The 230,686-nt window shown below is 42.7% G+C and carries 215 protein-coding genes and 17 pseudogenes (2 of these 232 only partly in view); 63 read left to right on the forward strand and 169 right to left on the reverse strand.

What is annotated here, in order from left to right; translation table 11 throughout:
* From AU387_RS04275 to AU387_RS04315, 9 genes and pseudogenes are all read right to left on the reverse strand, one after another.
* Positions 1-584, reverse strand: the beginning of a protein-coding gene (locus AU387_RS04275) for a glycoside hydrolase family 13 protein (protein WP_059334972.1). The gene continues 1,102 nt to the left of window position 1, outside the view; the window shows 584 of its 1,686 coding nt (coding positions 1-584); it begins with the start codon at positions 582-584; its stop codon lies off the left edge, out of view.
* Positions 577-2,850: a glycoside hydrolase family 65 protein gene (locus tag AU387_RS04280; protein WP_059334974.1), complete on the reverse strand. Its 2,274-nt coding sequence runs from the start codon at positions 2,848-2,850 to the stop codon at positions 577-579. The genes AU387_RS04275 and AU387_RS04280 overlap by 8 nt, the downstream gene beginning before the upstream one ends.
* A complete protein-coding gene (locus AU387_RS04285) occupies positions 2,828-3,712 on the reverse strand; it encodes a DUF1189 domain-containing protein (RefSeq protein ID WP_059334976.1) in 885 nt (294 codons plus the stop codon). Before AU387_RS04285 ends, AU387_RS04280 begins: the two co-directional genes overlap by 23 nt.
* A gap of 4 nt (positions 3,713-3,716) precedes the next feature.
* Positions 3,717-4,553, reverse strand: a complete 837-nt coding sequence (gene mdxG / locus AU387_RS04290; RefSeq protein ID WP_082687833.1) for a maltodextrin ABC transporter permease MdxG — start codon at positions 4,551-4,553, stop codon at positions 3,717-3,719.
* Positions 4,554-5,861 (reverse strand): maltodextrin ABC transporter permease MdxF, encoded by a 1,308-nt coding sequence (mdxF, locus tag AU387_RS04295; RefSeq protein ID WP_059334978.1) that lies wholly within the window; start codon positions 5,859-5,861, stop codon positions 4,554-4,556. It abuts the gene before it with no gap.
* Positions 5,862-5,900: 39 nt separating this feature from the next.
* Complete coding sequence (locus AU387_RS04300) at positions 5,901-7,154, reverse strand: maltodextrin ABC transporter substrate-binding protein (protein WP_059334980.1); 1,254 nt, start codon at positions 7,152-7,154, stop codon at positions 5,901-5,903.
* 94 nt (positions 7,155-7,248) lie between these two features.
* A complete protein-coding gene (locus AU387_RS04305; protein ID WP_059334982.1) occupies positions 7,249-9,018 on the reverse strand; it encodes a glycoside hydrolase family 13 protein in 1,770 nt (589 codons plus the stop codon).
* 108 nt (positions 9,019-9,126) lie between these two features.
* Positions 9,127-10,076, reverse strand: a pseudogene (locus AU387_RS04310) (LacI family DNA-binding transcriptional regulator).
* Positions 10,077-10,241: 165 nt separating this feature from the next.
* Complete coding sequence (locus tag AU387_RS04315) at positions 10,242-10,817, reverse strand: LOG family protein (protein WP_024122955.1); 576 nt, start codon at positions 10,815-10,817, stop codon at positions 10,242-10,244.
* A gap of 116 nt (positions 10,818-10,933) precedes the next feature.
* On the opposite strand from AU387_RS04315, the gene AU387_RS04320 reads away from it, so the two are divergent.
* Positions 10,934-11,254, forward strand: a complete 321-nt coding sequence (locus AU387_RS04320; RefSeq protein WP_059292481.1) for a MazG nucleotide pyrophosphohydrolase domain-containing protein — start codon at positions 10,934-10,936, stop codon at positions 11,252-11,254.
* Positions 11,255-11,281: 27 nt separating this feature from the next.
* Here the strand turns inward: AU387_RS04320 and AU387_RS04325 are convergent, their stop codons facing one another.
* Together AU387_RS04325 and AU387_RS04330 are read right to left on the reverse strand one after the other, a co-directional pair.
* Positions 11,282-12,892 (reverse strand): SulP family inorganic anion transporter, encoded by a 1,611-nt coding sequence (locus AU387_RS04325; protein WP_059334984.1) that lies wholly within the window; start codon positions 12,890-12,892, stop codon positions 11,282-11,284.
* Positions 12,893-12,910: 18 nt separating this feature from the next.
* Entirely contained in the window at positions 12,911-13,495 is a 585-nt protein-coding gene (locus AU387_RS04330) for a beta-class carbonic anhydrase (protein WP_044159292.1), read from the reverse strand.
* Positions 13,496-13,898: 403 nt separating this feature from the next.
* On the opposite strand from AU387_RS04330, the gene AU387_RS04335 reads away from it, so the two are divergent.
* Entirely contained in the window at positions 13,899-14,876 is a 978-nt protein-coding gene (locus AU387_RS04335) for a 2-hydroxyacid dehydrogenase (protein WP_082687834.1), read from the forward strand.
* 37 nt (positions 14,877-14,913) lie between these two features.
* Here the strand turns inward: AU387_RS04335 and AU387_RS04340 are convergent, their stop codons facing one another.
* The 4 genes from AU387_RS04340 to AU387_RS04355 form a co-directional block, all read right to left on the reverse strand.
* A complete protein-coding gene (locus tag AU387_RS04340) occupies positions 14,914-16,854 on the reverse strand; it encodes an FtsX-like permease family protein (protein ID WP_059334986.1) in 1,941 nt (646 codons plus the stop codon).
* Positions 16,829-17,608, reverse strand: coding sequence for a lantibiotic ABC transporter ATP-binding protein PsdA (gene psdA, locus AU387_RS04345; protein WP_044159302.1), 780 nt, complete (start codon positions 17,606-17,608; stop codon positions 16,829-16,831). The genes AU387_RS04340 and psdA overlap by 26 nt, the downstream gene beginning before the upstream one ends.
* 84 nt (positions 17,609-17,692) lie before the next feature.
* Entirely contained in the window at positions 17,693-18,763 is a 1,071-nt protein-coding gene (locus tag AU387_RS04350) for a HAMP domain-containing histidine kinase (protein ID WP_059334988.1), read from the reverse strand.
* A complete protein-coding gene (locus AU387_RS04355) occupies positions 18,757-19,470 on the reverse strand; it encodes a response regulator transcription factor (protein ID WP_024122963.1) in 714 nt (237 codons plus the stop codon). Before AU387_RS04355 ends, AU387_RS04350 begins: the two co-directional genes overlap by 7 nt.
* A gap of 153 nt (positions 19,471-19,623) precedes the next feature.
* Between AU387_RS04355 and AU387_RS04360 the strand changes: the two genes are divergently transcribed.
* Positions 19,624-19,821, forward strand: a complete 198-nt coding sequence (locus AU387_RS04360; RefSeq protein ID WP_059335363.1) for a hypothetical protein — start codon at positions 19,624-19,626, stop codon at positions 19,819-19,821.
* Positions 19,822-19,872: 51 nt separating this feature from the next.
* Here AU387_RS04360 and AU387_RS04365 read toward each other — a convergent pair whose 3' ends face one another.
* The 23 genes and pseudogenes from AU387_RS04365 to AU387_RS04475 form a co-directional block, all read right to left on the reverse strand.
* Positions 19,873-20,634: an arylamine N-acetyltransferase family protein gene (locus AU387_RS04365; RefSeq protein ID WP_059292475.1), complete on the reverse strand. Its 762-nt coding sequence runs from the start codon at positions 20,632-20,634 to the stop codon at positions 19,873-19,875.
* Between the two features lie 10 nt (positions 20,635-20,644).
* Positions 20,645-20,902 carry an HPr family phosphocarrier protein gene (locus AU387_RS04370; RefSeq protein WP_024122965.1) on the reverse strand — a complete coding sequence of 86 codons (258 nt, stop codon included), beginning with the start codon at positions 20,900-20,902 and terminating at the stop codon, positions 20,645-20,647.
* A 23-nt stretch (positions 20,903-20,925) separates the two neighbouring features.
* A complete protein-coding gene (gene whiA, locus AU387_RS04375) occupies positions 20,926-21,876 on the reverse strand; it encodes a DNA-binding protein WhiA (protein WP_024122966.1) in 951 nt (316 codons plus the stop codon).
* Between the two features lie 22 nt (positions 21,877-21,898).
* Positions 21,899-22,852: a gluconeogenesis morphogenetic factor gene (gene mgfK, locus AU387_RS04380; RefSeq protein ID WP_059335364.1), complete on the reverse strand. Its 954-nt coding sequence runs from the start codon at positions 22,850-22,852 to the stop codon at positions 21,899-21,901.
* Between the two features lies 1 nt (position 22,853).
* Entirely contained in the window at positions 22,854-23,741 is an 888-nt protein-coding gene (gene rapZ, locus AU387_RS04385; protein WP_059334990.1) for an RNase adapter RapZ, read from the reverse strand.
* 24 nt (positions 23,742-23,765) lie between these two features.
* Positions 23,766-24,242, reverse strand: coding sequence for an 8-oxo-dGTP diphosphatase (locus tag AU387_RS04390; RefSeq protein WP_081638370.1), 477 nt, complete (start codon positions 24,240-24,242; stop codon positions 23,766-23,768).
* Between the two features lie 318 nt (positions 24,243-24,560).
* Positions 24,561-25,511 carry a thioredoxin-disulfide reductase gene (gene trxB, locus AU387_RS04395; protein ID WP_044159317.1) on the reverse strand — a complete coding sequence of 317 codons (951 nt, stop codon included), beginning with the start codon at positions 25,509-25,511 and terminating at the stop codon, positions 24,561-24,563.
* A gap of 217 nt (positions 25,512-25,728) precedes the next feature.
* Positions 25,729-27,141 (reverse strand): peptidoglycan DL-endopeptidase CwlO, encoded by a 1,413-nt coding sequence (cwlO, locus tag AU387_RS04400; RefSeq protein ID WP_059334991.1) that lies wholly within the window; start codon positions 27,139-27,141, stop codon positions 25,729-25,731.
* Positions 27,142-27,522: 381 nt separating this feature from the next.
* Positions 27,523-28,977, reverse strand: coding sequence for a tetratricopeptide repeat protein (locus AU387_RS04405; protein ID WP_059334993.1), 1,455 nt, complete (start codon positions 28,975-28,977; stop codon positions 27,523-27,525).
* Between the two features lie 126 nt (positions 28,978-29,103).
* Positions 29,104-30,867: an ABC transporter ATP-binding protein gene (locus AU387_RS04410; protein ID WP_059292470.1), complete on the reverse strand. Its 1,764-nt coding sequence runs from the start codon at positions 30,865-30,867 to the stop codon at positions 29,104-29,106.
* Positions 30,868-31,045: 178 nt separating this feature from the next.
* Positions 31,046-31,405 carry a hypothetical protein gene (locus AU387_RS04415; RefSeq protein ID WP_059334995.1) on the reverse strand — a complete coding sequence of 120 codons (360 nt, stop codon included), beginning with the start codon at positions 31,403-31,405 and terminating at the stop codon, positions 31,046-31,048.
* A 14-nt stretch (positions 31,406-31,419) separates the two neighbouring features.
* Positions 31,420-33,329 (reverse strand): annotated as a pseudogene (locus AU387_RS04420) (DUF6792 domain-containing protein).
* A gap of 1 nt (position 33,330) precedes the next feature.
* Positions 33,331-34,056, reverse strand: a complete 726-nt coding sequence (locus tag AU387_RS04425; RefSeq protein WP_059334997.1) for a hypothetical protein — start codon at positions 34,054-34,056, stop codon at positions 33,331-33,333.
* A gap of 305 nt (positions 34,057-34,361) precedes the next feature.
* Positions 34,362-35,084, reverse strand: a complete 723-nt coding sequence (locus tag AU387_RS04430) for a hypothetical protein (RefSeq protein WP_059334999.1) — start codon at positions 35,082-35,084, stop codon at positions 34,362-34,364.
* A 129-nt stretch (positions 35,085-35,213) separates the two neighbouring features.
* On the reverse strand, positions 35,214-35,927 hold the full coding sequence (locus tag AU387_RS04435) for a hypothetical protein (protein ID WP_063623091.1): 714 nt from the start codon (positions 35,925-35,927) through the stop codon (positions 35,214-35,216).
* Positions 35,928-36,156: 229 nt separating this feature from the next.
* Positions 36,157-36,780: a bifunctional phosphoribosyl-AMP cyclohydrolase/phosphoribosyl-ATP diphosphatase HisIE gene (gene hisIE / locus AU387_RS04440; RefSeq protein ID WP_059335002.1), complete on the reverse strand. Its 624-nt coding sequence runs from the start codon at positions 36,778-36,780 to the stop codon at positions 36,157-36,159.
* Positions 36,777-37,535 (reverse strand): imidazole glycerol phosphate synthase subunit HisF, encoded by a 759-nt coding sequence (gene hisF, locus AU387_RS04445; RefSeq protein WP_044159350.1) that lies wholly within the window; start codon positions 37,533-37,535, stop codon positions 36,777-36,779. Before hisF ends, hisIE begins: the two co-directional genes overlap by 4 nt.
* Positions 37,532-38,269, reverse strand: a complete 738-nt coding sequence (gene hisA, locus AU387_RS04450) for a 1-(5-phosphoribosyl)-5-[(5-phosphoribosylamino)methylideneamino]imidazole-4-carboxamide isomerase (RefSeq protein WP_059335004.1) — start codon at positions 38,267-38,269, stop codon at positions 37,532-37,534. The genes hisF and hisA overlap by 4 nt, the downstream gene beginning before the upstream one ends.
* Entirely contained in the window at positions 38,266-38,904 is a 639-nt protein-coding gene (gene hisH / locus AU387_RS04455; RefSeq protein ID WP_059335005.1) for an imidazole glycerol phosphate synthase subunit HisH, read from the reverse strand. The genes hisA and hisH overlap by 4 nt, the downstream gene beginning before the upstream one ends.
* Positions 38,905-39,489, reverse strand: coding sequence for an imidazoleglycerol-phosphate dehydratase HisB (hisB, locus tag AU387_RS04460; RefSeq protein ID WP_059335007.1), 585 nt, complete (start codon positions 39,487-39,489; stop codon positions 38,905-38,907).
* A complete protein-coding gene (gene hisD / locus AU387_RS04465) occupies positions 39,486-40,769 on the reverse strand; it encodes a histidinol dehydrogenase (RefSeq protein ID WP_059335009.1) in 1,284 nt (427 codons plus the stop codon). Before hisD ends, hisB begins: the two co-directional genes overlap by 4 nt.
* On the reverse strand, positions 40,766-41,407 hold the full coding sequence (gene hisG, locus AU387_RS04470) for an ATP phosphoribosyltransferase (protein ID WP_059335010.1): 642 nt from the start codon (positions 41,405-41,407) through the stop codon (positions 40,766-40,768). The genes hisD and hisG overlap by 4 nt, the downstream gene beginning before the upstream one ends.
* Positions 41,400-42,575: an ATP phosphoribosyltransferase regulatory subunit gene (locus AU387_RS04475; protein ID WP_059335365.1), complete on the reverse strand. Its 1,176-nt coding sequence runs from the start codon at positions 42,573-42,575 to the stop codon at positions 41,400-41,402. Before AU387_RS04475 ends, hisG begins: the two co-directional genes overlap by 8 nt.
* A gap of 247 nt (positions 42,576-42,822) precedes the next feature.
* On the opposite strand from AU387_RS04475, the gene AU387_RS04480 reads away from it, so the two are divergent.
* Both AU387_RS04480 and pelC read left to right on the forward strand, forming a co-directional pair.
* The gene (locus AU387_RS04480; protein WP_059335012.1) at positions 42,823-43,569 is read left to right on the forward strand and encodes a C39 family peptidase; all 747 of its coding nucleotides are present in this window, start codon (positions 42,823-42,825) and stop codon (positions 43,567-43,569) included.
* Positions 43,570-43,812: 243 nt separating this feature from the next.
* A complete protein-coding gene (pelC, locus tag AU387_RS04485; RefSeq protein ID WP_010332018.1) occupies positions 43,813-44,478 on the forward strand; it encodes a pectate/pectin lyase PelC in 666 nt (221 codons plus the stop codon).
* A 26-nt stretch (positions 44,479-44,504) separates the two neighbouring features.
* On the opposite strand, the gene AU387_RS04490 is transcribed toward pelC, so the two are convergent.
* Genes AU387_RS04490 through hprK form a run of 5 tightly spaced genes read right to left on the reverse strand, consistent with a single transcriptional unit; the run spans position 44,505 to position 48,388 of the window.
* Complete coding sequence (locus tag AU387_RS04490) at positions 44,505-45,020, reverse strand: acyltransferase (RefSeq protein WP_044159373.1); 516 nt, start codon at positions 45,018-45,020, stop codon at positions 44,505-44,507.
* Positions 45,021-45,023: 3 nt separating this feature from the next.
* Complete coding sequence (ppaX, locus tag AU387_RS04495; protein ID WP_059335014.1) at positions 45,024-45,674, reverse strand: pyrophosphatase PpaX; 651 nt, start codon at positions 45,672-45,674, stop codon at positions 45,024-45,026.
* Positions 45,671-46,609, reverse strand: coding sequence for a nucleoside recognition domain-containing protein (locus AU387_RS04500; protein WP_059335016.1), 939 nt, complete (start codon positions 46,607-46,609; stop codon positions 45,671-45,673). Before AU387_RS04500 ends, ppaX begins: the two co-directional genes overlap by 4 nt.
* Positions 46,610-46,632: 23 nt before the next feature.
* A complete protein-coding gene (gene lgt / locus AU387_RS04505) occupies positions 46,633-47,442 on the reverse strand; it encodes a prolipoprotein diacylglyceryl transferase (RefSeq protein WP_044159380.1) in 810 nt (269 codons plus the stop codon).
* A 13-nt stretch (positions 47,443-47,455) separates the two neighbouring features.
* Complete coding sequence (hprK, locus tag AU387_RS04510; protein WP_044159384.1) at positions 47,456-48,388, reverse strand: HPr(Ser) kinase/phosphatase; 933 nt, start codon at positions 48,386-48,388, stop codon at positions 47,456-47,458.
* A 182-nt stretch (positions 48,389-48,570) separates the two neighbouring features.
* On the opposite strand from hprK, the gene nagA reads away from it, so the two are divergent.
* The 3 genes from nagA to AU387_RS04525 are packed head-to-tail and all read left to right on the forward strand — an operon-like array spanning position 48,571 to position 51,231.
* Positions 48,571-49,761, forward strand: a complete 1,191-nt coding sequence (gene nagA, locus AU387_RS04515; protein ID WP_059335018.1) for an N-acetylglucosamine-6-phosphate deacetylase — start codon at positions 48,571-48,573, stop codon at positions 49,759-49,761.
* The gene (gene nagB / locus AU387_RS04520) at positions 49,758-50,486 is read left to right on the forward strand and encodes a glucosamine-6-phosphate deaminase (RefSeq protein ID WP_059335020.1); all 729 of its coding nucleotides are present in this window, start codon (positions 49,758-49,760) and stop codon (positions 50,484-50,486) included. Before nagA ends, nagB begins: the two co-directional genes overlap by 4 nt.
* Positions 50,487-50,499: 13 nt before the next feature.
* Positions 50,500-51,231, forward strand: coding sequence for a GntR family transcriptional regulator (locus AU387_RS04525; RefSeq protein ID WP_044159393.1), 732 nt, complete (start codon positions 50,500-50,502; stop codon positions 51,229-51,231).
* A 19-nt stretch (positions 51,232-51,250) separates the two neighbouring features.
* Here AU387_RS04525 and AU387_RS04530 read toward each other — a convergent pair whose 3' ends face one another.
* A complete protein-coding gene (locus tag AU387_RS04530) occupies positions 51,251-55,126 on the reverse strand; it encodes a lamin tail domain-containing metallophosphoesterase family protein (RefSeq protein WP_059335022.1) in 3,876 nt (1,291 codons plus the stop codon).
* A 549-nt stretch (positions 55,127-55,675) separates the two neighbouring features.
* Here AU387_RS04530 and AU387_RS04535 point away from each other — a divergent pair.
* Positions 55,676-56,184: pseudogene (locus AU387_RS04535) on the forward strand (MarR family transcriptional regulator).
* 20 nt (positions 56,185-56,204) lie between these two features.
* Positions 56,205-57,419 (forward strand): MFS transporter, encoded by a 1,215-nt coding sequence (locus AU387_RS04540; protein WP_059335024.1) that lies wholly within the window; start codon positions 56,205-56,207, stop codon positions 57,417-57,419.
* Between the two features lie 26 nt (positions 57,420-57,445).
* Here the strand turns inward: AU387_RS04540 and AU387_RS04545 are convergent, their stop codons facing one another.
* Genes AU387_RS04545 through AU387_RS04560 form a run of 4 tightly spaced genes read right to left on the reverse strand, consistent with a single transcriptional unit; the run spans position 57,446 to position 59,456 of the window.
* Positions 57,446-57,805: a phage holin family protein gene (locus tag AU387_RS04545; protein WP_010332033.1), complete on the reverse strand. Its 360-nt coding sequence runs from the start codon at positions 57,803-57,805 to the stop codon at positions 57,446-57,448.
* A 1-nt stretch (position 57,806) separates the two neighbouring features.
* Positions 57,807-58,004 (reverse strand): PspC domain-containing protein, encoded by a 198-nt coding sequence (locus tag AU387_RS04550; protein ID WP_024122997.1) that lies wholly within the window; start codon positions 58,002-58,004, stop codon positions 57,807-57,809.
* A 4-nt stretch (positions 58,005-58,008) separates the two neighbouring features.
* Complete coding sequence (locus AU387_RS04555) at positions 58,009-59,106, reverse strand: DUF4097 family beta strand repeat-containing protein (protein WP_059292452.1); 1,098 nt, start codon at positions 59,104-59,106, stop codon at positions 58,009-58,011.
* 23 nt (positions 59,107-59,129) lie between these two features.
* Complete coding sequence (locus tag AU387_RS04560) at positions 59,130-59,456, reverse strand: hypothetical protein (RefSeq protein WP_044159406.1); 327 nt, start codon at positions 59,454-59,456, stop codon at positions 59,130-59,132.
* Between the two features lie 218 nt (positions 59,457-59,674).
* Between AU387_RS04560 and AU387_RS04565 the strand changes: the two genes are divergently transcribed.
* Positions 59,675-59,905 carry a hypothetical protein gene (locus AU387_RS04565; RefSeq protein WP_024123000.1) on the forward strand — a complete coding sequence of 77 codons (231 nt, stop codon included), beginning with the start codon at positions 59,675-59,677 and terminating at the stop codon, positions 59,903-59,905.
* A 43-nt stretch (positions 59,906-59,948) separates the two neighbouring features.
* Here the strand turns inward: AU387_RS04565 and uvrA are convergent, their stop codons facing one another.
* The 3 genes from uvrA to AU387_RS04580 form a co-directional block, all read right to left on the reverse strand.
* On the reverse strand, positions 59,949-62,822 hold the full coding sequence (gene uvrA / locus AU387_RS04570) for an excinuclease ABC subunit UvrA (RefSeq protein WP_059335026.1): 2,874 nt from the start codon (positions 62,820-62,822) through the stop codon (positions 59,949-59,951).
* A 7-nt stretch (positions 62,823-62,829) separates the two neighbouring features.
* A complete protein-coding gene (gene uvrB / locus AU387_RS04575; RefSeq protein WP_010332039.1) occupies positions 62,830-64,815 on the reverse strand; it encodes an excinuclease ABC subunit UvrB in 1,986 nt (661 codons plus the stop codon).
* A 183-nt stretch (positions 64,816-64,998) separates the two neighbouring features.
* Positions 64,999-65,229 (reverse strand): CsbA family protein, encoded by a 231-nt coding sequence (locus AU387_RS04580; RefSeq protein ID WP_003228053.1) that lies wholly within the window; start codon positions 65,227-65,229, stop codon positions 64,999-65,001.
* Positions 65,230-65,858: 629 nt separating this feature from the next.
* Here AU387_RS04580 and AU387_RS04585 point away from each other — a divergent pair.
* The 3 genes and pseudogenes from AU387_RS04585 (at position 65,859) to AU387_RS04595 (ending at position 70,365) form a co-directional block, all read left to right on the forward strand.
* Positions 65,859-68,354 (forward strand): PEP/pyruvate-binding domain-containing protein, encoded by a 2,496-nt coding sequence (locus AU387_RS04585; RefSeq protein WP_059335028.1) that lies wholly within the window; start codon positions 65,859-65,861, stop codon positions 68,352-68,354.
* Between the two features lie 76 nt (positions 68,355-68,430).
* Positions 68,431-69,000: a TetR/AcrR family transcriptional regulator gene (locus tag AU387_RS04590; RefSeq protein ID WP_059335030.1), complete on the forward strand. Its 570-nt coding sequence runs from the start codon at positions 68,431-68,433 to the stop codon at positions 68,998-69,000.
* Positions 69,001-69,029: 29 nt separating this feature from the next.
* A pseudogene (locus AU387_RS04595) lies at positions 69,030-70,365 on the forward strand (MFS transporter).
* A gap of 46 nt (positions 70,366-70,411) precedes the next feature.
* On the opposite strand, the gene minJ reads toward AU387_RS04595, so the two are convergent.
* The 30 genes and pseudogenes from minJ to degS form a co-directional block, all read right to left on the reverse strand.
* Entirely contained in the window at positions 70,412-71,608 is a 1,197-nt protein-coding gene (gene minJ / locus AU387_RS04600; RefSeq protein WP_059335031.1) for a cell division topological determinant MinJ, read from the reverse strand.
* 78 nt (positions 71,609-71,686) lie between these two features.
* On the reverse strand, positions 71,687-72,040 hold the full coding sequence (gene swrA, locus AU387_RS04605; RefSeq protein WP_015251121.1) for a swarming motility protein SwrAA: 354 nt from the start codon (positions 72,038-72,040) through the stop codon (positions 71,687-71,689).
* A gap of 384 nt (positions 72,041-72,424) precedes the next feature.
* Positions 72,425-73,867 (reverse strand): carboxy-terminal processing protease CtpB, encoded by a 1,443-nt coding sequence (ctpB, locus tag AU387_RS04610; protein WP_059335033.1) that lies wholly within the window; start codon positions 73,865-73,867, stop codon positions 72,425-72,427.
* A 142-nt stretch (positions 73,868-74,009) separates the two neighbouring features.
* Positions 74,010-74,900 (reverse strand): permease-like cell division protein FtsX, encoded by an 891-nt coding sequence (ftsX, locus tag AU387_RS04615; protein WP_044160364.1) that lies wholly within the window; start codon positions 74,898-74,900, stop codon positions 74,010-74,012.
* The gene (ftsE, locus tag AU387_RS04620; protein WP_010332047.1) at positions 74,893-75,579 is read right to left on the reverse strand and encodes a cell division ATP-binding protein FtsE; all 687 of its coding nucleotides are present in this window, start codon (positions 75,577-75,579) and stop codon (positions 74,893-74,895) included. The genes ftsX and ftsE overlap by 8 nt, the downstream gene beginning before the upstream one ends.
* Positions 75,580-75,811: 232 nt before the next feature.
* On the reverse strand, positions 75,812-76,150 hold the full coding sequence (cccB, locus tag AU387_RS04625) for a cytochrome c551 (RefSeq protein ID WP_024123008.1): 339 nt from the start codon (positions 76,148-76,150) through the stop codon (positions 75,812-75,814).
* Positions 76,151-76,198: 48 nt separating this feature from the next.
* The gene (locus AU387_RS04630; protein ID WP_024123009.1) at positions 76,199-77,044 is read right to left on the reverse strand and encodes a YitT family protein; all 846 of its coding nucleotides are present in this window, start codon (positions 77,042-77,044) and stop codon (positions 76,199-76,201) included.
* A gap of 171 nt (positions 77,045-77,215) precedes the next feature.
* Positions 77,216-78,317 (reverse strand): peptide chain release factor 2 gene (gene prfB / locus AU387_RS04635; RefSeq protein WP_157722681.1). Its coding sequence is split into 2 segments (ribosomal slippage): positions 77,216-78,244 and positions 78,246-78,317, totalling 1,101 coding nucleotides; the frame shifts between segments, so codons are not numbered across the junction.
* Between the two features lie 68 nt (positions 78,318-78,385).
* Positions 78,386-80,911 (reverse strand): preprotein translocase subunit SecA, encoded by a 2,526-nt coding sequence (gene secA / locus AU387_RS04640; RefSeq protein WP_044159435.1) that lies wholly within the window; start codon positions 80,909-80,911, stop codon positions 78,386-78,388.
* Between the two features lie 168 nt (positions 80,912-81,079).
* Positions 81,080-81,649 carry a ribosome hibernation promotion factor gene (gene hpf, locus AU387_RS04645; protein ID WP_044159437.1) on the reverse strand — a complete coding sequence of 190 codons (570 nt, stop codon included), beginning with the start codon at positions 81,647-81,649 and terminating at the stop codon, positions 81,080-81,082.
* A gap of 191 nt (positions 81,650-81,840) precedes the next feature.
* On the reverse strand, positions 81,841-82,218 hold the full coding sequence (locus tag AU387_RS04650; RefSeq protein ID WP_059335036.1) for a DUF8042 domain-containing protein: 378 nt from the start codon (positions 82,216-82,218) through the stop codon (positions 81,841-81,843).
* A 9-nt stretch (positions 82,219-82,227) separates the two neighbouring features.
* Positions 82,228-82,569, reverse strand: a complete 342-nt coding sequence (gene fliT, locus AU387_RS04655) for a flagellar protein FliT (protein WP_044159439.1) — start codon at positions 82,567-82,569, stop codon at positions 82,228-82,230.
* Positions 82,566-82,967: a flagellar export chaperone FliS gene (gene fliS, locus AU387_RS04660; protein ID WP_059335038.1), complete on the reverse strand. Its 402-nt coding sequence runs from the start codon at positions 82,965-82,967 to the stop codon at positions 82,566-82,568. The genes fliT and fliS overlap by 4 nt, the downstream gene beginning before the upstream one ends.
* Positions 82,968-82,988: 21 nt before the next feature.
* Complete coding sequence (locus tag AU387_RS04665) at positions 82,989-84,485, reverse strand: flagellar hook-associated protein 2 (protein ID WP_044159443.1); 1,497 nt, start codon at positions 84,483-84,485, stop codon at positions 82,989-82,991.
* 17 nt (positions 84,486-84,502) lie between these two features.
* Complete coding sequence (gene flaG / locus AU387_RS04670; protein ID WP_044159446.1) at positions 84,503-84,832, reverse strand: flagellar protein FlaG; 330 nt, start codon at positions 84,830-84,832, stop codon at positions 84,503-84,505.
* A gap of 230 nt (positions 84,833-85,062) precedes the next feature.
* Positions 85,063-85,932 (reverse strand): flagellin Hag, encoded by an 870-nt coding sequence (hag, locus tag AU387_RS04675; protein WP_044159449.1) that lies wholly within the window; start codon positions 85,930-85,932, stop codon positions 85,063-85,065.
* Positions 85,933-86,077: 145 nt separating this feature from the next.
* Positions 86,078-86,302, reverse strand: coding sequence for a carbon storage regulator CsrA (csrA, locus tag AU387_RS04680; protein ID WP_010332059.1), 225 nt, complete (start codon positions 86,300-86,302; stop codon positions 86,078-86,080).
* Positions 86,296-86,727, reverse strand: a complete 432-nt coding sequence (fliW, locus tag AU387_RS04685) for a flagellar assembly protein FliW (protein WP_059335040.1) — start codon at positions 86,725-86,727, stop codon at positions 86,296-86,298. Before fliW ends, csrA begins: the two co-directional genes overlap by 7 nt.
* A 20-nt stretch (positions 86,728-86,747) precedes the next feature.
* Positions 86,748-87,323, reverse strand: coding sequence for a DUF6470 family protein (locus AU387_RS04690; protein ID WP_044159452.1), 576 nt, complete (start codon positions 87,321-87,323; stop codon positions 86,748-86,750).
* 46 nt (positions 87,324-87,369) lie between these two features.
* Complete coding sequence (gene flgL / locus AU387_RS04695; protein WP_044159454.1) at positions 87,370-88,266, reverse strand: flagellar hook-associated protein FlgL; 897 nt, start codon at positions 88,264-88,266, stop codon at positions 87,370-87,372.
* Between the two features lie 9 nt (positions 88,267-88,275).
* On the reverse strand, positions 88,276-89,799 hold the full coding sequence (gene flgK, locus AU387_RS04700) for a flagellar hook-associated protein FlgK (RefSeq protein ID WP_059292438.1): 1,524 nt from the start codon (positions 89,797-89,799) through the stop codon (positions 88,276-88,278).
* An 18-nt stretch (positions 89,800-89,817) separates the two neighbouring features.
* Complete coding sequence (flgN, locus tag AU387_RS04705; RefSeq protein WP_010332064.1) at positions 89,818-90,300, reverse strand: flagellar protein FlgN; 483 nt, start codon at positions 90,298-90,300, stop codon at positions 89,818-89,820.
* Between the two features lie 14 nt (positions 90,301-90,314).
* Positions 90,315-90,581: a flagellar biosynthesis anti-sigma factor FlgM gene (flgM, locus tag AU387_RS04710; protein WP_044159458.1), complete on the reverse strand. Its 267-nt coding sequence runs from the start codon at positions 90,579-90,581 to the stop codon at positions 90,315-90,317.
* A gap of 79 nt (positions 90,582-90,660) precedes the next feature.
* The gene (locus tag AU387_RS04715) at positions 90,661-91,080 is read right to left on the reverse strand and encodes a TIGR03826 family flagellar region protein (protein WP_059335042.1); all 420 of its coding nucleotides are present in this window, start codon (positions 91,078-91,080) and stop codon (positions 90,661-90,663) included.
* A 73-nt stretch (positions 91,081-91,153) separates the two neighbouring features.
* A pseudogene (locus AU387_RS21475) lies at positions 91,154-91,877 on the reverse strand (phosphoribosyltransferase family protein).
* A complete protein-coding gene (gene comFB / locus AU387_RS04725) occupies positions 91,841-92,137 on the reverse strand; it encodes a late competence protein ComFB (protein WP_044159464.1) in 297 nt (98 codons plus the stop codon). Before comFB ends, AU387_RS21475 begins: the two are co-directional and overlap by 37 nt.
* 56 nt (positions 92,138-92,193) lie before the next feature.
* Entirely contained in the window at positions 92,194-93,588 is a 1,395-nt protein-coding gene (comFA, locus tag AU387_RS04730) for an ATP-dependent helicase ComFA (RefSeq protein WP_059335043.1), read from the reverse strand.
* 106 nt (positions 93,589-93,694) lie between these two features.
* Complete coding sequence (locus tag AU387_RS04735) at positions 93,695-94,540, reverse strand: DegV family protein (RefSeq protein WP_059335045.1); 846 nt, start codon at positions 94,538-94,540, stop codon at positions 93,695-93,697.
* A gap of 96 nt (positions 94,541-94,636) precedes the next feature.
* The gene (gene degU / locus AU387_RS04740) at positions 94,637-95,326 is read right to left on the reverse strand and encodes a two-component system response regulator DegU (protein ID WP_003219701.1); all 690 of its coding nucleotides are present in this window, start codon (positions 95,324-95,326) and stop codon (positions 94,637-94,639) included.
* Between the two features lie 82 nt (positions 95,327-95,408).
* A pseudogene (gene degS / locus AU387_RS04745) lies at positions 95,409-96,566 on the reverse strand (two-component sensor histidine kinase DegS).
* A 216-nt stretch (positions 96,567-96,782) separates the two neighbouring features.
* Here degS and AU387_RS04750 point away from each other — a divergent pair.
* Both AU387_RS04750 and AU387_RS04755 read left to right on the forward strand, forming a co-directional pair.
* Entirely contained in the window at positions 96,783-97,436 is a 654-nt protein-coding gene (locus AU387_RS04750) for a YigZ family protein (protein WP_044159478.1), read from the forward strand.
* On the forward strand, positions 97,436-98,614 hold the full coding sequence (locus tag AU387_RS04755) for an LCP family protein (RefSeq protein WP_059335047.1): 1,179 nt from the start codon (positions 97,436-97,438) through the stop codon (positions 98,612-98,614). The genes AU387_RS04750 and AU387_RS04755 overlap by 1 nt, the downstream gene beginning before the upstream one ends.
* Before the next feature lie 71 nt (positions 98,615-98,685).
* Here the strand turns inward: AU387_RS04755 and AU387_RS04760 are convergent, their stop codons facing one another.
* From AU387_RS04760 to AU387_RS04815, 12 genes and pseudogenes are all read right to left on the reverse strand, one after another.
* Entirely contained in the window at positions 98,686-99,762 is a 1,077-nt protein-coding gene (locus AU387_RS04760; RefSeq protein ID WP_044159481.1) for a glycosyltransferase family 4 protein, read from the reverse strand.
* A 143-nt stretch (positions 99,763-99,905) separates the two neighbouring features.
* Entirely contained in the window at positions 99,906-101,096 is a 1,191-nt protein-coding gene (gene tuaH, locus AU387_RS04765) for a teichuronic acid biosynthesis protein TuaH (protein WP_082687855.1), read from the reverse strand.
* Between the two features lie 28 nt (positions 101,097-101,124).
* Positions 101,125-101,883 carry a teichuronic acid biosynthesis protein TuaG gene (tuaG, locus tag AU387_RS04770; RefSeq protein ID WP_044159485.1) on the reverse strand — a complete coding sequence of 253 codons (759 nt, stop codon included), beginning with the start codon at positions 101,881-101,883 and terminating at the stop codon, positions 101,125-101,127.
* 23 nt (positions 101,884-101,906) lie between these two features.
* Positions 101,907-102,587 (reverse strand): teichuronic acid biosynthesis protein TuaF, encoded by a 681-nt coding sequence (gene tuaF, locus AU387_RS04775; protein WP_059335048.1) that lies wholly within the window; start codon positions 102,585-102,587, stop codon positions 101,907-101,909.
* 29 nt (positions 102,588-102,616) lie between these two features.
* A complete protein-coding gene (gene tuaE / locus AU387_RS04780) occupies positions 102,617-104,083 on the reverse strand; it encodes a teichuronic acid biosynthesis protein TuaE (RefSeq protein ID WP_059335050.1) in 1,467 nt (488 codons plus the stop codon).
* Between the two features lie 85 nt (positions 104,084-104,168).
* Complete coding sequence (gene tuaD / locus AU387_RS04785; RefSeq protein WP_082687856.1) at positions 104,169-105,554, reverse strand: UDP-glucose 6-dehydrogenase TuaD; 1,386 nt, start codon at positions 105,552-105,554, stop codon at positions 104,169-104,171.
* 61 nt (positions 105,555-105,615) lie between these two features.
* Positions 105,616-106,785: a teichuronic acid biosynthesis protein TuaC gene (gene tuaC, locus AU387_RS04790; protein ID WP_059335054.1), complete on the reverse strand. Its 1,170-nt coding sequence runs from the start codon at positions 106,783-106,785 to the stop codon at positions 105,616-105,618.
* The gene (tuaB, locus tag AU387_RS04795) at positions 106,782-108,233 is read right to left on the reverse strand and encodes a teichuronic acid biosynthesis protein TuaB (RefSeq protein ID WP_059335366.1); all 1,452 of its coding nucleotides are present in this window, start codon (positions 108,231-108,233) and stop codon (positions 106,782-106,784) included. Before tuaB ends, tuaC begins: the two co-directional genes overlap by 4 nt.
* 49 nt (positions 108,234-108,282) lie before the next feature.
* Positions 108,283-108,939 (reverse strand): sugar transferase, encoded by a 657-nt coding sequence (locus tag AU387_RS04800; RefSeq protein WP_024123040.1) that lies wholly within the window; start codon positions 108,937-108,939, stop codon positions 108,283-108,285.
* A 227-nt stretch (positions 108,940-109,166) separates the two neighbouring features.
* Positions 109,167-110,657, reverse strand: a complete 1,491-nt coding sequence (gene lytC / locus AU387_RS04805; protein ID WP_044159499.1) for an N-acetylmuramoyl-L-alanine amidase LytC — start codon at positions 110,655-110,657, stop codon at positions 109,167-109,169.
* Positions 110,658-110,697: 40 nt separating this feature from the next.
* Positions 110,698-112,814: pseudogene (locus AU387_RS04810) on the reverse strand (SpoIID/LytB domain-containing protein).
* Positions 112,815-112,837: 23 nt separating this feature from the next.
* Positions 112,838-113,146, reverse strand: a complete 309-nt coding sequence (locus AU387_RS04815) for a tudor domain-containing protein (protein WP_044159504.1) — start codon at positions 113,144-113,146, stop codon at positions 112,838-112,840.
* A 182-nt stretch (positions 113,147-113,328) separates the two neighbouring features.
* Here AU387_RS04815 and tagU point away from each other — a divergent pair, with 182 nt between their 5' ends.
* Positions 113,329-114,249: a polyisoprenyl-teichoic acid--peptidoglycan teichoic acid transferase TagU gene (tagU, locus tag AU387_RS04820; protein WP_059335056.1), complete on the forward strand. Its 921-nt coding sequence runs from the start codon at positions 113,329-113,331 to the stop codon at positions 114,247-114,249.
* Positions 114,250-114,289: 40 nt separating this feature from the next.
* On the opposite strand, the gene wecB is transcribed toward tagU, so the two are convergent.
* A complete protein-coding gene (gene wecB, locus AU387_RS04825; protein WP_059335058.1) occupies positions 114,290-115,432 on the reverse strand; it encodes a non-hydrolyzing UDP-N-acetylglucosamine 2-epimerase in 1,143 nt (380 codons plus the stop codon).
* 248 nt (positions 115,433-115,680) lie between these two features.
* Between wecB and galU the strand changes: the two genes are divergently transcribed.
* Positions 115,681-116,559: a UTP--glucose-1-phosphate uridylyltransferase GalU gene (gene galU, locus AU387_RS04830; protein WP_044159515.1), complete on the forward strand. Its 879-nt coding sequence runs from the start codon at positions 115,681-115,683 to the stop codon at positions 116,557-116,559.
* An 81-nt stretch (positions 116,560-116,640) separates the two neighbouring features.
* Here galU and AU387_RS04835 read toward each other — a convergent pair whose 3' ends face one another.
* From AU387_RS04835 to AU387_RS21015, 7 genes and pseudogenes are all read right to left on the reverse strand, one after another.
* Positions 116,641-117,570 carry a transposase gene (locus AU387_RS04835; protein ID WP_082687835.1) on the reverse strand — a complete coding sequence of 310 codons (930 nt, stop codon included), beginning with the start codon at positions 117,568-117,570 and terminating at the stop codon, positions 116,641-116,643.
* Between the two features lie 187 nt (positions 117,571-117,757).
* Positions 117,758-120,460, reverse strand: coding sequence for a poly(glucosyl N-acetylgalactosamine 1-phosphate) glucosyltransferase (gene ggaB / locus AU387_RS04840; protein WP_059335060.1), 2,703 nt, complete (start codon positions 120,458-120,460; stop codon positions 117,758-117,760).
* A 122-nt stretch (positions 120,461-120,582) separates the two neighbouring features.
* Positions 120,583-121,919 (reverse strand): annotated as a pseudogene (locus AU387_RS04845) (glycosyltransferase family 2 protein).
* A gap of 145 nt (positions 121,920-122,064) precedes the next feature.
* Complete coding sequence (locus tag AU387_RS21905) at positions 122,065-122,190, reverse strand: hypothetical protein (protein ID WP_232460823.1); 126 nt, start codon at positions 122,188-122,190, stop codon at positions 122,065-122,067.
* Positions 122,191-122,331: 141 nt separating this feature from the next.
* Positions 122,332-122,466, reverse strand: coding sequence for a CDP-glycerol glycerophosphotransferase family protein (locus AU387_RS22280; RefSeq protein ID WP_332455485.1), 135 nt, complete (start codon positions 122,464-122,466; stop codon positions 122,332-122,334).
* Positions 122,466-122,516, reverse strand: a pseudogene (locus tag AU387_RS22285) (hypothetical protein); the annotation flags it as partial. The pseudogene AU387_RS22285 and the gene AU387_RS22280, both read right to left, overlap by 1 nt.
* A 382-nt stretch (positions 122,517-122,898) precedes the next feature.
* Positions 122,899-123,256 (reverse strand): annotated as a pseudogene (locus AU387_RS21015) (adenylyltransferase/cytidyltransferase family protein).
* A 519-nt stretch (positions 123,257-123,775) separates the two neighbouring features.
* On the opposite strand from AU387_RS21015, the pseudogene AU387_RS04855 reads away from it, so the two are divergent.
* Positions 123,776-124,327, forward strand: a pseudogene (locus AU387_RS04855) (sugar phosphate nucleotidyltransferase); the annotation flags it as partial.
* A gap of 40 nt (positions 124,328-124,367) precedes the next feature.
* On the opposite strand, the gene tagH reads toward AU387_RS04855, so the two are convergent.
* From tagH to tagD, 5 genes are all read right to left on the reverse strand, one after another.
* Complete coding sequence (gene tagH, locus AU387_RS04860; protein WP_059335062.1) at positions 124,368-125,951, reverse strand: teichoic acids export ABC transporter ATP-binding subunit TagH; 1,584 nt, start codon at positions 125,949-125,951, stop codon at positions 124,368-124,370.
* A gap of 19 nt (positions 125,952-125,970) precedes the next feature.
* A complete protein-coding gene (gene tagG / locus AU387_RS04865) occupies positions 125,971-126,798 on the reverse strand; it encodes a teichoic acids export ABC transporter permease subunit TagG (RefSeq protein ID WP_044159528.1) in 828 nt (275 codons plus the stop codon).
* Between the two features lie 166 nt (positions 126,799-126,964).
* Positions 126,965-129,124 carry a teichoic acid poly(glycerol phosphate) polymerase gene (tagF, locus tag AU387_RS04870; protein ID WP_059335064.1) on the reverse strand — a complete coding sequence of 720 codons (2,160 nt, stop codon included), beginning with the start codon at positions 129,122-129,124 and terminating at the stop codon, positions 126,965-126,967.
* A gap of 90 nt (positions 129,125-129,214) precedes the next feature.
* Positions 129,215-131,236: an alpha-glucosyltransferase N-terminal domain-containing protein gene (locus AU387_RS04875; protein WP_059335065.1), complete on the reverse strand. Its 2,022-nt coding sequence runs from the start codon at positions 131,234-131,236 to the stop codon at positions 129,215-129,217.
* A gap of 157 nt (positions 131,237-131,393) precedes the next feature.
* Positions 131,394-131,783, reverse strand: coding sequence for a glycerol-3-phosphate cytidylyltransferase (gene tagD / locus AU387_RS04880; RefSeq protein WP_010332101.1), 390 nt, complete (start codon positions 131,781-131,783; stop codon positions 131,394-131,396).
* Between the two features lie 418 nt (positions 131,784-132,201).
* Between tagD and AU387_RS04885 the strand changes: the two genes are divergently transcribed.
* The 3 genes from AU387_RS04885 to AU387_RS04895 all read left to right on the forward strand — a co-directional run bounded on the left by AU387_RS04885 (position 132,202) and on the right by AU387_RS04895 (position 135,599).
* Positions 132,202-132,972 carry a WecB/TagA/CpsF family glycosyltransferase gene (locus AU387_RS04885; RefSeq protein ID WP_059335067.1) on the forward strand — a complete coding sequence of 257 codons (771 nt, stop codon included), beginning with the start codon at positions 132,202-132,204 and terminating at the stop codon, positions 132,970-132,972.
* A 32-nt stretch (positions 132,973-133,004) separates the two neighbouring features.
* On the forward strand, positions 133,005-134,147 hold the full coding sequence (locus AU387_RS04890) for a CDP-glycerol glycerophosphotransferase family protein (protein ID WP_059335069.1): 1,143 nt from the start codon (positions 133,005-133,007) through the stop codon (positions 134,145-134,147).
* Between the two features lie 129 nt (positions 134,148-134,276).
* Positions 134,277-135,599 carry a phage baseplate protein gene (locus AU387_RS04895; protein ID WP_059335071.1) on the forward strand — a complete coding sequence of 441 codons (1,323 nt, stop codon included), beginning with the start codon at positions 134,277-134,279 and terminating at the stop codon, positions 135,597-135,599.
* A 109-nt stretch (positions 135,600-135,708) separates the two neighbouring features.
* Here the strand turns inward: AU387_RS04895 and AU387_RS04900 are convergent.
* Together AU387_RS04900 and manA are read right to left on the reverse strand one after the other, a co-directional pair.
* A pseudogene (locus AU387_RS04900) lies at positions 135,709-138,352 on the reverse strand (glucosaminidase domain-containing protein).
* Positions 138,353-138,482: 130 nt separating this feature from the next.
* Positions 138,483-139,433 (reverse strand): mannose-6-phosphate isomerase, class I, encoded by a 951-nt coding sequence (gene manA, locus AU387_RS04905; protein ID WP_059335073.1) that lies wholly within the window; start codon positions 139,431-139,433, stop codon positions 138,483-138,485.
* Positions 139,434-139,701: 268 nt separating this feature from the next.
* Between manA and gerBA the strand changes: the two genes are divergently transcribed.
* The 3 genes from gerBA to gerBC are packed head-to-tail and all read left to right on the forward strand — an operon-like array spanning position 139,702 to position 143,386.
* On the forward strand, positions 139,702-141,153 hold the full coding sequence (gerBA, locus tag AU387_RS04910; RefSeq protein WP_059292412.1) for a spore germination protein GerBA: 1,452 nt from the start codon (positions 139,702-139,704) through the stop codon (positions 141,151-141,153).
* Positions 141,154-141,158: 5 nt separating this feature from the next.
* A complete protein-coding gene (gene gerBB / locus AU387_RS04915; RefSeq protein WP_059335074.1) occupies positions 141,159-142,265 on the forward strand; it encodes a spore germination protein GerBB in 1,107 nt (368 codons plus the stop codon).
* Positions 142,262-143,386: a spore germination protein GerBC gene (gene gerBC / locus AU387_RS04920; RefSeq protein WP_044159561.1), complete on the forward strand. Its 1,125-nt coding sequence runs from the start codon at positions 142,262-142,264 to the stop codon at positions 143,384-143,386. Before gerBB ends, gerBC begins: the two co-directional genes overlap by 4 nt.
* 46 nt (positions 143,387-143,432) lie before the next feature.
* On the opposite strand, the gene AU387_RS04925 is transcribed toward gerBC, so the two are convergent.
* Complete coding sequence (locus AU387_RS04925; RefSeq protein ID WP_059335076.1) at positions 143,433-144,806, reverse strand: sugar porter family MFS transporter; 1,374 nt, start codon at positions 144,804-144,806, stop codon at positions 143,433-143,435.
* 333 nt (positions 144,807-145,139) lie between these two features.
* Between AU387_RS04925 and AU387_RS04930 the strand changes: the two genes are divergently transcribed.
* Both AU387_RS04930 and AU387_RS04935 read left to right on the forward strand, forming a co-directional pair.
* Entirely contained in the window at positions 145,140-146,126 is a 987-nt protein-coding gene (locus tag AU387_RS04930; RefSeq protein WP_059335078.1) for an LCP family protein, read from the forward strand.
* A gap of 157 nt (positions 146,127-146,283) precedes the next feature.
* The gene (locus tag AU387_RS04935; RefSeq protein ID WP_044159568.1) at positions 146,284-147,144 is read left to right on the forward strand and encodes a Cof-type HAD-IIB family hydrolase; all 861 of its coding nucleotides are present in this window, start codon (positions 146,284-146,286) and stop codon (positions 147,142-147,144) included.
* A gap of 35 nt (positions 147,145-147,179) precedes the next feature.
* Here AU387_RS04935 and AU387_RS04940 read toward each other — a convergent pair whose 3' ends face one another.
* The 5 genes from AU387_RS04940 to pgsB form a co-directional block, all read right to left on the reverse strand.
* Positions 147,180-148,421: a C40 family peptidase gene (locus AU387_RS04940; protein ID WP_082687836.1), complete on the reverse strand. Its 1,242-nt coding sequence runs from the start codon at positions 148,419-148,421 to the stop codon at positions 147,180-147,182.
* Positions 148,422-148,578: 157 nt separating this feature from the next.
* The gene (edmS, locus tag AU387_RS20355) at positions 148,579-148,746 is read right to left on the reverse strand and encodes an extrachromosomal elements maintenance protein EdmS (RefSeq protein WP_044159572.1); all 168 of its coding nucleotides are present in this window, start codon (positions 148,744-148,746) and stop codon (positions 148,579-148,581) included.
* Between the two features lie 14 nt (positions 148,747-148,760).
* The gene (pgsA, locus tag AU387_RS04945) at positions 148,761-149,903 is read right to left on the reverse strand and encodes a capsular polyglutamate synthetase PgsA (protein WP_044159574.1); all 1,143 of its coding nucleotides are present in this window, start codon (positions 149,901-149,903) and stop codon (positions 148,761-148,763) included.
* Positions 149,904-149,921: 18 nt separating this feature from the next.
* Positions 149,922-150,371, reverse strand: coding sequence for a poly-gamma-glutamate biosynthesis protein PgsC (gene pgsC, locus AU387_RS04950; protein WP_010332116.1), 450 nt, complete (start codon positions 150,369-150,371; stop codon positions 149,922-149,924).
* Positions 150,372-150,385: 14 nt separating this feature from the next.
* The gene (pgsB, locus tag AU387_RS04955) at positions 150,386-151,567 is read right to left on the reverse strand and encodes a poly-gamma-glutamate synthase PgsB (RefSeq protein ID WP_019715925.1); all 1,182 of its coding nucleotides are present in this window, start codon (positions 151,565-151,567) and stop codon (positions 150,386-150,388) included.
* Between the two features lie 798 nt (positions 151,568-152,365).
* Between pgsB and AU387_RS04960 the strand changes: the two genes are divergently transcribed.
* The 8 genes and pseudogenes from AU387_RS04960 (at position 152,366) to AU387_RS04995 (ending at position 159,126) form a co-directional block, all read left to right on the forward strand.
* Positions 152,366-153,355 (forward strand): LacI family DNA-binding transcriptional regulator, encoded by a 990-nt coding sequence (locus tag AU387_RS04960; RefSeq protein ID WP_044159578.1) that lies wholly within the window; start codon positions 152,366-152,368, stop codon positions 153,353-153,355.
* The gene (rbsK, locus tag AU387_RS04965; protein WP_059292406.1) at positions 153,348-154,229 is read left to right on the forward strand and encodes a ribokinase; all 882 of its coding nucleotides are present in this window, start codon (positions 153,348-153,350) and stop codon (positions 154,227-154,229) included. Before AU387_RS04960 ends, rbsK begins: the two co-directional genes overlap by 8 nt.
* Positions 154,226-154,621 (forward strand): D-ribose pyranase, encoded by a 396-nt coding sequence (gene rbsD, locus AU387_RS04970; RefSeq protein ID WP_059335082.1) that lies wholly within the window; start codon positions 154,226-154,228, stop codon positions 154,619-154,621. Before rbsK ends, rbsD begins: the two co-directional genes overlap by 4 nt.
* A 14-nt stretch (positions 154,622-154,635) precedes the next feature.
* A complete protein-coding gene (locus AU387_RS04975) occupies positions 154,636-156,117 on the forward strand; it encodes a sugar ABC transporter ATP-binding protein (protein WP_059335084.1) in 1,482 nt (493 codons plus the stop codon).
* 1 nt (position 156,118) lies between these two features.
* Positions 156,119-157,089: pseudogene (gene rbsC, locus AU387_RS04980) on the forward strand (ribose ABC transporter permease RbsC).
* A gap of 11 nt (positions 157,090-157,100) precedes the next feature.
* Positions 157,101-158,019, forward strand: a pseudogene (gene rbsB, locus AU387_RS04985) (ribose ABC transporter substrate-binding protein RbsB).
* A 108-nt stretch (positions 158,020-158,127) separates the two neighbouring features.
* Positions 158,128-158,664: an SH3 domain-containing protein gene (locus tag AU387_RS04990; protein WP_059335087.1), complete on the forward strand. Its 537-nt coding sequence runs from the start codon at positions 158,128-158,130 to the stop codon at positions 158,662-158,664.
* A gap of 165 nt (positions 158,665-158,829) precedes the next feature.
* Positions 158,830-159,126: a DUF3892 domain-containing protein gene (locus AU387_RS04995; RefSeq protein ID WP_024123076.1), complete on the forward strand. Its 297-nt coding sequence runs from the start codon at positions 158,830-158,832 to the stop codon at positions 159,124-159,126.
* Positions 159,127-159,167: 41 nt separating this feature from the next.
* Here the strand turns inward: AU387_RS04995 and AU387_RS05000 are convergent, their stop codons facing one another.
* The 3 genes from AU387_RS05000 to alsS all read right to left on the reverse strand — a co-directional run bounded on the left by AU387_RS05000 (position 159,168) and on the right by alsS (position 162,336).
* Positions 159,168-159,695, reverse strand: coding sequence for an NAD(P)H-dependent oxidoreductase (locus AU387_RS05000; RefSeq protein ID WP_059335088.1), 528 nt, complete (start codon positions 159,693-159,695; stop codon positions 159,168-159,170).
* Between the two features lie 98 nt (positions 159,696-159,793).
* Positions 159,794-160,561: an acetolactate decarboxylase gene (budA, locus tag AU387_RS05005; RefSeq protein WP_059335089.1), complete on the reverse strand. Its 768-nt coding sequence runs from the start codon at positions 160,559-160,561 to the stop codon at positions 159,794-159,796.
* A 62-nt stretch (positions 160,562-160,623) separates the two neighbouring features.
* Positions 160,624-162,336: an acetolactate synthase AlsS gene (gene alsS / locus AU387_RS05010; protein WP_024123079.1), complete on the reverse strand. Its 1,713-nt coding sequence runs from the start codon at positions 162,334-162,336 to the stop codon at positions 160,624-160,626.
* 157 nt (positions 162,337-162,493) lie between these two features.
* Between alsS and alsR the strand changes: the two genes are divergently transcribed.
* Positions 162,494-163,402 carry an acetoin biosynthesis transcriptional regulator AlsR gene (gene alsR, locus AU387_RS05015; RefSeq protein WP_059335090.1) on the forward strand — a complete coding sequence of 303 codons (909 nt, stop codon included), beginning with the start codon at positions 162,494-162,496 and terminating at the stop codon, positions 163,400-163,402.
* A 210-nt stretch (positions 163,403-163,612) separates the two neighbouring features.
* A complete protein-coding gene (locus AU387_RS05020) occupies positions 163,613-164,941 on the forward strand; it encodes an arsenic transporter (protein WP_082687837.1) in 1,329 nt (442 codons plus the stop codon).
* A 69-nt stretch (positions 164,942-165,010) separates the two neighbouring features.
* Here AU387_RS05020 and AU387_RS05025 read toward each other — a convergent pair whose 3' ends face one another.
* From AU387_RS05025 to cotH, 3 genes and pseudogenes are all read right to left on the reverse strand, one after another.
* A complete protein-coding gene (locus AU387_RS05025; RefSeq protein ID WP_082687838.1) occupies positions 165,011-165,688 on the reverse strand; it encodes a DUF2642 domain-containing protein in 678 nt (225 codons plus the stop codon).
* 62 nt (positions 165,689-165,750) lie between these two features.
* Positions 165,751-166,997, reverse strand: a pseudogene (locus AU387_RS05030) (spore coat protein CotH).
* A gap of 127 nt (positions 166,998-167,124) precedes the next feature.
* The gene (gene cotH, locus AU387_RS05035; RefSeq protein WP_059335092.1) at positions 167,125-168,213 is read right to left on the reverse strand and encodes a spore coat protein CotH; all 1,089 of its coding nucleotides are present in this window, start codon (positions 168,211-168,213) and stop codon (positions 167,125-167,127) included.
* 139 nt (positions 168,214-168,352) lie between these two features.
* On the opposite strand from cotH, the gene AU387_RS05040 reads away from it, so the two are divergent.
* From AU387_RS05040 to AU387_RS05070, 7 genes are all read left to right on the forward strand, one after another.
* Entirely contained in the window at positions 168,353-168,979 is a 627-nt protein-coding gene (locus tag AU387_RS05040; RefSeq protein WP_082687839.1) for a CotG/ExsB N-terminal domain-containing protein, read from the forward strand.
* A 163-nt stretch (positions 168,980-169,142) separates the two neighbouring features.
* On the forward strand, positions 169,143-169,763 hold the full coding sequence (locus AU387_RS05045) for a flavin reductase family protein (protein WP_059335094.1): 621 nt from the start codon (positions 169,143-169,145) through the stop codon (positions 169,761-169,763).
* 222 nt (positions 169,764-169,985) lie between these two features.
* Positions 169,986-172,073, forward strand: a complete 2,088-nt coding sequence (locus AU387_RS05050) for a BglG family transcription antiterminator (RefSeq protein WP_059335095.1) — start codon at positions 169,986-169,988, stop codon at positions 172,071-172,073.
* A gap of 11 nt (positions 172,074-172,084) precedes the next feature.
* Positions 172,085-172,354: a PTS sugar transporter subunit IIB gene (locus AU387_RS05055; RefSeq protein WP_044159604.1), complete on the forward strand. Its 270-nt coding sequence runs from the start codon at positions 172,085-172,087 to the stop codon at positions 172,352-172,354.
* 33 nt (positions 172,355-172,387) lie between these two features.
* On the forward strand, positions 172,388-173,650 hold the full coding sequence (gene ulaA, locus AU387_RS05060) for a PTS ascorbate transporter subunit IIC (protein ID WP_059335096.1): 1,263 nt from the start codon (positions 172,388-172,390) through the stop codon (positions 173,648-173,650).
* 15 nt (positions 173,651-173,665) lie between these two features.
* Positions 173,666-174,364 carry a D-allulose 6-phosphate 3-epimerase gene (gene alsE, locus AU387_RS05065; protein ID WP_059292393.1) on the forward strand — a complete coding sequence of 233 codons (699 nt, stop codon included), beginning with the start codon at positions 173,666-173,668 and terminating at the stop codon, positions 174,362-174,364.
* 72 nt (positions 174,365-174,436) lie between these two features.
* A complete protein-coding gene (locus AU387_RS05070; RefSeq protein WP_059335097.1) occupies positions 174,437-174,787 on the forward strand; it encodes a DUF4181 domain-containing protein in 351 nt (116 codons plus the stop codon).
* On the opposite strand, the gene ggt is transcribed toward AU387_RS05070, so the two are convergent.
* Complete coding sequence (gene ggt, locus AU387_RS05075) at positions 174,784-176,361, reverse strand: gamma-glutamyltransferase (protein ID WP_059335098.1); 1,578 nt, start codon at positions 176,359-176,361, stop codon at positions 174,784-174,786. The two genes, AU387_RS05070 and ggt, sit on opposite strands and share 4 nt — an antisense overlap.
* A 213-nt stretch (positions 176,362-176,574) precedes the next feature.
* Between ggt and chrS the strand changes: the two genes are divergently transcribed.
* The 3 genes from chrS to chrA are packed head-to-tail and all read left to right on the forward strand — an operon-like array spanning position 176,575 to position 178,191.
* Positions 176,575-177,051 carry a chromate efflux transcriptional regulator ChrS gene (gene chrS, locus AU387_RS05080; protein WP_059335099.1) on the forward strand — a complete coding sequence of 159 codons (477 nt, stop codon included), beginning with the start codon at positions 176,575-176,577 and terminating at the stop codon, positions 177,049-177,051.
* Between the two features lie 13 nt (positions 177,052-177,064).
* Complete coding sequence (chrB, locus tag AU387_RS05085; protein WP_059335100.1) at positions 177,065-177,658, forward strand: chromate efflux transporter subunit ChrB; 594 nt, start codon at positions 177,065-177,067, stop codon at positions 177,656-177,658.
* A complete protein-coding gene (chrA, locus tag AU387_RS05090) occupies positions 177,655-178,191 on the forward strand; it encodes a chromate efflux transporter ChrA (protein ID WP_059335101.1) in 537 nt (178 codons plus the stop codon). Before chrB ends, chrA begins: the two co-directional genes overlap by 4 nt.
* A 26-nt stretch (positions 178,192-178,217) precedes the next feature.
* Here chrA and AU387_RS05095 read toward each other — a convergent pair whose 3' ends face one another.
* Together AU387_RS05095 and AU387_RS05100 are read right to left on the reverse strand one after the other, a co-directional pair.
* Complete coding sequence (locus tag AU387_RS05095) at positions 178,218-178,442, reverse strand: hypothetical protein (RefSeq protein ID WP_059335102.1); 225 nt, start codon at positions 178,440-178,442, stop codon at positions 178,218-178,220.
* The gene (locus AU387_RS05100) at positions 178,439-178,984 is read right to left on the reverse strand and encodes a flavodoxin family protein (RefSeq protein ID WP_059335103.1); all 546 of its coding nucleotides are present in this window, start codon (positions 178,982-178,984) and stop codon (positions 178,439-178,441) included. Before AU387_RS05100 ends, AU387_RS05095 begins: the two co-directional genes overlap by 4 nt.
* Before the next feature lie 122 nt (positions 178,985-179,106).
* Here AU387_RS05100 and AU387_RS05105 point away from each other — a divergent pair, with 122 nt between their 5' ends.
* Positions 179,107-179,988: a LysR family transcriptional regulator gene (locus AU387_RS05105; RefSeq protein WP_059335104.1), complete on the forward strand. Its 882-nt coding sequence runs from the start codon at positions 179,107-179,109 to the stop codon at positions 179,986-179,988.
* An 89-nt stretch (positions 179,989-180,077) separates the two neighbouring features.
* Here AU387_RS05105 and AU387_RS05110 read toward each other — a convergent pair whose 3' ends face one another.
* The 10 genes and pseudogenes from AU387_RS05110 to AU387_RS05150 all read right to left on the reverse strand — a co-directional run bounded on the left by AU387_RS05110 (position 180,078) and on the right by AU387_RS05150 (position 186,819).
* Positions 180,078-180,794 (reverse strand): endonuclease V, encoded by a 717-nt coding sequence (locus AU387_RS05110; RefSeq protein WP_059335105.1) that lies wholly within the window; start codon positions 180,792-180,794, stop codon positions 180,078-180,080.
* Between the two features lie 78 nt (positions 180,795-180,872).
* Positions 180,873-181,366: pseudogene (locus tag AU387_RS21915) on the reverse strand (hypothetical protein).
* A gap of 104 nt (positions 181,367-181,470) precedes the next feature.
* The gene (locus AU387_RS05115; protein WP_059335106.1) at positions 181,471-182,124 is read right to left on the reverse strand and encodes a hypothetical protein; all 654 of its coding nucleotides are present in this window, start codon (positions 182,122-182,124) and stop codon (positions 181,471-181,473) included.
* Between the two features lie 89 nt (positions 182,125-182,213).
* The gene (locus tag AU387_RS05120; protein WP_059335368.1) at positions 182,214-182,765 is read right to left on the reverse strand and encodes a hypothetical protein; all 552 of its coding nucleotides are present in this window, start codon (positions 182,763-182,765) and stop codon (positions 182,214-182,216) included.
* Positions 182,766-182,805: 40 nt separating this feature from the next.
* Entirely contained in the window at positions 182,806-183,168 is a 363-nt protein-coding gene (locus AU387_RS05125) for a hypothetical protein (protein ID WP_059335107.1), read from the reverse strand.
* Between the two features lie 269 nt (positions 183,169-183,437).
* The gene (locus AU387_RS05130; protein WP_059335108.1) at positions 183,438-183,647 is read right to left on the reverse strand and encodes a hypothetical protein; all 210 of its coding nucleotides are present in this window, start codon (positions 183,645-183,647) and stop codon (positions 183,438-183,440) included.
* 204 nt (positions 183,648-183,851) lie between these two features.
* Positions 183,852-184,355: a hypothetical protein gene (locus tag AU387_RS05135; protein WP_059335109.1), complete on the reverse strand. Its 504-nt coding sequence runs from the start codon at positions 184,353-184,355 to the stop codon at positions 183,852-183,854.
* Between the two features lie 19 nt (positions 184,356-184,374).
* Positions 184,375-186,108, reverse strand: coding sequence for a ribonuclease YeeF family protein (locus AU387_RS05140; protein WP_059335110.1), 1,734 nt, complete (start codon positions 186,106-186,108; stop codon positions 184,375-184,377).
* An 18-nt stretch (positions 186,109-186,126) separates the two neighbouring features.
* Positions 186,127-186,387: a YwqI/YxiC family protein gene (locus AU387_RS05145; protein ID WP_044159631.1), complete on the reverse strand. Its 261-nt coding sequence runs from the start codon at positions 186,385-186,387 to the stop codon at positions 186,127-186,129.
* Positions 186,388-186,396: 9 nt separating this feature from the next.
* Positions 186,397-186,819 carry a YwqH-like family protein gene (locus tag AU387_RS05150; protein ID WP_044159632.1) on the reverse strand — a complete coding sequence of 141 codons (423 nt, stop codon included), beginning with the start codon at positions 186,817-186,819 and terminating at the stop codon, positions 186,397-186,399.
* 329 nt (positions 186,820-187,148) lie between these two features.
* On the opposite strand from AU387_RS05150, the gene AU387_RS05155 reads away from it, so the two are divergent.
* The gene (locus tag AU387_RS05155; protein WP_044159633.1) at positions 187,149-187,406 is read left to right on the forward strand and encodes a hypothetical protein; all 258 of its coding nucleotides are present in this window, start codon (positions 187,149-187,151) and stop codon (positions 187,404-187,406) included.
* Here the strand turns inward: AU387_RS05155 and AU387_RS21025 are convergent.
* From AU387_RS21025 to AU387_RS20360, 6 genes and pseudogenes are all read right to left on the reverse strand, one after another.
* Positions 187,403-187,641 (reverse strand): annotated as a pseudogene (locus AU387_RS21025) (DUF1963 domain-containing protein); the annotation flags it as partial. The gene AU387_RS05155 and the pseudogene AU387_RS21025 sit on opposite strands and share 4 nt — an antisense overlap.
* 99 nt (positions 187,642-187,740) lie before the next feature.
* Positions 187,741-189,063, reverse strand: a complete 1,323-nt coding sequence (locus tag AU387_RS05160) for a UDP-glucose dehydrogenase family protein (protein ID WP_059292386.1) — start codon at positions 189,061-189,063, stop codon at positions 187,741-187,743.
* Between the two features lie 182 nt (positions 189,064-189,245).
* Complete coding sequence (locus AU387_RS05165; RefSeq protein WP_059335111.1) at positions 189,246-190,010, reverse strand: tyrosine-protein phosphatase; 765 nt, start codon at positions 190,008-190,010, stop codon at positions 189,246-189,248.
* 52 nt (positions 190,011-190,062) lie between these two features.
* Positions 190,063-190,776, reverse strand: a complete 714-nt coding sequence (locus tag AU387_RS05170) for a CpsD/CapB family tyrosine-protein kinase (protein ID WP_044159636.1) — start codon at positions 190,774-190,776, stop codon at positions 190,063-190,065.
* Positions 190,766-191,512, reverse strand: a complete 747-nt coding sequence (gene tkmA / locus AU387_RS05175; RefSeq protein ID WP_059335112.1) for a protein-tyrosine kinase activator TkmA — start codon at positions 191,510-191,512, stop codon at positions 190,766-190,768. Before tkmA ends, AU387_RS05170 begins: the two co-directional genes overlap by 11 nt.
* A 223-nt stretch (positions 191,513-191,735) precedes the next feature.
* Positions 191,736-191,879, reverse strand: coding sequence for a YwzD family small protein (locus AU387_RS20360; protein ID WP_010332161.1), 144 nt, complete (start codon positions 191,877-191,879; stop codon positions 191,736-191,738).
* Positions 191,880-192,082: 203 nt separating this feature from the next.
* Between AU387_RS20360 and AU387_RS05185 the strand changes: the two genes are divergently transcribed.
* Both AU387_RS05185 and AU387_RS05190 read left to right on the forward strand, forming a co-directional pair.
* Positions 192,083-193,693: an SWIM zinc finger family protein gene (locus AU387_RS05185; RefSeq protein ID WP_059335113.1), complete on the forward strand. Its 1,611-nt coding sequence runs from the start codon at positions 192,083-192,085 to the stop codon at positions 193,691-193,693.
* Positions 193,680-196,454, forward strand: a complete 2,775-nt coding sequence (locus AU387_RS05190; RefSeq protein WP_059335114.1) for a DEAD/DEAH box helicase — start codon at positions 193,680-193,682, stop codon at positions 196,452-196,454. The genes AU387_RS05185 and AU387_RS05190 overlap by 14 nt, the downstream gene beginning before the upstream one ends.
* Positions 196,455-196,576: 122 nt before the next feature.
* On the opposite strand, the gene AU387_RS05195 is transcribed toward AU387_RS05190, so the two are convergent.
* The 4 genes from AU387_RS05195 to AU387_RS05210 all read right to left on the reverse strand — a co-directional run bounded on the left by AU387_RS05195 (position 196,577) and on the right by AU387_RS05210 (position 199,245).
* Positions 196,577-197,434, reverse strand: coding sequence for a Cof-type HAD-IIB family hydrolase (locus AU387_RS05195; RefSeq protein ID WP_059292380.1), 858 nt, complete (start codon positions 197,432-197,434; stop codon positions 196,577-196,579).
* Positions 197,435-197,439: 5 nt separating this feature from the next.
* A complete protein-coding gene (glcR, locus tag AU387_RS05200) occupies positions 197,440-198,216 on the reverse strand; it encodes a transcriptional regulator GlcR (protein WP_044160375.1) in 777 nt (258 codons plus the stop codon).
* 226 nt (positions 198,217-198,442) lie between these two features.
* Positions 198,443-198,784, reverse strand: coding sequence for a single-stranded DNA-binding protein SsbB (ssbB, locus tag AU387_RS05205; RefSeq protein WP_044159651.1), 342 nt, complete (start codon positions 198,782-198,784; stop codon positions 198,443-198,445).
* Positions 198,785-198,861: 77 nt separating this feature from the next.
* Entirely contained in the window at positions 198,862-199,245 is a 384-nt protein-coding gene (locus tag AU387_RS05210) for a hypothetical protein (protein WP_059335115.1), read from the reverse strand.
* A 175-nt stretch (positions 199,246-199,420) separates the two neighbouring features.
* Here AU387_RS05210 and AU387_RS05215 point away from each other — a divergent pair, with 175 nt between their 5' ends.
* Entirely contained in the window at positions 199,421-199,831 is a 411-nt protein-coding gene (locus AU387_RS05215) for a YwpF-like family protein (RefSeq protein WP_059335116.1), read from the forward strand.
* A 53-nt stretch (positions 199,832-199,884) separates the two neighbouring features.
* Positions 199,885-200,688 carry a class D beta-lactamase gene (gene blaOXA, locus AU387_RS05220; protein ID WP_059335117.1) on the forward strand — a complete coding sequence of 268 codons (804 nt, stop codon included), beginning with the start codon at positions 199,885-199,887 and terminating at the stop codon, positions 200,686-200,688.
* Positions 200,689-200,720: 32 nt separating this feature from the next.
* Here blaOXA and mscL read toward each other — a convergent pair whose 3' ends face one another.
* The gene (gene mscL, locus AU387_RS05225) at positions 200,721-201,113 is read right to left on the reverse strand and encodes a large conductance mechanosensitive channel protein MscL (protein ID WP_044159658.1); all 393 of its coding nucleotides are present in this window, start codon (positions 201,111-201,113) and stop codon (positions 200,721-200,723) included.
* Between the two features lie 72 nt (positions 201,114-201,185).
* Positions 201,186-201,611, reverse strand: a complete 426-nt coding sequence (gene fabZ, locus AU387_RS05230) for a 3-hydroxyacyl-ACP dehydratase FabZ (RefSeq protein WP_024123116.1) — start codon at positions 201,609-201,611, stop codon at positions 201,186-201,188.
* A gap of 193 nt (positions 201,612-201,804) precedes the next feature.
* Here fabZ and rapD point away from each other — a divergent pair, with 193 nt between their 5' ends.
* Complete coding sequence (gene rapD / locus AU387_RS05235; RefSeq protein WP_044159660.1) at positions 201,805-202,869, forward strand: aspartate phosphatase RapD; 1,065 nt, start codon at positions 201,805-201,807, stop codon at positions 202,867-202,869.
* A gap of 21 nt (positions 202,870-202,890) precedes the next feature.
* On the opposite strand, the gene flhP is transcribed toward rapD, so the two are convergent.
* The 5 genes from flhP to AU387_RS21030 form a co-directional block, all read right to left on the reverse strand.
* Entirely contained in the window at positions 202,891-203,700 is an 810-nt protein-coding gene (gene flhP, locus AU387_RS05240; protein ID WP_059335119.1) for a flagellar hook-basal body complex protein FlhP, read from the reverse strand.
* 32 nt (positions 203,701-203,732) lie between these two features.
* Positions 203,733-204,545 carry a flagellar hook-basal body complex protein FlhO gene (flhO, locus tag AU387_RS05245; protein ID WP_024123119.1) on the reverse strand — a complete coding sequence of 271 codons (813 nt, stop codon included), beginning with the start codon at positions 204,543-204,545 and terminating at the stop codon, positions 203,733-203,735.
* 159 nt (positions 204,546-204,704) lie between these two features.
* The gene (gene mbl / locus AU387_RS05250) at positions 204,705-205,706 is read right to left on the reverse strand and encodes a cell shape-determining protein Mbl (protein WP_010332179.1); all 1,002 of its coding nucleotides are present in this window, start codon (positions 205,704-205,706) and stop codon (positions 204,705-204,707) included.
* Positions 205,707-205,884: 178 nt separating this feature from the next.
* Positions 205,885-206,166, reverse strand: coding sequence for a sporulation transcriptional regulator SpoIIID (gene spoIIID / locus AU387_RS05255; RefSeq protein ID WP_010332180.1), 282 nt, complete (start codon positions 206,164-206,166; stop codon positions 205,885-205,887).
* A 14-nt stretch (positions 206,167-206,180) separates the two neighbouring features.
* On the reverse strand, positions 206,181-206,291 hold the full coding sequence (locus AU387_RS21030) for a protein usd (protein ID WP_082687840.1): 111 nt from the start codon (positions 206,289-206,291) through the stop codon (positions 206,181-206,183).
* A gap of 224 nt (positions 206,292-206,515) precedes the next feature.
* Between AU387_RS21030 and AU387_RS05260 the strand changes: the two genes are divergently transcribed.
* Entirely contained in the window at positions 206,516-206,929 is a 414-nt protein-coding gene (locus tag AU387_RS05260) for a MarR family winged helix-turn-helix transcriptional regulator (protein ID WP_044159667.1), read from the forward strand.
* 20 nt (positions 206,930-206,949) lie between these two features.
* Positions 206,950-208,146, forward strand: coding sequence for an MFS transporter (locus tag AU387_RS05265; RefSeq protein WP_059335120.1), 1,197 nt, complete (start codon positions 206,950-206,952; stop codon positions 208,144-208,146).
* Between the two features lie 97 nt (positions 208,147-208,243).
* On the opposite strand, the gene AU387_RS05270 is transcribed toward AU387_RS05265, so the two are convergent.
* The 5 genes from AU387_RS05270 to AU387_RS05290 all read right to left on the reverse strand — a co-directional run bounded on the left by AU387_RS05270 (position 208,244) and on the right by AU387_RS05290 (position 213,978).
* The gene (locus tag AU387_RS05270) at positions 208,244-209,650 is read right to left on the reverse strand and encodes a right-handed parallel beta-helix repeat-containing protein (protein WP_059335121.1); all 1,407 of its coding nucleotides are present in this window, start codon (positions 209,648-209,650) and stop codon (positions 208,244-208,246) included.
* A 100-nt stretch (positions 209,651-209,750) separates the two neighbouring features.
* On the reverse strand, positions 209,751-211,223 hold the full coding sequence (pucI, locus tag AU387_RS05275; protein WP_044160377.1) for an allantoin permease: 1,473 nt from the start codon (positions 211,221-211,223) through the stop codon (positions 209,751-209,753).
* 181 nt (positions 211,224-211,404) lie between these two features.
* A complete protein-coding gene (locus AU387_RS05280; protein WP_059335122.1) occupies positions 211,405-212,766 on the reverse strand; it encodes an MFS transporter in 1,362 nt (453 codons plus the stop codon).
* The gene (locus AU387_RS05285) at positions 212,763-213,329 is read right to left on the reverse strand and encodes an isochorismatase family protein (protein WP_059292371.1); all 567 of its coding nucleotides are present in this window, start codon (positions 213,327-213,329) and stop codon (positions 212,763-212,765) included. The genes AU387_RS05280 and AU387_RS05285 overlap by 4 nt, the downstream gene beginning before the upstream one ends.
* 187 nt (positions 213,330-213,516) lie before the next feature.
* On the reverse strand, positions 213,517-213,978 hold the full coding sequence (locus tag AU387_RS05290) for a hypothetical protein (protein ID WP_059335123.1): 462 nt from the start codon (positions 213,976-213,978) through the stop codon (positions 213,517-213,519).
* A gap of 281 nt (positions 213,979-214,259) precedes the next feature.
* Between AU387_RS05290 and amtB the strand changes: the two genes are divergently transcribed.
* The 3 genes from amtB to bcrC all read left to right on the forward strand — a co-directional run bounded on the left by amtB (position 214,260) and on the right by bcrC (position 216,598).
* A complete protein-coding gene (gene amtB, locus AU387_RS05295) occupies positions 214,260-215,474 on the forward strand; it encodes an ammonium transporter AmtB (RefSeq protein WP_059335124.1) in 1,215 nt (404 codons plus the stop codon).
* Between the two features lie 11 nt (positions 215,475-215,485).
* Positions 215,486-215,836 (forward strand): P-II family nitrogen regulator, encoded by a 351-nt coding sequence (locus AU387_RS05300; RefSeq protein ID WP_010332189.1) that lies wholly within the window; start codon positions 215,486-215,488, stop codon positions 215,834-215,836.
* A gap of 180 nt (positions 215,837-216,016) precedes the next feature.
* Positions 216,017-216,598: an undecaprenyl-diphosphate phosphatase BcrC gene (bcrC, locus tag AU387_RS05305; RefSeq protein WP_044159681.1), complete on the forward strand. Its 582-nt coding sequence runs from the start codon at positions 216,017-216,019 to the stop codon at positions 216,596-216,598.
* Between the two features lie 36 nt (positions 216,599-216,634).
* Here bcrC and AU387_RS05310 read toward each other — a convergent pair whose 3' ends face one another.
* The gene (locus tag AU387_RS05310; protein ID WP_059335369.1) at positions 216,635-217,057 is read right to left on the reverse strand and encodes a VanZ family protein; all 423 of its coding nucleotides are present in this window, start codon (positions 217,055-217,057) and stop codon (positions 216,635-216,637) included.
* A 110-nt stretch (positions 217,058-217,167) separates the two neighbouring features.
* Positions 217,168-218,040: a stage II sporulation protein SpoIIQ gene (gene spoIIQ / locus AU387_RS05315; RefSeq protein WP_044159685.1), complete on the reverse strand. Its 873-nt coding sequence runs from the start codon at positions 218,038-218,040 to the stop codon at positions 217,168-217,170.
* Positions 218,041-218,173: 133 nt separating this feature from the next.
* Between spoIIQ and AU387_RS05320 the strand changes: the two genes are divergently transcribed.
* Entirely contained in the window at positions 218,174-218,671 is a 498-nt protein-coding gene (locus AU387_RS05320) for a GNAT family N-acetyltransferase (RefSeq protein ID WP_059335125.1), read from the forward strand.
* Positions 218,668-219,186: a DUF5362 family protein gene (locus AU387_RS05325; protein ID WP_044159689.1), complete on the forward strand. Its 519-nt coding sequence runs from the start codon at positions 218,668-218,670 to the stop codon at positions 219,184-219,186. The genes AU387_RS05320 and AU387_RS05325 overlap by 4 nt, the downstream gene beginning before the upstream one ends.
* A gap of 27 nt (positions 219,187-219,213) precedes the next feature.
* On the opposite strand, the gene AU387_RS05330 is transcribed toward AU387_RS05325, so the two are convergent.
* Positions 219,214-219,651, reverse strand: a complete 438-nt coding sequence (locus tag AU387_RS05330) for a DUF5392 family protein (RefSeq protein ID WP_024123133.1) — start codon at positions 219,649-219,651, stop codon at positions 219,214-219,216.
* Positions 219,652-219,894: 243 nt separating this feature from the next.
* On the opposite strand from AU387_RS05330, the gene cls reads away from it, so the two are divergent.
* Positions 219,895-221,343: a cardiolipin synthase gene (gene cls / locus AU387_RS05335; protein WP_024123134.1), complete on the forward strand. Its 1,449-nt coding sequence runs from the start codon at positions 219,895-219,897 to the stop codon at positions 221,341-221,343.
* Positions 221,344-221,626: 283 nt separating this feature from the next.
* Positions 221,627-222,016, forward strand: a complete 390-nt coding sequence (locus tag AU387_RS05345) for a DUF5362 family protein (RefSeq protein ID WP_044159693.1) — start codon at positions 221,627-221,629, stop codon at positions 222,014-222,016.
* 37 nt (positions 222,017-222,053) lie between these two features.
* On the opposite strand, the gene AU387_RS05350 is transcribed toward AU387_RS05345, so the two are convergent.
* The 11 genes from AU387_RS05350 to csbD form a co-directional block, all read right to left on the reverse strand.
* Positions 222,054-222,695 (reverse strand): NAD(P)-dependent oxidoreductase, encoded by a 642-nt coding sequence (locus tag AU387_RS05350; protein WP_044159695.1) that lies wholly within the window; start codon positions 222,693-222,695, stop codon positions 222,054-222,056.
* Positions 222,696-222,762: 67 nt separating this feature from the next.
* A complete protein-coding gene (locus tag AU387_RS05355; protein WP_024123137.1) occupies positions 222,763-223,164 on the reverse strand; it encodes an Rrf2 family transcriptional regulator in 402 nt (133 codons plus the stop codon).
* Positions 223,165-223,297: 133 nt separating this feature from the next.
* The gene (gene ureC, locus AU387_RS05360; protein WP_059335127.1) at positions 223,298-225,007 is read right to left on the reverse strand and encodes an urease subunit alpha; all 1,710 of its coding nucleotides are present in this window, start codon (positions 225,005-225,007) and stop codon (positions 223,298-223,300) included.
* Positions 225,004-225,378: an urease subunit beta gene (gene ureB / locus AU387_RS05365; protein ID WP_024123139.1), complete on the reverse strand. Its 375-nt coding sequence runs from the start codon at positions 225,376-225,378 to the stop codon at positions 225,004-225,006. The genes ureC and ureB overlap by 4 nt, the downstream gene beginning before the upstream one ends.
* Positions 225,375-225,692, reverse strand: a complete 318-nt coding sequence (gene ureA, locus AU387_RS05370; RefSeq protein WP_024123140.1) for an urease subunit gamma — start codon at positions 225,690-225,692, stop codon at positions 225,375-225,377. Before ureA ends, ureB begins: the two co-directional genes overlap by 4 nt.
* A gap of 98 nt (positions 225,693-225,790) precedes the next feature.
* Positions 225,791-226,492, reverse strand: coding sequence for an urea ABC transporter ATP-binding subunit UrtE (urtE, locus tag AU387_RS05375; RefSeq protein ID WP_059335128.1), 702 nt, complete (start codon positions 226,490-226,492; stop codon positions 225,791-225,793).
* On the reverse strand, positions 226,489-227,238 hold the full coding sequence (urtD, locus tag AU387_RS05380; RefSeq protein ID WP_044159702.1) for an urea ABC transporter ATP-binding protein UrtD: 750 nt from the start codon (positions 227,236-227,238) through the stop codon (positions 226,489-226,491). Before urtD ends, urtE begins: the two co-directional genes overlap by 4 nt.
* Positions 227,213-228,283 (reverse strand): urea ABC transporter permease subunit UrtC, encoded by a 1,071-nt coding sequence (gene urtC, locus AU387_RS05385; protein WP_059335129.1) that lies wholly within the window; start codon positions 228,281-228,283, stop codon positions 227,213-227,215. The genes urtD and urtC overlap by 26 nt, the downstream gene beginning before the upstream one ends.
* Before the next feature lie 11 nt (positions 228,284-228,294).
* The gene (gene urtB / locus AU387_RS05390; RefSeq protein ID WP_059292358.1) at positions 228,295-229,197 is read right to left on the reverse strand and encodes an urea ABC transporter permease subunit UrtB; all 903 of its coding nucleotides are present in this window, start codon (positions 229,195-229,197) and stop codon (positions 228,295-228,297) included.
* Between the two features lie 32 nt (positions 229,198-229,229).
* Positions 229,230-230,486: an urea ABC transporter substrate-binding protein gene (gene urtA / locus AU387_RS05395; protein ID WP_059335130.1), complete on the reverse strand. Its 1,257-nt coding sequence runs from the start codon at positions 230,484-230,486 to the stop codon at positions 229,230-229,232.
* A gap of 199 nt (positions 230,487-230,685) precedes the next feature.
* Position 230,686, reverse strand: a 1-nt sliver of a protein-coding gene (gene csbD / locus AU387_RS05400) for a stress response protein CsbD (RefSeq protein ID WP_024123146.1). Its footprint extends 188 nt past the window's final position; a 1-nt sliver of its 189-nt coding sequence is all that appears in the window; the start codon falls outside the window, past its right edge; only part of the stop codon is in view: it crosses the right edge, with 1 base visible at position 230,686.

Genomic DNA, 230,686 nt, shown 5'->3' on the forward strand with positions numbered 1-230,686 from the left:
CCGTCAACGCCTTTATCCATCCAGAGCCTCATCAAATCATAAACTTCCCGGCGTACCGCTTCATTTTCCCAGTTTAAATCAGGCTGCTTTTTCGAAAAGTAGTGCAAATAATATTGCCCCGTCCGTTCATCAAGCGTCCACGCCGGGCCTGAGAAGATTGATCCCCAGTTATTGGGCTCAGATCCGTCCGGTTTTGGATCTTTCCAAAAATAATAATCCCGGTAAGGATTGTCCTTCGACTTGCGGCTTTCGTCAAACCACGCATGCTCATCCGACGTGTGGTTCACAACCAAATCCATGATGATTTTCATTCCGCGCTGATGCACTTCATCAATTAACTGAAACATATCTTCATTTGTCCCAAATTTTGCGTACATGTTTCTGTAGTCGCTGATGTCATAGCCGTTGTCATCCTGCGGGGAATCAAACACCGGTGAGAGCCAGATCACATCCGCCCCGAGATTTTTGATGTAATCCAGCTTTTGAATCACGCCTTGCAAATCCCCGAATCCATCTCCATTGGAATCATAAAAACTGCGCGGGTAAATTTGATAAACGACAGCTTCCTTCCACCATTTACTCATCAGGCGTTCTCCTTTCACATCGTTCAGTTAGCACAACCGGTTCCTCATAAACTTTCATGGGCAGCGGCTCGCCTTTTAAAAGCTCAAAGATGACGCTCTTTTCGTCAACCGTCACATTGATTAAGCGATTTCGATAATTGATGTTGAACGAATATCCGTCCCATTCTTTCGGCAACAACGGAGCAAATGACAGCGTCTCATTCGTGATACGCATGCCGGCAAAGCCCTGCACGATCGCGAGCCAGCTTCCCGTCATTGATGTAATGTGCAGGCCTTCTTCCGTGTCATGATTGTAGTTGTCAAGATCAAGCCTTGCTGTACGCTTATATAATTCTAGCGCTTTCTTTTCCATCTTGAGCTCGGCTGCGAGAACCGCATGGACAGAGGGCGACAGGCTCGATTCATGAACGGTCATCGGTTCATAGAATTCAAAGTTTCGCCGTTTTTCTTCCATTGTAAAACGGTCATGAAAAAGATAAATGCCTTGAAGAACATCTGCCTGCTTAATAAAATTGGAGCGCAGAATTTTGTCCCATGACCAATTCTGATAAAGCGGCCGCTCAGTTGGATCTAATTCTGCTGCCGATCGCAGGTCTTTGTCCAAGAATGTGTCATGCTGAATGAAAATTTGCAGTTCTTCACTATACGGATAGTACATCTGCCGGATAATATCTCTCCACACCTTCAGTTCTTCTTCCTGCACATCAAGAAGGCGGCGTTTTTCCGCTGAAATCCTTTCAATATTTTCTAATGTATACTCCAACGTCCAAGCCGCGATTACATTCGTATACCAATTGTTGTTGACATTGTTTTCATATTCATTCGGCCCTGTGACGCCGTGGATCATATATTTGTTTTTTCGTTTCGAGAAGTGAACGCGGTCAGCCCAAAATCTGCTGACTTCCACGAGAACATCTATCCCGTATTCTTCCATGTAGTCACGGTCACCTGTATAATTGACATAATTGCAGATCGCATAGCAAATCGCACCATTGCGGTGAATTTCTTCGAAGGTGATCTCCCATTCGTTGTGGCATTCATCTCCTGTAAACGTCACCATCGGGTAAAGCGCCCCCTTCAGTCCCAATTTTGCGGCATTTCGTTTGGCAGCCTCCAGATGGTGATAACGGTATAAAAGCAGGTGTTTCGTCACTTCCGGATCGGCAGCAGCCAAATACATCGGCACGGCATATGCCTCAGTATCCCAATAGGCGGCACCTCCGTATTTTTCGCCTGTAAATCCTTTCGGCCCGATATTCAAACGGGCATCGCCCCCGTAATATGTCGAGAATAACTGAAAGATATTGTAGCGGATTCCTTGCTGAAGTTCCTCATCCCCTTTAATCTCTATGTCTGCTTTTGCCCATCTTTCCTTCCATTGATCAGTGTGCCTTCGTCTTGCTTCCTCATACCCGTTCTCAAGAACATCCGCCAAAAGCCCCTTGCCTTTTGATAAAAGCTCTGCCTCCAGATAATCACGGGAAGTCGTGACAATAATAAACTTTTTTAAAGAAGCCTTCGTTTGATAGCTGTAGCGATTCTCAGCATACATGCCAGCTGTTTTATAGCTTTCACTGACAAAGCCTTCAGTCACGTTTGCCATTGCGGCCGAAACAGTAAAGCGAGGTGTTCCAAACGGATTTTCGATCGTTTTTGCCACTACATGGCCGCGGTGAGAATCAGCCCCTTTCGCTTCTTCCTGCCAAAATCGTTCCTGGTAGTTAGAATCTTCATTTGCGACATTTCCATCCAGGTAAGGAACAAGCGTAATGACAGCATCTTCCGTCAGGCACTCTGCTTCGTAATGAATCGCACAAAGCTCTTTAACGGCAAGGCTAAGAAATCGCTCCGAGCTGATTCTGACCGTTTTATCCTGAATGCGGACAACAGCGCTTCGCCGCAGAATTCCTTCTTTCATATTGAGTTCTAACTCAAATGATTCAATTTGAGTTTGATAAAGATCGACTTTTTTATCGTCAATATATAAATCTATGCCAATAAAGTTCATCGCATTGATTACTTTTCCGAAATATTCCGGATACCCGTTTTTCCACCAGCCTACCCGCGTTTTGTCAGGGAACCACACGCCTGCGATATATGTGCCTTGATGACTGTCGCCTGAATAGCCTTCTTCAAAATTTCCCCTGACTCCCATATAGCCGTTTGCAAGAGAAGTCAGGCTTTCCTGCAGCCGCATATGTTCCTTTTGAAAATGATTAGTTTTGATTTTCCATTCATCAATCTCAAATAACCGCTGATTTATCATATTTTCCTCCCGAATGTAAGTCTCCTTTATAACGGCGGGTTTTGGCCAAATATCTAAATGTAAAAGAGATCATCAAAGTGACGCCACACGAATGGATCATCAATACAGTGATCAAGTCAAAATGAACCATGCCGACAGCAGCTGCCACAAATGCCGGCAGTGCTGATGCGCAAATCGCTATAGATGCCGCTTCCTGGAATGACGCAATAGAGATCATGTTTGATAATTTTGTGATCCACATGCCTCCCGCAAGAACAGCAATCAAAAAAAACTGGATCATAAAAATCACCGCACATGCCAGCATCATGATCATCGGCTTATACTGTGCCAGCCACCATTCATTGATAAGGCTCTCAACATCATGGGTGTTTGGATTCTTAAGCTTGGCGTCCATTTTCGCATAGCGGACAGAAAAACCCGTTCCATTTTGATCGGTGATGATCAGATGCTCAGACTGAAATATGATTGCGTTATCATATCCAGTTACTTTTAAACGCCCATTTTCACCGCTTGCCTTAAACTCATGCTCCATATCAACCGCCAGCAAATTCTGTCCATCTTCAATCCGATCAGAGCTCTTCCCGCCTGTCAGTTTTCCGTTTCTTATTTGAAAGCCTTGTAATTGATCAGCAAATCGATCATTAACCTTTTGCATAGCTGACGGCATGAAGGATTGAACGTTAAAACGATCCATTTTTATAAACGAAATCGTAAACGGCGCCATCAAACAGGCCGTCAAAAACATAAAGAGAAAGGTGAGCTGCAGCCAGCTGAATGTATTCCCATAACGGCAAACGCCCGATGGAGATGCGGCCGCTTTAAGACAGCGAATGATAAAGCTTTCATTTTGCAGATTCTTCATCGAACTACCCCTTTGTCCCGCCGGCTGTCAGCCCGGACACAAAGTTCTTTTGGAGAAAAAAGAACAAAATGCATATCGGCAGTGCGGCAAGTATCGCTCCTGCCGCAAACAGGGCGACTTTTTGCTGCTGCGGGTTTGAAATGAATGATTGCAGCCCCACAGCAATGGTCAGTCTTTCCGGTGTGCGAAGCAAAAACTTTGCCAGCAAATAGTCGCCAAACGGTGCCATAAATGCCCAAAGCGCTTGTACCGCAAGCATCGGCTTAACAAGCGGCAAAACAATTGAAGCGAAAATCCTCAGATGTCCGGCTCCATCAATTCGCGCTGCTTCATCGATTTCTCTCGGTACAGTATCAAAATAACCCTTCATCAGCCACGTGTTCATCGGAATTCCGCCGCCGATATAAATCGCTGTTAAAAACCAGTATTGATCGAGTGCGCCTATCAGCATGGCCAGGACGTAAAAAGCAGTCAGCGCTGCCATCGTCGGCACCATTTGAATGATTAAAAAGAATACCAGGCTCTTTTTTCTGCCTGCAAACCGATAGCGGCTGTACGTATACCCGGCAAGTGTCACAATCGTAACCTGCAACACCATGACCGATAGCGCGATGATTAGTGTATTGCCGTACCAATGAAGATAAAGCGTCTCGTCAAATAGCCGCTTAAAATGGTCCAAAGTCCAAGAACCCGAAAAATCAAGCTGAAAAGCCGCCACATTCCCTACACGGAAAGCGGATGATGCGGTAATCAGCAGCGGATACAGAATGACGATACTTAAAAGCGTCAAAAATAAATAGGTACAGATCCTATTAAGCATTCTGGCAGTTCTCGCGTTCACCTACATAACCTCCTCATTGCCAAAGGCATTCGATTTTTTAAAAGCAATCAGGGAAATTCCAATGACAATGAAAGAAATTAACAGTGTAACAGCCGCCGCAACAGAATATTGCGGTGATGTGCCTGTTGTCAGTTTATAAATCCAAGAAATTAAAATATCGGTCGACCCGGCGCCCGCTCCCGCGCTGCCCGGTCCTCCCTCATTAAATAAGTAGATGATCGAGAAATTATTGAAATTAAACGTATACTGGGTAATCATCACGGGTGCTGTCGCAAATAAAATCATCGGGAAAGTAATATGTTTAAAACGCTGAAGAAACGTGGCCCCGTCAATCTTTGCCGCTTCATACAGTTCACCTGGAATCGCCTGAAGCACGCCTGTTACCATGACATAAATATAAGGAAAACCGAGCCAGGTCTGAATCATAATGAGGGCCGTCTTCGTCCAGAAAGGATCGGTCTTCCACGCGATCGCCGGCAGCTCTACAAACGGCAGGTGATTCAATAATGGAATCACCTGTGCATTCATCGCCCCTATGCTGTCGTTAAAAATGTTGGAAAAACTCATGATTGTAATAAAAGCCGGAACAGCCCATGGAAATAAGAAGATCATTCGATATATCCGCTTGCCTTTTATAAAATCCTGATTGACGAAAAGGGCCGTCAAGATACCCAAAATGATTTGCAGCGTTGTCGCACAGATTGTCCAGATGATCGTCCAGCCCAGTACATTCACAAATGTTTCACGATAGGAGCCGAGGAAAAAAATATTCAAAAAATTTTTAAAACCGACCCAGTCAATCAGACGATTAGGCGGAATATGATAAAAATCATAGTTTGTTAATGCAACAAACAGAGTCACCAAAACCGGAAAAATAATCACAAACACCATCATGATATATGCCGGCAGTGTAAATAAATATGGAAACCCTTTATCTCCCGCATGACAGATCATGTCCCTGGCCGTTGTATTGACCTTCAAACCCGCCGCTTTCATAGCAGCGGTCTTACGCGAATCAAAAATATTAAAGATATAGAACATGAGGAAAATCAGTGTCACGATCAATTGCAGCGTGCCTTCAATCAGCATAAACAGTGAGTGGTCTTCACCGGGAACACTTCCCAATGTCATCAATCCGGTTAGCGCCTGAATACCGAAAACGCATAATTCAAAAACAAACAAACCTGTGATGGCCAGAAACAAGAGCCCCTTTGAAAACTGCTGATTCGCAATCTGCCCAAGCCCTGGAATGATCGATAAAAACCCAGCCTTTCGTTTTTGCTTTGCAAGTGTGTGGTGTGTATTCATTTTTTCGCCCTCTATTCTTCCGGACGCTGTCCCGCCGTTTTATTTCACATACTTTTCTTTGATATTTTCCTTTATGACATTCACAGCATCATCCGCTGATTGTTGTGCCGCTTTTTTTCCTGAAGCCGCATCAAAAATCAAACTTTCCGCTCCCGTCCATACCTCAGCCATTTCCGGAATATTCGGAGTCGGTGTCGCTGTTTCATATTGTCTAATCACAGCTGACGTCAGCTCATTTTTTTGCTTATCCGCTTTCTTTCTTGCAGCTGTGTTGGCCGGAACTTCGTTTGTATCCTCATAAAAAACGTAAGCATTGGCGTCATTTGTAGCATACTCAAGCCATTTTTCAGCCAGTTCGGGTTCTTTTGTATATTTTGAAGCAACCCAGCCCTTGCCGCCGGCAAAAGGGGCATATTCTTCTCCGTTTGGCAATGTCGGGATAGGAGCCGCTCCGTAGTTCAATTTAGCCTCTTTATAGTTGGCAGCTGACCAAGGTCCGCCGATGATAGCAGCCGCTTTGCCATCTATAAACATCTGCTGAATAAAATCGTCGGCGCTTGAATTGTCTTGCATGCCTTTTGGCCAATAGGTTTTAAACCATTTCTCCGCATACTTCACAGCTTCTACTGCCCCTTTATTGTTCAGGCCGATGTCCCCGGAATCTGTGCCATTTTTTCCAAATACATATCCGCCGTAACCTGCCAATAAACCGTACGACATATAAAAGTCAGTCCATTTCGCTAAAAATCCGGTTGATTTTCCTTTTTCCGAAGCAAACGCAAAGCGGGAATCCTCCGCTAATTTTTCAAGGTCTTTAAATGTTTTTGGCGCTGTTTTTAAAAGATCTTTGTTGTAATATAAAACAAGTGTTTCAATGACCAGCGGCATTCCATACACCTTGCCGTCAATTGTCACCTGCTGCATTTCTTTATCGCCAAAACTTTTTGTGTTAGATGGCTTAACGTCAAGCAAATGTCCTTGCTGGCCCAAACCGCCGATCCGGTCGTACGCTGCTAGCATAACATCAGGTGCGTTCCCCGCCGGGCCATCAAGGGGAAGCGCTTCCAATTGATCGAACATTTGCTTTTCAACGACTTTTATTGTGACATCATTCTCTTTTTCAAACTTTGCTTTGATGCTTTCAATGTATTCTTTATAGGTTTCTTCGACAGACACAGTCAGTACCTTTTTACCGTCCGAGCTTGCCGGATCTTTTGAATTTGAGCAGGCGGCAAGGCCGAATGTCAGGACTGATGCCGCCAATAAGGCGAAGCCCTTTTTAAAAACTGCCATCTCTTTTCCCCCTTTTATTGATGAATCTATAACAATTGTATTGTTCTCTCGAAAGCGGTTACAAGAAGTTTCAGCTTGTTACCGATAACAGAATTTATACAGTGTCAGCAGCACCCAAAATAAAAAATTCCCCCGGCTGAACGGCAATCACATCTTCATAATGAAGCGGCTGCTCTATCCACGCATCGTAGATTTTCTGATAGCGATCAATTTTCAAATCTCGCAAACTGACATGTTGAGCCGCGTTCCCCTGATTGAAGAAGTAAATCAGTTTTTTTTCATCGAGCGTCCTCGAAAAGCGGATAAAATCGTTTTGATCATCCAGCAGATTCCACTCAAGATCTCCATAAGTCAATAAAGTGTTTTCCTGTTTGCGTAAAGCAATTAACCGTTTCATAAATGTAAGCATCTCTTGGTTTTGCTTCTCTTTTTCCCACACCATACATTTCCGGCATAATGGATCATTTTCGCCGTCCAATCCGATTTCCGTTCCGTAATAGATGCATGGTGAACCTGTCTGGGCAAACATAAAGGCCAGCAAAGCACGTGCTTTTTTTCCGTCATTGCAGCACCTTGTCAAAAGACGTTTTGTATCATGGCTATCCAGTAAATTAAACATCACCTCATTGACCTGCTTCATCCCAGTCATCAAATGTGCATTTAACCGGTGGGCCATGCGCGAGGCTGGAATCTCCCGGTCAGCAAAATACTCAGTCATAGGTTCTGTAAAAGGATAGTTCATCACCGCATGAAATTCATCTCCTCTAAGCCAAGGTTCGGAAGAATGCCAGATTTCCCCCAAAATATAAACGTCAGGCTTTTCTGCTGATACGGCTTGCTTAAATGTCTTCCAAAAAGCGTGATCCACTTCATTTGCCACGTCTAAACGCCAGCCGTCAATGTCAAATTCGCGAATCCAGTACAAAGCAATATCAAGCAAATATCTCTGTACCTCGGGATTAGCCGTATTTAACTTTGGCATCTCGGGTGTAAACGCAAACCTATCATATTTGCCTTCTGTGACAGGAAACGAGTGAATATGGAACCAGTCTTTATAGCGGGATTGAGCTCCGTTTTTCACAACATCCTGCCACTGCGGAGAAGAGCTGCCTATATGATTAAAAACAGCATCAAGCATAATTCTCATCCCCCGCTGATGAAGGCGGCTGACCAATGTGCGAAAAAGCTCCGGATCTCCAAAATGCGGATCAATGGTATAGTAATCCAATGTGTCGTATTTATGATTGGAAGGCGCGGAAAAGATCGGAGTTAGATAAATTCCGTTAACCCCTAAATCCTCTAAATAATCAAGCTTATCGATAATCCCTTGCAAATCTCCCCCAAAAAAATCATTTACGTCCGGGTCCCTGCTCCCCCACGGTAACGCACCCTCCGGTGACAGATCTTCTCTTCCATTTGCAAAACGCTCCGGAAAAATTTGATACCAAACCGTTGCTTTTGCCCACTCAGGCGCTTGGAATGTATCGGCATCATGAACAAATGGAAGTTTAAAATAATAATGGATCGTCTCCAGCGTTTTTTCGTTATAAGGGCATACACCTGAGCTTCCGAAAAAGATGTCTTCATGATGGTCTGTTACAACAAACGCATATTGCAAACGCCTAAATGGCGGCACCACTTCAGCACACCAATAGTCATGCATGTCTGTAGCAGCAATTTTCCTCATCGGCTGCTCGTTTGCTGACCACCTGCCGCCGCTGTACTCATAAGGGTCACCCCAAATCAATCGAATGTGATCGGCATCACCTTTTTTCGTCCGAATCTTAATATGCACTGTCCGCCCGTCATAAGAATAAGCATCAGAACTGAACGGCTGATGATGAATCGCTGCATATTCCATCATGTCTCCCCCTTTGATTTCCGTTTTATATCCGGCTCAAGTTTGAAAGTATCATGATGAAATCGCAGGAACAATCCTTTTTGCCTTGTTATCGATAACAGAATAAGGCTGTTACAGAGTCGATTCACGCACAATTAACTCCGGTTCAAAAAAAGATGCCCTTGGGGAGCGCCGTCTTCATTCATTTTTTTCAGCAGCATTCTCGCACAGGCCTCACCCATTTCAACTACTGGCTGTCTGACTGTAGTCAATCGTGGCGAGGAGATGCGATCAAGAAATACGCCATCATTCCCGGTAACCGCAACGTCTTCCGGAATTCGTTTTCCAAGCGATTGCGCCGCACGAATGACGCCGAGCGCGATTCGGTCGGATGCGCAGACAAACGCTGCCTGATTGTTCATGGATTCCAGGACTTCTCTTGCAAGGCATTCACTTTTTTTAGAACTGTTATCGATCCGAAACATATTCGTTTTTTTAAAGCTTTCATTCATCGCACGAATATACCCCTGTTCTCTCGAGCGTTCGAAAGGCTCATCTAAATCAATGCCAAAAAAGACAACCTCCCGCTTCCCCAGTCCCATGACATGGCGGGTTGCCATAAAAGTGCCTTTTTCGTTATTCACATCGATAAAGTCATAGCCCATTTCATTTTGCCCAAATACGACGAGCGGTTTTTCGAAAGCTTTGATCACACCTTCAAAATCGGACTTTCTCAAGCCAGTAGCGATAATACCATCGCATTGGCCAATATTAAGAGAATTTCTTGTCACAAGCTGCAAAGCATAATGATGGCGATCCAGCTCCCGGCTGATTCCGGTTAACAGGTTCATGTAATACGGTTCTGTCGTATCCATTTCCTCGAGAATCAGCAGTTTGACAACCTGTGTTCTGTTTTGCACGAGCGCCCTTGCCGCATAATTAGGGATGTAATTCAGCTCTCTCATCGCGGAATGAACAAGTTTTTTTAATTCGTCTGTCACCGTCTCAGGATGATTGATCACTCTTGATACCGTCATTTTCGAAACATTTGCTTTTTTCGCCACATCTGATAATGTTGCCATTTTCATCCCCTCCTCGCCTATGCTTATTACGCCTGTCCAAACTAGTGAAAAAGTCCTTTATTATAGTAAATTATACTATGTAACCTAAAAGAAACTAAAAAAGAGATTTCCTTCAGGAAACCTCACATTGTCGAGAAAACTTGAATATAAGCTATGAATGGCTCATTAAATTTCTGTCCACTTTTTCTCTAAAATCGGATATGAGTAGTTCTTCATTTGCTCAACTAACTCATCAGGCCGTGAAGAGCTGTGGATCAGTTTAAGATGAGAGTCGTTAGAAAATCCTTCTTGAATGCTGTACTTGACCATCTTCATCATCGGCTCAAAATACCCGTTCACATTGTAAAGTCCGATCGGCTTTTGATGAATGCCGATCTGCGCCCAGCAAAGCACTTCAAATAATTCTTCATATGTACCGAAACCGCCCGGCATGGCGATATAGCCGTCAGCCAGTTCGCTCATTTTTGCCTTCCGTTCGTGCATGCCGTTGACTTCAATCAGCTCTGTCAGATTTTGATGGACAACCTCTCCGCTGAACAGGCCGCTTGGCATCACTCCAATTGCGGTGCCGCCGTTTTCCATTAACGCATCGGCAATCGCGCCCATCAACCCTACACGCGAGCCTCCGTATACCAGGCCGATTCCCTGCTCTGCCATATACACGCCAAGCTCTGTCGCTTTTCTTTTATACGCTTCATTTCCCCCCGGGTTTGAGCCCGCAAATACACAAATTGTTTTCATTTCGTCATCTCCGCATCTATATATCGTGTTAACATTCAAAAAACACACTATATATTGTCCCACCTTCATGTGATAATATCAATATGAAATACATAAAGAATGCAGGAGTGATGATGTTGCAGCTGGCTGATGCTGAAAAATGGATGAGAGAGTTTTACGAAAAAAGGGGCTGGACGGAATACGGACCGTTTATTCGAGTCGGATTTTTAATGGAGGAAGCCGGAGAGCTGGCACGGGCTGTCAGGGCGTATGAAATCGGCAGAGACCGGCCGGATGAGAAAGAATCGACACGAGCTGAGCAAAAACAAGAATTGATTGAAGAAATGGGAGACGTCATCGGAAATATCGCCATCCTTGCTGATATGTACGGCGTTTCTTTAGAAGACGTGATGAAAGCCCACCAAGAAAAACTGACAAAGCGATTTGAGCATGCATAAAAAAACGGCCGCAGTCGGCCGTTTTTTTCATCCTGTGATTTCATCATGATGATCAAAGAAATGCTGCTTTCCTATTTTGTGAAAGAGGCCTGTTTTATGCAGGAGCTCTTTAGGCTGAGACTGCAGCCCTACGATCATCAGCTTTCCGTTGTGGCGCTTAATTCTGTTCATGATGTTCACAAGCACCGCTTCTGCGGACGTATCCATGTAATGCACTTTATTCATGAGTAAAATGAGGGTCTTCGGCTTTTTCTGTACATGCTCTAACAGTGACGATTCAAGCGAATCAATCGATCCGAAAAACAGCGGTCCTTCTATGGAGTACATGCTGACAGAAGGATCTGTCCCCTGCTCCCTCTTAGCCGCTTTCGCAAGAGCTGGATGAGACTCCTGATTGTGAATACGGGTCGCTTCGCTCATTCTCCTGATGAAGAACACAAATGCGAGCAGCAATCCGGTCGCCACACCGACGATTAAATCAAACAGAACCGTCAGGACAAAGGTAGCGGCTAAAATGAAGGAATCGGCGTTTTTCAATCTCAGCATGTTTGCGACTTCCTTCCGCTCACTCATATTCCATGCGACAACCATCAATATCGGCGCCATACTTGCAAGCGGAACGTGGGAAGCATAAGGCGCGAATACAAGCAGTACAAGAAGAACCACGACGCCGTGAACAACACCTGAAACAGGTGAAACCGCTCCGTTTTTAATATTGGTTGCCGTCCGCGCAATCGCTCCGGTAGCCGGGATTCCGCCAAACAGCGGCGCGGCCATATTCGCAATTCCCTGGCCGACAAGCTCTTTGTTGCTGTCGTGCTTTGACCCTTTCATATTATCGGCAACCATCGCGGATAAAATCGATTCGAGACCGCCAAGAAGCGCGATGACAAGCGCTGCCGGAAACAGCATGACCATTTTATCTATTGTCAGCTCTGGAAACTGAAATTCCGGCAAATGGCGAGGAATATCTCCATAGGTTGAGCCAATCATTGCCATGCGGTCAGGGAAAAACACAACCGCAACAAGCGTAGAAATGAGAAGAGCCAATAAAGCTCCGGGTATCTTTGGCATCACTTTGGCGGATACAAGCAAAATGACAAGTCCGATGACTGCTGTCAAAATGGCATATCCGTTAAAGGTGCCGAGCTTCTGTGCAATTTCAAACATGTTGTGATGAAAGTTCTCATGTTTTTCTACGTTTTTCAAACCGAGAAAATTAGCGATTTGTTCAGTGAAGATTAACACGGCGATTCCAGCCGTAAACCCGACGATAACTGGCTTCGGCACGTACTTCATAATTTTGCCGAGCTTAAACAATCCAAACAGCACCAGCATGACGCCTGCCATAAACCCCGCTATCAGCAGATTTTCCAGCCCGTACTGCATCACAATACCGAATAAAATCGGGACAAACGCGCCTGTCGGACCGCCAATTTGATATTTAGATCCCCCGAACAAAGAAATACAGATCCCCGCCACAACAACAGTATACAGCCCGTATTCAGGCTCGACTCCCGAGGCAATGGCAAACGCCATCCCTAAAGGAATTGCCACGACTCCTACTACGATACCTGCAATTAGGTCTTTCTGAAATTTCTGCAAATTGTATCCCTTGAATCTCCCAGAGAATCGCATATTTTGTTAAAACCTCCCTTATGGATTAGTCTTTATGAGCTCAGTTTCATAACCGTTAATCACGACGTCAAGTTTGCCTGTCTCCGGGTGTATCACAAGCCCGTGAACCGGCAGCTTTTTTGGCAGCAGCGGATGATTCTTGATCAGATTGACACTGTGGGAAACGCTTTCTTCCACACTGTGAAAGCCAGTCAGCCAGGTTTTTAAATCTAATCCGGCGCTATCAAGCAAACTCAGGCAGCTTGCTTCTACCCCGCGTTCCTTTGCTTTTTCAAGAATCGAGGCCGCATTCAGGCCTGACATCCCGCATTCATGGTGGCCGATTATGCAAACCTCTTCAGCCTGCAATTCATAAATGGCGACCAATATGCTGCGCATGACACTTCCAAATGGGTGAGAAACGATGGCTCCCGCGTTTTTTACAATCTTAGCATCGCCGTTTTTAAGCCCCATTGCTTGCGGAAGAAGTTCTGTGAGTCTTGTATCCATACAGGTAACAATAACGAGCTTTTTTGAAGGAAATTTTGTCGTTTTGTAGGGTTCGTACTTCTTCTCTCTGACAAATTGCTGATTGTGTTCCAAAATTGATGTTAAAGAAACCATTTTTATTCATCTCCCATCCCTGTGTTATTGCAAGCCTTCTTACCCAGCTTACAGTAAGGAATTATAGCATAGGAACAGGCCGCGAAAAGGCTTTCAACAAAAGACGATCTAAATGGACTGTAAAATAAAAACTCAAAAATTTATATCTTTCAAAGATAATAAAATTTATATTTATTGAATCCTATAATCCAGGTTCTGCTGGTATTTTGGTGATTTGTCTGACAAAAAATATAGGCGAATTCAGATAATTAAAAAACTTATTTAAGCAGAGGCTGCTATTTTTTCAGTCACTGCGATCATTTTAAGTTCAAAAGAACTAGAAATTTTAACAAACGCAGCAATATTTCTAACTTGTATTTCTTTCCGATATAATAAAATAGACAACAGCCATAAAGGGGGAGCCTTGTTGAAACCATTTGTATTTATCACCAAACCGATTCCTGAAGAGATTGAAAACATGATCAGTGAGCATTGCCGCTATGAGATATGGCAGGAGGATACACTTCCGCAAGAGGTGCTATTCGAAAAAATGAAAGATGCTGAAGGGCTTTTAACTACTGGAACATCTGGGCCGTCCATCAACAGTGAGCTGCTTGAACATGCTCCTAAGCTGAAGGTCGTCAGCAATCAATCCGTCGGCTACGATAATTTTGATATAGAAGCGATGAAAGAAAAAAGCGTCGTCGGCACTCATACGCCTTATACACTGGATGACACAGTGGCCGATCTGGCCTTTTCTTTAATTCTATCATCGGCCAGACGTGTTGCTGAACTCGACCGTTTCGTCCGGGCCGGTAAATGGGGTACGGTTGAAGAAGAAGACCTTTTCGGCATTGACGTCCATCATCAAACATTAGGCATTATCGGCATGGGCAGAATCGGCGAGCAAGCGGCCAAACGTGCCAAATTCGGTTTCGATATGGACGTGCTTTATCATAACCGCCATCGCAAACAAGAAACTGAAGAAAGCATCGGCGTCAAATACGCTGAGCTTGACACACTGCTGGAGCAATCAGATTTTGTTCTGCTGATTACTCCGCTGACTGACGAAACGTATCACATGATCGGGGAACGTGAATTTAAACTGATGAAGGATTCGGCAATTTTCGTCAATATTTCCCGGGGAAAGACGGTTGATGAAAAAGCCCTCATCAGCGCTCTTCAAGAAGGCTGGATTCGCGGTGCCGGTTTAGACGTGTACGAAGAAGAACCTGTCGCAAAAGACAACCCGCTCTTGCAGCTCGACAATGTCACCCTGCTGCCGCATATTGGCTCAGCAACGGCGAAAGTGCGCTTCAATATGTGTAAACAGGCCGCTGAAAACATGATCGCAGCTATCAAAGGAGAAACACCGAAAAATCTGACAAGAGAATTTCAGTAAATCAAAAAATCCGGTCTGATGAAGACCGGATTTCATATTACATATGCTGGAGAACAGCACGCTTATAAATATGACGAGTGACGATATAATAAACAGCCTGGAACACAAAATAAATGAAGATGACAATGACGGCCTCAAGAAATAAGTTAGCATTCAGCATGTTGCTTAACGCCACATACGCAAAACCGGCGTGAATCGTGCCCGCGATAAACGGGATGAAGAACAAAAATCCAATTTGTCTTCCAAGGATGGAGTGAATCTCTTTGTCCGTAATCCCCATTCTCTTTAATGCTAACACTTGCACTCTCGTATCTTCTATTTCAGTAAACATCCGCAAATACAGCATGCTTCCTTGAACGATAAAAAACAGCACGCTGACAAACAGACCGATAAACAGCATTAATGCGACTCCCTGTTTTACAACTTGAAAACTCGGAGCACGCGTTTGAAAATCAGATGTATGTTCTTTTGGCACCATGTTTTCAAGCTTCTCAGAGACGTCCACCGTCTCCTGCCAATGCTCAAGCTCGTAGCCTACCACTCTCGTCTGATCCTTCAGCGGCACCTCCTGTGTCAGGCTGTCAAAGCTTTTTTCGCTGACAACCAATAAACGGCTGACTCCTCCGACTGACATCAATATCCCTTTGTTTTGCTGCTTTTTCATGACATAGGAAAGTGATTTTCCTGACTTCATATGAAACGCTTCTTTTTCCCCTTCCCCGAACGTATCTTTCACCATCATTTGAAACGGAACATTGATAAACGCTTCATTTTCTTGTAAATGAATAACGGGAAAACCTTTTTCCTTTGCGACTTGATTATAGATTTTCTCTGAGATCAGCAAGGCCTCTGCTTCCGCTTTCCTGTTTCCATACGGCAAGTCTGATTGAAATGTAACAGGAATACCTGTGGCATTCACCTTATATTTAATCTCAGCATCTGCTCTTTTCAATGTACTCTCAGCCGTCTCAGGCTTCATAACCTGAAAGCGGGAAGCGTCTTTTTCCACCCAGGCAACAGACTGAGGAATGCTTTGCTCCTCCTGTCTTTCTAAATCAGCATAAAACATATAGATCACACCTGTAGCGGTTAAAATGACTGCTGTAATCACAGAGGTTAAAAACAGCATGCGTGCGTGATCTTTCAGCCTGAATATCATGTTGGAACGCACAATGATATTGGTTCCTTTGTAAAAGCTGTGTTTCTTTCTGTACAGCATGCGGAAAAACGCGACACTGCTTTGTGTAAAAAAGAAATACGTGCCGATTAACACTAAAATCAAAATCGGAAAGACACGAAACATCATGTCGATCGCATTGGCTGTGGCAGACAGATAATAACCGCCAGCCAGACAAAGCAAAGACAGCACAGTGAGCCATTTTGAATAGGCCGGTAAATTTTTAGGTTTTTGAGCTGATTTAATCAAATCTATGATTTCGAGCTTACGAATCTGCCCCAGCGATAAAATAAGCAGGACTTGAAACAATATGAGAAAACCGACCGCCGTCAGCACAAATGCTTTCGGTACAATCGCAAACGAGATCGGCACCTTCACACTGAGCATCCATGTCATGACCATAAAAAACAGTTTTGAAAATAACAACCCCGTGCCGATACCGGCCGCAATCGCAGCAAGAGAAATCAGCGACTGCTCATAATAAATCATCTTTCGGAGCTGCTGCTTTGATGTTCCGAACAGCGTAAACAAGCCAAACTCTTTCTTTCTCGCTTGTAAAAATGCTGAATTTGAATAAGAAATAAAGAATATACAAAACACGATGATGACGATAAGAGCCGCGCTCAAACACGTTTTCACAAGGCTTCCGCCATACACATTGTCTTCCGTCACATCGGGGTGAAAAATAAAAGATGTGAAGACGAAAAAGACCGAGACGGCAAACACACAGCTTAAAAAGTAAGCAACATATCTTTGCAGATTCCCAATAATGTTCTTACGGGCGATGGTTCTCAAATTCATGAAAATCGCCTCCCAACACACTCAGGGTATCCAGGATACTTTGATAAAACACCTGCTGATTCGTTCCCCTGCGGATCTCTGAAAAAAATCTTCCGTCTTTAATAAAGACGATCCGTTTACAGAAGCTTGCCGCTGTGGCATCATGCGTAACCAATAGTATTGTTGCTTCCTTTTCAGCATTTAGCTGAGCCAGCGTGTTCATGACCTGTTTTGCAGATTTTGAATCAAGGTTGCCTGTCGGTTCATCCGCCAATATCAGAGCCGGATTATGAATAATGGCTCTTGCACAGGCCGCACGCTGCTGCTGGCCTCCGGACACTTCGTATGTACGGTGGTCCAGAATATGTTTGATTTGCAATGTATCTGCCAGTTCATCTAAGCGGTTTTCCATTTCACTCAGCTTTACCTTGTCCAACGCGAGCGGAAGCAGGATGTTTTCCCGAATCGTCAGCGTATCAAGCAGATTAAAGTCCTGGAAGACAAAGCCCAGCTCTCTTCTGCGAAACAGAGCCATCTCTTGATCCTTTAACGTTTTCGGCTGAATGCCGTTGATCATCATCTCGCCCTGGGTCGGCTTATCAATGGTGGCCAGCAAATTCAGGAGCGTGGTTTTTCCGCTTCCTGACGGCCCCATGATGCCGACAAATTCTCCTTTATTTACACTGAGGTCAAAATCGCTAAGTGCCTGATATGACATCGTTCCTTTATTTGAATAATATGTTTTTGACAGCTTCGTTGTTTGCAGCACGTTCATGCCTCTGATCCTCCTTTTTTCTTTATTATAAAAAGGAAGTCAGCAGCCTCCCATCGAACTTTCTTTCAATCTCGCTTTCGAACCTTACAATGCTGTCACATTCGCCAGAGTGTCACTTGAAAAGACGATTGTCATCACGGTGCCCGCTCCCTCTTTTGATTGCGCGTACAGTTTATGGCCCAGCTGGCTGCACACCTCTTTCGCCAAATATAGGCCCATTCCTGTCGCCTGCGTCATGCTTCGCCCGTTTTCACCAGTAAAAAACGGATCAAAAATCCGGGGAAGATCCTGTGCCGGGATGCCGATACCGTCATCTGCAACTGATAAACGCGTTTCATAGCCTTGCGTTTCAATCCGGATGGTAATATGGTCCCCAACACCTTGCTTTGAATATTTCAGGGCATTGAAAAGGATTTGCTCCACAATAAAGGAGAGCCACTTTTGGTCACTGGAAACCTGAACGGCGTTTGGCGGCACATGTAATTTTGGAAAAAGCCGCCGTTTAATAAACTGCCGTTTTTCCTGATTGATCAATGAGCGGACAAGCTCTGTCAAATCAAAGGTTTCTGGTTTTACATCAAAAGCGAACTCCTCCAGCCGGGCTGTTTGCAGCATCATATCCAGCCCGTGGCGAAACCGTTCATTTTCATCTTCCAGCTCCTCTAAAAATGTCTGAAAGGAAGAAGCGGTCCCGTTTTTTCCTTCTTGAATCATTAAGGAAATGACGGATACGGGTGTTTTCATATGGTGAATCCATTGATTCGTAAATGTATAATGCTGTTTTTGTTTATTGATATATTGTGAGAGCTTTCCGGCATATTGATCGCCAAGCGCGTTAATCATTTTTGTCCAGAGGGCTTGCTCTCTTGTTCTTGGCTTGCGGGCTTCAAGCGACCGCCCTATGTCATTCGAAGCGGGTGCCTGATCGGCCAGTTTTTTCAAAAATGCCAGAAAGGACACTTGCCGGATGTAATCGGCAGTAAAACCGGCCGCCAAAAGGACACCAGGCAGGACCCATATGTACATCATATTTTCTGAAGAAGGCTCGGCACCGCTCTCTATAATGCTTAAATATGCAATAAACATGGCTGCACCTATGCTTAATAAGGAAAAAAGAATAATGGCTAATCTGTCGATTATATAAGTCTTTAACACTCCCGTTCATCCTTCCGATTGACTTCAAATACATAGCCCTGGCCCCTGATGGTTGCAATGGCGTCTTTCAATCCGGCATTCTCCAGCTTTCTCCGCAGCCGGTTTACATTAACCGTTAATGTATTATCATCAACAAAATCAACGTCGTCCCATAATGCCTCCAGCAATTCATCACGCGAGACAATTTTTTTATGCTCTCTTATGAAAATCGAAAGCAGCTGAAATTCTTTTTGTGAAAACGAGATGCGGCTGTTCTTCCACTCCGCTTCATATTGATCTGGATATATCGTTAGACCGCCAAGCTCCACCAGTCTTGATTCCTGAGACAAAGAAGGAGAATACTCACCATAAGTCCGGCGCAGTACGCTTTTGATTTTGGCCATGACGACTTCTAAGTGAAACGGCTTTGTGATATAGTCATCGCCCCCGTTCTCAATCGCCATCACCTGATTCAGTTCATCAGTCCGCGCCGAGATAAAAATAATCGGCGCATTGGAAACCGTCCGGATTTGCCTGCACCAATAAAACCCGTCAAAAAAAGGGAGATTAATATCGAGCAGCACAAGATCCGGTTTCATTTCCGCAAATTCTTCCTTTATGTCATTCAGCTTTTCAGCTATTTTTATATGATATCCGTATTTCTGAAGATGGCCGCCCAGCAATGAAGCAATCCGTTCATCATCTTCCACGAGTAAGATCCGATACACGTTTATCCCCCTTATATGTCTAGCACGGTGATTTTTCTAGAAGATTCCAAAATTATTATAGCATGAAGGAGGAATAGGAAACCCGGCATTCGTTATGATAGAATATGAAAGGAAAATATTTCATGTTTGGAAGGTGTCTCTTTAAAGAAAATGATGATAATGCTGGTTATAACGGCAACTCTTTCAGCTTGCCAGCCCAACTATACAGGCAAATACATCGTCTGGGGAAATACACTGTCAGAAAACAACAAAGAATGCCTGAAAGACAATCAAATTCCTTACAAGAAGGAAAACGGAAATGTATATATTCCAGAGGATGCATTTGATGCAGCCATCAATACGTGTTCATAAAGGTGAAAACTGCTGAAACCAAAGAAAAAAGCTTGCAGACATTCTGCAAGCTTAACCCTTAAAAAAATGAGCTTTTAGTTTCTCTTCGAACTCCGTGCTGGTGATGTCCCTCTTCTGTACTTCTCCGTCATTTTCTTGAATCGTAAGATGACGGTCTGACATGACGATCCGTCCGTTCGGGGTCAGCTTAGAAGCAAGCAGTGATTTATTAAAGGGCGATTTTTCATGAGAGTGGATCATATCCTTCATCATGTCTAAATTACGGACGTCACTTTCATCAAGGGTAAAGGCATAACCGATTTGCCAGCCTTCTCCTTTGTCCATCAACAGAAGATGGGTGCCCATTTCCGTCGCTTTTTCCTTGATTCGGAATGCTCCCACAGGAGATTGTACCGTTTCTCCGGAAAGCGGTATCGGCTCCAGCGCCAGGTTGATGCCAAAACCAATATCAACAATGTAATCTCCCTTTTCTGCCGACAGCCATACAGCAGCATGGGTTCCTTCTAGTGCCCACTCTTCTTGCTTTCCTGCATAAACTGTTCCGCGGATGAGCTTCACATGAAAACCGGCATCGCGTAAGACATAATAAAGAAAACCATTCAGGTCGTAGCATAGTCCCCCATGCTGTTCTTTGATCAGACGGCGCCAAAGCTCCTCTTTGGTTACCTTATAATTCTCTTTTGCAAGAACTGCCCGATTTTCAAAAGGGTATCGGTACGCCATTGCTTTTAGAAAAAGGGGAAGATCATCGAAGCTGACATGATCCTTCTTCCAGCCGATTTTCTTAAAACAGTCTTTCAGAAAATCATTCATTTTGTATCACCTAAACTTCCTCTTGAACATACGCCGAAAGTTTTTCCAGCGCCTCTTGTTCATCTTCTCCCTCGGCAATCAATGTGACTTCTGTGCCTGTGCTTACTGCAAGGCTCATCAGTCCCATGATGCTTTTCGCATTTACTTTTTTCCCATCCTTCTCAAGAAACACATCTGACGTAAACCGGTTTGCTTCTTGTACAAACAAAGCAGCAGGACGCGCCTGCAGTCCTGTCTTTAATCGAACTTCCACTTTCTGCTGAACCATAAGATCTCCCCTTTTCTTTACGGTTATTTTAAAGTGACGGTTTGCCCTGTCCGCAGCTGTTCTGCGATTTCGTCAAGTTTTCTCAGCCTGTGATTGATCCCTGATTTGCTGATTTTTCCGCTCGCTACCATTTCCCCCAGCTCTTTCAGCGTCACTTCCTGGTAATCAATCCGCAGCTGCGCGATTTCCCGAAGTTTTTCAGGAAGCGCCTCCAAGCCGATTCTTTCATCGATGTATTTAATATTTTCTACCTGTCTGAGCGAAGCCCCGATGGTTTTGTTTAAGTTGGCTGTTTCACAATTGACAAGGCGATTAACCGAATTTCTCATGTCTCTGACGATTCTGACATCCTCAAAACGCAGCAGCGAATTATGTGCGCCGATTACGTTCAGAAATTCAGTAATCTTTTCCGCCTCTTTTAAGTAAGTGATATAGCCTTTTTTCCGTTCGAGCGTTTTGCTGTTTAAATGAAACTCATTTAACAGGTCGCATAATGAATCGTTATGCTCTTTATAAAGAGAAAAAATCTCCAGATGGTACGAGGAGGTTTCCGGATTATTGACTGAACCTCCCGCCAAAAATGCCCCTCTCATGTAAGAACGTTTGCAGCATCTCTTTTTGACAAGCTCTTTTGAAATATTTCGCTCAAACACAAAATTCTCGCCGAGTATTTTTAAATCCTCTAAGATGAACTTTGCATTCTCTGAAAAACGCACAATATAGACATTATTCTTTTTCAGCCGCATTTTCTTTCTGACCAGCAGCTCAACCGACACATCATATTGTCTTTTCAGCAATGTATAGATGCGGCGGGCAATCGCTGCATTTTCAGTTTGAACATCAAGTACGAGATGGCGGTTAGCAAATGATAAAGATCCATTCATTCGGATAAGTGCAGACAGCTCTGCCTTAATGCAGCAGTCCTTCACTTCCAGGTTCGTTAATTCTTTTTTTGTTTCCGATGCAAATGACATATAGCCACCTCATTTCAAGGCTTCATTCTTTAAGTAAATCGACAAGAAGAGAAGCCACTTTATGTGTATCGTGACGAATTACGTCATTTTTATGTGTTACAATTTGATCTCTGATAACTTCAAGCCCCATCGCTTTCAGCTCTTCGATATCAAAATCAACAGGACGCGCCGATTCTGCTGCGTACTTACGTTTTATTTCGTCAGGAATGTCTTCACTGTTAACCAGTATGGTATCGATAAAGCCGCAGCCCATATGCTGATTGAGCGCTTTCACATGATCGGCAGCGGTATAATGCAGCGTTTCTCCGGGCTGTGTCATCACGTTGCAGATATACACTTTTTTCGCCGGCGCCTTGATCACTTCTTCTCCAATTTTCGGGACGAGCAAATTAGGGAGAATACTGGTATAAAGGCTTCCCGGTCCGATAATAATCAGATCCGCTTCCCTGATTACTTCTATCGTTTCCGGCAGCGGATCAATGTTTTCAGGCGTCAGAAAAACGCGCTTAATACGCTGGCCGTACTCCGGAATAGTGGACTCGCCTGAGACCACGCGCCCGTCCTCCATTTCGGCATGCAGAACAACACTGGCATTGGCTGCCGGCAACACCTTTCCTCTTACATTCAGCACCTTGCTCATTTCTGTGACAGCGTGAAAAAAATCACCGGTTATATTCGTCATCGCTGCCAAAATTAAATTTCCGAGTGAATGGCCGGTTAAGTCGTTCCCTTTATTAAAGCGGTGCTGAAAGAGATCTTCAACTAGCGGCTCCACATCGGATAAAGCGGCAAGTACATTTCTGATGTCTCCTGGTGGCGGGATTTGCAGTTCGTTCCGCAGCCGCCCCGAGCTACCTCCGTCATCAGCAACTGTGACAATCGCCGTAATATCAACGGGTTTATGCTTTAAGCCCCGAAGCAATACAGAAAGGCCCGTGCCGCCGCCAAAGATTGCGATTTTCGGTTTTTGTCCCATCTTATTTCCGGCTTCTCTTTTCAATGTCCCGGTGAGTAACATGAGTATAGTAATCCTTTTTGAAATAGTCAGCTAAATACTCGGCAAGTGTCACAGAGCGGTGCTGGCCCCCTGTGCAGCCAATCGCAATGACGAGCTGGCTCTTTCCTTCTCTTTTGTAGGACGGCAGCATGAAGCTGAGTAAATCGATTAATTTTTCATTGAACTTTTGTGTTTCATTCCACTTCATGACGTAAGAGGATACCTCTTCATCTTTTCCGGTCAGCGGCCTCATGCTTTCGATATAATATGGATTCGGCAAAAATCTGACATCAAAGACGAGATCGGCATCAATCGGAATACCGTATTTAAAACCAAATGACATGACATTTACCGTAAATGTCTCTCCTTGGTTTGTCGCAAAATGCTTTACAATTTTCTCGCGCAGATCGCGCGGCTTCATGTCTGATGTATCATAAATCATTTGAGAGCGGCCTTTTAATTCCTCAAGCAGCTCGCGTTCCAGCGCGATGCCTTCGAGCGGAAGACCAGTCACTGCCAGCGGATGCGAACGTCTCGTTTCTTTATATCTTGTCACGAGAATCGAATCCTTCGCGTCTAAAAATAAAATTCGCGGTGTAATCCACGGATTTTCCGCCATTTCATCCAGCGCCTCAATCAGCCGGTCAAAAAATTCACGGCCGCGCAAATCCATAACAAGCGCGACCTTGCTCATTTTCGAATTTGATTCCTTCATCAGCTCTAAAAATTTCGGAAGCAATGAAGGCGGCAGATTATCGACGCAGAAATAGCCGAGATCTTCAAAGCTTTGAATCGCAACGGTTTTTCCCGCTCCCGACATACCGGTTATAATGACAAGCTGAATATCATGTGATTCACTAACACTCATCTTTCTCCCCCCTGACTTGTCTTTCTATTTGATGTGCTGCGGATCTAAACGATAACTGAGCAGCTCAAACTCCGGTGTATACGTAAATGTGCCGTGCAGCAGCCCTTGTCCCTTCATCATAAAGTCGAGGATATGGCCGTCTCCCGGGGCCATAGGCAGGTTTTGAATATCCTTCACATTGTGCCACTGCAAAATGCCTTCTTCTGATTCAGACACATTTTCTCCCGTATAGGAATCAGCAACAAACGTAAACATCATCCACTCAGACACAATGTGGTCACCGTCTTTAATAATAAAGGTAAAAACGCCTTTTAGCTGAGGATTTATGATATAGATACCAGTCTCTTCTCTGAATTCTCTGATGACGGAATCCCTGACTGATTCTCCGCTCTCCATCTTGCCTCCCGGCGCGACCCACCAGCCGCGTCTTGGCTTTTGAAGAAGAAGAACTTTGTCATCCGCCTTGAGAACACAATTTGTCACTCTTTGCAAGTACGTCACCTAACCTTCTCGTCCTGTCATCGTCTCTTTATTATACCGTTTCAAGATGCCTCTCACAATGAAGAGACATTGACAATCTTTTCTTCTATTTTACAGCATATTCTTTCCCGCGTTCAGATGATTTTATTGTGAAAGGACATTGTCTTTTATTTTTGGACAAAAAAAGGACACGGATAACTGGAGAATCCGTGCCAAAAGTGTATTCATTATAAAAAGGGGGTCAATTACTTTATTAATCATAACCGATAAGTTTTACACAACTGTTACAGCGGAATTAAAACCCAGTAACGTTATGTGAAACTCGTATGACAGCCCTTTTTATTTTAAGGTTTTCAGCGTTTCCTGGAGCTCTTCGACATAATGCTGTACGCTTTGTGCCGCAATACTTCCGTCACCTGTAGCCGTTACGATTTGGCGCAATGATTTTTCGCGAATGTCTCCGGCTGCGAAAATCCCTTCAACCTTTGTTTCCATTCGGTCGTTGGTTTCGATGTAGCCTTCTTCATTTGTGATGCCAAGGTTTTCAAACGGTTTAGACAGAGGAAGCATACCGATATAAATGAATACGCCGTCTGTTGTGAATTCACTTTCTTCACCAGTTACCGTATCCACAAGCGTCACTTTGCCGACTTTGCCGTTTTCCTCATGAATTTCCTTCACGGTTTTATTCCATAAGAAATCTACTTTTTCATTATCAAACGCTCTCGCTTGGAGAATGCTTTGCGCACGTAGTTTGTCACGTCTGTGTACAATCGTTACTTTTGAAGCGAAACGTGTTAAGTACACGCCTTCTTCAACCGCTGAGTCTCCTCCGCCGACAACAACCAGCTCTTTACCTTTAAAGAAAGCGCCGTCACATACTGCACAATACGAAACACCGCGGCCGCCCAATTCTTTTTCGCCAGGTACGCCGATTTTTTTATACTCTGCACCTGCGGCAATGATAACAGCACGTGCTTTATATTCTTTTGAACCGGCTTTCACAACTTTGTACTCTTTGCCGTCCACAATTTCTTTAATATCGCCATAAGCGTATTCCGCGCCGAATTTCTTCGCGTGTTCAAACATTTTGTTGGAAAGCTCAGGTCCGAGGATGCTTTCGAAACCAGGATAGTTCTCCACATCTTCCGTGTTTGCCATTTGGCCGCCCGGAATTCCTCTTTCAATCATTAATGTCGATAAGTTTGCTCTAGATGTGTATACAGCGGCCGTCATCCCAGCAGGACCCGCGCCGATAATAATCACGTCATATATTTTTTCTTCTGACACACTCATTCACTCCTTAAAACGTCTTTTCGAGTTGGGCTCTTCCTTATATGATAAGAATCCCCATCAAACGTATTCCTTACCCATATCCTATAAAATCTCATAGTGATACGCCATTTTTTTGCTCATTTTTTTCGAAATGCGATTAAATGTATTTCAAAAGGGTATGTATTTAATAAAGAAAGAGCCTTCTGTCCATAGAAGGCCCTTGTCTTATTTATTATTGAACAACACGTCTTACAACGCCTTTAAATGCTTTTTTCCAGTACACGTTGTTCATAGAGTCAACAGATACACCATGAGATGTATTGTCGTTAAGGAACGTACCGTTTCCTAAGTAGATTCCAACGTGACCATTTGTTTTGTATGTGTCAAAGAAAACTAAGTCTCCGCGTTTCATGTCTGACGCGCTTACAGCTTGTCCTCTTCCAACTAAAGTATCAGTCGTTGTTCCGCCGACAGGTCCAAGGTTGACACCTGCAGAAGCGTAAGCCCAGCGAACGAATGATGAGCAGTCAAAAATACGGTTGTTGATATCAGACTGAGAGCGTCCGCCGCCAAACTTGTACGGAGATTGTCCGACAATGCTTGAACCAACGCTGATCGCGCCTTCAATTCCGCCTGAGTTGCTGATGACAGTGCCGCCTGAGTTATTGCTTGAGCTGCTGCTCTTCTTAGAAGATGAGCCGTTAGACGAACTGTTAGATGAACCCTTAGAAGAGTTGTCTGAAGAATCATCATCAGATGAGCTTGCTTTTGCTGTTTCAGTTGTAGCCGTTTGGCTGTCATCTGTTTGTGTTTCATCAGATGCTTTTTGTGCTTCTTCTTGCTTTTTGATCAGGGCAGCCGCAGCTTCTTGTTGTTTTTTGATACGCGCTTGTTCTTCTTCAGTATCTGCTTTTTGGTTTGCAAGGTCAGCTGCTTCTGATTTTAATTCAGAAATCGCTTTAGCCGTTTTCTTCTGGCTTTCTTTTGCTTCGTCGAAAAGCTTGTCTTTTTCATCAAGCTGTTTATCAAGATCTTTTTGCATTGTTTCTAATTTAGCCAGTGCAGCTTGTACTTCTTTCAGCTTATCATTCAGATCCGCTTCAGAGTCTTCAAGCTTCGCTTTATCCTGCTCTTGCTGCTTGATTAAATCTTTGTCTGCATCCACAATAGATGAAACCGCAGTCGCACGTGAGATAAAATCACCAAAGCTCGTTGATCCTAAAAGTACATCTATGTATCCTTGAGATCCGCCGCTTTCCTGTAAAGAACGAACGCGTTTTTTCAGGATTTCGTTGCGTTTTTCGATGCGTGCTTCTGTTTCTTTAATCTCTTTTTTCAGTTTTTTGATTTCTTCTTTTGTTTTATCGTTTTCTTCTTTTTTATCATCGATTTTGTTGCTTGTATCGAGCGCCTTAGCGTTAATGTCTTTCAGTTCTTTTTCAATCTTTGATTGGTTTTCCTGAAGTTCAGTTAATTCTTTTTCCTTCGCTTCAATGCTGGAAGCAACCTCAGATTGCTTGCTTTCGATTTTTTGTTTCTTTTCATCTAATGTTTCCGCCGATGCAGTTTTACTTGTAAATGGGATCAAAAAACTGCTTGTCCCGATGACGGAAGCCAAACCAAGTGTCAATAAACTCTTTCTCACTTTTTATATCCTCCCTTTTACTGTGAACCTGTTCTCATTTGGAATTGTATTTTGAACATCAAGTTTCGTTCCTCATACTCTACGAGGAATGATGATTGTTTATGGTTAATTATTCTGTGCATCTCTTAATCTGGGTGTATAGCGTTTATTTCACATCATATGTAAAAAACACTAATTCCTTATGTACGAGAATCATTATACCATCAAGTTTCGACAAATTAGCGATAAATTTTATTACATTTGTGTTTCAAACAGATGTCAGGTTGCACATCATTTGTCATTTTTCTTAAATTGATAAAAAACCTGTCGACATTACTTTATTAATATACTTCTTAGAACAAAAAGAGAGTTGATTCCGCGAATCAACTCTCCATCAATATACTATTCTAAAATATCATCAATATATTTCATATATTTCGTCAAAGTAGCCGGAGAGATGCCAAATTGGGCTGCCGTATCTTTTTTGGTGTCATGTTTGCCATGGGCTTCTTTCCAAATATAGTAGATAGCCGCAGCCCATCCGCTCACATTTTTCAGCGGCCCCGCTGCGCGGATTTGCTGTATCACATGGAATACCCAGCAGCTCATGACTTCTGTTTTCATCTCATCCTGTTCTGCTTCTTCCAGCAATTTAACCGTTTGATAAGCAAAAAGCGCATCCTCTGACACATCTGCTGCTGCGGAATCTCCGTTTAAGAGCAGCTTAACGAAATGGTTTTCAAAAGGAGCGGTGATGCGCTTCGAGCGTATCACGGCTTCAAGATGCTCCGTTTCACCCTTGGTGCTGCTGATATAATAGGCCGCCAATCGCTGTTCTACTGACGAAGGAAGTACTTCCCGCCGCTCAATCCACGGAGCCGGACGGTCTGCTCCTGGATATTGCGACTCGACTTTTCTCCATACCGTTTCGGCAAATTCTTTATGGTCCGTAAAGTAAGCAGAGCACGAGAGCCAGTAGTAAAATGTGTCGTCTCCTTCAAAACCGCTTTTATATAGTGATCTGAGCCATTTGTACCCGATATCATACCGGCCGACAAGCGACAGAGTGGCACCCAGTTTATAGCGCTGTTCAAATAACATTGGATATACATTTGAAAGCTGATCACTCAGCTCTGCCACCTTTTCATCTTCTCTTTCATAATAGTAGAAAACAAGAAGATTACATAATGCGTGAAGATTTCCTTCATTATGATTCAGCACTTGATAAGCCGTTTGTTTCGCTTTCACAACATTGCCGGAATAAAAGTGGGCAAGGGCGAGATTATTATAAGCGGACCAAAGCTCAGGATATTCGTGTGTGATTTCCTCAAGGGCCGCAACGGCTTCAGCAAGCTGACCGCTTTCAAGCAAGGACTTCGCCCGGTCCTGTTTGATGAGCAATTCATCCTGATCATATAAAGAATCCTCAGGCCCGCCGTCTCCTAAATCAAGCAGTTCAAGCAGACTATCGTTCTCTTCGGAAAACTCACCGTCCGGATCAGCGTCTGAATAAGCGGCAGCTTCTTTATAAGCTTCCTGAAATAGTCCCAGATGGGCAAAGTTATTTGCTTTAAAATAATGGCATTCCGGCATTTCCGTCTCAAGATTCGCCAAAATATAATCAAGCAAATCGTTTGATTCCTGGTATTGCCCCATCTCAGAATAAATGACCGCAAGCTGCGAAAGCATCTCTGAATCCTTCGGCTCCAAATGAACCGCGCGCTGGATCAGTTTGCTTGCCCGCTTCAGATTGCGTTCTTTATACGCTTTCAAACCTTTATGAAAAAAATAATGTCCATCTTGAAGCAGCTGGACAATTTGTGCGTGATTTTTATGTTCAGAAGTGTGTTTTCCCACAACTACCCTCCGTTTTATACAATATTACCGTCAGTAGTATACCATAAATCGCAAACCCCTCAATAGTTCAAAAGGAAGGATTGGGAAAATCCCTCCTCTTTTTTTACTGGCTGAATCGACCAGAATTTACCCGGCTTTGTTTTCTAAATCCGCATTCATTTTAAGCTGCTGTTCAGCAAAATCTCTGTAAAGGTCATGGGAAGCCATTAATTCATGGTGCGTGCCGCGTCCCGTAATTTCCCCTTTTTCAACAAATAATAGCTGATCAGCATCTACAACAGTCGATAAACGGTGAGCGATGACAATTGTTGTCCGGCCTTCCATCAGCACCTCAAGTGCCTGCTGCACTGATTTTTCAGATTGGCTGTCGAGGCTGGATGTGGCTTCATCAAGCATCAGGATGCTCGGATCACGGAGAAGCGCCCTGGCAATCGCAATTCTTTGTCTCTGTCCGCCCGACAGCATAATGCCGCGTTCGCCCACTTCAGTATCAAGCTGATTCGGCAGCTCCAGTATAAAATTAAGAGCGTATGCCATCTCCGCTGCTTTTTCGATTTCGGCATCCGTTACCTCTCTTTCCAGCCCATAACAAATATTGTCTCTGATCGTTCCCGACATTAACGGACTTTCCTGTGACACGTAGCCGATATGCTGACGCCACGATTCGAGCGAATACGTATCCACCGGCTCGTCTCCCAGCCGAATGGTCCCTTCAGTCGGAGAATAGAAACGTTCAAGCAGCTTAAACAGCGTGGTTTTCCCGCCGCCGCTCGGCCCAACAATTGCTGTTACTTTCCCCGCTTCAATCACAGCGCTGATATCCTTCAAGATCATCTGCCCAGGCTTATAGCCAAAGGACACTTGATCAAGCCGGATAGGCAGATGCGCGTTGTCAATTTGGTTACCTGTGGCGGTATCTTCCTCTTCCTCTGCCAAAATCTCAATCATCCGTTCCGTTGCACCGATTGATTTTTGCAGCTGTGTGAAGAACGTTGTAATCTGGCCCATCGGCATTATGATTTGAAACAAATATAAAATAAAAGCCACGAGTGCCCCGGCAGTCAATTCGCCTGATGACACCTGCATACCGCCGTATCCAATAACAGCCACGAGTGCGGCCATTAATACGAGAGAAATAAGCGGCCCGACAAGCGATTGCACCTTCGCTTCACGAACCCCCAGCTGGAATAATGAAGAAATCCCCAGCTTTCCGCGTTTGTATTCGACTTCCTCTGCATTTGAAGCCTTCACAAGCCTGATTTCCGGAAGTATTTGATTGAGCAACCCTGTAAAACGTGCGGTTTCATCTTGAGTTTCCCGAGAAATGGAGAACATCTTCTGGCCGATCGGCACTAAAATCAGCGCAGCTAATGGAACAACAACTAAAACAAGCAGCGTCAGCTTCCAGTTCATAATGAATAAGATGGTGAGTGATCCAATGACCGAAATGATGCCTGTTATAAATCCGCTGATATGGCTGGTGATCAGCTCTTTTACCACCATCGTATCATTCGTGACCCGGCTGACAGTTTCACCGGAAGCGTTAGTATCGAAATAAGATACAGGAAGCTTTATTAATTTCTTCCATAATAAATCCCTTAACCCAGAGATGATTTTTTGCCCGCTATAGTTTAGCGCGTATGTAGCGTAGGCGCTTAAAGCGGCTTGAATAAGAAATACGAGCGCGATCAGCCCGATTTGCGTGCCGGACAGCGCTGACATGGAAAAACCGTCGACAAGCTGTTTCGTTAATAAAGGAATCAGCAGGCTGACCAGTGTTGTCACAATACTGAGAATCAGCGCAAAAGCGAGCTTTCCATAGGATGGGTTTGTCTGTTTCACTAATGCAAAAAAGGCTTTGAATTTTCTTTTAGGTTGCTGTGTTGACATAGTATTTTTCCCCCTGTTTCAATCCCTTTACGCGGTCAGCAAGGTTGAACGGAATATAATAGGATTATTTTTACTCTTTCTAAATCATAACAATGGAGAGAGACTTTTTCAGTATATTTTTCTTGTACACTGAAAATAAAAATCCCCTATGCATGACTCGAATAGGAGACGTTTCATATTATAGATCCTTTTCAGGCTTCTTTTTTCGATACGTTAAGGTAACCTCTTGCTGCCTCAGGTCTTCAATGATCATTTTGAACCGGTCAACCTTTGCAGTATGCTCTTCTTTTATCGTTTGAAGTGCAGTTTTCTGCTTTTCGCTTTTCAATTCAAGCTCTTCTTTTATTTTTTTGACAATCATTCCTTTTTGCCCTTTGATTTCTTCTTTTAATGCAGACTCAAATTTTTTAGTCAGGCTGAGAATATCGTTGATGGGTTTATTGAGACTGCCCGCTTTCCCCTTCATTTCGTCATGGGTTAGAAACATATAGGTGGTTGATACAACTTCTGTTTCACTTTCTGAAAATAAGGAAGTCACTCTGTCTATTCCTCCTAAGGCTGAAAATCGAATAGCTGTGAGATCATTTCTTCTTTTTCAAATAGCTTTTCGATGCTCTCGCGGATATTTTTGATAAAATTCTTTTTTTCCGATGTCTGTTTTTTTAGTTCTGCAACAATTCCGTCATTAGCAGGGAGAGCACCTGTATGGAACGATTCATGAACTGATATTTTCTCTAATTTATCGAATGTGTGACTGAAACCGGCCGCAAGCCGGAATTGAAGATCGAAGGCATAATGCGAAGGATTTTCTTCCATATGTTGAATCGACGTGATGATTGCCTGTTTTTTGTCTATAAACTCTTCATCGATTTCCTGACGGAATACCTTTTGGTACGCGGAAATCGCATCTTCCATATCTTCAACAATCTTCATGCCATTTTGATAGATTCTGACAGCGGATGAGATATTGACTTTAATCGTTTCTCCCGAGCCGCCCTTCCCTGTAAAGTAAATATCGGAGCCTTTATAGCTGAAGCCTTTTTCCTTTGATAATGCGTTCAGCATTTGAACGATGCTGTGGCCGTCAACGATGAGTTTTAATGCGTCTTTTGTTTCTTTGTCGAGTGTTTCTATCGAGGACAAAATTGATTTTACATACTCCACTATTTCACCAACGTCTTTTAAAGCTTGCGTAAATTGACCATGCTTTAAATGATCAATGAAATGTTCGTATCGTGATTCTATACCTCTCATACTCGCATTAAGATTCGTTAATTCTTTTTTGATCACTTTCTTTTGCGTTCCATCAATATACCCATTTTCAGCAAGCTGATCTACGACCGGGCCGCTGTTTCTCAATAAGGTATGGAGAAAACCTAAAAACGCTGGCAAATTCTCTTTAATTCGGCCATACATTTGCTTAACGTCATCAAAGTTTTCATAAATGACACTCGCTTTCGCTAAAGCACCATCTGTGTACTTCACTTTATCTATCAGCTCTATGTCAATCCCGCTTGCAGCCTTTACAAAACCGTTCAAGCCATCTTTTTCATAGTCATCCTTATATTTTTGAAGGAATCCTTGAATCGCTCTCACGTCTTCATCAGGAATCCCATCCATAATATTTCGGATGCCTTTTACACTTGTATTTGTATCCGCCATCTTCACATCGCCGAATGTAATGAAGTCTGCTTTCCGCTCGCACCGTACAGAGGGTCATCCTTTGAGATGCGCTGGGTGATGTTTGCTGTTACGCCTTTGTCTTCATAATATTTTTGGATTTCTTTTTTTAGCTTTTCTGGTGGGATAGAATCAATATCTTCGTATTTATAACTAAATTTCCTAATAACATATCTATATAAACTTTCATCAGTTTCAAGTAATTGATCGATATTGACTTGAGCCCCATTTACACCATAAACCTCATCATATTCTCCATTAATCAATTGCACCATTACTTGGTTATTATTAGCAAGGGAATGTCCTAAGGCGAATGTTTTTAAATCCTCCGAGTCACCTGCTGCTTTCTTTACTTTTTTAGTAAACTCCTTTGTAGCCTCATACTGACTATGATCGATTCCTAAAAAAAGACCAAAAAAGTTATACGACCAATCCTTATTATCAGCACTGCCTTCTGAAATAATATGAAGCTGATCGATATGTTTTTTCTTATCTATTATATGGATTGCCGTCCCATCGTAACCTGATTCTCTGGTCGAACTTTCTATACTTGTATTCTGGTTTACAAGTTCACTGGAGGTGTATATTTCAATTTTTGTATTCTCCGGAAGATCGTGGCGGGTTTCCTCTTTATAAATTCTCCGTACATCTGATTCGAAATCCGCTTTGGCTTCCTTAACTTCACTTGCATTGATTCAGGCAAACTTTTGTTTATAGTCATATTCTAAATCAATTAGCCGTAACTTTACGTTCTCATTCTCAAATACATTTTTATTTTCCATCTTATTTCTCCTTTTTATCTATTAAAAAGGTGATAGAATTAATTAATTTCTCTACTTTATTTTTAGCCTTTTCTTCATCTAAGGAGCATGGTTGATTTTCATTTTTGCATCCGAAAGTAAAGGCGTATTCTACTCCTAAGTTATCTTCTTCTGTAGATTTCACATACCCGAAGTAACTGTATGAATCATTATATTTTCTATCAATATCGTCAAAGATGTCTTTTTTCTTAGCAAAGTAGATATCGGTTTTCTTTTTGCTACTTTTTTTGTATTCACCTTTATAATCATTTTTTCCACTAACAATATCTAGCATTGTCTCAGGTTCATTCACAAAACTTTCTTCTTTGTAATATGTTACATGGCCATCAAACATTACATTGGTGTCTTTATCATAACTATTAAATCCAATACTTTCTTTGTTTTTCCCAGTTAAAGATGACCTTCTTGATAGATATTCCGCATCCTCCGGAAACAACATCCTAAACCCTTTCAGCTTAGACTCCAACAAATAATACCCCGGCTCTTCTTCCTTCGTTGACACCATGTACTCTCTCGTTTTCTCATCCTGAAACGCCGGAACTTGCGGCAGGTCTTTTGGATCCATGTCTTTTGGTCTTACGGCTTCTGTTTTATTGTCATTTGTGGTGTTTTTATCATTGTCGTTCATACTGCATCCTCCTGTCAGGGCAAGTAATAAGCTGAAGCAAATAAAGATAATCTTTTTCATTACGAACCTCCAAGGGTTTTGTGAGATCATTCTATTTTTAAAAAGTAATACTATTGACCCGGTTACGGGGTGATTATATTATCCTTTTCCATGTTACATCATGGCGGAATTTGGATAAATAGGAAATCAGACTTGGTTTTGATCTCTTTTTATTAACAAATCAAGCAAAACACCTCGTACACACCCAAATACCTATTTCTTTTTTCATAAAATATGACTCTTACCTTATTTTTCAGAATGGCTTCTATATAATTGTACTCTAAGTTATTTTAACGCCTTTTCAATATATTCTTATTTTCCACTCTCTATTTCCCCTTTTTAAGTATTAAAAAGGTAATAGAGTCTATTATTTTTTTAACTTTTTTTCTTGCTTCTTCTTTCTTTAATGAACAAGTCTCTTCATCTTTATAGCAGGCAAATCGAAAAGAATACTCTATCCCCAGATAATCCTCTTTTGTTGATTTAACATAACCAAAAAATCTATAAGACAAATTATTCTTTCCCTCTACATCATCAAAAACGCTTTTCTTTTGAGCAGAATATACAATTTTATCAGATAGCTTTCTTTCTTCATATTTTCCTTTATAGCTATTTCTACCGCTTACAATGTCCAGCATTGTATCCTTGTTATTCGCAAAACTTTTTTCTCGATGATAATCCAATTGCCCATCATATTGAATGTTAGTTTTTTTATTGAAACTATCAATTATTATTGTTTCCTTATTTTTGCCAACACTTGAAAATTCAGATACGTACTTCGCTTCTTCCGGAAACAACATCCTAAACCCTTTCAACTTAGACTCCAGCACATAATACCCCGGCTCCTCTTCCTTCGTTGACACCATATACTCTCTCGTTTTCTCGTCCTGAAACGCCGGAACTTGCGGCAAGTCTTTTGGATCCATGTCTTTTGGTTTTACGGCTTTCGTTTTATTGTTATTTGTGATGCTTTTTTCACTGTCGTTCATACCGCATCCGCCTGTCAGGGCAAGTAATAAGCTGAAGCAAATCAAGATGATTCTTTTCATGACGAACCTCCATGGGTTTTCGGCTTATTTACCTAAATCATATTTTGACCTTATTACAAAGTGATTTTTAGCCTTACCTTTATATTCTCAACTTCCAATCTATTTTTGTTTTCCGTTTTATTTCTCCTGTTAATGACTTAAAAAGGTGATGGATTTTACGTGCTTTTTAACCTTATCTCCTAAATTGTCTTTATCTAACGTACAAGGCTTCTCATGATTTGGACATCTAAACATAAACGAAAATACGATACCTACTTGTTCTTTCTCAGTAGACTTAATATAACCAAAATATCTGTATGAAAAATTGTATTTATTTTTGTCATTTTCAAAATTATTTTTCTTGTGAGCAATATAAATATCTTTATCCTCGTTCTCTAGTTTTTCAAAATTGCCATTATAACCATTTTCACTTCTAACTTGGTCTAACATTGTCTCAGGATTGTTAATAAAAGTTACTCCTTGATAATACTCTATTTGTGCATTTAGCATTTTATTTTTGGTTTTATCAAAACTATCAAATGGAATAATTTCTTCATTTTCATCACGGCTAGACAAATAGCTTGAAAATTCCCCATCCTCCGGAAACAACATCCTAAATCCTTTCAGCTTAGACTCAAGCAAATAGTACCCAGGCTCCTCTTCCTTTGTTGACACCATGTACTCTCTCGTTTTCTCATCCTGAAACGCCGGAACTTGCGGCAGGTCTTTTGGATCCATGTCTTTTGGTTTTACGGCTTCTGTTTTATTTTCATTGTTTTTGCTGTTTTTTTCATTGTCGTTCATACTGCATCCTCCTGTCAGGGCTAGTAATAAGCTGATACAAATCAAGATAATCTTTTTCATTACGAACCTCCAAGGGTTTTGTGAGATCATTCTATTTTTCAAAAGTCATACTATTGACCCGGTTTCGGGGTGATTATATTATCCTTTTCCATGTTACATCATGGCGGAATTTGGATAAATAGGAAATCAGACTTGGTGTTGACCTTCTTTTATCCATTCGGAATGTGAAATACCCATTACATTTTTCATTGCAAAAAAAAAAGAGCCGTTATCCATAGGCTCTTTTCATTTACGATTCAGAATGGCGTTTTCTCAGCACTTCCAGCACATCATCCAGCGGCAATGCTTGTTCTCTGAGCAGGACAAGGAGGTGATACAGCAGGTCTGCCGCTTCCCATTTCAGTTCCTCGTGATCGCGGTTTTTGGCGGCGATGATGACTTCTGATGCTTCTTCACCGACTTTTTTCAAAATCTTATCGACGCCTTCGTCGAAAAGGTAAGTGGTGTAAGCTCCTTCAGGCATTTCCGCTTGGCGTTCTGCGATGACGCGCTCCAGCTCGCTTAAGATGTCAAATCGGCCGGAAGTTTGTTCTTCTGTCTGTTCCTTTGTAAAACAGCTGTAGCTGCCTGTGTGGCATGCCGGGCCGGACGGCTCTACAAGCACGACCAGTGCATCTTGGTCGCAGTCATATCGGATGCCCTTGACGGCTTGCGTATTCCCCGATGTTTCTCCCTTGTGCCATAGCTCTTGCCGCGAGCGGCTGTAAAACCACGTTTCTTTCGTTTCCAGTGTTTTTTCGTACGATTCCCTGTTCATATATGCAAGTGTCAGTACTTCTTTGCTTGCCGCGTCCTGGACGATGGCAGGGATTAACCCGTCTTCGTTAAAACGCAGTTCATCTGCCTGTTTCATCTCACATTCACCCCGTGCTCTTTCAAGTATGATTTCACTTCTTTAATTGATGTTTCTTTATAATGAAAAATGGAGGCAGCCAGCGCGGCGTCCGCTTCCCCTTTTGTAAAAGCCTCGAGCATATGCTGCGCGTTTCCTGCTCCCCCTGAGGCGATGACAGGAACCGGAACAGCTTCTGACACGAGCTTTGTCAGCCTGTGGTCAAAGCCTTTTTTCTCCCCATCTGAGTCCATGCTGGTCAGGAGGATTTCTCCGGCTCCGCGTTTGACAGCTTCCTTCGCCCATGCTGTAACTTCCCAATCCGTTTTCTTTCTGCCGCCATGCGTGTAAACCTTATACGTGTCAGACTCTTCGTCGTACTTGGCGTCTATGGCGAGTACGATACATTGAGAGCCGAAAAACTCCGCGCCTTCTGTAATCAGCTCGGGACGGAGAACAGCTGCCGTGTTTACAGAAACTTTGTCCGCGCCGGCACGCAGAATCGTTTTCATATCGCTAAGCTGATTGATGCCGCCTCCGACTGTAAATGGAATCGCAAGCTTTGCAGCAACCTGCTCTACGACGTCAACCATCGTTTTGCGGCCTTCATGCGAGGCTGAAATATCAAGAAACACCAGTTCATCCGCGCCTTCCTGATCGTATACTTCCGCCAGCTCGACAGGATCGCCGGCATCCTTCAGCTCAAGAAATTGAATCCCTTTGACAACGCGCCCTTCTTTCACGTCAAGACATGGGATAATCCGCTTTGTTATCATTTCCCCTTCATCCTTTCAAGCGCCTCGCCAAGTGTAAACTGGTTGGTATACAGTGCTTTTCCGATAATAGCTCCAGAAACCCCATTCGCATGATAACGGGCAAGAGCTTCAAGATCCGCAACGGAGCTGACTCCGCCAGAGGCGATGACAGATTTTCCGGTTTCCTTTGCGAGTTCCACTGTACTTTCGATATTGGGGCCTGACAGCATCCCGTCTGTCGCGATATCAGTAAAAATAAAAACTTCTGCGCCTTCATTGGCGAGCTCTTTGCCGAGTTCAGCCGCCTTAAGATTTGATGTTTCCAGCCACCCTTCTGTTGAAACAAAGCCGTTTCTTGCGTCCAGCCCGATGGCTATCCTTTCGCCATACTCTTTCAGCATTTTTTTTACAAACGGCGGATCAGAAACAGCGGAGCTTCCCAGGATCACGCGATGGACTCCTGCCGATAAGTAATCGTAGACGTCGCTTTCCGAACGAATTCCGCCGCCGATTTCAACTTTCAGATTGAGCTTTTGTACAATTTCGATGACATGACGGTCATTTACTTTTTTTCCTTCCTTCGCGCCGTCGAGATCGACAAGATGAATCCATTCAGCCCCCTCACTCGTAAATAAAGAGGCCATGTCGAACGGTGAATCACCGTATACAGTTTCCTTGCTGTAATCACCTTGAACGAGGCGTACGCACTTGCCGTTTCTCATATCAATGGCCGGGTATAATGTAAAAGCACTCATTTTTTCACCTTCTGTTCTGCTGCCATTTTTGTGAATTGGATTAAGATAGACATTCCAACCGTGCTGCTTTTTTCCGGGTGAAACTGGGCGCCGAAGATGTTCTCTTTTCCGACAACCGCAGGCACCCGCACACCGTACTCGGCGCTTGCCAAAAGCGCGCCGTCATCCATTCCGTCAATATAATAGGAGTGGACAAAATAAGCGTAGCCTTCCTCCACTCCTGCCAGCAGCGGAGATTCGTTATGAAAGGAAAGGCGGTTCCATCCCATATGCGGAACCTTCAGCTTGTTTCCCTCCTGACCTTCCGGCTTCAGCCTGACCGCTTTTCCCTTTAACAAACCGAGGCCTGCAGCGGTTCCATGCTCTTCGCTCTCATCAAACAATAGCTGCATGCCAAGGCAGATCCCAAGAAGCAGTCTCCCCTCTGATACCATATCGTGAATGAATTGATCGAGTTTGGCGTTGCGCAAATTGTCCATCGCATCCCCAAATGACCCGACTCCCGGCAAAATGAAAGCATCGGCTTTTCTCAGCTCCTTTGGCATGCCAGAAACAAAGTACGGTATGCCGACACGCTCCAGCGCCTTTGAGACGCTGTATAAATTGCCCATTCCGTAATCTATCACACCGATCATTTACAGCATCCCTTTCGTTGACGGAATCCCTTTGACACGCGGGTCAATCGTTGTCGCTTCATCAAGCGCGCGTCCTAATGCTTTAAAAACAGCTTCTATCATATGGTGCGTATTTGTGCCGTAATGAACGATCACGTGCAAGTTCATCCGTGCTTCAAGCGCCAGCTTCCATAAAAATTCATGTACAAGCTCAGTATCGAAAGTTCCGACTTTCGCTGCCGGAAAGTCAGCACGCATTTCCAAGTGCGGCCGATTGCTTAAATCAACCACCACCTGCGCAAGCGCCTCATCCATCGGTACAAACGCCGAGCCGTAGCGTTTGATTCCTTTTTTATCGCCTAGTGCTTCAAGCAAAGCCTGCCCTAAGCAAATGCCGATATCTTCAGTTGTATGGTGATCATCTATATCAACATCGCCTTTCGCGTTAATGGAAAGATCAAATTGTCCGTGTTTCGTGAATAAATCCAGCATGTGTGTCATAAATGGCACGTCTGTTTTGATATCCGCTTGTCCCTCGCCGTCTATTGCAAATGCCAGCTCAATATCTGTTTCATTTGTTTTTCTGGCGCGATCTGCTTTTCTCATTTCGAATTCCTCCGTCCTCTCGCTTCGATTGATCTCGCGTGCGCTTCTAATCCTTCCAGTCTGGCAAAAGCCGCGATGCTATCCGCATGTTCTTCAAAGGCTGATTGGCTGTATGAAATAATGCTCGATTTCTTTTGAAAATCCGTGACGTTTAATGGGCTTGAAAATCTGGCTGTTCCATTTGTCGGGAGCACATGGTTCGGTCCGGCAAAATAATCTCCGACCGGTTCAGGGCTGTATCGGCCTAAGAAAATCGCACCTGCGTGCTTGATATTGCCAAGCAAAGCTTCGGGAGACTGTGTGATGATTTCTAAATGCTCCGGGGCGAGCGTATTGACTGTATTGACTGCTTCATCTATCGTTTCAGCCACATAAATAGATCCATAATCTCTCACTGAAGCTTCCGCAATATCTCTGCGCGGCAAGGTTTTAAGCTGCTCGTTCACCTCGGCTGAAACGGCCTCAGCCAGCGGCATGGAATCTGTGACAAGCACACATGAGCTGAGCATGTCGTGTTCCGCCTGTGACAGCAGGTCAGCGGCAATTTCCCGCGGGATAGCTGTTTCATCAGCCAGCACGACGATTTCACTCGGTCCGGCAATCATATCAATATCGACATCACCGAACACCTCTCGTTTGGCAAGCGCGACATAAATATTTCCCGGACCTGTGATTTTATCCACCGGCTCAATGGTTTCTGTTCCGTACGCCAGCGCTGCAATTGCCTGAGCCCCTCCCATTTTGTATATATCTTTAATGCCCAGCTCGGCAGCGGCAGCTAAGACTCCCGGAGACAGCCGTCCGTCTTTTCCCGGAGGTGTGACAAGAACAATTCTTTCCACGCCCGCTGTAAGCGCCGGAATGACATTCATCAAAACAGATGATGGATATGCGGCAGTTCCGCCCGGCACATAAACGCCGGCAGAATCAAGTGCTGTCACTTTCTGTCCCAGCATTGTGCCATCCTTTCTGTGATAAAACCAGGAAGACTGAAGCTGCCTTTCGTGATATTCAGTAATGTTTTTGATCGCTTGCCTGATCACCTGCAGCAGCTGGGGATCCAGCAAGCTGTATGCTTCTTCAATTTCTTCTGTTGTGACCAATGCGCTGTCGAGCTTGATGCCGTCAAACTTGGCCGTGTAGTCACGAACGGCCTGATCACCGTTTGCTTTTACATGTTCAATAATGGATCGGACCGCTTTTCTTTGTTCTTCCGTTCCGGCATCAATTGACCGCTTGAGAGAAAGCCGGTCCGCGCCGCTAATGATTTTGATTTTCATTTTGCCGTTTCTCCTTCCACAACAAGAGATAAACGGGATGCCATTTCGTCGATGACATCGTCCTTCATGCGATAGCTTACGGGGTTGACGATAAAGCGGGAGGTGATATCACAAATATGCTCTGTTTCAACGAGTCCATTTTCTTTGAGCGTCTGTCCCGTAGATACGATGTCGACTATTCTGTCCGCAAGCCCGATAAGAGGTGCCAACTCGATAGAGCCGTTCAGTTTAATAATCTCGACTTGCTCTCCCTGCTCCCTAAAATAACTGGAAGCCACATTCGGATACTTTGTGGCGATTCTCGGCGCGACGCCGCTCCAGTTTGTATCGTGAAGTCCGGCAACCGCCAGATGGCATTTGCTGATTTTCAAATCCAGCATCTCATATACATCGCGTTCCTCTTCCAGCATGACATCCTTCCCCGCAATTCCGACGTCTGCCACACCGTGCTCCACATATGTGGTAACATCCATCGGCTTTGCCAAAATGAAGCGGAGATTTTCCTCCGGCACGTCGATGATCAGCTTTCTGGAATCCTCAAACTCTTCCGGCAGCTTGTATCCCGCCTGCCGCAGCAGCCCTGCTGCTTCTTCAAATATTCGCCCCTTCGGCATTGCCATTGTGAGTAACTTACCCATTTTGCTCTTCCTTTCTGGCACCGATAAAATAGGTGACATTCGCAAATGATTTTGTCATCTGATCAATATTTTCAATCCCCAGTAAATCCTGAAGAACAACTTTTTTACCTTTCAAACGCTCTTCATTCGCAAAAGCAATGGCCTGCACCCGCTGTTCTTTGCTGAAAATGACAGCATCCATTTCACAAGGTTCGTCTTTCATATGGAGCGCTTCAATCATCCGGTCAATCCGAAGCCCAAAACCCGTCGCCGGCGCCGGTGAATTAAAATGTCCCAGAAGCTTGTTATAACGGCCGCCGCTGCCAATCACAAAGCCTACATTATCCGCGTACACTTCAAATAAAATCCCAGTGTAGTAGCTCATATGGCTGACCATATTCAGATCAAGACGGACATTTTCCGTACATCCGTAGTCCTCAAGAATCTCCCACAGCGCCTTCAATTCATCAACCACACTTTTACCTTGCGCTGAATCGACGATTTCTTCAGCACGTCTGCAAACTTCTATGCTCCCTCGCAATTCGAGAAGCTCAAGCAATCTGTTTTTATCAATGGAGGAAAGCGGAAGAGATTTGACGTGCTCTCTGTAGCCGACATAATTCTTTTCATATAAAAACCTCCGCAGCACGTCCGCTCGTTCAACATTCCCGAGCACCTCGACAAACAGGGCATCTGCAATGCCTGCGTGGCCGATTGCAATTTTAAATGAAGTCAAGCCGGCATTTTTTAACGCACCGATTACTAAGGCAATGACCTCTGCGTCCGCACTTGTCGTGCCATCACCGATCAATTCCACTCCAACCTGTTCAAACTCGGCAGGACGTCCGCCCTCGCGTTCCTGAGCTCTGAACACATTTACCGCATAGCCGACTCTGAGGGGATGATCATGTTTCAGCAGCTTTGATGCCGCCACCCTTGCGATCGGCCCTGTCATATCCGGGCGAAGCACCAGTGTCTTTCCATCCTGATCCAGAAGCTTAAACAGCTGCTGCTCTTTAATTGCTGACTGCACACCAACCGTATCGTAAAACTCCAGCGTCGGTGTTTCCATAAATTGATAGCCCCATTTATCTATCATATCGGTTAATGATTGCCTCACCTTTTTTTTCGTTTCATATAAACCGGGCAGTGTATCTCTCATGCCGTGCGGTTTTTCAAACATAAACATCAACCCGAGCACCTCCGTCATTGTTTGAAGGAAAATTCCGAATCCTTTAGTTCGCTAATATGATAATATGTTAGCAGATGAAAGAGTGGAAATCAATGCTTAACTTTCGCACGAATCTTTTTCGTTCAGAAATCCTCCTCCTAAATATGAAAAAGTCATGAATAAATGATGAAAGGTAGGTCATATCTCAAATTCTTGATGTTTGGCATGCTATAATACAAATCAAATAGAGAACAAGGAGTTAAAGATGAAAACACTGCGAACGTTATGTGTACTGATCATACTTTCTGCTGTCATTTTCTTCGGCATCAAAATATATGCAAAAGATATAGATATTTCGTTTTTCAAAATTGATTTAGGTGCAACGAAGAAGGAATCTGAAGCAGCAAACAAAGAGAAGAAACTGAAAGGAAGCGCTGAGCCGATGGACGTCACGCTTTTCAATCAGATGGATGCCCCAAAGCTCTATAATGGCTGTGAGGTGACGAGCCTTGCAATGGTACTGAACTATGCGGGATACAGCGTGACAAAGAATACACTGGCAAACCAGATCGCAACAGTGCCTTTGACATACAGCAGCGGATTAAAAGGTGATCCGAATGACGGATTTGTCGGTGATATGGCGAACGGCCCGGGGCTAGGTGTCTATCACGGCCCGATCTATCAGCTCGCTAAAACCTATGCGGGGGACAGCGTTTCTGATCTGACAGGAAAAAGCATCTCTGCTGTTTATGAGCAGCTTGAGAAAGGCAACCCGGTTTGGGTTATCACGACAGCTAACTTTACGCCGGTTGACAACATGCAGACATGGAAAACGCCAAACGGAACGATCGATATCACGTACAGCGAACACAGTGTCGCCGTCACGGGTTATGATAAAAATTACGTGTATGTGAATGACCCTTATGGCTATAAAAACAGAAAAACAGACCGGACCAGCTTCGAAAAAGCGTGGGTGCAAATGGGCAGCCAAGCCATCGTCGTTCAAAAGTAAAGCTGCCCGCTTTCACAAGCTTTTCTTATGCTCTCTCCTGAGCAAATACGCCAATATTCATTGTTTAAATCAGGTAACAATGACGCATTTTCCATTTCACATCCAAATTTGTCTTTACTTTCAGGCTGGCTATTTTTATGATTAAAACAGATTCAGCCTTGCCCCGATCTATGTGAGAGAAGCCGGTGCAAGATGCTGACGCTTCTCTTACAAAACTAAAGATATCCGGGGAGGATTTTATCATTGAAAAAAATCGTGTCTATCCTATTTATGTTCAGTTTGGTTATGGGCTTCAGCCAGTTTCAGACATCAACTGCTTTTGCAGCTGACAAAGTGGTTCATGAAACAATTATCGTGCCAAAAAATACAACATATGACGGGAAGGGACAGCGGTTTGTAGCAGGAAAAGAATTGGGTGACGGAAGCCAATCCGAAAACCAAAAGCCTGTTTTTCGTGTGGAAGACGGAGCAACTTTGAAAAATGTAGTGCTCGGAGCTCCTGCTGCTGATGGCGTGCACACTTATGGAAACGTTAACATTCAGAATGTGACGTGGGAAGATGTTGGTGAGGACGCATTAACTGTGAAGAAGGAAGGAAAAGTAACCATTGACGGCGGTTCTGCTCAAAAAGCTTCTGATAAAATCTTTCAAATCAATAAAGCCAGCACGTTTACAGTGAAAAACTTCACTGCGGATAACGGCGGAAAGTTTATTAGACAGCTGGGCGGGTCGACCTTCCATACCGATGTCATTATCGACAGATGCACCATCACAAATATGAAGGAAGCGATTTTCCGTACGGACAGTAAAACGAGCACTGTCACCATGACGAACACAAGATACTCCAACGTCGGCAAGAAATGGATCGGCGTCCAGCACGTAACGGAAAAAAACAATACCCAATTTTAATATACAAAAAAAGCCCGCGCTATTTATTACAGCGGGCTTTTTATTCTTTCCTGCATTTCTTCCCTTGTGTATATGATTTTCATCGGATTTCCGCCGACAAATGCTCCGGCTGGCACATCCTTATGGACAAGCGTTCCGGCGGACACGACTGCGCCATTCCCTATTTCTACGCCTGGCAGAATGGTCGTGTTGGCTCCGATCATCACTTCGTCTCCGATCAGGACTTTACCGGTTCGATACTCCTGAATTAAATACTCATGGGCCAAAATGGTCGTATTGTATCCGATGATTGAATTCGTTCCGACTGAGATCTTTTCCGGAAACATAATATCGGGCATCACCATGAGGGCAAAGGATGTCTGCTTTCCGACCTTCATCCGCAAAAATGTACGGTACAGCCAGTTTTTCATCCCTATAAACGGTGTGTATCTCGCGATTTGAATAATCATGAAATTCTTCACTACCTTCAAAAAAGGCACCGTTTGATAGACATGCCACAGTGAGTTAGCACCTGATACCGGATGCCGGTCTGTTTTTCTCACAGATTACTTCACTCCAACGATTTGTAATAGATCACTCATTTTCTCAAGCATATAGTCAGGCTCATGTTTCGCCAGCGCTTCCGTGCCTTTAATCGTCCAAGCGACCCCGGCTGTTTTTGTGCCGGCGTTTTTACCCGCCAGAATATCGTGATAGTTGTCGCCGACCATGATGGCTTCTGCAGGCTCGCTTCCCAGCTGTTTCAGCGCCAGCAGCACAGGCTCGGGATCAGGTTTTGCCATCGTGACGTCATCAAGTGTAACAACGGTTTCGAAAAATTCGCCGATGCCCGTCAGCTTAAGGCCCATATTGACAGTATCTCTTAATTTTGTTGTCACAATTCCTAATGTAAAGCCCGCTTTTTTTAGTTCATCCAGCGTTTCATAAACCGTTTCATATTCGGTGACAAGTGTGTCATGCATCTGGTGATTGTATGTTCTGTACATGCTGATCATATCTTCAGTTTTCTCAGCATCCATTGAAGAAAACGTTTCAAAAAGAGACGGGCCGATAAACGCAAGCACATCTTCACGTTTATAGCGGCTCGGGTAATAATGCTCCAGCGTATGCAAAAATGACGCGATAATTAATTCATTCGTATTAATAAGGGTCCCGTCTAAATCAAACAGAATTGTCGTAACTTGTTTATCAGTCATACTGCTTCCTTTCCAACCGCTGAGGGTTTCCATTTTTTCCACGTATACGATATAGCCATCGTCAGCAGCACAGCCGTAGTGACCCGGATCAGCAGAAGCGGCCAAACTGGAATGCCGAGCGGAATAAAGACAAGTGTATCTTCAACGACGGCATGGCAGGCAACGAGAAAAATAAAGGCCAGTGTCATGTCGCGCCTGCCAACGCCGTCATCTTCGACTGCCTTAATCATGACACCCGCTCCGTAGGCCAGACCGATTGTCAAGCCGGCAACCATTGTCATCGAGGTATTTTTATTCATGCCGAGCATCTGTGTAAACGGAGACAGCCACTTCGAAAACGTGTGCAGCCAGCCTAAGTCTCGCATAAATTGAATGATGATCATCAGCGGGATCACAATTGCCGCCAGCTGCAAAACGCCAAGACCGGCTTTCATTAAAGCCTCGGCCAGTATCGCCAGCCAGCCGTCAGGCGCATCACCCTTTGCAGCGATAAAACCGTACTGGGCCGTTTCCTGCCCGCCATGCCAGATGAGATTGATGACGATTGCAGAAACAGCTGCCAAACCAATGCGCACTGCCAATATGATGCCAATCCTGATCCCGACCTTTGCTGCGACTGTCGATTCGATAATCAAGTTATGACAGAATGAAAGCATCACCGCTAAGATAAAAACTTCCTTCACGGATAAATCCAGTGTCAATATCCCGGCAATCCCCGCGTACAGATTCAGCATATTCCCAAGAACAAGCGGGATCGCCGCTTCACCAGAGAGCCCGAACAGGCCCATCACCGGTGTAATCAGCCGTACCAGCCAATCCATGACAGGCGTATGCTGAAGCAAAGTGACCACCAGCGTTACCGGAAAAATGACTTTGCCGAGTGTCCATGTTGTTTGAAGACCCGCCGCAAGACCGACCAGGAAAATCTTCTTCATCCCTCATCCCCCTTTGTTACCGTCTACTCTGCGTAACGCTTCGCCGAGTACCCCTTGACGCGTCTGAAGATGATGGCTGCTACAGCCAAAACAATCAATACGATTGAGATCACCTGAGCGATGCGAAGCGAACTCGTCAGCATTAAGCTGTCAGTCCGCATTCCTTCAATAAAGAGCCTTCCGATTGAATACCAAATGATATAGGTTAAAAACAGCTCGCCTCTCCGTAAATTCGCTCTGCGCAAAAGAAGCAGTATAATAACGCCGACAAAGCTCCATAGTGATTCATATAAAAAAGTAGGATGATAATATTGGCCGTTGATGTACATTTGATTGATGATAAACTCAGGCAGGTGCAGGTTTTCTAAAAAGGCTCTGCTGACCGCCTCCCCGTGTGCCTCTTGATTGACAAAGTTTCCCCAGCGGCCGATCGCCTGACCGAGCAAAATGCTTGGCGCCGCGATATCCGCAAGCTTCCAGAAAGAAATGTTTTTCACTCTCGAAAAGACATAGCCTGTCAAAATGGCACCGATTAAGCCGCCGTGAATCGCGATGCCGCCCTTCCAGATTTTTATGATTTCCCCCGGATGTTCGGCATAATAATCCCATTCAAATGCAACGTAATAAATCCGTGCGCAAATAATCGCAATTGGGATCGCAAAAAGGACGAGATCGATAAAAATATCTTTCTGCAGTCCTCGTTTCTCACTTTCTCTCATGGCAATCCAAAGCCCCAGCAAAGCACCGAGGCCGATAATGATTCCGTACCAATGGACGGCTAACGGCCCCAGCTGAAACGCTATCGGATTGAGTGGTTCTATCGCTTCATTCATTTATTGCCAACTCCTATTCGTCTTGTTCACCGTCTTCAATGACATCCGCCAGCTTGTTGGTAAATTGCTCAGCAGCGTTTAAGCCCATCCGCTTCAATCTGAAGTTCATAGCAGCCACTTCAATAATGACCGCGAGATTTCGTCCCGGACGGACAGGGATCGTGAGTTTTGTAATTTCTGTATCAATGATTTTCATTGTTTCTTCTTCGAGTCCAAGACGGTCGTATTGCTTGCCCTGCTCCCAGAGTTCAAGATTCATCACAATTGTAATTCGTTTATTGCTTCTGACCGCACCGGCACCAAACAGCGTCATGACGTTAATAATGCCGAGCCCTCTAATTTCAAGCAGATGCTCAATGAGCTCAGGGGCGTTTCCGACAAGGGTATCCTGATCCTCCTGCCGAATTTCAACACAATCATCAGCAACAAGGCGGTGGCCTCTTTTCACAAGCTCCAACGCGGTTTCACTTTTTCCGACGCCGCTTTTCCCTGTGATCAGCACTCCGACGCCATATATATCTACAAGCACACCGTGAATGGCTGTGGTTGGCGCAAGTCTGCTTTCTAGGAAGTTGGTCAATCGGCTTGACAGTCTTGTCGTTTTCAAAGGCGATCTGAGGACAGGCACGCCGTTTTTCTCGGAAGCGTCAATGAGCTCCTGCGGGATAGGCATATCTCTAGACAGAATAATAGCTGGTGTTACATCCGTGCATAGAGATTCCATTCGCTGCTTTTTATCCTCTTCCGGCAGCTGTTCAAAGAAAGAGAGCTCTGTTTTCCCCAGAAGCTGCACGCGCTCCCTGGGGTAATATGTAAAATATCCGGCAATTTCAATGCCTGGTCTTGATAAATCGCTCATCGTAATCGGGCGGTTAATACCTTCTTCACCGCTGATTAATTCCAAATGAAACTGTTCCATTACATCTTTTGTCCGAACCTTTGCCACGATATGTTCCTCCTGTTCCGGGATAACCCGAGCTTGCTCAACAATAATTTCATTTTATCACTTTCGGGCTTGAACCTAAAACAGATTTTATAAAAGACTGGCAAACGTGTCAGCTGGTCTAGATCACTAGTCTGAAAAAGAGTAAAATAAACGTATTCATATTCCAGAAAGGCGGATCATTTATGGCAGATAGTCTTCTTCTCAGCGGAATCAGTATCGTGACAGAAAATGAAGTGATCAAAAACGGCTATGTTGGAGTCAAGGACGGAAAAATCAGCGCTGTCTCAACAGAACGGCCAAAAGAGCAATACTCAAAGGAAATTCAAGGCCCAAAGGATGCCGTATTGCTTCCGGGAATGATTGATATCCATATTCACGGCGGCTATGGCGCAGATACAATGGATGCGAGCTTTTCCGCGCTCGATGCCATGTCCTCAAGACTGCCTGAGGAAGGCACAACGAGTTTTTTAGCGACAACCATCACACAGGAGCACGGCCAAATTTCTCAAGCTCTGGAAAACGCGAGAGATTGGAAGTCTGCGGAGGAACCCTCTTCATTAGGTGCGGAATTGATCGGAATTCATTTGGAGGGTCCCTTTGTTTCACCTAAAAGAGCCGGAGCGCAGCCAAAGGAATGGATCAGGCCCTCAGATCTTGCGCTTTTCAAGAAGTGGCAGCAGGAGGCAGGCGGACTGATCAAAATCGTCACGCTTGCGCCGGAGGAGGACCAGCAATTTGAGCTGATCCGTTATTTAAAAGATGAGTCGATTATCGCTTCAATGGGACACACGGATGCAGACTCCGCATTACTTTTGGAAGCCTTTGAAGCAGGCGCCAGCCATATGACTCACTTATACAATGCGATGAGTCCGTTCCATCATCGTGAACCCGGAGTGATCGGAACAGCCCTTGCCCATGAGGGTTATGTCTCAGAGCTTATTGCTGACGGCATCCACTCCCATCCGTTAGCGGCAAAGCTTGCTTTTTTAGCAAAAGGCAGCAGCAAGCTTATCTTGATCACCGATTCGATGCGGGCGAAAGGTCTGAAAGACGGAGTCTACGAGTTCGGCGGACAGAGTGTGACAGTAAAGGGAAAAACAGCTCTTCTTCCGGACGGGACGCTTGCCGGTTCGATTTTAAAAATGAATGAAGGCGCACGGCATATGCGCGCGTTTACGAATTGCTCTTGGACGGATATAGCAAATATAACTTCAGCAAACGCGGCCAAACAGCTTGGCATCTTTGACCGAAAAGGCAGTATAACAGAGGGAAAAGATGCGGATCTTGTAATTGTCAGCAGTGAATGTGAGGTGCTTCTCACCGTCTGCCGCGGAAACATTGCATTTAAATCCAAGGAGGCTGATCATATATGAAAGTAATCGAATGTCAATCGTATGAGGCATTAAGCCAAAAAGCTGCCGGCATTGTGGCTGAAACAGTCAGGGAAAAGCCTGATGCCGTTCTCGGTTTAGCAACAGGCGGGACACCGGAAGGCACGTACCGCGAGCTGATCCGCCTGCACCAAACAGAGAATCTTTCTTTTCAAAACATCACAACGATTAATTTAGATGAATACGCCGGGCTTTCCGGTGATGACCCAAACAGCTATCACTGCTATATGAATGACCGTTTCTTTCAGCATATCGACAGTCAATCGAGCCGGCATTTTATTCCTGATGGAAACGCAGGTGACCTGGAAGCCGAGTGCAAACGCTACGAACAATTGATTGAATCACTTGGCGGAGCGGACATTCAGCTTCTCGGCATCGGCCGAAACGGACATATCGGCTTTAATGAACCGGGAACATCATTCCACTCCCGCACACATGTCGTGGCATTAAATGAACAAACCCGTCAGGCCAATGCCAGATATTTTCCCTCCATTGACAGTGTGCCAAAAAAAGCCGTTACAATGGGAATTCAAACGATTCTCTCAAGCAAGCAGATTCTTCTGCTTATCTCCGGCACAAGCAAAGCCGAAGCTGCCAAAAGGCTGCTGGACGGACAAGTCAGCGAGGAATTCCCTGCGTCTGCTTTGCACCTGCATCCTAACGTTTCGGTTTTGATTGATCAAGAAGCCGCGGGATTCAGGCATTGAAAGGATTTTCGCTATGAATATCGATAAACAATCTCCTATCCCGATTTATTATCAGATTATGGAGCAAGTAAAAGCCCAAATAAAGAGCGGAGAGCTGAAGCCGGATATGCCGCTTCCTTCCGAGCGGGAATATGCCGAGCAATTCGGGATCAGCCGGATGACAGTGCGCCAAGCGCTTTCTAATTTGGTCAATGAAGGTTTTCTCTATCGCCAGAAAGGCCGGGGCACCTTTGTCAGCAAGCTAAAAATGGAGCAAGCGCTCCAAGGGCTTACAAGCTTTACCGAAGATATGAAAAGCCGCGGCATGAGGCCGAGCAGCAGGCTCATCGATTATCAGCTTATCGATTCGACTGAGGAGCTGGCCGCCATACTAGGGTGCGGGCACCCGTCCCGCATCCACAAAATCACACGGGTTCGGCTGGCGAATGATATTCCTATGGCGATCGAAGCCTCACACATCCCATTTGAGCTTGCAGGTGAATTAAATCAGTCTCATTTCAAGTCGTCGATTTACGAGCATATCGAAAGGTACAACAGCACGCCGATTTCTCGCGCCAAACAAGAGCTTGAACCGAGCGCCGCAACACAGGATGAAGCAAACATACTCGGCATCCAAGAGGGGGCGCCAGTCCTGTTGATTAAACGAACAACGTATTTGCAGAACGGAACTGCTTTTGAGCATGTAAAATCTGTATACAGGGGCGACCGCTATACTTTTGTTCACTACATGGATCGGCTGTCATAAAAAAATCTCCAACCCCTTTTTAAGGATTGGAGACACGGCGAAAATCAAACTGGTCTGACGCTGGACGATAGGTTTCTTTTTTCGTTTTGAACTTCCAGATCGGCGATTTCGTTTTTCCGTTAAAGCTGTCTTCCACAATGGTGTACCAATAATAAACAGAACTCGGCTCTAGATTCTCCCAAAGGAATTCGGCGGTTTCCCCGCTTTTCACTTTCTCGCGTTTTCCGAGCTGTTCGTTTGTATAGACATTGCATTCAAAATAATCGGTTTCTACTCTTTTCATTCTTGGCTTCAGATCAAGCTCCAGCGTAAACTCATCCTTGTTGCCGTAACTATCTGTATCATAAAAGTTTTTATCATCCAAATACGGAGAGTATGTGGATACATGCACCACATTGTTTGCCTGGTCAAACTGCATCAAACGCAAATACCCCTGGCCGCCCTCGGGCCCGCCCTGATAATCAGCAAGCATTTGATGTACGAGACGATCCGGTTTTCCGTCTCCGTCATCATCCAGCTCATCTGTTTTTCTCATCGCGCTGTGATAATGTCCGCTTAACACCATCACGACATTCGGGTTCGGCTTAACAACTTTCTTGAAAACTTTCTCGCCGATCGGGCTTCTGTTTCCGCTTACGAGTAAATATTCATGAAAAGCTAAGACAGCTGTCCTGTCAGGGTGCTCCTTCAGCACTTGATTCATCCATGCGATGTCTTCGTCCGTGATGCCCCAGCCCATGTACAGCATGATATAATCATTGCCGCTGCTTGATATGAGGTCATAATGCCCGCGGTTATTTTTGTACGATTCGCCATAATACAGTCTCTTATCGAAACGGTGGCTGCCAAAGTATTTGCCAAACGCCCTGTAGGAGCCGTCCTTATGACCGACATCGTGGTTTCCGGCCAGCACGCCGTAAGGAATTCCGCTGTTGTCCAGGACACGCATTGATTGATCAGCGTTTCTCCACTGTCTGATATCTGCGGAATCATCTACAATATCCCCTGTATGAAACACGTATTTCGTATTCAGCTTCCTTTGGGTATTTTTGATCCATGCAGTCTGCTTATCAAAAATATGCGGATAGCTTTTTGCATAATACTGCGTGTCTGACATCCAGACAAAGGTATACATATCCTTCGCAGGAGGAATTTCGTCCTGAACAATGATATTCATCTTAGATTTCCGCACATAATCGGAAGCGATGACAGACGCCTTTAGCGTGAACTGTTTGTCATCTTTGGCAACGAAGCTGTCAATCGGCTGCCACTGGCTTGTCCGGTAATTCCAAGCGTACATTGTCACTTTCCTACCCGGCAGAGAGCTTCCTCTCCAAACGGCTTCAGCTAAATCATTCTCATCAATGGACGGGTCAACCGTCACTTCAAAACGGTGATAAGGAAAAAGCTCCTTCTCTTCAGTTGACACTGTTTTTCCGTCAGCTCCTGACACCCGATTCATTTCTTCATTGGTAAACGGCGTCTCGCTTTCCGGGACAAAGCTCTTCGGAGGTTCAGTCAGTGACGCATGCTTAAACATTTTCACATTATTTCTGTTTTGCGCCGTATATTGAAAGCCTCTGTAAAAAGACACATCCATCGCATCATTCGTCGGATCCTTCACCCGCACCGAAAGCTTGGCTTTGTGCGTATCGGCATCGCTATTTACGATTTCCGGCTGGTCCGGATGCTCCCGCTCTGTCTTAAATGTCCGCTCAATAACCGTTTTATTGCCAGCCAAATCTGTTGCTGAGACTTTCAGCGTGTGTTTGCCCGGAGACAGCTCAGAAGTTGACGTATGATACGGGAGCGTAATGCTGTCACCATCTAAAAATGCCTCTGTTTCCTCTATTTTGCTCCATTTATCAAACATATCTGCCTGCAGAACCAGGTTTCCTTTATACGTCTGTCCGTCCGTCACATTCGGTTCGATGTGCGGCCCTGAATTATCAACCCGCACTACAAAACTCAGGTTTTCATTCCCATCGCTTACTGCAATATGATGGGCTCCTTCAGTCAGCTTCTCTGTATCCCACTTCAGCAGCTGTGACGTAAACAGTCCGTCAGGCAAATGAAATTGAAACGGCCAGCTTTTATTTGAGCGCTGATTATCCCCAATAAAAAGCTCCTTCTCGGGAGAAATACGCTCATCCCTGATCACCGTTCCATCCGATAATACCAATCGGGCATTTTTGACTAAAAAGTCATCACGGTTTTCAGCCGTATCAAACGGAGATACCTTTGAACCCGATCGTATCGTGATACGCTGCAGCTGCTTCCCTTTTTGAAGCAGCGTCTCCGGCAAAGGAACAGAGTAGGTACGGTATTTATTTGTCGTATCATCGAAGACTTTTAGCACCTTGCCGTCCATCGTTACAGCATTTTTAAAGTAAAGGTTCGTTTTCCGGGTATCGAACGCAAAATATACTTCTTTTTCCATGGCGGGCTCTGTCAGTTGTTTTTTTCCGTCAATCCACAGCTTAATGCTGTCAGTCCGCCCATCCGTAGTCGCTTTGAGAAACTGTGTCCCCGAAAGTGTATCTCTGTTTTCTATATTCATCCGCAAACCGTGCGACTTGCTTGTTTGCTTAATATCAATCATTTTGACAGGCGTCTTCGCTTCATTGATCCCGTCACCGGCTACGACGTAATACTCAAGCTGATCCTTCCCGATCAGCTCAGGTGAGTAGACAATATAATGGTACAAATGATCGTTGCGGTCTTTTTCAGCGAAAATGCGTTTGAACGGTTTGTTTTCATCTGTCCGATAATAAAAGGCGGCCGTTTTCACTAAACTGCGGTCACGTATGTCAGCCCGCAGTTCAATGCTTTCAGCCGGACGGACAGGCTTGCGGTCTGTTAAATCTTCTATAACCGGCTTTTCTTTATCAAGCTTCATTTTTCGTTTTTGCTCTGGAACCTGCGCCTGTAAAACCGAGCCTGGCGATGGATTTTTTTCTGCTATTGAAATGCTGAGCAGTTCCGCTGTTCCATCGAGCGGATATTTATAAAGCACAGACGACAGGCGGCGCAGCGCATGCTTTCGGTAGTGCGCAACTGAAATATCCTTCCCTGTATTCGTCGATATCGCAACCGCACGCGGCCGGGTATTCGCCATGCCCTCTGTTCCTTCCAGCACCAACAGATTTTCCCCTTCTCTCAAATGTGTCTGATAGTGCCGGTTAAAATCATCCGCTGTCAATTCAGGATGTCCGGCAGGCTTGAGCCAAAATACACAGGTTTCGCCAGAAGGAATGACGACCCGCTGATCAGGTCTCCAAATCAAATCGGAGTCCGGCCCTTCCTTCGGATAGCGATAGCGGATGTGATAATCTTTAAAATCAATTGTTCTGTCGGTTGTATTATATACCTCAATAAATTCATAACCGTCTGTACGCCCGGTATTTTTTGTATCAACCGCAAGCTCGGTGATCAGCAGCTCCGGGATATGGGCGAGATCAGCCTGATACCCATCCAGCTTCAGTGTCTTCGTTTCTGACTCTACCCGCTGCTTTCCATTCGAGAACACAATGTAATACTCGAGCTCGCTATTCCAGATTGACCTCTTCGGAATTTGCGCCAAAAACTGGCGGATAGCTCCGGGGGTTGGGTCCATCGGCACCATTTTATAGCCCAGTTCATTGCTTTGTTTATAAAACAAAAAGGCAGAAAACGATTGATACTCACTGTCACGCACGTGCGCCTGAATGATCAGATTGCCCTTCATTTCAGCCTTCACTTCAATTTGAGGAGGGTTTTCAAGCAAGGGTATGTAATGAGGCGTTTGGAACGGCTCCTGCTTTATGACGGGCAAGGCCCTCGCTTCATGATGGCCGCCAGACTGAACAAACAGAAAAGACAATAATAAAGAAGCTATGACTGTGTATTTTCTCATCACGACACCTCCCTTTTCACGTATTTTGCGTCTGAACAGGGAAGCTTATGAGTTTATTTTTGTGCAAAAAGAACAAAAAGACATCGGCCTCTTGAAGTTAAACCGGTTAACGATAAAATCAGAGAGACAGATTGATGGATAACAGCATTCATAATGAATGATTTCAAGCGATACAAGAGTTCGCATTAAAAAGAGATAAGCACGGTACCGCTTCCATCTCATTCACCTCTTAAAATGAGATGGATTATTGATAGACAGCACTTAAAGCTTCAACGGATCATTTTCAGTAATAACCTTTTTTCATTTCATAGACGATGATCATAATTAACGTTTACCAGTAAACATCGGTCATTCCATCCCTTATTCTGCCATGTGTCAATATCATCAGCCTTGAAAAATTGAAAAAAAGTGTAAATGCCACAGTTTTCATCTTCCTTAAGCACCAGCAATTGACAACAAAAACAAGAACAGATAAAATCAAATCGTTCACTAGTAAACATTTTTTATTGTTTCCTAGTAAACCATTCATTCAAAGAAAGAAGGTAGCTTATGTCCGGTCTGACAAAACAGCTGATATACGACATATACGTTCGGCTCCTGCATCTTAATGAACAAAAAGCGAATACTGCACTTCGGCAGTTCTTTAAGGAGGTCGCAGAAGAAGATGTGAATGATGTTCCCAAAAACATGACTAGCATCCATGTCATTGACTGTATTGGCCAACATGAACCGATTAATAATACGGGAATTGCCAAAAAAATGAATTTATCTAAAGCGAACGTAACGAAAATCAGCACAAAACTGATCAAAGAAGAATTTATCAATCGCTATCAGCTGACTGATAACAAAAAAGAAGTCTATTTCAAATTAACCCGTAAAGGCAGACAGATTTTTGATTTGCATAAAAAACTGCACAAAAAAAGGAGCTGGCATTTTACCAATTCCTTGATTCATTCTCACAAGATGAACAGAATGCTGTATTGAAATTTTTAGAACAGCTTACTTCCAGACTTGAAGCTGAGCAAACAGATGATACTTCAGAGAAACCTGTAAAGTAAAAAAGGCGGTGTTGTTCTTTATGGCTCAAACGAAATCAAAAGCAAAGCTGATCTTGTATATTGTTTGTTTCAGCGCATTTTTTGCTTCTTTAAGCCAAAATATATATTCACCCATCATCCCGATTATTAAAGAATCATTCCATGTCTCTGTAACCCTCGTGAACCTGTCAGTTTCAGTTTTTATGATTGTGACAGCCATTATGCAAATTATTTTGGGCGCCATCATCGATTTTAAAGGCGCGCGTTATGTCTTGCTTGCTGGAATACTGGCAACGGCGGCAGCCAGTTTCGGATGTGCCGTCACCACTGATTTTACTTTGTTTCTTATTTTTAGAATCGTACAGGCAGCCGGTTCTGCAGCACTCCCTCTCATTGCGGCCACCACAATCGGCCAGCTATTTACAGGCAGTGATCGCGGAAATGCCATGGGTACGTATCAAATGCTTCTTTCGGCCGCCCCGGCTATTGCTCCTGTTCTCGGGGGATTTCTCGGCGGGGCTTTCGGACACGAAGGGATCTTTTGGATGCTGACGGCGATCTCTGTTATTTTATTAGCTACAAACAGCATTTTCTTCCCTAAGGATTCTCATAGCGCACCAAAGCAAGATGCAAAATCAGGCAGTTTGCTTACTCATTATAAATCCATTTTCACAAATAGAGCTGGAAATGTCATTTTGACCTTAAGCTTTTTTCTCTTTTTCATTTATTTTGCGGTAATTGTCTATCTTCCGATATTGCTGACGGAACATTATCATATGGATGTACAGATAGCGGGACTGTTATATTTGCCTCTGGCGTTAAGCACAATCGCTGGTACCTTTCTGTTTAAAAACATACAGGCAAAACTTCCTCTAAGTACATTGTTTGTCTACAGCAATGCAATTGCAGCGGTCAGCATCATTTTATTTGCTTTTACACATTCCGTCTCCATCATTCTCATGGCTCTCACATTGGCGCTGTTCGGTGTCTCGATGGGGGTTATTCCTCCCCTGTATTCCACGATGATCACCAATGAGTTTGAACACAACAGGGGGAGCGCGATCGGAATCTTTAACTTTGTCAGATATACAGGTATGGCGGCCGGCCCGATGATATCAGCTTATCTGTTGACACGGATGCCGTCTGTCATGTCATTTGGCCTTTTGGGTATCGCATTTGCCATATTGAGCTTTTGCCTTCTGCTGTATATGCATCAGGCGAAACATGACATCAAACAAGAAAAACATCCTATGTAAAAAAGCTGCCATTTGCATGGCAGCTTTTATTTTTTCCGAAGCGGTTCTAAAATGCCTTTTTGAATCAGCAAATGGAACACCGACAGGACAACAGATGCCAAGATGGCTGATCCGAAGCCGTCAATTTGAAAACTGTCACCCATAATGGACGCTGTCATCATCAAGGTGATGGCATTAATCACAAACAAAAAGAGACCCAGCGTCACAACTGTGACAGGCAGCGTAAAGATAATCAAGAGCGGTTTAATCAGCACGTTTAAGATTGATAAAATAAGGCTGGCAATAATCGCTGCCCCGATGCTGCTGATATGAATGGAATCAATGTAACCGTCAATGACGATTAATAATAAAGCATTTACTAAAATGCTGACTGCCCATTTGACCATGTTACTTCATATCCCTTTCTGACGGAACAATAAAAATCCAAATGATATATATGAGCAGAACAGGAATAACGCTTGTCATAACGGCTAAAATGACGGTTATCACTCTGAGGAGTGACGCATCCCAGTTGAAATACTCCGCCAGGCCGCCGATGACGCCGGCCATTTTCCTGTTTTTTTCTGAACGATATAATCTATTCATTCGATCACCTCTGTGTATACTTTAATTTGATGGCGCCAGTTAATGATTCGGAGAAAACGGCGATGTTTTGATCATGTGCTTGATTAGAAGTGAACATCATTTCTTTTTGAATGGTATCATTTTTTTCTTTCAGCATATCAACATCTATTAATTCGTGGGACAGCGAGCCGAGATTGCTTTTCAGCTCAGCCTTCACCGCAAGATCATCCGGAATCGACAGCTCCACATTTCCAGTCGTCGTTTTTGTGTAAATCGAGCGGCAGTCTGATTCTGTTACAGTAATCGCGATATTTCCGTTAAAGCTTTGAACATCAATGGATTCGCTTTTTCCGCGCAGATCAATCAGCCCGTTAATGGTTTCCGCTTCTATTGTGCCGCAATTGTGATTGGCTAGCTTAATTTGGCCGTTCGCCGTTTCTGCCGAAGCTTTTTCAGCCGTCAAATTCGAGAACGACAGCACGCCATTTGTCGTTTTCGCCGAGAACTCTTTTACATGTAAATGTTCCCCTCTGATCGGTCCGTTAAACAGCTTCACCCGAATCTTATCATACTCCTTCTGAGGAATATACAATGTGACATTGGTTTTCATCGTTTTCTTTTCTGTACGGATAAAAAACTTATTTCCTTTGATTTCACATTCAATATGCTGAAGAAAAGCGTCTCTTGCTGCTTCTTGGCTGTCAGTGCGATATACCTTCGCCTGGCATTCCGCTCTGATATCCTCGTCTTCCCACGGAACAATATTTACGCTGCCGTTTGCGATCTGGAGCTCTACACTGGAAAACTCAGTATCCTTAAATTGAAAAATATGCTGTACGTCAAACGAGTGCCCGAAGTTTAAATCAAGATCAACTTCTTTCACCTTTTTCACAGCAGAATCAATCCAGTCGAACAGCTTCGCCCCTAAAGACGGCTTGTTGCCATCTTTTTTGGCCGCTGTGAATGGCTCATCCTCTTCATGAACGTTAACTGACAGAGCCGTGATTTTTTCTTCTTTTTCCTTATAGTCGCTGTCGAGCTTTTCAATCAGCGTCAGTGCTTCCTGTGCCGTCAGCTTTCCTTCCTCCACAAGCTTGAGGATTCGTTCCTTTTCCTGCTTCATTCGATCTCCTCCCTATGATCTACTTATGCTGCACGCAGCACCTTAATGCCCTGAATGACGTTCCAAATAATAATGCCAATCACAACTAAGAAATATACGATTGCGCCGCCAATCATCACAAATACAGGCATCACACTGTCCCCATCTATGGCAATAGCCCCGCCAAGAAAAGCGATAAATAAGACCAGCCAGCCGGCAAAAGGAACAATGTGAGAAAGCAGAGAACGTATCGCGTGACGTTTTGTCTCTTTCTCATCAACAACAAAATAAGCGACAATCGGCACAATGACCGGCGCGATAAAGACGCTGAAATAACAAAGTGATGCAATTATGGCTTGATTACGGTTCAATTTATTCAACTCCCATCGTGAATCATCCGTGATTATAAGTCAGGACGTTTTACTTAGATAGATATACGTATAAAACCTCCAGAGGTTTCAAAATCATCCTTTAGACATGCTTCCATTTACGGAAATTGGATTTTAAAAAGTTTTAGAAGTAGAATCTTTCAGCCGTACCGATTACAATATGTAAAAAGCTTACGGCAATCAAGGAGGCTGGACAAGCAATGGAGAAAGATCCCAGTGACTATACAGTAACACAAGAATCCGTTTTAAAACTGATTCATGAACAAAAAAGAATGAACCGTGAAATGTTAGCGGAGCTTGAACAGATTCACGGACCTCTTCCCATCTCTCATGACATTCAATATATAAAAGTTCTTCTGGACAGCAGCAGCACTCATATTGTTCAAGATTTAATGAATGTGAGCCGGCAGCTGTATAAGAAGACGTTTTAATAAATACTGCAAAGAAAAGTGAAAACCCTCTGAAAAGAGGGTTTTAAGATGTTGCAGTTTCTTTCGCTTCCAAGAGTGACTTCATGCGTTTTTTGTCGCGCTCCATAACAGGCTTCAAATAACGCCCTGTATACGACTCTTCGACTTCAGTGATTTCCTCCGGTGTTCCCGACGCGACAATGGTGCCGCCTCCGGCTCCGCCTTCGGGCCCCAGATCAACAATATAATCAGCCGTCTTGATGATATCAAGATTATGCTCAATGACAAGCACTGTATCCCCATTATCAACCAACCGCTGAAGCACGACAAGAAGTCTGGCGATATCGTCGACGTGCAGACCTGTTGTCGGTTCATCTAAAATGTACAGCGTGCGCCCGGTTGAGCGTTTATGCAGTTCAGATGCAAGTTTTACCCGCTGCGCTTCACCGCCCGACAAAGTAGTCGCCGGCTGGCCGAGCGTAATATAACCAAGACCAACATCGTACAGGGTTTGGAGCTTGCGCTTAATTTTCGGGATATTTTCAAAGAAAGAAAGAGCATCTTCGACCGTCATATCAAGCACATCAGAAATGCTTTTTCCTTTGTATGTCACTTCAAGTGTTTCCCGATTGTAGCGTTTGCCGTGGCACACTTCACATGGCACGTATACGTCAGGAAGAAAGTGCATTTCAATTTTTATAATCCCGTCACCGCGGCAGGCCTCACATCGGCCGCCCTTCACGTTAAAACTGAAACGGCCTTTTTTATAGCCGCGGACTTTCGCTTCATTTGTCTGTGCGAACACATCGCGAATATCATCAAAAACACCGGTGTATGTCGCAGGATTTGACCGCGGCGTTCTTCCGATCGGCGCCTGATCAATATCAATGACTTTGTCTAAATGTTCGAGGCCTTTGATTTCTTTGTGGCTGCCTGGCTTCGCTTTTGCTTTATGGAGCTTTTGCGCTAATGCCTTGTGAAGTATTTCATTGACGAGGGTGCTTTTCCCCGATCCTGAAACGCCCGTAACCGCTGTAAACGTCCCTAGCGGAAACTTGGCATTTGCCTTTTTCAGATTATTTTCTGAAGCACCTTTAATCTCAATATAGCGGCCGTCCGGTTTTCTTCTTTCGGGAGGCAGTGGGATAAATTTCTTCCCTGATAAGTAGCTGCCTGTTAACGAATCTTGATCTGCCATGACTTCTTCCGGAGTCCCCGCAGAAATAACTTGTCCTCCGTGGATGCCGGCACCCGGGCCGATATCAATTAAATAATCGGCTGCCATCATCGTATCTTCATCATGTTCTACGACGATCAGTGTGTTCCCCAGGTCTCTCATGTTTTTCAGCGCGCTGATTAAACGGTCGTTATCACGCTGGTGCAGACCAATTGATGGCTCATCTAAAATATAAAGCACACCGGATAACCGCGAACCGATTTGAGTGGCCAGCCTGATCCGCTGCGCCTCTCCCCCGGACAATGTTCCCGCTGCCCGGCTCAGTGTCAGATAATCAAGTCCGACTTTATCCAGAAAGCTTAAACGCTCCACAATTTCCCGCAAAATCAGATCGGCAATCTTCATATCCTTTTCAGAAAGCGTAAGGTCTTTGAAGAAATCAAGGGCATTTCCGACAGACAGCTCGGTAATTTTTCCGATGTGACGTCCGTCGACCAATACCGCTAGCGCCTCTTTCTTTAACCGATAACCTTTACAAGTCGGACAAGCCTTTTGGGACATATATTGCTCCATCTGCTCACGGATGAAATCCGAGCCTGTCTCCTTGTAGCGCCTTTCAATGTTGCGCAATACGCCTCCAAATTGGATTTCACCTTCGCGTATTTGCCCGAAATCATTTTCGTAACGGAAATAAATCAGGTCATCTCCGCTTCCATAAAGGACTTTATCCAGCTGATGCTTCGGCAGATCCTTTACCGGCACATCCATATCAATGCCGTAATGGGTGCAGACCGCTTCAAGAAGCTGCGGATAATATTGTGAGCTGATCGGCGTCCAAGGGGCAATTGCATTCTCTTTCAATGACAAATCTTGATTGGGAATGACAAGATCTGCATCAACTTCGAGCTTCATACCTAGACCGTCACACGTTGGACACGCTCCGAATGGGCTGTTGAATGAAAAAAGCCGCGGCTCAAGTTCACCGATTGAAAATCCGCAATGCGGACAGGCATGATGCTCACTGAACATCAGCTCTTCCTCACCGATTACATCAATCATGACACGCCCTTCACCTAATCGAAGCGCTGTCTCCAATGAATCCGACAGACGGGCTGCTACGCCTTCTTTTACCACAATCCGGTCAATGACAACCTCGATTGAATGCTTCTTATTCTTTTCTAATTCGATCTCATCAGAAAGCTCGGCCATCTCGCCGTCAATTCTGACTCTGACATAGCCTTGTTTTCTGATCTGCTCAAGCACCTTTACATGAGCGCCTTTTCTGCCGGACACAATCGGCGCCAGCACCTGAAGCTTCGTCCGCTCCGGATATTCCAAAATCCTGTCCACCATCTGCTCAATGGTCTGTGACGTGATTTCAATTCCGTGCTCCGGGCAATGCGGCTTCCCTACTCTCGCATACAAAAGACGCAGATAATCATAAATTTCCGTTACCGTACCGACAGTAGATCTCGGGTTTCGACTCGTTGTTTTCTGGTCAATGCTGATGGCAGGAGAAAGCCCTTCAATCGCATCCACATCAGGCTTATCCATTTGCCCTAAAAACTGGCGGGCATAGGCGGATAACGACTCAACATATCGTCTCTGCCCTTCTGCATATATGGTATCAAAGGCAAGGGAGGATTTCCCTGAACCAGACAGGCCCGTGACAACGACAAGCTGATCTCTCGGAATGGTCACATCAATATTTTTCAGGTTGTGCGCCCTTGCTCCCTTCACCTCAATCCGATCCATAGCCATTCTTTCATCATCCTTCCGCTTTTAACTCTAAAAGTAAATCGCGAAGCTCCGCGGCTCTTTCAAAATCAAGCGCCTTGGCGGCTTCCTTCATTTCGTGCTCCATTTGTTCGACGACTTTTTGACGCTCTTTCTTCGTCATTTTCGACAGCTTCGGCGCAGCTTTTGTTTTATACTCCGCTTTGTCCTCAGCAGCCACAGTCGCACGAATCACGTCACGAATTTCTTTATTAATCGTTTGCGGCGTAATGCCGTGTTCTTCGTTAAACCGCTCCTGCTGCTCGCGCCGGCGTTTCGTTTCATTAATGGCAATTTCCATAGACTTCGTCATTTTATCGGCGTACATGATGACACGGCCTTCCGCGTTCCTCGCCGCCCGTCCGATCGTCTGAATAAGCGAACGCTCCGAACGCAGGAAGCCTTCCTTATCCGCATCCAAAATCGCAACCAGGGATACTTCCGGAATATCAAGCCCCTCTCTCAGGAGGTTAATGCCAATGAGCACATCATGTTTGCCGAGACGCAAATCACGGATAATTTCGATCCGTTCAAGCGTCTTAATTTCTGAATGCAGATAATTAACTTTGATGCCGATTTCTTTTAAATAATCGGTCAGGTCCTCTGACATCTTCTTCGTCAAAGTCGTCACAAGCACCCGTTCATTCCGTTCAACTCTCGCATGAATTTCACCGATTAAATCATCAATCTGCCCTTCAATCGGCCGCACGTCAATAAGCGGGTCAAGAAGCCCTGTCGGACGGATGATCTGCTCTATCATTTCATCTGTATGCTCAATCTCATATGGCCCTGGTGTTGCTGACACATAGACGATATTGTGCATATGCTTTTCAAATTCTTCAAACCGGAGCGGGCGGTTATCAAGCGCTGACGGAAGACGGAATCCGTGATCCACAAGCACCTGCTTTCTCGCCTGGTCTCCGTTAAACATGCCGCGCACCTGAGGAATCGTCACGTGCGACTCATCCACCACAATCATAAAATCGTCAGGAAAATAATCGAGAAGCGTATACGGCGTTGAACCCGGCGGGCGAAGCGTCAAATGTCTTGAATAGTTCTCAATGCCGGAGCAGAAGCCCATTTCCCGCATCATTTCAAGATCATATCTCGTCCGCTGCTCTAAGCGTTGCGCTTCCAGAAGCTTGCCGTTTTCATGCATGACCTTTAGCTGCTCCTCAAGCTCCTTCTCGATATTTTGAATCGCTTTTTCCATTTTTTCGGCCCGCGTAACGAAGTGGGATGCCGGGAAAATCGCAATATGTTCACGGTCGCCTAAAATTTCTCCGGTCAAGGCATCCACTTCCCTGATCCGTTCGATTTCATCTCCGAAAAACTCGACTCTTACACAGTGTTCATCACGGGATGCCGGGAAAATTTCCACTACATCTCCGCGCACACGAAACGTACCGCGCTGAAAATCAATATCGTTGCGGGCATATTGAATGTCAACAAGCTTTCTAAGCAGCTCGTTGCGCTCAATTTCCATTTCAGGACGCAATGAAACAACCATTTCACGGTATTCTTCAGGCGAACCGAGACCGTAAATACAAGACACACTTGCAATGATAATTACATCTCTCCGTTCAAACAGAGACGATGTAGCGGAGTGTCTGAGTTTATCAATCTCATCATTAATGCTGGCATCTTTCTCTATAAATGTATCCGTTTGAGGCACATACGCCTCCGGCTGATAATAATCATAGTAGCTGACAAAATACTCGACAGCGTTGTTCGGAAAAAATTCCTTAAACTCGCTGTAAAGCTGTCCGGCAAGGGTTTTGTTATGGGCAATGACGAGTGTCGGCTTATTGACTTCTTTAATCAAATTGGACACCGTAAATGTTTTGCCCGTTCCTGTTGCACCCAGCAGAGTCTGGTGCTTCTTGCCCTCCTGAATGCCTTTGACAAGCTTTTCAATGGCTTTCGGCTGATCTCCCTGGGGCTGGTATTTTGAGACTAACTCAAAGCGATCTTTCACAAATAAGCCTCCGTTTCTTTAACGAAATCTTCCTATAGATATAGTAACACAATGGAAAGCAAAATCACCAAAAATACGAACTAAAGTTCGGTGGTTTTTTATTTCCAGCTATTTTCATGTATAAAAAACCTGCTTTTAAAACGTAAAAGCAGGAATTCATCTTTATATTTCATTATGTCCGGTTTATTCTTCTTTTTTCTCAGCAGCTTTTTTGGCCATGTAAAGTCCGCCCGCCACAAGAGAGACAACATCTAATCCCACAATAAAATACGTTTCTGTATAGCCTTTTAAATAAGAAGCAAACAGCAATGCAGCTGTAAGAGCGATCGCCACGTAATGGTTAAAGGTCACTCTCGTAAATAGGACAACAAGCATAAAAGGGAAAAATAATGCAAAAACGGCTTTTGTAATCACAAAAACCCTCCTCAGGGATTCTTCATCTGATTTGATTATAGTAAAAAATGAAGAATCGGACAATCGTGCAATGGTTCCCTCTTTATACACCATACCCTTTTTCAGTTCAATTCAATCATCGTGCCCTGCCGCAAAACTCTCTTCTTATAGATAGACAGATGCCTCGTCCGAGTTTTTGCAAGACCCAAATCAAGCTATTCAACCCGGACAGAATAAATGTTCATCATAAATTAATAGATCACCGGCAGGCAAAATAGACGGCATCAAATATAAAGAAAAATTGATTTTAGTGCGGCTGAATAAGAGCTGAAACTGTACTGATTGTCAAATTAACAGGAAGATAGGTATTAAGTCTCGTTTAACGAAGAAAGCTTGGCCAACAGCGATCTGAAAGCTCAATGAAACCATTTGCGAATACGAAAAAATAAGCAAACAGACCCGCTTCATTTTTATTTTTCATGATCATCTAACTAACTTAAATATTCATTTTATTTAGGGCTTTTTGCGTTTGACAGCATTTTCCTTTAAACCTACAATTGAGTGATAGTGTTCACTATCATTTTTTTGAACATTGGCTCCCTAAAATAAAAGATAGAGAGAAAAATACTAAGGAAAGAGGGGTTTTAAACATGTACTCTGTGTTATTTCGCCAAGCTGAAGAATCCAGTCAGCTGGCTGGAGCAAAAGGCATGAATCTGATTAAACTGACCAAACACGGACTTCCTGTTCCAGATGGGTTTATCATTCAAACGAACGCTCTCGCCCGTTTTATGGAGGATAATCAGCTTCATGATTCAAGCGAAAATATCGAAAATGCCATTATTGCCGGAACATTTTCAGATGAGCTAAAGAACGAGCTAACGAGCTCCTTTTACGAGCTGAGAGAATCATATCGTTCCGTGGCCGTCCGCTCTTCATCAGCCTCAGAAGATTTAGAGGGCGCTTCATTCGCCGGTCAATATGAAACCTATTTAAATATAAAAACAGAAGAAGAATTTCTGGCTAAGGTGAAAGAATGCTGGGCCTCCTTTTTCTCAGGCAGGGTCAGCCGCTATAAGAAGAAAATGAACAATCAAATCGCTGAGCCGTTAATGGGTGTTGTGGTGCAGGGTCTGATCAATTCAGAAATATCGGGTGTGATTTTCAGCCAAAATCCCGTTACCCATGATGATAAAGAGTTATTAATCAGCGCCAGCTACGGCCTGGGAGAAGCGGTCGTATCAGGAAGCGTCACTCCTGACACGTATATCGTTCATAAAGCTTCATTTCAGATTCAGAAAGAAATGGGTTTAAAAGAGATCTACATGGAGTCCGCAGCAGAAGGCATTGCCGAAAAAGAAACGAGCGAAGACATGCGCAGCCGTTTTTGCCTTACAGATGAACAGGTAATTGAGCTGGCTGAAATCACCAAAAAAACCGAAGCCCTATACGGATATCCTGTTGATTTAGAATTCGGCATCGCCAATCATAAACTGTACCTTCTGCAGGCACGGCCAATTACCACCATTGAACAGGATAAAAAAGCGGCTGAGGAAGAACGGAACTTCATGATCACCGACGAGGATATGGATGATTTTTGGCTCAATATGGAGTCCAACATCGAAGGCCCGGTCAGTCCGCTATTTTCATCTTTTATTGTGCCCGCACTTGAATACGGCTTAAGGAAAAGTATGCAGCAGTTCCCGATCGGTGTCATCGTCGATGAAGTAAAAGTGTATCGTGGACATATTTATTCAAAAAATCAAGGCGAACAACAACTGCCTCCTGAGGACAGTGCCGAAGAGCTTTTTCCGATATTGTCCGAGCGCATGTACGATATCATTCATAATACGTACCTTCCGTTTTACCGGACATTGGACCAACTCGCACAAACGGAACACACTCCGGAAAGTGCGCTGGAGGCCTTTAAAAAACTGAAGGCCTTTTATCTCACGGCCTATGAGGAACACTTCAATATCGTTTTCCCGCAAATTCTGTTGACGAACAAACTGCAAGCAATGTATCAAAACATTCAGGGTGAAGCTGAAAACTCACATTTTTATGAAATGCTGACAGGAGTCATGAACAAATCGCTGGAAACAGACCGCCGCCTATGGCAATTCTCCGTTGAAGCACGAGAAAATCCGAATCTGACAGCCATTTTTGAGCATACCGAGCCGCAACAGCTGCAGAAGACATTAGAACAAATCGACGAGGGCAGATGTTTCCTGCAAAAAGTCAATGAATTTTTACAGGAATACGGATGGCGATCTGTAAAAAGCCACGATCTGATTGAACAGACTTGGGCAGAGAATCCATATTACGCATTGACTCATATTCAAAACTACGTCCGCAATGGCTATCATTTTGACAACGAATTTAAGAAGACCATTGAAAAACGGGAGAAGTTGTACAATGAATTCTTGCAAAGCATTGAAGATCCCGTTTTGCAGAAAGAATTTGAACGTTATTATCAATGGACGCTGAATTCTTCCAATATTAAGGATGATCATCATTTTTACATTGATGCTATGCTGGATGCCAAGGCGAGGGTCTTTTTGCTGAAGGTAGGAGAATTGCTGGCCAAAAGCGGTGTGATCCGAGATCGAGAAGACCTTTGGTTCTTATATGATGACGAGGTGGAAAACGCGCTCCTTCATCCCGTATCCCTTCAAGAGAAGGCTGAAAAACGGAGACAAATCTTTCATGAGTATGAGCTGGCACAGGCGCCTGCTTATCTCGGTACACCGACAAAAGCGCAGCTGAAAGCGGCTGAAGAAATTGTCGGTGCTGTCATAGAAGATGAAAAAAACACGGAGAATGATATTTTCGGAATTGCAGCATCAAGCGGTATCGCAACAGGGCCGGTTAAATTGATTCGGGATGCCAGTGAGTTTTCTCGATTCGCGCCTGGAGACATCCTGGTTTGCAAAATGACGACACCGCTATGGACCAGCCTGTTTCAAGATGCCAAAGCCATTATTACAGACACCGGAGGAATCTTGTCTCACGCAGCGATTATTGCACGGGAATACGGCATTCCGGCTGTTCTCGGCACACGTGCAGCGACAGAAAGGCTTCGAGATGGAGACATCGTCACTGTAGACGGAAACAGCGGCAAAATCACAGTTGTCAGCCGGTCCTGATGCGCCCACCCTCTTTATTATACAAGCGGGGCAGGTGTATACTTGTCCTGCCAGTATATTCGTGAGGTGAAATGTATTGAGACCGACAAACCGCAGAATCCTTGACGCTGCCATGCAGCTGCTCGTCAAAAAAGGATATCGTGCAACGACGACAAAAGAAATTGCAGAAAAAGCAAATGTAAGTGAAGCGACGATTTTCAGGAATTTTAAAAACAAACAGGGGCTTGTCGAGGCTCTGCTCTCTCAGCATTCCGCAAATCGAAATCGCATCTTTGAGCAAACAGAGGGAGATTTGTATAAAGACCTGCTGCATATCGGAACCTGTCTGCTGGAAGAGCTTGAACAAAGAAAAGATATAATTAAAATCAGCTTTCGTGAACCGGCCATGTTTCAGGATGTCATCGACCATGTGACTGAATATCCCCAATCTATGAAACAGCTTTTAGTTGATTATCTCACAAGCATAGGTAAGAAAGGGGCTATCCAGACAGGAGATGAATCGGAACATGCCGATGTATTTATTTCGATGATTTTTGGTTACTTTGTACACTGTCTTCATTTAGGAGACAGAGTGATTTCAATGCCCCAGGAAAAAATGCTGGAGCATAGTACAGCTGTATTCGTCAAAGGAATTACTGCCCGTTAGCTCCTTGGCAAAACAAAAGGAGGATCCCAATGAGCTCAAAAAAAGAATGGGCGCTGATCGTCTCACTTTTATTGGGGGCCATCCTGGTTCCCATTAACTCAACGATGATCGCAGTCGCGCTTTCATCTATATCACATACGTATAACGAATCCATCGCAAGCATCACTTGGGTAGTTACCGTTTATTTAATCGTCATGGCCGTCACACAGCCAATAGCCGGAAAACTCGGTGACATGTACGGCAACAAAACCATGTATTTATGGGGCGTCGGCCTGTTTCTGATTGCTTCATTAGGCTGCGCTCTATCGCCGAGCCTGTTTTTGTTAATTGTATTTCGGGCTTTGCAGGCTGTCGGCGGGGCACTGCTCACGCCAAACAGCATTGCCATTATCCGGCACGTTGTATCAGAGAAACGCCTTCCGAAAGTATTTGGCTATTTCGGGCTCGGCGCGGGTCTGGGCGCCGCTCTCGGGCCGTTTATCGGCTCTCTTTTGATTGACAGCTTCAGCTGGCATTCGATTTTTTGGGTCAACATCCCGTTTCTCGCCATTGCTTTATTTACAGCATTGACCATGTTTCCTCAATATAAAGAAAACAAATCAGAGGCGCCGCTGGATATCATCGGCTCTCTCTTGCTGGCAGGCAGCATCGTTTCGATTATCCTGCTGACGAAAAATGAGTCTTCATGGGGCTATGCATTATACAGCATATTGATACTGCTTTTTGTCCCGCTTTTTTTTCAGACGGGAAAAACGCACACAGCATCCAATCATTGATTTTGCGCTATTTAAAAGCTCAACCTTTACAAATGCCAATCTATCCGTCTTGTTAAGCAATCTAATGATGTATGCCGTCTTATTGATCATGCCGTTATTCATGACAAACCAGTTTGGGCTTAATACATCTAACAGCGGTATGGCGCTTTCCGTCTTTTCGATATTTATGTCGGCGAGCAATTGGGCAGGCGCTCAGCTCCATCATAAATGGGGTGCGAAAAAAATCATATTTCTCTCATTTGCGATGATGGCCGGAGCCAATTTGTTATTTTTGCTCTTGAGCAGCTCCCATTCCGTTTTCTTCCTGATGATCTCTCTTATTCTCGGAGGGCTTGCATCCGGAGTCGGACTGACCAGCATGCAGGTGTCATCCCTTGCCACAGTAGAGCCCGCGATGTCCGGAGTGGCTTCCGGCATTTTCTCGACCTTCCGTTATTTCGGAAGCATTATTTCGTCAGCCTTAATTGGCCTGATTTCTGGGTATCACACGTTATTTATTATTCTCTTCGCGGTATCCATCATTGGTGTTTTTGTTTCGTTAGGCATCAAATCTGACGAAACGGCACACATGGAACAAAATTCAGCGTAAAACAAAACAGCCCGGCGCCACACAAAATGTGGTACCGGGCTGTTTTTTATGATCCAGGCAAAGCGGCTGCCTCATCTTCACGGTCATCCTTTACGAACAGAATGCCCAATTCATGATGTTCTCCCTCATAAGACGCACGCTGATCAAAGCGAATCTCCCCGTTCAAACCGATAATTTCAAGCTTCACATACGCACGGTTGCGCTGGAGCGCTTCATAAAAATCAGATACGTGCTTAACGGGCACGCCGTTGACTTTCGTAATAATTTCTCCGATTTTTAATTCCAAGTCTTCAGCCGGTGTATTTGGTATAATGCCAAGCACCATTAAGCCTTGATCACGCTTGGAGAAATAAAACGGTGCTGCATTGTCGTTTCCCCTTTGCTTCACGGACAGAAAAATACGTCCTAATACAGCCGCACAGGCAGCTGCACCCGCAAGCGGCGTCCACAGCAAACTCGCTGCACCGAGAGCGGAGACAATAAGCCCGAGAATACAGACTCGCTTCGCTGTGATTCTTATACTGGTTTCAGGAAGGGAACCCTGCACCCTTTGGCCGAATCCGACAAAGTAAGGGATCCACAGAAAATGGAATGACCCTCCGGGAACAGAAAACACAGGCCACCAGCTGAGGTGTGATTCTAATCCATTGCCAGGTACAAGAATAAACAGCGGCAAAAGCCATATACGGTTTGCAAGCTGCTGACCGATCGGCAAACCGCGGCTGCTGACGACCAATCCCGGTGATGTTTTCACATGGGCAGAACGATATGCAACCGCTCCTTCAGCGATAACCAATAACCCCAAAAACACCGCCAGAGCCGGCCACACGACCGCATAGCCTTGCGGAAACCGATCCAGAAAAGGTTCAGCCTGATTCACTTGCAGTCCAAAACCTATCAGCATACTCACACTGACGATATATGCAGCAGACATCCAGTTTGCGCGAAGAGTGAACGCTGCCGCTGCAGTCATAACGGCAATAATCGCAAGCATACCGAGAGGAATAGAAATTCCGAGTACCCCCAAAACAATAGACAAAAGGATACCGGGAATTAACCCTTTTGTATATGTAAATTTCAGTTCATCATAAATGTCTGCTATTCTTGTATGAAAGGTTTTTCGCTCACGTTTGATCCTTACATATCCGAAAGCCAGACTTACAATGACAAAAAACCAGAATAGCGGGTGCAAAAAGAACAGGCCCGCACTTTTTAACAGTTCAAATCCCCATTGAACAGACACTATCTTTCACCGCCTCAAGCCAAACATGTTACATATATTCTATCAAATATTAAATGGCTTGGATATCCTCAGGAGGGTTTATCTCTCTTGCGTCATCCAGAGCGTGACATTCGATAGTGAAAAATCCTTTAAATAATGGTTTACATCAACGTCCAATAACCCGCTGATCAGGTGCATCGACCTCTTTATATCTGTCAGATTGATTCCTAATCGTTTATGGTTTTTCATTAAGTAATTAAAATAATGCTTGGCACATTCTTCATTAATGTCATTGACCGATTCAACATTTGTGTAATTCACTAGGTACCTGCTAAACAGCATAAGAAGACTTAGTGCTTTTGTAGCTGAAAATGTTACGTCTTGTGTTCTGTCTTTTAATTGTTCCACTAATTCATAATATTTTTTTTCACGCACAATACTTGCCCTCTTCAATTGTGAACCCCCATTTTCTTTGTACAGATAAGCACGGGCCAGTATAAGCAGCAGTACTGGAGTGCTAACAAGCATTCTCGCTAACGTTTCTCTTTTAAATACCTGTAGTTCAGCTGCCATAAACCTGATTACTGTTCTTTTTAGAACCTTCTTATATTGTATGAAGTAAACAACGACTAGGCAACTTGCAAAAGTTTCATTTTAAATGCATATTTTCTCGTTAGAAAGTCTCTCTCTTATATTGATATCGGGTAATCTCGGTCCTTTATAAATGTTTATTTGTGAAAAATTTTTTAATATCTTGTCAAAAACTCAATTTTTATGTGACTTATGGTTTATTTATTCATTAAGCACAAAGAAACAGGAGATGGAACACCATCTCCTTTAATTGACAAATAATGATTTAAGCGCCGTTTGAAGCTGCAAATCATTTTTTTCATCTGATTTTTTCATTTCAATTAAATGATTTATTTTCTCCGCGGTGCGATTGTCAATCACACCCGTTTTTGCGAGCTTGTTTTGATCCTGAAAGGCCAAAATCGCTTTTTTCATTTCTTTGCTGAAATAGCCGTCTTCCCGACCCGGATCAAAACTGAGTCCTTTCAGCAAAACCTGTGCATGTTTCACATCTTCATTGTTCATATCAGCTTTAAGAGGCTCTTTTAGCTGCAATGGACCTGCGGAGAAATAATCAGGCTGCTTTATCGCAATGGTCGGCTTAACACCCTTCTTATGAATCCAGTTCCCGTTTGGCGTCAGCCACTTGTAAAGCGTCAGTTTAATATTGCTGCCGTCTCCCATCGGTACAGCTTGTTGAACAGTTCCCTTTCCGAACGACGTGTCGCCTACAACATCATAATGCCCCGCTTCTTTTAATGCGCCTGCAAGAATTTCGGAGGCAGAGGCGCTCCCCTTATCTGTGATGACATTGACAGGGTATGTTTTTTTATGGGTCAATGTTGAAAAATAACGTTTTCTATCTCCATTGCGTTCAGCAATCTGAATGTACGGCTGATCCTTTGTAATGAAATGCTTAAGAATCTCTTCAACACTTTGAAGATATCCTCCCGGGTTTCCTCGAACATCCAGCACGAGGCCTTCAATTCCTTTTTTCTCGAGCTTGCCCAATGCTTTTGCAAAATCCTCCGCAGTATGCTCAGAAAAAGTAGAAATGGCGATATACCCGACAGAATGCCCCTGCACTTTTTTCTCTGAAGCAAACACCGTTTCAAGCGGAATCTCAGCTCTCTTAATGCGGAATGACAATTGCTTCTTCGTCCCGGGCCGCTGAATCTTTATTGACACGCTGGAACCTTTCTTTCCTCTTATTTTTAAGACAGCGGCATTTAAATCCTTGCCCGCCATCGATTCTCCATCAATACTGATGATTTCATCATTCGGCTTCAGCCCGGCTTTTTCCGCAGGAGATTGTTTAAATGGCGACACAATAATGATTTTGCCTTCTTCCACTCCAACCTCAGCCCCGATGCCTTCGAAAGAGGAATCAAGAGAATCAGAAAATTGCTTTGCCGTCTGCTTGTCCATATAGACGGAATAAGGATCGTTTAATGTAGACAGCATCCCTTGAATGGCTCCTTCAAGCAGCTTTTCTCTATCAACCTTTTCTACATATTCATTTGAAATCAATTCATATGCTTTTTCAATTTTATCCATAGCTGCAGCCCGATCAGAGTCAGCTTGAGCCGTTGCGGCAACAGCTGCGGCTTCGGGCTTTTCGGCTTCCAGCAGGTTCATTCCCGCATATACGCCGGCGCCTCCGAACAGCATGCTCCCCGCCGCTATTACAGCGATTATTTTTTGATTCATCCTTTACTCCTCCTGTATGCCAGACTGTCTTTGCAAAACCTAGAGATAGTATATGTAAAGGATGGAGATTTCATGTAATCATAGAAGAAAAAGAAGGCAAAAGAAAAAAGCCGCCCCGCAATCGGGATGACTTTTCTTATGTTTATACCCGCAAAAACTTGCGGATGGAAGTCAGGCTTCCCCATACTCCAATCACTGCGCCGATCGCAATTAATACAAGCGAGACTTGGAATACAAACGGATTATATGGAAGAAGAGAGACAAATGATCCTTGAACCTTCGGAACGACCCATCCGATAACATATTGATAAGTGCTCAATACAAGCGCGATCGGAATGACTGAACCGAATACACCGAGCAGCAATCCTTCAAGGAAAAACGGCCAGCGGATAAACCAGTTCGTCGCACCAACAAGCTTCATGATTTCAATTTCTTTTCTTCTTGCAAAAATCGTAATTTTGATGGTGTTGGAAATTAAGAACATCGCCGTAAACAATAAGCCGATAATTAACGCGATTCCGATGTTGCGGGAAACGCCGACCACTTTAAACAAACGGCTGACCTCTTCTTTTCCGTAAGTAACTTTGTAAACATGATCCATTTTTTCTATCTTTTTCGCGACACTTGGCGTATCATGCGGATCGGTCGTTTTCACGACAAATGCATCATTCAGCGGGTTTTCCTGATCCTGCATCGTCAGGGATTTTCCGCTGTCTCCAAAACTGTCAACTAACTGGTCAAGCTCTTTTTCTTTAGATGAAAAAGTGACACTTTGAATGCCTTTCAGGTCTTTTATCTCGTTCTGCAGCTTGTCCTGTGCCTTCTTATCTGCAGTCAGATCAACCAATACCTTGATTTCGACTTCTTTTTCAGCATTCGTAGCCATGTTATTCAAATTCAGCATAATCACTAAAAACACGCCGACTAAAATCAGCGTAACGGTTACTGCACTAATGGATGCAAACGTCATCCATGTGTTTCTCCCGAGAGATTTAAAACTCTCACGCAAATGGCGCCCGAGAATTTTAATCATAAGAACCATACTCCCCTCTTGACTCATCACGCACAATGATACCATCTTCGATTGCAATGACACGTTTCTTAATGGTGTTTACGATTTCTTTATTATGTGTCGCCATTACGACTGTTGTTCCGCGGTTATTAATCTCCTCCAGCGTCTTCATGACTTCCCAAGACGTATCCGGATCAAGGTTTCCCGTAGGTTCATCTGCAATGACAACATCAGGGCTGTTCACAATTGATCTGGCTATAGAGACACGCTGCTGCTCCCCGCCTGAAAGCTGGTCAGGGAATTGTCTCGCTTTATGCTTCAGCTGCACCAAATCAAGCACTTCAAGCACCCGTTTTTTAATGACAGACGGCTGTTCTCCAATTACTTCAAGGGCAAAAGCCACATTCTCAAACACAGTAAGTTTCGGAAGAAGCTTGAAGTCCTGGAAGACTACACCTATTTTACGCCGCACGAAAGGAATCTCTTTTTCTTTAACCGATGCGAGATCTTTATGATTGAGTAAAATTTGCCCTTTTGTCGGCTTTTCTTCTCTGTATATCATTTTAATAAAAGTAGATTTACCCGCTCCGCTCGGTCCGACAACATAAACAAACTCTCCGGGATGAATGGTAACTGAAATCCCATTAAGCGCCTTTACACCGTTCGGATAGGCTTTGTATACTTCTTTCATCTCTATCATGAAATCACCTAATCTTTTATATCATTTTATGTCGCACGGTCATACTCTTCGAAAGCATTCGACAGTTTATGACCCATTCATTTGTAAAAAGATGAAAAATCTGAAAGTTTGATTTTCAACACACTTCATTATACGTCAAATTTAGACATAATACTATTACAGTTTCTTTTCATTCATCATTATTTCGGCATAAAAAAATCCTTGCCTGAATCGCGGCAAAGATTTTCTCCTCTTACTTTTTCTCTGACAGCCATTTGGCAATTGAAGCGGCTTCCTTATCATCTACAAGCCCCTTCGGCATATTGCCCCGTCCGTTTTTAATAATGCTTTCAATTTTTTCTTCGTCGTATTTGCCTCCAACCTCTTGGAGATTAGGTCCTGACACACCTTCTAAATCCTTGCCGTGGCAGCCTACACAGCTCTGCTGATATAATTCTTCCCCTTCAGACGCAGAGGCTTCTGTTTTGCTGCCGTTGTCTGTCTTCTCTTCTTTTGCATCGTTAGAACCGCAGGCAGCCAGCAGGGCAGAAATGGCAAATACAAGCATCAGTATCGATAGTTTTGATTTCATGTTGAGAAGCACAACTCCTTTACGATCTCTTCCATATTATAACCTCGTTTAAGCGCGTTTGAAACCCTCGCCCAGCACCTCGCTTGCATCTGCTACAATCACAAAAGCAGTCTCATCAATCTGTTTGACGATTTGTTTCAATTTCGTGAATTCAGTTTGGCCAACCACGCACATTAAAATCGGTCGTTCATCGTCAGTATATCCGCCGACTGCAGAAATTTTCGTAACGCCTCTGTCAATTTTTTTAAAAACAGCTTCCTTCACGGCCTGTTCCTGTTTTGTAATGATAAGCGCCATTTTAGAGCGGTTGAAGCCGACTTGGACGACATCAATGGTTTTGCTTGATACATACACCCCAAGCATGGCATACAGTCCCTGCTCTATATTAAATACGATCATCGCTGTAACAACAATCAAACCGTCAATGATCGCGAGACACGTCCCTAATGAGAGACCTGTGTACTTATGAATGATTTGAGCCGCTAATGCCGTTCCCCCGGTCGATCCTTTGCCTAAGTACACAATACCGATTCCAATCCCGATGCCGACGCCGCCAAAAATCGCCGCCAGAAGCTCATGATGTGTAGCAGGCTGAATGTCTCTCGTCAAAAACACGACAAGCGGCAAAAAGACAGAACCCGCGAGTGTCTTGAGTCCAAATTTACCGCCAAGCAAAATGATACCGGCAATAAATAAGGGAATATTAATGATCCACTGCACATAGGCCGCTTCAAAACCATATGACTGTAAAATGGTACTGATTCCGCTGACACCGCCTGCGGCTATTTTGTTAGGAAGCAGAAAGACATTAAAGGACACTGCTGTAATTGCTGCCCCTATCAGTATGTATACATAATCCCTTATAACCCGAAGACTTTTATTCCGTACATCTATCATTACAACCTTCCTCCGTTTCTTCCTATGCTCTCCGATAGCATTTTAATCCTTCCCCGATAAGATGTAAATAACACCCAAACACAGTGGTAATATGCTAAAGCAGCAGTGAAAGCAAGGATATGCAGGCAATAAAAAAACACACCTGTAGACACCAGGTGTGTTTCCTCCTTATGAAAGTTTAGAACGAAGGTATGCGTCAATAAATACGTCAATATCTCCGTCCATTACGGCTTGAACGTTACCCATTTCTGTATTGGTCCGATGGTCTTTGACCATGGAGTACGGATGGAATACGTAAGAGCGGATTTGGCTTCCCCAGCCGATCTCTTTTTGCTCACCGCGAATTTCATCCAGCTCGGCCTGCTGTTCTTCAATTCTGCGCTGATACAGCTTCGCCTTCAGCATTTTCATCGCTCTTTCACGGTTTTTAATTTGTGAACGTTCTGTTTGACATGTCACAACCACGTTTGTCGGCAAGTGAGTAATCCGAACAGCTGAGTCTGTCGTGTTGACGTGCTGTCCGCCTGCTCCGCTTGCACGGTACGTATCAACTTTAATATCCTCCGTACGGATATCAATATCGATCTCATCGTTGAATTCAGGCATAACTTCACAAGATACGAATGAAGTGTGACGGCGGCCTGATGAATCAAACGGAGAAATCCGCACGAGACGGTGGACGCCTTTTTCCGCCTTGATATACCCATAAGCGTTGTGCCCTTTAATCAGTAATGTGACTGACTTAATACCGGCTTCATCACCAGGAAGGTAATCGAGCGTTTCCACTTTAAAGCTGCGGCGCTCAGCCCATCTGGTGTACATTCTGAGAAGCATAGAGCCCCAATCCTGTGACTCAGTACCGCCTGCACCCGGATGCAGCTCCAAAATTGCGTTGTTTTTATCATACGGCTCACTGAGTAGAAGCTGAAGCTCAAACTCATTGAACTCCTTCGTTAATGCCTTTAGCTCTTTTTCAAGCTCAAGCTGAAGATCTTGATCCGGCTCTTCTTTCAGAAGGTCATGAGTCATTTGCAGTTCTTCATGGGATTCATTCAATTTTTTATAGGAATTGACATAATCCTTTAAACCATTTGCTTCATTGATGACCGTTTGGGCTTTCTGCTGATCATTCCAGAATTCCGGATCAGCCATTTGCTCATCTAGCTCAGCAATGCGGGTCTCCTTTGATTCGAGGTCAAAGAGACCCCCTAAAGTCCGCTAAACGAGAAGCCATATTTTCGAGCTCAACTCTGATTTCTGATAATTCCATTCCATTCACCTCATTAAAAGATCCGCGGGCGCTCAAGGCGCCGCGGTCAGCAAACTTGCCCGAACGAACTATTCAGTCCGGCCGCAGCAATTTTTATATTTTTTTCCGCTTCCGCAGTGGCATGGCGCATTTCGGCCGATATCAACCACTTTACGAACCGGCGCTTTCTTTGCTTTTTTGTTTTCATCGTCTTCCTGCGGCTGATGAGCCGTGGTTTGGCCTTGTACAACCTCTTCACGCTCCAGATTATTTTCAATCTCAGCCTTCATCACAAATTTGGCAACCTCGTCCTCGATGGATTCGATCATATGCTCAAACATCGCAAAGCCTTCCATTTGATACTCACGCAGCGGATTAGTTTGCGCGTAAGCACGAAGGTGAATCCCTTGGCGAAGCTGATCCATTGCGTCGATATGATCCATCCATTTTGAATCGACGGCGCGAAGCACGATGACTTTCTCAAATTCGCGCATTTGTTCTTCGCCGAATTTTTCCTCTTTATCATTATATTTGGTCTTGATGCGATCCATAATGAGCTCAAGCATTTCATCGGGCTCTTTGCCGAAGATGTCGCTCTTTTCAAGCGCGCCTTCGTCAAGGTAAGTCGTGTTAACAAGCTCAACAAGACCGTCAAGCTTCCATTCCTCAGGAAGCTCTTCTCTAGGCGTATAGGCCGCAATTGCCCGCTCGAGAGAAGATTTGATCATATTTTCTACGATTTCACGCAGGTTTTCAGAGTCGATGACTTCGAAACGCTGCTTATAGATAACCTCACGCTGCTGGCGGAGAACATCATCATATTGGAGAAGCTGTTTACGTGAATCGAAGTTATTTCCTTCAACGCGTTTTTGAGATGATTCAACCGCGCGTGATACCATTTTGCTTTGAATTGGAGTGGAGTCATCCATACCAAAGCGGTCAAGCATTGCCATTGTCCGCTCAGCACCAAATCTTCGCATCAATTCATCTTCCATAGAAAGATAAAATTGTGTGATCCCCGGATCACCCTGACGTCCTGAACGTCCTCGCAGCTGATTGTCAATCCGGCGTGATTCATGGCGTTCCGTTCCGACAACGGCTAGTCCGCCAAGCTCTTTTACTCCTTCGCCAAGCTTAATGTCTGTTCCGCGCCCCGCCATGTTTGTCGCAATCGTCACAGCGCCTTTTTGACCGGCCTCTTCAATGATTTGCGCTTCACGTTCATGGTTTTTGGCGTTTAATACCTGATGCGGGATACCCTTGTTTTTGAGCAGCTTTGAAATCAATTCAGACGTTTCAACCGCAACTGTACCGACAAGAACGGGCTGTCCTGTCATATATCGCTGGGCAACATCTTCTGCAACGGCCTTAAACTTCCCTTCCATTGAACGGTAAATTAAATCCGGACGGTCATCACGAACAACCGGCTGGTTTGTCGGAATCGTCACAACCTGCATGTTGTAGATGTTACGGAATTCCTCTTCCTCTGTTTTAGCCGTACCCGTCATACCGGCCAGCTTTTCATACATCCGGAAGTAGTTCTGGAACGTAATCGTCGCCAAGGTCATGCTCTCATTTTGAATTTCAAGCCCTTCCTTCGCTTCGATCGCCTGGTGAAGCCCTTCGCTGTAGCGGCGGCCTTTCATTAAACGACCCGTGAAAGAGTCAACGATAACAACCTGACCGTCTTCTACTACGTAATCAACGTCCTTCTGCATGGCAACGTGCGCTTTTAAGGACTGGTTGATATGGTGGTTGAGCGCCACATTTTTCACATCAAACAGGTTGTCGATGCCGAACGCTTTTTCAGCCTTTGTCATTCCTTCTTCTGTGAGCTGTACACCTTTTGTTTTTACATCATACGTATAGTCCTTCTCTGCTTTTAACGTGCGTACAAAAGCATTTGCCTGTACGTACAGTTTTGTCGATTTTGCAGCTTGTCCTGAAATGATAAGCGGTGTTCTCGCTTCATCAATCAAAATAGAGTCGACTTCATCAATTACCGCAAAATGAAGCGGACGCTGCACCATTTGCTCTTTATAAAGAACCATGTTGTCTCGCAAATAATCGAAACCGAGCTCGTTGTTTGTAGAATAAGTGATGTCAGCCGCATAAGCTTCCCGTTTTTCATCTTTCGACATTGAGTTCAAATTCAGTCCTACAGTTAAGCCAAGAAACTCAAAAATTTTCCCCATTTGCTCTGCGTCACGGCTCGCCAAGTATTCATTGACTGTCACGACGTGCACGCCTTTTCCAGATAAGGCATTTAAATAAACAGGCAGAGTAGACGTTAATGTTTTACCTTCCCCTGTTTTCATCTCCGCGATATTTCCGTCATGAAGAGCCACGCCCCCCATAAGCTGGACTTTAAACGGGAACATGCCGGTTACGCGGCGGGAAGCTTCCCGAACCACTGCGAATGCTTCAACAAGTAGATCATCAGTTGTCGCCCCTTTTTCAAGGCGCTCTTTAAATTCAATTGTTTTATGTTTCAGCGCATCATCCGAGAGATTTTCATAGTCTCCCCGAATCGCATCAATATCGTTAGCTATTTTTTCGTATCTATTCAGCGTACGTTTTGTTGGATCAAACATTTTATTTAAAATTCCAAGCATTTATAACGCTCCTCTATCATCACATGCCTGTTTGACAAGCATGTATAAATAATTTACTAGTCCATGTATACCTCTCATTATCATATCATACCTTCTCTTATTTCCAAAGAATTTGCAAATAAGAAAAAACAAAAACCTTCCGCGAAAATCACGGAAGGCTGCTCTTCATTATTCAGTCGGTTCAATCAGGCCATATTTCCCGTCATTTCTGCGGTACACGACGTTTGTAAGGTTTGTTTCCGCATTTGTGAAAACAAAGAAGTTATGGCCGAGCATATTCATTTGCAAGATCGCTTCTTCATTATCCATCGGCTTTAAATTAAAGCGCTTCTGACGGACGATTTCTAAGCTTTCATCTTCTTCTATTTCGTCCTGAACCGCAATATCTGTATCAGAGCCGAGGCCGTTTGCCACTGAAGATTTCGGAAGACCCTGCTCACGGAATTTGCGGTTTACCTTTGTTTTATGCTTACGAATTTGACGTTCCAGCTTGTTTGTAGCGAGATCAATTGCATTGTACATATCCTCGTTATGCACTTCAGACCGAAGCGCCAGATCTGTCATCGGAATCGTAACCTCAACCTTGGACTCCTTGTCATTGTAAAACTTCAAGTTGACGTTCACATCGGCATTTACACTATGCTCAAAATAACGCTCCAGCTTGCCGATCTTCTTCTCGACATGATCCTTTAACGCGGGTGTCACTTCAATATTTTCTCCTCTGATGTTATAGTTCATCAAAGAACGCCTCCCTTTTATTAAGGATATGTATCTATTTCTCCTTTACCCTTTACAATTCCTGCTGAAACGTAAACCTTTTGTGAAAATTCAGTGAACTTTGTCGAATTATGCCGTTTTATGCTGATGTTCCTATGGTTACGGGAAGTATATGTATATGCTGGCAATAAGAAAAAATACCTTACACAACGTCAATTGATCACAAAGGGCTCCATACATCGATGAATGGACAGCATCCATTTCCTATAGTGAATCAGAAAATGTCCTTTTAAATACTCGCAGAATTCATGAGAGGGGAATGAGAAAGAAACCAATTGATCAAATTCTGCAAAAATCTCGTCAAAAGCCTTAACGCATACTTTCGCGCACCGTGTGTTCATCACGAAAAGAAGAGTTGAATGGGTTGAATCCAAATAAAAAAAGGCTTGGATCAGATCTTGGTAGATCCGATCCCCTTCTGTTTTTGATAAATTCTGTTCCGCCTCTATCAAATAGCACAGCCCTTCCTCAATGGTAAAAAGAAGATGATAATAAGCTGATAAAAGCGTATAATCCTCAATGCTCTTCAAGGCACTCACCTATTTACGCTTGTCATAATATCTACCGTCAATCGTGATGTTGTTATAAGGATTTAAATACGTCGTATGCATCGCACGTTTTCTTTTCACCTGCTGAAGTTCTGCTGCGATTGACTGCTTCAGTCTTTCCATTTCTTTCACAATAAGCTGATCCCATGTCAAGACAAGTTTCATCTGCTTTCGCTCTTCTTCTGAAAGCGGCAGAGCTATCCCCTGAATAAGTTCAGACCGTTTAGACACAAAGTCTTCAATTTGCTTTAAAAGTTCATCGCTTTCCGGTGTGTTTTGTATGTGTGACAGCATACTCTCCGTCTCAGTGTATAGCTGATCTATGTTTTTCATGCGATCCCGCCTGATCCGTGCCGGTCCTTTCGTTCACTTTGCATGGCTTGTTTCCAAGCATCGCGAAAATCTGTCACATACCCCTCAACTTCTTCCAGTATGCTCTTATCATTTTTCATATTTGCCTCTACCAGTCTTCGATACATATAATCGTACATCGCACCCATTGAACCGGAAAGCTCTATGTTGCGGTTAAGCGTACCATTTAATTCCTGAATGATATTTTGCGCTTTAATCAGATTTTCATTTTTACGTTCCATATCATTATTCTCAATGGCCTGAGATGCAAGTTTTATAAATTTCAAACAGCCATTATACAGCATAAGGGTCAGCTCCCCGGGCGTAGCGGTATTCACTGAATTTTGCTGATAAGCTGCATAAGGATTTTGGATCGCCATGTGTCATCCTCCAAATTACATTTATTGTACAAGAAGCTGTGATAAATAGGACGCTTGTTCGTTCATTTTTTGAATCGCAGAATCCATTGCACTGAATTTTGTATAATAGCGGTTTTCTATGGTATTCAATCTGTCCTGCATTTTGGTGATATCAGTGCTGATCGTGTTCAAATTTTTACCGATTGAGTAGTCATTGGTTCCCATTGTCGAGTTGCCGGCTTTTGCTTCAATGCTTTTCACTGTACTTTTCAGTGTTTCACCGATGCGTTTCATAATTCCTTTATCACTATAAGCGCTGCTGTTCGTCCCGTTTGTAAATAAGGCAGCAACACTTTGTGGATCTTCTTGTATTTTTGCTTTCAGTTTGTCTTCATTAATCTCTAAATGTCCCCGCAATTGGTAAGCACTTGAGGTTGTGATGCCAAATTCAGTTAATTGATAGGCTTTCCCATCCGCATTTACTTGAGAATAAAAGTCGGTCCTCATTTGGTTTGTACCGGTGCTGATGCTGGAATCATTTCTCAGCAAACCGCTTTTTGCCTTCTTCTCCCAGAGTTCTACCTCTTTATCAGACATTGCTTCTTTTTGTTCACTCGTCAGCGGAGTATAGTCTCTGTATTTTTCTTCCTGAAGCTTTTCATTCAGGCTGTCAACCAATTCATTGTATTTATCTACAAACTCTTTAATTTGGTTATAAATCCCGTCAACATCAGTAGAAACAGATGTGGTAACAGGGCCTGTGGCTGCAGTTGTATTTTTGATCGAGTAGGTAACGCCATTAACCGTAAAGTTGTTTGTCAGCTTCTCCATTTCAAAGCCATTAATCGTGACCTTTGCATTTGTTCCTTCTTTGTAAGCAGTGAGCTTATTATCAGCGTCTAAAGAAAAACCAAGCTGACCGGACATAAAGTCGGATGTAGCAGAGTCTGCTGCCTGTATGCTGCCTCCTGCACCTGTTGCTTTAGAAGAAAACGCAATCGTTTCTACATACTCTGTACCGTTCCATATTTTGTCTTTAAATGCTGATACTCCTAGATCTGAACTGTTAAGTTTAGAAATCACATTATCAATGGTATCGGCGCTCGTCACACTGATGTTCACTGTTTTTGCCGTTGTCTCACCAGGTGCTACAACGTTAAATGCCAAATTATAATCGCCTTGTGTGTATCCCGTATAATTATTTGCCTTATACGTTGCTGCAGTTGCCAAACTCGCTACTTCAACAGTAGAAGAAGAATTTGGCGCACTTGCGCTTCCTGTAGCAGTTAACACAGACTCATTGGAGCTGGTCACAGCTTTGCTCTGATACGTGCTCGGATATGTCAACGTATTTTTAGACATATAATCCTGCAATTCTTTTATTTTTGAGTTGACTTCACGATAGCTGTCACGCTGCCATTCAAGCGTCTGCTTTTTTTGTGTCAGCTTATCCAGCGGCGCTCTTTCTGTCTGCATCAGCTTTGATACGATATCATCTATATCCATTCCTGACGCCAGACCTGTTATTCTCGTGACCATTTCAAACCACTCCTCATCTACTTTTTTTCATCTACAAATAACCCAAGAAATTCAGTCATAGCCGCATAAAAATCAAGCCACCGTTTCGGCGGAATTTCGCGGATGACTTCATTTGTAGAGTCCTCTATTACTTTTACATAGTATTCATTTAACTTCTCATGGAGCTCAAACTTCAGGTGAACTTGCGAAGGTTCCAAAAGCTTGTTCATTTCCCCTACCATTTCAGCAAGATTGGTATATGAAACTTGATGAACAGGAACCTCACTCTCATGATCTTTCTTATTATGTATTTGAGTATCATAACGATCCCAAACAGGTTGTAACGTAGTGAGTCTTTCAATGTTCAATTGATCATCCCCTATGTCCCAATCTATCGTTTATATCGACTAAGTCGAGATAAGATTACACATATTTTTGGAAAAAAACTCATCTGTTTTAGAATTCTTGTTTGGAAATACATTTATAAGATAGTGGAGAATTCGATTATTATATCACGGGTTATAGACAGCAAGGGGGAAAGATTTGGAGTTACGGATATAAAAAAAGACCCCGGCAAACGCCAAGGTCTTTTTCAAAATTAACGTAACAATTGAAGTACGTTTTGAGGCTGTTGGTTCGCTTGAGCAAGCATCGCTTGAGAAGCTTGAGAAAGAATGTTGTTCTTTGTGAACTCGCTCATCTCTTTAGCCATGTCAACGTCACGGATACGAGATTCAGCAGCTGTCAGGTTTTCACCAGAAGCGCTCAAGTTGTTGATTGTGTGCTCTAGACGGTTTTGTACCGCACCTAGTTTAGCACGTTGAGCAGATACTTGATTCGTTGCTTTATCGATAGCTGCAAGTTGATCGTCAAATGAATTAGTTGTGAAATCTGTTACTTTAATATCTTTGATTTTAATAGTGTCTGAACCTAAGTCAGCAGCTTTCATGCTCTCAATGTTTACACTTAACTGCTGTCCGCCATTCGCTCCAATTTGGAATGTAAGCTGTTTACCGCTTGCTTCTGAAAAAGAACCGTCTAACAGGTTTTTACCGTTAAATTGTGTACGGTCCGCAATACCTTTACTTCCGGCTTGCCCACCGATCTCTTCAATTAAAGAGTCCATTTCGTCTTGGATCGCTTGAAGGTCAGTATCATCTTGCGTACCCGTGTTTCCTGCTTGAACAGTAAGTTCACGCATACGTTGAAGGATAGCATGAGTTTCAGTCAATGCACCCTCAGCTGTTTGGATAAGAGAAATTCCGTCTTGAGAGTTTTTAGAAGCCATTTCTAAACCTCTGATTTGACCTCTCATTTTTTCAGAGATCGCAAGACCTGCTGCGTCATCTCCCGCACGGTTGATGCGAAGACCTGAAGAAAGTTTCTCCATGTTCTTTTGGCTCGCACCGTTGTTTGAAGACAAACGGTTTAATGTGTTAAGTGCTGCGATATTGTGGTTAATTCTCATTGTTTTGTTCCTCCCTGAATATGTTGTTAAGGCACGTCCTTGTGCCTTGTTTTTTGTAACTGGCGAAGTGTTTGCGTCTCCTCCCGGCTACATCATTAATATCGGATTGTCTGTGATTTTGTTAATACAAAAATAAAAAAAATCCTCACTTTTTTTGTGAGGATAATGCGGAGATCACATCGCTGGATAACGCTGCCGCACGGTTATTTTCTTCCTGAATGGTCAAGTAAATTTCTTTCCTGTGAATATCAATATGCTTTGGGGCTTCAATTCCAATTTTTACTTGGTCACCCTCAACCGCAATGACTTTCACTTCAATATCAGCACCTATTTGAATCGCTTCGTTTATTTTCCGCGATAAAACTAGCATGATTCTCCTCCAATCGGATGCTTTGTCGTATATGGGGAGTCGTGTAAAACGACTTGCTTAGCCAGCATGTTCTTGCGATTCACAATAATAGGAGCCAATAAATTAGCAGTCGTTTTTTCGAATGGCTCTGCCACGGTCAATAATGTCATGACTTCTACGTCTTCAATATTATCGATATCCAAAAGTTCAGCAGTTGATTCATCAAGGTCAAATTCATAATTCTTAAAAAAGATAAACGGACTTACAACGATGAACGCAAGATTCTCTGAAGTGACGGACTGCAGCGCCACGAATGGAGAGTCTTCTGAAAGCGGAAGAATGACGAACTGTTTTTCTTCTAAAAAGCCCGGAATCCCGTTTTCAAAAAGAATGATTTGTTCTTCTTTTACGTTCATTTGGCCATGGTATTTAGTATGAATGATCATTGTTCACGATCCTTTTCTTTTTACTTTTCGAGTGATTCTTTTAGGTTTTCTACCTCTATATTTAAATCAGGGTATTGGAGCATGTCAACCTTAACATTTCCCGGCGTATATTCAACAATTGGTTTACGCGGTTCAGCCTGAATAACAGGCTTTCGCGGCGTAATCTGAATATCAAGCTGTGATGGGGTATATTGTATTTTCACCCTTGAAAGAGAAGGAGTATAATGTTCTCCTAATTGAATTTGGTGCATCTCAGAGTTCCTCTTTGCTTGTGAAGCGATTGGGTTCCCCTTATTTTCAATTCTCATAAGCTCGTCGCCTTCTTCTGCAGTACGGGCTATGCCTTCCATTACATCCTCATGCCCTTGTTGGGCAGCTTCCTCGATTCTTTTGAATACATGCTTTCTGTCTAATTCTTCCCATGCTTGCGTCTGGTCAATCGTAAGTTTTCCAGGTGTCACCGATATTTCCATTTCCGCGCTTGGCTGTTCAATCTCCAGGTCGGCTTGCGGCTGCTCCATTTTTAAGCTGGCGGGCGTCGTTGTTAAACCAATTTTCCCTTGAACACTATGCATAATCAATCTGGGAATTTGCATCACTCTACCTCCTAAACTATAAAAAAAGCGAACTCCTGAGAGCCGCTTACTTTAAAAAGTCGATTAATGTAGGCTGAACAATTTGCGCATTTACAGCTAAGGTAGCTCTATGTACACTTTGCTGGGCAATAAATTCCGTTATGACTTCTTCCAGTTCTACATCTTCATTGTCAGACAATACTTTTGTAGCTGTTTCTTCTTGAGATGCAAGTCTTGTATTAATCAGTTCAAGACGGTTATATCTCGCTCCGAGATCAGATCGTTCTGCACTCATACCGTCAGAAAATTGACCAATATCATCTAAAACGCTGTCCACATCGTCCAAAGAGCCTGAATTAAGTGCTGTCTCAAATGAATTAAGCATTTCAAACACATTTTGTCCGCTTCCAGAAGTACCGCCAAAAGCTGCCTTCGGATCTGAGTTTACCTTTAATGACATATTATCCGATATATTGACAATAACGTCAGCCGTATCAGAAATCGTATAAGTTCCGTCGCCGTTGTCTTTAACTGGAGGTGTATCTGAATTAGTGCCATTGAAGATATATCTGCCGTTCACTTGTGTATTAGCAATATTTAAAAGCTGTTCTTTTAATTGTTTTACTTCTACACCAATAGCTTGCAATTCTGCTCCACCATTTGTGTCATTCTTAGCTTGAACAGCCAACTCTCTGACCTTTGACATAATGTCAATTCCTTCAGTAATGTTTGTTTCAGTGTTTTCAAGCCAAGTAAAGGCTTGAGAAGCATTACTTTGGTATTGCTGAACTTGAGATAACTGCGTATTGTACTTTAAGCTTTTCATAGCTACTACTGGATCATCGGAAGCTTTTGAGATTTTTTTTCCGGAAGAAATCTGTGATTGAAGTTTATCCAGCTTTGAGTAGCTTGAACCGATATATCTCAATGAGTTTTGCTGAATCATCCCTTGTGTTACTCTCATTTGATCTACCTACCTTCCCCCGACACCCATGCCATTAATTACTTTATCAAGGATTTCGTCTTGTAACGTTACCATTCTTGCGGCAGCATTGTATGCGTGTTGGAATTGAATCATATTGGTCATTTCTTCATCTAAAGAAACAGCGCTCATTTGCTGACGGTTTATGTCTGCATCATTCAGCTGTGTTTCTGTATTAGATGCCAGCCGATTCGCCTCTTGAGCTTTGATCCCCAGCTCGCCAATCAGACCTGAATAGTAATCTAGCACACTTGTCTTTTTGCCATTAATGGTTATATCACCTGTTAACACATTCGCTAATTTTGTTGCATTTGAATTATCGTTGGCTGCACCAGTCAGTGAGAAAGCAATATTCGCGCCGCTTGAATCTGATATGCTGGCAGCTACTTTAATCTTGCCCGCCGCTCCTTTTGCCGGTTCAGTTTCACCGCCGGTAAAATCAAAAAAGTCCCCGCCTTGTTCGCCGCTCTTGGTCAAACCATTTCGGTGCACCTCATTGAAAGCTTTCGCGAATTCAAGTGCCATATTATCGAGATCTGATAGCATGTCCGGATATGTGCCCTTTTCTTCGCCGCCTGCTGATACATACCCGTAAGACTCTATAAATCCTAAAAGAGATCCCTTACTGCTGAATGACTCAGCCTGTAGTGCAGTGTTTCCGATTGAAATACTTGATACTAAACCAGTTTCATTATCATAGTTGGCTGCAAGTTCTGAAACCTCGTAATTTTCACCGTCCAAAACAGTTCCCAGTGACTGTTTATTTTTATCAAGGATTTCAATTGATACGGTTCCTTCAGCAGAAGCAAGTGCATTACCGCCTGATTTGTTATAGCTGACTTTAATATCAACCATTGAGGATAATTTATCGATCAGCAAATCTCGCTGATCATATAAACCATTTGGCAGAAGCCCGACCGGCTCAACTTGAGCTATTTGCTTATTTAAACTGTTTAATTGGGAAAGCACCGAATTGACATCCAACACCGTAGTATCTAGCTCTGCTTTTAAGTTCGATTGAACATTTGTAAGTGATTCGGAAAGATAATTAAACGTTTCTGCTAGAGCTTTTCCTTTTTCAGCGACAACAGAACGCGCACTGTCTTCGTTTGTATTATTCGATAATTCCTGAAGGGAATTCCAAAACGAATTGAGTACACTGTTTAAGCCGCTGCCGTCCGTCTCATTTAAGATGCCTTCCATTTGGGAGAGAGCTTTGGCCTTCGTGTCGTAGTATCCGGCACTATTGTTTTGAAGACGGTATTGGTAGTCAAGAAAGATATCTCTTATTCTCTCAACTGACTTCCCTTGAACACCCGTTCCCATTTGCCCCGCGGTTTTTTCTGCGTTTTTTGATACAGCAGGGAAGTAGTCAGTTGCCTCCAACGAGACTCGCTGTCTTGTATAACCGTCAGTGTTGGCATTTGCCACGTTATTTGCAGTCGTGCTTAACGCTGCCTGCTGGGCGCTTAACGCCCGCCTTGCAGTTTCAAGCCCCATAAAGGTAGATGTCATATTCTGAATTCCTTTCCGCTAAGCTTTTGAATCGAACAGTTTCAGCCGGCTGCTCTTCGGAAGCTCAGCTTTAATCTGTTTGCTGTAATTAAAGTTATTATCCTTAGGAACCAGCATATCGTACGAAATAGAGATGAATTGCAGCGCATCTCTTGTCAGCTGTCTATTCAGCTTATTCACTTCTTTTAGACGCCCGAGAACTTTAGTAAGAGATTCGAACAAAAGTTCAAGCTCTTCCTTTTCACTGCCTGAAGTTTTGGCGATACAAGCAGAAATAGTGTTATTTTCGCTGTATCCAAGAAAAGCGGAAGCCGCTTTAATCCGGTCATCTTCTGTCTGTTCGATTGCTTGAATATATTTTTGTTCTTTTGTCAAAATGTTAGAAAGCTCTTTTGTTTTGCCGGCTTTGAGCGCTTCCGTTTTTTCCTCAGACAGCGTGAGCAAATGCTCATGCAGAACGCAAAGTCGCTTCAATTGTTCAATAATTGGCTTTGCTGACATGGCTTTCTCCTTTTTTACTGCTTTTTATAAAAATTAATTATATTTTTTGCAATATGATTTGCGTCTATTTTGTATGACCCGTTTTCAATTTGCGCTTTTAGCTGCGCGATTTTTTCCTGGCGTGAACCAGTGACTGCGTCGGATGCATTTTGCAGCTCTTTAGCCTGCGATGAAATTTCGATTTTATCTTTAGGCTGTGCAGCATTTTTTTGTACTGATTGCTTTTCGTAATTTTTTTGGTATGGATTAACGGATTGTGTTCCAAATTGATTGATTTTCATAGGATTCCTCTCGCTTTCCGTTGCAGTCTTTAAACAATCTAACCCTTTTATCGACTGCGTTTTCAGTTAGTTTAGGGAATCAGCTGTTTTTGGTATTATAGGCATAGTATGTGTCTTTTTTACTATTTTCCCGTTCTGTTTTCAATGCGGATCCTTGGTTCAGATGATCTATTTGATCCTTTATATCGGACTGGCAAGCCTTGCAGAACTTGCCTTCCCTAATCGATGTCCCGCACCTTTCACAAGGGTATGCCAAGTTCGGCAGATGAGTGATTTGGATTCGCTTTTGCCTGATGAATTTTAAAATCAGCTCTTCCTCCACACCTGTTTCCTCAGTTATGCGGCTCAGTGTTGATTGCCTGTTTTCCTGTTTCCTTAAAAATTTATATACAGTCTCAAATGATTTTTCTTCTTCCTTAATACACGCCTGACACACGGTTTGCAGCTTTGTTTTTAAAAATAAAGCATTGCATTTCGGACAATTCGCCAGTTCACCCATCATTTTTACTCCTTATTCATTAATATGCCTGCAGTAATTTCTAGACATTATATCGGCACAAAAATTGAATCATTTAGCTTCTCACTAAGGTAAAAGATGACACAGAACCAGCTTTGCCTTTCTCCAATAAACAGCGGGCAGCATAGTGCAAAGTGGCGCCCGTAGTATAAAGATCGTCGATTAAAACGATATCCATACCCTCAACCGAGCTGTTTTTTGTTTCAAAAACATGCTCTGAAAGCAGGCGCTCCGTTTTCTTTTTTTTTAGACTGCTTTTCATTATTCAGGCGGATGAGAGGATTGATGATGGGCCGGTTTAAGCATTCAGCAAGCATTTGTGACTGGTTAAAACCGCGTTCTGCTTTCCGTTCTTCGCTTAACGGAATGGGAACGAGCACAAGGCGTTTATCTGGATAGACAGCAGAGAATTCTGAGGAAAAGGCATTTTTAAAAGCGCTTATTATTGCTGCATCTCCCCTGAATTTCATTCGGGCGAGCGTTTCTTTCATCATGTCATTATATAAGTAAACAGAACGGTTTTGACTGAGCCTTAAGCCGTCATCTATTCTTGATTTCCATGCCTCGCAATCCGCGCACACTTCATGAGCGGTTTGAGGCCTGCCGCAAAGCGGACAGATGGCCCCTTTGATGATCTGTAATTTGTTTCTGCAGGACTGACAGACCCTGTCGTCAGGTTTTAATAAGAATAGTGAGCACCATGAAACAGCTTGAGAAAATTCTGAATCACATAATAGACAGATCAGTTTTTTAGAGCCTCCTCCTGTCTCGTTTCGCATTGATCACTCGGATTCTCCGATACCACAGCAGCTGATTCAGCCAAAATCACAAGCATAGCCGTGTTTTTCTGTTTATCTACCAGCTCAGCTTTCGTATATGCAATCTTTTTTAAATCAGTGACGTAAGCTGGTCTTACTTGGTTTAAAGAAAGTGCAAGTACATCATTTTTGCATACTTGGCAAGTGCAGGTCATATGAAGCTGATCCATATATCGGTCAAGAAGTTCTTGCATCATGATTTCTTTTGAATTGACAAGCATTTTTACAGCTCCTCATTAGTTATATGAGTATACTGTATCATGTTTTTAAATATTAACTAGTCTATCAATTTATTTTTTAGAGCCAATTCATTCATTATTTTTATATGCTTTCTTGCCTCTATCATACTCTTTGTTTTTCCGAAGTGAAAATAAATGACATCGCCGTCTGCATGTTCTTTATGCCGTCCTGTCCTTCCCGCGATTTGCACAAGCGCGCTTTCCGTAAAGATGGGCGATTCTGCCCCTAAGATGCCTGCTTGGACCATAGGAACTGTGACACCTCTTTCCAATATTGTTGTTGTGATTAACAGATCAAACTGACCGTCTCGAAATTGCTGCACTTTTTCTTTTCTGAGCTTATCTTCCGCATGTACAGCCGCTGTTCGATAATTCATATCTTTAAAACAAGAAGCAGCCTTTTCCAAAACAGAAATGGAAGGAACAAATAAAAAAACGGGCCTTTCTTCTTTCACATGCTGATCTATCCATCTTTTTACCGCATTTGGGATTTTGTTTCGGGTTAATTTCTTTTTCCAGTCTCCGCACCACTGAAAGCGCGGTTCAGGCAATGGCTTCCGATGGTATCTGGCCGGTATGCGAACGGATTTTAACTCACCTTTATATGTTTTTCTTTTTAATTCTTTAGGAGGTGTTGCGCTTAGATAAACAAGAGTGCTGTTTTTCTTTCTCGCTTTTTGAACAGCGAATTGAAGAGTTTGATCAGCGGAATATGGAAAAGCATCCACTTCATCAACGATCATGACGTCGAATGCGTCTTTATAGCGCAAAAGCTGATGGGTTGTGGAAATCATAAGCGGAGATAAACGCCCTTTGTCATCACTTCCTCCGTATAGAGCTGAAATATCAACACCCTGAAATGCAGCCTTCAGTCTCGGAGCAAGCTCTAATACAACATCGGTGCGCGGGGTTGCAATACAAACACGCAGTCTTAAATTTAATGCCAATTCTATACCCGTGAATAATAATTCAGTTTTACCTGCGCCGCAAACAGCCCAAATAAGGAGCTCTTCTTGCTTCGAAATTGCTTCAATTAAGACATCAGCGGCCTTTTGCTGTCCGCTTGAAAGCTTTCCATCCCAAGTCAGTTTTATAGGCTTCCAGTTTGCCTCTGCCTCCTTGCACCACGAATATAAAGAAACATCCTCACTCACTCTGCCCATCATGACACAAGAGCGGCAGTATACTTTATCTTCTCCTGATGAATGATACGAAGAAAAATACTGTTGATCATTTTGACCGCATCTATTGCATCTATATCCCCATTTATTTTTTGATATAGACCCCTCGGCAGATATATAACCATGCTCGATATGCCAATCAATGATCTCGTCAGAAAATGGGATTTCTGTTCTAAGCAGATGACGGCCCTGAAGCTGCTGCTGCAGTTCTTTAGAGAATAGGCTGTTCGATTCTGATGTCTTAGTCTGCATAGTACGGCCTCCTTGCGAGATATTATGCCGGAATGAAAATATTCTGTCTAACAGCTAAAAAAAGAATATAAAAAAATCTCCGCTTCTAAAACGGAGATTTCATCATTTATTTAAAACACCAGCAGACTCCTATTGCACCTTCACCAAGATGAGTGCCTATAACCGCACCAAAGTAACTGTTATAAAATTCAACATGCGGATATTTTGCAGAGAGCTCTTCAATAATACTCGATGCTTCTTCTTCTCGATTAGCGTGAATAACGGCAGCTTTCATCGGCATGCCCTTACTCGCGTCTTCATCTAAAAGCTCGTAAATCCGCGAAATTGCTTTTTTGCGTGTGCGGATCTTCTCAAAAGGCACAATTACCTTATTGTCAAAATGAAGAATAGGCTTTACCTTGAGAAGACTCCCAATAAAGGCTTGAGCACTGCTTAATCGTCCGCCTCGCTGAAGATGTGTTAAATCATCAACCATAAAATATGCCCGAACGTTTTTTTTCATTTCTTCCAGTTCTTTTATAATATCTTCCGGCGATGACACTCCATTTCTGATCAATTCAGCTGCTTTCAGAGCATAAAAACCTTGAGCCAGACAGCTGATTTCTGAGTCAAACGGGTATACTTCAATATTATCGACCATTGTATTCGCTGCAGCTGCACTGCTGAATGTCCCGCTAATTCCGCTAGAAAGATGAATACTGATCACCGCATCATATGTCTTGCCGAGCTCTTCATACAAAGCAACCAGCTCGCCGATCGCAGGCTGAGAAGTGGATGGAAGCTCTGTATGCTTTTTCACTTCTTGGTAAAAGCTTCTCCAGTCCATTTCTGTTTCTTCATGATATGTTTCATCCCCAAAAACAACCTGGAGAGGAATCATGTGTATATGATTTTGTTCACGCATTTCTTTGGGAATATATGCCGTACTATCTGTTACTACTGCAATATTCATAGCTTCGTTACCTGCCTTATCAATTTATGACTCTATTGTAAGGGAAACAGAAGCCTAAAAAAAGACCTGCCTCAAAAAGGCAAGTCCAATTTCATGCTATCTCATTTCTACCCAACCATTTTTAATGGCGACCACCACGGCTTGCGTCCGGTCGTTTACATTCATTTTTTGTAAGATATTGCTGACATGGTTTTTAACAGTTTTTTCACTGATAAACAATGATTCACCGATGCCGCGGTTGCTTTTTCCGTCTGCAAGCATTTGCAGCACTTCACATTCCCGTCTTGTTAAAATATGTAATGGTCTACGAATCTCTGGATAGACCTCATGCTGAGGATGAGCAGAAACTCCGCTTGTTGCAAGACGTCGGAATTCGTTTACGAGGTTGTGAGTAACCTTCGGGTGAAGGTAAGAACCGCCCTCGGCAACTACTTTAACCGCTTCAATTAGTGTATCAGCATCCATCTCTTTCAGCAGATAACCTCTTGCACCTGTTTTCAGGGCATGTGTTACATAATTCTCGTCATCGTGAATTGATAGAATAATTACTTTAGATTCAGGATACAGCTCTACAAGCTGCTTTGTAGCTTCCACGCCATTTACGTTCGGCATATTGATATCCATGATCACGACATCAGGATGATAGTGCTCAACGATACGAGCCGCTTCATCTCCGTCGTCTCCTTCCGCTACCACTTCAAAGGTAGGTTCAAAATCCAATATCCGCTTAACACCTTCACGAAATAACTGATGGTCGTCGATAATAACAATGTTTACTTTAGTCACAAGCCACGCCTCCTTGTATTATTGTTCTATATACTCTGGTATTCGGTCAATATGCCTTTTGGCTCTATTTTACAAATCATAGTCAAAGAGATAACGGAACCTTAATCATGATAAATGTCCCAAGACCTATTTTTGAATCTATAGTCATGGTTCCTTCCAATAAATCTACTCTTTCTTTCATTCCAAGCAAACCGAATGATTTGTTTTTCGTCTCTTTCGCTTCCTTCAGGTCAAATCCTTTGCCGTTATCTTTTATCATTAAAATCACAAAATCCTTTGTAATCTCAACTTTGACTGTAATTTCTTCAGATCCAGAATGCTTTAACGCATTGGATACAGCTTCCTGTGCGAGTCTGAAGAGCGCAACTTCAAACTGAGGCGCGAGTCGTTTGTCCTCCGTATCGCCGATGCACTGAAAATGTATTTTCACCTTACCGTTATATTCTTCGGTTGTATATAGATATTTCCGCAAAGTTGGAATCAGGCCTAGGTCATCAAGGGCCATCGGTCTTAAATCATATATAATCCGTCTCACTTCGTAAAGAGCATTCCGCACATTTTGGCGGAGATTTTTGATTTCCTGGAATCCGTCTTCAGCCCCTCGGTCTCGGAAAATCCGTTCAATTAATTCCGATCTCATCATAACATTTGCCAGCATTTGTGCAGGACCGTCGTGAATTTCTCTCGAGACTCTTTTTCTCTCTTCTTCCTGCGCTTCAATAATTCTCAAGCCAAAATCCTATTTTGCCTGCGCATCGGCAAGAAGCAGCCCAACCTCCCGAAGATCCTGATTCAGATAGTTCAGCACGACCGTAATCTGGCTCACTAGTGATTCTGAGCGTTCGATGATTTCCTGAAGGCCTAACAGTCTGCGTTCCAAATCGTCCCGGCGTTCGCGCAATTGCTTTTCACGCTGCTGGATCATTGTCAGTTCGACTTGCAGTTTATGGGCTTTTTCATAAGCATTGCGGATTTCTTCTTCACTGAATCTATGAAAATTGCGGCTGACCTCGGATAAACGGTTTCGCGCATGGCGGGTTTGCACTTCAAGTTTATCACCAAGCTCGATGACTTCATAAACCTGCTGTTTAATTTGTTTCAGTTCTTCGACCAGCTGTTCATACTGCTGGCGTGACTGCTCCCCGATTTGAAAAACCTCATCCTTGCTCCCGTCAACGGTTTTCAGCATCTTCATCAAAATAGAGTCCAGAACTTTGGAATCCATCTTTGTTTTATTCATAATTTCCCTCCGTCACGGTGTTGTCATATATTTTTATTATAAATGTAATTGATCTGCAAATTGTGTCGAATTATAATGAAAGAATGCGTATATTCTAGAAAAAAACAATTTTATGTACCTTCTTACTCTTTATGATAACAAAATACGCACAAAAATTCTAAAGACTGTACGAATTTGTATAGGCGGTCTTTTATGCTTAGCAGGGGGTCAGCAAGCATGCTGCACAGCTATTTTACTGTGAAAGAAGCAGGAGAACACGAGATTGTTATAGAAAAATCGCGTTTTATCTGTCATTTAAGCCGTGTTTCTACCGAACAAGAAGCACAGGAATTTATACAGAAAATAAAGAAACAGCACTGGAACGCAACTCATAATTGCTCAGCTTACGTAATTGGCGAAAACGATCATATCCAAAAAGCCAATGATGACGGAGAACCGAGCGGCACCGCAGGAGTACCTATGCTCGAGGTGCTAAAAAAACGCGGACTTAAGGATACTTGTGCTGTCGTTACGCGTTACTTCGGCGGCATAAAGCTGGGAGCAGGCGGTTTAATCCGCGCTTATGGGAAGTCAGTGTCTGAAGGATTAAACCATATAGGTGTTGTAGAACGGAAGCTTATGAGGGTTATGCATACTTCCGCAGATTATACTTGGCTTGGCAAGATTGAAAATGAATTAAGGGAATCACCTTTTCTATTAAAAGAAATTCATTATGCAGAAAACGTAGAATTCGAAGCATATGTAGAAGAAAAAGAAACACAATCGTTTTCTGAGTGGATGACAGAGTTAACAAATGGAAAAAGTGATATTACAGAGGGAGAGTTGACGTATCTTGAAAAAGCCGTCAATCACATAAAGGAGACTGAATAATGGCTGAACGTGTTAGAGTGCGTGTGCGCAAAAAGAAAAAGAGCAAACGCAGAAAAATTTTAAAAAGGATTATGTTGTTGTTCGTCCTTGCATTATTGGTAGTTGTAGGTCTCGGAGGGTATAAACTATATAAAACCATTAACGCTGCGGATGATTCATACGATGCGCTTTCCCGCGGAGATAAATCAAATCTTCGCAGTAAAGTTGTAGATATGAAGAAAAAACCATTTTCTATTTTATTTATGGGAATTGAAGATTACGCGACAAAAGGACAAAAAGGGAGATCTGACTCTCTTATTGTAGTTACCCTTGATCCGAAAAATAAAACCATGAAAATGCTGAGCATTCCGCGCGATACACGTGTGCAATTAGCAAGTGACACAACCGGCAGCAAAACAAAGATCAATTCCGCTTACAGCAAAGGCGGAAAAGATGAGACTGTTGAAACTGTTGAAAACTTCTTGCAAATCCCAATCGATAAATATGTAACAGTCGATTTTGACGGATTTAAAGATGTTATTAATGAGGTTGGCGGTATTGATGTAGATGTACCTTTCGACTTTGATGAAAAAAGTGATGTGGACGAAAGCAAACGGATTTATTTCAAAAAAGGCGAGATGCATTTAAATGGTGAAGAAGCTCTGGCGTATGCCCGCATGAGAAAACAGGATAAACGCGGAGATTTCGGCCGTAACGACAGACAGAAACAAATTTTAAACGCGTTGATCGATCGGATGTCCAACATAAGCAATATTGCAAAAATTGATAAAATCGCAGAAACAGCCAGTGAAAACGTTGAAACCAATATTCGTATTACTGAAGGCTTAGCCTTACAGCAAATTTACAGCGGCTTTACCAGCAAGAAAATTGATACACTATCAATTACTGGTTCTGATTTGTATTTAGGGCCTAAATTAACATATTATTTTGAACCGGATGCTGCGAATCTGGAAAACGTCAGAAAAACGCTTCAAGAGCATTTAGATTATGATCCTGATACGAGCAGTTCAAGCACTGACAGCTCCAGTACCAATAGCTCAACATCAGACAGCTCTGGCAGCTCAAGCACTGACGGAAGCACTGCAACAGACGGCACTACGAGCGGAAGCGGCTACACAAATGACAGCAGCACAAGCTCAAATGGCACAACAAGTTCAACAACTGACTCATCATATTGAAAAAAAGCCCGGTCCTTTAACGGATCGGGCTCTTTTACGCAGAAAAAACACCGGCTCATAGAACCGGTGTTTTAATTTCTTTTCACAAGACGTTTATAGAATTTTGTAAATGGCTTAAAACGCTCATTCACGAGTCCCGTTACTTCTGCTATTATTTGCATAAATATGATTAAGATAAAGATAATAAACAGGGAAAGCCAAATTGTAGCGCTTTTCAGCACGATTGCACTGATGCTGAAAATAAATCCAATCAGGTAGATGACAATGACCGACATCCGATGTGAAAGGCCAAAGGCCATCAGCCTATGGTGGATATGTGATTTATCGGGCGCCGAAATCGGCTGTTTGTTTAGTATCCGTCTTATGATTGCAAATGTTGTGTCAAAAATCGGCACGCCTAATATAATAATCGGAATGACAATACTGAACAATGTTACGCTTTTATACAGCCCTAACAATGAGAGAATGGAAATGACATACCCTAAAAACAGTGATCCCGTATCCCCCATAAAGATTTTTGCCGGATGAAAATTGTAGAACAAAAATCCGAGCGTACTTGCGATAACAACTAATGAAAGTGACAGAATGAGTACTTTTCCGCCAGATAGCGCCATAACTGCAATCGTGGACAGGCCGATAACAGAAAGACCTGCTGCAAGGCCATCCAATCCGTCAATCAGGTTCATCGCGTTTGTGATGCCGACAATCCATAATACAGTCAGCGGATATGCCAGCCAGCCCAATTCAAATCGTTCAGCTAAAAAAGGTACTGAGAAAAAGTCCATTTTTAAGCCCGTGCTTACAATCATAATAGCTACGGCTAATTGAATGATAAATTTAACTTTTGCGCTTAATTGATATTTATCGTCAAGAATTCCCAACACAATAATGATAAATGCACCGACTGTGATAGCCGTCATTCTTGTTTCTGTGTATATACCGGATACAAGCACGCCTGTAACCACCCCGATAAATATGGCCAGCCCGCCCATTCGGGGCATGATTTTATCATGTACTTTTCGATTGCCGGGCTGATCAACTGCACCTATTTTAATCGCAATCCTTTTTACGATTGGGGTTATGATTAAAACCGTTAGCAGCGAGACAATAAACGCAACAACAATGCGAATCATGCGTTCGTCAAGCATAAAGAAGTCTCCTTTGGAATTATATGAAGTCTTTATTTATATAGAGAACCGTTCCTTCCATTATACCTTCTCCTTAGTTATTATAACAAGCTTCATCAAAAAGAAACACGTATAATCAAAAAACGCGCATCCCAATTAAAGGACTACGCATGTTTTTGAATCCCTGTATATTTCATGATTTGTTTGAATAAAACATTCCAATCTTGTGTGCGGGCAATGTTTCGCCGCATCTCTTTGTATGTCTCGTCTCCGTCTTTTTCAAGCACTTTCTCGCACGCAGTTATAAAATCATTATGGTCATTGCCTTCCATATATTCGTAAATATACGGCTTTTGCATTTTAGAAGTTGACGGAAGGTTAGAGCCGACGACCGGCTTTCCTGCTGCTAAAAATTCAAATAGCTTAAGCGGGAAAACCGCTTGGTTATAGGATGACTTTTTATAAGGCATAATACCGACATCAATCAGTTCCATAAAGTGCGGAACTTCTTTCGGATCTGCCGGCCCCGTCCATATCACATTGGAAAGCTTCAGAAGCTCCTGAAACGCTGTGTCACCATTGGTGGCGTCCGGGCCGACCCATAAAAATGTCCAATCGGGTTTTCTCAGAGCCGCTTCTTCAATCAATTTAAAATCCAGCTTTGGTTTAATCCCGCCGATAAATCCCAGTACAGCCCCCTCTCTTCCCTGCAAGATGCTTCGATCGGGAACCGCTTTATGTTCAGAAAACAGGTCATATTCAACACCGTTTTCAACGGTATGAACCTTTTCTTGCCCCGCTGTCAGCTTTTTGTCAACTTCATTGTGCAGGTACTCTGATGAACAAGTAATGGAATCGGCACGCTCGATAATTCGCAGCTCCGCTGTTTTGATGACTTTCCGCCTGAACTCGGAAAGCATATTGGAACGTCCGCTGATCGGCGCCGCCCACAAGTCACTGCAATCATAAATCACCTGATCCCAAGGGTACAGTGAAGACAGCAGCGGGAATCCGGGAAACGTGTACCATAAGCAGCAGCGTTCACCTCTGGCTGAAGCGGATTTCAGCTCTTCTAATAAAGGTGAGAGCTTATGCTTATAAAACACATCGGTATAGCGTCCGAAGCGAAACATTTTCTTTTGCAGCAAGTCCTTTACGGCAAACTGCCGGATGCCGGATTGAACTTGCTGAAATTCCATCCTTTGGGTGCGCGGAGCCGGGCAGACCCAGATGACTTCCTTTGTTTCTTCCTGAGCAGCTAAAAATTCAGCCAATCGATGCCGTCTGTACCTCAATTGATCTTTTCCCCATTCAGCAGTAGCCACGATGACGTGAATCATTGCTTTTGTTTCCACCTTCATCACCTTTTCTCTCTGTTTGCGGTTACAGTCTTTTTTTCACCGCGTTTTTCGCATATTGAACAAAACACCATGTCGCTTTCATTAAATGGAGCCGTTCGATCTCTCTGTAGACAAACCATGTTTTTTTTGCAGCCTTCCATTTGTTGCTTGAAATCGAATTATTGACAAGCCGGTATTCAGCTAAACACTCATTCATTCCGTAAGCTGTAAAACCCTTTTTTAAAAGAGACAGCCATGTTGCCAAGTCTTGCCTCGTTCTAATATTCGGCATTTGGATCTGTCCCGTCTGTTCCCTGTCAATCATCACCGTTAGACAGCCGATAATGGTATTTTTAAGAGCATCATCATATGTCAGGCTTTCGGGAGCATGAATGAATTTATCCATCGGCACCCCGTCCTGCGACATTAAACTGTAGCCTGTAAAGGAAAACGCACAGGACCGCTCCATCATAAAATTAAGCTGCTTTTTCAGTTTGTCTTTTTTCCATTTGTCATCACTGTCCAAAAAGGCCACATAGCGTCCTTGGGCATGTTCCAGCGCTTTATTTCTTGCTATCGCGGCTCCGCTGTTCTCTTCCAGAAAGATCACATGAATTCTTTCATCTATCTTCTCATACTGCTTTAAAATGTCGCGTGTGCCATCCGTTGAGCAATCGTCCACGATAATCATTTCCCAATGAGGGTGGCTCTGATCTAATACTGAATGAATCGTGTCTTCAATATAGTCACGCGCATTATAAGAAGGTGTAATGACAGATACGAGAGGTTTCCAGTTGGTCATGATCACATCTCCATCGTATGATTTTAAAAGGACTCTCTGAAAAATTCAGGAATGACAACGAACATAAAGGCAATCGTTATGCCGATCAGAACACCCAGAACCGCTTTCTTTTTCGGGGACATTCCTCCGCCTGATGCCTCACTTACGGTTTCAGAATCAACGGCACTGGCCGCTTTCAGATTAAGCTGTGTGTTTTTCAGCTCATACAAAAACCTTTCTTTATCCACCTTGGAATCCCCGCTCACTGTTTCACCTTCCAGCGCGTCTATGCTGCGGCGGATAACGGCTTCTCTTTCCTCAAACAGCTTTTGGTCGTTTTTGAGAAAGGTGGAGGAAACAGCGTTTAACACCGATTCGGTTCTTTCCTGATCCTGGTCGGCATAGCTCAAAGACAGTAAAGACTTAGACTCCGATTTCACGGTGAGCTTCTCTTTGATCTCTGCAAGATCTTCATCTTTTTCGTCAGGAAGCGCCTCTTTCAAAAAAGCATCACTCCTCAGCAGGAGCGGAATCTCTTCTGTACTGTTATAAACCGGATGATCATAGCTCCCCACAGCTAAAGTAACCTCAGCTGTGTAACTCTTTTTATCCGCGATTTGGGACGGCAGTATATACCCCGCCGCACCTAAAATAAGCGGCACTAATATAATCCAGATGATATTTTTCTTTATGCGCCGGGCTAATCTTATCACTATATCCTTCATATAAGTCTCCCTGCTTTTTTGTAGTCTGTTTACCGGTATATGGGCTCAAGCTGCTGTCTGGATCGCCTTAAGACATTCACCGCGGCGATGACGAGCGCCAGAAATACCCAATGGAAAAATAAATTTGAGACAGAGCTTGGGCTGATGCTGGATACCAGGAAACTGACCATAGCTGTGATGAGCCCTTCTGTGATCAGTTTTGACTGATTTTCCATTTTTCTTTCATAAAACTTGTAAAGCACCCACATCAGGTATAAATAAATGGCCAGATAGCCGAGCATGATAAGCAAGCCGAAGTTTGCCAGAATCTCTGCCAGCCAATTGTGCACCTCTGTCACGTTGTCAGTATCATATAAAGCATGATGCTCAAGATAATAAGACACATTGCCTGCGCCCACTCCGAATCCGTATGAGTCAAGGAAGAAGTGCCATGCGTTTTTTAACAGATTGGCTCTGGCCACATTGGACGGAAGTGTCTCTTGGAATGAATGAGACGTCTGAGGAGCCAGGAACAGCTTCCAAAACAATGCGAAAATCCGGCTGGCAAAAAGAGCCGCAAAGACCGCAATTCCTGCTGCCGACAGCCAAATAGCGATTTTTTTCAGAACAGGCGGCAAGACAATAAAAATGTAGACGGCTATTCCCGCAAAAACGCCCAGCAGGCTGGCTCTGGAACCAGTCGCAAAGATTAAATACAACGCACCAAGCGAGAGCACAAGGCCAATTCCCTTTAAGTAACCGTTCTTTATGTTTTTCACCATTGCGATGTAAAAAAAGAAACTGATCGACAAAAATGTCGCAAAATCATTTTGATTAAAGAAGACTGAGGTCGGATAATGCTGCTTATATTCCGGTCCGCTGTACAATGTCGAACTCGGGAGATGATGATGCGTGATATGATTGTAAAAACCGATGATCATCAGAAATACCGTCATCACCAGCCAGATGGAATAAATAATCATCAGACGTTCCATTTTTTGCACATACATCACAATAAGATAAATAAAAAATATCCCCATCGCCAGCAGTGCTAAATATTTCAGACCATCTGTAACTGATTTGGCCCACAGCAGAGAAACAAGGCCGTATATAAACCAAAAAGCGAAAAAGAGCAAAATCCCTTTCACTTGCAGTCCGTTCCATCTTTCAATATGTGTTCGATTCCGCACCACACCGATCACATGGAGGCACCCCGCTGCAATGAGCAGAAGCCTGTAAAGAAACAAACTGAAAAATCCAAGATGAATCGCGAAAAATGCATTATTTAAAAAAGTGCAGGCGATCAAAATATAGATTACAGCCATAAAGAGCCGTTCTTTTGTTGTAAATGCGGTTGCAAGTGTCAGTACAAACAGACCAATTGCCAACACCGCAAGCACGGCAGCCATCTGTATTAAACCTATATCTGTACGGATGGCTCCCAGCAATAGGACGACTCCAAATATGGCAGCGGCCAGTAACGAAAGCGTATGGACCGCTGAACGTTTGATACTCACATGTTTAACCCCTTTCCTGATGTTTCAGGAGCCGGCGGCCGAGCCTAAGCAGCCAGCAGCTTTAACCAAGTAACACTTTTTCTTTTTATAGGTTGACGCTCCCCAAGTCTTTAGCCAATTCCTCGAGCGGCAAGCCCGGAAAATACTTGTCAGAAGGCTCCGCTCCCCGAACAGCAGGACGGCCGATGGAGTGATAAATGTATCCGGCTGCCTGCATCTCTTCAAGTGAAAATAAATTTCTGCCGTCGATGATGATCGGCTGTTTTAAGAGGGTTTTCACTTTAACAAGCTCCATTTCTTTCACTTCCGGCCAATCCGTTAAGATCAGGCATGCATCAGTGTCCTCAATCGCATCATACACATCTGTATAATACTCGACCTGTTCGCCAAGGATCGCTGAAGCTTCAGGAATAGCAATCGGATCGTATGCTTTTACATGTGCGCCCAGCTGCTGCAGCATCGGGATAATATCTAGAGCAGGAGCGGATCTCACATCGTTTGTATTCGGTTTGAAGGCCAATCCGAGCACGGAAATGGTTCTCCCTTTTATGCTTCCCATCACAGTTAAGAGCTTATCTACAATGTGAACGCGCTGCTTTTCATTTGTCTCAATGACGGCTTCTATGAGCTTAAATGGATATCCGGCCGTTTTGGCAATTTGAAGCAGTGCGGTTGTATCCTTAGGAAAGCAGGAGCCGCCAAACCCAATACCCGCTTTCAAGAACTTTCTGCCGATCCGGCTGTCGAGCCCGACGCCGTCAGCAACGTTTGAGACATCCGCGCCGACTCGCTCGCAAATGTTCGCGATATCGTTAATAAACGAAATCTTTGTAGCCAAAAATGCATTTGCAGCATATTTAATCATCTCTGCACTTTCTAAATTCGTTTTAATAACAGGGGCATGAAAAGGCTGATGCAATTCCTCTATGATGGAAGCGGCTTTATGACTGGTAGATCCTATGACGGCACGCTCCATATTCATCGTGTCATAAATCGCTGAGCCCTCCCGAAGAAATTCAGGGTTGGATACAACATCAAAGGAGCATCTTCCCTTCGAAGCTTTTTGAACGATAGATTGAACCAGTTTTCCGGTACCGACTGGGACTGTGCTTTTATTGACAATGATTTTGTAGCCGGTGAGATGTTCACCGATCGTTTTCGCAGCCGCTTTGACGTACGTTAAATCAGCTTCGCCTGTTTTAGACATCGGGGTTCCGACTGCAATATAAATAATGTCTGAAGCCCGAATGGCAGACGGAATATCGTTAGTAAAAGACAGACGCTGTTCTAACACATTTTTTTCAACTAAATCTGCAAGCCCTGGTTCATAGATTGGGATTACTCCGTTTTTCAGACTTCTGATTTTTGATTCGTTGATATCACAGCAAATCACTTTATTTCCGATTTCCGCAAAGCAGGTGCCTGATACGAGTCCTACATATCCTGTTCCAATGACAGCAATTTTTTTCACAGCCCTCATCCCTCTCCTGTAAATTCATCTTCCTATTTATATTGGTCGCAGTTACTTACGATTAAACAGGTGTTTTCAGAACCATCTGATACTGATCATGCAGCGCCCTGGCATTTTTCCCGGCGTCATATTGAGTGTGAATGATTTGATATAATTCATCCGCCACTTCCGGCTGCCATATTTGATCTTTTGCGTATAAAGAGATCGTGTTTGCTAAGGCTTGAGCTGATTTCGGTTCAATCAGCAAATGCCGGTGCTTTCCGAATAATGAAGCCACTCCACCGACATCTGTACAGATGACAGGAACCCGCAGTGCCAGCGCCTCGATCACAACTGTCGGCATTCCTTCGCTATAAGAAGGGAGCACAAACATATCTGCGGCGAGCAAATACTCTCTTACCCTGTGATTCGGCACTTGGCCTGTTACAATATGTCCCTTTTGCATCAGCAAAGATTTTGCGGGGCCGTCTCCGACAAAAACGGCTCGAGGCGCTTCCTCCATCATCTCAATGGCATCTGACAATTCAAAAATGCCTTTTTCCTTAACGAGCCTGCCCACATAGACAGCAAGGCGCTGGTCAAGCGGGAGCCCGAGGTTTTTTCTGATTTCTTCTTTTGTCTGCTCATTTTCCTGAAAACGGCTGAGCTGTATGCCGATCGGCAAAACCGTACTGTCAAAGCCAGAAAGTTTTTTGGTTTCTTCCTGAAGCTTTTCGCTGACTGCAAGAACTGCGGATGCGGAACCAACCGCAGTTTTGAAGACTTTAAACGCGCCTTTGCTGTAGTGAGGATAGACATTCACATCACTGCCATGCAAAGTTAAAATATACGGAATCCCGATTGTCTTTGACACGACTGCCGCAGCCCCGCCCGACGGCATAGCAAAGTGCGCATGGATCAGATCAGGGTTTAAGTCATGCTGTTTAATGGTTTTTAAAACAGCTGCCCCAATACGCCGGTGTGGCTGAGCCCATTTCAGCTGGCCGGGAACAGCGGGATAGAAAGGCCGGTAAACCGGGATTCCTTTCCGTATCTCATATTCTGGTCTGGCATCCTTTTTTCGGTATGCCTTTTTCAGCATACGGACAGGCGCAGCGTGAATAGGTCTTGGGCATATCACGGTGATATCCAGCCCGAGCTTCAGCAGCTCTTGCACCTGTGTTTCATGAAACACACCCTCGCCGGGTTTCAGACTGCTTGGATATACGCTTGTGATCCACAAAATCTTCATGACAAACGTCCTTTTCTTAGTAGTTTGCTTTTCATCTGGGGGTACGCTTTACCCAAAAGAAAGAGATAGCAGAGCGACCCGGCCGCCACCGAAATTGCCAGCCTCATTTCCGCCTGCATGCTGAAGCGTTCTGTTCCTAAACTCGCGCCGAATGCGATAACGGCCATACCCGCTGTGATCAGAAACGGCTTCATAACGGCTTTAAAATAAGCTGAAAGATTGAGCTTAATGACATATGCCAGCAGCCAGCGACCGATTAGAAAATTGAAAACGCTGATGACGGCATATACCCAAGCGACAGTCAGAAGATTGCCCGTCTGAACAGCTGCAAACAGCGACAAACCATACAGCAGCATGACGCCGGAGTCCCAATAAAAAGCCAAATCCGCTCTTCCTTTAGCAAGAAGCACAGAACCATTCGGATTCATCAGCACCCTGAGTATCCCGACGATGGCAAGAACATTCAGAACAGGGACAGCAGCAAGCCACTTTTCTCCGAAAACAGCTGCGATAAAAGCGTCTGACACGGATACGAGCCCGATTAACAGCGGGAACGATACAAGCGCAAGCATTTTTGTCATATTCAGAAAGCCTTCTCTGATCACGCTGTTTTCGTATTTGTTTTTGGCGAAAATGGGAAACGCGACCCGTGTCACAATCGGATTAATTTTCAAAACCGGAATGGTGACAATCTGGTAGGCAAGATTATAAATGCCCAGCGCTTCGGCACCGATAAACCGGCCGATTAAGATCATATCGATGTTCGCTCCCAGCCTGTTCACAAGACGGGATGAAAGCTGAAAGGCTCCAAAGGAGAAGAACTCCTTCATTCCCCTTAGATCAAAAACAAAGGATGGACGCCATTTTTTTTGGTATACAGCCCAGAATAAAATCCCTTTACTGGACTGCAGCAGCACCTGAGAAACCACGTACGAAAAAATCGCATCCGTCATAAAAACCGCTATCGCTAAATATCCGAAGGACAATACATTTGAAAAAATCTCTATTTTGCTTAACGTATTAAATTGCAGCTCCTTCTGCAGCATATACTGGTACTGCTGTCCGATCGGAGCTACCAAAAACATAATCCCCAAAATCCTGATGAGAAACACAAGCTCTTCTCTTTGATAAAATCCCGCAATGACGGGACTGCACACATATAAAAGCACAAACAGCAAAATGCCGGTCATAATGTTCAGCCAATACAATGTTGACAGCTGGCGCTCCGTGGCGTCATCTCTTTGAATTAACGCGGCGCCAAAACCCATATCAAGCACAATCTGGGCGAATATTGTAACCGTTGTGATCATGCCGACGAGTCCAAATTCCGTTAAGGTCATCATATTTCCAAGCAAGGCAAACTGAACGATTTGAATGATTGTAATACAGATTGTTGAAACACTTGTCCACTTTGCGCCGCTCATGATTTGTTTTGTAATACTTGGCATCATATTCCCTACTTCTTTTTAAGCTCAGTTTGATGGCGAATGCAGATGTTTATCTTGCACCATCACCTGTCAAGACTACTTTACAAGTTTTTAACATAATTTTTAATTCCAACATGAAAGTCAGATTGCGAATGTAATATAAATCAAATATAAGCTTTTCCTTCGGCGTCATGTCATAACCGCCGTTCACCTGCGCCCAGCCGCTCAATCCCGGTTTGACAGCCAGACGCTGTGTAAACCCCGGAATCTCATTCTGGAACTTTTCCGTAAACACTGGACGTTCCGGGCGAGGTCCAATCATGCTCATATCGCCTTTCAGCACATTAAACAGCTGAGGAAGCTCGTCAATTCGCGTTCTTCTGATAAATGCTCCAATTCGTGTCACCCGCGGATCCTGCTTCTGCGCCCAAACCGCCCCAGACTTCTCGGCATCTATTTTCATGGAACGAAGCTTATAAAGCTTAAAAGGTTTCCCGCCTTTTCCTACACGCTCCTGCGTATAGATGGCAGGCCCCGGCGTCTCCAAACAAATCAATATTGAAAATACCGCAATCATTGGCAGCGCAACCACCAATCCAATCAGCGCAAACCAAATATCCATCACGCGCTTTACTGCCAAATAACGAGCCGTTTTTTCAGATAATGCAAATGATGCTTGCTGCACTGAGAATTCGCGACTCACATTCATGCTTTTTTCTGCACCCACTGACACACACCTCACGATTTGTTTGGGATGTTATGATGACCTATGCCAGTCAGTTTAGCAGACGGATGTTAATTGGTTGTAAATGGATTGTTAAGAAGTGTGAATTACGTGTTTTTTCTGATAAATTATATTAATGTTCTTTATCATTTTATGTACAAGCCCTTGTTTTAATCATGTAAACGATAAAAAAAGAGACAAATCTGTTATTTAGATTTGTCTCTTCATTTTTATCTATAATATGAAACTGTACCATCATGAATAGCTTGGGCAGCTTTATCTTTATAAACTGCTTGTTTCAGTTTACTTGCGTCGGCTGCATTTGTGATGAAAGCAGTCTCAACTAAAACGCTTGGCATTTTAGAATATTTGATAACATAGAATCCTGCTTGCTTGACTCCACGGTCTCTTGTCCCGAGATTAGCTGCAAGTTTCGGCTGAATTTGATCTGCTAATCGTTTGCTTTTTGCTGCCTGATATGTTGTGTCATAATAGGTTTCACTGCCATTTGGAGATGAGCTATCATTGGCATTCGCATGAATACTGATGAACAAATCAGCTTGGGCAGAGGCTGCCTTACTTACTCTTTCCTGTAAAGAATAAAACGTATCATTAGATCTCGACATTACCGGAAGAGCACCAGAAGCATTTAGCTTCGTATTGACTCTTTTCGCTATATCAAGGTTTACCTCTTTCTCAAGCAGTCCATTTCCTACTGCTCCCGAGTCTTGATCTCCATGGCCTGGATCAATAAAAATTGTTTCACCTACAACAGGATTCTTTAGCTGATTAGCTACTTTAGTGCTTATAGCTGGAGTATTTCCGATAATCGTAAAGTTTGACATGTTTTTGCTGCCGATAATTTTTCGTGCGCCGCCAGATAAATTTTCACCATTAGTCAAAATAAGAGATTGCTTGTTCTTTGCTGCCAGAGTGGCTCCTGCGATTGAATCTGGATAGCTAAAACCATTACTTACATATACTGTGCTCGTTGACAGGTTTAGTTTTTGTACAATATTAGCAGCAAGCTCGTACCTGTTTGAACCGCTAATTCTTGTAGGAGAAGGCAACTTGTTATACACCGTATTATTAATACTTCCGGTACCTCCTGCAACCACAGTACTTGTAATTCTCTTATCTTTCATCACTGCTGTTGTCGCACTATTTATAGAGGTTTTGTTTGTAAACAGAATAGGATACCCATTTTTAGCTGCATAAGGGATGATCCCTGGAGCATCAGCATATAAAAACCCATTTAAAATGACAGCTTTTGAGGTTGCGTTCATTGCTCTTGCGACCCGTGCAGCTGTATCATAGCGATTACTTCCAGCAATTCGTTTAATACTGATGCCTAAGCTTTTGATCTGATTGGCAGTATTAGAGGAAACAGCTGGTGTACCACCTACAATAATCACATTTTTTGTTCGCATTTCTTTTAGCCTTGTTTTCGTCTCAGAAGAGAGCTTATCAGCATTTGTGTAAAGCAGCGGTGCATTCTTCTGATAAGCAAGAGGTGCCGCTGAAATGGCATCTGCGTATGAACTTCCGCCAACAATAACCGCTGTACTCGCTGTTGAGTACATCTGCTTTGATATTTGAACTGCAGTCCCGTACCTATTACTTCCTCCGACTCTTTTAACCGAATTATCGGCCAATGCTGTTGGTACAAAAAGAATGAGTCCCAGAAAACACATTGTTAGGACTTTTATATAAGAACGCAATTACTTTTCCTCCTTAAATGGCCTTAGCACCTTAAAATAATTAATAACTTGTCAGAGTTGTCCCAGGATAGTAAAATTTCAAAATTGAACTATATGAATCTCCTGCTTCTGCTCTTGCCTTAGCTCCATATTGACTCATTCCGATGCCGTGACCGTAACCTTTGCCGCTGATTGTGTACTTTGAATTGTCTTTTTTTACAGTCACATAAGTACTTTTAAAACCAGTTGCACCAATCATTGTTCTTAGCTGAGTTGTCGGAACAGTGATGGTTGTAATTTTACTTAGATTGTAGGAGCCAGTACTGCTTTTAACAAAATACTTAACTTTCATAGATGCTGTTTTTGCACGTTGCCCCTGTGTTGTACCGCTAAAGCTCAAATCTTCTATACTCGCAATTTTTACAGAAGATGCTCCTGTTTCTTTATTTTTCAAGATCCAATTTTTAACTCCGGATAACCTCGCAGCATCAGTTTCAGTTGCTGAAGACCACCAAGAAGATGGCTTATTTAAGTCAAGCGAATTCGTGTCAAGCTGTTGTTTTGAGAGTGTAAGCGTCCAGCCTATTTGAGGATCCTTAGAATCTTTCTTCGCAATTAAGTAAGGTACACTTGATGACCAGACTTCGTTGCTCGCTTCTGTATAACCGCCATTGCTTGAAGAATAAGTTGCTGTTATAAGAGATCCGTTATATTTCAGAACTTTTCCTTTTGTCTGCTCAACCGCTTTATTGGTGTTTGAATTCCAACTATATCCTCCATAAACTTGAAAAGCTGTTGTATCAGGTACAGTAGTTCCCGTTTTTGTTATGGAGTAGGTTCTCGCAGCCACAGTCTGTGCTTTTAGGGCTTCAAGTGACCAGCTGGCAGGCATTTCATTTGGAATAACCCCTTTTAAATAATCCTCAAATGGAATATTTTCGTTAACCGGTCTGATATATTTAGTAGATTCAATAGAGAAATTAACCGTTCCAAGATACTGATTTCCGTTAAGACTTATTCTGTTAGAAGTCGAGTATTTTTCAGGTTTAATCCTCAGAGAGTTACTATATGTTTTTATATTTTCGAGATTTAATTTCCCATTGTTGATTTTCAGAGTATATTTTCTTCCGCCGGCTAAATAAAATTCATCAGCAAGTGAATTCTCGACTTCTGCAGAAATTGAACTGGTGCTTCCAATAAAGTCGTATGCATATGTGGCTTTTTCTTTTGTTATGCTTTTAGCTGCCGCTGGAACACTATCTTGTTTAATAAATAAAATTTGGCTGTTTTTCTTCGCAGCAAGCGAAGCACCTACTAATACGTCTGCGTACTTTGTTCCGTTCGTCATTACGACTTTATCAGCCTTCAACTTTAATTGTTTAATAATATTTGCTGTGAGTTCATATCTGGTTGATCCAGGTATCCTCTGTACAGTTGAAGTTTTTTTATTTCATTTTCTACACTGTCACTGACACTAAATGAACTGCCGATTATAATCACTTGTTTTGGCAAATCATAATCCGGAAGTTTATCCTTCTCAGTAAGCAAAATAGGGTATCCCTGTGCCGCAGCATAAGGAGCTATGGCTAACGCATCTTGAAATACCTTTCCGGTTACAACGATAGCTTTATCATAGCTGCCCATCTGTTTAGCGATATTCTCAGATAATACATATCTATTTTTTCCGCTTATCCTTTTAACTGAGCCATATGATTTCAGCTTGTTTTCTACATCTTTTGAAATGCTGCGTGCTCCCCCAATGACTAAAATATTGTCCGGGTTAAATTTAGCAATTTGTCTTTCAGTAGTTTTTGTTAACGTATCAGGCTGAGTAAATAAGATTGGTGCATCTAGTTTTTTTGCTAATGGGATAACAGGCAATGCATCAATAAAAATATCCCGGTTTACCAAAATAACTGTATTAGGATTTTTCCACTGACTGCCGGATGCAAGAGTAGCGGTTTCGTATCTTGATGCCCCTGCAAAACGATCCGTTACAGCAACATTATCTCCAGTTACTTTATAAAATCCTGTTGGGGATAGACTGATACTAGATTTATTACCAATATAATTTGACAATTTGACTGAAATGTTTGAGTCTGCTGCAAAAGTAACTGATGGTATAAATAGTAAGATTGCAGCAAGTGAACATACGATCAAGCGTTTGCAAGAATTCAAGATTTCAGGTTCCTCCTCATATCTTAGTTGGTACGTTTAATATCTTTTAATAGAAGTTGACCCTCGCCATTTTCTTCATATTTCACCGTAACTTTATCGCCATTATTGAATTTTTCAAGCTCACTTGTTGATTCTTCAGTAATATCAAGAACAACTGGCTCGTTATCCACAGTTACTTCAATTGTGTGGGTATCTGCTAAACCTACATAAACACCCTCTGCTGTTTCGATGTTACTGTCTGTTGACACATCTTCACCTTGGCTCTTTTGATTATCAGCCCCGCAACCTGCAAGGAGCAGTATAAAGAACATTAAACCAATCAATTTTTTCATTTTTTTCACCTCATTATGTTTTATCGTCAGTTATTTAATATTTTAAAGAAAAATTAAGAAACAGTGAAACTTTTTTTATAAAAATCGACTATTATAGGATTTTGTTTCTTCTATTAAAAAGAGTTGTATTTACTGGAAATTTCAATCATAATCAAATTAACTGAACAGATGGGGTGCAAAGAATGAGAAGTAAACGCAGAAAAAAGAAAAAAACCTTATTACTAACGATATTAACCATTATTGGAATCCTTGTGTTAGGGACAGGCGGTTACGCATACTACTTATGGCATAAAGCCGCTTCAACCGTGGCAAGTATTCATGAAAGTATTGATAAATCCAAAAAGAGAGATACAGAGGTTAATATCAATAAAAAAGACCCGTTTTCTGTTTTAATTATGGGGGTGGATGAACGTTCAGGCGATAAAGGACGCGCCGATACGCTCATTTATATGACCGTTAACCCAAAAACGAACACCACAGATATGGTCAGTATTCCCCGTGATACGTATACAAAAATTATCGGAAAAGGCACGATGGATAAAATCAACCATTCGTACGCATATGGCGGTACACAAATGACAGTTGACACGGTTGAAAACTTCCTCGATGTTCCGGTCGATTATTTTGTAAAAGTCAATATGGAAAGCTTTAGAGACGTGGTTGATACTCTCGGCGGCATCACAGTTAACAGCACATTTGCGTTCAGCTATGACGGTTATTCATTCGGTAAAGGAGAAATCACACTGAACGGAAAAGAAGCATTAGCGTATACACGAATGAGAAAAGAAGATCCAAGAGGAGATTTCGGACGTCAGGACCGTCAGCGCCAAGTGATCGAAGGAATCATTAACAAAGGGGCAAATATTTCTTCCGTTACAAAGTTTGGAGATATGTTTAAGGTCGTTGAAAATAATGTGAAAACCAATTTGACGTTTGATAATATGTGGGATATCCAGTCCGATTACAAAGGCGCCCGAAAGCAAATCAAGCAGCACGAACTGAAAGGCGAAGGCACAAGAATCAATGACGTCTATTACTATAAAGCATATGAGAGCGAGCTAGCTGACATCACAAATGAACTGAAAGAAAGCTTAGAAAGCTAAAACAAAAAGAAGCTTCGCACCTATGTGCAAAGCTTCTTTTTTATTTACCCGTAAAAGAGTCCGGATGTTCCTTCCGATATCCGTAGTGAAACAGCAATTCCTCTACAATCCGGCGGGAGGCCTGTCCATCACCATACGGATTTGAAGCATAGGACATTTTCTGATACTCATCGGCGTCAGTTAAGAGCTCTTTTGCAAGCTGATAAATGTTCTCCTCATTTGTCCCCGCAAGTTTAAGCGTCCCTGCTTCCACTCCTTCAGGGCGCTCCGTCGTATCACGAAGCACAAGAACTGGTTTCCCGAGCGATGGCGCTTCTTCCTGCACTCCGCCGGAATCAGTCAAAATGAAATGGGATTTTGCCGCAAAGTTATGGAAGTCAATCACTTCTAAAGGCTCAATCAGATGCACTCTGTCCGAGTCGCCAAAATGCTTCTGAGCCGCTTCCCGGACAACAGGGTTAAGGTGCACAGGGTAAACGACCTGTACATCATTATATTCCTCTACAATTCTGCGGATGGCCTTAAACATGTTTTCCATCGGCTCGCCTAAGTTTTCACGGCGATGAGCAGTCAGCAAAATCATCTTATCCTCACCAACCTGGTCAAGGACAGGGTGTGAATAACCTTCCCTAACTGTTGTGCGAAGCGCGTCAATCGCTGTATTGCCCGTTACAAAAATAGAATCGGCCTTTTTGTTTTCTTTTAACAAATTGTCTCTTGCCTGTCCTGTCGGTGCAAAATGCAAATCAGCAATAGCACCGGTCATTTGGCGGTTGAGCTCTTCAGGAAACGGAGAATATTTATTGCCTGTGCGAAGACCGGCCTCCACATGCCCGACAGCAATTTGATGATAAAACGCGGCAAGGCTTCCGGCAAATGTCGTCGTCGTATCACCGTGGACAAGCACAATATCAGGCTTGATGTCTTTAAACAGCTCGTCCAATTTCACAAGCGCATTGGACGTAATTTCTGCCAGCGTCTGCCGCTCCTTCATAATGTTCAAATCGAAATCAGGCTTAATCCGAAACGCTTCAAGCACCTGATCCAGCATTTGTCTGTGCTGGGCAGTCACCGTTACATAGGACTCTATTTCAGGGTATTTTTTTAATTCAAGCACGAGCGGCGCCATCTTTATCGCTTCCGGCCTGGTTCCGAAGACGGTCATGACTTTTAGTTTTTTCATAATTGTCACCTGGTTTCTGCAAAAATAAAATCATACCCCTTATTCTACATGAATTTGTTTCATTTTAAATCATTTCCTATTCACTTATTCATGGTCAAGTGAACTTTATTGCTAGGGAACTTAAGGATAAAACTTGTTTAAAATTGGTTTATCCTATATCATAAAAATGTGTGAAAACACAATGAACAGGGTAAATAGAAAATAGTTTTAGCCATAAATATTTTCGTTAATAAGGAAGGTGCCTTTAAATGAAAAAAGTACGTAAAGCGATAATTCCAGCAGCAGGACTAGGAACGCGTTTTCTTCCGGCTACGAAAGCAATGCCGAAAGAAATGCTTCCTATCGTAGATAAGCCAACCATTCAATACATAATTGAAGAAGCTGTTGAGTCCGGTATTGAGGACATTATTATTGTAACAGGCAAAAGCAAGCGTGCGATTGAGGATCATTTTGATTACTCTCCTGAACTTGAAAGAAACCTTGAAGAAAAAGGAAAGATCGAACTCCTTGAAAAAGTGAAAAAATCTTCCAATCTGGCTGACATCCACTACATCCGCCAAAAAGAGCCTAAAGGACTTGGACATGCTGTGTGGTGCGCGCGTAACTTTATCGGCGATGAGCCTTTTGCGGTTCTGCTTGGAGACGATATTGTTCAGGCGGAAAAACCAGGATTGCGCCAGTTAATGGATGAGTATGAAAGAACACTTTCTTCTATTATAGGTGTTCAGCAAGTGCCTGAAGAAGAAACTCACCGCTACGGTATTATCGATCCGCTGACAAGTGAAGGCCGCCGTTACCAGGTGAAAAACTTTGTTGAGAAGCCGTCTAAAGGCACAGCACCTTCTAACCTTGCCATCTTAGGACGTTACGTATTTACGCCTGAGATCTTTATGTACTTAGAGGAGCAGCAGGTTGGCGCAGGCGGAGAAATTCAGCTGACAGACGCCATTCAAAAGCTGAATGAAATTCAAAGAGTGTTTGCTTACGATTTTGAAGGCAAACGCTATGATGTTGGTGAAAAGCTTGGTTTTATCACAACAACTCTTGAATTTGCGATGCAAGATAAAGAACTCCGCGGACAGCTCGTTCCATTCATGGAAAACTTATTAAACAAAGAAGAAATCTAAACAAAAAAGCTTGTAGAGAGAACGATGTTTTTTCTACAAGCTTTTTTGTTTTGTAATGTTTCTTTAGATTTTCAGCTGATTTCAAAAACAGAAATAGAGCCCCCATCTACCTAGTCCTGCTTGGCTAGGTAGATGGCAATCTTCTTCATGTTCTGGCATGTGGCTGTGAGGAGAAATTGTTCGCCTCACATTCCGTTTTCCCCTCAACCAGCAATAGCGAAGCCCGTGCAGCTGTTTTGAATCTGCAAAGCTGCGTTCTATTTTTTCTTTTCTTTTTTGTAGAGGTTTTTTCCTGAAACAGACACACGATTTTGTCTGACCTTTTATTTGTGGTCCTCCCATACATGTCGGGTGGATCTTCTGGCTATTCTTTGATCTTGTGCATTGTTCAAGCAATGGGCATCCGGAACAGGTTTCAGGATCTGATTTATATGACCGGTAGCCTTTTCGGTCAGTTGTTGAGTATGTAAGTGTTTTTTGATTTGGACAAATGTATCTGTCTTGTTCACTGTCATAATGAAATTTCAATTTTGGAAACAAGCCTATGGCAGAGTGATAACGTCTATGTGCAATCACACCAAAGATTTGCCGTTCAGATAATCCTTTACAGATCGGAATCGTTAAATATCCGGAATCAAGGGCGACGGCTTCTACTTGAAAACCAAATCGTGCGATTTGGTGATCTAATCGGTCAAGATAAGGCACAGAATCATGGACATTTCCAGGTGTGACATAGGCATCGGTGATCATGTTGTATTTCATATCCGTTATGCGTTTGTTTTCCCGATACAGATATCCACTATCCGGATCAGTTGTACTTTGGAGGATCTCTTTTTCAGCTCTAACCTCCTCTTTGGCCATCAGTGGCTTTTTTCCGTGTTCCTCCCGACCTTCTTGGATGGCTTCATTTAAATCTTTGATATAGTTTTGTATATCCTGTTCAATCGTTTTTCTAGTGTATTTATGCTTATTGGCATTGACTTTAAGGTGAGTGGAATCGGCATAGGACAACGTCCGCCCACCATGTCATGATTGATGGCCTGAAGAACGATCTCATCAAAAATGTCTTGAAAAGAAATTTGAAAGCACCGGTGAATATTGTAACAAATATTAAGTTTTTCCACTTTTAAAAAGTAAAGAGAAGTTCCGCAGAACTTCTCCCAACATTTTGAAGTGTCAATATAGAGCAAAACCAAGCTTATTTAGCAACTTTACTTTTGTCTAATTGCAAAATAGCATTATAAATACGATTCCGATTATTTTTATCAGTATATGCAAAAAAGTTATCTACTCTTTTTCTATACTTATCTTCCATACGACTATCATTTTTCATATAATAGATAACTTTATCAACTAAACTATTATGATCTTCTATTACATCACCAAAGCCCATTTTCTTATAATCATAGTAATCAAGTTTAAAATGGTATGAGTTTTCGTATTGATAATAGATCACAGGCTTTTTCTCGTATGCAAAATCAAATGCAACGGATGAAAAATCAGTAATCATTATATTAGAAGAATTAAATAACATTTGATAGCTGCTATTATAATCTGCAAACTCTACATAATCGTGCTTTTCAAAATCTACCATCTGTTGTTGAATGTCCGGGTGCGGGAAAAAGGTTATCTTATAATTATTATTCTTAGCAAATTCGATTAGCCGTTCATCATTAATCAAAGCATTATACCTAGCAAAGTATTCACTTTCTTTAAATTTCGGATTGTACGGTCTTACTCCTTTTGCCTGATCTTTAGGTAATACAATATCTTTTCTCCATGTAGGCATTATTAGAAGCTGCTTTTCCCCTTCACTCTTCTTAAGATTATCGTATCTCGGAAATCCACCCAAAAAGATATTTTCTTTTTTATAATTGTAATTTCCTTTCACAATAGACCGATATTCAGGTTTCGCTGAAGTGACTAATAATTTGATATTCTTACTGTATTTGTTTAACCATTCAGAATGATCTGCCATTGTTATTCCATGCTGTAAAAAGACAAACTCAAAATTAAATAAATCTCTAAAATAAATCTCCATATTGAAAAATGGATTTACAACCCATATATCTGCATGTGTCGATATTACCTTGGAAGAGGATAAGGTTAAAATTTTATGTCTAAAAGATCTGTATGGTATAACCTTTCCGTATTTTTTAATTCTGTTATAATCCTTGCTATCTTTTTTTATTACAAAGTATTTTTTTACCCCATCATTCTTGTTGATTGCATATTTAAAGAGGTGCTCGGCATTATCATCAGCTTTATCTTGTCTGTCTATGAATAACCATACTGGTTTTCTGTTAAATATAGTAAAAACATGGTGTGCCATCCTTGCTACCATTGCCTTCTTAATAGCTGATTTTCGTTTCTTTGATTTCCCACCTGATTTATGAAGGGATTTTAAGAAACGAAACTCTTTTATAAATCTATTTTTAACATTGTTTTTTTCGAACATTAATTTTTTATAATTATAATAAAAGATATAATCTTTTTTAGCTGCATAAGAATTATATAGAACATTTGACAAACCTGAATACTTGAAAAAGCGAAGTTTTGTCATCTTTCTTTTTTTACCCTTTGTTATAAAAAATTCGATATGCTGATTGTCTGCTAGATAGCTTTTGGGAATATCTATAGAGAAACCAGGATATTTTTTTATTACTTCTCCTAAACTTATATAATCATTATGCTGTCTTTTTATATTCTTTGCTTTTATTTTTGTTTCTCCAATTTTAGCATATAAATTAAAACCTTTAGAATTAAACAGAGAGCTCCAAAAACCTTCTATGTGAACAGAATCCTCATTTTCTTCTAAAATCTCAATAGTTAGTGTTTGATCCGATAATTTCGAAACAATTTGTCCTTCTCTGTATAAATAATAATCCTGTTCAGTTTCTCTTTCATATACATACCTACTATAATTTTCACCGTGTTTTATTTTTAAAGCATGATATAGATAGAAATGGCTGACGCTTTTTGTATCAATGATGACATCGTCGTCAATATACGATAATACCTCTCGAATCAATGTTAAAAACTCGCAGTATTCATTTTCATCTAAAGGTGTTTCACTAATATCCTTAATCAATAATTTCCACTTCAAATCATGCATAACCATGTATTGAAGAAACAAAGGTATTTTCTGTTCATTATTCTGGGTGATATCGATTAAATTCTTAGAGAAAGTGATAAGTGAATGGTTAAACCAATTCTTATTTGCTTTAGCAGTCTGCATGGCAGACGATCCATCTTCTCTAACTCTATAATGGTATTTTGCCTCTTTAACCAGACCATACTTTTTCTTGTGCGATATAATTAAGTTAACTAGTTTGGCATCTTCACCTATTTTACAATTTTCATCAAACCTGATATTTTTCAAGGCATCTTTTTGTATAAATGTAGAACAGCAATGAGTTAATATATGATGTGGTTCTTTTTCTACATCCAATATTCTCGTAGAAGAAAACTTATTATTTAGATTATGTTCTCCAGTTCTTCCTTCTTCAAAAAAAATAGGGATTGCTACAATATCAATTTGATTCTTATGTTGGTTAAAGAAGGTTAAAACATTTTGGAATGTTTCTTCTGAAACTAAATCATCCGGATCCAAAAATTGAATATATCTTCCTTCAGCATACTTTAAACCATAATTTCGAGCACTGCTCACTCCGCCATTCTGTTTCTTTACATATACAATGTTTTTTGGATATTTTTGAGCATATTCTTTACAAATGACTTCACTTTTATCTGGGCTATCATCATTCACAAGTATTAACTGAATATTCTCGAAACCTATAGTCTGGTTAATAACGCTTTCTATAGCATCAGTTAGATATAACTCAACATTATAAATCGGCATTATAACACTGAAATCATAGTTAAAACTCTTTTCGTTCATAAAAGATTGCTCCTAACAAAATGTTTATATGAATAAGAATCCGGGTAATTAAATGTAAAAAACAAAGAGAATTTTTGAAAAACATGATTAATTTAGTAAAATTTACGAAAAGCATTCCTTACCTATTTTTTAAAAATCCTTGTAAATAAACTTTTAAAAATGTTTACATGGTTAAGTTCTAAAGCATCATTTGGTGTTTTTAGGACAAAATCAAATGCAAAGGCCCAAATTGGTATCTCAACAACAAAGCCAGCATGTCTAAAATCTCTTAATTTATATCCCCATACTTCAATTGTTTTTTTAAGTTCTTCTCGTTTGCATTTTTTTAATCTATTAAAATATTTTATATATACTCTGTCATTTTCTTTCATCTCATAATACTGGTTAATAAAGTGCCCTGTTAATTCAAGTCTAAGCCCTTTTATTTTTGTCGAAGTAACAGTACATGAACTTTGTAATACTCTTTCTTTTTTTATATTTTCAAGAGGTTCTATATTTGCTTTTAATAAGTGAAACATAAATTCTTTATAGTACATTGGCATATCTTGTTCTTTTATAAATTGCGGATCAATAAATTTTAAAATTTTAATAAAGTCATCAACAAAAACTTTTTGCTCATGTTGATCTAAAACGGACTTATAAATATCTCTATAGTTTGGATATAAAAACAGTTTCATATGATATACAATTAAAAATTGCAAATAAGGCAGAACTATATCATATTTTTTTATTGAATCCATCAACAAAGTCATGTAACACTCATTCAACAAATATGTGTACCTTTTTTTGTTAAACCATGAACGATCAACTAATGAGTTCTGTTCTTTTCGTTTTCTATAAAAATACTTTCCTTCTGCGACTGCTCCGTATCTTTTTTCTTTCAGCAATAACTTGTTAAAAAAGATAGCGTCTTCCCAAAACTTTATAGATTCATCAAACAGGGCGGTACTATTTAGTATATGTCTTCTGTAAAAAGTGCCGCCAATATAAAAATGAATAGCCTTATAATCGTTGAGAATATTTATAACCCTTGTTCCTTTTTCAAATCTATTATTTAATTTATGTTCGCCTTCTTTTTCACCTGTGTAATAAACAGGTAATACCGCAACATTTACATCTTCGGAATCACAAAAAAATTATAAACACTTTGCAGCGCATTTTGAGAGAACGCATCGTCTGAATCAAGAAAACCAATGATCTTAGATTTTTCACTTACATTTGATAACCCACAATTTCTTGCAGTAGAAGGTCCGGAATTTTCAATTCTCAAGATTTTAATATTATTAGGGTATAGATTTTTAAAGAATTCACAAATTTGAGGACTGCTGTCAACGCTGCCATCATCTATTAATATCAGTTCTATATTTTCTTTAAATCCAATTGACTGGTTAATGACACTCTCTATTGAGTCCCTTAAATAATACTCAGAATTATATATTGGTATTATGATAGAAAACATGTTAGTACCTCTTTATTTAGAAGTTAAAGGATCGTTTCAATTACTCTTTTAGAAGCCTTGCCACCTTCTAAATTACAAAATTCATTATAAAAATCCTCATTGTTATGACCTATATAAGAATTAAGTAACAACTCTTTTACTGTTTTTATAAGTTCTTCACTTGTTTAAACCAAGTTTCCTGGCGCTGTTGAAAAATTAAAGTAACAACCTCTGATGGAGTCTCAATAGCCGGAAGATCATATACAAAAAAACAATGTTTTTTTAGATTCATATAATCAAAAAAGATAGAAGAATAATCCGTAAATCAAGAGAGATCTTTAACAAAATCTTTATATTTTCCTAAATTAAATTGTTTTGAAATAATGCATTTTTAGAAGAATAATCATAGAGTCCCAAGTTTCCTCTTCATTTCCTATAAATCAAATTGAAATTTAAATTTATACTGGCCAACTTTCTTAAATTCATTCTCCCTCCAAGTTGGTGCATATAAAATATTTTTTTTATATGCACCAATCCTAACTCTTGTTTTATCTTTTTGATTAATGATGCTTTATTTACAGAATAAATAATGTCATGTCGCGGATAACCAGTTTTCAAAATTTGTTTTTTGAATTAAAATGCCCTTTTAAAAATCTCAGTGGAGTATGATTTGGGGAAATTAAATAATTCCATTTGCTGGCTTCCTGCACAAAATTCTGTTTATACTTTTCAGTTGTGGTTCCGTCTTAAATTGCTCGGGGATTGTAGCTAAACTGTTTTCCAAGAATAGCTTTCAAATAAAATTAATTTATTGTTTCTCTCGGCAGAAGAGCAAATATCTTAAACAGAACTGAATAAGTCCTAACTATTAAACTTCTGCATTTGGTTATAATAAAAGATTTCGTCATTAACTCCTTAAAGAGTGAAGATTTATATTTGCGCAAACAAGAAAAAAAGAAGCAACTGAATTTATTTTTCAAGCCTCTTTTAATTAGTGCATCTATAAACTAGCCATGTCTTTTTTGCTTTGGATAGTTGAGATGCCTTCTGTTTTTAAAAACAAATTTCCCTTTCCATTCATCACCGATGACGAATGTATCTATATTGTACTTTTTAATATCAGATATTTTTTGTTCCCAGTTTTTTTTCGGGAATGACTTCATTAACAAAATCGATTGTTTCCAAAATGAATTTCCCATGTTCATAAGAATAGTATAATTTTTTTGTTTTTGCAGATTGAATTCAATCTGTAAACAATCCTACGATTAAGAAATCACCCTGATTTTTCCCTCTTCCCAGCAACTTCATATGTCCGTAGTGAAATAAATCTAATATTCGTACGTTATCACTTCCTTCATTAGATAACATCACCTTCCAACCGTTTTCAACTGAGAGTACCAGAAAAAAACCAAAAACCTAACAGATTTTTTATCATTTTGACATATTTCTTACGAACCATTAATAATGAACAATAATAGCATAAGTTCCTATAAAAGTTAAGGCTCTTTAAAAATGTCAATCATCAGCATTTTTTGGTATCTACGTTATGTATAAATTTTTCAGGCCTAATGTCTCATTCATACTCATTATAACAAGTTTTCTTTTTGGGAATAATCGATTCTTTTGTCGCATTTTTGAGTAAAACGATTCTCTTTCTGCTGCATCGTTTATTTTGTAAGCCCTCCTCATATTAATTCATCGTCAAAACGTGAAGGAATTGTAATGTGAATGTTAAAAGTCCCAAAAAATTTTTGTGAGTAAAATGTCTTCAGGCAAAGAGACTTTAATCAAACTATACGAATGAGACGTGTTTTTTATAGACATCTAGATGAAAAGGAGGGTTGATACAATACAAAAGGAAACCCATTCATCAATTAGATAAAGGAAAAACCGAACTTCTTGAAAAAGTGAAAAATGCTTCTAATCTGGCTGACAGTCACTAATATCCGATTGAAGGAGACTAAAGGACTCGGACGCACTGTCTGGTGCTCGTGCAACTTTATCCGATATGAGCCGTTTGCTTGCTTGGAAACGATATTGTTCAGGTAGAAACACTAGGATTGCGATAATTAATGGGTGAAAACAAGTGAAGGCCGCCGTTACCAGGTGATAAACTTCGTTGAGAAACCGCCAAAAGGCACAGCACCTTCTAACCTTGCCATCTTAGGCCGTTACGTATTCACACCTGAGATCATCATGTACTTAGAGGAGCAGCAGGTTGGCGCAGGTGGAGAAATTCAGCTGACAGACGCCATCCAAAAGCTGAATGATATTGAGTGTTTGCTTACGATTTTGAAGGCAAACGCTATGATGTTGGTGAAAAGCTTGGTTTTATCACACCAACTCTTGAATTTGCGATGCAAGATAAAGAACTCCGCGGACAGCTCGTTCCATTCATGGAAAACTTATTAAACAAAGAAGAAATCTAAACATAAAAGGCTATTGGACATCCATCCAATAGCCTTTTTATTATTTCGACATCAAGGTCAGCGTATGCTCTTCATTATCAACTGCAAAGATCTGATTTGCTGTATTCACAAGAAAACGATTCTTGCTGCTGTCATACAATACATCTCCATCACTTAATGATAATGACGCTGGAGTAACGGGAGAAATGTTGTGAAAGATAAGCTGTGAAGCTTTATTATCTTCCAATACATAGCTGATCTTTTCATAATCAAAATCCAAAGTCTTTCTGCCGTCAGCTGTTTCTCCTTCTGTAAAGCCGTTCAGTTTCGATTGAATACCGTCACTGCTGTCTCCGAGGAACTTTAGGAAGTATTCATAGGAAGCTGCTGCGTTTTGCTGGACATGGGGTGTAAAAGCAGAAGCCGGCAATTCCGCCTTCTTCACATCAGTCGCAACAGCATTCTGCTTCACAAAATAAGAATGTCCGTGAAACTTAACCTTTGCTGCTTGTTTGCCTTTTGCGCTTACCGTCACTGCAGTACCAAAAGGCAGTGTAACACCGGCCTTCTTTTTCAGATCTAGGTCTTTATAGACTGTCACTTCTTCATCAGCTATAAAGCCTTTTTTATTCATTGCAGTTAGGCTTTCCTCCATCTTGCCCTTTGCATCGCTATGATGATTCTTGACTTCATTCTGCGGAATTGCGCCAAACGAGGCAATCGTTCGAAGCGGGGCATCAAAGAACATCGTGCCCGCAACAAAAACTAACAAGATAGATAAAATCGCAATTTGTACTGCGTTGGCCAGTGATTTTGGCTTTTTCTTCTTTTTGCGGAAACGGGCAAAAGCTTCAGGATCTTCTTTCTTGCGCTCTTCCGTCTGCTCTTTTTTATATGTTTCTTTTTCTTTTTTCGAGAGCTTATTAAACCAGTCAATAAATGCTTTGTACTCTTTCACAACGGTTTTTGTATCATCAAACATCCGAAGTTCGCCGTAATGCATCCAAGCAACGCGGTCACACATTTTCTCAATCTGGCCGATGGAATGGCTGACAAAGAAAATGGTTTTGCCTTGTTTTTTAAACTCATTAATTCTGTCTACACATTTCTGGTAAAACGTTTGGTCTCCTACGGAGAGCGCTTCATCAATAATTAAAATATCCGGATCAATATGAACGGAAATCGCGAAACCGAGACGCGATTTCATCCCGCTGGAATAGTTTTTAACCGGCTGATTAATAAAATCGCCAATCTCCGCAAATTCAACGATACTGTCATACATGTCATCAATTTCTTTGTTTGTTAGACCCATCATCAAACACTTGAGCCGGACGTTGTCCCGGCCCGTTAATTGATTATTTAAACCGGCCGCAATCGCAATCAGCGACGGCTGGCCGTTCATTTCAATTTCACCGCTGGTCGGCGGAATAATTTTAGCCAGCAGGTTAGACATGGTCGATTTCCCCGACCCGTTTATCCCTACAAAGCCGATTGTTTCTCCCTCATACACGTCAAAGGAGACATTCCGCACAGCAAAAAAACCATTATCCTTAGCCGGAAAAAACAATCCTTTAATCTTGTCCGATTGTTTTTTATACAAATGATACTGCTTTGAAACATTTCGAAACGAAACTTTTAGTTTCATCGTACAATCTCCTTACGTATTAAAGAAAGTCAACAAACTTGTCTCTGAATTTCATGTGCAAGATAGAACCTACTGTTAATAAAAGAAAAGTGAACAACCAGAAATACAGCGTGTATTTTATGTCTTGGAAGAACCATTGGCCGTCTAAGAAGCTGTTCCGGAAACCCTCAATAATATAGAAAAGCGGATTCAGCTTCAAAACAGGTAATAATTCGGGATGATTCTGACCGAGTTTCGAATTAATATCCCAAAAAATTGGTAACAAGAAAAACAAAAGCCTTGTTACAGCTTGAAGTAAAAACTGATAATCCCTTACCAGCACGCTGATTGTTGAATTAAACAAACTAAAAGAAAACATAAAGGCAATCAAGCAAATAAAGTAGTAAATATATTGTAACCAATGCAAACTTGGATATATTCCGTTAACTAACAGTACAATGATAAAAACCACCATCATAATAAAATAGCTAAATAAGTTGGAAGCAATGGCGACTGAAGGCAGAGAACTAATCGGAAAATTCATTTTAGCTACCATCTTAATCCGCTTAAATACACTATTTGAGCCATCTAGTATAGTTGGACTGATGAAAAACCAGGGAATTAATCCTGCCAGCATCCAAACAATGAAAGGCACTTCACCGGCTGCGGTCGCAACAGGCCCCCCTTTTCTAATTCCCATGCCAAATACAAACCAGTAGGCAAGCATTTGGATAAGCGGGTTTAAAAACTGCCAAAGAACACCCAAGTAATTCATTTGATATTTAGATTTCGTTTCATAAGCCGCCAATCTTAAAATTAAAGGAAATGACGTTATTTGCTCTCTCAGTATTCGCAATAAATCATTCATTTTTTATCTTCCTTAGACTTAGTTGATTTTTGGAAATCTTTCTGTTTAAGAAATTGAAAGCACCGCTGATAATTGTAACAGATCCTGCATTTTTTTTCACTTCTCAATAAGTGTCAAAAAGCTGCCGAGACTTCGACAGCTTTCAGATCTTAAAAAATACCAGTATTTACTCTGCTCTAAATACAGTATTTACTACTTTTTCAGATGAACGTCCTGATTCTAAGTAACAGAACTTATCATAGAAAGGTCCGAATGAAATTGGTAATTCGTAATCAGGTGATGCAATTTCCTTAATAGCCTCAATGGTTTCTTCAGTTGTTTTCACTAATGGACCCGGTGCATCCTTTTCAAAATCAAAGTAGAAACCTCTCAGCTTATCACGATAAGTTTCAATATCAGGTACAAAGAAAAGCATTGGCCGTTTTAAATTTGCATAATCAAAGAATACAGAAGAATAATCAGTAATTAGCAAATCAGAAATCATATACAATTCACGAATATCCTCATAAGCAGAAAAATCAAACGCAAAACCTTCATAAGGCCCCAAATCAAAATTCTCAGCTACAAGATAATGCATTCTTAAAATAACGATATATTCATTTCCTAGTTCTTGTCTTAGCTGATTCAAATCTAAATCAAGGTCAAATTTATAGCGTCCTTTTGCATAGAATTGATCATCTCTCCATGTAGGGGCATATAAAATTACTTTTTTATCACTTGGAATGTCCAATCTGCTTTTAATCGCTGATATTGTTTCTTCATTATTATCATTATGAAGGAAATCATTTCTTGGATAACCAGACTCAATCATCGTTTTGTTAAACTGAAATGCCCGGGCAAAAATTTCAGATGAATATGCATTAGGGGAAACTAAATAGTCCCAATTAGAAGCTTCCCTTATAAAATTCCTCTTATATTTCTTTGTATTTGTTCCAGGCATATGCACTTCTTCCATATCCATTGCCAATCTTTTCAACGGCGTTCCATGCCATGTTTGTACATATGTCGTGTGTTCAGGTTTTGGAATCCATAATGGAAGCCTGCTGTTAACAATCCAGTACTCCGCCCTCGCCATAGCAAAAAGCCATTTTATCGAAAGTCGGTTGATATAAGGAATTTTCTTTTCATCAAATGGAGCTGAATATTGTTTGTTTACACTCCAGTACATTTTGTACTCAGGATGGTTTTCCCGCATATATTCATAAATTGCTCTCGGACTACAACTGTATTGTTTTCCGTTAAAACTTTCAAAAATAATTGTTTTTCGTTTAACGGGCATCTTGCTGGCCATCATAAATAGTGATTTGTAAGTTTTAGTGATGAACCTGTTTCTCAACTTTGTTAGTTTTTTGATTTTTGATACAAACCGTTTCTTTTTGCCTTTAACAAAGTACTTAATCCTTGTGTTCATGCTATAGTCGTTGACTCTGATGCATACAGTTTGTTTCTTTTTCTTCTTGAAAATCTCATAACGAATCGGCCCGTTTTCCGATTTCACAACGGTCACTAAACCTTTTAGTTTATTTTTCCGGTCCCCTAAAACCAAAGCAGTGCTGTTAAACACATTTTCCGTTTTTTCTTCATCAGTACATACATACTCCATAAATAAACGGTAAACAAAACGTTTTTCGATGGAGAAAGGAATTTCTTTTAAAGGAACTTTCACTTCAAAATGATATAATTGCGGCATAAAACCGTCTTCTCTGATTTGGTCAATCCCTTGCATTTTTCTTTCAAGCTGCAATGGAAACTTTTCCTCAACCGGCGTTTCTCCGCCCTTTTTCATGATAAGATTCATGTCTTTTATTTGATATTGATTTTCAGAACTCAGATAACCCGCATAACCCTTTAGGGTAATTTCTTCAGAATTAATCCCTATGTCGTCAAACCTTACAATTTTGGCTTCCCTTTTTACCTTTACTGAAAAATTGCCTTTATCAGTTTTATATGGTAAAACTAAAAGTTCGGTTGTTTGATCAATATGAAATGCAAGCTCAACCGTATCTACTTCAGCAGAAAGACGCTTTTCTTGCGGCTCTGTATCTTCGTTTTTTTCGCCAAATACTACATAAAAGTCATACGTTTGGCCCATTTCAAGCGGCATAGGCAAAAGATGAACATCAATATCTGCTTTGTACTCCAATAAATCAGTATTTTGAAGCATAAATTCAGCTTCTGTACCTGAACGTCTCTCTTTTAACTTTAAAAATAATTCTTGATTCTCTAAAAGTTGTTGTTCAGTATCAATAACAATCGACAATTCCAGTTTACCTAATCTGTTTTTCAAGCTTTTCAAAATACATTTAATCACAGTATTTTCACTCATTACTATTGTCTGCTCCTCTGTATAAAAGCTCTTACCTTACTGCTTCCTTATATAAGGTTCACAATAACAGCACTGCATCCTTTAAGGGTATTAACCTTCTTTCAGCTCCGTTAATTTCCAAGAGAAATTACCTTTTACTGTTGTATAGGGTTCTATGCAATAACCAAGATCCGTCATCACATGATTCCTGTCAAACTTTATTTCTTCACTCGAAACCCTGCGCATGATTTTTATATGATTAGTTCCAATAAAACGAATATAAAAATCAATGACCTGAGTTTTGTTAGCTGCTATTTTTTCAATATTAATATTTTTTTTCAGGTCAATTCTAAAATGACTGTCATTTAGTAAGGGAATATTAATAATCTCAGCCTTGTTCTTTCTGTCCAAGCCCACTAAGCTTATTTGTTTAACTAAGTCTTCCTGAGTGTGAGGGTCAAGTTCAAGTTCAACCTTATCCTGATCCTTAGTATATGAACTGATTGGCAGCTCTTTTTTCCCTATCTTTTTAAAGAGCATTGCTTTTTCTTCACGAACCTCAATCATTCGGTTCAATGCATAACCCCAATTTCCAATATAGTTGGATCTTGAATATTTCTCAGCCATTTTAAAAGCTTGTTCTGAGAATTCCTGATGAGTTTTTTCATCTCTCATTAAAGCGATGATGCCCTCAGCCAGTTTTTCTATATTATACTGCTCAATGACATATCCATTGACACCGTCAGTTACAAGACTCCTTGCTCCATAATCATAATCATACGTTACAACAGGACACCCATTGCTTAGCGCCTCCATATTTGAGAGACCGAATCCTTCAAAGTGGGAGGTTGATATCGTAAGCCACGCTTTCTGAAACTCCAAGTCCGGATTATTTGTATAACCTTTCAAAAAGACGTTATTCTGAAGTTTATGCTCTTCAATCTCTTTTTTTATTTTTTCAAAATCTTCACCAGATCCGAATATATCTAGTTTAGCTTCGGGAATTTCTTTCACTACTAAGCTAAAAGCTTTTACTGCATGTGTTAGATTCTTCATTGATGCGAGTCTTGAAATAATGACAGCTTTGTATTTTTCACTCGGCACATTCAATACATTAGGATTAAGCGGCTTATCAATTGTATGCGGAGTAAAGAAAAACGTCTCTTGATCTCCTGAGATTAATCTGAAATCGTCTATTTGCTCTTCAGTTATAAAAAAGATGGCATCCAGATTATACATTTGACTGAATACCTCTTTGTAACGGCCTTTAATTTGGTATTTATGATTGCCGTAATGTTTATTATGAATGATAGCTCCATAATAAGCAGAAGGTGATTTCTTCACTTTGAAAACATGCTTATCCTGAGGCCGGCTATCAACTAGGAACAGCTTCGGTACATCGTTTTCATTTTGTAAATAATCTATCCAAAATTGACGCAGTTCCGATTCGTCTTTAACTTTTTTCTCGCCCTCTAAAGAATACCAAGTGAAATGTGAGAATTGAATATCCTTCTCTTCACTGTTCCATACATAGTGCTTGTCTAAATAAACTTGATTTTTATTATTGACATATTCCTGCAAAAACATATTATTTAATTGCTCATCATAATGAGTAACAAGTGCTAGACCGCCGTTTTTTGTATATTCTTCTCGCTTTATAAGCTGACTTTTGTCATTCCAATAATCAACATAACGGATTGTCTTACCGTCAGCATAATAAGTTACAGAAATTTCACTGTTTCTTTTGCCAAATAGCCTCGATACAGTTTTGGCGAATTTCCCCATACCTACTTGTTTTTTTATCTGTTCCAGCCCTAATTTTTCCTCATATGATCTTTTCCCATTTGTTTTCACACTTAAGAAATCATCATACAGATTTATAACGCTAGTATATTTTTCATCGATCTTACCGTTTTTATACAAATCCTGCTTTTTAGAAGCCAATTCAAGATCAAAGCGAAACGTTAAAAAAAATGTTTTTCTGTTACATTCTTCTCCAAATAATTTTGAGCGCAATAACAGTGACTTTGTCAGACCTCCGTAATTACTCGGCAGGCCGCCAGAAATAAAATAATAATTCATGTCAGGTATTTTTTGTTTTATATTAAATTCACTCACCGCATGTAAAGACATTTCTTACTCCCTTCGGCTCCTAGAATGTATGGTCATTGAAATTGATATCTTTCCCGGATACATTTGTATAAAAATCAATGTAAGCATCAAAAAGTACTTCTTATTTCAATAAGAAGTACTTTTTTAGATATTAAGCCAATGATATCAGGACCCCAAATTATATACCAGCAATTTCCTCTTTAATCTTTGTTGTAGAGATGCCTTCAGTTCGAGGAAGGTAGATAACCTCACACTGATCTTTAAGGAAGTCGAATTTACCTTCCCAGTCATCCCCCATAACAAAAACATCTATATTATGATCAATAATATCCTGCTTTTTTTGTTCCCAGCTTTTTTCAGGAATCACTTCATCAACATACCGAATAGTTTCTAAAATTAATTTACGGTGCTCGTAGCTATGATAAGCCTTTTTTTGCTTTTGTAAGTTAAATTCATCCGTTGAAATAGCAACAACTAAATAATCACCAAGTTGCTTTGCACGTTCAAGCAATTTAATATGACCCCAATGCAATAAATCAAAAGTTCCGTAAGTGATGACTTTCTTCATTTAGAGAAACTCTCCTTCCTAATGTTAAAAAACAATATTAAAAACACTACCGTCGTTAGCGATTGAATTCTAAATACCCTGGGCAACTATTTTGTTTACATTCCTTATATCGACATATTTCTCGTATGTCTTCACTGATCACTAATTATAGCATACAGCCCACAAAAGGTTAAGTGCTCATGCAGAGAAAAACAATCCAAAATATGTAAACGAACTAAAACTCCCTTGGTAGCAAGGATTATCGTTCATTTGTTCATCCAATTGTAAAAATGGAAACATATTTAAATTTAATGTAAAGATAATGTTAAGCGATTGTTCGGGTTTTATGTTAAAATATACGGTAGGTTATTTTGTTTTTTTTATCTCTTGGGATTTTAGCTATATAAGTAGATTTTATTAAGGGAAGGAGGATCCGGACATGCAAACTGAAACTATTCATTATATTTCTTATGTAAACAGCGACCTCACATCCTTCATGAACCACCTTGAACAACATTATATTGATCAGGAAATCGGGGCATTTATTTCTACGGTAAATCCCGAAATAGGATATGCGGCTATTAAAGATAGAGATTACTTTAATGTATTGTCCTCTTCAAACTTTATTTTGCCTGATGGCATTGGAGTAGTCATGATGTCCCGATTGACTAACAGCAGACTTCACTCCCGAATCGCAGGATTCGACGTGTTTAAAGAGTTGCTCGGCATTGCTAACAAAAAGAAAAAACGTATATTTCTATACGGTGCGAAGAAAAATGTTATAGAGAATGTCGTATCCAAAATTTCTTCTGAATATCCAAATATACAAATCACGGGCTATTCAGATGGATATGTCCAAGACAGAGCCAAAGTAGCAAAACAAATTGCAAATGCAAAGCCAGATATGGTATTCGTAGCATTAGGATACCCTCATCAGGAAAATTTCATTCATAACTACAGACATTTATTCCCTCAGGCTGTTTCAATAGGACTCGGCGGAAGCTTTGATGTGTTTAGCGGCAATGTCAAACGGGCTCCTTCCTGGATGATTCGTTTAAATTTGGAATGGCTTTATCGTTTAGTGACAAATCCATGGCGCTGGAAAAGAATGCTCAGCATTCCAAAATACGCTTTAGCTGTTTTAAAGGAAGAAAAAACCGGAAAGACTTTTTATCCGAAACCTGAAAAAGATCATACAAAACAGTTATAAACGAAAATATATAAACAAGTGGATTGATAAAAATGAAAATAAGATCATTATTGGCGAATTGCTATCTGTATTTGTTATCAGCAATCGCCTTTTTTCTGCAATGGGTTAAACCAAGGAATAATGTAACACTTCTTATCTCGTTTGAAGCAAACGCAAAAGCAATCTTGGAGGAATATGAACAAAAACAGTACCCATTCACATTAAGCATTTTATATACACAGCAGGCATCCTCTATAGCTGAGCGATTTTCTCAGATCCAAGCATATTCTTTAAAAGAAAAAAGTCCTATTCATCTTTTTAGAGCCGTTTATCTCATGTTTAGCAGTAAAGTCGTTCTTACAGATAATTACTTCTTGTTAACAAGCGTGCTAAATAAACGGCCTCAAACCAAGTGTATCCAAGTCTGGCACGCAAACGGCTCTTTAAAAAAATTTGGTTTAGAGGATATAACAAATCTGCAACGAACACAAATTGATTTGAAAAGGTTCAAAAAGGTATACAGGTCTTTTGATTATATAACCGTTGGCTCTGAAGAAATGGCAGATATCTTTAAGAAATCTTTTGGAGTAAAGGATCATCAATTATTAAGAACAGGTGTGCCTTTAACTGATCCATATTACACTGATAGCAAAAAGAAGAATGCTGATTTTCAAAAAAACAAAAAGAAAATCATTCTCTACGCACCGACTTTTAGAGATTATGATATGAACGCAATACAATTGCCTTTAACCGAAGAGCAACTCATTCATCAGTTAAACGGAGAATATGTTTTATACGTTAAACTGCATCCCGCAGTTCAAAACAATATAGCCTTTACCTCTTCTAGTCATTATATTAAAAATGTTTCAGATTACTCTTTGTATGATTTGCTCATAACGGCAGACATATTAATCACTGACTACTCTTCCGTTCCATTTGAATATTCTATTTTAAATAAGCCGATTCTTTTCTACACATATGATTTTAAGAAATATAATGAAGAACGTGGGTTGATTGATAATTATCTTTCAGTCATACCGGGAAGAGCCTGTTATGACAGTCAGTCATTGCTGAATGAAATCCTCAGAGCTTCCTTTAATATTCCCGCAATTAAAGATTTTTCAGCAAAGTGGAATATGTATTCTAGAGGAAACTCCAGTAAGAACCTATTACAATTTATAAAAGATCAAATATAATACATTTGTTTAACACTTGTTCAAAAACAGAACAAGTGTTCTTTTTTATCTTGACTTCCGAACATGTGTTTGCTTTAATATAAATAGTTGCTTCTGGTGGCAGCAAAAATTGATAGAGGTGATGAACATATGGCCCAAAAAGAACTGTTTAATTTCACAAAAATAACTCCTAAATTATTTACTGAACTTCGTGTTGCTGACAAAACGGTCCTTCAATCATTTAATTTCGACGAAAAAAATCATCAAATTTATACGACACAAGTGGCAACCGGGATGGGAGGCGGAAGCCCTCAAAGCTTTCGGATAACCCGTCTTTCTTTTGAGGGATTGCAATTAGACAGCATGCTATTGAAACATGGAGGACACGGTACAAATATCGGGATTGAAAACCGAAACGGCACCATTTATATCTGGTCACTATACGATAGACCGAATGAAACAGATAAAAGTGATTTAGTTTGTTTTCCATATAAAGCTGGTGCTACTTTAGACGAAAATTCCAAGGAACTTCAGCGCTTCTCTAATCTCCCTTTAAATCATAGGGTTACACCTGCACTTGATATGAAAAATAGACAGCTGGCGCTCAGACAATATGACACAGTCAATAATAAACAATGGGTTACAGTCTTTAACCTGGACGATGCAATAGCAAATAAAAATAACCCTCTATATACGATAAACATTCCTGAAGAACTTCATTACTTACAAGGGTTCTTTTTAGATGACGGCTATTTATATTGGTATACAGGAGATACTAACAGCAAAACGTATCCCAACCTCATTACTGTGTTCGATACTTCCGGTAAGATTTTGTTACAGAAAGAAATTACTGTTGGCAGTGACCTTTCTTATCGATATGAAAATAATTTCCGTGAACCTGAAGGGATTTGCATGTACACTGCTCCCGAAACTGGAGCAAAATCTCTGATGGTAGGAATCACCAGCGGTAAGGAAGGCAGTAGAATAAGCAGAATTTATGCGTACCACTCTTATGAAAATTTTATGAATCACGTACCTATCATTCGGACTCCTTTATTAAAAACGGTCGGTCATCAAGAAAAATCACCAGAGAGATTCCAACCTTTTATTCAAACATTCATATTAGAATATAATGCCCAAAATAAAAAATGGGTGGTTCCAGCTTCAGGTTATTTACCATCATACACATCAAATGTAGTCCAAAATATTACTATCAATACAGAGGGAAACCTCCAAGTTAATTTAAATGAACGCTATATCAGTTTACTCCATCAAGCAATAGAGGGAGATTTTCGTTTAAAACAGAAGGATATCCGCATGGGGTCTTGGTATTTTGCCGGCGGTGAAAAATCAAATGTTCTTGAGATAGGTTTTATCAAAGGAAACACAAAAATTAGACCTGATGATGCTGCCATTCCAAATGGTTCAAGAATGAGCGTATTTATGATTGTTGCTGACAAGATTGAAGTATGAAATTAAAAATAGGCTGAAGCATACATACAGAGCTTCAGCCTATTTTAGAAAAAATAAAAAGATAACAAATAGAGATTGCATACCGATTCATAAGTTTTTCAGTTGCTATTTATTGATACTCCGGAACATCATAATACAGTGTGTACCCATCCAGTAATGAATACAGGCTATACATGCGGTTTACTTGTTTGTACGCCCAGCCGATATCTGTTGCGTATTGGTGTGCAGCTGTGGCTGACCATCTCATCTTGTATAGCGTGTCTTGATTGTAGGCTGTGTTATGAATGTAGGATGAGCCTATGAACTTGGCGCCCCCGATAATGGCGGCTTCTGGTGTGAACCAGCCTTGCTCGTATGCGTATTTGGCACCGTAGTAGTTCGGGTTGCTATCGTATGCGCCGATTCCGTACATGTTATAAACGGTTCTTCCGTTATAGGTTAAACCATTGGCCAAATCGGATGTTCCGTTGCCTGTTTCAAGGAGAGCGTGTGAGATTAAATATAGCTCGTTGATGCTGTACTTAGTTGCGGCATCGATAAATGCCTTTGCTTTCCCTGTCAGTATGCCTTTGCCCGCAAGCACTTTCTGATTGACTTCGGCAACGCTGAGGCCGGCTGTCTGTGACAGCTTAAGAAATTGGAAGTAGTATTTGCTGTCCTTGGAAAAGTTGTTCGGGTCAACGTATTGTCCTACTTCATCGCTGCTAGCGTTTCTCCACCCCATATTGATTTTAGCCCACCCGTTTGTCTGGCCGATGATTTTCACTTTATCGCCTTTTTTTAATTGGCCGATGACGTTCGTCGGACTGACTGCCGGCGTTGACCGGATGTTGAGTACATCAGCTGTAACCGTTGAGGTTGCTGTATTGATATACGTGAGTGATACGTAAGCTGCACCGTCGGTTTGCGGGCTGACTTTCATTTGTTTTTGAACCATATCACGAAGCGAGAGATTATAATTCGTTTTCATGATTTGCGGACCGTTCTTTATTTTTACAGTGGATGATGTCCATCCATATAATTGTTTCAGCTTCGCTGATCCCGCTGAAGCTGCGCTATTGCCTGTGAATTGCTCGTTAAGGCTAATTTTATAAAGCGTGTTGCTTTTGGTCGTGTAGTTCGCGCTTAACTGTAGAGCTTTAAAATAGTTCAGTCCATTGTTTAATGCTGTTTTGCTGCTGAGCTGAGATGTCAGGATTTTGTATTGTGTATATGCTGTCGCGCCTGTTTTCACAGCTGTGCCAGAGGCGTTATTTTTTTTGAAAAAAGCAAGTACACGATCGATGTCCTCTTGGCTAATGATCGCCTCAGTGGTGATTTGATATTTACTTCCTGCTGTCTGACCCGTTTTTTTTGCTTGCGGCTGAAATCTGATTCGATTTAAAGAACGTGATGGCTTCATTGACTTTAGCCGCTTCCAGCAGAGATTCAGTTGTAATTTTAAACGTGTTGGCAGTTTGTTTTTTTACTGTTTTTGCTGCAGCACTTAGCTTATTTTTCTTTAAAACGTTCAAACCTTTTGTAACTTTTGCTTGGTCTGTTGTTTCTTCAGAAATGAGCTGATATTGGTTTTCGGCTTTTTTTCCATTCGCTTTTTTCGTTGCCTTTACTTTTTTCTGTGTGAAGAAGGCCGCAGCTTTGTTGGCCTGCTGCTCACCTAAAATCTGTGCAGTCGTAATTTGATAGGCAGATGACGTTGCCGTTTTTTTCACGGCAGATGACGTGTAATGCCATTTTTTCTTTTTGAAGAATGCGTCGACCTTTTGAAGCTGCTGTTTTGTCAAATTCTTCATGTTTACCGTATATGATGTGCTTCTGCCGACCTTTTGATAATATCCGGACACCCCAGTGTTTTTCTTGATTTGGCTGATGGCATCCTTCACTGTATTCAGCCCTTTGAAATAAGCCGATTGGACATTGTATACGTCTGCTGTTGTTTTTTGATTGATTGACTTGTAGCTTCCCGTAATTCCGGTACTTTGTTTCAGCTGCTGTAACAAAGTCTTGGCGTTTGCTTCACCTGATATAGAGGCTGTTGTAAACGTGTAATAGGCTTGGCCTTTCGCTGTTTCTTTTAATGATGCCTTCAGTCCTGATTCTTTTTGGAATGCGTTTTTGACTTGGGCAGCCTTGCTGTCTCCGATAATAGCGCCTGATTGAATGCTTGTTACAGACACTTCATGTGTAACAGGCTGGTACGTGCTTTTTATCCCCGTTTTCTTTGTCAGGCCTTGGATAAGCTCCTTGACCTTCGTCTTTTCTGCTATTTCCGAGGTAACCACGTTCATGTAAAACTGGGCTGTGCCGGACATCTTCACAGCGCCGGATACCCCTGTTTCCTGCTTAAGCTTGGCCAGCAGGGTGTTGGCCTGTTTTTCACTTGATATTGCGCCGGATGTGATGGTCATATACGGCTGTTTGCTGCCGACTGGACTGGATGTGCCTGTAATGGCTGTCTGTTTTGTCAGTCCGCTCAGCACGGTTTTAGCTTGTGCTTCGCTATGTATGCCTGTAGCGGTAATTTGGTAGGTTGCTGTTGTGCCTGAAGCCTGATAGGAGGCATCCCAGCCTGTGTCTTTTTCCAATTTGGCGGCGGCCTGAGAGGCTTGGCTTTCTGTGCTGAATGTTTTTGCCGGCTCCACCTTATAAATCGAGTAGTCCGTATACGCTGCAGCCTGTGCAGAGCCGGTTATGGTAAAAAAGGCAAGGGACGCGGCGGACAGAAGCATCGGTGCGATTAATCTCTTTTTCATTCCTTCTCCTCTTTCTTATTCAATGAGTATATAAAACTAGTTTATTTATCGGCACGCGTATGCTCTATTTATAGGTCAATCCATTCCATTTTTGAAAAATAAAAAACTTAATCTCTAAGTGAGATTAAGTTTACATGTGTGACACAATCAATGTGCATGTGCCTTTAATTGTGAAGTCGGACATATTGTAAGGCAAAATAAAGTGATCGCCTTTTTTAAGCGGGCATGTTTCTTTTCCATACGTAAGCGAACCGCTTCCTTCTATTACACTGCATATCAAGAAGCTCTCATCCTGCGAAAGCTCAGCCTCTCCATTAATGTCCCATTTATAGACGGAAAAGTATTCCCCTTGGACAAACGTTTTAATTGTTATTCCTTTTCTTGATTCGGTTGATTCGTCTATATATCCGTCCACATGGGGAACGGTCGCCGCGTTAATGGCTTTTGCAAAATGAAGCTCCCTTGGCTTGCCGCTTAGTTCGAGACGGTCATAGTCGCAAACCCGATATGTGGCATCTGAATTTTGCTGGGTCTCTAACACAAGCGTTCCTTTGCATAAAGCGTGTATCGTACCGCTCGGCACATAATAGAAATCACCCGGCTTAATCTTGATTCTTCGCAGCAGGCCTTCCCAGTCACCGCTGTTAATCATTGTGACAAGTTCAGTTTTTGAGCGGGCCGTATGTCCGTAAATGATCTCTGCATTTTCTTTGCAGTCAATAATATACCAGCACTCCGTCTTGCCGAGTTCTCCCTGTTCGTTCTCTCCAGCGTAATAATCATCGGGATGGACTTTAATTGACGTATCTTCTTTTACGTCCAGCAGCTTCGTCAGTAACGGGAACCGGCCTCCCTCCACGCCTCCGAACAATTCCCGGTGCTCATCCCAAAGCTCGGTCAATGTCTTTCCTTTATACGGGCCATTCGCAACAGTGCTCGGTCCTTTTGGATGAGCGGAAATGGCCCAGCACTCCCCTGTTGTTTCTGATGGAATGTCATACCCGAAGACATCGCGTAAAGCGGTGCCGCCCCAGATTCTTTCTTTAAACACTGGCTTGAAAAAAATCGGTGATTGCGTCATGATCCGTACCCCTCCCCTTTAAATGGCTGATCATTATTTTCCCGATGCGTGCCCCTTACAAACGCCCCTATGTCTGTCTGCTTTTCAATGACAACATATGTACAAAGCATTATGTATCAATGATCCCTTTTTTGAGAAAACGCTTCCTTTTTATTATATCACTTTCAAAAGAAGGTTTGTTTCAGCCTTTTCCTTATGAAGAATAATTCTCCTTTTTTGATACAAATTAAGAAAAACCGTCAATATGTTTTTATAAAGGAGAGAAACTATGCAAATCGACTCTGATCTCCAGCACAATATAGAAACACTGAAAAAAAAATTGGGGCAAAACGACGATATCGTGTTTTATACGTTTTCTTTCGGAGACAGCAGACAGAAGGCTTGCCTGCTGTATATTGACGGTTTGACAGAAAATAAGCTTCTGGCGCAATACGTCATTTCTCCTTTACAAAAAGAATCATTAGCTCAAAAAGAAGGCTTGATTGAAGATTTATCCGCTTTCTTTTTCGGCTATCATCACAGCGTTGTTTCTACAATAAAAGAAATACAGCAGCTCATTTTTACCGGACATACCATTTTGCTGGCCGACGGTTACAGCGCGGGGCTGGCATTTGACACGAAAACGTTAATGACGCGCAACCTTGAAGAGCCTTCCTCAGAAATCGTGGAACGCGGGCCGAAGATTGGCTTTATTGAAAAATTGCGGACAAACACGGCGCTTTTGCGAGAGCGGACAAGTGACCCTAATCTCGTCATAAAAGAAATGACAATAGGCAAAAGGACGAAAAAAAAGATAGCTGTCGCTTATATTCAGGATATTGCACCTGATTATGTCATAAAAGAAGTGTTTAAACGGCTGAAAGCCATCACGACAGATGATTTGCCGGAATCAGGCACACTTGAACAGCTCATTGAAGATGAACCCTTTTCAATCTTTCCCACGATTTTAAGCACAGAACGGCCTGATCGTGTAGAAAGCTCATTGTTAGAAGGAAGAGTCTCCATATTAGTAGATGGTACACCATTTGCATTGATTGTACCGGCAACGGTGGATGAATTTATTCATTCACCGGATGATTACAGCCAGCGCTGGATTACAATGTCTCTTATTCGTTTGCTTCGTTATTCAAGCATCCTGATTACCATTTATTTGCCCGGCTTATATATTTCTCTCGTTTCCTTCCACACCGGTCTTTTGCCGACGAGAATGGCCATTTCGATTGCGGGCAGCAGGCTGAATGTACCCTTTCCGCCTTTTGTCGAAGCCTTTATTATGATATTTACGATAGAACTGATCAGGGAAGCCGGTTTAAGATTGCCAAAACCGATCGGGCAGACGATTGGGCTTATTGGAGGCGTTGTCATTGGACAGGCAGCCGTACAGGCGCAAATCGTCAGCGCACTGATGGTCATAGTTGTATCAATTACCGCATTGGCATCATTCACCGTTCCTTCATACGCCTTTAACTTTCCGCTGCGGATTATTCGCATCGCGGGTATGATAAGTGCCGCGATACTTGGCATGTATGGCGTCATCATGGTCTTTCTGTTTGTGATCGGCCACTTGATGCGACTGAAAAGTTTTGGCCAAGATTACATTATTCCCATAATGGCACAGCCCGGACAAGATTTAAAGGACACTGTGATTCGCATCCCTACCCTATTTTTAAAAAGGAGACCTACCCGTAAAGACACAAAAGATAAAATCAGACAAAGGTGATGGCTATGATGCAATCAGAGGACAAGCTTACATTTATGCAGACGCTTATTATGGTAAGCAGTACAATGATCGGTGCCGGTGTCTTAACCCTTCCCCGCTCAGCCGCTGAAACCGAAAGTCCGAGCGGATGGATTATGATCCTGCTTCAGGGCGTTATTTTTATCATTTATGCTCTGTTATTTTTGCCTTTTCTTCAACGAAACAGCGGAAAAACGATTTTTGAGCTCAACAGCATTGCAGCCGGAAAATTGATCGGTTTCTTTTTGAATTTATTTATTACCCTTTATTTTATCGGTATCGTATGCTTTCAAGCCCGGGTCTTGGGAGAGGTTGTCGCATTCTTTCTATTAAAAAACACGCCGATGGCGGTTGTCGTCATTATTTTTCTGGCGGTTGCCATCTATCATGTGGCCGGAGGCGTTTACCCCATTGCGAAGGTATATGCGTATATCTTTCCTATTACTATTATTATTTTTCTGATGCTTCTGATGTTTAGCTTTCGTTTGTTTCAGTTAGATTTTATCCGACCCGTTTTTGAAGGCGGTTATCAAAGCTTTTTCTCTTTATTTCCTAAAACCCTTTTATATTTTTCAGGATTTGAAGTCATTTTGTATCTCATTCCCTTTATGAAAGATCCGAAGAAGGTTAAAAAAGCTGTCGCTTTAGGCATTGCAACCTCAACTGTTTTCTACAGCATTACTTTGTTTATTGTCATTGGCTGTATGAGTGTGGCTGAAGCTAAAACAGTGACGTGGCCGACCATTTCACTCATCCACGCATTAGAAATCCCAGGGATTTTTATTGAACGATTTGATCTGTTTTTACAATTGACTTGGACAGCTCAGCAATTTGCATGTATGCTCGGCTCCTTTAAAGGCGCGCATATCGGATTAACAGATGTCTTTCACCTAAAAAATAAAAACAATCCGTGGCTGCTTGCTGCACTGCTGGCTGTTACATTTTTCTTCACAATGCTTCCTGACGATCTGAATGCCGTGTTTTATTACGGTTCACTTCTCGGATATGCATTTTTAGGTGTCATTATCATACCATTTCTCATCTGGTTTTTGAGCTGGGTACAGAAGAAGCTGGGGAGGGGTCAGCTGCAATGAAGACAATTATAAAGCTTGCAGCAATGGTTCTGATGCTGCAGCTGCTCTGCGGATGCTGGGATGTCAAAAATATTGAAAAACTGTCTTTCGCCAGAGGACTTGCTATCGATGAAACTGATGACCATCAGTATAAATTAACCTATCAAAACCTTCTTCCCCAAAGTGAAGACAGCCAATCATCAGGAAAACCGGAATTTGTCAATGTGACCTCCCGCGGGAAAACCATTCTCGAAGCGGTCAGTGATGTATCCATCAAGGACCCTCCTATCTATAGCGATCATTTGAAAGTGATTCTTTTGGGAGAAAAGCTAATGAAAAATCAAAATATCGATCAATTGTTCAACCATTTTATCCGGGATGATGAGCTGAGGAGAAGCAGCTATTTGATGGCAGCCAGAGGGGAAGCTGGAGACATTTTCACGGAAGGAAGTCCAAAGCAGCAGCTGCCGATGCCTTCCGAAAAGCTGATTGATCTGACAAACAACAGCGGATATAACGGGAAAATTATGATACCGCTTCGGATCGGAAGAGCTTCTATCTATTGCCAAAACGGCTACAGTTTTCTCATTCAAGCCGTGAAAAACCAAAAGGGAAAAGCAAAGTATGACGGGGCTGGCATTATTAAAAGCGGCAGCAATAAACTCGTCGGATTTCTTTCAGCGGATGAAACACAAGCGCTGACATGGGTAATGGGGACGATCCAAGGCGGCGTCATGCCGGCGGAAGAAAAAGGATCTCCGATTACATTTGAGATTAAGAAGTCCAAATCAAAAATCAAACCTGCCATTCAGAATGGAAAGCCTGTCTTTCATATTTCTGTCAAAACAACAGGCATTCTGACAGAAGATCAAAGTCCAAGAGAAAATTCTTTTAGCGAGAGTTATTTGCGTAAGCTGGAAAACATTTTTGAGAAAAAGCTGAAACACGATATCAAGCAGATTATGGATCAGCTGCAGCATACGTATAAAGCAGACCCTATCTTTTTATCTGACTACGTTCGGATTCAATACCCGGATTACTGGAATAAAGTAAAAGGGCATTGGGATGAAACGTTCACTGAGGCAGAGTTCACATACGATATTTCGTTCAAAATCATTAATTTTGGAACGGTTGGAAGGTAAGCAGCAAAAAGGGTGCGCCTGTTGGCAGCACCCTTTTGAATATGATTTACGTTCCCGCTGTCTGCTGTTTACCTGCCGGTCCTCCCTGACCGTTTTTATCGCGCAAATCCTGCTCGATTTCTTCAAGGCTTTTTCCTTTCGTCTCTGTTACTTTAAACCGGACAAATAGAAACGCCATAATGCCGATCGCAGCATAAATCAGGAATAAATAGCTGATGCCGATCGCTTCCATTAAAATTGGATAGGTTAGTGAAACAATCAAAGTTCCAGCGTGCAGCATCAAGGTGGAGACCCCAGTCCCGATGCCTCTCACATGAAGCGGAAATAGTTCAGGAAGCATCACCCAGACAACCGGGCCCCAGCTGACGGCAAACACAACGATAAACACGCCTAAGCAAATGACTGTCGTCCATGATGCGGCCAGGGTGTTATCGAAAAAGAGATTCACCATAGCCAGGACGATCAAGCTGATCACCATGCCTGCATTCCCGAATAACAGCAGCGGCTTTCTGCCGATTTTATCAATGATTTTAATGGCGAGAAGAGTCATAAGAACATTCACTGTTCCGATTCCGACCGTTCCTAAAATAGAGGCGGAGTTTCCGAACCCGACGTTTGTAAAGGTCTTCGGCGCATAATAAATGATTGTGTTCGTACCGATAAATTGCTGCAGAAACGCCAGTCCCAATCCGGCAATCAGCGCCGGGCGCACCCACGGATCGAACAGCTCCTTCAGACCGCCTTCGTCCTCTTTTTCCGCTTCTTTAATATCATGGATTTCCTGATCAATATCCTTTGTTCCCCGCAATCTTTGAAGAACTTTCTTCGCTTTGCCCTCTTCACCATTTGTAAACAGCCAGCGCGGGCTCTCAGGCATAAACAAAATACCAATGAGCAGGAGCAATGATGGTACGGCAGCCAATCCAAGCATCCAGCGCCACGCTTCCGCATCGGCAAATATGTAATTGACGATATAGGAAAGCAGGATGCCGACCGTAATCATCAGCTGGTTGAGGGACGACAGCGCACCCCGTTTCTCTTTTGGCGCCAGCTCAGACAAATACAGCGGCACGATCGTTGTCGATGTTCCGACTGCCAGTCCCAGAATGATTCTAAAGAGCACCATCACTCCTGTATTTGGCGCAAGCGCAACTCCCAATCCGCCTATACAAAACAGCAGCGCGGCAGCCATAATCGCTTTTTTCCTGCCAAAACGGTCCGTCAGCTTGCCAGCCGCTCCGGAACCGAGTATCGCTCCGATTAATAAAGAGCTGACAACAAGTCCCTCTGTAAAGGCGTTGAGGCCTAAATCCTTTTTCATAAATAAAATGGCTCCCGAAATGACGCCGGTATCATAGCCGTATAAAGCGCCACCAAGAGCGCCGAAAAAATAAAGCCATATATTTGACTGCTTCTTCATAGAAATGACTCCCTTTCTCCAATCAGTGATCCAATGGTACTGTCCACGGAGTTTTTTAGAAATCTTTTAGCCTATTTTTCCGGCAAATAAACCTATGCAGACGTACAGACATCTAATATCCATTAATTTACTGGCGTTTTTTTCAACTGCACCGAAACATTTTTTTCCCCAGTGGCGTCCAATAGAAGGTGATTCAGCACATCATCAATATCATTTTTCACGTGTTAGAACTTATAAATATAGGAATTTTTATCGAAAAATGTCTTTTTAAGAGTTGTCCTATAGCAAAATGAATGGTACTCTTCAAATATTAAAGAAATGAGAGGTATGGATATGGAAGAACGATCACAGCGTAAAAAGAAAAAGAGACGTCTGAGAAAATGGGTCAAATTATTAATTGGTTTCGTTGTTATTTTAATGATTGCAGCAGGTTCTATCGGTACCTACGCTTATGTAAAGTTAAACAATGCATCAAAACAAGCGCATATCGATCTAAATGATAATGGTCAATCGGTTAAACGTATCAAAGAATTTGACCCCAAGAAAGATTCATTTACTGTATTACTTCTAGGTATTGATTCAAGAAACTCAAAAGGTGAGACGGTTGACGATGCTCGAAGTGATGCTAATGTTTTAGTTACTTTTAATCGAAAAAATAAAACAGCAACGATGCTAAGTATTCCAAGGGATTCTTATGTCAACATTCCCGGTTATGGTTATGATAAATTTACACATGCCCACGCATATGGAGGGGTAAAACTCTCAGCAAAAACCGTTGAAAACCTTCTAGATATTCCAGTTGACTATGTTATAGAAAGTAATTTTGATGCTTTTAAAGACGTCGTCGATGAATTAAATGGAGTTAGTATAGATGTGAAGAGCGAAAAAATCGCTAATCAAATTAAAAAAGACACAAAAGGAAAAGTTGTGTTAAAAACTGGCGTTCAAACTCTAAACGGTGAAGAAGCGCTTGCATATGTAAGGACACGTAAAGCTGATACTGATTTCCAACGAGGACAAAGACAGATGGAAGTCTTAAATGCTATAATAAAAAAATCTAGATCATTAAGCTCTATTCCAGCATATGATGATATTGTTGATAGTTTAGGGAAAAATTTAAAGATGAATTTATCTCTACATGATGCAATCGGTTTGTTTCCTTTTATAACCTCTTTAAAATCAGTTGATACTGAACAGCTTACAGGATCAGATATTTATCTCTACAGCTCTCGAGAGCGTAAAAAACTTTATTATTTACAACTTGATAATGAAAAGTTAGAAGAAATAAAAACCGAATTAAAGAATGACATAAATGACTGATTTTAACGGAATGGACTTTACCATTCCGTTTTTTTTACTCATATTGTTGAAAAATAGGATCGTAAGGTTTAGCCTTGTCCTATATGGTTTATGTTTCGTATGAAAGCTGAACATACTACACGAAGCAGCTTCATTATTAAGGAGGTTTCCCCTACATATGAAATTAATAGCAATTGATTTAGACGGTACATTGCTGAATAAGGAAAGCATCATTTCTAATGAAAACAGAGCGGCTATCAAGCGGGCGCTTGATGCGGGTATCCTCGTTACCATTTGCACAGGAAGAGCAACGTTTGATGTTAAAGCGCTGCTGGAAGGCTTGGATATCCCTATCATCGCGGCAAATGGCGGAACGGTTCATGACAAAGGCTATAGCCTGATCAGCCGGACATTAATGGATCAAGAGGCCGGCAAAGCGATTGCTGATTACCTGCTCTCAAAAAATATTTACTTCGAGGTCTATACAGATGACCATCTGCTTTCTCCTTTTGACGGCGAATCTAAGCTTCAAGCAGAGCTTGACATTTTAAGGAGCGCCAATCCAGATGAAAACATGGATGAATTGTGGAAAGGAGCCATGACCCAGTTCAAGCAGTTCGGCATCAAACCGATCCCGCATATCGAATCGATTTTCGACGGCAGCGAAAACATTTACAAGCTCCTTTGCTTCTCCTTTGATATGGAAAAACTGAGACATGCGAAGGAAGAACTGAAGCATCATAAAAAACTGGCGCAAACCTCTTCCGGAAAGCACATTATCGAAATTCTTCCAGCCTCTTCCGGCAAAGGGCGCGCGCTGACTGAGCTTGCCGGCAAATACGGAATTGAGACGCAAGATATCTATGCGATTGGTGACAGTCCGAATGATTTATCCATGTTCGAAGTGGCGGGACACCGAATCGCCATGGAAAATGCGATTGATGAACTGAAAGAAAAAAGCACTTACGTGACGAAAAGCAATGATGAAAATGGCGTGGCCCACTTTATAGACCAGCTTCTATCCGGCCAATATGCATAAAGAAAAGACTCCAGAGATTCTGGAGTCTTTGTTTTTTATTGCACGCGAATACTTCCCGCGTATTTATCTTTCCAATACGTGCTCGTATTCATATTGGTAATGGTTACACCATTTGTTAATGTGACATGAACGACTTGGCCATTTCCGATATAGATGGCCGGGTTTAAGCTTGTTGATTGGAAAAAGACAATGTCCCCCGGTTTCAGGTCAGCCTTATCAACCTTTGTTCCCGCTTTATACTGGCTCGTCGCGTATCGGGGCAGTGAAATGCCTGCCGCTTTCTGGTAAACATATTGGATAAAGCCAGAAGTATCAAATCCTGTTTCTGGAGAAACCCCGCCCTTTTTGTAAGGAACTTCCCCGATATAGAGCGTCGCCTCTGACACAATCGGATTTTCTTTCGGAATCGTCAGGTTGTTAAACCGGCGGATGCCTGTCATCTTAGATTTCCAATAATCCTCTGATAAGTAGGAAATGGTTACTTTTTCAGACCGGCTCGCCTGAATGAACCTTCCGCCTCCTGCATAAATGCCGGCATGCGAAATTCCTGTTTTATACGTATTGCTGAAATAGATGACATCACCGGGTTTCATGTTCTGAAGCGCCACCTTCTCGCCTACTGCCCACTGCTGCTCTGCTGATCTCGGCAGATAGATGTCAAGCGCCTGTTTAAAGACATATTGCACAAGCCCTGAGCAATCGAAGCCCTCTGACGGCGTGCTTCCGCCAAAAACGTACGGAATGCCGAGGTATTTTTCGGCCTCCTGCACAACAGCCACATCAGCAGTCTCCGGATCGGCAGCGACTCGTTTCGCTCCAATATAAGAGCCGCTCCAATAGCTGCTTTTTTTGTAGTTTGTTACGATAACCCCTTTTGATAGGGTGCTGTGAATCATTTGCCCGTCTCCAATGTAAAGAGCGGCGTGTGTCGGTGCAGTCCCGCTGCTTCCCGCTTTTTTGAAAAATAAAATATCACCTGGTTTTAGATCTGCCGGCTTTACTGCCATTCCGACTTTTGACTGGTCGTTCACAGATCTCGGCAGATGAATATCAGCCTGACCGAAAACATATTGAATCAATCCAGATGAATCGAAGCCCTCTTTCGGTGTTTCACCGCCGTATCTATACTTATACCCAAGCAGTTTCTTTGCTTCACTGATGATCAGGTCAGATTTTGCATCAGCCTCCGCAATATCCGCTTTTGTCATAATAGGAACCAAAAAACAAATCATAACGGCCACAAGCAAAAACTTCTTCCAGTTTGCCAGTGTGTTCACTTTTATTATCTCCTCCTCTATTTGCAGTTTTAACATCGGTATTTTTCTAGATATGTTAAGAGACTTTTTCATATTTTTACAGAATGAATATGCTGGCTTTCGAAATGACAAATAAAAAAAGAGAATGTCTCGTAAGACATTCTCTTTTTTTTGTGTGTTATTTAGCGGCGTTTGCCGTTTCTTCCTGCTGTTGAATTTTATGAATTTCTGTATCGATTTTCTGCTTCTCCTGATCACTCAGCTGATCGTTGAATTTGAAAGCTGACATAAACATAAACACGACTGCAACGGCAACAAATGGCCAGATGGCTTTGACAAATTTCATCTTATATCACTCCATTATTTAGATTTTAGTTTGTCACTGTGATCGACATCAAAAGTCAGTTTTCCGTCTTCTACTTCCCATGCAAAATTAGAGTCTTTCGTCAGTTCGCGAATAATTGTTTTCTGTTTCAGACTGCCTTTTTTAACCGGGGCAGGTGTCGCTTCATGGATATCAATCGGCGTTACCTCAAAGTGTCCCGTTCCGTTTTTCTTCAAATGATACTGCACGAGCGCACTGTCTCTGGTTCTTGTCCAGCCTTGGTCAAACACAAAGTTCCCCAGACTGTAGAAAATGACGGTCCCGTTATAGACTTCGATCGGTTCAAGGACGTGCGGGTGATGGCCGACGATGATATCGGCACCTGCATCAGACATAGCTCTTGCCAATTGGCGCTGACGATCATTCGGATCATTATCATACTCTTGTCCCCAGTGTGACTGTACAACTACGACATCAGCATGTTTTTTCGCTTCTGAAATCATAGGGATAAAGACTTCCGGATCTGCGGGAAGCACGCCCGGTGTATTCTTTTTAGCCGCGAAACCTTTGCCGGATACATCCGTGAATCCAAGGGTTGCGATAGTTACCCCATTTACTTCTTGATATGAGATATTCTTTTTCGCATCGCTCAAGCTGTATCCAGCCCCAACGATATCAAGGTTATGTTTCGAAAATTCTTCAAGTGTATCTTTCATGCCCTGTGCGCCGTAATCCATGGCATGGTTATTCGCGCCGTTAAGGACCGTGAAATTCATATCCTTCAGGACTTTTACGGATTCCTTGTTTGTCTGCAAATGAATTTCTTTTTCTGCTTCCTTATAGTTCTTTTTATAAGTTACCGGGTTTTCAAAGTTTCCGGCTACGTAGTCTGATGCTTTAAAGATAGGCTCAACGTATTGAAAAATACTGCTTACCCCTTTTTGTTCCGTTACTCTCTCAACATAGCGCCCCATCATAATATCGCCTACAAATGAGGCTGAAAGAACGTCATCTGAATAGGTTTTAACCTTTGGCGTCTCTGCTTTACCTGCCCACATAAAAGCAAACATGAGGACAAAAACGATCGGAATTGCGATAAATACGTGCTTATTGGTTTTCTTTTTTTGCTGTTTTGTCAGCTTCAGCAGCTTTTCATGAAAGCTCAGTTCTTTTTTCATCGTTTGACACACCTTACATTAAATTAAGTAGTAAACAAACATGATAGCAAAGGTCGCTCCGCTTAATAGCAGCGTGCTTCCGAACGTAATTGTTAATCCTTGTTTCTGAATGGTATTGGCGATTAAACCTGGCACGATAATGCCGATTCCTCGAAATTCTGCGATTTCAAATGGTACAATCGGGTATAGAAAATCAAAGGCAATTTTCAGGACAATTCCTGTGATCAGCATGGCAGCGAATTTTCTGCGTCCATACAAAATCATAAACTTGGATAAACCGAATTTCACAATGACATAGGTGAGCAAGCTGACTAATAATACGAGTAAAATAAAGACCGGCTGATTAAACACAAGTCCTAAATACCCCGGTACAACAAGCCCTGCCGGCACAATCCCTGTTTTTTCCGCAAAAATTAAACTGAGTAGTACACCTAAAATGAGTGCAATGTATAAATCTGATCCGAACATGTCTGCATTTCCTCCTAGCTTACGAGCTGCTTAACCTTATATTCGTGGATTTTTTCAATTAACGGCTCTGCGGCACCATGAATGTTGCCGACGCCATATATGACACGGTTGTGCATTCTTTTCTTTAACAATTCCATAATCTCTTCCGTTGATTTGTACTCCAGATCATGCAGTTTGTCTGCAGGAATTTTACCTTCTTCATAAGCTTTTACGATTGGTTCTGTTGTTTCACCGATTAAAATCAGTTCACTTGCTTCAATATAAGGCAATACGTCATTTGCGAATTGCTGTGTCCGATCCACACGGTCTGCGCGGCAGTTCATAATGATGATCGGATCATCGGTCGGATAACCGATTTCTTTTACACGTTTCCATATATTCAAAGTAGAAGAAGCGTCGTTTGCGGCAAACCCATTAACAAAGTGCCCAGGCTCGCTCGGACTGATCAGCGGAAGAATTCTCATTGCTCCCGGATCTGGCGGCGCATTCAGCATTCCTTTAAACGCTGTTTCTTCATCAATGCCGAGTGCTTGAGCCACACCCAATGCGAGAGAAGCATTATCAGGGAATACCATATATTCAAATTTACGAAGATATTCATCAGTAATTTTCGAGTTATCAGCAATGATGACTTTTGTGTTTCGCTCTTTGGCTTTTTGTTTAAAGAACTCGGTATATTCACTATCTGTAATGACAAGATGGCCATTATAAGGAATAGTAGCGGTAAACGCTTCCGCAATTTCATCTAGCGTCGGTCCCATGACATCCATATGGTCTTCCAGCACGTTTACGATGACACCGATATTAGCTTGAAGAAGTTCTTCCTGAAAGATAATTTGATAGTCCGGATTAACGGCCATACATTCACTGACGAGGGCGTTGGCTCCTCTTTCTACCGTTTCTCTCATGACTTCTTTTTGTTCGCCGATATTCGGTCCCTGAGGTTTCCGTTTAATCGGCTTTTCCTCCGGTGTATCCCAATAGATCATTCTTGCGTCTGTTCCTGTCGTTTTTCCGACAGTTTTGTAACCGGCTTCTATTAATATTCCGGTTGTCAGCCTTGTCACAGTGGACTTTCCTCGGATGCCGTTAATATTCACTCGAACAGGGAGGGCATCAATGTTTTTCTGATGTCGCCGTTTTTCTAATATTCCGATGACCAGTATGACAGCACAGGCTATAATGAGTAACCACATTGCTTATCGACATCTCCTTCTATATTGTTGTAAATTCATTCATCAGTATATAGAATCACTATGAATTCTCAATCGGCATTATGTAACATAATCTCCCCTAATCTACTGAGCCAAACTTCTCTTTTGAAAGAGATTTTGTACCTACAAAGTGTTTTCTATTTTTGGAAATTGACAGGACTTACATCTTATCGATTTTTTTAATACTAAAAACGAATGCGCTTTCATTTACCAAATGATTTCCTTCTGGACGTTTAGTCACGCCTTGAATGTTCAGTTTAATATGCATTTCAAATCAATCTTTTTTCCGGCCCGGTATATCAGGCTTTTGCTGATACAATGCGTGTTTCCGGTTCTTATGAACACAAAATTATTTCTGCCTGTTTCTTAAGGATAAGGTCATAATGTCATCCTTTCTGCACGGAATAGACAATATTAGGCCCATTCCAAATTGACTAATGGCCCCTGCAATAAAAACGGCAAACAAACAGGTCCAGGTTCTCTAACATAATTAAACATTTCCTGGGCGGATAGTCTAATCTGTTTCATCCTATTTACAGGTCTAAACGCATGACTTTGAAACAATTTTAATAAAACTTAATATTCGTTCATGAAATGTTCATCCAGATTTGTGAAGACTTTGTCAAAAAAAGCGTGATGATCTTTAAATTCTCATATTTATACACCATTTACAGTTCGGTTTGCTCTATCGCCATGTTTTATTTTTTTCTTATTGCCAATAACGGAATGTTCATGATAATCTATCTATGTAAACGGTTACATACATGAGGAGGAGCTGTGTTGGCTACAATTAAAGATGTCGCGGGAGCCGCGGGCGTCTCAGTTGCAACGGTCTCCCGCGTTCTGAATGACAACGGTTATGTGCATAAAGAAACGAGAATACGTGTGATGGCCGCCATGGAGAAGCTGAACTATTATCCGAACGAAGTCGCCAGGTCTCTTTATAAAAGAGAATCCAGGCTGATCGGGCTTTTGCTTCCGGACATTACAAACCCTTTCTTCCCCCAGCTTGCCCGCGGCGCGGAGGATGAATTGAACCGGGAAGGCTATCGGCTTATTTTCGGCAACAGTGACGAGGAATTAAATAAAGAACTTGAATACCTTCAAACCTTTAAACAAAATCATGTCGCAGGTATTATTGCTGCAACAAATTATCCGCATCTTGAGGAATACAGCGGCATTGATCAGCCAGTCGTTTTCCTGGACAGAACACCTGAAGGCGCTCCTTCTGTATCCAGTGACGGACATACCGGAGGGAAATTAGCAGCGGAAGCAATTGTTCATGGAAAAAGCAAACACATTACGCTCCTGAAGGGCCCTGCTCACCTGCCCACTGCCCAAGACCGCTTTCACGGCGCTTTAGAGGTATTACAGCAGGCGGGTGTTGATTTTCAGATCATCGAGACGGCGTCCTTTTCTTTTAAGGATGCACAGGCACTGGCAAAGGAGCTGTTTGTCTTATATCCTGAGACAGACGGGGTAATTGCCAGTAATGACATTCAAGCAGCGGCTGTTTTGCATGAAGCTTTACGGCGCGGGAAAAAAGTGCCCGAGGATATTCAAATTATCGGCTACGATGATATTCCCCAAAGCGAGCTGCTGTTTCCGCCGCTGTCAACGATTAAACAGCCGGCATATGACATGGGTAAAGAAGCGGCTAAACTTCTTTTGAGCATCATAAAAAAACAGCCTCTCGCAGAAACGGCGATTCAAATGCCCGTCATGTATATAAGAAGAAACACGACAAGAAAGGAAGAAAACGATGCGTAATATTTGTGTGATAGGAAGCTGTTCTATGGATTTGGTGGTCACCTCAGACAAACGCCCAAACGCGGGCGAAACCGTGCTGGGTACTTCATTTCAAACTGTGCCGGGCGGTAAAGGCGCGAATCAGGCTGTTGCCGCCGCCAGACTCGGCGCCAATGTTTTTATGATTGGCAAGGTTGGTGACGATCATTATGGAACAGCCATCATGAATAATTTAAAAGCAAACGGTGTTCGCACCGATTATATGGAACCGGTTACACATAAAGAAAGCGGCACCGCCCACATCGTGCTTGCCGAAGGTGATAACAGTATTGTCGTCGTTAAAGGCGCAAATGATGAGATCACCCCATCTTATGCGATAGACGCTCTTGAAAAGCTTGAAAATATCGATATGGTTCTGATTCAGCAGGAAATCCCGGAAGAAACGGTTGATGAAGTGTGCAGATACTGCCATTCTCACGACATCCCGATCATGCTTAACCCGGCACCGGCCCGCCCGCTGAAGCAGGAAACCATTGACCATGCCACCTATCTTACGCCGAATGAACATGAGGCGGCGATCTTATTTCCGGAACTGACGGTTTCTGCAGCATTGGCGCTTTATCCGGCGAAGCTCTTTATCACTGAAGGCAAACAAGGCGTGCGCTATTCATCCGGCAGCAAAGAGCGGATCATCCCTTCCTTCCCTGTTGAGCCTGTCGATACAACCGGGGCGGGTGATACGTTTAACGCGGCTCTTGCTGTGGCCTTGGCGGAGGAAAAAGATATTGAAGCTGCATTACGGTTCGCAAACCGCGCCGCCTCCCTATCTGTATGTTCTTTCGGCGCTCAAGGCGGGATGCCGTCCAGAAAAGAAGTAGAGGAGCTGCTGTCATGAAAAAACACGGTATACTGAACAGTCATCTTGCCAAGCTATTGGCTGACCTTGGCCATACTGACAAAATTGTCATCGCTGATGCAGGGCTTCCCGTTCCTGACGGCGTCCTGAAAATTGATCTCTCACTGAAGCCGGGTTTCCCGGCTTTCCGGGATGTAGCCGCAGTGCTGGCAGATGAAATGGCGGTTGAAAAAGTAATTGTCGCATCCGAAATAAAGGTATCCAATCCAGAGAATGCGAGTTTTATAGAAACCCTTTTTTCTGAAGAGGCAGTTGACTGCCTTCCCCACGAGGAATTTAAGGAGCTGACTAAAGAAGCTAAAGCTGTCATACGAACAGGAGAATTCACACCATACGCCAACTGCATCCTGCAGGCGGGTGTGCTTTTCTAGAAAGGAGGACCGATATGCAAATCGAAATGAATGACATTCATAAAGCATTCGGAAAAAACCAGGTGCTTTCAGGTGTGTCCTTTCAGCTCAAGCCTGGCGAAGTTCACGCACTGATGGGAGAAAACGGCGCCGGCAAGTCCACCCTGATGAACATCCTGACTGGTCTGCACAAACTGGACAAAGGACGGATCACCATAAATGGTAACGAGACGTATTTCTCCAACCCAAAGGAAGCCGAGCAGCACGGAATCGCCTTCATCCATCAGGAACTGAATATCTGGCCGGACATGTCCGTACTTGAGAATCTATTTATCGGAAAAGAAATGTCAACGAAATTTGGTATTTTACAAACTAGAAAAATGAAAGCGCTAGCAAAAGAACAATTTGATAAACTATCCGTCTCTCTTTCACTTGATCAAGAAGCGGGTGAATGTTCTGTCGGACAGCAGCAGATGATTGAAATCGCAAAAGCGCTCATGACAAATGCCGAGGTGATCATTATGGATGAACCTACCGCGGCTTTGACTGAACGGGAAATCAGCAAGCTGTTTGACGTCATTACGGCTTTAAAAAAGAACGGTGTTTCCATTGTATACATCTCACATCGAATGGAAGAAATTTTTACGATTTGCGACAGAATCACCATTATGCGTGACGGAAAAACCGTTGATACAACAAACATTTCAGAAACCAATTTTGACGAGGTCGTGAAAAAAATGGTCGGACGTGAGCTGACGGAACGGTATCCTAAACGCGTCCCTTCACTCGGAGACAAAATATTTGAGGTGAAAAACGCCTCCTCAAAAGGAAGCTTTGAAGATATCAGCTTTTATGTCCGTTCCGGTGAAATTGTCGGCGTTTCCGGTTTAATGGGAGCCGGACGAACAGAAATAATGAGAGGACTGTTTGGCATTGACCGGCTCGATTCGGGTGAGATTTGGATTGCAGGAAAAAAGACTGCGATTAAAAATCCGTATGATGCTGTGAAAAAAGGGCTCGGTTTTATTACGGAAAACCGCAAGGATGAAGGACTGCTGCTCGACACATCGATTCGGAAAAATATTGCGCTGCCCAATTTAGCCAGTTTTTCTCCAAAGGGCATCATTGATCACAAGCGGGAAGCAGCGTTTGTAGACCTTCTCATAAAACGCCTGACCATCAAAACGGCTTCACCAGAAACGCACGCGCGCCATTTGTCCGGCGGCAACCAGCAAAAGGTCGTGATTGCCAAATGGATCGGTATCGGCCCAAAAGTGCTCATATTGGATGAGCCGACAAGAGGCGTGGATGTGGGCGCGAAACGGGAAATCTATACGCTGATGAATGAGCTCACTGAACGCGGTGTCGGCATCATTATGGTGTCATCAGAGCTGCCGGAAATACTCGGGATGAGTGACAGAATCATCGTCGTCCATGAAGGCAGAATCAGCGGAGACATCGAAGCGCGTGAAGCGACACAAGAACGAATTATGACACTTGCCACGGGAGGGCGGTAACATGAAAACGGAACAACTGAAGCAATCAGAAAAAAACAGATTCACTTCGATGGCGTCATGCAGAAGCTCGGCCCGTTTCTCGGTTTATTTATTCTCGTTATGATCGTATCGATTTTAAACCCGAGCTTTCTTGAGCCTTTGAATATTTTAAACCTGCTACGGCAGGTGGCGATTAACGGATTGATCGCATTCGGCATGACCTTCGTTATTTTAACTGGCGGCATTGATCTTTCTGTCGGGGCTATTCTCGCCCTGTCCAGCGCCTTAGTCGCGGGTATGATTGTATCTGGTGCCGACCCGATTCTCGCCGTCATCATAGGCTGTCTGATTGGCGCTCTTCTCGGGATGATCAACGGACTGTTAATCACAAAAGGGAAAATGGCCCCTTTTATCGCGACGCTTGCGACCATGACTGTCTTCCGCGGACTTACTCTTGTGTATACAGACGGAAACCCGATCACAGGGCTTGGCACTAACTATGCCTTTCAGCTGTTCGGCCGCGGTTATTTCTTAGGAATTCCAGTACCTGCAATTACAATGGTTCTCGCCTTTGTTATCCTTTGGGTGCTGCTACACAAAACGCCGTTCGGGCGCCGGACATACGCAATTGGCGGCAATGAAAAAGCGGCACTCATCTCAGGCATAAAAGTCACACATGTAAAAGTCATGATTTATGCTTTAGCCGGTCTATTATCCGCCCTTGCCGGCGCGATTTTGACTTCCCGTCTCCACTCGGCACAGCCGACAGCTGGAGAATCATATGAACTGGATGCCATCGCAGCGGTTGTCTTAGGCGGAACGAGTCTTTCCGGGGGCCGCGGGCGCATTGTCGGAACGTTAATCGGGGTGCTGATTATCGGCACACTCAATAACGGACTCAACCTGCTTGGCGTCTCATCATTTTATCAGCTGGTTGTTAAAGGGATTGTCATTTTAATCGCGGTATTATTAGACCGCAAAAAGTCAGCATAGGAGGGTTTTACATGAAAAAGGCTGTATCCGTCATTTTGGCGCTGTCACTGTTTGTATTGAGCGCCTGTTCGCTTGAGCCTCCCCAATGGGCGAAGCCGTCAAACTCAGATAAGAAAAAGGAATTTACCATTGGCTTGTCGATCTCAACGCTTAACAATCCCTTTTTTGTTTCTTTAAAAAAAGGGAATTGAAAAAGAAGCGGAAAAGCGCGGAATGAAGGTCATCATCGTCGATGCCCAAAATGATTCCTCCAAGCAGACTAGTGATGTGGAGGACTTAATTCAGCAAGGCGTTGATGCCCTGTTAATCAATCCAACTGATTCTTCGGCTATTTCAACGGCAGTAGAGTCTGCAAATTCGATCGGTGTGCCTGTCGTCTCAATCGACCGGTCCGCTGAACAAGGCAAAGTAGAAACCCTCGTGGCTTCCGACAATGTAAAAGGCGGAGAAATGGCCGCAGAGTTCATCGCAGACAAGCTTGGAAAAGGTGCTATGGTGGCGGAGCTTGAAGGCGTTCCGGGTGCCTCAGCTACACGGGAACGCGGTTCAGGCTTTCACAAAATCGCAGATCAAAAGCTGGACGTTGTCACAAAACAATCAGCTGACTTTGACCGCACTAAAGGCCTGACTGTCATGGAAAATCTGCTCCAAGGACACCCGGATATCCAAGCGGTTTTCGCTCATAATGATGAAATGGCGCTTGGAGCTCTCGAAGCGATTAACAGCTCCGGCAAAGAAATTTTAGTCGTCGGTTTTGACGGAAATAAGGATGCCATTTCTTCGATTAAAGACGGTAAGCTCTCAGCCACTGTCGCTCAGCAGCCTGAATTGATCGGTAAACTGGCAACGGAAGCAGCGGATCAGATTTTACATGGAAAGAAAGTTAAGAAAACAATATCAGCACCTCTGAAACTGGAAACGAAAAAATAATGCAAAGGATCAGATCTTTATCTGATCCTTTTTTATGTTTAGCAACCGGCCAAAACGTGAAAGGAATAATAGAAATGATTATTTCTCTTATGTGAGGAGAGGAACGCAATGAACAAACCCATGAAAATACTGTCTACACTTGCACTTGCAGCCGGAATAACTGCGGCTTCTGCCGGCGGCGCAAACACAATTCATGCACAACAGCCAGAAACAAACGTAAGCATTGATGATTTATACAGCTATCCGATTGATTCCTACTTGGTTTCAGCAGAGGCTCTGAATGTCAGAACAAAGGCCTCCGCTACAAGCGCTAAAGCCGACACCCTTCATCTGGGCGACAGCTTAAAGCTCATTTCGTTTTCAAATGCTGATTGGGCAAAGGTTCATTACAAAAACGGAAAGACAGGCTTTGTCTCCACTCATTACATTGTAAAGGCAGCAACAACGATAAAAACCAAAACAAAGACGAAAGCATATACATCCGCTGAAGGAAAAAGCATCAAGACACTCCCGGCTAACACAAGCGTATCTTTTTTAGGCTGGAGTAAAACAAAAAAAGGCGGCTTTGACTTTGATTGGGTCTATGCAGATTACGGCGGTAAGACAGGTTATATCAAAACAAAGGACCTGCAGATGACAAAATAACCGAAAGGGATTCCGTTTACAGAACGGAATCCCTTTTTTCTTCGCTAATGATGGATTGAATTGTCGCATTCAAAATATTTCTTAGGAAATATTGTCGTATGCCGTGTCGAAACCTATACATGATCAACAGCATTTTTGTTTACGTTAAAGGATGGAGGTGGAAAAATGGATCAATTTGAAGCTGCATATGAATCGTATAAATCCAAACAAACAAATATCGATCAGCCAGTTGATACGTCCGGAAAAGAAGAAATTATCGCGGTCAGAAGAAATGAGGAAGACAATATTATCGCGGTGAAAACGAACACAGGAAGAGAACTGGACTATCCCACTGCGCTATCAGAAGCAAAAGCGGGAAAGATCGCTCACGTTGATGTATTTCATAAATACGGACGTGACATTTTACGAAGTGAACCAGACGGCATAAAGGATAATAACCTATCTGAATTACCCGATTTTTAATAGAGAAAGCCCTGTCCCATTCCGGACAGGGCGTTTCTTTTTTAAGAAAAAGGCTGCTGGATATAATCAGCTAACCGTTTTGCACTGATCGCAATATCCTCAGCATTTGCGTATTTCACGCCATAAAACACATATGGCGGGAGATATGTCATGCCAATCAGATTGCTTGTCGCCTGGAACGGCTTCAGGAGCTCACTGATTGAATAATGATTCCCTCCTCCCGCCTGATACTTTTCCGCTTCGCTTCCTGTGGAAACAGCCAGCATCAGCTCTTTGCCATGCAGAGCTTTCCCTTCTGACCCGAAGGCCCAGCCGTATGTCAGCACAAGATCCTGCCATTTTTTAAGAAGCGGCGGAGAGCTGTACCAATAAAGCGGGAATTGGAACACAATGCGATCGTATTGCTCGCACAGCTGCTGCTCTTTGGCAACATCAATGGCTTCATCCGGATATTCCTTATAAAGCTCCCGTACAGTGATATTGTCACGTTTACTTAATTCCTCTGCCCACGCCTTATTGACGACTGAGGTTTCCATTTGAGGATGAACAGCCAAAACCAGTATTTTCAATGAGACCCACACCTTTATCATTTTAATGTTATTTTAACTAAAATCAGGTAAAGTGCCAAATAAAAAGCAAGCCCTGCACATGTGCGGGCTTGCTTTTTTTATTCTGGGCTTCCTTCAGTCGTTTCGATATCTTTGGCGAAATCCGGGTTATCCAAATTGGCATTAAAGAAATCTGCTGTATTTGGAAGTCTGAGATTCATGTTCATTTTTTGAGAAATCGTAACCGTGCAATCCTCAAGCACATAATCAAAGACGTGTCCGCCTGAATTTCGTCCTTCGTCAATGAAGTGCAGGTGATAGCCAGAAACGGCGATTCCGTTCGCATAAGCAGGAGTCAAGAAACCAACGATTGTGCCTCTGATGTTGTCGAAGTTGAAAATCGGCTGTGTTTTGACCGCTTCAATCATTGGCACATATGGTTTTTCTTGCAGTTCCACCGTTCTTGTCTGCACTTTTTTAAACAATCCGTCAATACGGATGGCATAAAATAGGTTTTTACTTGGCAGAATGCTGTTGATTTCTTTTTCAAATTCTTCACGTGTCATTTTCGCATCAATTTTGTGCGTCATATCCGGTGTAAAGAACGTAAATGAGCAAAACGGAGAGCGGTCCCCGCTTTGCACAGGTGTCGCAGTGCCGTCGGAACGAAGACGGTAAAATTCGCCGTCAAATCCAATCAGCTCTCCATCAAGCTTGTTAAAGGTCCCGATACCGAAGTCCCCGTATTTCGGAATATCTGACAGTTCAAAATCGCCATCATATACTCCGTCTAAAAGAGAAGTCATTGTTGATACTTGATAAATTTGGCTAACGGGCTGTTCTTTTTTGCCGCGGCTCAGCATTTGAATGTTGCTTTCTTGTTTCATATTCCCTTCACTCCTTTAGTAATGTGCTGTTCTTCGAAAACAGTGTCTTGGTGCGCAGAGTGCTAGAGAGCTTTTGTTTTCATCAGTTCTCCAAATTCTTTTGGGAGCTTGTCACTCGCTAAATTAACGTTATCACTGTAGTCAACTGGGACATCAATGATAACAGGGCCTTCAGCATTCATGGCTTGACGCAGAACATCTTCCAGCTGGTCTGGTGATTCGACACGCAAACCGGTTGCCCCGAAGCTTTCCGCATATTTCACGATATCGATGTTTCCGAACTCGACTGCAGATGTACGATTGTATTTTTTCAATTGCTGGAATGCAACCATGTCATATGTGCTGTCGTTCCATACAAGGTGTACAATTGGAGCTTTTAAGCGCACCGCTGTCTCTAACTCCATTGCCGAGAATAAGAAACCGCCGTCACCAGAGACAGAAACGACTTTTTCTCCCGGTTTCACCAATGAAGCACCGATTGCCCACGGAAGCGCAACACCAAGTGTTTGCATACCGTTACTGATCATTAATGTTAACGGCTCATAGCTGCGGAAATAACGGGACATCCAAATCGCGTGTGAACCGATATCGCATGTCACTGTGACGTTATCATCGACTGCATTTCGTAATGCTTTAACGATTTCAAGAGGATGCAGTCTGTCTGACTTCCAATCTGCAGGCACCTGCTCTCCCTCATGCATATATTCTTTTAGATCAGAAAGGATTTTTTGCTCACGTTCCGCAAAATCCACTTTTACAGCATCATGTTCGATATGATCCAAAGTAGATGGGATATCCCCGATCAATTCAAGCTCAGGCTGGTAAGCATGATCAATGTCAGCCAGAATCTCATCCAGATGGATAATCGTCCGGTCTCCATTGACATTCCAGAATTTCGGATCGTATTCAATTGGGTCATAGCCGATTGTCAGAACAACATCAGCCTGCTCAAGCAGCAGATCGCCCGGCTGGTTGCGGAATAAACCGATACGGCCGAAATATTGATCCTCTAACTCTCTTGTAAGAGTCCCGGCAGCCTGATATGTTTCTACGAATGGAAGCTGAACCTTTTTCAAAAGCTTGCGAACCGCTTTAATCGCTTCAGGTCTTCCGCCTTTCATTCCGACTAAAACAACAGGAAGTTTTGCTGTTTGGATTTTTGCGATAGCCGCACTGATTGCATCATCTGGTGCAGGGCCAAGTTTTGGCGCTGCCACTGCACGCACGTTTTTGGTGTTTGTGACTTCATTCACAACATCTTGCGGAAAGCTCACAAAAGCGGCCCCAGCCTGACCTGCTGACGCTGCTCTAAATGCATTTGTAACAGCTTCCGGTATGTTTTTTACGTCTTGAACCTCTACACTGTATTTTGTAATCGACTGAAATAACGCCGCATTATCCAATGATTGATGAGTCCGTTTTAAACGATCGGCACGGATAACGTTCCCAGCAAGCGCAACGACAGGGTCACCTTCAGTGTTTGCAGTCAGCAGTCCCGTTGCCAGGTTAGAAGCACCCGGTCCTGATGTGACTAAAACGACTCCCGGTTTTCCAGTTAAACGGCCTACAGCCTGCGCCATAAATGCCGCATTTTGTTCATGCCGTGCAACAATGATCTCAGGCCCTTTATCTTGTAAAGCGTCAAATACCGCATCAATTTTTGCACCTGGAATGCCAAATACATGTGTGACACCTTGCTCCACTAAGCAATCAACAACAAGCTCCGCCCCTCTGTTTTTCACAAGGGATTTTTGTTCTTTTGTTGCTTTTGTCAACACCCTCACTCCTTATTATGCATTTTAAACATAAAAATTTAAATAAATCTTGTGATACGTTTCACTATACACTCTTTGGAAATTGACCTCCAATATCAATTCGACTTATGATTAATATGTATTACGAATTATTAACCTAAGAAAGGAATGCATATTGATGGAGCTTCGCCACCTTCAATACTTTATCGCAGTTGCCGAAGAGCTTCATTTCGGGAAAGCTGCGCTTCGGCTGAACATGACACAGCCTCCTCTCAGCCAGCAGATCAAACAGCTGGAGAAAGAAGTCGGGGTGACGCTTCTGAAGAGGACAAAACGATTTGTGGAGCTAACCGCAGCCGGAGAAATATTTTTAAATCACTGCCGCACGGCTTTGATGCAAATTGATCAAGCGATTGAATTGGCACAGCGGACGGCTCGCGGCGAGCACGGCCATCTCGTTATCGGTTTTGTCGGATCAGCTACATATGAATTTCTGCCGCCGATTGTCCGGGAATATCGTAAAAAATTCCCATCAGTAAAAATAGAATTACGTGAAATATCCTCGTTTAGGCAGCAAGAGGAGCTGCTAAAGGGCAACATTGATATTGGTATACTTCATCCTCCTTTACAGCACACAGCATTGCATACTGAAATCGCCCAAAGCAGCCCTTGTGTTTTAGCTTTGCCTAAACAACACCCGTTAACATCTAAGGAAGCCATTACAATTGAAGATTTGAGAGATGAACCGATTATTACTGTAGCCAAGGAAGCATGGCCTACTTTATACATTGATTTCATCCAATTTTGTGAGCAGGCTGGCTTTAAGCCAAATATTGTACAAGAAGCGACTGAATATCAAATGGTAATTGGATTAGTCAGCGCCGGCATCGGGATTACATTTGTACCTTCCTCAGCTAAAAAATTATTTAACTTGGATGTGACTTATCGAACAATAGATAAAATACAGCTGAATGCCGAATGGGTTATCGCCTATCTCAAAGACAATCAAAATCCGCTTTTGAAGCAATTTATTAATATTTCAAATTGTCAGCAGTTAAGAACTAAAGAGAGTGATGCAAGTACCTGAAATGATACTTGCAAACTCTTTTTTCTTTTGGGATTCTCATGGAATTTTAATTAATATAATATAATCGCTTAGTACAACTTCATATCAGTATACGTATACATACAGTACAAATAGTTGGCAAGGATACTAGTAAGCGCATGACAATCGTTTGATTTTAGAATGATAGATAGAGAGGTGAAATATATTACACAGTTCACGAGTATATTAACATTGCTCGCTTTTTTCATAACAATGATTTTTATTTTCTGGAGGCCGAAAGGATTAAATGAAGCTATCCCCGCGACAATAGGCGCTTTAATGGTGTTATTATGCGGAAGTGTGTCATTGACCGACTTAGGAGAAATAGGATCAAAAGTCACGGGTGCATCAGTCACAATTCTTGCCACTATGATCATGGCCATTGCATTAGAAAGTTTTGGATTCTTTTATTGGGTGGCTGCAAAGCTGCTCCAACAATCCAGGGGATCAGGCATCAAGCTTTTTTGGTTAACCAATTCACTTTGCTTTTTAATGACCATTTTCCTAAATAATGATGGGAGCGTTTTGATCACAACCCCTATCCTTTTGCTGGTTTTAAAATATTTAGGTTTGAAAAAACATCAAAAAACCCCTTATTTAATAAGCGGCGTTTTAATAGCTACAGCCTCCAGCGCACCGATCGGCGTAAGTAATATTGTAAATTTAATTTCTCTCAAAATGATTGGAATGGATCTATACCTGCACACTGCCATGATGTTTGTCCCTAGTATGATGGGACTCATTTTTATGGCTTGCCTACTGTTTATTTTCTTTTATAAACGTCTTCCTAAAAGCCTGCCAGATATACCGAACCATTTTCAGTCTCTGCGACACAGAAGGTACCATCCCCTTCATTCGCCATCAGCTCCGATAACGGAACGAAATCAAACAAAGATAATGTTATTTGTACTCGCATTTGTTTTTCTCGTCAGAATCAGCTTATTTGCCGCGTCATATACCGGTATCTCCGTTCCTCTTGTCGCTGTCATCGGATCGATTATCCTTTTGGCCTGGAGATGGGTTTATTTCAAAACCTCTCCCAGGGACTTGTTCTTCAAGGCACCTTGGCATATTTTTATTTTTGCTTTTACTATGTATGTCCTCATTTATGGACTGCATAATATAGGATTCACTGAGTTACTTGTGAGTCATTTCGAACCTGTGGTTTCTGGAAGCCTCGCCCATGCTACTTTCGCGTCTGGTATCTCTACCTCAATTTTTTCAAATCTATTTAACAACCATCCAGCTTTAATGATCAGTACTTTTACCTTAACAGAAATGAGCCTGAATCCATCAACAGCAAAAATCATCTACTTGGCAAATATTATCGGCAGTGATATCGGTTCCTTATTATTACCTATAGGAACATTAGCAACACTTATTTGGATGCATATTTTAAAACAGCATGATGAAAGTATTTCTTGGGGCGAATATTTAAAAACGACCATTTTAATCATTCCGCTGACTGTTCTTTTTACGTTAACATGTTTATATTTTTGGATCAGTTGGTTATTTCTTTAGCAGTGTATGAAATAAAAAACTGCCTTCTGCTATTTATTCGAGGGCAGTTTATTTTCAGTATAGGCTACGCTAGGGGAGATGCATTGTCTTTAGATGATTTAACTTCCAAATGATTGACTTTCCACTTGCGTTAATCAGCTCAATGATATTATTAGATACATCTTTTAACAGACCGACTTTTTCTGGCACTTCCCCCATATCAAATATAACCAATTGGCCAACATATTTTTTGATCTGCTCCTCAAAATTACGTACAAGTGAAACACTGGAAGGTACGACAGGCAATTGAGAGTTGTCAAGAGTGTACGGCGTTTGCTCTGTTGAATAAGGGGTAAACCACTTTAAGTGATGCATAGATATGAAAAGTGTTTTAAATACAGGTGAAAAAAATACAATATAATCATTTAAAACACTTGTAACATATCCATGTATCGACCGATCCCCAGTTACATAAACTTCAATAAATTTGCCTTTCACATTGTTTAATGTGTTTCTGTAAGAAAAACTATTATTTTCCGCCTGCATTATTGTATCTTCCGGTTCTCTTAAAATTGGTTTCTCAGTATTAGTATTTATTATTGCTTTGTTCATTTGATGGAGATGCAGCAAGGGAATATAAAGATAATTGCAGCCATTAAATATAACAAAAATATCATATCCAATATCTATAAGTGTGCCAACAAATCTTGTATCTCCTGAAATGACAACATCAACATCTGTGTCAAGAAATTGATTCAAACCTTTCACCATTCTCCCCCTTTATTTGAATGAAAAAGGGCATCACTTTATTGATGCACCTTCATTATCTATTAAAATTTGCGCTTCCAATGATAGTCTATCGTTTTGACAATCGTTTCATAGCTATAATCTTCCTTTTGGCTTTCGGTGCTATGATAATCTGAAGATCTTGGTGACCAATATGATTTGGATGAACTGCTGGAATCTGATGAACGATCATACTTTGACGATTGATAATCTGAAGATCTTGATGACCGATATGATTTGGATGAACTTTTGGTGTCTGATGAATGATCATATTTTGACGATTGATAATCTGAAGATCTTGATGACCGATATGATTTGGACGAACTTTTGGTGCCTGATGAACGATCATATTTTGACGATTGATAATCTGAAGATCTTGATGACCGATATGATTTGGATGAACTTTTGGTGCCTGATGAACGATCATATTTTGATGATTGATAATCTGAAGACTTCGGTGACCGTTTATTTGATTTGGACGAACTTGATGAGCTATATGATTTTGAAGAGGTTAACGAACTACTGTCCCCCTCTTTTTCTTGTTTTTGGTCTATATCATTTTTGCTTTCTTCTTTATCATCATGTTCTTTCTTTTGATCGCCTTTTTTGTAAGAGCCTTTTGGGCCTAAGCTGATGCTCTTGATATGAAAAGGATATATGCGAAGCACTTCTTGATTTTTCACTAAAGTATAATGACCATCCGCATTATCTACGAGGATACCTTCAATTGCTTCTGGTCCTCCTCGATTAATCGAAACCCATTTATGAGTTAAACTCTTAAAAACTTCGTTTAGGTTATCAGCTTCCAAGACACTTGGCGTATGTCCTTCTTTATTTAAAGCGGACTCATGTTTACTTATGCTTTTGATGTGATGAATATTAAAATAAACTACTCCATCCTCATTTGTGTCTAACGCAGCGTAATCATCTCCTAGCCATACCAAACTTCCTTTTTTAGATTCCGGACCGCCTTGATTTAATTGAACGGATTGGTTCATTAATTGTCCGATTAAGCTGTGAAAATCATCAGCGTCAGCCATTTCTGCCGTCTCAATTGTTGTTGTGCTATTATTGGTATCCTCTGTAATACTTTTTACATGATCCAATTGATAATAAATGGTTTTTTTTCAGTTTGCAAAGCGATATAATCTGATTTTACAGCTACCAATTTTCCTCTTTTAGATTCGGGACCTCCTCGATATACAGTGACAATTTTATCTTGCATTGAATGCAAAAAATGATAATAAGATATATCATGATTTGAATGATTTTTCATTCTCCTCTTGCTCATTCATTACCCTCCTAGTCATTTATACATAGATGATAAATATATTGCATATATACGTGTCACAGTTATTTCTTGAACTAATTCAATAGCCTAATTGTCTGATTTTCAGCGAATACCTATAATCATGGATTTACAAAATACTTAAATTGCTGTTGATGTATTGCGAACGATTTTTAATATACTCAAAAATCACTTCCGGCTCACGGTCAAAACGTTCAATATCACTTTTTTTATATGGGTCCATCAGGACAAACGGCCTGATTTGATCATAAAGCGCCAATATTTTTTGTTTCATATATTCAATTGTAAAGAGAGATTGGAGCGTTTTTTCTAGGAGATGCTTATAGGATTTACGAAATTCGGGTTCATCCAAAATGCGGGCAGTTAATGTATTAAACCCTTGAATTCTTACATAATCTGCAGCCATCCGCTCTCCATGGATATCCCTGCCCCAGGTGGCATCATAGTCCCAAGGAATCACTTCAAATAATCCGGTTTCTCCGCTTCTGTACAAAGCGTAATTGTGGACAAACCCGTCATAGTTTGAGGTGAACACAATGCCGGCCAGCCAGCGCAAATACTTATCGATATTCACATGCTTTGTCACTTCTGATTTAAATTGAGCTTTCGGGACAGTATTAATTTTAAAGATCATATCCTGTAAATAAAAATCATCTTCCTCAGTCCCTGTCTTCTTTTCATACCCATGCTCAAGCGACTTCTTCGTATCCCTCTCCAAATCACTCACGAGAGAAAAATTAGCATCATCGTCAACCGCGTAAAAAACTGCTCCGTCCGCCAGCTTCCTTTTCGCTAAATAATATTCATCGACGGATTCAAGCTCAAGATACACTCCTTCATTCTTCCCATTTATCTTTAAAAACACAAATTCTGCCCTTGGAGACAGCGTCCCCAGCTCTGCGAAAAAATCGAGAGACAATTTGTTTCTTATCATGGAAGGATCTTTATATTCCGCATTCAAATGAACCTCGCGGGCGCCGCGAAATGTTTTCGGCTGATAATAGGAAATATGGTACGACTTCTTTTTGAAATCTCTAATATGAGATCCGCGATAAGCGATGTCGATATCAAATCTTTTCTGATTCACTTTCAGCACAGCCGGAACCGGTTCATCGTCCCATATATCCTTTTTTAATTCCCGTAAGTCTTTTGGATGAATAAACAGCTGATACAGAGGCAAATTTGATTGATTCTTCATCCGTAGTCCCCCTTCAAAATTAGGCTTTTATTTTTGTGAGATCTCAGCGGAACACTTATACACTTTTTACAATCCTGCGTACTATGTGTGTAGTAAGGATCTTCATCCTTAAAAACAATTAAAAAAAGGAGGATTTCAATTGGGCCACTATTCCCATTCTGATATCAAAGAAGCGGTGAAATCCGCAAAAAAAGAAGGTTTAAAAACTTATTTATACCAAGAGCCTCGTGGAAAAAAACGCAGTCATAAAAAGTCGCACCGCTCACACAAGAAATCTCGCAGCCATAAAAAATCGTACCGCTCACACAAGAAATCTCGCAGCCATAAAAAATCTTACTGCTCACACAAGAAATCTCGCAGCCATAAAAAATCGTACTGCTCACACAAGAGATCTCGCAGCCATAAAAAATCTTACTGTTCTCACAAGAAATCTCGCAGCTACAAAAAATCTTACTGTTCTCACAAGAAATCTCGCAGCTACAAAAAATCTTACTGTTCTCACAAGAAATCTCGCAGCTACAAAAAATCATTCTGTTCGCACAGAAAATCCCGCAGCTACAAAAAATCATTCTGTTCGCACAAGAAAAGATCTCGCAGCTACAAAAAGTCGTACTGTTCTCACAAAAAATCTGATTGTTCTTTTAAGAAAAAACCTTACAAAAAACACTGCAAAAATGACCATCACCGCAAAAAAGATGATTACGACAGCAAAAAAGAGTTCTGGAAAGACGGCAATTGCTGGGTAGTTAAAAAGAAATATAGATAATGAAACTGTCATCATAGGCTCCGGCATACGTACGGTAGCCTATTTTCTAATTCCCCTATATCAGTTATATGTCATGACATAGCATATGCAACCCGCATCATTTGGTTTCCTTGAATGGATTTCGTTATAATCATGGTACTCTTACAATAAAGGCGGTGTTGTTGTGTACATATTTCAAGCAGAAGAGCTTAGTGCCAAAGAGACGTATAAGCTGCTGTCAGGAGCCGTCATTCCGCGCCCGATCGCATTTGTTACAACACTTTCTTCAGGCGGGGCAATCAATGCGGCACCTTTCAGTTTCTATAACGTGGTCAGCTCAGATCCTCCGCTACTCAGTATTTCTGTTAACCGATCAGAAGGCCGGCAAAAAGATACAGCCAGAAACGCGATAAAAAACGGTGAATTTGTCGTCCATGTCAGTGATGAAGCCATCATTGAAGACATCAATGAAACGGCGGCAAGTTTAGCGCCGGACGAAAGTGAAATGACACGCACCTCTCTCCATTCTGTAGAGAGCACAGCTGTTTCGGTGCCCGGCATTCAAGAAGCCCGCATTCGTTTTGAATGCAAGCTCGAACGGCATATCACGTTCGATAATGATCATGGTGTGACCACAGCTGATCTGCTTATTGGCAGAGTTGTCTGTTTTCACCTCGATGAGAAGGTGTATGACGCAGAAAAAGGGTATATTTTGACGGACGAATTAAAGCCGGCTTCCAGATTAGCCGGAAACCATTATGCAAAACTCGGTGAAGAATTTACATTGATTCGTCCGAGTTCATGAAAGGACTATTTATATAGAAGAAACTAGTCAAAAAGACACTGTTATTAAAAAGCCGGCACAGCATGTGCCTGGCTTTTTTTGTTTGAAGGAATCATATTTGCACAAACCGTTTGCACTGATTTGGTCTTATAAATTCAGATACTCCCCATTACAATTGAAATAAGCCCGCACGAAGAGAAGGACGGCAGACTGATATCACCTGCACATAAGGAGCTGATGGGCATGCCTTTAGACCAAAGAAGATCAGCCATTCTTCATCAGGTTCTCAACACAAGCAGCTATGTTACTTGCGGCGAATTAACGGAGCAATTAAAAATTTCAAGGAGAACACTGTATTATGACATTGAAAAAATTAACGGCTGGCTGAAAGAGAGCGGACTGACACCGATTAAAAGAAGGCGTTCAGCAGGATTTTATTTAGAAGACCAAACGAAAAAAATGCTGACATCAGAAATGAAAACGCTGACAAATTCAAGTTATGAATATTCTCCCTCAGAAAGGCAGGCAAGAGTGATCCTGCGCATTTTAACGAGAAACAGACGTTTACTTTTGCAGAACTTCATTGACGAAAATCATGTCAGCCGCAACACCGCCATTCAGGATATGAAGCATATTCGCGAAAAGCTGAAGACATTCGGCATCGTTCTTTCCTTTACCAAAGAAAAGGGGTATTTCTTCTCAGGATTAGAGCAGCAAAAGAGAAAACTGCTGGCTGAATACGCAAATCAGCTCATGCAAAAAAGCAGCAGCACTGCGGCCGTTACCGATCTTTGTCCCGATCCGGATGCTTGTGAACAGCAGATCCAAACCATGCGGTCTATGCTGCTGACTTTTGAAAAGCTTCTTCACATGAAATTTGCTGATCATGTTCTCGCGGGATTAAGTGTGCACTTTACGTTATTTCTGATCAGATTAAAGGCGGGAAAAGAAATCACTCTAGAACAAGAAGAGCAATACGCCATCAGGCAAACGAAGGAATATGAAGCGGCCGTTCGGGCGGCGGCCGCGGAACTGCCGGAAAATGTCTTTATTTCTGATCAAGAGATGTGCTACTTCACGATCCATCTGTTAGGGGCTAAAATCAGTCAGTTCCCCGCTTCAAGTCTCATTGCAGGTGAGCTGGATGCGGTACATGATATCGCGGACAAAATGATTGTCGATTTCCAGCGTTACGCCTGCGTGCTTTTTCAGGACCCGGAACATCTAAAAAAACACCTGGTGCTTCATTTGAAATCAGCTTATTACAGGATTAAATATGATATCACCCCTCATGAGAGTGATGTAGCTGCCTCCATCAAAACGAAATACAGTGATATTTTCTGCTTAACGAAAAAAGTCGTTCATCACCTTCAAAAAGCATTAAGAAAACCTGTCAGCAGTGAAGAAACAGCTTTTATCGCCATGCATTTCGGAGGCTGGATGAAACGTGAAGGGGTCGCGCCCTCACTTAGAAAAACAGCGGTTATTGTCTGTCCGGGCGGCATCGGCACTTCAAAAATTTTGCAGAGCCAAATTGAAGATCTTCTGCCGAATGTCGATATTCTGAAAACCGTATCAAGCCGTGTCTATGAAACAATGACGCTTGAAACGGATGTCCTGATCTCAACTGTTCCGCTGCCAGACAGAGGGGTGCCTGTGCTCATCGTTAATCCCATACTGAACAGCAAGGAAAAGATCAGCCTGCTGAAAAAAGTAGATGCGCTCTCAAACAGCGCTTCCCATTTCCACCCAAGTGTTCATGACATCATGGGCATCATCGAAAAACATGCAGAAGGCATTCATAAAACAGAGCTGATGCTAGAACTGACCGAGTATTTAGGACAGCCGCACAAACATGAAAAGGAGGCGAACCGCAAACCAATGCTTGCTGAATTAATGACACCTAACCATATAACGATGGCCGACTCTGCCCCCTGTTGGGAGGATGCCGTCCGCATGGCGGCAAAGCCGCTTTTGGATGACGGGTCTGTTACCCCGCAATACGTCGATGCCATGATTGCCACGATTCAGACACTGGGCCCATATATCGTCATTACGCCGAATGTAGCCATCCCGCACGCGAGGCCTGAAGACGGTGTGAATCAAATCGGCATGAGCTTTCTGAGATTGAACCAAGCCGTTTCCTTTTCAGACCGGCCCGAGCATTCAGTCCAGCTGATTATCGTGCTCGCGGCAATCGACAATGACACCCATTTGAAAGCCCTCTCCCAGCTCACGAATATGCTGGGTGATCCGGAAAACATTCAATTGCTGATTAACGCTCAATCGGCAGAAGATGTGCTGCCAATGATTCAAAAATACTCAAACTAGGAGTGATTCGAATGAAGAAAAAAATATTGATTGTTTGCGGAAACGGACTCGGATCAAGCTTTATTGTTGAAATGAATGTAAAAAAAATCATTGATGAACTGAACATCAGCGCTGACGTTACACATACAGACCTCACTTCAAGCAAAACGGAGCAAGCGGATCTGTATCTAGGATCAGCCGATATTGTGTCAGGTCTTGACGATGGAACGCGTAACGTTGTCGGACTCAAAAACCTGCTGGACCAGAAAGAAATCAAAGAAGCCATCCTTACCAACTTGTAACAAACAAAAACATAGACGACGGGGGTGCATCTGATGCTTGATTTTTTGATTAACGATTTCCTGGGAACTCCTGCTATTTTAATTGGACTTTTTGCCTTAGCCGGTCTGCTTCTGCAAAAGAAAAACGCTGCGGATACCGTATCGGGCACACTGAAAACGGCAATGGGATTCGTCATTCTCAGCGCCGGGGCGGCGATTGTCTCAGATTCACTAGCCGTGTTCGGCAGCATGTTCGAAAAAGCATTCCACATTAAAGGCGTCGTACCAAATACAGATGCAATATCAGCCATTGCTCAAAAAACGTTTGGTACGGAAACGGCACTCATTATGATTTTCGGAATGATTGTGAACATATTGCTGGCGCGTCTTACGCCATTTAAATATATTTTCTTAACCGGCCATCATATTCTCTACATGGCTTCATTGATCTCCGCCGTGCTGATTACCGGCGGCATCAGCGGTGTTCCTCTCATTGCTGCGGGCGCCATAATTCTTGGGGGGCTGATGGTGCTGTCACCCGCCATCCTTCAGCCGTATACAAAAAAAATTACAGGAAGCAATGATCTCGCACTCGGCCATTTCGGTTCTGCCGGCTATTTTATTGCTGGATTCATCGGCAAACATGCGGGCAATCCATCTCACTCGACTGAGGATATCAAAGTTCCGAAATCATTAGGATTTCTGCGGGATACGTCAGTCTCCATTTCTTTAACGATGGCACTCCTTTTCTTTATTGTCGCTCCTTTCGCCGGAAGGGATTATATTGAATCATCGTTAAGCGGCGGAAGCCATTTTCTCGTTTATTCCTTTATGCAGGCCATTACGTTCGCTGCTGGGGTATATGTCATCTTGGCGGGGGTTCGGATGGTAATCGCGGAAATTGTCCCTGCTTTTAAAGGCATCGCTGAGAAGCTAGTGAAAGGCGCCAAACCCGCCCTTGACTGTCCGACGGTTTTTCCTTTTGCGCCAAACGCTGTGATTATCGGATTTTTATCCAGCTTCCTGGCGGGTATTGTGTCCATTTTTCTTCTTCCCGTCTTCGGTCTCAGTGTTATTGTCCCGGGACTTGTACCGCATTTCTTTACAGGAGCAGCGGCGGGAGTTTACGGAAATGCAACCGGCGGAGTGCGGGGGGCTGTACTCGGTGCGTTTGCCAATGGCATTCTCATTTCTTTTCTGCCTGCGCTTCTTCTGCCGGTTCTTGGCTCGCTCGGATTTGAAGGCACGACTTACGGCGATTCAGACTTTGGCATTATCGGGATTCTTCTTGGCTGGATCATACAATTCTTCAATTAAAGTGAGGTATGCGTCATGAACCATTTATTTTCACCTTCTCTGATGTGTATGGATTTAACAAAATTCAACGAGCAGATCACCATTCTAAACAGCCGTGCCGATATGTATCATGTTGACATCATGGACGGCCATTTTGTCAAAAACATTACGCTGTCTCCATTTTTCATCAGCCAGCTCAGAACGATGACAGCTCTCCCGATTGATGCCCACCTGATGGTTGAAAGGCCGGAGGATTTTATCGATATGACAGCAGAGGCCGGAGCTGATTACATTAGCGTTCATGCCGAAACCATTAACCGTGCGGCGTTTCGGCTGATACACAACATCAAAGATCATGGCGCAAAGGTCGGGATAGTATTGAACCCGGCCACTCCGCTAGAGTGGATCAGCCCTTATGTGCATTTGATTGATAAACTGACGATTATGACCGTTGATCCGGGTTTTGCCGGGCAGCCGTTTATCGCAGAAATGACTGGAAAAATCCGTGCGGCTAAAGAGTGGAGAGAAACAAATCATTATACGTATGCCATTGAAGTTGACGGCTCCTGTAATGAAAAAACCTTCCGCATGCTCGCGGAAGCTGGGAATGACATTTTTATCATCGGCAATTCAGGCCTCTTTGATCTCGATGAAAACACAGAAATTGCATGGGATAAAATGAAAACCATTTTTCAGCAGCAGACACATCCTGTAAAAATGCAACACCCGGAATAATCCCCGGGTGTTTTTCTATGAAACATTTTTCTCCCACGAACGTATAAAGAGATGAGTTTAGGAGGGATCGGTATGACAGGCACTCATTTTTTAATTTTAATACTGATCACAGCTGCTTTCAGTACATCTTTTTATATTTTTGCCAGTAAACGCGGCATTCCCAAACCCCGTTGGTGGTATAAACCGGTGAACAGTATACAAGGGGTGCTGGAAATCGTTCTGCTCATTTTACTGGGATTTTCTCTTTTGCGTTTTCCGCCTGAGTATATGCTCATTTTATATCTTTTCGTCATTAATTGTTTACGCGCTCTTATGGAATGGAAATATGAGCGTGAAGAAAAACAATATGTACACTCATTATTTGGTGCGGCACTGTTTCTGGTCATTTTTATTTATATGAGTATGTTCTTCTTCGTATCTTAAATCCCAACAGCCGCCCCATCCCCCCTTGGATCGGCTCCTCCTTGGAGAAAGCCCTCCTCATCCACTGCGATTGCTGCGGCGTGACCCATCAGCGGGTCATAATCACTGACTGTCTCCACGAGATGGCCGCTTTCTTTTAGCATGTCGACCGTCTCCTCTGCGATTCTGTTCTCAACTCTGAGACCTTCATGATCCTCGCCCCACGTTCTGCCCCATACCCAGCGCGGTTCGCTGATTGCCTGCTGAGGATGCATTCCATAGTCCAGCATTCGGGTGATAATCGCGGTCTGAGTCTGCGGCTGGCCTTCGCCCCCTTGCGTACCGTACAGAATCTTCGGTTTCCCGTTCTTACAGACCATAGCCGGCATCAGCGTATGGAAACTGCGCTTTCTCGGCTCAAGTGTGTTGACATGATCTTCATCCAATGAGAAAAATGAGCCGCGATTCTGCATGAGAATGCCTGTATCCCCAGCAGTAACAGCCGAGCCAAATTCAAAGTAAAGGCTTTGAATGAACGACACCGCGTTGCCATCCGAATCCATCACCGCCGCATAGGCGGTATCACTGCCAATCGGTCTGCTTTCCGCCGGTTCAGCTATATAACCGATTTCTTCCGCCAGCTGCTTGGCGTAGCTTTTGTCCAAAAGCCTTTCCAGCGGAATATCAGCAAACGCCGGATCAGTCAGAACGGCATTCCGATCCAGAAAACTCTTTTTCAGTGCCTCCACGAGCACATGATAATAGGTAAATGAACCATGTTCAATTTGGCTGAAATCATAGTTTTCCAGAATATTCAGCGTCAGTAAACCCGTAAAACCTTGAGAATTTGGGGGCGCCTGATAGACGGTGCACCCCCGGTAATCACAGGATATAGGCTCCATCCACTCACCCCTGTGTGCTGTAAAGTCATCAAGCGTCATATAGCTGCCATTATGCTGTAAATACGAGACAATCCGCTGAGCGATATCACCTTCATAAAATGCGCTTCTTCCTCTTTCAGCAATCATGTTCAGGCTGTTCCCAAGCTCTTTTTGCACAAACCGTTCACCGGTGATCGGTGCTTTGCCGTTTTTGGTGAAAATATCAGCAGTGTAAGGTGTTGACGCCAGCAGTTCAAGATTGGCCGCTGTATGCCGGCACTGATCTGCTGATACAGGAAAACCATTTTCAGCATAATTGAGCGCAGGCTCCAATACGTCAGAAAGCGACATCCGTCCGTATGTCTTCAGGACGGCATCCCAGCTATCGACCATTCCCGGCACGGTAATTGCGCTGTCGATCCCCCGCAGCGGGATCTCATTTTTCTCCTTATACACATCTCTCGTCACATTTTTTCCTGAACGGCCGCTGCCATTGTACACTCTTACCGCCTTTGTTTTTTGATGAAAGGTCAGCCAAAAGGAATCTCCTCCAAGCCCCGTCATATGCGGATAGACAACCGCCAGACAAGCGCTCACGGCGACAGCGGCGTCAAATGCGTTTCCTCCCTTCTCCAGAATGCGGTTTCCCGCTTGTGATGCGAGGTAATGCGGACTGACGACCATTTGCTTAGTGCCGATAATAGATCTGTTCATCACAAGTCTCCTTTGCAAGAGATTTTCTTCAGTATAGAGAGCCTGAGTTTTCGCATCTACTGACCCGGAAGAAAAGCTGACGAACTTTCTCCTTTTCGTAAACATAAAAATATTTTATCGTTCATTGTGAAAATAAATTTAAATTATCTCTTACGAAATGAAACTTATATGATAAAATATTGACTAAAAGTCAAACGAAAGCAGGTGGAACAAATGGGCAATGAATATCAAATCCCCAACCTTGTTCTTGATGAGATAGACAAACAGATCCTTACCATTTTGCATGAGGAAGGAAGGATTTCTTATACGGATCTTGGCAAAAGAGTCGATTTATCACGGGTTGCAGTTCAATCACGTATTAATCAGCTGATTGAAGCAGGCGTTATTGAAAAATTCACAGCGGTGATCAATCCAGCTAAAATCGGCATTCATGTATCCGTGTTTTTTAATGTCGAGGTAGAGCCGCAATTCCTGGAAGAAGTCGCTCTAAAGCTTGAACAAGAACCCGCGGTCACCAGCCTTTATCACATGACTGGCCCGAGCAAGCTGCACATGCACGGAATCTTCGCGAATGATCAGGAAATGGAAGAATTTTTAACGAAACGGCTGTATCCGCTTCAGGGTGTCGTCAGCGTTGATTGCCAAATGCTGATCAAACGGTACAAAAGCCGTATGGGAATGAAGCTGTAAAGGAGAGAAACTAATGAAAAACCACCCTTATCGGGATATGACGGTCGCAATGGTGCGCACCGGAATCTTAGGCTTCGGGGGCGGGCCATCGGTGATTCCGCTGATCCGCCATGAAGCGGTGAATAAATATAAATGGATAGATGATGATGAATTTGGAGAAATATTAGCCATTGCCAATGCACTCCCCGGACCGATCGCCACCAAGATGGCGGCATATCTGGGATTCAAACTTAAAGGCACGCTAGGCGCAATTGTTGCTACTCTTGCCCACATTCTGCCTACATGCCTTGCGATGGTTGCCTTATTTGCGGCAGTAAACGTCTTAAGCCACTCGGCGGTTGTCGCCGGCATGATTGGCGCCGTGACGCCGGTTATCGCCGTTATGCTCGGTATTATGGCATATGAGTTTGGACAAAAAGCGCTCAAAGGATTTGGCTGGGTCACCGGAATCCTGTTTTTTATCATCGCTTTTATCGGACTGCAATTGTTACAGATCAACCCCGGCATTGTCATTATCATATTCTTAGCCTACGGAGCATTTCATTTTAAACTGAAAGACAAAATCACAAATAAACATTCAAAAGATAAAGGAATGTCCGCCTCATGATCATTATGTTTTTATTCACAGCATTTTTTATCGCAAACGTTCTGGGATATGGCGGCGGCCCAGCCTCTATCCCGCTGATGTTTGAAGAAGTCGTAAACAGATACGGCTGGCTGTCAAACGACCAATTCTCTAACATGCTCGCACTTGCGAATGCATTGCCGGGCCCGATCGCAACCAAAATCGCCGCTTATGTCGGCTACAGCGCAGGCGGCTGGTCCGGCTTTCTGATTGCGCTGATCGCGACTGTTGTGCCATCCGCGTTCGCGCTGATCGTCCTGCTGCGCATCATTCAGCGCTTTCGCCAATCACCAGTGATCAAAGGCATGACGCTGTCTGTTCAGCCAGTTATCGCTGTCATGATGCTTATTCTCACTTGGCAAATCGGCGCAGACGGCATCAAAGCCATCGGCTGGATTCAATCCATAGTGATTGCGGGCATTTCCCTCCTTTGCATGACAAAATTCAAACTGCATCCGGCTTTCCTGATTATCGCGGCATTTTTATATGGAGGGCTTGTAGTTCCTCATTTATAGAAAAAAGCACCCTCAAAGGGTGCTTTTTATTTTGGGCCAGAAATGCCATTTGTCATATAAATTGTTTCTTTGCCTGCATCATTTTTGATCACGTTTTTGATTTGCAGCGTGTTTCCTGACATTCTGGCAAATTGATTCTCTTGAGATGAGTTTGTTTTGACGTGTATCCATTCCTCAGATCGCGGCATTTTCCAAGATAAAAAGAATCCTAGAATAAGCATTCCAACAATGACGGACAACAGCAGCTTCACACGGCATCACTTCTTTTCAATAGCCTGCCCGCAGTTTCTATTGCCTGCTGATCAAATATAATATCGCCGGGACGATTGCCTTCTCCCAGCACACAGCCTTCAAATGACATTCCCATAAAATCAAAAATGTGACCAAACTGTTCTATCAGCGGCAGCCCCTTTATCTTTGGATTATCTCCTCCGGCTGCTATCACATATGCCTGTTTTGCCGACATTTGCTCTTTAAAATCAGGAAATCGCGGATCTCTCATGGTCTGTGACCAGCGATCAATGAACAGCTTTAACGTTCCTGACATACCAAACCAATAAATGGGGGTGGCGAATACAAGAATATCGCACCCCAATACCCGCTCAATGATAGAATCGTAGTCATCTTGAACAGGACGAAAGCCGCCTTGAGCGTGACGCAGATCCTCAATCGGCTGGATCTGATATGTCCGCAAATGAATGTGCTCCGCACCGAATCCTTGAACAGCCTTCTCCGCAAGAATATCCGTATTTCCGCCAGGCCTCGTTCCGCCATTAATGACCGCAATTTTCATGATGCATCTGCTCCTTTGTTTACGAATGATTTTCTCCATCATATAATGGATTCATTAATCAATACAGATGATTATTTCGATTACTCCAATCGATATAGCCGATTTAGAAAGGACGAGAACATATGGAATTGAAGCAGCTGATCACCTTTATTACGGCGGCAGAACATGTAAACTTCACCCTAACCGCCAAAATGCTTAATTATGCACAATCAAGCGTTACCTCTCAGATCAAATCACTTGAAGAAGAAATCGGGACTCCTTTATTTGAACGGCTCGGCAAGCGGCTCATCCTGACAGAAGCCGGCAAAACATTCAAATCCTATGCGGAGAAGATTATTGCGTTAACAGAAGAAGCAAAAATGGCCGCAAATCAAGTAAGAGAAACAACCGGAACCTTGAAAATCGGGGCGACGGAAAGCCAGTGCACATATCGCCTTCCCCCTATCATAAAAGAATTTAAACAGACTTTTCCTCAAGTAAAGCTCATATTCAAACCGTATATTTCCAACGAACAAGCGAAAGAACAGCTCTTACAGGGCCAGCTTGATATTACCTTCATTTTGGATGTGAACCGGATGGAAGACGCACTGCACGTTGAATCTCTGATTCAGGATGAGATCAAAATGGTAGCCGCCAATGACCATCCTTTTCCAGCAGACTCACCAGTAACATTGAAGAATCTTCAAAACGAAACCCTTCTCCTGACAGAGGACGGCTGCTCATACCGCACGCTCTTTGAGGACGCCTTACACGACGCCGGTGTCTACCCTAACAAATTAGAATTTGTCAGCATAGAAGCCATCAAACAATGCGTGATGGCCGGACTTGGAATTGGACTATTGCCTGAAATGACAGTAAAAGACGATATTGCCGAAGGTCGGATGAAAGAACTCCACTGGCAAAACGACTGCCTCGTTTTTACTCAACTAGCATGGCATAAGGACAAGTGGATGTCTGCGCCATTGAAGGCTTTTATCGATTTGACGCGGAAAACATTCAAATAAAACCTCTCTGCAAGGACGACAAGGTTTTTGATAAAGCAGGAAAGCACACAGCATACAAAAAAACACTTGATGGCTTAGAGCCCCAAGTGTTACCCGCGATTTTTCTGATAAAACGTTCGTAAGACATGTGTTTCAAGGTCAGCCAGGCGGACAGGAATCGGCAGCCTGCTTTCTTTATTAAGCAGGCTCATCGTGATTTGATAGCTGCTTTCTAAATCAATGTTATTTCCGCAAGACAAGAAAATAGGCTTCACGTCCCGCCGCGTCCGCAGCGCCCGGCCATATACCTCGCCGTCAATGATAATATCTGTGTATGAACCGACTTCATTTTCAGGCATTACGAAATCACAGCTTCTGATTTTGAGATAGGTTTTCGCAATCCCAATTGTCGGCTTATTGAGAAAAAAAGCCGCATGAGTGGCAACGCCCATATGGTTGTAATGCAGATACCCGTTGCCATCAAACAAAAACACATCCGGTTCTGTCTCCAGCTTTTTGGCCGCCTCGATGATCAGCGGCAGCTCGCGAAACGCAAGGAAACCAGACACATACGGCACACTGATTTTCCCCATGCTGTGCACTTTTTCAATGACTTCTTTTGTATCAGCGTCAATGACGATGATACAGCACACTCCATACGGTTCTCCGTCCTGTTCCCAATAGGCAAGGTCGACGCCTGCGCAGGTTTTGATCGAGTCTGGGGTGATGGAGGGTGATAGGTTGATTTTATGTTTAAGGGATTGCTGTGTTTGAACAAAATCCGATTCATCTTTTAAATGAAAATCGTGAATTTGATGTACTTTCATTTCACTTGTTTTCCTCTCTTAAAATAGTCTTTTCGCTCAATCGTCCTGCGTTTCGATACAACCATAGACTGACATTCTTTATTGCTTATAACCTTTTTTAAAGGCGATAAAATTCCCATTAGGATAATTTCTATCCCAACCACATGGAAAATAACCCGCTTTATAAATTTTAAAAAGCTTTTCAAAAAAATTGTCTATTTTCCCGTTTATTGCCCTATTTATAGCACAATTATTTAGGTCTGCTACGATCTCTTCAAAAAAAGTATTAAATTCAGTCGCAGCACTTCTGACATTTTCAGAAAAAATCTCTAGTAATATGTCTAAATTTTGTGGTTTTTGATCATGGCTAATTCATAATATTTGTCCCATACTTCACTCATTTCATTTTCTTTTAGATCATTCCACGTATATTCATCTTCATCAAATACATCTTCATAAGCATAGTATTTCGCTTTATCTTTATCATTAATAATTTTAGTAAAATAAGAAATATCATCTGATGTAACTACTTAAAAGGTTTTGGAAAAAACAATAACTTCTTTTACTTTATTATGATAACGCCCGTATTTCATTACTTATTATACCACCTTACCTAAAGAACAACTGTATCATTACCGCTTTTCCCCAGTATCTTTTTCCGTTCTTTCATTTACGGTTAAATTGAAAGCAGATAGTATTAATATTCATTTTTAATTTCTTTCATAAAAATATAATCTAATTGTTTACTTAATTCTTTAAGCTCAGTACACCTTACCTCTTCTAGTGAATTGTCCCAATCTTCGTTTTTTATAAGTTCAATGCCATAGCTTCCGGTTGGATCCCCTTCTGGGTACCACCCTACGTCAAGCAGCAATTTTTTTGTCTTATGAGAAATCTGTAGGAGGTCTTGATTAAAGTCAAATAACCAAGCATCATCATTTGCCTCTAGAGTCTCAGGATCAGTATCTTTTAATGTAATATAATCAACAGTCCAACCAGCCGGTATCTTTAGCCTTAAGAAATTGGGAACCTGTTTAGTTAGCGGCTTCAAATCCTCTAAACCCCCGCTTCCCACACTCCAGATTTGATATTCTAACTCTTCTAATAATTGTTCTATTTCATCAAAAGAGTCTTCTTCATAAATCTTATCCTTTTTTAAGCTAACAATTTTGATATGATATTGATCACTTTCATAAATTACCTTAATTAAGGCGTTACGTTTTTCATTTTGCAGTATTAGTAATTCACATTTTTCTTCCATTATTTTTTCTGAATTTAAATTGTTCAGTACTACAGACCAGCCATCACAGATTTTTAATGGCTGTAATTGAGAAATATGATCTCTGTCCATCCCGCTTCTCCTTGTACTTCGTTGGCCTATCTTTAAAAAGCTTCATTATTGTAAAAAAACTTGCCGATGACAACACGGCAAGTTTATGACTATAGCAATTCTAATACATCAGTAAACAAGGCATCTCCTAATGTTAATCTCCTGTTGAAAGGCTGTATATGTGGCAATTCACTCCACTCATACACAGTATCGTAGTAATCATACAAATAACTGAGTTCGATAAACCCTTTCTTTTGCATTATTTTATTGATATAGTTCGTTCCCTGAATGAATTCTAAAGATTCAGCGGTCCCTACAATATCATAAGCGCCATCAATTAAATCGTGTCTTAGGGAATAACTATAATCTAGTACATAAACAGGAACCAATTTAGATACTTTCATATTGATTTGCTGTTCTAGATGAAATCCATTTTCCCCAGAAAGGTCTTGCATGTGGATATTGATTTCTCCAGAAGGATTGTATACATCTCTAACTTCAATTTTTTTCAAACCTTTTATTTGACTAAATTCATCAGGCGCTTTTATTTTCTCTGCACATTTGTTCTTATACCATTCGTCTAATTCCCTATTCATAAATAGACGTTGAAGCAACTCACCAATTTCAGGATATTCATTAATAAATCTGATTCCATGTTCCATAATAGTAACCATTCCATCCATTAATCCATTTGTTATTTAACTACTTCCACCAAGTAGTTGTTACTTGTTTTAAATGATATTCAATATATAAAATCACTTTTTTATAGTCGTCTGATGAAAATTCTTTAATAGGCTCCTCCCAATCATTATTTTTGACTATTAAAACCAGATAGTTACCTTCAGGAGAAATGTCAGGAACCCAGCCTAAATCAAGCGTTATTGAGGATTGTTCATGATAAAGCTGCAACAAACTGTCTGTGAACAAAAACCAGGAATCATCATCCGGTTCTAAAGTTCTTGGATCTATTTCAACAAAATGATTATAATTCACTTTCCAACCTTGTGTTATTCTTAGGGGATGTATATTAGCTTTTGGAACATCTAATTTAATATGTTTTCTCATTAACAAAACCTCTTTAGTTTTGTTTTCAGTCACTTGATATAAACTATTTTCATGGTTTACCTTAGTAAATTCTAGCCTATTTATTTTTTCTCCCTTTAAATTGGGTGTTTATTGTTGAACCTATTCCATGAATACCAGCTTGATGCTCATTTGGGAATTTTGTAGAGTGGACAGCAGCTTTTTTTCTCATCGGTTAACCAGCGTTTCCGTAGCTATCCAAGTGAAGTATAAAAGAGATCTGAAGGCGTTTCTATTTTGCATTAAAACCCTCAAGATTTTTTAACTATACTATTAATTCCTTCAAAAATAATATCTCTCATAACTTCATTATTACTTTTATAATTTCTTTCATTTTTTATTTTATTAAAAACTTGCTTGATAACCCCATCGATCATTATTGTTAACCCTTCAACGTCTTCTTCACCGCCTTCTTTTTTAAACATTTCATTTAATATAATTAACTTCTGTTCTTGCGACATTACATTCTCTCCTTTACATTTTCGAATCATTTTATTTTACTATTGACAAAACTTAAACTTTAATTTTTTTCTCTATAAATCAACAGTTTTGAATTAGTTTTACCATTAATCCTGTAAAAGCTTGATCATTTGTAATGTTTCTTGCTTTCACAAAGTAAAAACTAAAAAGCAGGTACAGTATAACTACCTGCTTTTTAGTTAAATTTAATTACCAGAGTTAATTTCTTTTACAAGGATAGCTTCGTTACCGTACTCTTCAATGTCGGCCTTTAGCCAACTGCTTTCCTCTTCTCTATATTTATAAAATCTAAGTGTCGCAAAACCTTCATCAATACTTAGAATCACAACAAATTTATGTTCAGGGAATTTTTCTTTTAAATGGTGTTCCCAACCATCCACTATCTGAAGCGCATAAAGTAAAATCTCTTCACCGGACAAATCACTGTAGTCTAAATAATCGTTTATGCGAAGTTCATTACACGATGCTTCATACCCCGTTTTATCCCCATACATTTTTAAAATTCTATTCCAATTTATAGTTGGATTATCAGTTAACTCATCCTCTAGATCTAGAATAAAGCAATCGTCTACTTTAACTATATTAGGTGAAATAATATCCTTTAAATTAGATAGGTCAACTTTATTTGTATTGCTCAAATCTTCAAGTCGTTCTTTTAGTCTTTTCATATTTTTATTTGTATATTCCATTATAATCTACACTCCTATACTAAAATACAGGATCCTCACCTAAAAATTTCAATCCCTTATTTATAGCTTTCTGAACGCTTTTGTCTTTAAGTACTTTTTGAATTTTGCTAGGTGCATCTTCGCCTGTTTTTTGGTCATAAAACTTTCTTGTTTCAACATCAAAGTACCATTTTTTATTATTTGGCTCATGATAGTGAATTTGACCTTCTCTTTGCCCTGGATTTGGGTTTTCAATGTCTATTCTTTCTGTCTTCCCATTTTGCCATGTTGTCTTACTTGCAATCTGAGTTCCATTTTGACCGAAAAGTTTCTTACTATTCCCGCCACCACTACTCGCCATCTTCACAATCCCAAGATCTTTAACAGATTTCGTTTCCACATCGACACGGACTGTCGGGATTCCGAACGTGAAGCCATCCGGAGTTACTGGGCGTTCTGCGTACACGCGGACATTTGTCGGGACTTTGAATTGTTTTACTTTTTCGAGTGTCTTGTTTGCTTTTTGGACTTTTGAATGGGTTGCAAGCGGGATGCCTTTATCAATATTTTTCGCCAATGCGCCTGCTCCAACTAAGCTTAGTGCAGCTTCCAGCGCCCCTTGCTTCCGCTTCTCCTCAGACACTTCGTTACCAAACATATCTCTTCCTGTGACAGCTTCAGAGAATCCGTTTGACGCAACAAGGCCGTATGCGCCCATTTCTGACATTTTTAGAATGTCTAAAGACTTGCCTGTTTTGTAGGCGTCTAAAGCGTGTTCAGCCGCGATAGCCGCTTTTCCGGTTTTGTAGATGGCTTTTCCGCCTTTGAAGGCGCGGCCAGCCCAGCCGACGACTGGTATGAATCCGGCAGCGGCCATCGCTCCTGCTGTCACACGTTCTGCGGCGGAGAGTTTTTCTCCGGTAACCGGATCAACGCCTTCGGTTGCCCTTTTATAATCATAATAGCCAGTGACTTCTCCAGTAAAGGTGCAAACTCCATCCCATGTTTTTTCGTACCATGGTTTGTTTGCTTCTTCCTCGGCTTTTTCCTGGAGACGCCTTGCTTCTGCTTGTTCGGTTTTTGCATCGATATATGTTGTTCCCTGTTTTTCCACTTCAATGGCGCTTTTGTAGACTTCATTGCTGTGGAAGGCTTTTTTGTCATAGCACATAGGGGATGCGCTTTTCCCGTTGCTGGTGGCCTGCATGAGAACAGAATATTTGCTGAGCACTGCGTTGTCCAGAGATTCTAAATTTTGATATTCAGTGGTCAGGGATTCATCAAGCTTATCGACTGCCGTAATCGTGTCACGCCTGATTTTTTGGGCATCTCCCATCTTATCTGCATAGTTGTCAAGCGTGTACATGTCGAGATCCATAATATCGCTGATGCCTGACAAAATAGAATCGATTTCTGCTTTATGAGCGGAGACTATCTCTGAGGCTTTCAGGTCTCCATTGGGCAGCTCATGATCCAAAAATGAAGTTTCCACATATGAATCATTCAGTTCTTGATCTTTAATATCACCGGAAATGCCGTTTAAAAACGCAATTTGAGCAGAAACAAGCGTCAGCCAGCTGTCGGCGATTTCCGCCTGTCCCTGAAAGAAGTCCTTAATATTGTCCGCGCCTTTTCCTTTAAAATCGTCACCTAAATCAGCAACTTCCTGAAACGCCTTTTTTAGCGTGTTCAGCTGCTCTTCCAGCGTCTCATATTGCTTTTTTCTATTTTTCGCTTCATCGATTAAAGATTGTGATTCAAATACTTTACTCATCGCACTGCCCTTTCTCTTCTATTTTACTGCGATCGCCTCATCCTGCTCTTTCAGTGAATCTACGTTATCCTTTGTATCCTCGATATTTTTCTGTACCGCTTTTTTGTAATCTCCGAGCATGGTTTTGATGTTCTCCTCACGCTCATGATATTTTTTCGTATAATCGAGTTTGTTTTTTCCATTGGACCCCGCGGCGCCGATTGATACGTCAGCCAGCGCATCTTTGACAGACTCTAATGTTTTGATGACTGTGTCGTACTTCAGCTTAATTTCTGACATAAAAAAAGATCACCACCATTTTAGTTTACTAATTGTATTTCCGACTTCTTCCGCGAACTCTTCTCCCTTTTTAAGAAGATCTGCTGCACCATTTGCTACAAACAATTCCGATGCATATTTAGCTTTATCCCATTCAAGATCAAAAATTTTACCGTTAATCGAAGCCATATACTCGTTATATTTATCATTCACAATCTTAGATGCTTCCGATTTCGCCTCTTCTCTTCCTTTGTCGAAATCATCCGCTTTTGTTCCTGTCCAGTGCTTGCCCAATTCCGGTTTTACGATTTCTTTGATTTCAGTAATTGCCTCTTCTTGCAGTGTGTCTATATCCTTTTTTGCTTTTTTCAGCTTTTCAATCTTGTCTTCAACGTCTGAAATTTTTCCGTTAAGTGAACTTTTGATATTTGCTAATACACTTTCATAACCCATCTGTATCACCTCTTAATACTCAAAAAGTCGTATGGAGGGGCTGATGAAGATAGACTTTTCCATACTTTATTTCCATATATTATATTTTAAAATAGCCGGAAGGCGGCTTAAATAGGGTAAACGGCTTAATTTAGGCTTATAATGCTCTGAATGCGGAGGTCTAAAGTCTCTTTTTTGTTCGTTATAAGATCAATGTGAGCGTTTTATATGGTGAGAAATTCTAAAGTCTTAGTCAAAAAGACACTTGAAAGAGGCAGATTTTGATGATCTGTTCATTTTCTCATGTGGTAAAATCTTGTAAGATTAAGAGGTGAAACGGAGGGATGACAATGAGTTTTTTCAGTCCGATGATGTTATTTTTCGTGGTTTTTCCTTTTCTGTCCTTCTTTGTATTTGGAATGGCAGGCACTTTATTGTTTAGAAAACACGGCCTTTGGTCAATGCCTCTTACAGTGCTCTGTTTATTGGTCATATTTATGTTCTGTATTGACTCAGCCGCGCCTGATTTTATTGTTTGGCTTATTTCATTTCCGCTTCTGACCCTATTGGCGGCAGGGGTGACCCTTTGGATCAAAAGCTTGTATTAGCTGCAGTCCCCATTGTACAGAACGTTTGAAAAGTCTTTTCCCCTTAAATCATCAGGTGTGATGAAAAAATTTGCGATGCCGGCGTCTCCCCACAACAAATCAATATCATCGTCTGAATCAATTTGTAAAAGCATGATGAGATGTTCTTTATACGCGTATTCCAACCGAATTAATCAAAGAATTCTATTTTCCCCATGCCAGCGTATTGCTCAAACTGAAAATCTGTAGGCAGCACCCTCTAGTTTCAAACAATAGGTAAACCTTAGCGAATATATCCATCGTATACAATAAAAGATGGATACAAAAAAAGACCGGCATCCCGCCAGTCTTTCCTTTATGACATTGCACCTGCCGGAACAACCGCTTTCCGGCCTACCGAATAGTATTCCACTCCGGCGGCGGCAGCCTCTTCTAATGAGTAGCAATTTCGGCCGTCAAAAATCAGCGGCTGCTCCATCAAATCTTGATAATCTGCTAATGAAAATTGTTTAATCTCATCCCAGTCCGTTAAAATCATGACGGCGTCTGCCCCCTTAACGGCTTCCGCAATCGTTTTTTTGTATTCCACATCCTGCGGCAAAATATGCTTCGCATGGCTGACGGCAATGGGATCGAAGGCTTTGATATGGGCGTCTAGTGCGGCGAGGCGGTTAGCGATGACAATCGACGGCGCGTCTCTCATATCGTCCGTGTTCGGTTTAAATGACAGCCCCAAAAGGGTGATCGTTTTTCCCGTCACTCCGCCAAGCCTGTTCAGCGCTTTATCAACCAGCATCGCCTGCTGATTGTTGTTGACCCTGATGACCGATTTCAGCAGCTCAAAATCATGCTCGACATTGCCCGCAATTTGCACGAGGGCGTTCGTATCCTTTGGGAAACAAGAACCGCCGTAGCCAATGCCCGCTTTTAAAAACTGGCTCCCGATCCGCTTATCCTGTCCCATGCCGTACGCGACAGATTCAATATCAGCGCCGACCTTTTCACATATATTCGAAATTTCGTTTATAAAACTGATCTTAGTGGCCAGAAAGGCATTTGAGGCATATTTGATCATCTCGGCGCTTCTGATATCCGTTTGGTAAACCGGGATATCGAGTGGAAGAAAGAGCTCTTCCAGTTTTCTGGCGGTGTCCTGATCGGCTGTTCCGATCACAATCCTGTCTCCATGAAACGTGTCATGGATGGCTGACCCTTCACGTAAAAATTCCGGGTTGGATGCGATCGATATGCTGACAGGCTCCGCAAGATGTTTGGTAATCAGCTCGTAAATCCAATCATTTGTTCCGACAGGCACTGTGCTTTTCGTTACGACGATCGCATCTCGCGTCACGTGCCGGGCAATACGCTTGGCCACATCTGTAATATGCTCCAGATTCGCATGTCCGTCGTTTTTTTGCGGTGTGCCGACCGCTATAAAAATAATCTCTGCCTGGTCTAAGCCTTTCTCGTAGCTCGTTTCAAAGCTCAGCCGCCCATCAGCTATATTTTTTCTCATCAGCTCTTCAAGACCCGGTTCAAATATAGGGGAAATCCCTTTTCTCATTTCTTCAATCTTGTGAGCGTTAATATCAATGCAAGTTACATGATGGCCAATCTCAGAAAGAGAAACACCTGTCACAAGACCGACATAGCCTGTTCCGATGACTGTTATATTCATTGTTTCCCTCCAACAGTTAAATTGCTGCTTTACAGCTTCTGTATTATCGTATGAGAATATCCTGACATGAATGCGGATGATCTCCCGTAAACAGCCTGTACAGGTTTCTGAAATATGATTCAATCATACAATATACTATTATATCGTTCTCACAAAGAAAGTGGGGAAATGAGAATTGCAGATCAAAAGAGCCCAAATCGTTTTCTTCTTTTGACCGGCTTCGGTGCCTGCCTGTAAATCGCATGATTTTGCAGAAGAAGCTCAGCATTTTCTGTCAGCATATAAGAATATTCCGTACCGAATTCTTTCTCAAGAACACGGAGAGCCTCCTGATAGCGAAAGTCTCTTGTTTTCAGATTATGAGCATCTGAGGCTAAGAAGTGTATCAGATTGGCTTCAGCCAGCCTCAGCGAAAATGCTCTCATCTGTTTCCCGAAAACTCCTGCGAGACTTCCGGTTGTCAACTGAGATGCCGCTCCTTTTTCTATAAGATGATACAGCAAGGACGGATTTTCGCGAATTTCGCTATTGCGTTCGGGATGCGCGACAACCGGAACGTATCCTTTCAGCTGCAAATCATAAAAAAGCTGCTCGGCATATCGCGGAACATGATCAAACGGAAACTCAATCAGGATATATTTCGTGTCATTCAGTGACAGCAGCAGCCCTTCATCCAAATCCCGTTTCAAGTCCCCGTAGATTCTGATTTCCTGTCCCGGCAGTACGGTGACCGGGATTTCCTCTTTCATTAAACGTTTGTTTAACAGGTCTGCCGCTTCTCTGACAGCGATTTGCTCGTTTTCATATGAACCATTCTTATGATGCGGGGTTGCAATGATGGTTCTGATTCCCTCACGAACAGCCGCCCTGGCCATTTCGATGCTGTCGTCCAGGTTCCTTGCCCCGTCATCCATTGACGGGAGGATGTGGCAGTGAATATCAATCATTTCTAAGCCTCCTTTTTTCGCAAAAATAAATAACGGGCAGTATGCACGTTATTTATTTTTGTATGAAATTGTCTTCATGTCCGTAGTATCCGTAGTCAGAGTGCTTCGAGCGTTTCTTGCCGTTCATAATGGCTCCGAGGAGCTTGCTGTTGCACGAATCGAGCGCCTCTTTTGCTTTTGCGGCTTTTTCTTTTTCCGTCTTTCCGCTTGAAATAACCAAAACGGAACCGTCTGCGACGTTCCCTAAAATTTGCGCGTCTGCTACAGGAAGAATAGGCGGCGTATCGAAAATCACCATGTCATAGGCCGCACACGCTTCATCCGCAAGCTCCTCCATCCACTTGGAGGAAAGCAGTTCAGCTGGATTCGGCGGGATCGGGCCGCTCGTCAGCACATCAAGATTTTGTTCCTGAGACGTTTGCACAGCCTGCTTCAGTGAGGATTTTTTCAGTAAAACGGATGTTAAGCCTGTCATATTTTCTAGTTGAAAAGTGGTATGTACTGTAGGTTTTCGCAAATCTGCATCGATGAGCAAAACCTTTTTTCCCTGCTGTGCAAATACGACAGCAAGGTTAGCAGCTGTGGTAGACTTCCCTTCTCCAGGGCACGCCGAAGTGATCATCACAGATTTCATTTGGCGGTCCACTGAAGAAAACTCTATATTTGTTCGAATCGTTCGATATTGTTCTGAATTTAAGGATTTCGGCTCTGTCAGCGCAATGACATTTTTGCGGCTCCATGAGCCCTTGCTTTTTCTAAGCGCCAAAATGTCCACTCCCCGCTTTATCAGATTGAATGCCTTTTAAGCTCTTCGCTGTTTTCTGTTCATTCGCAATGGTGGAAACCGTCCCCAATACCGGTATGTCCAGCAACGTTTCGAGCTGCTCTTCCGATTTGATCGTATTATCCAAATGCTCAAGCAGGAAGGCCAGTCCGATGCTACCTGCCAATCCTGCCGCAAACGCGATGGCGATGTTCAGCAGCGGTTTTGGCGATACAGGCGACGGATGTCCAGAAACCTCAGCTTTTGACAGAATGCTTACGTTATCAACATTCATAATCGAAGTGATTTTGTCTTTAAAGACAGATGCGACAGTGTTGGCAATGTGAGCCGCTGTTTCCGCGCTCCCGTCTCTGACAGAAATATTGACCACTTGAGAATCCTGCTCGCTGGAAACAGTAATTTTTTCATTCAGCTCTTGGGATGTCATCGACAAGCCCATCTCTTTAATCACTTCGTCTAAAATAGCAGGGCTCTTAATGATGACATTGTACGTATTGATTAATTGAAGATTGGTTTGGACATCGTTAAATTGGACTTCTTTTTGGTCGTTTTTCGATTGATTGACCAAGATCTGAGTTGAATTTTCATAGATGGGTGTAAGTGCGAAGAAACTGATGAATCCGCCGGCAGCAGTCGCAGCTGCGGTTACAATCATAATCAAAAGTATGTGTTTCCTTAACGTTGATAGTATGTCTTTTAAACTAGTAGATTCTCCCATGATACCTCCAAATCAGCTTATAACATCCTTTTCCATACGATTATACAACGTTAAAACAGCATTTCTCCATCTTTTCACGTGACAATATTCGACAAAAATTTACAAAAACAGTTTTTCAGCTTCTATCATGTAAGCGCTCTATTTATTGTCTTGCCAGAGCTGAATCTTTTTCTCCTTCCGGTCATTATTCAGAAAAAAATCCCGCCAAAAACCTGCGGGATTTTTATGTTGCGTATCCATTTTTAATATGAGAAATCAAATTTTCAAGCATTTCCTTTGTGGTCATCTCAGATGACTGCTCACCAATATCATGTGCATGCATCAAAATTTTCAGAAATTCTTCTTGATTTAATTTCTTTTCACTCATCATTTTATTCCTTTCAGCTTCCATTAAGTTGAAAACACGATTATTATATGATGCCGGCTCTCGTTTTGCAATCTCTAATACATCATTCGACACTTCCCATTTTTTATGTCCTATTTTAGGAAAAACTTTTTCATGCCGCTGTGTTGCGATATAATAGAGAAATTGGATCTTTTTATTACGTGACTCGGTTAGGAGCGATAATCATGCTTCAGAATATGATTTCTAAAGACGATGTGCTGGCATCGGCTGAACAATTAAAAGAGCTTCTTCCTTACAGCGAGGAAAATGTTCAGCTGATCAAAAAAGCCCTTATTTTATATCGGCAGGATTCAGTCTATCGTTTACAAGCAGTGAGTCCGACGGAAGTTACGGCTTACGTGCAGGATGTTGTGCCTGTGCGGGTCACATTGAACTTATTTGTCATAGCCAAAAGCGGCTGTTCATGTCCGTCTGGGAGAATCTGCCGCCATAAGCTGGCTGTTTTTTTATATGTATATGCAATGTTTGAACGAGTGGGAACTTTTACAGAGCACTGGCTGGAGAGGGAAAAGCTCGAAGAAAGCAAAGAGCTCGTCCGGCGTCAGTTCCAAGAGAAGGTGCTGCCTAATGAAGAGTCGCTTTCAAGCTGGCTTGCTTTTTTCGATTCAGAGTTTTCTCTTTGGCAGGCACGCACGGCTGAAGGCAGCCAAAACATGCAGGGTCTCTATTACGGCTATCTGTCCGCTTTGAAAAAGCATGCGCCGAACAAGCCGGAGCTGAACAGCCTGTATCAGATTCATTCAGCGATCGCGGTGTGGCTTCGCATGTTTACATTGATTGAAGAAGGAAAACTGGACCCCGAGCATGATTTTTATTCACTCAATCCTTATGTCGAACAGCTGATGGACACGATCTACAGCTCAATTGATAAATTAAAAACGTACGCGCTGTCGTTTGCACTCGATCCCTTTCTGGAGAAAACGCCGGATGTCATTCGGGATCTCTTATTGAAGAAAGATATTTTTCAATATGAACGCATCCGCATTTTCGGTGAAGTTTGGAGCGCGCTGCTGCCGCGGCCGAAATGGGTGGCGCGTGAGCAAGAGATCCTGCAAAAAGAAGCCGGGCGGCGGTTTTCTCCTGAATTGCAATTCGGGCGTCTGCATTTAGAATTTTTGCAGAAACATGATGACGCGATTTTTGCGGAAACCGACCAATTTCCGCCGGAAGCGCTGCCGTATACGTTCCAATGGCTGAGTGAAATCACCGCGAAAAAGGATTGGAAACGGCTCAAAGCATGGTACCTCCGGATTGAATCGATTGCGATTGGTTATACGAAGCTGGATAAGCCGTTTAAAGAAATTCGCGACGTAATTGGCGAGCTGTTTCTTCTGCTGAACGCGTATGTGAAGCAAACCAATGACCAGGCGCTGTTTGAACGCTATGCGGCAGGCTGTCTGCCATATACTTTCACAGAATACAGCCATCATTTGTATGAGAAAAAGCGTTACGCCGAGTGGATCGAAATCCACAGCCTTGTTGGCTTTTCAATTTATGAAATAGATAAAACGATGCTCAAAGAAATCGCGGCGAGCGATCCCGAGGCCCTTATACCCGCTTACCACAGAGAAGTGGCCTTTTTTATCGACCAGAAAAACCGCAGCTCTTACAAGGAAGCGGCCCGGTATTTGAAAAAACTGCGGACGCTCTACAAAAAAGCGAAAAAACTGAAGGTATGGGAACGCTATATTCAGCAGCTGAGCTCACATTACAAGCGCCTGCGCGCCCTTCAAGAAGAACTGCAGAAAGGAAAGTTGATTGATGGCGAGTCTTAAAGAAATACTTATTCACGTCGAACAAATGGAAGACGGGTCATTCACGCTCTCAGCCTTTGATGAGAATGAGCAGCCCCTTCCCTACAGCCACATGAAAAAGCATTTGTTTCAATGGCACGAATCCTCATTTTACGGAACCTTCCTTGAGGATGTCAGCTTCATCGGGACAACCGCGGTTTTGCTTTCTCCATGGATGACTGTAGAGCTTCTCGGCAAAAACTCGTTCAACTCATTCAGCTCCGTGCAGCTCACAGAAGAAACGGAACCGCTGATTGAGGCAGCGTCCACCATTTACGAATTTATCGCGGACGGCGATTTCCTGCCTGACTACGAAGCATGGACAAACGGTGTTTTCCGCTGGAAGGATCGTGACAGCATACTGGATGGCTTTACTGCGGAATGGTTTTCAGCCGCGGTGCAGGATTATATTCAATATGACGACGAACTGCGGGAAAAATGGGAAAATATCAAAGAAAAATCACCTGCCGTCACAACATTTCGCGGACATTTTCTGGATGAAGAGGATTTTCTCGAAGGCATCGGCTGGGTTGACGATCAAACCCCGTTTACGGTCGGCCTCCGCTTGAATGAACCAGACTTTGACGGTGATGACTGGAAAATCGAAATGTTTTTACGCGATAAAAAGAGCGGCGCGGTTGTATTTTTTGACGGGCTGAAGAGCCTCAAAAAATCGTGGCAGGCCTACAGCGATAAAATCGCACGCGAGCAGGACCGCTTTCATCGAACGGTTCCGTGGCTGTCATTTGATTCCGGCACCACGTTGATTTCAGAGGAAGAAGCCTGGATTTTCCTGTCAGAGGCAAGTGAGACGCTTGTCGATATGGGTGTTGAAATCCTCCTGCCATCCTGGTGGCAGATTGTCAGAGACAGCAGCATGATGCTTAAAGCAAAGGTGTCTTCCGCCCCGCGCGGCGAGTCATTTGTCGGCATGAATGCGCTGCTTGATTTTAACTGGCGGTTTGCGACAAACGGCATTGAGCTGACAGAGGATGAATTTAACGAGCTTGTCGCGAGCAACAGGCGCCTCGTTAATATTCGCGGGCAATGGGTGAAAATAGATCCGCAGTTTATCAAACAGATGAAACGGCTGATGGAGAAAGCGGAATCAGAAGGGCTCCATATGTCTGATATTCTGGCACGAGAGCTGATGGATCAGCAGGAAGGCGGGCTTGAGGACTCGGACATCATGGATACATCCGCTTTTGCCGGTATTCAATTCGACCTGTCAAAACAGCTCAGATCACTGATTCGAAAGCTGACAACAGCGGAAAATCTGCCGGAGCATGAGGTCAGCCCCTCCTTTCAAGGCACGCTCCGCCCGTATCAGAAATACGGCATGAACTGGCTGCTGTTTCTGCGGCAAAGCGGTTTTGGCGCCTGTCTGGCCGATGACATGGGGCTTGGGAAAACCATTCAGATGATCGCATATTTTCTTCATGTGAAGGAAAGCGGACGGCAAAACACGCCGAATCTGATCATTGCGCCGACATCCGTCCTCGGTAACTGGCAGCGGGAGCTTCAAACCTTCGCGCCCAATCTGTCGGTCGCTCTCCATTACGGCCCGCGCCGTCCGAAGGGAGAAGACTTCTCCGGCTATTATGATAACGTGGATGTTGTCTTAACCTCCTACGGGCTGTCGCATGCCGATTCTGAAGAGCTTTCTTCGGTGACATGGAACACAATTTGTCTTGACGAAGCACAAAATATTAAAAACGCGCACACGAAGCAATCACGCGCAATCAGAAAGCTGAAGGGCATTCACCATATCGCGCTGAGCGGAACTCCGATGGAAAACCGCTTGACTGAGCTATGGTCGATTTTCGACTTCATGAATAAAGGCTACCTTGGCAGTCTGACCGGTTTCCATAAACGCTATGTATTGCCGATCGAAAAGGACCGGGACGAAAAAAGAATCGGACAGCTTCAGCAATTAATCCGGCCGTTTTTGCTGCGGCGGACAAAACGGGATGAGGACGTCGCATTAAACCTTCCCGACAAGCTGGAGCAAAAAGAATTTATTCCGCTGTCAGCCGAACAGGCGTCTCTCTATGAGCAGCTGGTGAAAGACACTTTTGAACATATGTCGTCACTGACAGGCATGCAGCGAAAAGCACTGATCCTCAGCATGCTCGGACGGCTTAAACAAATATGCGATCATCCCGCGCTTTATTTGAAGGAAGATCAAACCGAACTGCTGGCCGGACGTTCGGTCAAGCTTGAAAAATTGCTTGAGCTGATGACAGCGATCCGCGCCCAAAACGAAAGCTGTCTCATTTTCACGCAATATATTCAAATGGGGAACATGATGAAGCGATTGCTTGAAAAAACCTTCGGCGAACCTGTGCAGTTTTTGAACGGGAGTCTTTCTAAGCAAGACCGCGATTCACTCGTTGAGAAATTTCAGAAGAAAGAATACCCGACACTGATTCTTTCGCTGAAAGCGGGCGGCACCGGTCTCAATCTGACAGCCGCCAATCACGTCATTCATTATGACAGATGGTGGAATCCGGCTGTTGAAAACCAAGCCACTGACCGGGCATACCGCATCGGGCAGGAGCGGTTTGTCCACGTCCATAAAATGATTACAACAGGAACAATTGAAGAAAAAATTGATATGATGCTTGAAACGAAGCAAACGCTGAACGACCAAATTATCCAAAGCGAAAACTGGATTACCGAGCTGTCCACAGATGAACTCGAAGAATTATTCACATTAAGCGCCTCAGCGCAGGCACAATAACCACAAAAAAGCTGGCTCCTTAAAAGAGCCAGCTTTTTTCCGTTCATCGCCGTCACGCCGAATTTCACAGAATCCGTTACGCCGGTTATGTTCAGGATGCACTTTTTTTCAAAAGATAAACCTTACAGCAAGTGCCGAATCATATGGGCAACGCCATGTTCATCATTGGTCAGGGTTACAGCGTCGGCTATCGCTTTGATGTCCTCCCGCGCATTGCCCATCGCTACGCCTTTTCCGGCAGCCTCCAGCATGGATCTGTCATTTAAGCTGTCGCCCACGGCTGCTGTTTCCTTCATTGGGATGTTAAGCCGCTTTGCCAGCCTTTCCAGCGCCTGCCCCTTGGATGCCTTTTTGGAGGAAAGCTCAAAGTTATGATCAGCAGAGCTGACAAGTGTCAGACCTTTATCACCCTGGTATCTCTGCCAGCCGGCCTCCAGCTTTTCTTTGAAGAAAGAAAAGCCAAGAATGTTGTAAAAATCAATCTGTTTATCCTCCTCAAATAGCTCTTGAAACGTGTCGATATAAGCAAAGCCCGATTGACTGTATTGCACCTCGGCTGCCTGCATCAGAACAGAAAGGTCAGCCTCTGGATTCGCACTTTTGACCCGGTCAAGCTCAACATCTAGGAGCTGCCTGCCGTTTTGCGGTGTATAAATAGCTGAGTCTGTAAAAACCTCATAATAATAGTTTTCTGACTCAAGCCACGAGAGGATGTCATACGCCCGTTTTTTACCGATTGTTTCCGAATGATAAAGCCTGCCGTCAGGGTCGTGAATGACAGCGCCGTTCGCACTGATGACCCACGTTTTGATCCCGAGCGGTTCAAAAATTGACACGACATCAAAATAAGCGCGTCCCGTTGATACAACAACCTCAATCCCGTCCCGCTGCGCCTGCCGCAGAGCATTTTCATTTTCTGAGCTTACTTGATGCTTGCTGTTCAGCAAGGTTCCGTCTAAGTCGATCGCAATCAATTTCACGTTTATCAGCCCTTTCTTTCATCCTGCTCTGTCACGAGAAGTTCGACCCCATTAAGATCAAGCAAGTCGCAAAACGCCTGATCGGGCAGCCGGTCTGTGATCAAGAGATCAATTTCACTTAGCTCAGCGTACTGATAAAAACTGGTGCTTCCCAGCTTCGAATAATCCGCAAGGGCGATCACCTGCTTGGCCTGCTGAATCATTTTTCGCTTCACCAGCCCATCTTCTTCATGCGCGATCGTAATGCCGTGTTCCGAAATGCCGACAACACCGATCAGCGCTTTATCGACGTGATAGCTTGAAAGCTTTTCAATCACAGAGGCGCCGTACAAGAAACGGTGCTCCTTTTCAAGCTTGCCTCCGAGAAGATAGATCTCAATACCCTCTTTGTCTGAGAGCACTTCCGCGAGATTGATGGAGTTAGTGATAACCGTACAGTCGTCTGCATTCAAGTGCTTGGCGCACGCCTGAACAGTTGTAGACGCATCTAAAATAACCCGGTCGCCATTTTGAATCAGTGATGCGGCGAGTTTGCCAATCTTGTTTTTTTCCTCGGACACTGTTTTCAGCCGGCCGGAATACCCCTGAATTTTCTGGTGCACAGACGGCAGAATGGCGCCGCCTCTTGTGCGAATAATGGCATTCTGTTCCTCCAGCTTCACAAGATCCCGCCGTGCTGTATCTCTGGACACCTGAAGGAGCGTACAGATCTGCTCGGTTGTAATGCGGTTATGCTCCTTTAGATAATCCACAATCGCTACTAATCTTTCTTCTTGGTACACGCCCTCATTCCTTTTCATATGACGTTATCTTTAAGTAATTATAAGTTTTTGTATATCAACAATCAATATTATTAAGTGAAATTAAGTAAAAATGCATCATAAGAACCAATTTTCCCTATCTCAAACAGAAAGAAAAAACCAGTCTGGTCGACTGGTCAATTCTGAGGGGATGATGCGAAGAAAAGTAATCGTGAATGGGATTTAAAGCGGGAGGAACAGGGAGATGTCAATCGGCAGCTTTTTCCCGAGGTTTAGGGTCCATAAAACGAACAGTATCAGCCATCACTTCAGTTACGTACACTTTGACACCTTCCGCATTTTCATAGCTCCTTGTCTGAATACGTCCGCTTAGGCCGACGAGAGAGCCTTTTTGGCAATATAACGCCGTGTTTTCGGCCGTTTTTCTCCAAAGCGTGCAATTGACGTAATCCGCTTCAACTTCTCCTGAAGCATTTTTGAAGCTGCGGTTAACTGCAATCGTAATGTGTGTCACTGCCGCGCCTGCAGAAGTGTACCGAAGCTCAGGGTCTTTTGTTAAACGTCCGACAAGCATGACCTGATTGAACATTGCGATTCCTCCTCTCCTTGCGGTTACACGTATTGTAGACGATGCAACGAGAAAAGAAAAACGCTCAAAATCTCATTTCAGCCTCTGTTTTTATCTTTCGTTTTCATTTTTCCCTCAGCTAAAAACAGCTTTTGTTTTTTCCCTCTAAAGAAATATGTATTTTTTAAAAACCGGAAAAACAATTTAGATGTCAGCCAATGCTGCGTATTCATACAGACATAAGAAGAGCCGTCCCATGCAAACCACTGAAAGCTGAGTTTCTTTTCCGGGAGCGACAGCTGGATTTTGTACTGTTCCATCCCATCATAAGTTTCGTATAAAAAAATCATCCTCTCTTTCCTATATAGATGAACCTCAAAAATATCTTTACGGCTTAACATATAAGCTTCGTTCGTTTGAATCAAACGCTGATCCGCCGAAGTGCCGTCAATATAAATTTCCTTTAAATGAAATCGATTCATACACACCTCTCCGTAATCCATAGTCAGTTACAGTATAATGAAAAAATAGAAATTATTAAATGTTGTACCAGTACAAAATAAATTATCCTCAGCATTACAGCGTTTTCACGGAAAAATGAATATGTGTTATAATTCATTTTAAGAATTCTTTGTAAGTAAATGGGGTGAGATAAAAATGAAAACCTTTAAACTGGTTGACCTGAACGTGGAACGGGTGGACAAGGAAGAAAAGTCAATTGAACAGTTTCCCCTTATTGACGGACTGATTATCAATAAAGAAGACGGCGAAAATCACTGGCTGATTGAAGCGCTTGTTCCGAAGGAGCACTTGTCTTTTTTTGACCAGCTTCAAAAAAAACAAGCTGAAGTTAAAGTGTTTGTGACGATTACGAAAAAAAGCAACCGCCCCGCCCAGCTGACTGCAGCTGTGAAGAATATTGCTGAACTGGAAGAAAGCATCTCGGTTTTAATTTACGGACAAATGGTGACAAGAAAACAGCAAGGCACTGAAACCATTCTGGAATCTCTTGTAAAAGAGGGCTATACAGGAGCGCAGCTGATCGAGGCGTTTAAGCAGAAGATATAAAAGAGAGTGGAAATCACCCCCTCTCTTATTTTACATTTGCTGAGGTGACACGTATGAATAAGCGAAAAATTCAAGCGGTTGTTTTATCACTTATCGGCGCAGCTGTCCTTTTGACATCAAGTTTGCAAACACCTAGAGAAGCTGTTGCTGCCGAGAAGCGTCCCAATCTAAAGAAGATGAATGTAGATGAATTTTTCACTGATCACGACGGAACTTTTATCTTACGTGATCTGAAAAACGAAAAAACATTCGTCTACGGCGATCAACGCGCGACACAAAGATTTGCGCCGCAATCGACTTTTAAAGTCCCAAATGCGCTGATTGGATTACAAACAGGCGCCGTTAAAGATGAATATGACATCAAATACTGGGACGGTGTAAAACGTGAGCTCGACGTATGGAATCAGGATCACACGCTAGGATCTGCCATGAGATACTCCGTTGTTTGGTACTATCAAGCGATGGCCCGAGACATCGGAGAAGAGCGAATGAAGGAATGGATTGATAAAATAGCGTACGGCAATCAAGATATCAGCGGCGGTATTGACCAATTTTGGCTGAGCAGCACGCTAAAGATTTCTCCTCTGGAACAAACGGACTTTATGGAAGCCTTATACAAAGAAAAACTGCCATTTGATAAAAGCGTAATGAAGACAGTGAAGCGGATGATGATTCAGGAAGATGAGGATCATTATACGCTTTATGCAAAAACCGGTTCAGGCTCAGGCATCGGCTGGTATGCAGGCTTTGTCAAAACCGAAAACGGAGTGTACAGTTTCGTGACGAACATTGACGGCACCGGCACAGACGCGAAAAGCATGACAATGGACATTTTGAAGAAATATGTTCTGCCATAAAAAAGACCGCCGTCTCAGACGGCAGTCTTTTTTTATTCCGGTGACCTTGTTTGCTGCTTCAGCAGATCTCTGATTTCTTTCAGCAGCTCCTCTTGCGCATCTGCCGCTTCCGCCTCAGTCTCTTCTTCCGCTTCTTTCTTGCGCTTTAATTGATTCAAAGTCCGAATCACAATAAAAATAGAGAACGATATGATTAAGAAATTCACAATGGTTTGAATGAAGCTGCCGTATTTGACGACCGCATCACCGAATGTAAAGGACAGCCCCGAAAAATCAAGCCCGCCCAGAAGCAAGCCAACTAAAGGCATAATGATATCATTAACGAGCGATGTGACGATCTTACCGAACGCGCCCCCTATTACAACACCAATCGCAAGGTCAACAATGTTCCCGCGCATGGCAAAGGTCTTAAACTCTTTCCACATACAAATCACCTGCTTTTTTTGTTTTAAAAGAAAAAAAGACAAATGTGCCGCTGCCCATCTGTCTCTTTTCACTTACTCGCCGAGGGCAAAAGTCAGTTCAACTTCGCAAACCACTTCGCCGTCAACTTTGGCAACGCCTTTTCCGCGCCCGATTGTGCCTCTCGCACGAGTGATTTCCACCTCAAGGTGAAGCTGGTCACCAGGTTTCACTTGTTTTTTAAACCGGCAATTGTCAATGCCTGCAAAAAACGCCAATCTGCCGCGGTTTTCTTCTTTAATCAGCATCGCAACAGCCCCGACTTGAGCAAGCGCTTCTACAATTAATACGCCGGGCATCACCGGATACTGTGGAAAATGTCCGTTAAAGAACTCTTCATTAGCAGTTACATTTTTATAGCCTTTTGCCCGTTTGCCCTCTTCAACTTCCGTAATCCGGTCTACGAGCAAAAACGGATAGCGGTGAGGAATAATTTCTTTAATTTGCTGAGTATCAAGCATTCTCTTGACATCTCCTTCATCTGCGTTAGTATGTATAGCAATCATGTATGATCTAATCTGTACATTTGAAAAGTATATTATGAATGAACCTCTTTTTCAACCGGCGCCCAAAGTGTAACCAACTGTCAATGAGGACCGTCAAAAGTTGTGATATGATAATTATAGATTTTACCATTAGCAAAGAGGTAGGAAAATGATTTCGAAGTTTATTGAAAAAAGAATTCAAAAAATGTTAAACGAGTGGTATACCGCTATTGGCAAACGTAAAATGGATGACGCAGCAGCGCTTAAAGAGAAAATCGACCAGCACCTTCCGAAACTTAAAAAGAACACAAAACTTTGGATGCGTTATCAATTGTTCCTCGCACGCCATCAGCTCCTTTTTGAAAACCAGGACGGGCTGGATCCATTATTCCATGAATTATATGAACAGGAAGACAAAATGGATGATGAATTGAAATATTATCTGCATTTTTTCTCAGGATTATATGAAATGGTCAAAACCGCTCCGAAGCATGCGGTGAATGGTTTTAAAAAAGCTGAGCAGCACCTGCACGCGATTCAAAACGCATTTGAAGCCGCTGACTTTTATTATCAAACCGCCGGCGCCTATTACTTGATGAAATCACCGCCGCTTTCCATCCAATATGTTGAAAAAGCATTAAATATCTACTTGCATCAATTCGGCTATGTCAAAAAGGTGATCAGCTGCAAACTGCTCCTCGCTGTAAACTATATTGATCAAGAGCGCTATGATGAGGCTGAACAGCTTTTCAAAGAAATTATCAGGAAAACCCAGCAGGTAAATGACGATAATCTGCTGTGCCACGCTTATTATAATTTGGGCTTTTTAAAAGCAACCGAAAAGAAAGACCATGAAGCGCTTCTCTACTTTAAAAAGGTATTGAAGAATCATGAATTTGAAACCAATTCTCCAGTATCCTATCTGCACTGCGTGTATGAATCCGTCAGGGCTCTTTTTAAAACAGAAAAGATCTCAGAAGGAAAAGCGGTTTTGCAAAAAGGGAAAGAATTATCTGAAAAGGTAAACATTCAAACAATTCAATTGAAACTAAAAACACTTGAAGCGCTCTATACGTCTGCTGAAGATCCTTATGATACCTTGCTTGAATATGTGCTTGAACTAGAAAAAATCGAAGCTTGGGTGGATTTAGAGGTGCTTTTGGAGGACATCACGGAATACTACAAAAAAAAGGACGATTTCGAAAAAGCCGCCTTTTTTATTATGCGCGGCTGATTGAAAACGCCTATCTCTCTATTATCTGACAGAATTAATCAAACCGAGCATCTGATCACCCATTGTGATCGTTCTGCTGTTCAGCTGATAAGAACGCTGAGACGCAATCAAATCTGTCATTTGCTTAGAAATATCCACATTAGACATCTCAAGCGCACCCTGCTGCATGCCGATGGTTTGTCTGTTTGCGCCATTCAGCTCTTCAAAGGCTGCTGCATTATCAATGGAGAAAAAATTATTCCCTTCGGATTTCAGCTCTTGAGGATTGTTCACTTGGACAACCCCGAGATTAAACCGCTGCACCGTATTCCCGTTAGATGCGGTTAAGGTCCCGTTTTCATTGATCGTGATTTTTTTCATTGAGCTGTCTATGTTTACTGCATTGCCGTTTTCATCAAGCACGGGATGACCGTTGCCTGTCACGAGCTGAAGCTGGTTGGCATTATCAGCGGAAGGCGAAAAATAAAGCGCTCCGTCCCTCGTATACTGGCGATTGCCATTCACGTTCACCTGGAGGTATTGGTAAGGAGACGTAAAAGCGATATCCAGATCGCGCTCCGTCTTCTTAATGCTTCCTTGATCGGATACGAGCCGTGAATTCATCATCGCTCCGACGCCAAGGCGCAAGCCGGGCGGCGTTTTTCGGGATTGTGCCACTTCTTCATTTTTTTCATCAACCTGATCGAATTGCTGTCTGACGAGCTCAGAGAAATTCGTATCCTTAGCCTTATAGCCGGTTGTGTTGCTGTTGGAAAGGTTGCTGCTGATTGTGTCAATCTGCTGCTGCAGCTGGTTTAAGGTTGTTGATGCCGTTAGCATTGACCTGAGCATAGTTGATGTCCCCCGTTTTTTCTTCCGTTATCTTATATTTTTCCGATCTCATTGGCTGCTTTGTCCATACTTTTGTCATACGCTTGAATGACCTTCTGGTTTGCTTCAAACGATCTGTACGCTTCAGTCATTTCTGTATAGGCGCTCGTTACATCAACATTCGAAAGCTCAGAAACGCCTTGTTTTAATGAATAGGATACTTGGTTATTGCCAGCCGCACTCGGCAGGTCATTTCCGTCAGCCGTGCTGTACAAATCATTGCCATCTTTTTTTAGATTTCTGACGTCCTCTGCCATTCTGACATCAATCTGTCCGGCTGTCCGTCCGTTCGCAGTAACAGTACCGTTTTCAGACACAGTGAAATTTTCATTATCGACCGTAATCGGCTGTCCTGTCGTTGATAAAATGGTATTTCCGTTGATTGTCAGCTGATTGTTCTCATTTAAAGAAAACGTGCTGCTTTTGGAATAACGGACCCCATTCGCCGTTTGAACCGGATAAAAAAGGGCCGCATTTTCATTTGTTTCTGCATTTACCGGAACTTGATTTTCAATCAATGTGATGTCTGTAGGCTGATCCGTCGACTTAAGGCTTCCCTGTGTGAAAAGAGGCTTAAGCTCCTGCATATATACACCGGTATTAACGGAACCGATTTCTGTTTTCGATGTGCCGGCCGGAGATTTTGCTTCAATTCTGCTGAGAAGCATCTCAGGGAACGCGCGCATCGAGCCTTGTTCTGCTTTATATCCGGATGTATTTGCGTTTGCGATATTATTTGAAAGCATTTCCGTTCTGCGCTGCTGGGCAATCATTGCGGAAGTTGCGGTATATAATCCTTTTAACAAGTTTTCCACCTCTAAAATGGCATTTTTTCCAGTTGTCATGTAGGAACATTCGTTCTATAATACAAATAAGTATTTTATCCTATTATCGGCATTTCCCATCAATTCGTGAAGAGTTTTCATAAAAAAACCCCATTCTTTTTCAGAATGAGGTTTGAGTGATCAGCTTAGTTTGCGTTTAGGAAGCTTGTCCATATTATCAAGCATAACACCTGTGCCGACCGCCACACAATCCATTGGATTTTCAGCGACAAGCACCGGAACCTTCAGCTCTTCAGCGAGCAGCTGGTCGAGGCCGTTTAAGAGCGCGCCTCCGCCGGTAATGATAACGCCGCGGTCAATGATATCAGCGGACAGTTCAGGCGGTGTTCTTTCAAGCACTTGTTTCGCTGCCTGCACAATAACAGCTACAGATTCACGAAGGGCTTCTTCTACTTCTTTGCTGTTTACTGTAATTGTTCTTGGAAGACCGGAAACCATGTCCCGTCCGCGAATGGAAATTTCTTCGTGACGTGCGTCTGGGAAAACTGTTGCGACTTTAATCTTAATATCTTCCGCAGTACGTTCGCCGATCAGCAGCTTGTACTCGCGTTTGATGTAATTTAAGATTTCCATGTCAAACTTGTCCCCAGCCATTTTAATAGAAGAGGAGGTGACAATATCGCCCATTGAGATGACTGCGATATCCGTCGTCCCGCCTCCGATGTCTACAACCATGTTACCGCTCGGCTGGAATATTTCCATACCCGCGCCAATAGCGGCAACTTTCGGTTCTTCTTCAAGGTACACATGTTTACCGCCGCTTTTTTCAGCTGCTTCTTTGATTGCTTTTTGCTCAACTGATGTAATATTCGTCGGGCAGCAAATAAGCATGCGCGGTTTTGAGAACAGGCCTTTTACGTTCAGCTTGTTAATAAAATGTTTCAGCATTGCTTCTGTTACTTCAAAGTCAGCAATAACTCCGTCTTTCAGCGGGCGAATCGCAACAATATTCCCAGGTGTACGTCCAACCATTCGTCTTGCCTCTTCGCCAACCGCCAGCACTTTGCCGCTGTTTTTATCAAGTGCAACTACGGAAGGTTCATTCAGAACAATTCCTTTACCTTTAACATGGATCAGTACATTTGCAGTACCGAGGTCAATACCAATATCCCTTGCAAACATCTATTTATATCCTCCTTGAAAATCTGTTTCACAGTAAATATCCACATTGTGCCCTAATTATATATATTATCATAAAATATAGAAAAAAAGTTGGAAGCACATTAAGTTCTTTACAAATTTTTGCGGATGATCTGCAAACGATTTCCGGAAGACAATGCAGTTGATTTGTCCTGAGTGATTATGGCTGGCGAACGGGCTCTCCTTCAAGAATTTCATCCTTTTTATACTTGAGTTTTGTTGCTTCTCCTCCTCTTAAATGCCTGATGGATTTATGATAATCGAGTATTTCTTTCACTTCGTTTGCCAAGTCAGGATTGATTTCAGGCAGACGCTCTGTTAAATCCTTGTGTACTGTACTTTTGGAAACACCAAATTCCTTCGCAATGACACGAACGGTTTTCTTTGTCTCCACGATGTACTTTCCTATCTTGATTGTTCGCTCTTTGATGTAATCGTGCACACCACTCGACCTCCCTAAAATGGATGTGAGAAGTGTGAAATGAGATCCGTATTCTGTAAAGAGTCATTCATTATGCAGCTTCTTTGTTGTATGGTTTTAAAAGTAAGTTTGTGAAATATGCCCACGATCCCTCACCTCAAACACTCTCTTTGTTAGGTTTGTAACAGTGTATTAGCATTCTTGCGGGAATATGCTAAAAACTCAATAAGGACAAGGGGTGAAACGAACTTTTCGACTTCGGCTAATTATTTCGCGTCACTAAATTTATATCTTTACATCCTTTCATCGCTCCTGTAAAATGAAAAAAGCAATTAGTTACTTAGGTAAGTTTTTTTAGAAGGAGACCGAAATGACCTACGTCAACAGACACCTCATTCATCAAATCAACCAAAGCGCCCGCCTGATTGCCAAAAAAGCCAATGAACAGCTGGAGCCATTCGGCCTTTACTCATCTCAATGGTCAATTTTATATTGTTTGCGTACGATCGGACCAATGACTCAAAAGGAGATTTGGTCCTATTTAAATGTGGAAGCGCCAACGGTGACCCGGACGATCAAACGCCTTGAAGAAAACGGCTGGGTACAGAGACGGCAAGGTGAAGACAAACGGGAAAAACTCGTTGTCCTCACAAAAGAAGCAGAGAAAAAATACGAAGAAATCAATGTGAAAATGCTGAAATTCGAGGAAGAACTGCTTGCAGATTTCCGTGATGAAGATAAAGAAGCGTTTTCTCATTTATTTCGTTTGTTTTTACAACAATGAATTAAGGAAGTGACATACATTTGAAAAAGTCTGAACCGATTTGGACCAAAGATTTTATTATGGTCGTTCTCGTGAACTTGTTTGTTTTTGTGTTCTTTTATACATTTTTGACCGTTCTGCCTATCTATATGATGCAGGAGCTGGGAGGTACTGAATCTCAGGGAGGGCTGTTGATCAGTCTGTTCCTGTTATCCGCCATTTTCACACGTCCTTTTTCAGGAGCTATTATAGAACGGTTTGGGAAAAAGAGAATGGCGATTGTATCGATGGCGATTTTTGCCCTTTCGTCTTTTCTTTACCTGCCAATTCATAACTTCTATCTGCTGCTTGGATTGCGGTTCTTCCAAGGAATCTGGTTCAGTATTTTAACCACTGTAACCGGCGCGATCGCAGCTGATATCATTCCGGTTAAACGCCGAGGCGAAGGGCTTGGATACTTCGCCATGTCTATGAACCTCGCAATGGCTATCGGTCCGTTTCTCGGATTGAGCCTGGTGAAAATTGTGCCTTTCTCTGTCTTCTTTACAATTTTTGCGGTGTTTATGATTGTCGGGCTGTTTGTTACATTACTCATTAAAGTGCCAAACAGCATCAGCAGCGGAACGACTGTATTCCGCTTCTCTCTGTCGGATATGTTTGAAAAAGGCGCGCTTAAGATTGCGATTGTAGGATTGTTTATATCATTCTGTTATTCAACAGTTACGGCATTTTTGTCCGTTTTTGCTAAGTCTATTGATCTATTAAATGTCAGCGGCTACTTCTTTGTATGCTTTGCAGTTACGATGATGGTCGCGCGTCCGTTTACAGGCAAACTGTTCGACAAAGTCGGACCGGGGATTGTGATTTACCCTTCAATCCTGATTTTCTCTGTCGGACTTTGCATGCTTGCCTTTACGCACAGCAGCTGGATGCTGTTATTATCCGGAGCGGTGATCGGGCTCGGATACGGCTCAATCGTGCCGTGCATGCAAACGCTGGCGATACAAAATTCACCGGCACACCGTTCAGGATTTGCGACAGCGACGTTCTTTACGTTCTTTGACAGCGGAATTGCCGCTGGATCGTATGTGTTCGGATTATTCGTTGCTTCCGCAGGCTTCTCATCTATTTACTTATCAGCGGGTCTATTTGTTCTGATTTCTCTTCTCCTCTATGCATGGAGCCAGAAAAAAACGGCTGTAGCCGAACCTGAAGGAAAAGTGTCGATTGCAGAATAGCTTGTCAGACTGCCGGAGTTTGCCGGCAGTCTTTTTTTGCATAAAAAAACGGCATTCTGCTCCGTTGAACGGAATAGAATGCCGCTTCTTTCATGATTCATTCAATAATCGGACGCGCAGGTGAATCCGGATCTAATGTAAAATCAAAAGACTCTTCGTCACGATACATCGGATCTGCATAAATAGAGCCGACATCATTTTTCGTTGCTTTTTGATAGGATGAAAACGAGTCGTATTCAGTCTTTTTCCACATCCATAAGCCGTCCTTACCTGCTTCCTTATGGTAAACGTTATGATTGACTGTATTTCCTTCATTGGTTTTCCAATCGTTGGCAATAAACAGCCTTGAATCACTTGCCGTCATGATGTTCTTTTCTATTACGTTGTTTTTTGTATCGTGCTGCAGCAATAGCTGTCCGCCATACAGCTCTTTTGTATCGTTGCGGAAAATAATGTTGTGAGCAATCACAGAACCGGTGGTGCCGCCACGCTCTTTGTCATATCCGCCGATTGAAATACCCGTGTACGCATTCTGGTACACTTTGTTGTCGGTAATCTTTATATCCTCAGCATATTTTCCTTTGTGCTCAGAGGTTGCTTCAATACCGATATCGTTTCTGTAAACCGTGTTTTTCCTTATGTCAATATTGCGTCCTCCGTCGACATATATTCCGCCGGCTGAGTACTCATCTCCATAAGCGGGATTTCCGAAAGTTGAATGATGATAGACAGTATTGTTTTCTACGACGCCGTTTCGAACATAATCGTTTTGATCTGCCGTTCCTTCATATCCGATAAGATCGATGCCAATATTGTTATTATCACGGACCAGATTGCCTGCAACCGTAAAGCCGTCAATGTTTCCGTTCAGTACAACCGCTTCACTCGCTCCGAGTGTCAGCTTTTCAACGGTATTATCCGTAATCTTAATGTCTTTCATGCTTCCCGTCCCATAAACCGCAATTCCGTGTGCATTGCCCTCATCCGCCGTTGTTTTTATATTCCGAACATGATTATCCTTAATCGTGATATGGCTGCTGGACCCAGTCACATAAATTCCCATGGCGGTTGCTTCTTCAGATGAAACAGAGAGATTCTCAATCGTTAAACCGCTGATTGTGATGTAATGTTTATTGTCTATGCGGATTAACGGCGTTTCATATTCTGCGCTCGTCATCGATTTCCCGGTAATGACTGCTTTCTCGTCCTGATAGTTTCGAAACGTGATAGGCTTCCCGTCCGCGCCGCTATGCTTCACATCAAGCGGTTCATCATACGTGCCTTCCCGGATGATTACAGTTGTTCCGGCAACAGCTTCCTTAGCGGCATGCGCCAGTGTACGAAATGGCTTTGTTTTCGTCCCTTCATTTTGATCATTGCCGTCAGGAGAAACATATAAGCAGTTCACTGAGTCTTGTTCATTTGCTGCCGTCTTATCATAGGTTAAAGCGATAATAACAGCAGTTAAAACGGCTGCCGCAGAAATAAAAAATGATATTTTCATATTGGATTCTCATTTCTATTTAGAATGGATTTTCTTATATCATTATAAGTTATCCATTTATGGAAAACCATCTCAAATTCATTTTACCTGCTTAAAGCTCTTATTCAGCTCGACGCACCTGCCCAGAATCATACTTTCCAATAACCGATGATACCGGCGGGTGAATCCGCATCAGAGCAATATAGACAAGAAATGATGTCAGCACACCTACAAACCATGAGATGTCATATAAGCCTTTTAATGCGGGGACATACATTCCGATTAATGAGATCAGTGCGCCTAAAAGCGTAGCTGCGAATGCCCGGTAGTTATACCCTTTAAAATACACATACCGTCCGGTTTCGGAATAAAGGTCATCAACCGAAAGCTCCCGCTTGCGAATAATAAAGTAATCAGCCATCATGACGCCCGCCACCGGACCGAGCATGCCGCCGATTAAACCGAGAAACGCATAAACACTGGTTGCGCTCTCCATGAGCTTCCACGGAACCGTAAATAAAGCGAGCAGGGCTGTAATAAAGCTGCCTCGTTTAAAATTAATATATTTCGGTAACGCATTCGCAATATCATAGGCCGGAGACACAATGTTTGCTGCGACATTAACTGATATGGTGGCAATACAGAGCGTAATCACAGATAATACGATGACATAAGGATTATCAAACCTCGCCAAAATATCAACCACGTCCCAAATCGGCTCGCCGAAAGCAACCTGCGAACCGGAGGTCACCGTAATACTGGCAAATGCAAATAATGCGAAGGTTCCCGGCAAGCCGTAAAACTGGCCTTTAATCTGCTCTTTTTGCGTTTCAGCAAACCGTGTAAAATCAGGTATGTTTAAAATTAACGTCGCCCAAATGCCGATAATGCCGGTGACCCCGGCAGCAAACGGCCAAAATGTTTCTGAAAACGTATGAAATTTTCCAGGCTGCGAATAGATGGGCCCGAGTCCTCCGGCTATATCGACCGCCCACCATACCATGCCGCCAAACACCACATATACTAAAGGACCTGCCCATACCTCGAAACGCTTAATCGATTCCATGCCGTGGTGCAATACGAGTAAATGCACAGCCCAAAAGAATACGAAAGAGAGGAAACCAGACAAGTGAATGCCTAGAATATTCCACTCCCCGCCAATCTCTCCCCAGCCGGGCCACATATTTAACAGCAAAATGTTCAGCGCCGTGCTTCCGGCAAAGGTTTGAATGCCAAGCCACATAATGGCTGTAAAAGCCCTCAGAAGCGCCGGAATGTTTGCGCCGTAAATTCCATATGAAGCCCGGATAATCACAGGAAACGGCAGACCGTATTTTGTCCCTGCATGCCCGTTTAAGGCGAGTGCGCCAAACAAAATAAGCGAGGCCGTAATAATGATCGCCATCACCTGCCACGGTGAAAGCCCGATTGCAATTAATCCGCCCACTGTCGCGTAGGTCGGTATATTATGTATGCACCCCATCCAGATCGAGGCAAAGTTCATTGCTTTCCAAGTGCGTTTTTCCTGCCCTAAAGGCAGCAGATCCTCATTGCTCAGCCTGTTTGATTGCTGCTGACTCTCTTTTAACTCCATAGCCGGCTCCCCTTTCAGCATTGTCTATCTTCCGTTATATGTATTGTTTTCTAACATCATATGTTACGTAATATAACTGAAAAATCAGACAAATACATTAGCTATGATACACAATCCTTTTATTCATTTTTGAGCATCCTAAACAAGAAAAAGAGACAGACTCGCATATCTGTCTCTTTTCTCATGATCTTGTTTTCATTAAGGCGGTGAATCTCAAAGCCATGAAAAGACTCAATGCGCCTACAGCAATAAGGATCATTCCCATGATATCAAAATGAGCCGCTGTTATCTCTTTACCGAACAGAAGGCCCAGAATCACGGAGGATAAAATCGAGCCGAGGTAACGGCACGTTTGGAACAGGCCCGAGGTCGTTCCCACCATGTCTGAAGGGCTCGTTTTCAGCATCGCCGCCTGAAGCGCCACGTTTCCAAGTCCGTAACCGATGCCGAGCAGCGACAGGATCAAGCCTTTCCCGATGACAGGAACGCTGATAAAAAAGACCGTTAAGAGTACAGCGCCAGCCGTCATCAGAAGCGCCCCCGCCAAAATCGGCTTGATGACTCCCGATCGGTCAATCCACTTGCCTGTAATGGGCGATACAGCGATGCTCATTCCTGACATGAACAGCATAAACAGACCGCTCGTTTGGACAGAAAGATGCATTTCATCCTGAAAATAACTCGGCAGGCCGAAAAATAAACAGTAGAAGAATACATTGAGTAAAATAAACTGAACGTATACCGCTGACAGGCTTCGCTGCGTTTTAAACAAACGGACATCAATAAACGGCTTCTCCGTTTTCAGCTCACGCCAGACAAATGCGACAAGCAGAATGACACCAATCACACCTTCTGACGCATGCGGGGATGTGCTGAATGAAAGCAAAAAGGACAAAAGCAAAATGATCCCGCCGGCAAACAAAAGGATTCCCGGAACATCAAGCTGCCGGATAACCGCTCTGATCCCCACCCCTTTTTTCTGATCCTTCGGGAACATGTACATCCCCAATAGGAAGCTGAGCATAATAAACGGCAGATTGACGATAAAAATCGCCGGCCAGCCGCCCCACACAATCAAAAAGCCGCCGACTGTAGGCCCCAGCGCCGTCATTGCAGACGCAAATATAGACAGCACCGCCAAGGCTGAAGCCTGACGCTCATGTATGTGACTTCGTATCAGCCCGACCCCCGACGGATAAATCGCACTGCTCCCCACCGATTGAAACAGCCGCATGACCAATAATGTCATAAAGGTTGGCGCAAACGGCGCCCCGATGGCAGAAACCGCCACAAGAATAAGCCCGAATAAAAACAAACTTTTGCGCCCAATCAAATCGCCAAGCTTTCCCGTCACGGGCTGGGCCACAGCACTCGCCAAATAGAACGAGGAGATCAGCCAGGAAACCGTTGTAAACGACAGGCGAAACTCATGCTGGATGCTGTGGAGCGCCAGAGAAATCATAGACGAGTTCAGCGGATTCAGCATCGTTCCTGAAGCTACCGCCGTTAAAAAGACAGCACGGCTCTTTTTTGATATTTTCATTTCACTTGAGATAAAAATTCTTCTGTTGTCCGCGATTTACCGATTCTCGGAAAAATAAAGCGCAGTGTGGCTTCATGTTCTTCCTCACTGAACGTGGACATCGCGTCGGTAATAAAAATCTGCTGATAGCCAAGCTGAAAGGCCTCGCGAGCCGTACTTTCCACCCCGATGTTCGTCGCGATGCCGCACAATACAATCGTGTCAATGCCGCGGCGTCTCAGCTGTAAATCTAAATCCGTGCCGAAGAATGCACCCCACTGCCGTTTTGTTACAGTGTAATCTCCGTCCTGCACACCGATTTCCGGAACAAATTCCGCCCAATCCGCCGGCATTTCACCTGAACCTCCCTGCGCCTGTTCATCCGTTTCCGGCTTTAGCACATCCGCTCCGTCATGGAAGGCTACATTCACAAAGCTGATAAAGCCGTTATGTTTCCGGAATTCATCAATAAGTTTTTTCGCATTCGGGACAACCTGTCCGCTTTTATCTATTGGCACGATTCCTTTTTGCAGATCAATGATAACCAATGCTGTGTTTTGAAAATCAATGTTAAGTGTGTTCATTTGCGCTTCCTCCTGATGCTGTTAGTGTTTCTCACATTCCATATTTTACTCTTCAACTTCACATGAATTCTTGCATGACGCTTGTGAAATTCTCAGAAGAAGCGCTTATCTCACGATTTTTCTTTTATATAAAAATAAAAGGTGGTGCACACAAACATACCGGCAAGCACCGCGATCATAAAAGTTGTCATAGCTTCGTCACCTGCCTGCCGTTAATCGGCTGCTGATTAAACATGCCCATGAATTTGCGGCGGTCAATCCAAAGCAGAATCAAACACATGATCATTAATATCGTACTGAGATCCTGCACGCCAATATCAAAACAATAGTTAATCATGACGACGTTCACAATAATCGGCATAAATACAACCGCGCCTAACGCAGATGTTCTTGGAATCAACAGCAAAACCGCAGCAATGATTTCTCCAAAGCCTATAAATACTTCATAGACATGGGAATAACCGAAAAATGTCCACGCAATTGTAAATCCCTTTCCCGCTGCAGCTGCAATTTCAGGTGTTACTTCCCCAAACTGCCCTATGACCACTTTCACCAGGCCGTACACAAAAAAATTAAAGGCCAAAAACAATCGGAATGTCGCCGGAATGGACTTTCTTAACGCTCTCAGCAGCCTGCTGCCTTTATTCATATCGCACCCTCCTCAGTGTATTATATTAACTAGTACACTTAATACACTATATATAATTCTATTTATTGTCAATTCCCTTTTTTCTCATAAAAACAGAATTATTTTATAGACATAAAGTCTTGTATGGCACATATCGTTTTTCTTTCTTCGCCCGCATCCATAACACACACTGAAAAAACATGTTAGGAAATCTCACATGAAAATGTTTTATCATTCTTTTTTCTCTATAATGAAGAAATATAATAATTGCTTTTATTCTGAAAGATACGGAGGAATGAGACATGCAAATGGGCGATACAGTATTTATGTTCTTTTGCGCTTTACTCGTGTGGCTGATGACCCCGGGGTTAGCGTTATTTTATGGAGGAATGGTAAAAAGCAAAAATGTGCTGAGTACAGCAATGCACAGTTTCTCCTCCATTGCCATCGTTTCCATCGTTTGGGTGCTGTTCGGATATACACTTGCCTTCGCACCAGGCAATTCAATCATTGGAGGACTGGAGTGGGCAGGTCTGAAGGGGGTCGGATTTGATCCGGGTGATTACAGCGACACGATTCCCCATTCATTATTTATGATGTTTCAAATGACGTTCGCGGTTCTGACAACCGCCATCATTTCCGGGGCTTTCGCAGAACGGATGCGATTCGGCGCTTTTCTTTTATTCTCGGTTTTATGGGCTTCATTGGTTTACACACCGGTTGCTCACTGGGTATGGGGCGGCGGCTGGATCGGCCAGCTTGGCGCACTTGATTTCGCGGGCGGAAACGTTGTTCATATTTCTTCCGGGGTGGCCGGCCTTGTTCTGGCTATCGTGCTCGGCAAACGGAAAGACGGCACAGCGTCTTCTCCGCATAACCTCATTTACACCTTCTTAGGAGGCGCCCTGATTTGGTTCGGCTGGTTCGGTTTTAACGTCGGCAGCGCCCTGACATTAAACGATGTCGCCATGTACGCCTTTATTAATACAAACACGGCAGCCGCAGCGGGGATTGCCGGCTGGATATTGGTTGAATGGATCATCAATAAAAAACCGACGATGCTCGGCGCGGTATCCGGAGCAATCGCAGGGCTTGTGGCCATCACGCCGGCGGCCGGGTTTGTCACACCATTTTCTTCTATTATCATTGGCATCATCGGCGGAGCGGTTTGCTTCTGGGGGGTCTTCTCGCTTAAACAGAAATTCGGGTATGATGACGCGCTTGACGCCTTTGGCCTGCACGGCATCGGCGGCACATGGGGCGGCATCGCGACAGGATTGTTCGCAACGACTTCAGTCAACTCCGCTGGTGCAGACGGTTTGTTCTACGGGGATGCAAGTTTAATCTGGAAACAAATCGTAGCGATCGCTGCCACTTATGTTTTTGTATTTATTGTCACTTTCGTTATTATTAAAATAGTAGGCCTCTTCCTTCCCCTTCGCGCAACCGAAGAAGAAGAATCCCTTGGGCTTGACTTAACAATGCACGGGGAAAAAGCATATCAAGATTCTATGTGAGGAGTGACGTTATGAGCGGTCAAATGTTCAAGGTAGAAATTGTAACGCGTCCGGCAAATTTTGAAAAGCTGAAGCAGGAACTCGGAAAAATCGGAGTCACCTCTCTGACCTTCTCCAATGTTCACGGCTGCGGGCTTCAAAAAGCACATACGGAGCTTTATCGAGGGGTAAAAATAGAAAGCAATGTATATGAACGTTTAAAAATCGAAATCGTGGTCAGCAAGGTTCCTGTTGATCAAGTAACTGAGACCGCTAAGAGGGTTCTGAAAACGGGATCACCGGGTGACGGTAAAATCTTTGTCTATGAAATCGGCAATACGATTAATATCCGCACCGGCGAAGAAGGACCTGAAGCGCTGTAATATCGTTATGAGATTCGGACACTCCGGATCTCTTTTTTTCGCGCGGGAAAAAACCCCCAGAAACCGTGATGCCCATTCGAATCCTCTTCAAGCGCCATGATTTCAGACAATCTATTTTTATTTGAAACTTTTTCTGAGTAAGATGAGTCTACTTAATATAAAAATGTAAAAGGTGATTATTTGAATTACGAAATATTTAAAGCTATCCATGGATTATCTCATCACAATTCTGTTCTCGATTCCATTATGGTTTTCATAACGGAATACGCGATCGTTGCCTATGCGCTTATCTTATTGGTGATGTGGCTGTTCGGGAACACACAAAGCAGAAAGAACGTGCTTTACGCAGGAATTACGGGAATTGCGGGTCTTGTGATCAATTACTTGATTACACAAGTTTATGTTGAACCGCGCCCTTTCGTTGCTCACACGGTTCATACGCTGATCCCGCACGATGCGGATGCTTCTTTTCCGAGTGACCACACAACGGGAGCGCTAGCCATTTCGATCGCAATGCTTTTCAGAAACCGTAAAATCGGCTGGCCGCTCGTCATCTTCGGGCTTTTGACCGGTTTTTCACGAATTTGGGTAGGACATCACTATCCGATAGATGTGTTGGGTAGCCTTGTTGTTGCGATCATTATCGGGTTCCTGTTCTTTAGATTTTCAGATCTTCTTCGCCCGTTCGTTGATTTCATCGTTCGAATCTATGAAGCGATTATCAACAAGATTACGAAAAAACCAACCGATCAAAATTTCTAAGCAAAAAAGCCGGCCTCTGAATGCAGAGCGCCGGCTTTAATATTTTTCATACATCTCATGTTTTTTCCGCTTTGCGATAACAAATAATCCAAGAAACAGGGCAATCCCAACACTGTCAATGAGCACATCCCGGATGCAGCCGTTTCTGCTGAAGAAAAGCTGAATGATTTCCGTAAAAACGGCGAACACGAATGCTCCGGCCGAGGCCCATTTTATACGGCTCCATTGCTTCCAGAGCAAATATGTCAGCACGAAAAAAGAAAACGCGTGCCCGATTTTTTGAATCACAGCTTCAGGTGTGGTCAGCTGAGTAAAATCCATGTCTAAAAATTGGTTTAGATCAGGATGCGGATGAAAGTGAAATGCCACTGTCTGCGACACCACCATATCACTGAAGCTTTCTGTACAGACAGAGAGTAAAATGAAGAAGATCCAGCCTGCGAGTAATAAACGATGCATAAAAACAGCCTCCTTTCCAGCGGCATCTTGTACATGTAAATACATAGACGGCACAGTGAAACAAAAAGTAACAAAAAAAACGCCTATCACACCGATAGACGTTTTCTTCATTAGGACTGTTCAGTGCCTTCTGTTGTGCTGCTTTCTTTGGAACCTGATTTGTCAGTTGAATCATCCGTTTTGTCCTCGGATTTTTCGTCAGTTCCTTTTTCAGTCGAACCATCCTTTTTTTCTGATGATTGCTGAATGGATTCTTCTGTTTCCTCAGTTGCAGCTTTTTCTTCTGCAGCTGCCGCTTTTTCAATAGAAGAAACCGGCTTGTCCATAAAGTTCAGTGGGTTCATAGCAACTCCGTCTTTACGGATTTCAAAGTGTACGTGGTTGCCGCTTTCTTCGCTGTAAAGGTTCTTGCCAGACTTTCCGATGACCTGGTTTTGCTTCACCTTATCGCCTTGCTCAACACCTGCTTCAGAAAGTGATTGATACACAGTAGATAACCCATCAGCATGTTCGATTTCCACAACATATCCCAGCACTGGATCTTTTTCAGCTTTCACAACCGTACCGCTTAGAGAAGCAGAAACATCGAAATCTTTTCCGTCTTTCTCAGCTAAGTCAATTCCTTTGCTTAGGCTGTACGTGTTATTATAGGTAACGAGTGCTGCTTCTTTTTCTTCTTTTGCGGCATCAGTTTCATAGAACTTTTTCACAACAGAAACGTTTTCAGAATCAACAACCGGCATTGCGACATTTTCCATAGACTTTCCTACTTCAACTGCATCGTCGTTGTTGTCATACGCGGAGCTTCCGCCGTTATCAGCTAACTGATCCTTTACCTCATCATTTGATACAGATTGATACCAAAGGACAGCTGTTAAAATGACGGCCGCACTGACTAAGTAAATTGCAGGGAACACCCAGCGTTTACGAAAAAACTGCTGAAGTTTTTTGACTTGAGAAGTTTTCTTTTCTTCCTCTCTCATTGTTTATCACCTCAGCAACATTCTGAACACTTTTCTGAAAATATATACACCGATATAAAAAACTTTTTTAGATATAGTTTGTGCAGGCTGATAAGAAAGTATGTCATTTTTTTGAGAGGAGAACCAAATACGTATGAACTTAACATTACGTCTTGCTGAAAAAAAGGATATAGAAGCGGTTGTAGCGATTTATAACTCTACGATTGCCTCACGAATGGTAACAGCCGATACTGAACCGGTAACTCCGGAAGACCGGATGGCATGGTTTTTGGGACATACAGACGAACGGCCGCTGTATGTTGCTGAGGATGAAAGCGGGGAAGTGGCAGCCTGGATTAGCTTCGAAAGATTTTACGGCAGGCCTGCTTATAATAAAACAGCCGAGATCAGCATATACATTCATGAATCATGCCGCGGCAAAGGCGCCGGAACACATTTGCTTCAGGAAGCGCTCCGCATCGCGCCGGAGCTCGGCATCCGCTCGCTTATGGCCTTCATTTTCGGACATAACAAGCCTAGCCTGAAGCTGTTTGAAAAGCACGGTTTCAAGGAATGGGGGTTATTCCCCGGCATTGCTGAAATGGACGGCAAGCGATATGACTTAAAAATATTAGGGAGAGAGCTATCATGATTAGTCTTGATAAAGATGAAAACCATATTGAAAATCACCACGAAGAAAACAGCGTGATCGAGCAGGAGAACAACAGCACAGAGGTCGAAAAACGGGAGCTGAGCGCTGCTGCTGTCAAATCGCTTTCAGACATTGCAAAGTGGGGCAAAATAACAGGAATTCTTTTGATTGTCATGGGCGCGCTGGCTGCCCTGTCGGCTTTAATGACAGTCATAGGTGCTATTCCAGGCGTTCTGCTCATTATTTCAGGCGTATTTCTGATGCGGTCAGCAAAATCAGCAAAAGAGGCGAGCGGAAATCTGACCGGCAGTGCGGGTGAAAGCATGCTGGAGAACTACGGAAAATTTATTAAAATGCAATTATTCTACGCTGCATCAAGTATCGCCGCAGGCCTTATCGGAATCATTTTGCTCATTTTCTTCCTCGTATTTGTCGGCATCGCCGCTTTTGAGGATATGGATACGTATGAAGACCCGGATTCCTATTATTATGAAGATGAGCCCGTATTTGAATAAAAAGAGCTGACCCATGTCAGCTCTTTTTTAGTACAGCATTTTCTTGCGTCTGTCTTCTTCAGTCAAAAACTCAACAAAGCTCCGCATCGCAAACGGTTCTTCCTTGATCTGGCGCGTATACGTGTTTTTGCGCTCTTCTGAAAGAATTTCGCTCTTTTTGATTCTGTTCAGCATATAAATATGAACGGTCTTTTGAATTTGCTTATGCTGATAGCCCGCTTCTTTAAAAAATGCTAATCCAAGTGCAGCAAGAAGCGCAAAAAGTCCGGCGCTGATCAGAGACTCTCTGTCTGCTGAAGCATGAAAAAGGAAAGCAGCCAAATTAAAGAGAGAGAATGCAGCAAGCGGAACTGCAAGAAAACGGTAGATGACAGTTTTCTTCATTAAAGGCTGTACAGCCTTTTGAATTTTTTGCATTTCTGTTTTAATGAACCCCGGCATTTGTTCAATTCTGTAAAAGTTCATGTAATTCTCCCCCTTTATTTGATTTTGCAAGGCTTCACGAACGTTATCATATGAGTTTATTTTAACGCAGGTGCAAGCTGGTTTTAAAGAAATCTGCCCGTGTTTTTCGCGAAGAATCTGGATCAACACACTTTATTCTTTTAAAAAGTCAGTGTTATAATTTGTAATGGGAATCAGATTGCTGTTATTCATGGAATACTAATGGCAATCTTCTTGATAAATATGAATTAGCGGGGTTACAAAGTGAGTATTTCTTCCATCCTTTTATCACTTTTTTTCATTTTGAATATTCTTTTGGCCATCATTGTCATATTCAAAGAACGGCGCGATGCCAGTGCATCATGGGCTTGGCTGCTTGTTCTTTTCTTTATTCCCGTTTTAGGCTTTATTTTATACCTATTATTCGGTCATAATCTCAGACGCAAGCATTTGTTTCAATGGGAGGATCGAAAGAAAATCGGAATCGAAAAGCTGCTGCAGCATCAGCTTGAAGAATTAGAAAACAGGCAATTTCAGTTCAACAACCGGGCAACCTTTGATAATAAGGATTTAATATATATGCTCATCATGAATAATCACGCTGTCTTTACAGAGGATAATTCAGTTGATGTCATAACAGACGGACGTGATAAGTTTCAGCGGCTTTTACATGACATATCAAAGGCAAAGGATCATATCCATCTACAATATTATATTTACAAAGGTGATGAATTAGGAAAAAAATTGCGGGACGCCCTCATTCAAAAAGCGAAAGAAGGTGTTCAGGTCAGGGTTTTGTATGATGAACTCGGGTCCAGAACGCTGCGCAAAAAGTTTTTTAAAGAACTGCGTGAGGCCGGCGGGCACGTGGAGGTCTTTTTCCCTTCAAAGCTCAGGCCGATTAACCTTCGGCTGAATTACCGCAACCACCGAAAGCTTGTTATCATAGACGGCATAACCGGTTATGTCGGAGGGTTTAATGTCGGGGATGAATATCTCGGGCTCAATCCGAAGTTCGGCTATTGGCGCGATACCCATATTCGATTGCAGGGAACGGCCGTTCACGCCATTCAGACACGTTTCATCCTTGACTGGAACCAAGCTTCACATCATCATACGCTCACCTATATCCCGAACCACTTTCCCGATTGCAGCCCAAAGGGAAACGTCGGGATGCAGATTGTTACGAGCGGGCCCGATTCCGAATGGGAACAAATTAAAAACGGCTACATCAAAATGATTTCAAACGCCAAGCGGAACATTTTGATACAAACACCTTATTTTATTCCGGACGCAAGCCTGCTGGATGCATTGAGAATCGCGTGCCTGTCAGGCATTGATGTCAACATTATGATACCGAACAAGCCTGATCATGCTTTTGTATACTGGGCCACGCTTTCGTATATCGGGGATCTTTTAAAAGCCGGAGCCACCGTCTATATTTACGATAATGGCTTTATCCATGCGAAAACAATTGTTGTGGATGACGAAATTGCATCGGTCGGTACAGCGAATATTGACGTCCGAAGCTTCAGGCTGAATTTTGAGGTTAATGCATTTATTTATGATATCAACATTGCCAAAAAACTGGTTTCTACATTTAAAGAAGATTTGCTCGTATCCAGAAAATACACCTACGAGGAATATCAGCAGCGATCATTATGGATCCGCATCAAGGAATCCGTCTCACGACTATTGTCGCCGATTTTATAAGATGCGCCAATCCCCCCGGCCTTTATGGCCGGGGTTTTTCAGCATGGTCATAATCTATCATCACGCACCCCGTAAAAACGCGCATGACCTTTCTCATATAGCGTGCAACCGTAATAAAAAATCACGAATATGATCACAGCGGCTTGCACCTCCGGATCGTCAGGCCAAACTCCATTCACACCGCGGCAAATCAATTCACTATTTTTATTTCTGTATACAAAACTTCTCACAAATAGTGTATAAAAGAAAAGTGAGTATTTTTTTGTAAAGGGGATCCGTGTCAATGAATCCGGAAACGGTCAACAAAACCCTCATCAGTATTTCAAAATGGGGAAAAGCAACAGGCATCTTATTTATTATTATGGGCGCTTTTACTGCGCTTTCAGGCGCGTTCGTTTTTCTTATCGGCGCAGTGCCGGGCGTACTGCAAATCATTTCAGGCATCTTTTTGATGCGGTCAGCAAAAGAAGCAGGCTTAATGGCTGAAAAACATAGCGGGCAATCTGAGGATTTAATGCTGGAGAACTATGCGAAATTTGTAAAGATGCAAGGGATTTATTTAATCGTGAGCATCGCTGTATCGATTCTGGCGATCATCGCATTCTTCATCTTTCTAATGCTTGGAATTGCCGACGGCATATTCAGCGATTATGATACGTACAGCACCTATTAATTAGAAAAACCCGGAGCATCCTCCGGGTTTTTTCTTGTTATTCCGCTTCGCTTACTACTGTAAAGCGTTCATTTTTGTGTGACGGATGTTCAAGCTCATCCAAAACAGCAATCGCATAATCGGCATAGCTGATATAACTGTCGCCATTTGCGTTTACGATCACATTGTCTTTTCCTTTTTGGTAAGATCCCGTCCGCTTTCCTGCCGGATCAAAAAACGCCGCCGGGCTGAGGAACGTCCAGGAAATAGAGTCTGCCTTTTGCAGGTCTTTCAGGTTCTCTCCTTGATTTGATGCAGTCGGAAGATATTCTTTCGGAAATTCCGGTGTATCCATTAAACGTGTTGTTTTGTCTTCATCAACAAACAGGCTTCCCGCTCCGCCGACGACAAACAATCTTGTATGTTTTGCATCCTTTAGGAGGCTGATTAATGTTCTGCCTGCTTCAACATGAAGATGTTCCTGGCCAGGCGCAGCTCCAAAAGCATTTACGAGTGCATCGAAAGGCTTGAGATCTTCCGCCGTCAGTTCAAAAACATCTTTCTCCAAAATCGCTGTGTCCTGATCCTGGACTTTAGATGCATTTCGGACAATGGCAGTTACCTCGTGACCTCTTTCCTTCGCTTCCTTCAAAATCAGACTTCCTGCTTTTCCGCTTGCACCGATAATTCCTATTTTCATTTTTGATTTCCTCCTTATTTGTAACAATTTTAGTTACATGTTAGTGGTGAGAAGTCATCCCTTTTGATCAAAAGAGATGATTCATTACATCTTTTAATGACTTGCTTGCCAGCTCATTTTCCATCGCTTTTTGCACACTTTCAAATGTCTCATCCAGCGCGCACTGAATTTTTTTGCCTACCGGACACTTCGGGTTCGGGTTTTCATGAACCGCAAATAGTTCCTCTTGGTTTTGAACAGCCCGATATACTTCTAAAAGAGAAATATCAGCCGGATCTTTTTTGAGGCTCGCGCCCGGCACCCCGGCGCGTGATGTGAGAATATCGCCCTTTTTCAGCAGGCTGATCATCCTTCTTACAACAACCGGGTTGGTGTTGACACTGTCAGCGATGATTTCCGAAGACGCTTTTTCATCCATCGAAATGAGAGATAAAATATGAATGGCGACAGCAAGACGGCTGTTAATCATGTTTTTTCACCACCGTTGTAACTATAATAGTTACATTTAATTCGTTTGTCAACATATAATATACACTAAATTTGCGCTTCTTGCGCATCCGTTTAGTCAATAAAACGGCCGGATGCACTCCGGCCGTGTCTTGTCAGAATAAGAAATATCGCTGTCCCAGCGGAACATAATCGACAGGCTGACAGGACAGTTCTTCTCCGTCTGCAAAGACCTGATACGTTTTCGGATCGACTTCAATCTTCGGCAAAGCAGCGTTTAATTTCATATCCAGCTTGCTCAGCTTGCGGATGTTTTTCACAGGAGAAATTCTTTTTTCCAGCCCTAACCTTTCCGCCACACCGCCTTCAATGCCCGCCTGGGACATAAATGTGATGGAAGTTGAGCGGTTGGCTTTACCATAGGAAGCATACATTTGGCGCATGAATACCGGTTCCGGAGTCGGGATAGACGCGTTGGGATCCCCCATTTGCGCGCGTGCTATCATGCCTCCCTTTAAGACCAATTCCGGTTTCACGCCGAAAAATACAGGATCCCACAGGACAAGGTCAGCGAGCTTTCCTTTTTCTACAGAACCGACTTCATGGCTGAGGCCGTGAGTAATTGCCGGATTAATTGTATATTTGGCAATGTAGCGTTTCGCACGTACGTTATCGTTTCCGTTTTCTCCAATGAGAGCGCCGCGCTGTTTTTTCATTTTGTCAGCCACCTGCCAAGTGCGGATAATGACTTCGCCAACACGTCCCATCGCTTGGGAATCCGATGATGTCATGCTGATCGCGCCGATATCATGGAGAATGTCCTCTGCCGCAATCGTCGCAGCCCTGATTCTGGAATGGCTGAACGCCACGTCCTCGGGCACCTTCGCATCTAAATGGTGACAGACCATCATCATGTCAAGGTGCTCATCCATCGTATTGACGGTGTAAGGAATTGTCGGCGTTGTGGATGACGGCAGAATGTTCGCGTAAGAGGCGAGCTTCATAATATCCGGAGCGTGGCCCCCGCCTGCTCCTTCAATGTGATATGTATGAATCACCCGATCTCCGATTGCGTCAAGCGTGTTTTCCAGAAAGCCCGCTTCATTGATCGTATCCGTATGGATTGCGACTTGAATATCGGCTTCGTCCACAACTTCCATACACGTTTTGATAGCGCTTGGCGTCGTGCCCCAGTCTTCATGAAGCTTCAGGCCGATGGCGCCGGCTTCCACCTGTTCGATCAGCGGCGCTTTATCGGATGCATTCCCTTTTCCTAAGAAGCCGACATTGATCGGAAATTCCTCAGCCGCTTCCAGCATCCTTGCCATATACCATGCACCTGACGTACATGTTGTCGCTTTGCTTCCTGTAGCAGGTCCCGTTCCGCCTCCAAGAAGAGTCGTGACTCCTGAAGAAAGCGCAACTTCCATCTGCTGAGGACAAATAAAGTGAATGTGCGTATCCACTCCTCCAGCCGTTAAAATTTTGCCTTCACCGGAGATCACCTCTGTACCCGCACCAATGACCATATGCGGATCGACCCCGTCCATGATATCGGGGTTGCCGCTTTTTCCGACACCCACGATCCGGCCGTCCTTTACACCGACATCCGCTTTAACAATACCTGTGTAATCCAATAACACGACGTTGGTGATCACCAAATCCAAAGCGCCGTCTTTTCCTGTGATGCTGCCGTTTTGGCCCATGCCGTCACGGATCGTTTTTCCGCCTCCAAAGATCATTTCTTCACCATAAACAGTGAAGTCCTTTTCGACTTCAATCCATAAGTCCGTATCGCCCAATCTGATTTTATCGCCCGTTGTCGGACCAAACAGCTCCGCGTATTGCTCCCGTGACATTTTCATCGAATCACACCCTCCATCCAGCCGGCTTTCTTTAAGTTGGCTAACGTTTTTTCTTTGCCGCGTTCATCGATATACGTATCGGCCATTCCGTTCAGTCCTCTTACTGTTTTTCGTCCGCTGAATTCAACAAGCGTGACCGTTTTCTCCTCACCTGGCTCAAAACGGACCGATGTGCCTGACGGAATGTCGATACGCATGCCGATGGCTTGTTCGCGGTCAAACGATAGCGCACCATTGGCTTCCGCAAAATGAAAATGTGAACCGACCTGAATGGAACGTGATCCGGTGTTTTTCACCGCTATCTCCCGTGTCTGGCGGCCTTCGTTAATCGTAATGGTCCCCTCAGCAATCTGAAATGCTCCCGGCTTCATGACTTCACCTCCGCAGAAATCGGCTGGTGTACTGTGACAAGCTTCACTCCGTCAGGGAATGTAGCTTCCACCTGAATGCTGTCCAGCATCTCAGGCACGCCCTCCATGACATCTTTTTCAGTCAATACATGGCGGCCGGCTTCCATCAGCTCCGCCACTCCCTTTCCATCACGCGCGCCTTCCATGATAAAACAGGTGAGATAAGCGGCAGCCTCGGGATAGTTCAGCAGAACGCCGCGCGCCTTTCGCTGTTTGGCTAATTCCCCCGCTGCAAAAATGAGCAATTTCTCTTGTTCAACCGGTGTCAGTTTCATCTTAGGTCCTCCTTCTTTTGTCGTATAAAGCGGATGCGGTTACTGCGAATTTGCGGAACATGCAGGCGGGCCATCACCTCCCTTTCTCACAAGGCTGATCATACGGTGAGATGCCTTTCAAAACGGCGAGCCGTTTCTTCATCGGCCTTTCCATGGTCGACAACCGTTCCCCTGTCGATCACATAAAGGTAGTCAGCACATGTTAACGCGTTTTCCAGACTGTGCTCGACTAAAACAACAGAAATGTCTTTTTTTCTGGAAATTTCTACGATAACTTGTCTGATTAGTTCGATAATTGAGGGCTGGATTCCTTCCATTGGTTCATCAAGTAAAATAATTTTCGGATTTCCCATCAGCGCTCTGGCAATCGCAAGCTGCTGCTGCTGTCCTCCGCTTAAATCGCCGCCTTTCCGGTCGAGCATGTCCTTCAAAACAGGAAACCACTGAAAAATCTCTTCCTTGATCCGCCCTCTCCGCTCCTTCTTAGGAAGCGGTTCTTCTCCGAGCAAAAGATTGTCGCGAACGGTTAAAGCGGGGAAGATGTCTCTCCCTTGGGGCACGTACGCAATTCCAGCTCTTGCCCGTTTTTCCGTCTTTTCGTTTTGAACAAACGTTTGATCAAAACGGATCTGCCCCTGTTTGGTCGGGATCAGGCCGATGATCGTTTTCAGCAAAGTGGATTTGCCGACTCCGTTTCGGCCTAATACAGCGACGATCTGCCCGGGGCGGACCTCCATGCTGAGGTTATGCAAAACCATGGATTGATCGTAACCGGATGTCACATTACTGACCGCTATCATGACGCCCCGCTCCTTCCTAGATACACCGCTGCCACCTCTTCATTGCTTGTAATCTCATCCATCGATCCTTCACAAAGCACTCTCCCTTCATGCATCACCGTGACTTTTCTGGAAAACGAGCGGACAAATTCCATATCGTGCTCCACAATTAAAACGGAACACGTTTTGGCAATCTCCTCAAGGAGAGCCCCGGTTTTATCACGCTCTTTTCCCGTCATACCGGCGATCGGTTCATCCAGCAGCAAAAGCTTCGGCTCCATGGCGAGCTGCATGCCGATTTCGAGCCATTGTTTCTGCCCGTGTGACAGGCTGCCGGCTTCTGCATCCCGCTTCTCTTCTAATCCGATCAGCTTCAGGATGTCTGTCACCCTGCCACGCTGCTCTCTTGTCATACGAGCCATCAGCAGAGAGAGAATCGTTTTTTTCTGCTTCATGGCAAGCTCTATATTTTCAAACACGGTCAGCTGCGAAAAGACACTCGGAGCCTGAAACTTTCTGGCGACGCCCATTTTGGCGATCTGATATTCCGGAACCTTTGTCAGTTCAGCCGTTTCCTGAAACACAATCTCGCCCGAATGCGGCTTTGTTTTCCCGCAAATGATATCCAGCATGGTTGTTTTCCCGGCGCCATTCGGCCCAATCAAAAAGTGAATATCACGTTCCTGCACACTGATATCTGCCCCCTGCAGCGCCCAAAACCCGTCAAACTGAACCTTCACGTCACGGCAGATAAGTATCGGTTTCATATGCAGCCGCTCCTTTCTTTTTAGAGAAGGAAAGCTGGGTTCCAAGCTTTTCAAACAGTCCGACAATCCCTCTTGGCAAGTAAAGCACGACGATCATAAACAGCGCACCAAGGAAATACAGCCAAATGTCAGGATAATATTCGCTTAAATAGCTTTTCATGCCGTTCGTTAACAGCGCGCCCAGCACAGCTCCGAAAATGGAGTGCCTGCCGCCGATCGCCACCCACAGCACCATTTCCACTGAAGGGATGATGCCCATCATTTCCGGCGAGATCATCCCGTCCTGAAGCACAAACAGCATTCCGGCAATTCCCGCCATCGCAGCGGACACACAGTAAATAAACACTTTAAAAACGGTGGAATGATAACCGAAAAAACGCACCCTGTTCTCTCCGTCGCGAACCGCCTGCAAAAGCCGGCCAAAGCGGCTTCTCGTAAGAAACAAAGCGAACACAACAGTAAGGCCGTGAAAAAAGACTGTGGCAAAATACAGGATCTGCTTCAAGGCAGGATCAGCCAGAGAATATTGAAAAATCGTATAGAAGCTGGTAAGTCCATTGGTGCCGCCGGTGATTTCCTGGCTGCCGATGAACAGTGTGACCGCCACAACGACGACAGCCTGTGATATCAAAGAGAAATAAACTCCCTTTATATTGTTGCGAAACGTAAAATAGCCGAGCAGAAACGCCAGTAGCACAGGCACAGCGACAGCCGCCGCAATTGCAGCGAAAGGGTGCCTGAACAAAGCCCAGATCCACGGCAGTTCGCTGACACCCGCCCACTCCATAAAATCAGGAATGCCGGACGGTGAGGCTTCTATTTTTAAATACATCGCCATGCAGTAGGCGCCCAATCCGAAAAAGACGCCGTGCCCCAAGCTCAAAATGCCTGTATATCCCCAAATCAGGCAAATGCCGACCGCCACAATCGCAAAGCATAAAAACTTCGCCAACAGCCCCAATCGAAACTCCTGAAGAAAGAACGGAGCAGCGATAAAAAGGGCAAACATCACAACATACGGACTGAATTGCGAAAACCGCTTCATCCGGCACCCCCCTAATCAAGTAATCTCGTTCTGACGCTTGCAAGACCCGAAGGCCGCCATTGCAGAAAGAGAATAATAAACGCAAACACCACAACCTTAGCTATGGTAGCGCTTGTCGAATACTCTACAAATGTGCTGAGTAATCCGACCATCACAGCCCCGATAATCGTTCCTTTTAATTTTCCTATCCCGCCTAAAATGACGATCATAAAAGCATCGACCAGATAAGACGAACCGAGAGTAGGCCCGATTGACCCGAGCAATGTGAGTGAGCTCCCCGCAATACCGGCCAGCCCGCTTCCGAGCGCAAAAGCCAATGTATCTGTTTTTCTCACAGATACACCAAGACAGGATGCCATACTCCGGTTCAGTGTAACAGCCTGCATCCTCCGCCCCGCCGGAGTTTTAAACAAATAGATTCCCAGCAGCGCAAGCGTAAAAAGAACAAGCGCCAAAATAAACAGCCTTTTATATGGAAAGGTGACCGAAAACAGCGTCACTCCTCCCGACAGCCACTCAGGAGACTGAACAGCGACATTCGGCGCGCCAAAAATCGATCTGGCCGCCTGCTGAAGGATCAAGCTTACCCCCCATGTTGCCAAAAGGCTGTCGAGCGGACGGTCATATAATCGCCTGATAATCACTTTTTCAATGACAATGCCAAGCAATGCCGCAACTGTAAACGACATGATGACCGCAATAAAAAAGTAATAGGAAAAGAGAGAAGCCGGCAAATAGCTTAAAAACAGCTGCTGAATAACATATGTCGTGTAGGCTCCCGCCATCATCAGCTCACCGTGCGCCATATTCATAATGTTCATCAAACCGAATGTAACGGCCAATCCAATCGCAATGAGAATCAAAATAGAACCGAGACTGATCCCGTTAAATAATTGAGTCACGACAACAGACATGTTCCGCCTCCTCTCCCGCAAATGGCTTTGATTTATTTAGATAACCCCTTTGCCCAGTCGTACGTTTTTAAATACGGATCAGGTTTTACCGGATCACCTGAGTTCCATACTTCTTTAAACTGTCCATCCCCCGTGATTTGCCCGATTCTAACTGTTTTGTAAAGATGCTGTGTATCCCCATCGATTTTCACTGTGCCGCCCGGGGCCTTAAATGTAATCCCGTCAGCCGCTTTCTTCACTTTATCGATCTCAAAGGACTTGGCTTTTTCAACGGCTGCCGCCCAGAGATACACCGCATTATAGCCGGCTTCAATCGGATCACTGGTCACCCTCTTATCTCCGTTCTGCTTTTTATAATTCTTCACGAATGTCTGATTTTCTGCTGTATTTGTTGTTTGGAAGTAATTCCACACCGCATAATGCCCTTTTAGCACATCTGTCCCGATCCCCCGAATTTCTTCCTCTGCGACACTCGCCGACATGACAGGAATATCATCAGCTGTCACGCCCGCATCTTTCAGCTGTTTGAAAAATGCCACGTTGCTGTCGCCGTTTAATGTGTTAAAAATCACATCCGGCTGCTTTTCTTTGATTTTGCTGACCAGCGTACTGTAATTCGTGTGGCCGAGCGGCGTATACTCTTCACCAACAACTTCTCCCCCAGCAGCTTTCACTTGTGATTTAATAATTTTATTGGCTGTTCTCGGGAACACATAATCCGAGCCGATCAGAAAGAATGTCTTGCCTTTATTCTTCAGCAGCCAATCGACAGCCGGCACGATTTGCTGATTCGTCGTTGCTCCGGTATAAAAAATATGAGGAGATGACTCCATGCCTTCGTATTGCACCGGATAGAACAGCAGCCCGTTATTTTGCTCCACAACCGGGAGCATCGCTTTGCGGCTCGCTGATGTCCATCCTCCGAATACAGCCGCCGCTTTGTCCTGCTGAAGCAGCTTTCTCATTTTTTCGGCATATGCAGGCCAGTCAGAAGCCCCGTCCTCCACGACGGGTTCAAGCTTTTTGCCGAGAACGCCGCCTTTTTGGTTGATTTCGTGAATAGCCAGCAGCTCTGCATCATGGACGGATACCTCGCTGATTGCCATTGTCCCGCTTAATGAGTGAAGAATCCCAACCTTCACTGAATCCCCGCTTGTGTCAATTTCAACTGTTTTTTTCGCATCTCCGCTGGCTTCCGACACTTTCTTCGGCGCCGTACATCCCGTGATCAGAATCGTAATAAGAAACATCAGAAAGACAGCCTGTATTCTAACCCCTTTGCTTTTCATTCAGAACCTCCTTTTTCTGATTCCGCCAACTGATGTTATAAAAGTTAACAACTTATGTCATTTATTATATAGAACAGGCGCATTACTTTAAAGAATATTTAAAAAATTTAGATACTTTAACCAAATCGATTGTCTTTTTTGTTATATTTATTCACATAAAAAAAGGCAAGAAACAATGTTTCTTGCCTTGCCGATCTGAT

This window comes from Bacillus halotolerans (assembly GCF_001517105.1).
GTDB classification, from domain to species: Bacteria; Bacillota; Bacilli; order Bacillales; family Bacillaceae; genus Bacillus; species Bacillus halotolerans.

What these genes read in the sequence shown, in the direction of transcription:
- AU387_RS04280 (WP_059334974.1), bottom strand. Translation starts at nt 2,850, where the DNA reads ATGATAAATCAGCGGTTATTTGAGATTGATGAATGGAAAATCAAAACT.
- AU387_RS04285 (WP_059334976.1), bottom strand. Translation starts at nt 3,712, where the DNA reads ATGAAGAATCTGCAAAATGAAAGCTTTATCATTCGCTGTCTTAAAGCG.
- mdxF (WP_059334978.1), bottom strand. Translation starts at nt 5,861, where the DNA reads ATGAATACACACCACACACTTGCAAAGCAAAAACGAAAGGCTGGGTTT.
- AU387_RS04300 (WP_059334980.1), bottom strand. Translation starts at nt 7,154, where the DNA reads ATGGCAGTTTTTAAAAAGGGCTTCGCCTTATTGGCGGCATCAGTCCTG.
- AU387_RS04305 (WP_059334982.1), bottom strand. Translation starts at nt 9,018, where the DNA reads ATGATGGAATATGCAGCGATTCATCATCAGCCGTTCAGTTCTGATGCT.
- AU387_RS04315 (WP_024122955.1), bottom strand. Translation starts at nt 10,817, where the DNA reads ATGAAAACAATTTGTGTATTTGCGGGCTCAAACCCGGGGGGAAATGAA.
- AU387_RS04325 (WP_059334984.1), bottom strand. Translation starts at nt 12,892, where the DNA reads ATGCGATTCTCTGGGAGATTCAAGGGATACAATTTGCAGAAATTTCAG.
- AU387_RS04330 (WP_044159292.1), bottom strand. Translation starts at nt 13,495, where the DNA reads ATGGTTTCTTTAACATCAATTTTGGAACACAATCAGCAATTTGTCAGA.
- AU387_RS04340 (WP_059334986.1), bottom strand. Translation starts at nt 16,854, where the DNA reads ATGAATTTGAGAACCATCGCCCGTAAGAACATTATTGGGAATCTGCAA.
- psdA (WP_044159302.1), bottom strand. Translation starts at nt 17,608, where the DNA reads ATGAACGTGCTGCAAACAACGAAGCTGTCAAAAACATATTATTCAAAT.
- AU387_RS04360 (WP_059335363.1), top strand. Translation starts at nt 19,624, where the DNA reads ATGATAATGCTGGTTATAACGGCAACTCTTTCAGCTTGCCAGCCCAAC.
- AU387_RS04365 (WP_059292475.1), bottom strand. Translation starts at nt 20,634, where the DNA reads ATGAATGATTTTCTGAAAGACTGTTTTAAGAAAATCGGCTGGAAGAAG.
- AU387_RS04370 (WP_024122965.1), bottom strand. Translation starts at nt 20,902, where the DNA reads ATGGTTCAGCAGAAAGTGGAAGTTCGATTAAAGACAGGACTGCAGGCG.
- whiA (WP_024122966.1), bottom strand. Translation starts at nt 21,876, where the DNA reads ATGTCATTTGCATCGGAAACAAAAAAAGAATTAACGAACCTGGAAGTG.
- mgfK (WP_059335364.1), bottom strand. Translation starts at nt 22,852, where the DNA reads ATGGGACAAAAACCGAAAATCGCAATCTTTGGCGGCGGCACGGGCCTT.
- rapZ (WP_059334990.1), bottom strand. Translation starts at nt 23,741, where the DNA reads ATGAGTGTTAGTGAATCACATGATATTCAGCTTGTCATTATAACCGGT.
- AU387_RS04410 (WP_059292470.1), bottom strand. Translation starts at nt 30,867, where the DNA reads ATGTCAACACAGCAACCTAAAAGAAAATTCAAAGCCTTTTTTGCATTA.
- AU387_RS04425 (WP_059334997.1), bottom strand. Translation starts at nt 34,056, where the DNA reads ATGAAAAAGATTATCTTTATTTGCTTCAGCTTATTACTTGCCCTGACA.
- AU387_RS04430 (WP_059334999.1), bottom strand. Translation starts at nt 35,084, where the DNA reads ATGAAAAGAATCATCTTGATTTGCTTCAGCTTATTACTTGCCCTGACA.
- AU387_RS04435 (WP_063623091.1), bottom strand. Translation starts at nt 35,927, where the DNA reads ATGAAAAAGATTATCTTGATTTGTATCAGCTTATTACTAGCCCTGACA.
- hisIE (WP_059335002.1), bottom strand. Translation starts at nt 36,780, where the DNA reads ATGAAACAGGCAGATGAACTGCGTTTTAACGAAGACGGGTTAATCCCT.
- hisF (WP_044159350.1), bottom strand. Translation starts at nt 37,535, where the DNA reads ATGATAACAAAGCGGATTATCCCATGTCTTGACGTGAAAGAAGGGCGC.
- hisA (WP_059335004.1), bottom strand. Translation starts at nt 38,269, where the DNA reads ATGAGTGCTTTTACATTATACCCGGCCATTGATATGAGAAACGGCAAG.
- hisH (WP_059335005.1), bottom strand. Translation starts at nt 38,904, where the DNA reads ATGATCGGTGTGATAGATTACGGAATGGGCAATTTATACAGCGTCTCA.
- hisB (WP_059335007.1), bottom strand. Translation starts at nt 39,489, where the DNA reads ATGAGAAAAGCAGATCGCGCCAGAAAAACAAATGAAACAGATATTGAG.
- hisD (WP_059335009.1), bottom strand. Translation starts at nt 40,769, where the DNA reads ATGAAAATCAAAATCATTAGCGGCGCGGACCGGCTTTCTCTCAAGCGG.
- hisG (WP_059335010.1), bottom strand. Translation starts at nt 41,407, where the DNA reads ATGGGTAAGTTACTCACAATGGCAATGCCGAAGGGGCGAATATTTGAA.
- AU387_RS04475 (WP_059335365.1), bottom strand. Translation starts at nt 42,575, where the DNA reads ATGTTTATGTTTGAAAAACCGCACGGCATGAGAGATACACTGCCCGGT.
- AU387_RS04480 (WP_059335012.1), top strand. Translation starts at nt 42,823, where the DNA reads ATGAAAACACTGCGAACGTTATGTGTACTGATCATACTTTCTGCTGTC.
- ppaX (WP_059335014.1), bottom strand. Translation starts at nt 45,674, where the DNA reads ATGACTGATAAACAAGTTACGACAATTCTGTTTGATTTAGACGGGACC.
- AU387_RS04500 (WP_059335016.1), bottom strand. Translation starts at nt 46,609, where the DNA reads ATGAAGAAGATTTTCCTGGTCGGTCTTGCGGCGGGTCTTCAAACAACA.
- lgt (WP_044159380.1), bottom strand. Translation starts at nt 47,442, where the DNA reads ATGAATGAAGCGATAGAACCACTCAATCCGATAGCGTTTCAGCTGGGG.
- nagA (WP_059335018.1), top strand. Translation starts at nt 48,571, where the DNA reads ATGGCAGATAGTCTTCTTCTCAGCGGAATCAGTATCGTGACAGAAAAT.
- nagB (WP_059335020.1), top strand. Translation starts at nt 49,758, where the DNA reads ATGAAAGTAATCGAATGTCAATCGTATGAGGCATTAAGCCAAAAAGCT.
- AU387_RS04525 (WP_044159393.1), top strand. Translation starts at nt 50,500, where the DNA reads ATGAATATCGATAAACAATCTCCTATCCCGATTTATTATCAGATTATG.
- AU387_RS04530 (WP_059335022.1), bottom strand. Translation starts at nt 55,126, where the DNA reads ATGAGAAAATACACAGTCATAGCTTCTTTATTATTGTCTTTTCTGTTT.
- AU387_RS04540 (WP_059335024.1), top strand. Translation starts at nt 56,205, where the DNA reads ATGGCTCAAACGAAATCAAAAGCAAAGCTGATCTTGTATATTGTTTGT.
- AU387_RS04545 (WP_010332033.1), bottom strand. Translation starts at nt 57,805, where the DNA reads ATGGTCAAATGGGCAGTCAGCATTTTAGTAAATGCTTTATTATTAATC.
- AU387_RS04550 (WP_024122997.1), bottom strand. Translation starts at nt 58,004, where the DNA reads ATGAATAGATTATATCGTTCAGAAAAAAACAGGAAAATGGCCGGCGTC.
- AU387_RS04555 (WP_059292452.1), bottom strand. Translation starts at nt 59,106, where the DNA reads ATGAAGCAGGAAAAGGAACGAATCCTCAAGCTTGTGGAGGAAGGAAAG.
- AU387_RS04565 (WP_024123000.1), top strand. Translation starts at nt 59,675, where the DNA reads ATGGAGAAAGATCCCAGTGACTATACAGTAACACAAGAATCCGTTTTA.
- uvrA (WP_059335026.1), bottom strand. Translation starts at nt 62,822, where the DNA reads ATGGCTATGGATCGGATTGAGGTGAAGGGAGCAAGGGCGCACAACCTG.
- AU387_RS04585 (WP_059335028.1), top strand. Translation starts at nt 65,859, where the DNA reads ATGTACTCTGTGTTATTTCGCCAAGCTGAAGAATCCAGTCAGCTGGCT.
- ctpB (WP_059335033.1), bottom strand. Translation starts at nt 73,867, where the DNA reads ATGAATCAAAAAATAATCGCTGTAATAGCGGCGGGGAGCATGCTGTTC.
- ftsX (WP_044160364.1), bottom strand. Translation starts at nt 74,900, where the DNA reads ATGATTAAAATTCTCGGGCGCCATTTGCGTGAGAGTTTTAAATCTCTC.
- ftsE (WP_010332047.1), bottom strand. Translation starts at nt 75,579, where the DNA reads ATGATAGAGATGAAAGAAGTATACAAAGCCTATCCGAACGGTGTAAAG.
- cccB (WP_024123008.1), bottom strand. Translation starts at nt 76,150, where the DNA reads ATGAAATCAAAACTATCGATACTGATGCTTGTATTTGCCATTTCTGCC.
- secA (WP_044159435.1), bottom strand. Translation starts at nt 80,911, where the DNA reads ATGCTTGGAATTTTAAATAAAATGTTTGATCCAACAAAACGTACGCTG.
- hpf (WP_044159437.1), bottom strand. Translation starts at nt 81,649, where the DNA reads ATGAACTATAACATCAGAGGAGAAAATATTGAAGTGACACCCGCGTTA.
- fliT (WP_044159439.1), bottom strand. Translation starts at nt 82,569, where the DNA reads ATGAAAAACATAGATCAGCTATACACTGAGACGGAGAGTATGCTGTCA.
- fliS (WP_059335038.1), bottom strand. Translation starts at nt 82,967, where the DNA reads ATGGCGATCCAAAATCCTTATGCAGCTTATCAGCAAAATTCAGTGAAT.
- AU387_RS04665 (WP_044159443.1), bottom strand. Translation starts at nt 84,485, where the DNA reads ATGGTCACGAGAATAACAGGTCTGGCGTCAGGAATGGATATAGATGAT.
- hag (WP_044159449.1), bottom strand. Translation starts at nt 85,932, where the DNA reads ATGAGAATTAACCACAATATCGCAGCACTTAACACATTAAACCGTTTG.
- csrA (WP_010332059.1), bottom strand. Translation starts at nt 86,302, where the DNA reads ATGCTAGTTTTATCGCGGAAAATAAACGAAGCGATTCAAATAGGTGCT.
- fliW (WP_059335040.1), bottom strand. Translation starts at nt 86,727, where the DNA reads ATGATCATTCATACTAAATACCATGGCCAAATGAACGTAAAAGAAGAA.
- AU387_RS04690 (WP_044159452.1), bottom strand. Translation starts at nt 87,323, where the DNA reads ATGCAAATTCCCAGATTGATTATGCATAGTGTTCAAGGGAAAATTGGT.
- flgL (WP_044159454.1), bottom strand. Translation starts at nt 88,266, where the DNA reads ATGAGAGTAACACAAGGGATGATTCAGCAAAACTCATTGAGATATATC.
- flgK (WP_059292438.1), bottom strand. Translation starts at nt 89,799, where the DNA reads ATGACATCTACCTTTATGGGGCTTGAAACTGCAAGGCGGGCGTTAAGC.
- flgN (WP_010332064.1), bottom strand. Translation starts at nt 90,300, where the DNA reads ATGTCAGCAAAGCCAATTATTGAACAATTGAAGCGACTTTGCGTTCTG.
- flgM (WP_044159458.1), bottom strand. Translation starts at nt 90,581, where the DNA reads ATGAAAATCAATCAATTTGGAACACAATCCGTTAATCCATACCAAAAA.
- AU387_RS04715 (WP_059335042.1), bottom strand. Translation starts at nt 91,080, where the DNA reads ATGGGTGAACTGGCGAATTGTCCGAAATGCAATGCTTTATTTTTAAAA.
- comFB (WP_044159464.1), bottom strand. Translation starts at nt 92,137, where the DNA reads ATGCTTGTCAATTCAAAAGAAATCATGATGCAAGAACTTCTTGACCGA.
- comFA (WP_059335043.1), bottom strand. Translation starts at nt 93,588, where the DNA reads ATGCAGACTAAGACATCAGAATCGAACAGCCTATTCTCTAAAGAACTG.
- AU387_RS04735 (WP_059335045.1), bottom strand. Translation starts at nt 94,540, where the DNA reads ATGAATATTGCAGTAGTAACAGATAGTACGGCATATATTCCCAAAGAA.
- AU387_RS04750 (WP_044159478.1), top strand. Translation starts at nt 96,783, where the DNA reads ATGCTGCACAGCTATTTTACTGTGAAAGAAGCAGGAGAACACGAGATT.
- AU387_RS04755 (WP_059335047.1), top strand. Translation starts at nt 97,436, where the DNA reads ATGGCTGAACGTGTTAGAGTGCGTGTGCGCAAAAAGAAAAAGAGCAAA.
- AU387_RS04760 (WP_044159481.1), bottom strand. Translation starts at nt 99,762, where the DNA reads ATGCTTGACGAACGCATGATTCGCATTGTTGTTGCGTTTATTGTCTCG.
- tuaG (WP_044159485.1), bottom strand. Translation starts at nt 101,883, where the DNA reads ATGACCAACTGGAAACCTCTCGTATCTGTCATTACACCTTCTTATAAT.
- tuaF (WP_059335048.1), bottom strand. Translation starts at nt 102,587, where the DNA reads ATGAAGGATATAGTGATAAGATTAGCCCGGCGCATAAAGAAAAATATC.
- tuaC (WP_059335054.1), bottom strand. Translation starts at nt 106,785, where the DNA reads ATGAAGATTTTGTGGATCACAAGCGTATATCCAAGCAGTCTGAAACCC.
- tuaB (WP_059335366.1), bottom strand. Translation starts at nt 108,233, where the DNA reads ATGCCAAGTATTACAAAACAAATCATGAGCGGCGCAAAGTGGACAAGT.
- AU387_RS04815 (WP_044159504.1), bottom strand. Translation starts at nt 113,146, where the DNA reads ATGAAAAAATTGATTGGTTTAATGTTCTTTATACTGCTCCTTGCAGGT.
- tagU (WP_059335056.1), top strand. Translation starts at nt 113,329, where the DNA reads ATGAGAAGTAAACGCAGAAAAAAGAAAAAAACCTTATTACTAACGATA.
- wecB (WP_059335058.1), bottom strand. Translation starts at nt 115,432, where the DNA reads ATGAAAAAACTAAAAGTCATGACCGTCTTCGGAACCAGGCCGGAAGCG.
- galU (WP_044159515.1), top strand. Translation starts at nt 115,681, where the DNA reads ATGAAAAAAGTACGTAAAGCGATAATTCCAGCAGCAGGACTAGGAACG.
- ggaB (WP_059335060.1), bottom strand. Translation starts at nt 120,460, where the DNA reads ATGAACGAAAAGAGTTTTAACTATGATTTCAGTGTTATAATGCCGATT.
- AU387_RS21905 (WP_232460823.1), bottom strand. Translation starts at nt 122,190, where the DNA reads ATGAATCTAAAAAAACATTGTTTTTTTGTATATGATCTTCCGGCTATT.
- tagH (WP_059335062.1), bottom strand. Translation starts at nt 125,951, where the DNA reads ATGAAACTAAAAGTTTCGTTTCGAAATGTTTCAAAGCAGTATCATTTG.
- tagG (WP_044159528.1), bottom strand. Translation starts at nt 126,798, where the DNA reads ATGAATGATTTATTGCGAATACTGAGAGAGCAAATAACGTCATTTCCT.
- tagF (WP_059335064.1), bottom strand. Translation starts at nt 129,124, where the DNA reads ATGAGTGAAAATACTGTGATTAAATGTATTTTGAAAAGCTTGAAAAAC.
- AU387_RS04875 (WP_059335065.1), bottom strand. Translation starts at nt 131,236, where the DNA reads ATGTCTTTACATGCGGTGAGTGAATTTAATATAAAACAAAAAATACCT.
- tagD (WP_010332101.1), bottom strand. Translation starts at nt 131,783, where the DNA reads ATGAAGAAAGTCATCACTTACGGAACTTTTGATTTATTGCATTGGGGT.
- AU387_RS04885 (WP_059335067.1), top strand. Translation starts at nt 132,202, where the DNA reads ATGCAAACTGAAACTATTCATTATATTTCTTATGTAAACAGCGACCTC.
- AU387_RS04890 (WP_059335069.1), top strand. Translation starts at nt 133,005, where the DNA reads ATGAAAATAAGATCATTATTGGCGAATTGCTATCTGTATTTGTTATCA.
- AU387_RS04895 (WP_059335071.1), top strand. Translation starts at nt 134,277, where the DNA reads ATGGCCCAAAAAGAACTGTTTAATTTCACAAAAATAACTCCTAAATTA.
- manA (WP_059335073.1), bottom strand. Translation starts at nt 139,433, where the DNA reads ATGACGCAATCACCGATTTTTTTCAAGCCAGTGTTTAAAGAAAGAATC.
- gerBA (WP_059292412.1), top strand. Translation starts at nt 139,702, where the DNA reads ATGCAAATCGACTCTGATCTCCAGCACAATATAGAAACACTGAAAAAA.
- gerBB (WP_059335074.1), top strand. Translation starts at nt 141,159, where the DNA reads ATGATGCAATCAGAGGACAAGCTTACATTTATGCAGACGCTTATTATG.
- gerBC (WP_044159561.1), top strand. Translation starts at nt 142,262, where the DNA reads ATGAAGACAATTATAAAGCTTGCAGCAATGGTTCTGATGCTGCAGCTG.
- AU387_RS04925 (WP_059335076.1), bottom strand. Translation starts at nt 144,806, where the DNA reads ATGAAGAAGCAGTCAAATATATGGCTTTATTTTTTCGGCGCTCTTGGT.
- AU387_RS04930 (WP_059335078.1), top strand. Translation starts at nt 145,140, where the DNA reads ATGGAAGAACGATCACAGCGTAAAAAGAAAAAGAGACGTCTGAGAAAA.
- AU387_RS04935 (WP_044159568.1), top strand. Translation starts at nt 146,284, where the DNA reads ATGAAATTAATAGCAATTGATTTAGACGGTACATTGCTGAATAAGGAA.
- edmS (WP_044159572.1), bottom strand. Translation starts at nt 148,746, where the DNA reads ATGAAATTTGTCAAAGCCATCTGGCCATTTGTTGCCGTTGCAGTCGTG.
- pgsA (WP_044159574.1), bottom strand. Translation starts at nt 149,903, where the DNA reads ATGAAAAAAGAACTGAGCTTTCATGAAAAGCTGCTGAAGCTGACAAAA.
- pgsC (WP_010332116.1), bottom strand. Translation starts at nt 150,371, where the DNA reads ATGTTCGGATCAGATTTATACATTGCACTCATTTTAGGTGTACTACTC.
- pgsB (WP_019715925.1), bottom strand. Translation starts at nt 151,567, where the DNA reads ATGTGGTTACTCATTATAGCCTGTGCTGTCATACTGGTCATCGGAATA.
- rbsK (WP_059292406.1), top strand. Translation starts at nt 153,348, where the DNA reads ATGCGTAATATTTGTGTGATAGGAAGCTGTTCTATGGATTTGGTGGTC.
- rbsD (WP_059335082.1), top strand. Translation starts at nt 154,226, where the DNA reads ATGAAAAAACACGGTATACTGAACAGTCATCTTGCCAAGCTATTGGCT.
- AU387_RS04975 (WP_059335084.1), top strand. Translation starts at nt 154,636, where the DNA reads ATGCAAATCGAAATGAATGACATTCATAAAGCATTCGGAAAAAACCAG.
- AU387_RS04990 (WP_059335087.1), top strand. Translation starts at nt 158,128, where the DNA reads ATGAACAAACCCATGAAAATACTGTCTACACTTGCACTTGCAGCCGGA.
- AU387_RS04995 (WP_024123076.1), top strand. Translation starts at nt 158,830, where the DNA reads ATGGATCAATTTGAAGCTGCATATGAATCGTATAAATCCAAACAAACA.
- budA (WP_059335089.1), bottom strand. Translation starts at nt 160,561, where the DNA reads ATGAAACAAGAAAGCAACATTCAAATGCTGAGCCGCGGCAAAAAAGAA.
- alsR (WP_059335090.1), top strand. Translation starts at nt 162,494, where the DNA reads ATGGAGCTTCGCCACCTTCAATACTTTATCGCAGTTGCCGAAGAGCTT.
- cotH (WP_059335092.1), bottom strand. Translation starts at nt 168,213, where the DNA reads ATGAAGAATCAATCAAATTTGCCTCTGTATCAGCTGTTTATTCATCCA.
- AU387_RS05050 (WP_059335095.1), top strand. Translation starts at nt 169,986, where the DNA reads ATGCCTTTAGACCAAAGAAGATCAGCCATTCTTCATCAGGTTCTCAAC.
- AU387_RS05055 (WP_044159604.1), top strand. Translation starts at nt 172,085, where the DNA reads ATGAAGAAAAAAATATTGATTGTTTGCGGAAACGGACTCGGATCAAGC.
- ulaA (WP_059335096.1), top strand. Translation starts at nt 172,388, where the DNA reads ATGCTTGATTTTTTGATTAACGATTTCCTGGGAACTCCTGCTATTTTA.
- alsE (WP_059292393.1), top strand. Translation starts at nt 173,666, where the DNA reads ATGAACCATTTATTTTCACCTTCTCTGATGTGTATGGATTTAACAAAA.
- AU387_RS05070 (WP_059335097.1), top strand. Translation starts at nt 174,437, where the DNA reads ATGACAGGCACTCATTTTTTAATTTTAATACTGATCACAGCTGCTTTC.
- ggt (WP_059335098.1), bottom strand. Translation starts at nt 176,361, where the DNA reads ATGAACAGATCTATTATCGGCACTAAGCAAATGGTCGTCAGTCCGCAT.
- chrS (WP_059335099.1), top strand. Translation starts at nt 176,575, where the DNA reads ATGGGCAATGAATATCAAATCCCCAACCTTGTTCTTGATGAGATAGAC.
- chrB (WP_059335100.1), top strand. Translation starts at nt 177,065, where the DNA reads ATGAAAAACCACCCTTATCGGGATATGACGGTCGCAATGGTGCGCACC.
- chrA (WP_059335101.1), top strand. Translation starts at nt 177,655, where the DNA reads ATGATCATTATGTTTTTATTCACAGCATTTTTTATCGCAAACGTTCTG.
- AU387_RS05100 (WP_059335103.1), bottom strand. Translation starts at nt 178,984, where the DNA reads ATGAAAATTGCGGTCATTAATGGCGGAACGAGGCCTGGCGGAAATACG.
- AU387_RS05105 (WP_059335104.1), top strand. Translation starts at nt 179,107, where the DNA reads ATGGAATTGAAGCAGCTGATCACCTTTATTACGGCGGCAGAACATGTA.
- AU387_RS05110 (WP_059335105.1), bottom strand. Translation starts at nt 180,794, where the DNA reads ATGAAAGTACATCAAATTCACGATTTTCATTTAAAAGATGAATCGGAT.
- AU387_RS05115 (WP_059335106.1), bottom strand. Translation starts at nt 182,124, where the DNA reads ATGGACAGAGATCATATTTCTCAATTACAGCCATTAAAAATCTGTGAT.
- AU387_RS05120 (WP_059335368.1), bottom strand. Translation starts at nt 182,765, where the DNA reads ATGGAACATGGAATCAGATTTATTAATGAATATCCTGAAATTGGTGAG.
- AU387_RS05125 (WP_059335107.1), bottom strand. Translation starts at nt 183,168, where the DNA reads ATGAGAAAACATATTAAATTAGATGTTCCAAAAGCTAATATACATCCC.
- AU387_RS05130 (WP_059335108.1), bottom strand. Translation starts at nt 183,647, where the DNA reads ATGTCGCAAGAACAGAAGTTAATTATATTAAATGAAATGTTTAAAAAA.
- AU387_RS05135 (WP_059335109.1), bottom strand. Translation starts at nt 184,355, where the DNA reads ATGGAATATACAAATAAAAATATGAAAAGACTAAAAGAACGACTTGAA.
- AU387_RS05140 (WP_059335110.1), bottom strand. Translation starts at nt 186,108, where the DNA reads ATGAGTAAAGTATTTGAATCACAATCTTTAATCGATGAAGCGAAAAAT.
- AU387_RS05145 (WP_044159631.1), bottom strand. Translation starts at nt 186,387, where the DNA reads ATGTCAGAAATTAAGCTGAAGTACGACACAGTCATCAAAACATTAGAG.
- AU387_RS05150 (WP_044159632.1), bottom strand. Translation starts at nt 186,819, where the DNA reads ATGGGTTATGAAAGTGTATTAGCAAATATCAAAAGTTCACTTAACGGA.
- AU387_RS05155 (WP_044159633.1), top strand. Translation starts at nt 187,149, where the DNA reads ATGAGTTTTTTCAGTCCGATGATGTTATTTTTCGTGGTTTTTCCTTTT.
- AU387_RS05160 (WP_059292386.1), bottom strand. Translation starts at nt 189,063, where the DNA reads ATGAATATAACAGTCATCGGAACAGGCTATGTCGGTCTTGTGACAGGT.
- AU387_RS05165 (WP_059335111.1), bottom strand. Translation starts at nt 190,010, where the DNA reads ATGATTGATATTCACTGCCACATCCTCCCGTCAATGGATGACGGGGCA.
- tkmA (WP_059335112.1), bottom strand. Translation starts at nt 191,512, where the DNA reads ATGGGAGAATCTACTAGTTTAAAAGACATACTATCAACGTTAAGGAAA.
- AU387_RS20360 (WP_010332161.1), bottom strand. Translation starts at nt 191,879, where the DNA reads ATGAGTGAAAAGAAATTAAATCAAGAAGAATTTCTGAAAATTTTGATG.
- AU387_RS05185 (WP_059335113.1), top strand. Translation starts at nt 192,083, where the DNA reads ATGCTTCAGAATATGATTTCTAAAGACGATGTGCTGGCATCGGCTGAA.
- AU387_RS05190 (WP_059335114.1), top strand. Translation starts at nt 193,680, where the DNA reads ATGGCGAGTCTTAAAGAAATACTTATTCACGTCGAACAAATGGAAGAC.
- ssbB (WP_044159651.1), bottom strand. Translation starts at nt 198,784, where the DNA reads ATGTTCAATCAGGTCATGCTTGTCGGACGTTTAACAAAAGACCCTGAG.
- AU387_RS05210 (WP_059335115.1), bottom strand. Translation starts at nt 199,245, where the DNA reads ATGAATCGATTTCATTTAAAGGAAATTTATATTGACGGCACTTCGGCG.
- AU387_RS05215 (WP_059335116.1), top strand. Translation starts at nt 199,421, where the DNA reads ATGAAAACCTTTAAACTGGTTGACCTGAACGTGGAACGGGTGGACAAG.
- blaOXA (WP_059335117.1), top strand. Translation starts at nt 199,885, where the DNA reads ATGAATAAGCGAAAAATTCAAGCGGTTGTTTTATCACTTATCGGCGCA.
- mscL (WP_044159658.1), bottom strand. Translation starts at nt 201,113, where the DNA reads ATGTGGAAAGAGTTTAAGACCTTTGCCATGCGCGGGAACATTGTTGAC.
- fabZ (WP_024123116.1), bottom strand. Translation starts at nt 201,611, where the DNA reads ATGCTTGATACTCAGCAAATTAAAGAAATTATTCCTCACCGCTATCCG.
- rapD (WP_044159660.1), top strand. Translation starts at nt 201,805, where the DNA reads ATGATTTCGAAGTTTATTGAAAAAAGAATTCAAAAAATGTTAAACGAG.
- flhP (WP_059335119.1), bottom strand. Translation starts at nt 203,700, where the DNA reads ATGCTCAGGTCAATGCTAACGGCATCAACAACCTTAAACCAGCTGCAG.
- mbl (WP_010332179.1), bottom strand. Translation starts at nt 205,706, where the DNA reads ATGTTTGCAAGGGATATTGGTATTGACCTCGGTACTGCAAATGTACTG.
- AU387_RS05260 (WP_044159667.1), top strand. Translation starts at nt 206,516, where the DNA reads ATGACCTACGTCAACAGACACCTCATTCATCAAATCAACCAAAGCGCC.
- AU387_RS05270 (WP_059335121.1), bottom strand. Translation starts at nt 209,650, where the DNA reads ATGAAAATATCATTTTTTATTTCTGCGGCAGCCGTTTTAACTGCTGTT.
- pucI (WP_044160377.1), bottom strand. Translation starts at nt 211,223, where the DNA reads ATGGAGTTAAAAGAGAGTCAGCAGCAATCAAACAGGCTGAGCAATGAG.
- AU387_RS05280 (WP_059335122.1), bottom strand. Translation starts at nt 212,766, where the DNA reads ATGAAAATATCAAAAAAGAGCCGTGCTGTCTTTTTAACGGCGGTAGCT.
- AU387_RS05285 (WP_059292371.1), bottom strand. Translation starts at nt 213,329, where the DNA reads ATGAACACACTTAACATTGATTTTCAAAACACAGCATTGGTTATCATT.
- AU387_RS05290 (WP_059335123.1), bottom strand. Translation starts at nt 213,978, where the DNA reads ATGAATAAAGGCAGCAGGCTGCTGAGAGCGTTAAGAAAGTCCATTCCG.
- amtB (WP_059335124.1), top strand. Translation starts at nt 214,260, where the DNA reads ATGCAAATGGGCGATACAGTATTTATGTTCTTTTGCGCTTTACTCGTG.
- AU387_RS05300 (WP_010332189.1), top strand. Translation starts at nt 215,486, where the DNA reads ATGAGCGGTCAAATGTTCAAGGTAGAAATTGTAACGCGTCCGGCAAAT.
- AU387_RS05310 (WP_059335369.1), bottom strand. Translation starts at nt 217,057, where the DNA reads ATGCATCGTTTATTACTCGCAGGCTGGATCTTCTTCATTTTACTCTCT.
- spoIIQ (WP_044159685.1), bottom strand. Translation starts at nt 218,040, where the DNA reads ATGAGAGAGGAAGAAAAGAAAACTTCTCAAGTCAAAAAACTTCAGCAG.
- AU387_RS05320 (WP_059335125.1), top strand. Translation starts at nt 218,174, where the DNA reads ATGAACTTAACATTACGTCTTGCTGAAAAAAAGGATATAGAAGCGGTT.
- AU387_RS05325 (WP_044159689.1), top strand. Translation starts at nt 218,668, where the DNA reads ATGATTAGTCTTGATAAAGATGAAAACCATATTGAAAATCACCACGAA.
- AU387_RS05330 (WP_024123133.1), bottom strand. Translation starts at nt 219,651, where the DNA reads ATGAACTTTTACAGAATTGAACAAATGCCGGGGTTCATTAAAACAGAA.
- AU387_RS05345 (WP_044159693.1), top strand. Translation starts at nt 221,627, where the DNA reads ATGAATCCGGAAACGGTCAACAAAACCCTCATCAGTATTTCAAAATGG.
- AU387_RS05350 (WP_044159695.1), bottom strand. Translation starts at nt 222,695, where the DNA reads ATGAAAATAGGAATTATCGGTGCAAGCGGAAAAGCAGGAAGTCTGATT.
- AU387_RS05355 (WP_024123137.1), bottom strand. Translation starts at nt 223,164, where the DNA reads ATGATTAACAGCCGTCTTGCTGTCGCCATTCATATTTTATCTCTCATT.
- ureC (WP_059335127.1), bottom strand. Translation starts at nt 225,007, where the DNA reads ATGAAAATGTCACGGGAGCAATACGCGGAGCTGTTTGGTCCGACAACG.
- ureB (WP_024123139.1), bottom strand. Translation starts at nt 225,378, where the DNA reads ATGAAGCCGGGAGCATTTCAGATTGCTGAGGGGACCATTACGATTAAC.
- ureA (WP_024123140.1), bottom strand. Translation starts at nt 225,692, where the DNA reads ATGAAACTGACACCGGTTGAACAAGAGAAATTGCTCATTTTTGCAGCG.
- urtE (WP_059335128.1), bottom strand. Translation starts at nt 226,492, where the DNA reads ATGATAGCGGTCAGTAATGTGACATCCGGTTACGATCAATCCATGGTT.
- urtD (WP_044159702.1), bottom strand. Translation starts at nt 227,238, where the DNA reads ATGAAACCGATACTTATCTGCCGTGACGTGAAGGTTCAGTTTGACGGG.
- urtC (WP_059335129.1), bottom strand. Translation starts at nt 228,283, where the DNA reads ATGAAGCGGTTTTCGCAATTCAGTCCGTATGTTGTGATGTTTGCCCTT.
- urtB (WP_059292358.1), bottom strand. Translation starts at nt 229,197, where the DNA reads ATGTCTGTTGTCGTGACTCAATTATTTAACGGGATCAGTCTCGGTTCT.
- urtA (WP_059335130.1), bottom strand. Translation starts at nt 230,486, where the DNA reads ATGAAAAGCAAAGGGGTTAGAATACAGGCTGTCTTTCTGATGTTTCTT.